The organism is Ruegeria sp. P8 (assembly GCF_056534665.1).
In genome coordinates, this window is sequence record NZ_JBQERC010000001.1 from 388655 (window position 1) to 615778 (window position 227124).

At 58.0% G+C, this 227124-nt stretch carries 224 protein-coding genes and 4 tRNA genes (2 of these 228 only partly in view); 123 read left to right on the plus strand and 105 right to left on the minus strand.

Features of this window, described 5'->3' with window-relative positions; all coding sequences use genetic code 11:
* Positions 1–1428 carry the 5' portion of a cobaltochelatase subunit CobT gene (cobT, locus tag ACR0BZ_RS01945; RefSeq protein ID WP_480773202.1) on the minus strand. It extends 450 nt beyond the left edge of the window, so only the first 1428 of its 1878 coding nucleotides appear in the window; it begins with the start codon at positions 1426–1428; the stop codon falls past the left edge of the window.
* Between the two features lie 433 nt (positions 1429–1861).
* A complete protein-coding gene (cobS, locus tag ACR0BZ_RS01950) occupies positions 1862–2848 on the minus strand; it encodes a cobaltochelatase subunit CobS (protein WP_209504507.1) in 987 nt (328 codons plus the stop codon).
* A gap of 143 nt (positions 2849–2991) precedes the next feature.
* Between cobS and ACR0BZ_RS01955 the strand changes: the two genes are divergently transcribed.
* Entirely contained in the window at positions 2992–3156 is a 165-nt protein-coding gene (locus ACR0BZ_RS01955) for a hypothetical protein (RefSeq protein ID WP_480919306.1), read from the plus strand.
* Positions 3157–3295: 139 nt separating this feature from the next.
* The gene (locus tag ACR0BZ_RS01960) at positions 3296–4186 is read left to right on the plus strand and encodes a Hint domain-containing protein (protein WP_480919307.1); all 891 of its coding nucleotides are present in this window, start codon (positions 3296–3298) and stop codon (positions 4184–4186) included.
* Positions 4187–4352: 166 nt separating this feature from the next.
* On the opposite strand, the gene ACR0BZ_RS01965 is transcribed toward ACR0BZ_RS01960, so the two are convergent.
* The 3 genes from ACR0BZ_RS01965 to ACR0BZ_RS01975 form a co-directional block, all read right to left on the minus strand.
* Complete coding sequence (locus ACR0BZ_RS01965) at positions 4353–5186, minus strand: hypothetical protein (protein ID WP_480919308.1); 834 nt, start codon at positions 5184–5186, stop codon at positions 4353–4355.
* Between the two features lie 53 nt (positions 5187–5239).
* The gene (locus ACR0BZ_RS01970; protein WP_480899142.1) at positions 5240–5788 is read right to left on the minus strand and encodes an NYN domain-containing protein; all 549 of its coding nucleotides are present in this window, start codon (positions 5786–5788) and stop codon (positions 5240–5242) included.
* Positions 5789–5919: 131 nt separating this feature from the next.
* Positions 5920–6546 (minus strand): J domain-containing protein, encoded by a 627-nt coding sequence (locus ACR0BZ_RS01975; RefSeq protein WP_480475989.1) that lies wholly within the window; start codon positions 6544–6546, stop codon positions 5920–5922.
* A gap of 106 nt (positions 6547–6652) precedes the next feature.
* On the opposite strand from ACR0BZ_RS01975, the gene ACR0BZ_RS01980 reads away from it, so the two are divergent.
* Positions 6653–6907 carry a BolA family protein gene (locus ACR0BZ_RS01980; RefSeq protein ID WP_209597754.1) on the plus strand — a complete coding sequence of 85 codons (255 nt, stop codon included), beginning with the start codon at positions 6653–6655 and terminating at the stop codon, positions 6905–6907.
* Positions 6908–6916: 9 nt separating this feature from the next.
* Here ACR0BZ_RS01980 and ACR0BZ_RS01985 read toward each other — a convergent pair whose 3' ends face one another.
* The 7 genes from ACR0BZ_RS01985 to pepN all read right to left on the minus strand — a co-directional run bounded on the left by ACR0BZ_RS01985 (position 6917) and on the right by pepN (position 16030).
* Positions 6917–7993, minus strand: a complete 1077-nt coding sequence (locus tag ACR0BZ_RS01985; protein ID WP_480919309.1) for a PLP-dependent cysteine synthase family protein — start codon at positions 7991–7993, stop codon at positions 6917–6919.
* 161 nt (positions 7994–8154) lie between these two features.
* Positions 8155–8586, minus strand: coding sequence for a DUF4177 domain-containing protein (locus tag ACR0BZ_RS01990; RefSeq protein WP_480919310.1), 432 nt, complete (start codon positions 8584–8586; stop codon positions 8155–8157).
* 80 nt (positions 8587–8666) lie between these two features.
* Entirely contained in the window at positions 8667–9923 is a 1257-nt protein-coding gene (pepT, locus tag ACR0BZ_RS01995) for a peptidase T (RefSeq protein WP_480919311.1), read from the minus strand.
* A 147-nt stretch (positions 9924–10070) separates the two neighbouring features.
* Positions 10071–11582 (minus strand): Asp-tRNA(Asn)/Glu-tRNA(Gln) amidotransferase subunit GatB, encoded by a 1512-nt coding sequence (gatB, locus tag ACR0BZ_RS02000; protein ID WP_267365910.1) that lies wholly within the window; start codon positions 11580–11582, stop codon positions 10071–10073.
* An 81-nt stretch (positions 11583–11663) separates the two neighbouring features.
* Positions 11664–12923 (minus strand): hypothetical protein, encoded by a 1260-nt coding sequence (locus ACR0BZ_RS02005; protein WP_480913479.1) that lies wholly within the window; start codon positions 12921–12923, stop codon positions 11664–11666.
* 129 nt (positions 12924–13052) lie between these two features.
* A complete protein-coding gene (locus ACR0BZ_RS02010; protein WP_480773213.1) occupies positions 13053–13481 on the minus strand; it encodes a hypothetical protein in 429 nt (142 codons plus the stop codon).
* Positions 13478–16030: an aminopeptidase N gene (gene pepN, locus ACR0BZ_RS02015; RefSeq protein WP_480919312.1), complete on the minus strand. Its 2553-nt coding sequence runs from the start codon at positions 16028–16030 to the stop codon at positions 13478–13480. The genes ACR0BZ_RS02010 and pepN overlap by 4 nt, the downstream gene beginning before the upstream one ends.
* Positions 16031–16237: 207 nt before the next feature.
* On the opposite strand from pepN, the gene ACR0BZ_RS02020 reads away from it, so the two are divergent.
* The 3 genes from ACR0BZ_RS02020 (at position 16238) to ACR0BZ_RS02030 (ending at position 19859) form a co-directional block, all read left to right on the plus strand.
* A complete protein-coding gene (locus ACR0BZ_RS02020) occupies positions 16238–18373 on the plus strand; it encodes a malate synthase G (RefSeq protein WP_480919313.1) in 2136 nt (711 codons plus the stop codon).
* A 57-nt stretch (positions 18374–18430) separates the two neighbouring features.
* Positions 18431–18856: a GlcG/HbpS family heme-binding protein gene (locus tag ACR0BZ_RS02025; RefSeq protein WP_480481817.1), complete on the plus strand. Its 426-nt coding sequence runs from the start codon at positions 18431–18433 to the stop codon at positions 18854–18856.
* A 223-nt stretch (positions 18857–19079) separates the two neighbouring features.
* On the plus strand, positions 19080–19859 hold the full coding sequence (locus ACR0BZ_RS02030; RefSeq protein WP_480476009.1) for a gamma-glutamyl-gamma-aminobutyrate hydrolase family protein: 780 nt from the start codon (positions 19080–19082) through the stop codon (positions 19857–19859).
* Positions 19860–19918: 59 nt separating this feature from the next.
* Here the strand turns inward: ACR0BZ_RS02030 and ACR0BZ_RS02035 are convergent, their stop codons facing one another.
* Together ACR0BZ_RS02035 and ACR0BZ_RS02040 are read right to left on the minus strand one after the other, a co-directional pair.
* Entirely contained in the window at positions 19919–22159 is a 2241-nt protein-coding gene (locus ACR0BZ_RS02035) for a xanthine dehydrogenase family protein molybdopterin-binding subunit (protein ID WP_480919314.1), read from the minus strand.
* A 3-nt stretch (positions 22160–22162) separates the two neighbouring features.
* The gene (locus tag ACR0BZ_RS02040) at positions 22163–22627 is read right to left on the minus strand and encodes a (2Fe-2S)-binding protein (protein ID WP_480919315.1); all 465 of its coding nucleotides are present in this window, start codon (positions 22625–22627) and stop codon (positions 22163–22165) included.
* Between the two features lie 99 nt (positions 22628–22726).
* Here ACR0BZ_RS02040 and ACR0BZ_RS02045 point away from each other — a divergent pair, with 99 nt between their 5' ends.
* Positions 22727–23305 carry a TetR/AcrR family transcriptional regulator gene (locus ACR0BZ_RS02045; protein ID WP_480481812.1) on the plus strand — a complete coding sequence of 193 codons (579 nt, stop codon included), beginning with the start codon at positions 22727–22729 and terminating at the stop codon, positions 23303–23305.
* Here ACR0BZ_RS02045 and kynU read toward each other — a convergent pair.
* A complete protein-coding gene (gene kynU / locus ACR0BZ_RS02050; protein WP_480919316.1) occupies positions 23298–24491 on the minus strand; it encodes a kynureninase in 1194 nt (397 codons plus the stop codon). The genes ACR0BZ_RS02045 and kynU overlap by 8 nt on opposite strands.
* 172 nt (positions 24492–24663) lie before the next feature.
* On the opposite strand from kynU, the gene ACR0BZ_RS02055 reads away from it, so the two are divergent.
* From ACR0BZ_RS02055 to ACR0BZ_RS02080, 6 genes are all read left to right on the plus strand, one after another.
* Positions 24664–25113, plus strand: coding sequence for a methyltransferase family protein (locus tag ACR0BZ_RS02055; protein ID WP_267364290.1), 450 nt, complete (start codon positions 24664–24666; stop codon positions 25111–25113).
* A gap of 130 nt (positions 25114–25243) precedes the next feature.
* The gene (locus ACR0BZ_RS02060) at positions 25244–26815 is read left to right on the plus strand and encodes a Re/Si-specific NAD(P)(+) transhydrogenase subunit alpha (RefSeq protein WP_480919317.1); all 1572 of its coding nucleotides are present in this window, start codon (positions 25244–25246) and stop codon (positions 26813–26815) included.
* A 13-nt stretch (positions 26816–26828) separates the two neighbouring features.
* The gene (locus tag ACR0BZ_RS02065) at positions 26829–28283 is read left to right on the plus strand and encodes an NAD(P)(+) transhydrogenase (Re/Si-specific) subunit beta (protein WP_480919318.1); all 1455 of its coding nucleotides are present in this window, start codon (positions 26829–26831) and stop codon (positions 28281–28283) included.
* 154 nt (positions 28284–28437) lie between these two features.
* A complete protein-coding gene (locus ACR0BZ_RS02070; RefSeq protein WP_480919319.1) occupies positions 28438–28794 on the plus strand; it encodes a VOC family protein in 357 nt (118 codons plus the stop codon).
* A 109-nt stretch (positions 28795–28903) separates the two neighbouring features.
* Positions 28904–30181, plus strand: a complete 1278-nt coding sequence (locus tag ACR0BZ_RS02075) for a DUF3422 family protein (protein WP_480919320.1) — start codon at positions 28904–28906, stop codon at positions 30179–30181.
* Between the two features lie 68 nt (positions 30182–30249).
* On the plus strand, positions 30250–31386 hold the full coding sequence (locus tag ACR0BZ_RS02080) for an MFS transporter (protein WP_480919321.1): 1137 nt from the start codon (positions 30250–30252) through the stop codon (positions 31384–31386).
* A 7-nt stretch (positions 31387–31393) separates the two neighbouring features.
* On the opposite strand, the gene ACR0BZ_RS02085 is transcribed toward ACR0BZ_RS02080, so the two are convergent.
* The 3 genes from ACR0BZ_RS02085 to ACR0BZ_RS02095 form a co-directional block, all read right to left on the minus strand.
* Positions 31394–32374, minus strand: coding sequence for an ABC transporter permease (locus tag ACR0BZ_RS02085; protein WP_480919322.1), 981 nt, complete (start codon positions 32372–32374; stop codon positions 31394–31396).
* The gene (locus ACR0BZ_RS02090) at positions 32367–33374 is read right to left on the minus strand and encodes an ABC transporter permease (RefSeq protein WP_209504480.1); all 1008 of its coding nucleotides are present in this window, start codon (positions 33372–33374) and stop codon (positions 32367–32369) included. Before ACR0BZ_RS02090 ends, ACR0BZ_RS02085 begins: the two co-directional genes overlap by 8 nt.
* Positions 33375–33467: 93 nt before the next feature.
* On the minus strand, positions 33468–35174 hold the full coding sequence (locus ACR0BZ_RS02095) for a peptide ABC transporter substrate-binding protein (RefSeq protein ID WP_480919323.1): 1707 nt from the start codon (positions 35172–35174) through the stop codon (positions 33468–33470).
* 285 nt (positions 35175–35459) lie between these two features.
* Here ACR0BZ_RS02095 and ACR0BZ_RS02100 point away from each other — a divergent pair, with 285 nt between their 5' ends.
* The 5 genes from ACR0BZ_RS02100 to ACR0BZ_RS02120 are packed head-to-tail and all read left to right on the plus strand — an operon-like array spanning position 35460 to position 42028.
* Complete coding sequence (locus ACR0BZ_RS02100) at positions 35460–37280, plus strand: ABC transporter ATP-binding protein (RefSeq protein WP_480919324.1); 1821 nt, start codon at positions 35460–35462, stop codon at positions 37278–37280.
* Between the two features lie 4 nt (positions 37281–37284).
* Positions 37285–38451 carry an acetylornithine deacetylase gene (gene argE, locus ACR0BZ_RS02105; protein ID WP_480831594.1) on the plus strand — a complete coding sequence of 389 codons (1167 nt, stop codon included), beginning with the start codon at positions 37285–37287 and terminating at the stop codon, positions 38449–38451.
* A gap of 43 nt (positions 38452–38494) precedes the next feature.
* Positions 38495–39661 carry a M20 aminoacylase family protein gene (locus tag ACR0BZ_RS02110; RefSeq protein WP_480919325.1) on the plus strand — a complete coding sequence of 389 codons (1167 nt, stop codon included), beginning with the start codon at positions 38495–38497 and terminating at the stop codon, positions 39659–39661.
* Between the two features lie 15 nt (positions 39662–39676).
* On the plus strand, positions 39677–40840 hold the full coding sequence (locus ACR0BZ_RS02115) for a M20 aminoacylase family protein (protein ID WP_480919326.1): 1164 nt from the start codon (positions 39677–39679) through the stop codon (positions 40838–40840).
* 24 nt (positions 40841–40864) lie between these two features.
* Complete coding sequence (locus ACR0BZ_RS02120) at positions 40865–42028, plus strand: M20 aminoacylase family protein (protein WP_480910060.1); 1164 nt, start codon at positions 40865–40867, stop codon at positions 42026–42028.
* Positions 42029–42070: 42 nt separating this feature from the next.
* Here ACR0BZ_RS02120 and ACR0BZ_RS02125 read toward each other — a convergent pair whose 3' ends face one another.
* Positions 42071–43393 (minus strand): 3-deoxy-D-manno-octulosonic acid transferase, encoded by a 1323-nt coding sequence (locus ACR0BZ_RS02125; RefSeq protein ID WP_480919327.1) that lies wholly within the window; start codon positions 43391–43393, stop codon positions 42071–42073.
* 3 nt (positions 43394–43396) lie between these two features.
* Positions 43397–44404 carry a GTP 3',8-cyclase MoaA gene (gene moaA, locus ACR0BZ_RS02130; RefSeq protein ID WP_480919328.1) on the minus strand — a complete coding sequence of 336 codons (1008 nt, stop codon included), beginning with the start codon at positions 44402–44404 and terminating at the stop codon, positions 43397–43399.
* 90 nt (positions 44405–44494) lie between these two features.
* Between moaA and ACR0BZ_RS02135 the strand changes: the two genes are divergently transcribed.
* On the plus strand, positions 44495–44926 hold the full coding sequence (locus tag ACR0BZ_RS02135) for a hypothetical protein (RefSeq protein WP_480919329.1): 432 nt from the start codon (positions 44495–44497) through the stop codon (positions 44924–44926).
* Here the strand turns inward: ACR0BZ_RS02135 and ACR0BZ_RS02140 are convergent.
* The 4 genes from ACR0BZ_RS02140 to glmU are packed head-to-tail and all read right to left on the minus strand — an operon-like array spanning position 44914 to position 49331.
* Positions 44914–45600 (minus strand): DNA alkylation repair protein, encoded by a 687-nt coding sequence (locus tag ACR0BZ_RS02140; protein ID WP_480919330.1) that lies wholly within the window; start codon positions 45598–45600, stop codon positions 44914–44916. The two genes, ACR0BZ_RS02135 and ACR0BZ_RS02140, sit on opposite strands and share 13 nt — an antisense overlap.
* A gap of 5 nt (positions 45601–45605) precedes the next feature.
* Positions 45606–46148: a pyridoxamine 5'-phosphate oxidase family protein gene (locus ACR0BZ_RS02145; RefSeq protein WP_480919331.1), complete on the minus strand. Its 543-nt coding sequence runs from the start codon at positions 46146–46148 to the stop codon at positions 45606–45608.
* Positions 46149–46151: 3 nt separating this feature from the next.
* The gene (gene glmS / locus ACR0BZ_RS02150) at positions 46152–47975 is read right to left on the minus strand and encodes a glutamine--fructose-6-phosphate transaminase (isomerizing) (protein ID WP_480919332.1); all 1824 of its coding nucleotides are present in this window, start codon (positions 47973–47975) and stop codon (positions 46152–46154) included.
* Between the two features lie 3 nt (positions 47976–47978).
* Entirely contained in the window at positions 47979–49331 is a 1353-nt protein-coding gene (gene glmU / locus ACR0BZ_RS02155; protein WP_480919333.1) for a bifunctional UDP-N-acetylglucosamine diphosphorylase/glucosamine-1-phosphate N-acetyltransferase GlmU, read from the minus strand.
* A gap of 134 nt (positions 49332–49465) precedes the next feature.
* On the opposite strand from glmU, the gene ACR0BZ_RS02160 reads away from it, so the two are divergent.
* The 3 genes from ACR0BZ_RS02160 (at position 49466) to ACR0BZ_RS02170 (ending at position 52695) form a co-directional block, all read left to right on the plus strand.
* Entirely contained in the window at positions 49466–50137 is a 672-nt protein-coding gene (locus tag ACR0BZ_RS02160) for an HAD-IA family hydrolase (protein WP_480506297.1), read from the plus strand.
* A gap of 39 nt (positions 50138–50176) precedes the next feature.
* Positions 50177–51367: a DegT/DnrJ/EryC1/StrS family aminotransferase gene (locus ACR0BZ_RS02165; protein ID WP_480919334.1), complete on the plus strand. Its 1191-nt coding sequence runs from the start codon at positions 50177–50179 to the stop codon at positions 51365–51367.
* A gap of 164 nt (positions 51368–51531) precedes the next feature.
* Positions 51532–52695 (plus strand): isovaleryl-CoA dehydrogenase, encoded by a 1164-nt coding sequence (locus ACR0BZ_RS02170; RefSeq protein ID WP_267362877.1) that lies wholly within the window; start codon positions 51532–51534, stop codon positions 52693–52695.
* 50 nt (positions 52696–52745) lie between these two features.
* Here ACR0BZ_RS02170 and ACR0BZ_RS02175 read toward each other — a convergent pair whose 3' ends face one another.
* Complete coding sequence (locus ACR0BZ_RS02175; RefSeq protein ID WP_209504463.1) at positions 52746–53351, minus strand: OmpW/AlkL family protein; 606 nt, start codon at positions 53349–53351, stop codon at positions 52746–52748.
* 136 nt (positions 53352–53487) lie between these two features.
* On the opposite strand from ACR0BZ_RS02175, the gene ACR0BZ_RS02180 reads away from it, so the two are divergent.
* From ACR0BZ_RS02180 to ACR0BZ_RS02335, 32 genes are all read left to right on the plus strand, one after another.
* Positions 53488–55005: an AMP-binding protein gene (locus ACR0BZ_RS02180; protein WP_480919335.1), complete on the plus strand. Its 1518-nt coding sequence runs from the start codon at positions 53488–53490 to the stop codon at positions 55003–55005.
* Between the two features lie 4 nt (positions 55006–55009).
* Positions 55010–55660: a lysozyme inhibitor LprI family protein gene (locus tag ACR0BZ_RS02185; RefSeq protein ID WP_480919336.1), complete on the plus strand. Its 651-nt coding sequence runs from the start codon at positions 55010–55012 to the stop codon at positions 55658–55660.
* Positions 55657–57264 carry a carboxyl transferase domain-containing protein gene (locus tag ACR0BZ_RS02190; protein ID WP_480919337.1) on the plus strand — a complete coding sequence of 536 codons (1608 nt, stop codon included), beginning with the start codon at positions 55657–55659 and terminating at the stop codon, positions 57262–57264. The genes ACR0BZ_RS02185 and ACR0BZ_RS02190 overlap by 4 nt, the downstream gene beginning before the upstream one ends.
* Before the next feature lies 1 nt (position 57265).
* Positions 57266–57691 carry an ASCH domain-containing protein gene (locus ACR0BZ_RS02195; RefSeq protein ID WP_480919338.1) on the plus strand — a complete coding sequence of 142 codons (426 nt, stop codon included), beginning with the start codon at positions 57266–57268 and terminating at the stop codon, positions 57689–57691.
* 3 nt (positions 57692–57694) lie between these two features.
* On the plus strand, positions 57695–59626 hold the full coding sequence (locus tag ACR0BZ_RS02200) for an acetyl/propionyl/methylcrotonyl-CoA carboxylase subunit alpha (RefSeq protein ID WP_480919339.1): 1932 nt from the start codon (positions 57695–57697) through the stop codon (positions 59624–59626).
* A gap of 78 nt (positions 59627–59704) precedes the next feature.
* Entirely contained in the window at positions 59705–60556 is an 852-nt protein-coding gene (locus ACR0BZ_RS02205) for a hydroxymethylglutaryl-CoA lyase (protein ID WP_480919459.1), read from the plus strand.
* 1 nt (position 60557) lies between these two features.
* On the plus strand, positions 60558–61340 hold the full coding sequence (locus tag ACR0BZ_RS02210; protein ID WP_480919340.1) for a crotonase/enoyl-CoA hydratase family protein: 783 nt from the start codon (positions 60558–60560) through the stop codon (positions 61338–61340).
* A gap of 193 nt (positions 61341–61533) precedes the next feature.
* Entirely contained in the window at positions 61534–61899 is a 366-nt protein-coding gene (locus tag ACR0BZ_RS02215) for an NADH-quinone oxidoreductase subunit A (protein WP_209504455.1), read from the plus strand.
* Positions 61890–62423, plus strand: a complete 534-nt coding sequence (locus ACR0BZ_RS02220) for a NuoB/complex I 20 kDa subunit family protein (RefSeq protein ID WP_209504454.1) — start codon at positions 61890–61892, stop codon at positions 62421–62423. Before ACR0BZ_RS02215 ends, ACR0BZ_RS02220 begins: the two co-directional genes overlap by 10 nt.
* Before the next feature lie 12 nt (positions 62424–62435).
* Positions 62436–63041 (plus strand): NADH-quinone oxidoreductase subunit C, encoded by a 606-nt coding sequence (locus ACR0BZ_RS02225; RefSeq protein ID WP_480919341.1) that lies wholly within the window; start codon positions 62436–62438, stop codon positions 63039–63041.
* Entirely contained in the window at positions 63041–63214 is a 174-nt protein-coding gene (locus tag ACR0BZ_RS02230; protein ID WP_010442775.1) for a hypothetical protein, read from the plus strand. The genes ACR0BZ_RS02225 and ACR0BZ_RS02230 overlap by 1 nt, the downstream gene beginning before the upstream one ends.
* Before the next feature lies 1 nt (position 63215).
* Complete coding sequence (locus tag ACR0BZ_RS02235; RefSeq protein WP_267362849.1) at positions 63216–63338, plus strand: hypothetical protein; 123 nt, start codon at positions 63216–63218, stop codon at positions 63336–63338.
* Positions 63338–64561, plus strand: coding sequence for an NADH-quinone oxidoreductase subunit D (locus tag ACR0BZ_RS02240; protein WP_480476079.1), 1224 nt, complete (start codon positions 63338–63340; stop codon positions 64559–64561). Before ACR0BZ_RS02235 ends, ACR0BZ_RS02240 begins: the two co-directional genes overlap by 1 nt.
* On the plus strand, positions 64561–65661 hold the full coding sequence (nuoE, locus tag ACR0BZ_RS02245; protein ID WP_480919342.1) for an NADH-quinone oxidoreductase subunit NuoE: 1101 nt from the start codon (positions 64561–64563) through the stop codon (positions 65659–65661). The genes ACR0BZ_RS02240 and nuoE overlap by 1 nt, the downstream gene beginning before the upstream one ends.
* A gap of 30 nt (positions 65662–65691) precedes the next feature.
* Positions 65692–65913, plus strand: a complete 222-nt coding sequence (locus ACR0BZ_RS02250) for a DUF5337 domain-containing protein (RefSeq protein ID WP_209598087.1) — start codon at positions 65692–65694, stop codon at positions 65911–65913.
* A 12-nt stretch (positions 65914–65925) separates the two neighbouring features.
* Positions 65926–67224: an NADH-quinone oxidoreductase subunit NuoF gene (nuoF, locus tag ACR0BZ_RS02255; RefSeq protein WP_480919460.1), complete on the plus strand. Its 1299-nt coding sequence runs from the start codon at positions 65926–65928 to the stop codon at positions 67222–67224.
* 5 nt (positions 67225–67229) lie between these two features.
* Positions 67230–67646: an MAPEG family protein gene (locus ACR0BZ_RS02260; protein ID WP_480919343.1), complete on the plus strand. Its 417-nt coding sequence runs from the start codon at positions 67230–67232 to the stop codon at positions 67644–67646.
* Between the two features lie 37 nt (positions 67647–67683).
* Positions 67684–68034, plus strand: a complete 351-nt coding sequence (locus ACR0BZ_RS02265) for a hypothetical protein (RefSeq protein WP_267362834.1) — start codon at positions 67684–67686, stop codon at positions 68032–68034.
* A gap of 98 nt (positions 68035–68132) precedes the next feature.
* Entirely contained in the window at positions 68133–68537 is a 405-nt protein-coding gene (locus ACR0BZ_RS02270) for a DUF5333 domain-containing protein (RefSeq protein ID WP_480898981.1), read from the plus strand.
* Positions 68538–68542: 5 nt separating this feature from the next.
* Positions 68543–70564, plus strand: coding sequence for an NADH-quinone oxidoreductase subunit NuoG (nuoG, locus tag ACR0BZ_RS02275; protein ID WP_480869848.1), 2022 nt, complete (start codon positions 68543–68545; stop codon positions 70562–70564).
* Between the two features lie 204 nt (positions 70565–70768).
* Complete coding sequence (gene nuoH, locus ACR0BZ_RS02280) at positions 70769–71806, plus strand: NADH-quinone oxidoreductase subunit NuoH (RefSeq protein WP_117868407.1); 1038 nt, start codon at positions 70769–70771, stop codon at positions 71804–71806.
* 1 nt (position 71807) lies between these two features.
* Positions 71808–72302, plus strand: a complete 495-nt coding sequence (gene nuoI / locus ACR0BZ_RS02285; RefSeq protein ID WP_480481782.1) for an NADH-quinone oxidoreductase subunit NuoI — start codon at positions 71808–71810, stop codon at positions 72300–72302.
* Positions 72299–72709, plus strand: coding sequence for a carboxymuconolactone decarboxylase family protein (locus tag ACR0BZ_RS02290; RefSeq protein ID WP_170476531.1), 411 nt, complete (start codon positions 72299–72301; stop codon positions 72707–72709). The genes nuoI and ACR0BZ_RS02290 overlap by 4 nt, the downstream gene beginning before the upstream one ends.
* Entirely contained in the window at positions 72706–73308 is a 603-nt protein-coding gene (locus tag ACR0BZ_RS02295; protein WP_480516396.1) for an NADH-quinone oxidoreductase subunit J, read from the plus strand. Before ACR0BZ_RS02290 ends, ACR0BZ_RS02295 begins: the two co-directional genes overlap by 4 nt.
* Positions 73305–73799, plus strand: coding sequence for a hypothetical protein (locus ACR0BZ_RS02300; RefSeq protein ID WP_480622296.1), 495 nt, complete (start codon positions 73305–73307; stop codon positions 73797–73799). The genes ACR0BZ_RS02295 and ACR0BZ_RS02300 overlap by 4 nt, the downstream gene beginning before the upstream one ends.
* Complete coding sequence (gene nuoK, locus ACR0BZ_RS02305; protein WP_005984024.1) at positions 73786–74091, plus strand: NADH-quinone oxidoreductase subunit NuoK; 306 nt, start codon at positions 73786–73788, stop codon at positions 74089–74091. Before ACR0BZ_RS02300 ends, nuoK begins: the two co-directional genes overlap by 14 nt.
* Before the next feature lie 6 nt (positions 74092–74097).
* Complete coding sequence (nuoL, locus tag ACR0BZ_RS02310; protein WP_480919344.1) at positions 74098–76248, plus strand: NADH-quinone oxidoreductase subunit L; 2151 nt, start codon at positions 74098–74100, stop codon at positions 76246–76248.
* Positions 76248–77792, plus strand: a complete 1545-nt coding sequence (locus ACR0BZ_RS02315) for an NADH-quinone oxidoreductase subunit M (RefSeq protein WP_480919345.1) — start codon at positions 76248–76250, stop codon at positions 77790–77792. The genes nuoL and ACR0BZ_RS02315 overlap by 1 nt, the downstream gene beginning before the upstream one ends.
* A 15-nt stretch (positions 77793–77807) precedes the next feature.
* Positions 77808–79250, plus strand: a complete 1443-nt coding sequence (gene nuoN, locus ACR0BZ_RS02320) for an NADH-quinone oxidoreductase subunit NuoN (protein ID WP_480476104.1) — start codon at positions 77808–77810, stop codon at positions 79248–79250.
* 54 nt (positions 79251–79304) lie between these two features.
* Positions 79305–80054: a biotin--[acetyl-CoA-carboxylase] ligase gene (locus tag ACR0BZ_RS02325; RefSeq protein ID WP_480481776.1), complete on the plus strand. Its 750-nt coding sequence runs from the start codon at positions 79305–79307 to the stop codon at positions 80052–80054.
* Positions 80055–80065: 11 nt separating this feature from the next.
* Positions 80066–80845, plus strand: a complete 780-nt coding sequence (locus tag ACR0BZ_RS02330; protein WP_209504438.1) for a type III pantothenate kinase — start codon at positions 80066–80068, stop codon at positions 80843–80845.
* A complete protein-coding gene (locus ACR0BZ_RS02335) occupies positions 80842–82509 on the plus strand; it encodes a ribonuclease J (protein WP_480919346.1) in 1668 nt (555 codons plus the stop codon). Before ACR0BZ_RS02330 ends, ACR0BZ_RS02335 begins: the two co-directional genes overlap by 4 nt.
* 10 nt (positions 82510–82519) lie before the next feature.
* Here ACR0BZ_RS02335 and ACR0BZ_RS02340 read toward each other — a convergent pair whose 3' ends face one another.
* Both ACR0BZ_RS02340 and ACR0BZ_RS02345 read right to left on the minus strand, forming a co-directional pair.
* Positions 82520–83221, minus strand: coding sequence for an NUDIX hydrolase (locus ACR0BZ_RS02340; RefSeq protein ID WP_267362909.1), 702 nt, complete (start codon positions 83219–83221; stop codon positions 82520–82522).
* Between the two features lie 25 nt (positions 83222–83246).
* The gene (locus ACR0BZ_RS02345; protein ID WP_480622300.1) at positions 83247–83645 is read right to left on the minus strand and encodes a DUF983 domain-containing protein; all 399 of its coding nucleotides are present in this window, start codon (positions 83643–83645) and stop codon (positions 83247–83249) included.
* 219 nt (positions 83646–83864) lie between these two features.
* Between ACR0BZ_RS02345 and ACR0BZ_RS02350 the strand changes: the two genes are divergently transcribed.
* Genes ACR0BZ_RS02350 through ACR0BZ_RS02365 form a run of 4 tightly spaced genes read left to right on the plus strand, consistent with a single transcriptional unit; the run spans position 83865 to position 85772 of the window.
* On the plus strand, positions 83865–84335 hold the full coding sequence (locus ACR0BZ_RS02350; protein WP_267362793.1) for an EF-hand domain-containing protein: 471 nt from the start codon (positions 83865–83867) through the stop codon (positions 84333–84335).
* 6 nt (positions 84336–84341) lie between these two features.
* The gene (locus ACR0BZ_RS02355; RefSeq protein ID WP_480481774.1) at positions 84342–84959 is read left to right on the plus strand and encodes an RNA polymerase sigma factor; all 618 of its coding nucleotides are present in this window, start codon (positions 84342–84344) and stop codon (positions 84957–84959) included.
* Positions 84949–85302, plus strand: a complete 354-nt coding sequence (locus tag ACR0BZ_RS02360; protein ID WP_267362789.1) for a hypothetical protein — start codon at positions 84949–84951, stop codon at positions 85300–85302. The genes ACR0BZ_RS02355 and ACR0BZ_RS02360 overlap by 11 nt, the downstream gene beginning before the upstream one ends.
* Positions 85299–85772 (plus strand): periplasmic heavy metal sensor, encoded by a 474-nt coding sequence (locus ACR0BZ_RS02365; protein WP_480919347.1) that lies wholly within the window; start codon positions 85299–85301, stop codon positions 85770–85772. The genes ACR0BZ_RS02360 and ACR0BZ_RS02365 overlap by 4 nt, the downstream gene beginning before the upstream one ends.
* A gap of 5 nt (positions 85773–85777) precedes the next feature.
* Here the strand turns inward: ACR0BZ_RS02365 and ACR0BZ_RS02370 are convergent, their stop codons facing one another.
* Positions 85778–87178 (minus strand): diguanylate cyclase domain-containing protein, encoded by a 1401-nt coding sequence (locus ACR0BZ_RS02370; protein ID WP_480919348.1) that lies wholly within the window; start codon positions 87176–87178, stop codon positions 85778–85780.
* Positions 87179–87267: 89 nt separating this feature from the next.
* On the opposite strand from ACR0BZ_RS02370, the gene ACR0BZ_RS02375 reads away from it, so the two are divergent.
* From ACR0BZ_RS02375 to ACR0BZ_RS02395, 5 genes are all read left to right on the plus strand, one after another.
* Positions 87268–87552, plus strand: coding sequence for a DUF3572 domain-containing protein (locus ACR0BZ_RS02375; protein WP_267362783.1), 285 nt, complete (start codon positions 87268–87270; stop codon positions 87550–87552).
* A gap of 24 nt (positions 87553–87576) precedes the next feature.
* Positions 87577–88269 (plus strand): HAD family hydrolase, encoded by a 693-nt coding sequence (locus ACR0BZ_RS02380; protein ID WP_480481770.1) that lies wholly within the window; start codon positions 87577–87579, stop codon positions 88267–88269.
* 118 nt (positions 88270–88387) lie between these two features.
* The gene (locus tag ACR0BZ_RS02385; RefSeq protein ID WP_480481769.1) at positions 88388–89947 is read left to right on the plus strand and encodes a trimethylamine methyltransferase family protein; all 1560 of its coding nucleotides are present in this window, start codon (positions 88388–88390) and stop codon (positions 89945–89947) included.
* A 118-nt stretch (positions 89948–90065) separates the two neighbouring features.
* Positions 90066–90653 carry a heme NO-binding domain-containing protein gene (locus ACR0BZ_RS02390; protein WP_480481768.1) on the plus strand — a complete coding sequence of 196 codons (588 nt, stop codon included), beginning with the start codon at positions 90066–90068 and terminating at the stop codon, positions 90651–90653.
* The gene (locus ACR0BZ_RS02395) at positions 90650–91642 is read left to right on the plus strand and encodes a diguanylate cyclase domain-containing protein (protein WP_480919349.1); all 993 of its coding nucleotides are present in this window, start codon (positions 90650–90652) and stop codon (positions 91640–91642) included. The genes ACR0BZ_RS02390 and ACR0BZ_RS02395 overlap by 4 nt, the downstream gene beginning before the upstream one ends.
* Before the next feature lie 38 nt (positions 91643–91680).
* Here the strand turns inward: ACR0BZ_RS02395 and ACR0BZ_RS02400 are convergent, their stop codons facing one another.
* The 8 genes from ACR0BZ_RS02400 to ACR0BZ_RS02435 form a co-directional block, all read right to left on the minus strand.
* Positions 91681–92379, minus strand: a complete 699-nt coding sequence (locus ACR0BZ_RS02400) for a CbiX/SirB N-terminal domain-containing protein (RefSeq protein ID WP_480919350.1) — start codon at positions 92377–92379, stop codon at positions 91681–91683.
* A 61-nt stretch (positions 92380–92440) separates the two neighbouring features.
* A complete protein-coding gene (locus ACR0BZ_RS02405; protein ID WP_480486182.1) occupies positions 92441–93373 on the minus strand; it encodes an AEC family transporter in 933 nt (310 codons plus the stop codon).
* A gap of 33 nt (positions 93374–93406) precedes the next feature.
* Positions 93407–94225 (minus strand): MBL fold metallo-hydrolase, encoded by an 819-nt coding sequence (locus tag ACR0BZ_RS02410; protein WP_267362766.1) that lies wholly within the window; start codon positions 94223–94225, stop codon positions 93407–93409.
* Positions 94222–95028 carry a TatD family hydrolase gene (locus ACR0BZ_RS02415; RefSeq protein WP_480919351.1) on the minus strand — a complete coding sequence of 269 codons (807 nt, stop codon included), beginning with the start codon at positions 95026–95028 and terminating at the stop codon, positions 94222–94224. Before ACR0BZ_RS02415 ends, ACR0BZ_RS02410 begins: the two co-directional genes overlap by 4 nt.
* Positions 95025–96146 (minus strand): DNA polymerase III subunit delta', encoded by a 1122-nt coding sequence (locus ACR0BZ_RS02420; RefSeq protein ID WP_480481763.1) that lies wholly within the window; start codon positions 96144–96146, stop codon positions 95025–95027. Before ACR0BZ_RS02420 ends, ACR0BZ_RS02415 begins: the two co-directional genes overlap by 4 nt.
* 3 nt (positions 96147–96149) lie before the next feature.
* The gene (gene tmk / locus ACR0BZ_RS02425; protein WP_480486178.1) at positions 96150–96776 is read right to left on the minus strand and encodes a dTMP kinase; all 627 of its coding nucleotides are present in this window, start codon (positions 96774–96776) and stop codon (positions 96150–96152) included.
* The gene (locus ACR0BZ_RS02430; RefSeq protein WP_480919352.1) at positions 96773–97939 is read right to left on the minus strand and encodes a D-alanyl-D-alanine carboxypeptidase family protein; all 1167 of its coding nucleotides are present in this window, start codon (positions 97937–97939) and stop codon (positions 96773–96775) included. The genes tmk and ACR0BZ_RS02430 overlap by 4 nt, the downstream gene beginning before the upstream one ends.
* Before the next feature lie 16 nt (positions 97940–97955).
* A complete protein-coding gene (locus ACR0BZ_RS02435; RefSeq protein WP_480919353.1) occupies positions 97956–99224 on the minus strand; it encodes an SPOR domain-containing protein in 1269 nt (422 codons plus the stop codon).
* 217 nt (positions 99225–99441) lie between these two features.
* Here ACR0BZ_RS02435 and ACR0BZ_RS02440 point away from each other — a divergent pair.
* The 7 genes from ACR0BZ_RS02440 to ACR0BZ_RS02470 all read left to right on the plus strand — a co-directional run bounded on the left by ACR0BZ_RS02440 (position 99442) and on the right by ACR0BZ_RS02470 (position 106220).
* A tRNA-Ser gene (locus tag ACR0BZ_RS02440) sits at positions 99442–99531 on the plus strand.
* A 238-nt stretch (positions 99532–99769) separates the two neighbouring features.
* Complete coding sequence (locus ACR0BZ_RS02445) at positions 99770–100240, plus strand: Rrf2 family transcriptional regulator (RefSeq protein WP_480537509.1); 471 nt, start codon at positions 99770–99772, stop codon at positions 100238–100240.
* On the plus strand, positions 100237–100902 hold the full coding sequence (locus tag ACR0BZ_RS02450) for a Crp/Fnr family transcriptional regulator (protein ID WP_480919354.1): 666 nt from the start codon (positions 100237–100239) through the stop codon (positions 100900–100902). The genes ACR0BZ_RS02445 and ACR0BZ_RS02450 overlap by 4 nt, the downstream gene beginning before the upstream one ends.
* Before the next feature lie 150 nt (positions 100903–101052).
* Positions 101053–101673 carry a hypothetical protein gene (locus ACR0BZ_RS02455; protein WP_480919355.1) on the plus strand — a complete coding sequence of 207 codons (621 nt, stop codon included), beginning with the start codon at positions 101053–101055 and terminating at the stop codon, positions 101671–101673.
* A gap of 92 nt (positions 101674–101765) precedes the next feature.
* Complete coding sequence (locus ACR0BZ_RS02460; protein ID WP_480919461.1) at positions 101766–102650, plus strand: MBL fold metallo-hydrolase; 885 nt, start codon at positions 101766–101768, stop codon at positions 102648–102650.
* A gap of 15 nt (positions 102651–102665) precedes the next feature.
* The gene (locus ACR0BZ_RS02465) at positions 102666–104348 is read left to right on the plus strand and encodes a bifunctional protein tyrosine phosphatase family protein/NAD(P)/FAD-dependent oxidoreductase (protein ID WP_480919356.1); all 1683 of its coding nucleotides are present in this window, start codon (positions 102666–102668) and stop codon (positions 104346–104348) included.
* A gap of 135 nt (positions 104349–104483) precedes the next feature.
* Positions 104484–106220, plus strand: a complete 1737-nt coding sequence (locus ACR0BZ_RS02470) for a SulP family inorganic anion transporter (protein WP_480919357.1) — start codon at positions 104484–104486, stop codon at positions 106218–106220.
* Positions 106221–106281: 61 nt separating this feature from the next.
* On the opposite strand, the gene ACR0BZ_RS02475 is transcribed toward ACR0BZ_RS02470, so the two are convergent.
* The 5 genes from ACR0BZ_RS02475 to ACR0BZ_RS02495 are packed head-to-tail and all read right to left on the minus strand — an operon-like array spanning position 106282 to position 111081.
* Positions 106282–107760, minus strand: a complete 1479-nt coding sequence (locus ACR0BZ_RS02475) for an aldehyde dehydrogenase (RefSeq protein WP_480919358.1) — start codon at positions 107758–107760, stop codon at positions 106282–106284.
* A gap of 9 nt (positions 107761–107769) precedes the next feature.
* Positions 107770–108804, minus strand: a complete 1035-nt coding sequence (locus ACR0BZ_RS02480) for an LLM class flavin-dependent oxidoreductase (protein ID WP_480919359.1) — start codon at positions 108802–108804, stop codon at positions 107770–107772.
* Between the two features lie 3 nt (positions 108805–108807).
* Entirely contained in the window at positions 108808–109725 is a 918-nt protein-coding gene (locus tag ACR0BZ_RS02485) for a flavin reductase family protein (protein ID WP_480919360.1), read from the minus strand.
* Entirely contained in the window at positions 109722–110510 is a 789-nt protein-coding gene (locus ACR0BZ_RS02490) for an alpha/beta fold hydrolase (RefSeq protein WP_480919361.1), read from the minus strand. The genes ACR0BZ_RS02485 and ACR0BZ_RS02490 overlap by 4 nt, the downstream gene beginning before the upstream one ends.
* On the minus strand, positions 110482–111081 hold the full coding sequence (locus ACR0BZ_RS02495; RefSeq protein WP_480919362.1) for an amino acid synthesis family protein: 600 nt from the start codon (positions 111079–111081) through the stop codon (positions 110482–110484). Before ACR0BZ_RS02495 ends, ACR0BZ_RS02490 begins: the two co-directional genes overlap by 29 nt.
* Positions 111082–111188: 107 nt before the next feature.
* Here ACR0BZ_RS02495 and ACR0BZ_RS02500 point away from each other — a divergent pair, with 107 nt between their 5' ends.
* The 9 genes from ACR0BZ_RS02500 to ACR0BZ_RS02540 all read left to right on the plus strand — a co-directional run bounded on the left by ACR0BZ_RS02500 (position 111189) and on the right by ACR0BZ_RS02540 (position 121400).
* Positions 111189–112061: a LysR family transcriptional regulator gene (locus ACR0BZ_RS02500; RefSeq protein ID WP_480481714.1), complete on the plus strand. Its 873-nt coding sequence runs from the start codon at positions 111189–111191 to the stop codon at positions 112059–112061.
* 69 nt (positions 112062–112130) lie between these two features.
* Complete coding sequence (locus ACR0BZ_RS02505) at positions 112131–113174, plus strand: pyridoxal-phosphate dependent enzyme (protein ID WP_480481712.1); 1044 nt, start codon at positions 112131–112133, stop codon at positions 113172–113174.
* A complete protein-coding gene (locus ACR0BZ_RS02510; RefSeq protein WP_480919363.1) occupies positions 113171–114316 on the plus strand; it encodes a M24 family metallopeptidase in 1146 nt (381 codons plus the stop codon). Before ACR0BZ_RS02505 ends, ACR0BZ_RS02510 begins: the two co-directional genes overlap by 4 nt.
* Positions 114313–115023 carry a maleate cis-trans isomerase family protein gene (locus ACR0BZ_RS02515; RefSeq protein WP_480773527.1) on the plus strand — a complete coding sequence of 237 codons (711 nt, stop codon included), beginning with the start codon at positions 114313–114315 and terminating at the stop codon, positions 115021–115023. The genes ACR0BZ_RS02510 and ACR0BZ_RS02515 overlap by 4 nt, the downstream gene beginning before the upstream one ends.
* Positions 115024–115159: 136 nt before the next feature.
* Positions 115160–116260: an ABC transporter ATP-binding protein gene (locus ACR0BZ_RS02520; protein WP_480486135.1), complete on the plus strand. Its 1101-nt coding sequence runs from the start codon at positions 115160–115162 to the stop codon at positions 116258–116260.
* A 103-nt stretch (positions 116261–116363) separates the two neighbouring features.
* Positions 116364–117455 (plus strand): extracellular solute-binding protein, encoded by a 1092-nt coding sequence (locus tag ACR0BZ_RS02525; RefSeq protein WP_480481704.1) that lies wholly within the window; start codon positions 116364–116366, stop codon positions 117453–117455.
* Between the two features lie 70 nt (positions 117456–117525).
* On the plus strand, positions 117526–118800 hold the full coding sequence (locus tag ACR0BZ_RS02530; protein WP_209504364.1) for an ABC transporter permease: 1275 nt from the start codon (positions 117526–117528) through the stop codon (positions 118798–118800).
* 5 nt (positions 118801–118805) lie between these two features.
* Positions 118806–120017, plus strand: coding sequence for an ABC transporter permease (locus ACR0BZ_RS02535; RefSeq protein ID WP_480919364.1), 1212 nt, complete (start codon positions 118806–118808; stop codon positions 120015–120017).
* A gap of 162 nt (positions 120018–120179) precedes the next feature.
* A complete protein-coding gene (locus ACR0BZ_RS02540; RefSeq protein ID WP_480919365.1) occupies positions 120180–121400 on the plus strand; it encodes an aminopeptidase P family protein in 1221 nt (406 codons plus the stop codon).
* 30 nt (positions 121401–121430) lie between these two features.
* Here the strand turns inward: ACR0BZ_RS02540 and speB are convergent, their stop codons facing one another.
* The 12 genes from speB to ACR0BZ_RS02600 form a co-directional block, all read right to left on the minus strand.
* A complete protein-coding gene (gene speB / locus ACR0BZ_RS02545) occupies positions 121431–122408 on the minus strand; it encodes an agmatinase (RefSeq protein ID WP_480919366.1) in 978 nt (325 codons plus the stop codon).
* Between the two features lie 290 nt (positions 122409–122698).
* Positions 122699–123988 carry a flavin-dependent oxidoreductase gene (locus ACR0BZ_RS02550; protein ID WP_480919367.1) on the minus strand — a complete coding sequence of 430 codons (1290 nt, stop codon included), beginning with the start codon at positions 123986–123988 and terminating at the stop codon, positions 122699–122701.
* Between the two features lie 69 nt (positions 123989–124057).
* Complete coding sequence (locus tag ACR0BZ_RS02555; RefSeq protein WP_480919368.1) at positions 124058–125587, minus strand: acyl-CoA dehydrogenase family protein; 1530 nt, start codon at positions 125585–125587, stop codon at positions 124058–124060.
* Between the two features lie 118 nt (positions 125588–125705).
* Positions 125706–126581: an amidohydrolase family protein gene (locus ACR0BZ_RS02560; protein WP_480919369.1), complete on the minus strand. Its 876-nt coding sequence runs from the start codon at positions 126579–126581 to the stop codon at positions 125706–125708.
* A 116-nt stretch (positions 126582–126697) separates the two neighbouring features.
* A complete protein-coding gene (locus ACR0BZ_RS02565; protein ID WP_480919370.1) occupies positions 126698–128413 on the minus strand; it encodes a feruloyl-CoA synthase in 1716 nt (571 codons plus the stop codon).
* Between the two features lie 2 nt (positions 128414–128415).
* Positions 128416–128898: a MarR family winged helix-turn-helix transcriptional regulator gene (locus ACR0BZ_RS02570; RefSeq protein ID WP_480831681.1), complete on the minus strand. Its 483-nt coding sequence runs from the start codon at positions 128896–128898 to the stop codon at positions 128416–128418.
* Between the two features lie 4 nt (positions 128899–128902).
* On the minus strand, positions 128903–129670 hold the full coding sequence (locus ACR0BZ_RS02575; RefSeq protein WP_480773534.1) for a crotonase/enoyl-CoA hydratase family protein: 768 nt from the start codon (positions 129668–129670) through the stop codon (positions 128903–128905).
* 10 nt (positions 129671–129680) lie between these two features.
* Complete coding sequence (locus ACR0BZ_RS02580) at positions 129681–130445, minus strand: SDR family NAD(P)-dependent oxidoreductase (protein ID WP_480831683.1); 765 nt, start codon at positions 130443–130445, stop codon at positions 129681–129683.
* Between the two features lie 91 nt (positions 130446–130536).
* Positions 130537–131850, minus strand: a complete 1314-nt coding sequence (locus ACR0BZ_RS02585; RefSeq protein WP_209504353.1) for a TRAP transporter large permease — start codon at positions 131848–131850, stop codon at positions 130537–130539.
* On the minus strand, positions 131847–132431 hold the full coding sequence (locus ACR0BZ_RS02590; RefSeq protein WP_480481631.1) for a TRAP transporter small permease: 585 nt from the start codon (positions 132429–132431) through the stop codon (positions 131847–131849). Before ACR0BZ_RS02590 ends, ACR0BZ_RS02585 begins: the two co-directional genes overlap by 4 nt.
* A 58-nt stretch (positions 132432–132489) precedes the next feature.
* Positions 132490–133530: a TRAP transporter substrate-binding protein gene (locus tag ACR0BZ_RS02595; protein ID WP_480476338.1), complete on the minus strand. Its 1041-nt coding sequence runs from the start codon at positions 133528–133530 to the stop codon at positions 132490–132492.
* A 338-nt stretch (positions 133531–133868) separates the two neighbouring features.
* Positions 133869–134312, minus strand: coding sequence for a MarR family winged helix-turn-helix transcriptional regulator (locus ACR0BZ_RS02600; protein WP_480919371.1), 444 nt, complete (start codon positions 134310–134312; stop codon positions 133869–133871).
* Between the two features lie 136 nt (positions 134313–134448).
* Between ACR0BZ_RS02600 and ACR0BZ_RS02605 the strand changes: the two genes are divergently transcribed.
* Positions 134449–136377, plus strand: coding sequence for an FAD-dependent monooxygenase (locus tag ACR0BZ_RS02605; protein WP_480919372.1), 1929 nt, complete (start codon positions 134449–134451; stop codon positions 136375–136377).
* A gap of 163 nt (positions 136378–136540) precedes the next feature.
* On the opposite strand, the gene ACR0BZ_RS02610 is transcribed toward ACR0BZ_RS02605, so the two are convergent.
* The gene (locus ACR0BZ_RS02610; protein WP_480919373.1) at positions 136541–137551 is read right to left on the minus strand and encodes an Ldh family oxidoreductase; all 1011 of its coding nucleotides are present in this window, start codon (positions 137549–137551) and stop codon (positions 136541–136543) included.
* 31 nt (positions 137552–137582) lie between these two features.
* The gene (locus tag ACR0BZ_RS02615; RefSeq protein ID WP_480919374.1) at positions 137583–140012 is read right to left on the minus strand and encodes a GcvT family protein; all 2430 of its coding nucleotides are present in this window, start codon (positions 140010–140012) and stop codon (positions 137583–137585) included.
* A 343-nt stretch (positions 140013–140355) separates the two neighbouring features.
* Between ACR0BZ_RS02615 and xylB the strand changes: the two genes are divergently transcribed.
* From xylB to ACR0BZ_RS02630, 3 genes are read left to right on the plus strand one after another with little or no spacing between them, the layout of a single operon-like run.
* Positions 140356–141813 carry a xylulokinase gene (gene xylB, locus ACR0BZ_RS02620; RefSeq protein WP_480919462.1) on the plus strand — a complete coding sequence of 486 codons (1458 nt, stop codon included), beginning with the start codon at positions 140356–140358 and terminating at the stop codon, positions 141811–141813.
* On the plus strand, positions 141810–142760 hold the full coding sequence (locus ACR0BZ_RS02625; protein WP_480919375.1) for an aldose epimerase family protein: 951 nt from the start codon (positions 141810–141812) through the stop codon (positions 142758–142760). The genes xylB and ACR0BZ_RS02625 overlap by 4 nt, the downstream gene beginning before the upstream one ends.
* Entirely contained in the window at positions 142757–144055 is a 1299-nt protein-coding gene (locus tag ACR0BZ_RS02630) for a cytochrome-c peroxidase (protein ID WP_480919376.1), read from the plus strand. The genes ACR0BZ_RS02625 and ACR0BZ_RS02630 overlap by 4 nt, the downstream gene beginning before the upstream one ends.
* Here ACR0BZ_RS02630 and ACR0BZ_RS02635 read toward each other — a convergent pair whose 3' ends face one another.
* Positions 144056–145567, minus strand: a complete 1512-nt coding sequence (locus ACR0BZ_RS02635) for a CRTAC1 family protein (RefSeq protein WP_480919377.1) — start codon at positions 145565–145567, stop codon at positions 144056–144058. It abuts the gene before it with no gap.
* On the minus strand, positions 145557–146774 hold the full coding sequence (locus tag ACR0BZ_RS02640; RefSeq protein ID WP_480919378.1) for an ROK family transcriptional regulator: 1218 nt from the start codon (positions 146772–146774) through the stop codon (positions 145557–145559). The genes ACR0BZ_RS02635 and ACR0BZ_RS02640 overlap by 11 nt, the downstream gene beginning before the upstream one ends.
* A gap of 152 nt (positions 146775–146926) precedes the next feature.
* Between ACR0BZ_RS02640 and xylF the strand changes: the two genes are divergently transcribed.
* From xylF to ACR0BZ_RS02665, 5 genes are all read left to right on the plus strand, one after another.
* Positions 146927–147946 carry a D-xylose ABC transporter substrate-binding protein gene (gene xylF / locus ACR0BZ_RS02645; protein ID WP_267364640.1) on the plus strand — a complete coding sequence of 340 codons (1020 nt, stop codon included), beginning with the start codon at positions 146927–146929 and terminating at the stop codon, positions 147944–147946.
* A 76-nt stretch (positions 147947–148022) separates the two neighbouring features.
* The gene (locus tag ACR0BZ_RS02650) at positions 148023–149321 is read left to right on the plus strand and encodes a sugar ABC transporter permease (RefSeq protein WP_267364641.1); all 1299 of its coding nucleotides are present in this window, start codon (positions 148023–148025) and stop codon (positions 149319–149321) included.
* On the plus strand, positions 149321–150118 hold the full coding sequence (locus ACR0BZ_RS02655; RefSeq protein ID WP_209504341.1) for an ATP-binding cassette domain-containing protein: 798 nt from the start codon (positions 149321–149323) through the stop codon (positions 150116–150118). Before ACR0BZ_RS02650 ends, ACR0BZ_RS02655 begins: the two co-directional genes overlap by 1 nt.
* Before the next feature lie 10 nt (positions 150119–150128).
* The gene (gene xylA / locus ACR0BZ_RS02660; RefSeq protein ID WP_480919379.1) at positions 150129–151436 is read left to right on the plus strand and encodes a xylose isomerase; all 1308 of its coding nucleotides are present in this window, start codon (positions 150129–150131) and stop codon (positions 151434–151436) included.
* A gap of 197 nt (positions 151437–151633) precedes the next feature.
* Positions 151634–152989 carry an MATE family efflux transporter gene (locus ACR0BZ_RS02665; RefSeq protein WP_480919380.1) on the plus strand — a complete coding sequence of 452 codons (1356 nt, stop codon included), beginning with the start codon at positions 151634–151636 and terminating at the stop codon, positions 152987–152989.
* 9 nt (positions 152990–152998) lie between these two features.
* Here the strand turns inward: ACR0BZ_RS02665 and ACR0BZ_RS02670 are convergent, their stop codons facing one another.
* The 8 genes from ACR0BZ_RS02670 to ACR0BZ_RS02705 form a co-directional block, all read right to left on the minus strand.
* Positions 152999–154096: a M56 family metallopeptidase gene (locus tag ACR0BZ_RS02670; RefSeq protein WP_480919381.1), complete on the minus strand. Its 1098-nt coding sequence runs from the start codon at positions 154094–154096 to the stop codon at positions 152999–153001.
* Complete coding sequence (locus tag ACR0BZ_RS02675; RefSeq protein WP_209504337.1) at positions 154083–154478, minus strand: BlaI/MecI/CopY family transcriptional regulator; 396 nt, start codon at positions 154476–154478, stop codon at positions 154083–154085. Before ACR0BZ_RS02675 ends, ACR0BZ_RS02670 begins: the two co-directional genes overlap by 14 nt.
* A 65-nt stretch (positions 154479–154543) precedes the next feature.
* Positions 154544–154948, minus strand: a complete 405-nt coding sequence (locus ACR0BZ_RS02680; RefSeq protein WP_480583453.1) for a DUF2160 domain-containing protein — start codon at positions 154946–154948, stop codon at positions 154544–154546.
* 8 nt (positions 154949–154956) lie between these two features.
* Positions 154957–155754 carry a carbohydrate ABC transporter permease gene (locus ACR0BZ_RS02685; protein WP_155139158.1) on the minus strand — a complete coding sequence of 266 codons (798 nt, stop codon included), beginning with the start codon at positions 155752–155754 and terminating at the stop codon, positions 154957–154959.
* On the minus strand, positions 155751–156614 hold the full coding sequence (locus ACR0BZ_RS02690) for a carbohydrate ABC transporter permease (RefSeq protein WP_209595792.1): 864 nt from the start codon (positions 156612–156614) through the stop codon (positions 155751–155753). The genes ACR0BZ_RS02685 and ACR0BZ_RS02690 overlap by 4 nt, the downstream gene beginning before the upstream one ends.
* The gene (locus ACR0BZ_RS02695) at positions 156611–157687 is read right to left on the minus strand and encodes an ABC transporter ATP-binding protein (RefSeq protein ID WP_480919382.1); all 1077 of its coding nucleotides are present in this window, start codon (positions 157685–157687) and stop codon (positions 156611–156613) included. The genes ACR0BZ_RS02690 and ACR0BZ_RS02695 overlap by 4 nt, the downstream gene beginning before the upstream one ends.
* A 1-nt stretch (position 157688) precedes the next feature.
* Positions 157689–158738, minus strand: a complete 1050-nt coding sequence (locus ACR0BZ_RS02700; protein WP_480919383.1) for an ABC transporter ATP-binding protein — start codon at positions 158736–158738, stop codon at positions 157689–157691.
* 62 nt (positions 158739–158800) lie between these two features.
* Positions 158801–160540 carry an ABC transporter substrate-binding protein gene (locus ACR0BZ_RS02705; RefSeq protein ID WP_480481601.1) on the minus strand — a complete coding sequence of 580 codons (1740 nt, stop codon included), beginning with the start codon at positions 160538–160540 and terminating at the stop codon, positions 158801–158803.
* Positions 160541–161004: 464 nt separating this feature from the next.
* Here ACR0BZ_RS02705 and ACR0BZ_RS02710 point away from each other — a divergent pair, with 464 nt between their 5' ends.
* Positions 161005–161787 carry a DeoR/GlpR family DNA-binding transcription regulator gene (locus ACR0BZ_RS02710; RefSeq protein ID WP_480919384.1) on the plus strand — a complete coding sequence of 261 codons (783 nt, stop codon included), beginning with the start codon at positions 161005–161007 and terminating at the stop codon, positions 161785–161787.
* A 65-nt stretch (positions 161788–161852) separates the two neighbouring features.
* Here ACR0BZ_RS02710 and ACR0BZ_RS02715 read toward each other — a convergent pair.
* The 6 genes from ACR0BZ_RS02715 to ACR0BZ_RS02740 all read right to left on the minus strand — a co-directional run bounded on the left by ACR0BZ_RS02715 (position 161853) and on the right by ACR0BZ_RS02740 (position 166731).
* Positions 161853–161927, minus strand: a tRNA-Glu gene (locus ACR0BZ_RS02715).
* A gap of 26 nt (positions 161928–161953) precedes the next feature.
* Positions 161954–162028: transfer RNA gene (locus ACR0BZ_RS02720), tRNA-Glu, on the minus strand.
* Between the two features lie 98 nt (positions 162029–162126).
* The gene (recJ, locus tag ACR0BZ_RS02725) at positions 162127–163869 is read right to left on the minus strand and encodes a single-stranded-DNA-specific exonuclease RecJ (protein WP_480919385.1); all 1743 of its coding nucleotides are present in this window, start codon (positions 163867–163869) and stop codon (positions 162127–162129) included.
* 93 nt (positions 163870–163962) lie between these two features.
* Positions 163963–164946 carry a class II fructose-bisphosphatase gene (glpX, locus tag ACR0BZ_RS02730; RefSeq protein ID WP_209504329.1) on the minus strand — a complete coding sequence of 328 codons (984 nt, stop codon included), beginning with the start codon at positions 164944–164946 and terminating at the stop codon, positions 163963–163965.
* Positions 164947–165015: 69 nt separating this feature from the next.
* Positions 165016–166302 (minus strand): homoserine dehydrogenase, encoded by a 1287-nt coding sequence (locus tag ACR0BZ_RS02735; RefSeq protein ID WP_267366139.1) that lies wholly within the window; start codon positions 166300–166302, stop codon positions 165016–165018.
* 126 nt (positions 166303–166428) lie between these two features.
* A complete protein-coding gene (locus tag ACR0BZ_RS02740; protein WP_480919386.1) occupies positions 166429–166731 on the minus strand; it encodes a hypothetical protein in 303 nt (100 codons plus the stop codon).
* A 48-nt stretch (positions 166732–166779) separates the two neighbouring features.
* Here ACR0BZ_RS02740 and ACR0BZ_RS02745 point away from each other — a divergent pair, with 48 nt between their 5' ends.
* Positions 166780–167367 carry a TetR/AcrR family transcriptional regulator gene (locus tag ACR0BZ_RS02745; protein WP_267366137.1) on the plus strand — a complete coding sequence of 196 codons (588 nt, stop codon included), beginning with the start codon at positions 166780–166782 and terminating at the stop codon, positions 167365–167367.
* 21 nt (positions 167368–167388) lie between these two features.
* Here the strand turns inward: ACR0BZ_RS02745 and ACR0BZ_RS02750 are convergent, their stop codons facing one another.
* Entirely contained in the window at positions 167389–168300 is a 912-nt protein-coding gene (locus ACR0BZ_RS02750; protein WP_480557372.1) for a pirin family protein, read from the minus strand.
* A gap of 157 nt (positions 168301–168457) precedes the next feature.
* Here ACR0BZ_RS02750 and ACR0BZ_RS02755 point away from each other — a divergent pair, with 157 nt between their 5' ends.
* Positions 168458–168937, plus strand: a complete 480-nt coding sequence (locus ACR0BZ_RS02755) for a hypothetical protein (protein ID WP_480486079.1) — start codon at positions 168458–168460, stop codon at positions 168935–168937.
* Here the strand turns inward: ACR0BZ_RS02755 and ACR0BZ_RS02760 are convergent.
* The 3 genes from ACR0BZ_RS02760 to ACR0BZ_RS02770 are packed head-to-tail and all read right to left on the minus strand — an operon-like array spanning position 168899 to position 171664.
* Positions 168899–169495 carry a TadE/TadG family type IV pilus assembly protein gene (locus tag ACR0BZ_RS02760; protein WP_480481591.1) on the minus strand — a complete coding sequence of 199 codons (597 nt, stop codon included), beginning with the start codon at positions 169493–169495 and terminating at the stop codon, positions 168899–168901. The genes ACR0BZ_RS02755 and ACR0BZ_RS02760 overlap by 39 nt on opposite strands.
* A 4-nt stretch (positions 169496–169499) precedes the next feature.
* Positions 169500–170030, minus strand: a complete 531-nt coding sequence (locus tag ACR0BZ_RS02765) for a TadE/TadG family type IV pilus assembly protein (RefSeq protein ID WP_480481589.1) — start codon at positions 170028–170030, stop codon at positions 169500–169502.
* A complete protein-coding gene (locus ACR0BZ_RS02770; protein WP_480481587.1) occupies positions 170027–171664 on the minus strand; it encodes a pilus assembly protein TadG-related protein in 1638 nt (545 codons plus the stop codon). Before ACR0BZ_RS02770 ends, ACR0BZ_RS02765 begins: the two co-directional genes overlap by 4 nt.
* A 335-nt stretch (positions 171665–171999) precedes the next feature.
* Here ACR0BZ_RS02770 and ACR0BZ_RS02775 point away from each other — a divergent pair, with 335 nt between their 5' ends.
* From ACR0BZ_RS02775 to rpoD, 4 genes are all read left to right on the plus strand, one after another.
* Positions 172000–173430, plus strand: a complete 1431-nt coding sequence (locus tag ACR0BZ_RS02775; protein ID WP_480622374.1) for a Glu/Leu/Phe/Val family dehydrogenase — start codon at positions 172000–172002, stop codon at positions 173428–173430.
* A 129-nt stretch (positions 173431–173559) separates the two neighbouring features.
* A complete protein-coding gene (locus ACR0BZ_RS02780; RefSeq protein WP_480919387.1) occupies positions 173560–173895 on the plus strand; it encodes a hypothetical protein in 336 nt (111 codons plus the stop codon).
* 1 nt (position 173896) lies between these two features.
* Complete coding sequence (dnaG, locus tag ACR0BZ_RS02785) at positions 173897–175846, plus strand: DNA primase (RefSeq protein WP_480919388.1); 1950 nt, start codon at positions 173897–173899, stop codon at positions 175844–175846.
* Between the two features lie 114 nt (positions 175847–175960).
* Positions 175961–177943 (plus strand): RNA polymerase sigma factor RpoD, encoded by a 1983-nt coding sequence (gene rpoD, locus ACR0BZ_RS02790; RefSeq protein WP_209504318.1) that lies wholly within the window; start codon positions 175961–175963, stop codon positions 177941–177943.
* 178 nt (positions 177944–178121) lie between these two features.
* On the opposite strand, the gene ACR0BZ_RS02795 is transcribed toward rpoD, so the two are convergent.
* The gene (locus ACR0BZ_RS02795; RefSeq protein ID WP_480919389.1) at positions 178122–179141 is read right to left on the minus strand and encodes a helix-turn-helix domain-containing protein; all 1020 of its coding nucleotides are present in this window, start codon (positions 179139–179141) and stop codon (positions 178122–178124) included.
* Positions 179142–179486: 345 nt separating this feature from the next.
* Here ACR0BZ_RS02795 and ACR0BZ_RS02800 point away from each other — a divergent pair, with 345 nt between their 5' ends.
* The 6 genes from ACR0BZ_RS02800 (at position 179487) to ribD (ending at position 183078) form a co-directional block, all read left to right on the plus strand.
* Positions 179487–179924 (plus strand): thiol-disulfide oxidoreductase DCC family protein, encoded by a 438-nt coding sequence (locus ACR0BZ_RS02800; RefSeq protein WP_480919390.1) that lies wholly within the window; start codon positions 179487–179489, stop codon positions 179922–179924.
* Between the two features lie 2 nt (positions 179925–179926).
* Positions 179927–180472, plus strand: a complete 546-nt coding sequence (locus ACR0BZ_RS02805; protein ID WP_480919391.1) for a DUF4166 domain-containing protein — start codon at positions 179927–179929, stop codon at positions 180470–180472.
* Positions 180473–180550: 78 nt separating this feature from the next.
* On the plus strand, positions 180551–180955 hold the full coding sequence (locus ACR0BZ_RS02810) for a hypothetical protein (RefSeq protein WP_480919392.1): 405 nt from the start codon (positions 180551–180553) through the stop codon (positions 180953–180955).
* Between the two features lie 21 nt (positions 180956–180976).
* On the plus strand, positions 180977–181390 hold the full coding sequence (locus ACR0BZ_RS02815) for a secondary thiamine-phosphate synthase enzyme YjbQ (protein WP_480919393.1): 414 nt from the start codon (positions 180977–180979) through the stop codon (positions 181388–181390).
* A gap of 120 nt (positions 181391–181510) precedes the next feature.
* The gene (gene nrdR, locus ACR0BZ_RS02820) at positions 181511–181981 is read left to right on the plus strand and encodes a transcriptional regulator NrdR (protein ID WP_267367325.1); all 471 of its coding nucleotides are present in this window, start codon (positions 181511–181513) and stop codon (positions 181979–181981) included.
* Complete coding sequence (ribD, locus tag ACR0BZ_RS02825) at positions 181978–183078, plus strand: bifunctional diaminohydroxyphosphoribosylaminopyrimidine deaminase/5-amino-6-(5-phosphoribosylamino)uracil reductase RibD (protein ID WP_480919394.1); 1101 nt, start codon at positions 181978–181980, stop codon at positions 183076–183078. The genes nrdR and ribD overlap by 4 nt, the downstream gene beginning before the upstream one ends.
* Before the next feature lie 2 nt (positions 183079–183080).
* Here ribD and ACR0BZ_RS02830 read toward each other — a convergent pair whose 3' ends face one another.
* From ACR0BZ_RS02830 to ACR0BZ_RS02840, 3 genes are all read right to left on the minus strand, one after another.
* Positions 183081–185081, minus strand: a complete 2001-nt coding sequence (locus ACR0BZ_RS02830; RefSeq protein WP_480919395.1) for a capsular polysaccharide biosynthesis protein — start codon at positions 185079–185081, stop codon at positions 183081–183083.
* A gap of 3 nt (positions 185082–185084) precedes the next feature.
* On the minus strand, positions 185085–186218 hold the full coding sequence (locus ACR0BZ_RS02835; RefSeq protein ID WP_480919396.1) for a polysaccharide biosynthesis/export family protein: 1134 nt from the start codon (positions 186216–186218) through the stop codon (positions 185085–185087).
* An 80-nt stretch (positions 186219–186298) separates the two neighbouring features.
* Positions 186299–187597, minus strand: a complete 1299-nt coding sequence (locus ACR0BZ_RS02840) for a capsule biosynthesis protein (protein ID WP_480919397.1) — start codon at positions 187595–187597, stop codon at positions 186299–186301.
* Positions 187598–187738: 141 nt separating this feature from the next.
* Between ACR0BZ_RS02840 and ACR0BZ_RS02845 the strand changes: the two genes are divergently transcribed.
* The 6 genes from ACR0BZ_RS02845 (at position 187739) to ACR0BZ_RS02870 (ending at position 192382) form a co-directional block, all read left to right on the plus strand.
* On the plus strand, positions 187739–188326 hold the full coding sequence (locus ACR0BZ_RS02845; protein WP_480919398.1) for a riboflavin synthase: 588 nt from the start codon (positions 187739–187741) through the stop codon (positions 188324–188326).
* A gap of 104 nt (positions 188327–188430) precedes the next feature.
* A complete protein-coding gene (ribB, locus tag ACR0BZ_RS02850) occupies positions 188431–189552 on the plus strand; it encodes a 3,4-dihydroxy-2-butanone-4-phosphate synthase (RefSeq protein ID WP_209504308.1) in 1122 nt (373 codons plus the stop codon).
* A gap of 2 nt (positions 189553–189554) precedes the next feature.
* A complete protein-coding gene (locus ACR0BZ_RS02855; protein WP_209595828.1) occupies positions 189555–190106 on the plus strand; it encodes a 6,7-dimethyl-8-ribityllumazine synthase in 552 nt (183 codons plus the stop codon).
* Entirely contained in the window at positions 190103–190585 is a 483-nt protein-coding gene (gene nusB, locus ACR0BZ_RS02860; RefSeq protein WP_209504306.1) for a transcription antitermination factor NusB, read from the plus strand. Before ACR0BZ_RS02855 ends, nusB begins: the two co-directional genes overlap by 4 nt.
* 59 nt (positions 190586–190644) lie before the next feature.
* Complete coding sequence (locus ACR0BZ_RS02865; protein WP_480919399.1) at positions 190645–190950, plus strand: hypothetical protein; 306 nt, start codon at positions 190645–190647, stop codon at positions 190948–190950.
* A 265-nt stretch (positions 190951–191215) separates the two neighbouring features.
* Positions 191216–192382 carry an adenylate/guanylate cyclase domain-containing protein gene (locus tag ACR0BZ_RS02870; RefSeq protein ID WP_480919400.1) on the plus strand — a complete coding sequence of 389 codons (1167 nt, stop codon included), beginning with the start codon at positions 191216–191218 and terminating at the stop codon, positions 192380–192382.
* A gap of 387 nt (positions 192383–192769) precedes the next feature.
* Here ACR0BZ_RS02870 and ACR0BZ_RS02875 read toward each other — a convergent pair whose 3' ends face one another.
* Both ACR0BZ_RS02875 and ACR0BZ_RS02880 read right to left on the minus strand, forming a co-directional pair.
* Positions 192770–193195 (minus strand): SRPBCC family protein, encoded by a 426-nt coding sequence (locus ACR0BZ_RS02875; RefSeq protein ID WP_480604119.1) that lies wholly within the window; start codon positions 193193–193195, stop codon positions 192770–192772.
* Complete coding sequence (locus ACR0BZ_RS02880; RefSeq protein ID WP_480476940.1) at positions 193192–193512, minus strand: ArsR/SmtB family transcription factor; 321 nt, start codon at positions 193510–193512, stop codon at positions 193192–193194. Before ACR0BZ_RS02880 ends, ACR0BZ_RS02875 begins: the two co-directional genes overlap by 4 nt.
* Before the next feature lie 114 nt (positions 193513–193626).
* Between ACR0BZ_RS02880 and ACR0BZ_RS02885 the strand changes: the two genes are divergently transcribed.
* Positions 193627–194058: an MmcB family DNA repair protein gene (locus ACR0BZ_RS02885; RefSeq protein ID WP_480493473.1), complete on the plus strand. Its 432-nt coding sequence runs from the start codon at positions 193627–193629 to the stop codon at positions 194056–194058.
* A gap of 4 nt (positions 194059–194062) precedes the next feature.
* On the opposite strand, the gene ACR0BZ_RS02890 is transcribed toward ACR0BZ_RS02885, so the two are convergent.
* Entirely contained in the window at positions 194063–194251 is a 189-nt protein-coding gene (locus ACR0BZ_RS02890; protein ID WP_117869403.1) for a DUF6324 family protein, read from the minus strand.
* 77 nt (positions 194252–194328) lie between these two features.
* On the opposite strand from ACR0BZ_RS02890, the gene ACR0BZ_RS02895 reads away from it, so the two are divergent.
* Positions 194329–194811 carry a GNAT family N-acetyltransferase gene (locus ACR0BZ_RS02895; protein WP_480486055.1) on the plus strand — a complete coding sequence of 161 codons (483 nt, stop codon included), beginning with the start codon at positions 194329–194331 and terminating at the stop codon, positions 194809–194811.
* A gap of 48 nt (positions 194812–194859) precedes the next feature.
* Positions 194860–194936 (plus strand) — tRNA-His (locus ACR0BZ_RS02900).
* 92 nt (positions 194937–195028) lie between these two features.
* Here ACR0BZ_RS02900 and ACR0BZ_RS02905 read toward each other — a convergent pair.
* The 11 genes from ACR0BZ_RS02905 to secG form a co-directional block, all read right to left on the minus strand.
* Positions 195029–195835, minus strand: coding sequence for an ABC transporter permease (locus ACR0BZ_RS02905; RefSeq protein WP_209595834.1), 807 nt, complete (start codon positions 195833–195835; stop codon positions 195029–195031).
* A gap of 91 nt (positions 195836–195926) precedes the next feature.
* Positions 195927–196814 carry an ABC transporter permease gene (locus ACR0BZ_RS02910; protein WP_480919401.1) on the minus strand — a complete coding sequence of 296 codons (888 nt, stop codon included), beginning with the start codon at positions 196812–196814 and terminating at the stop codon, positions 195927–195929.
* 79 nt (positions 196815–196893) lie between these two features.
* Positions 196894–197643 carry a transporter substrate-binding domain-containing protein gene (locus tag ACR0BZ_RS02915; protein WP_267365285.1) on the minus strand — a complete coding sequence of 250 codons (750 nt, stop codon included), beginning with the start codon at positions 197641–197643 and terminating at the stop codon, positions 196894–196896.
* Between the two features lie 34 nt (positions 197644–197677).
* On the minus strand, positions 197678–198454 hold the full coding sequence (locus ACR0BZ_RS02920) for an ABC transporter ATP-binding protein (RefSeq protein ID WP_267365283.1): 777 nt from the start codon (positions 198452–198454) through the stop codon (positions 197678–197680).
* 128 nt (positions 198455–198582) lie between these two features.
* Entirely contained in the window at positions 198583–199332 is a 750-nt protein-coding gene (locus ACR0BZ_RS02925) for a phosphate/phosphite/phosphonate ABC transporter substrate-binding protein (protein WP_480481552.1), read from the minus strand.
* Positions 199329–199766: a tellurite resistance TerB family protein gene (locus tag ACR0BZ_RS02930; RefSeq protein ID WP_209504296.1), complete on the minus strand. Its 438-nt coding sequence runs from the start codon at positions 199764–199766 to the stop codon at positions 199329–199331. Before ACR0BZ_RS02930 ends, ACR0BZ_RS02925 begins: the two co-directional genes overlap by 4 nt.
* A 20-nt stretch (positions 199767–199786) precedes the next feature.
* Positions 199787–200236 carry a tellurite resistance TerB family protein gene (locus ACR0BZ_RS02935; protein ID WP_209504295.1) on the minus strand — a complete coding sequence of 150 codons (450 nt, stop codon included), beginning with the start codon at positions 200234–200236 and terminating at the stop codon, positions 199787–199789.
* 180 nt (positions 200237–200416) lie between these two features.
* Positions 200417–201187 carry an isocitrate lyase/PEP mutase family protein gene (locus tag ACR0BZ_RS02940; protein WP_480919402.1) on the minus strand — a complete coding sequence of 257 codons (771 nt, stop codon included), beginning with the start codon at positions 201185–201187 and terminating at the stop codon, positions 200417–200419.
* Positions 201188–201347: 160 nt separating this feature from the next.
* Positions 201348–201830, minus strand: coding sequence for a bacterioferritin (locus tag ACR0BZ_RS02945; protein WP_480919403.1), 483 nt, complete (start codon positions 201828–201830; stop codon positions 201348–201350).
* 112 nt (positions 201831–201942) lie between these two features.
* On the minus strand, positions 201943–203586 hold the full coding sequence (locus ACR0BZ_RS02950) for a CTP synthase (protein ID WP_209595839.1): 1644 nt from the start codon (positions 203584–203586) through the stop codon (positions 201943–201945).
* Positions 203587–203746: 160 nt separating this feature from the next.
* Entirely contained in the window at positions 203747–204109 is a 363-nt protein-coding gene (gene secG / locus ACR0BZ_RS02955) for a preprotein translocase subunit SecG (protein WP_209504291.1), read from the minus strand.
* A gap of 150 nt (positions 204110–204259) precedes the next feature.
* On the opposite strand from secG, the gene nthA reads away from it, so the two are divergent.
* The 5 genes from nthA to ACR0BZ_RS02980 all read left to right on the plus strand — a co-directional run bounded on the left by nthA (position 204260) and on the right by ACR0BZ_RS02980 (position 207628).
* The gene (nthA, locus tag ACR0BZ_RS02960; protein WP_480919404.1) at positions 204260–204874 is read left to right on the plus strand and encodes a nitrile hydratase subunit alpha; all 615 of its coding nucleotides are present in this window, start codon (positions 204260–204262) and stop codon (positions 204872–204874) included.
* Positions 204871–205548 (plus strand): nitrile hydratase subunit beta, encoded by a 678-nt coding sequence (nthB, locus tag ACR0BZ_RS02965; protein WP_480919405.1) that lies wholly within the window; start codon positions 204871–204873, stop codon positions 205546–205548. Before nthA ends, nthB begins: the two co-directional genes overlap by 4 nt.
* Positions 205545–205874, plus strand: coding sequence for a nitrile hydratase accessory protein (locus tag ACR0BZ_RS02970; protein ID WP_480919406.1), 330 nt, complete (start codon positions 205545–205547; stop codon positions 205872–205874). Before nthB ends, ACR0BZ_RS02970 begins: the two co-directional genes overlap by 4 nt.
* A gap of 222 nt (positions 205875–206096) precedes the next feature.
* On the plus strand, positions 206097–207392 hold the full coding sequence (locus ACR0BZ_RS02975; RefSeq protein WP_209504287.1) for an adenylosuccinate synthase: 1296 nt from the start codon (positions 206097–206099) through the stop codon (positions 207390–207392).
* The gene (locus tag ACR0BZ_RS02980; protein ID WP_480870316.1) at positions 207392–207628 is read left to right on the plus strand and encodes a DUF2842 domain-containing protein; all 237 of its coding nucleotides are present in this window, start codon (positions 207392–207394) and stop codon (positions 207626–207628) included. The genes ACR0BZ_RS02975 and ACR0BZ_RS02980 overlap by 1 nt, the downstream gene beginning before the upstream one ends.
* A 199-nt stretch (positions 207629–207827) precedes the next feature.
* Here ACR0BZ_RS02980 and ACR0BZ_RS02985 read toward each other — a convergent pair whose 3' ends face one another.
* Positions 207828–209447 carry a hypothetical protein gene (locus ACR0BZ_RS02985; protein ID WP_480919407.1) on the minus strand — a complete coding sequence of 540 codons (1620 nt, stop codon included), beginning with the start codon at positions 209445–209447 and terminating at the stop codon, positions 207828–207830.
* 207 nt (positions 209448–209654) lie between these two features.
* On the opposite strand from ACR0BZ_RS02985, the gene ACR0BZ_RS02990 reads away from it, so the two are divergent.
* Complete coding sequence (locus ACR0BZ_RS02990) at positions 209655–210362, plus strand: thiamine diphosphokinase (RefSeq protein WP_480919408.1); 708 nt, start codon at positions 209655–209657, stop codon at positions 210360–210362.
* On the opposite strand, the gene ACR0BZ_RS02995 is transcribed toward ACR0BZ_RS02990, so the two are convergent.
* From ACR0BZ_RS02995 to ACR0BZ_RS03010, 4 genes are read right to left on the minus strand one after another with little or no spacing between them, the layout of a single operon-like run.
* Positions 210307–211221, minus strand: coding sequence for a DMT family transporter (locus ACR0BZ_RS02995; RefSeq protein ID WP_480919409.1), 915 nt, complete (start codon positions 211219–211221; stop codon positions 210307–210309). The two genes, ACR0BZ_RS02990 and ACR0BZ_RS02995, sit on opposite strands and share 56 nt — an antisense overlap.
* 45 nt (positions 211222–211266) lie before the next feature.
* Positions 211267–211683, minus strand: a complete 417-nt coding sequence (locus tag ACR0BZ_RS03000; protein WP_480919410.1) for a GFA family protein — start codon at positions 211681–211683, stop codon at positions 211267–211269.
* A 20-nt stretch (positions 211684–211703) separates the two neighbouring features.
* A complete protein-coding gene (locus tag ACR0BZ_RS03005) occupies positions 211704–213077 on the minus strand; it encodes an L-serine ammonia-lyase (RefSeq protein ID WP_480481524.1) in 1374 nt (457 codons plus the stop codon).
* A 1-nt stretch (position 213078) separates the two neighbouring features.
* Entirely contained in the window at positions 213079–213780 is a 702-nt protein-coding gene (locus ACR0BZ_RS03010; RefSeq protein ID WP_480919411.1) for a glutathione S-transferase family protein, read from the minus strand.
* A gap of 167 nt (positions 213781–213947) precedes the next feature.
* Here ACR0BZ_RS03010 and rpiA point away from each other — a divergent pair, with 167 nt between their 5' ends.
* The 6 genes from rpiA to ACR0BZ_RS03040 all read left to right on the plus strand — a co-directional run bounded on the left by rpiA (position 213948) and on the right by ACR0BZ_RS03040 (position 220149).
* Positions 213948–214736 (plus strand): ribose-5-phosphate isomerase RpiA, encoded by a 789-nt coding sequence (rpiA, locus tag ACR0BZ_RS03015; RefSeq protein ID WP_209504279.1) that lies wholly within the window; start codon positions 213948–213950, stop codon positions 214734–214736.
* A 124-nt stretch (positions 214737–214860) separates the two neighbouring features.
* Positions 214861–216219: a glutathione-disulfide reductase gene (gene gor, locus ACR0BZ_RS03020; protein ID WP_480919463.1), complete on the plus strand. Its 1359-nt coding sequence runs from the start codon at positions 214861–214863 to the stop codon at positions 216217–216219.
* A gap of 72 nt (positions 216220–216291) precedes the next feature.
* Positions 216292–217434, plus strand: a complete 1143-nt coding sequence (hflK, locus tag ACR0BZ_RS03025; RefSeq protein WP_267363979.1) for an FtsH protease activity modulator HflK — start codon at positions 216292–216294, stop codon at positions 217432–217434.
* Positions 217435–217437: 3 nt separating this feature from the next.
* On the plus strand, positions 217438–218334 hold the full coding sequence (gene hflC / locus ACR0BZ_RS03030) for a protease modulator HflC (protein WP_480919412.1): 897 nt from the start codon (positions 217438–217440) through the stop codon (positions 218332–218334).
* Positions 218334–218528 carry a DUF2065 domain-containing protein gene (locus tag ACR0BZ_RS03035; RefSeq protein WP_267363999.1) on the plus strand — a complete coding sequence of 65 codons (195 nt, stop codon included), beginning with the start codon at positions 218334–218336 and terminating at the stop codon, positions 218526–218528. The genes hflC and ACR0BZ_RS03035 overlap by 1 nt, the downstream gene beginning before the upstream one ends.
* Positions 218529–218655: 127 nt before the next feature.
* The gene (locus ACR0BZ_RS03040) at positions 218656–220149 is read left to right on the plus strand and encodes a Do family serine endopeptidase (protein WP_480919413.1); all 1494 of its coding nucleotides are present in this window, start codon (positions 218656–218658) and stop codon (positions 220147–220149) included.
* 218 nt (positions 220150–220367) lie between these two features.
* Here ACR0BZ_RS03040 and ACR0BZ_RS03045 read toward each other — a convergent pair whose 3' ends face one another.
* From ACR0BZ_RS03045 to ACR0BZ_RS03065, 5 genes are all read right to left on the minus strand, one after another.
* Positions 220368–221036, minus strand: coding sequence for a Crp/Fnr family transcriptional regulator (locus ACR0BZ_RS03045; protein WP_480919414.1), 669 nt, complete (start codon positions 221034–221036; stop codon positions 220368–220370).
* A gap of 114 nt (positions 221037–221150) precedes the next feature.
* The gene (locus tag ACR0BZ_RS03050; RefSeq protein ID WP_480919415.1) at positions 221151–221756 is read right to left on the minus strand and encodes an inner membrane-spanning protein YciB; all 606 of its coding nucleotides are present in this window, start codon (positions 221754–221756) and stop codon (positions 221151–221153) included.
* A 16-nt stretch (positions 221757–221772) separates the two neighbouring features.
* Complete coding sequence (locus ACR0BZ_RS03055; protein ID WP_480476492.1) at positions 221773–222675, minus strand: EamA family transporter; 903 nt, start codon at positions 222673–222675, stop codon at positions 221773–221775.
* 88 nt (positions 222676–222763) lie between these two features.
* On the minus strand, positions 222764–223906 hold the full coding sequence (ftsY, locus tag ACR0BZ_RS03060) for a signal recognition particle-docking protein FtsY (protein WP_480919416.1): 1143 nt from the start codon (positions 223904–223906) through the stop codon (positions 222764–222766).
* Between the two features lie 58 nt (positions 223907–223964).
* The gene (locus ACR0BZ_RS03065; RefSeq protein ID WP_480919417.1) at positions 223965–224603 is read right to left on the minus strand and encodes a lysoplasmalogenase family protein; all 639 of its coding nucleotides are present in this window, start codon (positions 224601–224603) and stop codon (positions 223965–223967) included.
* 140 nt (positions 224604–224743) lie between these two features.
* Between ACR0BZ_RS03065 and ACR0BZ_RS03070 the strand changes: the two genes are divergently transcribed.
* A complete protein-coding gene (locus tag ACR0BZ_RS03070) occupies positions 224744–225139 on the plus strand; it encodes a hypothetical protein (RefSeq protein WP_480831762.1) in 396 nt (131 codons plus the stop codon).
* Here ACR0BZ_RS03070 and ACR0BZ_RS03075 read toward each other — a convergent pair whose 3' ends face one another.
* Together ACR0BZ_RS03075 and xseA are read right to left on the minus strand one after the other, a co-directional pair.
* Positions 225140–225781, minus strand: coding sequence for a glutathione S-transferase family protein (locus ACR0BZ_RS03075; protein ID WP_480919418.1), 642 nt, complete (start codon positions 225779–225781; stop codon positions 225140–225142). It abuts the gene before it with no gap.
* A gap of 3 nt (positions 225782–225784) precedes the next feature.
* A protein-coding gene (gene xseA, locus ACR0BZ_RS03080) for an exodeoxyribonuclease VII large subunit (protein WP_480919419.1) crosses the window boundary here: on the minus strand, positions 225785–227124 show its 3' portion. It continues 145 nt past the right edge of the window; only the last 1340 of its 1485 coding nucleotides appear in the window; its start codon lies beyond the right edge, outside the window — the gene reads right to left on this strand; its stop codon occupies positions 225785–225787.

Here is a 227124-nt window from a genome sequence, read left to right on the forward strand (position 1 = left end):
CAGGTCGTTCAGACGGCCGGGTTGCTGCGGGCGGCCATCGTTCAGCCATGCCTCGCGCGCCTGTCCGCCTTTCCACGCCCGCGTGGTAAAGCCCAGTATCTCGACCTTCACATTGCAGCGTTCCAGCGTCCGCGCCAGAACATCGGCACAGATGGCCGCGATCGAGATCGGACGCCCCCGCATCGACCCCGAATTGTCCAGCAGCAGCGTGACAACCGTATCGCGGAACTCGGTGTCTTTTTCGACCTTGAAACTCAGCGGAGTGGTGGGGTTGGCGACAACGCGCGCCAGACGGCCCGCATCCAGAATGCCTTCCTCGCGGTCGAATTCCCAACTGCGGTTCTGTTGCGCCTGCAACCGGCGCTGCAACTTGTTGGCAAGGCGCGAAACCGCCCCTTTCAAAGGCTCAAGCTGCTGATCCAGATAGGCCCGCAGCCGTTCCAGTTCCGCAGGTTCGGCCAGATCTTCGGCGGCAATCTCTTCATCATGCGTGCTCAGATAGACCTTGTAATCCGGATCGGCCTCGGATGCGGGCGGCGGGGCAGGCGGCTCCAGCGGGGCTTCGCCATCAGGCATCTCCGCCTCGTCACCCAGCTCATCCTCGGCCATCTCGTCCATCGAGACCTGCGCCTGAGATTGATCCTGCTGCTCTTCCTGCGTCTGCTCAGGCGTCGCATCCGCGTCCTGATCGTCCTGATCATCCTGACCGGTGCTGTCGGGATCGGGCTGTTCCTCGGCGTCGTCCTCGGCCTGGTCTTCCTGCTCGTCGTCCAACTCGTCGGGGTCATCACCCAGCTGGTCGCCATAGCCCAGATCCTTGATCATCTGGCGCGCGAACTTGGCGAACTCCGCCTGATCCGACAGCACGTCATCAAGGTTCTCCAACACGCCACCGGCCTGTTCCTCGATGAACCCGCGCCACAGGTTCATGATGTTCTCGGCCGCAGGCGGCAGATCGCGCCCGGTGGCCAGATGCCGGATCAGGTATCCCGCCGCCACCGACAAGGGCGCATCGGCAGGCTGCTTGCACTGGTCATATCCGCGCCGGATCGCCTCATGCCCGATCTTGACGTCGATATTGCTGGCAGTGCCGGGCATGTCCCGCGCGCCCATCGCCTCGCAACGCGCCGTTTCCATCGCCTCGTACAAGTCCCGCGCCATATCCCCCGGAGGCGCATAGCGCGCATGGGTTGCGTCATCATGATACCGGCGCTGCAACGCCAAAGCGTCCGCCGTGCCGCGCGCCAGCAGAACCTCTTCCCGCGTCATACGCCGAGACACCTGCGGCAGCCGCATCGACTCACCCGACAAGCCCGACGGATCGACCGTGTATGAAATGTTCAGCTCAGGATCATCGGCCATGACCTTGGTGGCCTCGGCCAAGGCCTTCTTGAAGGGATCGGCAGGGTTGTCGTTTGGTTTACTCATTCAAAAAACTGCTAGGTTTTGCGTTTCTGGGTATCTTGAAGCCAGTCTCTTGCACTTGTCAAAAAGTGAGTGCGAGATCCGACCAGTTACAGGATCCTCACGGGGGCCAAACTGCTCAAGCTCCTCGCTGGATACAGGTCGTTTCCACAGGCTTTGTAGGTCTTTCCATCCAGAACGATAGTTCATTTTTGCGAGTAACGTGTGAAACGCATTTGACGCTTTGGTTTCGTTTGCGGATTGGAGACCGTTCTTGCTATTGTACGCTGCCCAATAGTGAAAAACTGACCCACAACTGAGAGCGCCGAACGCGTCTCCACCGTCATGAGAAGATATGAAGTCCTCTTCCAAGTAGGCATTTGGGTAACGGTTTTCAAATCTGACCGGTGTACAGCCAGCGCATACGGTCGCAATGAGCGCAGAGGTGATGCTTGCCTTAACCAAGGCTCGCGCTCGCGGCGCTCTCCGGCAGTTCCTCGTCGAAACAACGCTGATAGAACTCGGCCACGGTCTGACGTTCCAACTCGTCGCACTTGTTCAGGAACGACAGGCGGAACGCATAACCCACATTGCGGAAAATCTCGGCATTCTGCGCCCAGTTGATCACGGTCCGCGGGCTCATGACGGTGGACAGGTCGCCATTCATGAAGGCGGTCCGGGTCAGATCTGCCACGGTGACCATCTGGCTGACGGTCTTGCGGCCCTCGGCGGTGTTGTAATGCGGCGCCTTCGACAGCACGATCATCGTCTCGGCATCATGGCTCAGATAGTTCAGGGTCGAGACCAGCGACCAGCGGTCCATCTGCGCCTGGTTGATCTGCTGCGTGCCGTGATACAGACCCGTGGTATCGCCCAGACCCACGGTGTTTGCAGTGGCAAACAGGCGGAAACACGGGTTCGGCGTGATGATCTCGTTCTGGTCCAGCAGAGTCAGCTTGCCGTCATGTTCCAGCACGCGCTGGATCACGAACATCACGTCGGCCCGGCCCGCGTCATATTCGTCGAATACGATGGCGACGGGGTTGCGCAGGGCCCAGGGCAGGATGCCCTCGTGGAATTCGGTCACCTGCTTGCCATCGCGCAGTTTGATCGCGTCCTTGCCGATCAGGTCGATCCGGCTGATATGGCTGTCCAGGTTCACGCGCACGGCGGGCCAGTTCAGACGGGCGGCGACCTGCTCGATATGGGTCGATTTGCCGGTGCCGTGATAGCCCTGAATCATCACCCGGCGATTATGGGCAAAGCCCGCCAGGATCGCCAATGTCGTCTCGGGGTCAAACTTGTAGGTCGGGTCGATGACGGGCACACGGTCGGTGGCTTCGGCAAACCCTTTGACCTTCATATCCGTCTCAATGCCAAATACGTCACGGACCGAGATATCTTCGGTGGGTTTTGCGTTTACATCGATCGATCCGTCAGCCATTCGCCTTGTCCTTATCCTTTGGCCCGCATTGCCGGGTTTGAACCCGTGTGTGGTGCAACATATTGCGGGCAAGGGCAAGGGAAAGCCGCCCGCTCGGAAAGGTGAGCAGGTTTTTCTTTCAAACTGGCCCTATTGACGCGCGGGTGATCCTCAACTGCGACGGGTACAAGGCACAGATCACGCTGCATTCCTCAATGACAGCGCGGCCTGATCGGATGCAGATGCCGAACCATGTGTCCGAAATGCTGCATGCAGGTGGGCATTCGGTAAACTATATGTTGTGGAAAGTGACCTTATCAGACATATAAAATGGTCTTATGGGGCGTTTTATAAGTGATCGGGTGTTGGTGAAACGGGAATGCCGGGTGCGGCTCCGTCTGCTATGTTGCTCTGGGTCGAGTGATCAGCACGCGTCGATATCTGCCAGCATGGCCTTGGTGACGCCCGGTGGCATTTAACGTTCTTCTCCATACGGCCAGAACAACGGGCCAGAACGATCTCATCGTCCAGGACACGACACAATCCGCGATCATCAGCGGGTCGATGGTGTCGTTTGACGGGGGCGCGACTTTCCAGCCTTACACCTATCTGGGGCAAGGAAACTACCGCGGAACCGGGGAAACCGGAGAATTCATTCAGGTCGGCGGGCAAATCTACGCCTGGGATGCCAATAACCCAACCGGTCCGATGACCACTGGCAACTGGAAAATCACCCCGAGTGATCTGAACCCGACCGATCCGCCCTGTTTTGTTTCGGGCACCCTGATCGAAACGGATCGCGGCCCGCGCCCGGTCGAAGATCTGACCGTGGGCGACCGGGTTTGCGTAGCCGGCGGGACCCCGCTGCCCATCGAATGGATCGGCAAACGAACACTCAGCGCGCAAATCCTGCGCGTCTGGCCCCAATTCAACCCGGTCTGCATCCGGCGCGATGCGTTGGGCAAGGGCCTGCCAGACAGGGGTCTTTACTTCTCTCCGCAACACCGGGTTGTGCTGGGGGGCTGGCGGGCCGAGCTTTATTTTGGCGCACCAAGCGTGTTCTGCGCGGCCATTCATCTGGTCAACGATGATACCATCCGGCAGGTGACCACGGGCGAGGCGGTGACATATTATCACATCGCCTGCGCCGAACATGTGATCCTCACATCGCACGGTCTGCAAAGCGAAAGCCTGTTTCCGGGTGACATGGCGCTGAAATCACTGCATCGCGACGATGTCGAAGAACTGCGCGCGCTCTTTCCGGGGTTACTTTCAGACGCAGGACCGCCCCCCCAAACGCGCCTAAGCTGCCTGACCGGGCGCGAGGCACGCGCGTTGCGAGGCATGTTCGCAGAATAGTCCCGCGTTGCGGAAATCGTGGCGCCATTGTTGCTGCGCACCCGGATCACGCCGCGCTGTTAACAGCATTAGTGCTTTAGTTGCCAATCGGGGATCAACCGAACAAGGTTTGACGCCTTCATCCTCCGGGACATCAACCCAACATCATTCGCGCATGGCTCAGACCCTAGGTTGTCAACCCGCCCATGGCCCAATCGGCATGGGTCTCGATAACACTGGCCACGGCCAGCGCCTTTTCCACGATATCCTCCGGAGTGTCCTCGGCGAACGCAATGCGGGTCATCCTGTCGTGCATCGCTTCCGAGGTGTAAAACTCAAAGGCTCGCGTATTGCCCGGGCTGTTCCAGAACGCGGTAATCCAGATCGCGTCCCGCCCCGGAATGCAATATGCGCACCAATCGCGCCACAGGCGCAGCACCAATTCGGTATCCGGGCTTGCGGCGACCTGTTCGAACAGCGACTCCAGCGGCCACCCTGCCAGGGCGAACATGCAAAGCGTATCGTCCAGACAGCCGCGTTCCCGTGCCATCTCGCGTTTCAGATACGCGCGCTGGAACCGGTCCAGAATCTGCCATTCCTCGGGTGACCAGTTATCCGGGTTACCGGTTTCAAACCGGTTCAGGCTCACCTCCAGCCCAACACTGGCGGGGTCTTCGTCCACAGACAGAATCTCAAGGATCCGGGGCAGTAGGTACCCCCATGTTTCGCGGGCTATCCCCGCGGGATCACAAGCGGCAAAGAACCAGTCCTGAACGTAATGCAGGGGAAGCTCGGCAATGGGCGGCGTGAAGAAATCCGCCTCAATATCTGCGTCCATGCAGCAGCCTTCGCAAACTTCGATGCTGCTCGGCTTTGGATAGGCAAAAACCCTGTACGCATCGCTGATGATGTCAGAAAACGGATGATCCGGCGGGATCTTGGCTTTTGGCGGGTTCTGCTCTTTGCGTGCCACGGTGCTTGCATCCAAACCGGTTATTTCGGGGCTGGGGCCCGTCGGCATCACTCCTGAACGCTACGAAACCCGGATCGTTGCGTAAAGCTGTGGTCGCGTGGTCAAAGCGAAAACCAAAGCTCGTCCTTGCGAAAACCACCTTTCACAAGGCGATCCGCTTTCAACACATCCGGAAACTCGTCCTCCCAGTCGCGGAACCTGTCATTTGTCACGATACGCGCCCTGCTGTCCCGCGCCGCCTGCAAGATCAGCGGATCTGCCGGCGTGCCTTTGGGCGCGACCATGACCCGCTTGGCCCGCAAGCCCAGGGCGCGGCTCAGCGCCCGGTCGTTCATGTATTCCCCTTCGACCTTGTACCCGACATTCGCGTCGAACACGACGCCCGGTTTGAACCCGGCTTGCTTCAGGCTGGCCAGAACCTGCCGCAACGTCGCCAGATCCGGGGCGCCGTCTTTCCAGTGCATCACGTTCGACCCGTCCACGATGATCCACGTGTTGGCCCTGCGCCAGCCGAACCAGGCCCGGATCAGAAGGATCGTACTGGCGAACACACAAAGCAGGGCCAAAAGGAACAGCCAGTCCATCTCGGTTGGATAGAACTGCGCCACGACCAGCCCGCAAAGTGAGGCAAGCAGCAAAAAGAAAGGCATACGCACAGCGGTTGCTCCGGGAAAAGCACTGTTTCAATTCCCACTACTATTGCGGGAATTGAAACAGGTTTCCAGACAGCATCCTCACAATCCGTTCAAACTGTGTAAACAGCTGGCGACTGACGGCGGCCCTACTTGAAATTCCGGCTGTCCTTGATCTGGTCCCAGGCCCAGACGACCTCTTGCAACTGCTCTTCCTGCGACCGGTCGCCGCCGTTCATGTCCGGATGCAGCACCTTGATCAGCTTCTTGTACGCCTTGCGCACTTCGGTTTTGGACCAGCTGTCATGGGCTTCCAGAATCTCGATTGCACGGCGTTCAGTGGGGGGCAGGCGACGTCCGCCACCACCCGAGGTGCGCCCCTTGTTCTGCGTGCTGTTGGCGCCCAGAACCTGATGCGGGTCCTCAATGCCCAGACGGGCCCAGGCGCGCGCCTCCGGGTCTCCCATCGGCTTGGTCTCACGTTCCCAAACCTTGTCCTTCGAGCGTTGCGCGTTCAGCTCGGCCTCAGTGGTGCCATCGAAGAAGTTCCACTTCTGGTTATACTCGCGCACGTGCTGCTGGCAGAACCAGAAATAGTCATCCAGAACATCCGGAGCCTTTGGCGCGCGGAACTTGCCCGGCTCGTCACACCCGTCGTGATCGCAGATCCGGACCGAGGTCTCGGACGCGCCTGACATGCCCCGGCGCCCACGCGGGTTCTTTTTCTTGGCGCTGGAAACGGACATATCGAATCCGAAGGGGTCTGATTTCGCCATGCTCTATCCTCACGAACGCATCTTTTCGACTCGGAGGCAGCAGTTTAGTCTAAGCAGCCGAAAGTAGAAGAGGGGGGCGGCAAAAATTTTGCCGCTGAGCAAAAAAATGAGTGTGACCGACGAAATCCGAACCCGCCTGCAAGCCGCCTTTGACCCACATGAACTTGACGTGATCGACGACAGCGAAAGCCATCGCGGCCATGCAGGTCACAGGGAAGGCGGCGAAAGCCATTTCAACGTCCGCATCCGCGCCGCCGCATTCGCCGGTCAATCCCGTGTCGCCCGTCACCGGGCCGTGCACAAGGCGCTGGGCGACATCGTGCCCCGCATTCACGCGCTGGCGCTGGATATCGGAACCTGACGCTGCGCCCTATTCCGCGCTCATCTGCGCCGACGGGGTCGAGGCCGAGATCGCATATTCCTCATCCGTCATGACGTCTTCGATCCCCTCGAACAGAGGCGTCGACAGGTAACGCTCGCCCGTATCCGGCAGCATCACCAGCATGACGGATCCCGGCGCCGCGGTTTCCGCCAGATTCATGGCCACCGCAAAGGTCGACCCGCCCGAGATCCCGGTGAATATCCCCTCTTCCGAGGCAAGGCGGCGCGCCCATTCAATCCCTTGCGGCCCCGGAACAGGGATCAGCTGGTCGTAATAGGCGTTGTCGATGGCTTCCTGAAGGACCCATGGAATGAAATCCGGCGTCCAGCCCTGAATCGGATGCGGCTCGAAATTGGGGTGGCTTTCGGTGGGCTGGTGATCGTCATTGCGCGTATTCACATAGCCTGACGACACGATGGCGGCATTAGCCGGTTCGGTCAGGATGATTTTCGTATCGGGCCGCTCCTTGCGCAACACTCGTGACACCCCGGCGACCGTGCCGCCGGTGCCATATCCCGTCACCCAGTAATCCAGCTGCGTGCCTTCGAAATCCGCAAGGATTTCCCGCGCGGTCGTATTCTCGTGAATATCGGCATTGGCTGCGGTCTCGAACTGGCTGGCCAGAAACCACCCGTTTTCCTCGGCCAGTTCCTTGGCCTTGGTATACATGCCGAACCCCTTTTGTGCCTTGGGGGTCAGAACAACCTTGGCGCCCAGAAAGCGCATCAGCTTGCGCCGCTCGACCGAAAAGCTCTCGGCCATCGTCACGACCAGCGGATATCCCTTGGCCGCACAGACCATGGCAAGCCCGATCCCGGTATTGCCCGATGTCGCCTCGACAACCGTCTGACCGGGTTTCAGCCGCCCATCCCGTTCTGCCGCCTCGATGATATTCAGCGCCAGCCTGTCCTTGACCGACCCCGCCGGGTTGAACGCTTCGAACTTCACATAAACGGTCACATGATCCTGCGCGATCCGGTTGACCCGGATACAGGGCGTATCGCCGACTGTATCAAGGATGCTGTCATACAGGCGTGCCCGCCCCTGTGTCTGCCGAATACCCATTTCAAAGCCCCTCCCGGTTGTCCGGTTAACATGCCACAGATTTCGCTGGGTTGATAAGCACATATCGCGCCCGCAGCGCCAAACCCGTCCGCGGGCGGGCTGCTCAACTTCCAGTCCACACGGTGTTTCAGGTGTGACCGCAGGTCAAACCCTGATCCGTCTCAGGCGTCATTCTTGTCATTGGCGGTATCAGTGTCCTGGTCAACCTGGTCCCGGCTTTTCAACGACAAAGGCGGTTCATTCGCTTCTTCCGAAATTGGTTTCGGCGCGGCCACCACACCGGGGCCGGGGATCGGTTGGGCCAATGGGGTATCGTCAAACTCGGGCACTTCTCCGATCACCGACGCATCGACTTCTTCGGCCACGACCCGCCGGAACACCAGCACATTGCGCCAGTTTGTGGTCGATCCGGTCAGGCCCGAGCGTTCCTCGCTGGGCAGCAGCTCGGCGCGCTGGTATTCCCAGCCGTCCTGCGCCATCTGGTTCAGAACCTGTTCGACCGAGACCGCAAAGCGGCCCTCGGCCGTTTTCACGCCCTTGGCTTTCACGCCCTTTTGCGGCGCGGGGACGACCTTGTATTCAAAAAGCTGCATCAAGTGTTCCTAAATACCTGTTCGCGCCAACTTACCACGCTGACCCCGGGGTGAAAGGGCCGTCGCCCGAGCGGCGGTTTTCAGCCCTGATTATTGCCGTTAGCCTGTGCCGCCTTGGTCACAACCGACAGGCACAGCTCGGTCGCCACTGCCATGTCCTGCACCGAAATCCACTCCAGCGGCCCGTGAATGCACTGCATTCCGGTGAACAGGTTGGGGCAGGGGGTGCCGAACTCGGTCAGGCGCGACCCGTCGGTGCCGCCGCGGATCGGGACCGACAGCGGCTCGATCCCCAGCTCGCGGCAGGCGTCGCGCGCCAGATCAACCGGTGTCATGTCGTTTTCCAGCCAATAGCGCATGTTCCTGTACTGGTGGCTGATATCGCAGGTGATGGTCGCGCGCGGTTCCGTGGCCTGCACGGCCGCACAGACCTGCCGCACGATGTCACGTTGCGCCTCAAGGCCGTCCATCTCGAAATCGCGCAGGATCAGCTTGATTTCCATCTCGGACGACCCGCCGCTCATGTCGGTGACATGGATGAACCCGTCGCGGCCATCGGTTGTTTCGGGCGTCATGGTGGCCTGCGGCAAGGTCTGCACGATCTTTGCCGCCAGATGGGCTGCGTTCACCATCTTGTCCTTGGCCAGTCCGGGGTGGATCGATACCCCCACGATCCGGATCACGGCGCGGTCGGCCGAGAAGCTCTCATATTCGATCTCGCCCACTTCGGCACCGTCCAGAGTATAGGCGAAATCCGCCCCCAGATCCTTGGGCAGCTGTTCGGTAACGCCGCGCCCGATCTCTTCATCCGGGGTAAAGGCAATGCGGATAGGCCCGTGCGGGATATCCGGGTTTTCGATCAGATGCCGCGCCATGGTCATCAGGATCGACACCCCGGCCTTGTCATCCGCGCCCAGCAGGGTGGTACCCGACGCCGTGATCAGGTCATGTCCGATCTTCTCGGCCAGATAGGGGTTCTCGTCCGGGGACAACACCAAATCCGGATTGTCCGGAAAGGAAATGTCGCCACCGTTATATCCCTTGATCACCCGCGGCTTGACGCCCGTTGCATTGAACTGGGGGGCCGTATCCACATGCGCCAGAAAGCCTACCGTCGGGCCGGGTGCGGTGCCGGGGATGGTCGCGACGACCACGCTGTCACCTGTCAGCGTCACATCGCTGGCGCCGATCTCGGTCAGTTCCTGCTTCAGCAGGTTCAGCATGTCGAACTGTATCTGTGTGCTCGGCGTGGTCGCCGAGGTCTCGTCGCTCTGACTGTCGATCGCCGCGTAACGCACCAGCCGATCTTCGAGTTCCTGATCAAATCTGTTCTGCATGATACCTCACCTCTCTGGGTCGGAAGAAAGGGTGCAATCACAGGCGAAGTCAAGCCGATGAGCTGACCCCATTTCTTAAGAAATCGTGGAAATCTGATTGTACAAACCTGACAATTGCCACTGGCAGGCTTGTACAAAATGTAAGGTTCAGGAACTCAGCTTCTTGCTGACCAAATCGTTAACGGCCTTCGGGTTGGCCTTGCCGCCGGTCGCTTTCATCACCTGACCCACGAACCAACCCGCCAGTTTCGGGTTCACCTTGGCCTTCTCGACCTGGGCCGGATTGGCCGCGATGATCTCGTCCAGTGCGGCCTCGATCGCACCGGTGTCGGTGACTTGTTTCATCCCGCGATCCTCGACGATCTGCGCCGGGTCACCGCCTTCGGTATAGACGATTTCAAACAAGTCCTTGGCGATCTTGCCCGAGATGGCATCAGAGGAAATCAGGTCGATGATCCCACCCAGCTGCGCCGGAGAAACGGGCGACTCCGTGATGTCGTGGTCTTCTTTTTTCAGACGTCCGAAAAGCTCATTGATCACCCAGTTCGCGGCCAGTTTGCCATTGCGGCCCTGCGCGACCTCTTCGAAATAGGCCGCCGATTCAACTTCGGCAGTCAGTACCGAGGCGTCATAGTCGGTCAGGCCGAACTCACTGATAAAGCGCGCTTTTTTGTCGTCAGGCAGCTCTGGAAGATGGGCGGCGATATCGTCCACCCATGCCTGCTCGATCTCCAGCGGCAGCAGGTCGGGATCGGGGAAATAGCGGTAATCATGCGCTTCTTCCTTGGACCGCATCGACCGGGTTTCGCCCTTGTCCGGATCATACAGGCGGGTTTCCTGCTCGACCTTGCCACCGGCTTCGACAATAGCGATCTGGCGGCGGGCTTCGACCTCAATGGCTTGCTGGATGAACCGCATCGAGTTCATATTCTTGATCTCGCAACGGGTGCCTAGATGCGAAAAGTCCTGTGTTTCCTGATACTTCTCATACGCGCCCGGCAAACAGATGGAGACGTTGACATCCGCCCGCAGGTTGCCGTTCTGCATGTTGCCGTCACAGGTGCCCAGATAGCGCATGATCTGACGCAGCTTGGCAATGTATGCAGCGGCCTCTTCCGGCCCGCGAATATCAGGGCGGCTGACGATCTCCATCAGGCAAACACCGGTCCGGTTCAGGTCGACAAAGGACATGTGCGGGTCCATGTCGTGGATCGATTTGCCGGCGTCCTGTTCCATGTGGATGCGTTCAATGCGAACCATGCGCGCAGTGCCGTCCCCCATCTCGACCAGAACCTCGCCTTCGCCCACAATCGGATGATAAAGCTGGGAAATCTGGTAACCTTGCGGCAGGTCAGGGTAGAAATAGTTCTTGCGGTCAAAGGCCGATTTCAGATTGATATCCGCCTTCAGGCCCAGCCCGGTGCGCACTGCCTGTTCCACGCAGAACTCGTTGATCACCGGCAGCATTCCCGGCATTGCCGCATCCACGAAAGCCACGTTCGAGTTCGGCTCGGCCCCGAATTTTGTGGACGCGCCCGAGAACAGCTTGGCATTGGATGAGACCTGCGCATGCACCTCCATCCCGATCACCAGTTCCCAATCGTGCTTGGCCCCGGCAATGGTTTTGGGTTTGGGCATTTCGTATGTCAGGTCGAGCATGGCGCGCCTCATTTCCGCAGAAGTCTAAGCCTGCGTATTAGGCCCGGCAGGGCCTAGGGGCAAGGGGGAATCCTGACGCGTTCAGTTCTTGGAAAACTGCAGACCGGACGATGTAAAGGTTACATCCTTGCCGCTGCGCAGTTCATCCCGGAACAAATCCGAGATGGCGCGCAGCGCGTCGCGCTGACCACGCGCAGCAAACCGCTCGGGCGAGTTGATGCGGACAGAGTTGTTGAACCCGTTGGCGGCATGGGCCCAGATCAGGGGGTGAAGCTCGGTCAGGTGATCGCGGATCAGCCAGTTTGCGGTGTCGCGCATTTGGGCGCGGACATTGTCTGCCTTTTCGTTCAGCCCGCGACCATTCTGAATGGTGATTGCACAATAGGCCGACAACATATTGATCATCTGCTGGTCAGGGCGCAGGCCTACGATATCGCGCAATCCTTCAAGGAAATATTCGACATCGACCTGCGCGCAGGCCTCTTCGTCCAAAGCGATGGCATCGAATTGCACCCACGTATATCCACCAGCGCCCCAGATATCCTGTGTCCGGACGGCATTGCGCAATGCCTGCAATTCCAGTTCCGCGTAGCTGCCGAACCACCGGGGTAATAGATGGCTGCCCATCGCGCGCATGTGACGCTGATTGCGCGGATCCAGCGTGATCAGACGCTCGTACTCATCGGCAACGCGGGCGTTTGATTTGCGCTGCCCGGCCAACAGGGCACAACCAGCGGCCGCAATCAGAGGGCTGTTCGGTGCATCCGCCTTGCACTTGGGCAGGATCGCAGCGGCCCGGTCGAAATGAGCGGCACAGCGCGAACGGTGCAAGGGTGGAAGGGCCGTGTCCGTGGCGTTCCCGCGCCAGGCCCAGGCCAGGTCGATATGGGCCAGCGCCACAACGGCAGCGATCATCGGATCACCAGGATTGTCTGACAACTCGCCTTCCAGTTCCGAAATACCACCCAGCAAATCGTAATCGGATATGGCCTTGCCGTCCGACAGTGCATGTTCCGCAGCCAGAACCACGTCAGATCTGGCCCCGAACGCCAAAAGATCGGCAATCGGCATACCATCTGATACGGCGGCACGATCCTGATCCGCTGCACGCATTTCATCGGACAACTCGGTCCAGCGATCCTGTCTGGCCAGATAGCGCCCATGTTCGATTGTAGAATGTCCAATCAGATTGTCGCAATTCGACGTTGCAACAGGAATGTTGAGCTGCCCATGTTCAGGCAGGGCAGCGGCCAGCGCAGATTTCGTTGCGCACAGATCTTCTGAGGCGTCCGTGGGATTGGATATGGGCTGGGCAAACAGCGCCCTTAACGACCGAAACATGGTAAAACTCAAAACTGTAAAAACACTTAACTGAGTCTGAAGTCTGGCGAGGTATCAGGCTCAATTCAAGTAATTTGCTTAATAAACTTTGTTTTTTGTGTCCAATGCGCCCTTAGATCACGCAGTGTTTCAGAAAACAGTGAAATGATGACGGTTTACGCGAAAACCTGCCTGTTTCAGAATGGTTTCCAGATCCCGATGCGGCGGCAGAGACTCATCTGGCAGCCGGATTCGTTTCCCGGATTTCAGGACGATGGATAGGCGAACGGAAAAGTCCCACCGGGTGTCAAATCGGAAATGGTCGATATCCCGCATCGGGATATCTCCCTTACGATTGCCCGTGAACCAGCGCACCGCATCCCGGTCCAGATGCACGCCAGCGCTGGTATTCTGGATCACGTCCCAGATTGCGGGGAGAGTGGCAAGAGACAGCAGGCCGACAACCCACCAAGCCGCGTCGAACAGGATGACCAGCGCCAGCAGGGTCGCGTAGACACTGGCCAGAATGACCAGTGTTCGTGTGTTCCGGTTGCGGCGGGTAAAGCTGTAGGGTGTCATGCGCCGAGGATGCGGGATACCATTTCCGTCGTGTCGCGCGACAGGTTCGGCGTTTCCGCAATGCGAGAAAGCTGCGTGCGCATCAGGTTCTGACGCCCGGTGTCGTACCGTTTCCAGGCCTGGAAGGCAGAACACATCCGTGCCGTGGTTTGCGGGTTCACAGGATCAAGGCGGATCAGCCAATCGGCCAGCAGGCTGTACCCGGCGCCATCCGACTGGTGGAACCCCGCGTGGTTCATCGCCAGCGCGCCCATAACAGCGCGGAACCGGTTCGGGTTCTTCCAGTTGAAGTCGGGATGCGCGGTCAACGTCTTTGCCGTTTCCGGTGTCGCCTCTGGTGCGGCCATGGTCACCTGCAAGCCAAACCATTTGTCCATGACCAGCCGGTCATGCTGCCATTGGTCATAGAAGGCGGCCAGCTGCGCCTCGCCTTTGCGGGCGCGCAGCAGGCAGGACAGGGCTGTCAGTTGCAGGGTCATGTTATCCGCTTTGGCATACACAGTGGCCGCCATTGCCCCTCCGTCCAGCCGAGAGGTCAGTGCCAGTGCCGCACTGCCAAGGGCGCGCTTTCCGGATTGCTGGGCATCCGGGCTGTAGGGGCCATCAACCAACGCCTCGCTGTGCAGGCGGGGCAGCAGATCCTGCACATGCTGTGCCGTGGTCTGCCGCAGCGTTTCGACCGCCGACCAGATTGCCATCGGGTCGGGCGTTTGACCGCGTTCATGCAGTGCCGCAGCCAGTTCGGATTGCGTCGGCAGCCCAAGCATCAAGGCGCGATAGGCCGGGTCCAGCGTGTCGTCGCGCAGCACGGCCTGCAGCCCGTCAAGGTAATCGGCGTCCGGGGTTGCTTCGTCCAAGATCATCCGCAGCAAGGTGTCCTGCGCCAGCGATCTGCCAGCCTGCCAGCGGTTGAACGGATCTGTGTCATGCGCCAGCAGAAACGCGCGTTCGGCGTTTGACTGATCGTGTTCCAGAATGACCGGTGCCGAGAAATCGCGCAGGATCGAGGCTGTGGGCCTTGTCGCAAGCCCGGTGAACTGAAAACTCTGCTCGGCCTCTGTCAGTTCCAGCACTTCAGTCGCGCGGACCTCATCCCCGTTTGACCCCAGCAGGCCAACGGCGACCGGGATCACCTGGGGCAGTTTCTCTGCCTGACCCGGTGTGGAATCGGTGCGCTGTTTCAGCGTCAGGGTATAGGTCCCGTCGGCCCAATCTTCAGATACGGTCAAACGCGGTGTGCCCGACTGGCTGTACCAGCGTTTGAACTGGGTCAGGTCGCGGCCTGTGGTGTCTTCGAACACTTTCAGCCAATCCTCGATCGTGCAGGCCTGCCCGTCATGGCGGTCAAAATAGAGGTCCAGCGCCTTTGAATAGACCTCATCCCCGACCAGCCGTTTTAGCATGCCAATGATTTCGGCACCTTTTTCGTAAACGGTGGCCGTGTAGAAATTGTTGATTTCCTGAAAGCTTTCGGGCCGGACCGGGTGCGAGAGCGGGCCGTTATCCTCGGGGAATTGCCGCGCGCGCAGGTCGATGGCGTCGTGAATGCGCTTTACGGGGCCCGAGCGCATGTCGGATGTGAACTGTGCATCGCGGAAGACGGTCAGACCTTCTTTCAGACACAGCTGGAACCAGTCGCGGCAAGTGATGCGGTTGCCCGTCCAGTTGTGGAAATACTCATGCGCGATGATCGCCTCGATCCGTTCGAAATTGGCATCGGTCGAGGTTTCAGGACTGGCCAGAACAGCCGAAGAGTTAAAGATGTTCAGCCCCTTGTTTTCCATCGCTCCCATGTTGAAGTCATCGACGGCGACGATGTTGAAGACGTCCAGATCGTATTCCCGGCCATAGACATCTTCGTCCCATTTCATGGACTTCTTCAGCGCCTCCATACCGAAGGCGCACTTGCCTTCATCCCCCGGACGCACCCACAGGTTCAACTCAACATCCCGGCCTGATCTGGTGGTGAACCGATCGGGATGGGCCACAAGTTCCCCAGCGACAAGCGCAAACAGATAGGCAGGCTTGGGCCACGGGTCGGTCCATTCGGCCCATCCTTCGCCCTTGCCCGAGGGGTTGCCGTTCGACAGAAGAACCGGCAGGTCGCCATTGATGCGCACGGTAAAGGTGGACATGACATCGGGGCGATCCGGGTAATATGTGATCTTGCGGAAACCTTCCGCCTCGCACTGGGTGCAATACATGCCGTTCGACATATAAAGCCCCTCCAACGCGGTGTTGTTGCCCGGATCGATCTCAACCTCGGCTTCCCAGAGGAACGGGGCGTCGGGAACACCGGCGGTCAGGCCCTTGTCCGTGACGTCAGGCGAAACTTCGGATCCGTTGATGGACGCGCGGATCAGGTTCAGATCTTCGCCGTGCAGAAAAAAGGTGCGATCGGTCGCGTCGGGGTTTGGACGAAACGCGATACGCGACGTGACCCGTGTGGCATGTGCAGACAGATCGAAGGTCAGGTGCACGCTGTCCAGCAGATAGCCAAACGGAGTGTAGTCTTTCAGGAAGATCGTGGTGGGGGCAGCGTCGCGCATGGGGGCCTCGCATCGGTTCGTGTCTGGCGCGACGTTAGGGGCATCGTTCCAGAGCTGCAACTGGCCCCCGCCATTCCCTTGATGTTTTTGAAACAGCTTCCGTTCGATCCGAATAACCCAAACGCTAAGTCGAAAGTTGCCTATCGGAAACTTTCGGCCTAAGTCACTTACGCATACAATGGCACACAATCGCAGGAGAGCAGGAAGATGAGTGGCAGACAAACCCTGAGCGGGCTGCAGATCGATCCAATACTGGCAGAGTTTATCGAGACGCAGGCATTGCCGGGTACGGGTGTGTCGGCACAGAATTTCTGGGCGGGTCTGGCGCGACTGGTGTCTGAACTGGGGCCGAAGAACCGCGCGCTTCTGGCCAAGCGGGCCGAGATACAAGGGCGCATCGATGGCTGGCATATTGCGCGCAAGGGTCAGAGCAATGATCCCACTGACTATCAGGCTTTTCTAAAGGAAATTGGTTATCTGGTCGAGGAAGGCGACGGGTTTCAGATCGACACGACGCATGTCGACCCCGAGATTGCGCTGACGCCGGGTCCGCAGCTGGTTGTGCCGATCACCAACGCGCGCTTTGCGCTGAACGCGGCGAATGCGCGATGGGGCAGCCTGTATGATGCGCTTTATGGCACCGATGCGATAGGCGATCTGCCAACAGGTGGTGGGTATGATGCGGCGCGCGGTGCACGGGTGATTGCATGGGCGAAAGCTTTTCTGGATGACGCCGTGCCTCTGGCTGGTGGGTCTTGGGTCGACGTGTCGGGACTGCATGTCGAAGAAGGTGTTCTTTCCCCAGCACTGGCAAACCCTGCTCAATTTGTTGGTTTCGGTGGCGCGGCAGACAAGCCGGATTTTGTGCTTCTGAAAAACAATGGCCTGCATATTCAGATCATGATCGATCCGACTGGCGTTATCGGTGCCACTGATCGCGCAGGTATCGCAGATGTCCGGCTGGAATCCGCCCTTTCAACGATTATGGACTGCGAGGACTCGGTCGCTTGTGTTGATGCGGCAGATAAGGTCGTGGCCTATGGCAACTGGCTGGGCCTGATGAAGGGTGATCTGACCGAAGACGTCACCAAGGGCGACACCACATTTATCCGCAAACTGGCAGAAGATCTGACCTTCACCACACCGACAGGTGAGCAGGCGACCCTGAAAGGTCGTTCGCTGATGCTGGTGCGGAATGTCGGCCACTTGATGACGAACCCGGCCGTTCTGGACGCCGAAGGGCGCGAGATTGGCGAGGGGCTGATGGACGCGCTCTGCACCACTCTGATCGCAATGCATGACCTGCAACGGGATGGGGGTAACTCGGTCGAAGGGTCGGTCTACGTGGTGAAGCCCAAGATGCACGGTCCGGAAGAGGTTGCCTTTGCGGTTGAGATTTTCGACATGGTCGAAGACATCCTTGGCTTGCCGCGCAACACCGTAAAGCTGGGGATCATGGATGAGGAACGCCGTACCTCGGTCAACCTCAAAGAATGTATCCGCGCCGCAAAATCGCGCGTCGCCTTCATCAATACCGGTTTCCTGGATCGCACGGGGGATGAGATTCATACCTCGATGGAGGCTGGCCCGATGCTGCCCAAGGGCGACATCAAGAACACGCCCTGGATTGCGTCTTATGAAGACCGCAATGTCGATATCGGTTTGGCCTGTGGCCTGAAAGGCAAGGCGCAGATCGGCAAAGGCATGTGGGCGATGCCGGACCGGATGGGCGATATGCTGGAGCAAAAGATTGGCCATCCGCAATCTGGCGCCACCTGCGCCTGGGTGCCGTCGCCTACAGCTGCGACGCTGCACGCCACACATTACCACAAGGTCAACGTACTGGCCCGTCAGGACGAAATCGCAGCGGCGGGTGCCCGAGGAACGCTTGACGATTTGCTGACCATTCCTCTGCTGGGGGGCCGCAATCTTGGTGACGCGGAAATCTCGCGCGAGGTCGAGAATAATGCACAAGGCATTCTGGGCTATGTCGTGCGTTGGGTCGATCAGGGCGTGGGATGCTCCAAAGTGCCCGACATCAACGACATCGGGTTGATGGAAGACCGTGCGACCTGCCGGATTTCGTCTCAGGCGCTGGCCAATTGGTTGCATCACGGCATTGTCGACGAAGCGCAGGTGATGGCTGCGATGCAGAAAATGGCGGCTGTCGTGGATCGCCAGAATGCAAGTGATCCGGGTTATGTCCCGATGGCGCCGGGCTTTAACGGAATTGCATTTCAGGCGGCTTGTGACCTTGTGTTCAAAGGCCGTGTGCAGCCCTCGGGCTACACCGAGCCGGTCCTGCACGCGCGCCGTCTGGAATTGAAGGCGGCCACAGCGTAATACAAAGGGGGCGATCCGCCCCCTTTCTTCTTTCGACATGCAGACACAGGAATGCACATGGAAGTTTCCCTTCGCAAAGCCCGCACCATTATCCGCAAAGCGCTTGAGAAAGGCCGCGAGATGGAGCTGAAGCCACTTTCGGTGGTTGTTCTGGACGCAGGCGGCCACGTCATCGCGTTCGAGCGTGAGGATGATGCAGCACCGGGCCGCTTTGCGATCGCGCATGGTAAGGCATATGGCTCTGTCATGCTGGGCATGGCGGGCACGGCACAGATGCAACGGGCCGAGGCGCAAGCCTACTTTATGGCGGCGGTAAACGGAGTGTATGGCGGGCAGGTCGTACCAGTTCCGGGCGGGGTCTTGCTGCGGGGTCGAAAAGGGGACGTGATCGGTGCCGTAGGGGTGACCGGCGACACGTCAGAAAACGATGCTGCCGTTGCGATGGCGGGAATTGAGGCCGCCGGGTTGGACGGCGAGATATAGATCCGACCAAAGAGAGCAGCTCCGTCAAAGTAATGACTTGGCGCATGTTCCCAACTTGAAGTTTGGTGCTGGGAGAACGTGCCGGGACTGGACTGAATGTCGGGAGAAAATTTGTGCACCCCTGAACACGTCCCTGCGCTGTCACGCAGGAGGTGTATTCTTGCACGACTGTGAAGCTGCGGTTAGCTTCCTTTCCAAGGGGATGAATAACAAGGAAAGCGGAATGTCTCGACCCGTTGTTGGTATTATCGGCAACTCTTACCTCATGAACGATCAATACCCGACCCATGCAGGGGGGACGATGAATTCTGACGCTGTGGCGAACGTATCGGGATGTTTGCCGCTGCTGATCCCCGCCGATCCCCGATATGTATCGGTTGAGGAGTTGCTGGAGGTTTGCGACGGCTTTCTTCTGACCGGCGGTCGCCCCAATGTGCATCCCGAAGAATATGGTGAACCTGCAACCGAGGCGCATGGAGAGTTTGACCGCGCGCGTGACGCGATCACCTTACCACTGGTTCGGGCCTGTGTGGAACGGGGTCAGCCGTTTCTGGGCATTTGCCGCGGATTTCAAGAGGTCAACGTGGCCATGGGCGGAACGCTCTATCCGGAAATTCGCGATCTGCCGGGGCGGATGAACCACCGGATGCCGCCCGATGGTACACTTGAGGAAAAATTTGCGCTGCGCCACGTGGTGAAACTGACGGAAAACGGTGTGTTCCACGACTTGTTTGGTGCGCAGGAGGTCATGACAAACACGCTGCACGGGCAGGGGATCAAGTGCATCGGACAGCGTGTGGTGATCGATGGGCATGCGCCGGATGGAACGCCCGAGGCGATCTACATCAAAGACGCGCCCGGATTTACGCTGTCCGTGCAATGGCATCCCGAATGGGATGCGATCAACGACCCGGTTTCACGCCCCTTGTTCGAAGCCTTCGGCATGGCTGTGCGGGGATGGGCGGCGGGGATTGCCTGTCAGGCAGTTCAGAAATCAGCCTGACTTGGGCACCGGACCGTGCGGGCGCGCGACGGACCGGTGCAGGGGAAGGTAAATGGCAATCAGACCAGCAGGTTGAACTGATTGACCAGCGGCAGGCTGCGCGCGCGTTTTCCCGTCAAATCAAACAGGGCGTTGCCCAGTGCGGGCATCGAGGGGGGCGTGCCGGGCTCACCAGCGCCGCCCATATGGCGGTTGGTTTCCAGAACGCGCACCTCGACTTGTGGCGCAGTATGCATACGAAGGGCGTCATAGTCGGGAAAGTTGAACTGCTCGACTTCCCCGTCGGCAAAGGTGATCGAGCCGAAACACGCGGCCGACAGGCCGTACATCATGCCGCCAAACATCTGTGCCTTGACGTTTTCCGGGTCCAGCGCCAGCCCCATGTCGCAGGCGATCCAGGCCTTGTGGATGCGGATGGCACCGTTTTCGTCGACCACTTCGATAACCTGAGCCACCGGAGTGCCGAAGCTGTAGGTGAAGGCCACGCCACGGCCCACACCGTCAGGTGTTTTTCCGGTCCAGTTGGACATTTCCCTGACCGCCTCCAGACATCCGGCAGACGGGGCGTGTTCGGTTCTCATCAGTTCTAGCCGGAAGTCCAGCGGGTCGCGCCCTGCGGCATGAGCCAATTCGTCCATGAAGGTCTCGTGGAAAAAGCCGTTGTGGCTGTTGCCGACCGAACGCCAAAAGCCCACCGGGACGGCCAGATCAGCGACGTGGCCGCTCATCCGGTAGTTTGGCACGGCGTAAGGCTGGTTGAAGAACCCTTCGACCAGCACTTTGTCGGGTCCGCCTCCGGGGAAGCCGGTGTAACGCTCGACCGCCTGTTGCGTGCAGGACTGCGCTGCAACCTTGCCGTCAATAAGAACGGCCTTGCCGTCCTGAACAGCGCCGCGCATCCGGGCGATGGCGCCGGGGCGGAAGTAGTCGTGACGCATGTCTTCTTCGCGGCTCCAAGTTGTCTGGACCGGTGTGCCAGGCATGGCCATGGCGACCTTGGTGGCGATTTCTCCGAAATCCAGTTCGCCCCGGCGGCCAAACCCACCCCCCAGATAGGTGGTGTGAATCTGAACAGCCTCAGTGTCTAGATTTGCAGTGTTTGCTGCGCGAAACCGGATCAGCGTCGGGGCCTGATTGCCGCACCACAGCTCCAGAGCATCTCCGTTATAGAGCGCGGTGGCATTCATCGGCTCCATCGTGGCGTGCGCCAGATAGGGCACTTGGTATTCGGCAGTGATCTCGGTCGCGCCATCCGGCGTCACGCTGACATCGCCATCATCGCGCATGGTCGAGTTCGGCGCGCCGTCAAACGCCTCGGCAATCTTTGAGAAAATGCCTTCGGTATCAGGTGGATATGGCGCATCACCCCAGTCGATCTCAACAGCCTCAACCGCCTGATTGGCCAGCCATGTGTTGTTCGCGATCACGGCAACACCTGTGCCCAGATCTACAACCGTCTCGACCCCCGGCATGGATTTTGCAGCGCTGTCGTCAAAGCTGTTCATCGCACCACCCAGTTTGGGATTCATGCGCACGGCAGCAAATTTCATACCGGGCAGGCGAACATCGATACCGAACTCGGCAGTACCTGTCACTTTGCCCACCATGTCCAGTCGCGGTTGTGTCCGTCCCAGATAACGCCATTCGGACGGGTCTCGCAAAGGTACCTCGACGGGTTCCAGTCCGGCCGCTTCCACTGCAAGATCGGTATAAGTGATCTTGTCACCGGTCGGCGCGATGACATGGCCTGAAGCTGTTTTCAGATCCGAGGGGTCGATACCCAACCGATCAGCGGCGGCGCGTTTCAGCGTTTCACGGGCCGAAGCACCGGCTTGCCGCATCCTCTCGAACCCGTCCTTCATCGAGGTGGAGCCGCCTGTGACTTGCAGGCTAAGGGCCTTGCCAAGAACCCCCAGTGCTTCACCTAAGTTGTGCTGGAAGTCCGAGATGTCGTAGCCCTTGTTTGGCAGTCCCTCGCCCATCATGGCTGAGTTGTAATAGGCGGCGGCTGCCGGACCGTGCAGAACGGTGATCTGATCCAGATCGACATCCAGTTCTTCGGCGATCAGCGCGGCCCACGTGGTTTTCACGCCCTGTCCCATCTCGGCACGGGGCGCGAACAGGGTGATGCCATTCTGATCGATCAGTACGAAGGGGTTCAGGGCCGCTTCACCCTCTTTCGGTTTCAGCGGGTTGGGGGCAGGGCGGGTGACATAATACGCGCCAAAGGCGACGCCGCCGACAATTGCGGCCGAGCCGATCAGGAACGTGCGGCGGATAATTTTGCCAACAGAAGCCATCTCTTACGCCTCCTTCAACTTGGAGGCTGCGTCGTGGATCGCGGCCCGGATGCGGGGGTAGGTGCCACAGCGGCACAGGTTTCCTTGCATCGCTTCATCGATCTCTGCGTCCGTGGGTGCGGGGTTTTCCGCAAGCAGGGCAGCGGCCTGCATGATCTGGCCCGACTGGCAATAGCCACATTGCGCCACCTGACGATCAGCCCAGGACTGCTGGATCGTAGCCAGAGCTTCTGGCGTGCCGACACCTTCGATTGTGGTCACCTCGCCCCAGACATCCGACAGCGCCACCTGGCACGAACGTACCGCCTCGCCATTGATATGAACCGTACAGGCCCCGCAAGCGGCGACGCCACAGCCGAACTTGGTTCCGGTCAGGCCAACCTCATCCCTCAGAACCCAAAGCAGGGGAACATCATCCGGCAGGTCGATCTGGTGAGGAATTCCGTTAATTTTTAGGGCCGTCGCCATGGCGCACCTCTTGTTGCTGTGGCTGGTTTCTGACATAATGATTGTAAAGTGTCAGTCTGTCAATTGACAAATTGAACAAAAAATGTCAGAGATTTGCGCATGAAAGATACGAGTGACGAATCCCGGCAGAAAGCGATCCTTGCATCTGCTTTTCAGGCCTTTTCCGCATACGGGTTCCGCAAGACCTCGATGGATGACATTGCGCGCGGTGCGGGGATGTCACGGCCAGCGGTTTATCTGTATTACAGGAACAAGGAAGCGATCGTTCGCAAGCTGACCGAACGGCATTACGAGGAAAAGACCGCAGCGGTGGCCGAGGCGCTGAACGGTGAAGGCTCGGTTTCGGACATTGCCAGAAAGGCGATCCACGCCCAGACCGAGGGCATGGCTGCGATTTTGGCGTCGCCGCATGGGCTTGAGATGCTGGACACGACCAAATCCATGGCCATCGACATTGTCGAACGGGGCGAAGGGGAACTTGCCGCGCTTTATGCCGAATGGCTGAGGCGAGAGCAGGGTGCTGGCCGCGTTCGTCTGTTCGACACGCCTGAAGAAACGGCGAAAACACTTACGGTCACGCTGAAGGGGATCAAGCTGACTGCGTCAGACGCCGAGGAATTTGAAAGGCGCACCAACCAGTTGGCGGCCCTGATCGGGGCCGGGCTGGAAATCAGGTAACGCGCTGCCGGGTTTTGTACTCGGGCGTGTCCCAAAGCTTGTTCTGCATGACATCCGCCAGAATCCCGACTGCACGCTCGACATCGCTTTCATCGATATACAGCGGCGTGAAACCAAACCGCATTGTGTCAGGTGCGCGGAAATCTCCGACGACACCACGCGCGATCAGCGCTTGCATCGCGGCGTAGCCTTCCTTGAAGCGGAATGAAACCTGACTGCCACGCTGCTCGGGAACACGCGGACTGTCCAACTGCAAGTCTGGGCAGGTCGCCTCGATCTGACGAATGAAAAGCTCGGTCAATTCAATGGATTTGGCGCGCACATCCGCCATGTCGGCCATATCCCAGATGTCCATGGCCGCCGAAAGTGCGGTCATTTGGATGATCGGAGGTGTTCCAACGCGCATACGCTCAATCCCGCTTCCGGGGCGATAGTCCAGGTCAAAGGCAAAGGGCTCTTCGTGCCCCAGCCAGCCGGACAGGGCCGGGCGCACACTATCTGCCAGTCGGGGCGCAACATAAATGAACGCGGGCGCACCGGGGCCGCCATTGAGGTATTTATAAGTACACCCGACTGCGAAATCCGCATTGCACCCTGCAAGGTCAACGGGAATGGCCCCTGCGGAATGCGCCAGATCCCAAACCGTCACGACACCGTTGGCGTGGGCCAGTTCCGTCAGTGCCTTCATGTCGTGCATCCGGCCCGTGCGGTAATCCACTTCGGTCAGCATCAGGACTGCGACCTCTTCGGTGATTGCATCTGCGACGTCCTGCGGGTCGACGACGCGCAGTTCGTATGGGCTCCCAAGGGATCGCAGCAGGCCATCGACCATGTACAGGTCTGACGGAAAGTTCCCATTGTCGGAAAGCACAACCTTGCGGGTCGGGTTCAGTTCAAGGGCAGAGGACACGGCCTGATAAACCTTGATCGACAGGGTGTCGCCGGTCACGACGCTGCCTGGCTCGGCTCCGATCAGGCGGCCAATTCGATCTCCAAGCCCTGTGGGAAGGCCCATCCAACCGGCTTTGTTCCAGCCGGTGATCAGCATCTGCCCCCATTCCTCGGTCAGCATGTTCTGCACACGAGACGCAGCCGTTTTAGGCAGCGGGCCCAAAGAGTTGCCGTCCAGATAAATCACGCCCTCGGGCAGGTCGAACATGGCTTTGGTTGCTGCAAAATCGGTCATGAAAGCTCACTCACTTGTGTGGTCGTCTTTTGTTGCATTTGGGGTAGCCGATCCTGACATGTCTGTCTATCGATGCGACATACTGGTCTTTTGCTAATCTGGCCGAAAAACGGTAGGACGTCGGTCAGAAGCGACATATACCCGACACTGTCGTCGTTCATGAGGGCTTAGAATGCGCTGGATAGATGTACCGCCAGTTTGGTTGATCGCTTTTGCGGTGCTGGCATGGGCACAAGCCAGATACATGGCGCTGGGCCTGTCACTTGAGAGCGGCCTGACCGACCTTCTCAGTGGAGTTCTGATCGGCGGTGGCGTTCTGATGGCCGTTCTGGCCATTGTCGAGTTTCGCCGCCATAAAACAACCGTCATTCCCCATGAGACACCGACCGCGATGGTGCAAACGGGCATCTACAAACGCAGTCGAAACCCGATCTACGTCGGGGACGTACTGATTCTTGCGGGTTTGATTCTGCGGTTTGACGCCGTGTTGTCACTGGTTTTGGTTCCGGTCTTCGTCTGGGTGCTGGAGCGCCGGTTTATCCTGCCGGAAGAAGACCGCCTGCGCCGGCAGTTCCGCACGGATTTCGCACGCTATGAACGCAAGACGCGGCGTTGGATCTAAGGTGGCTGATTTTGTGATGTTACGTCAAAAAATGCTGCGCTTGCGAAATAATGTTGCGCAGGATACATCTTTGCTTAACAAAGAATACCGACCACCCGCTCGGACAGAGTAAAAATTAGGGGGACTGCCAGTGAAGATAGGCACGCCAAAGGAAATACTGGACGGTGAGAACCGGGTTGCAATGACGCCCGACTCGGCCGTGCAATTGCAGAAACTGGGCTATGAGTGCCTGATCGAGAAAGGCGCGGGCGCGGCTGCCGGTTTTTCGGATGCCGCATACGAGGCCGTAGGCGTTGAGGTGGTCAAGACCGCAGCGTTGCTGTGGAAGACTGCGGATATCATTGCCAAGGTTCGTATCCCGACTGAGGCCGAACTGAAACGGTTGACCAAGGGCAAGACCCTGATTTCGTTCTTCAATCCTGCGAGCAACGAAGAAGGAATGGAGCTGGCCAAATCCAAGGGCGTCAACGTGATCGCCATGGAGATGGTGCCACGCATCTCGCGCGCGCAGAAGATGGACGCGCTGTCGTCGATGGCAAATATCGCAGGCTATCGCGCCGTGATCGAAGCAGGCAACAACTTTGGCCGTTTCTTCACCGGCCAGGTGACCGCCGCCGGTAAAGTTCCTCCTGCCAAGGTGCTGATCGTTGGGGCCGGTGTGGCCGGTCTGGCCGCAATCGGGACGTCCACGTCGCTGGGCGCGATCACCTACGCGTTCGACGTGCGCCCTGAAGTGGCCGAACAGGTCGAATCGATGGGGGCTGAGTTCGTCTATCTGGACTTCGAGGAAGAGCAGCAGGACGGCGCGGCCACAGGCGGGTATGCCTCGGTCCAGTCGGAAGAATTCCGCAACGCGCAGCTGGCCAAGTTCCGCGAACTTGCACCCGAGATGGACATTGTTATCACCACCGCCCTGATCCCCAACCGTCCGGCGCCCAAGCTGTGGCTCGAGGATATGGTCAAGGCGATGAAGCCGGGCTCGGTCATCGTTGACCTTGCGGCCGAGCGTGGCGGGAACGTCGAAGGTACCGTGCCGGACGAAAAGGTTGTAACGCCCAACGGCGTGACCATCATCGGTTATACCGACTTCCCCAGCCGGATGGCGGCGCAGTCGTCGTCTCTGTACGCGACCAACATCCGTCACATGATGACTGATCTGACGCCTGAAAAGGACGGCCAGATCAATCACAACATGGAAGACGATGTGATCCGCGGTGCGACTGTAACGCATGAAGGTGAAATCACTTTCCCGCCACCACCGCCCAAGATTCAGGCGATTGCGGCGCAGAAGAAGCCCGAGGTCAAGGAACTGACCCCGGAAGAGAAAAAGGCGCAGGAGATTGCGGCCTTCAAGGCGCAGACCAAGCAGCAGTTTACATTGTTGGGTGTTGGTGGCGCGCTGATGCTGCTGGTGGGGCTGGTTGCCCCGGCCAGCTTCATGCAGCATTTCATCGTCTTCGTGCTGGCCATTTTCGTGGGCTTCCAGGTGATCTGGAATGTCTCGCACAGCCTGCACACACCGCTGATGGCGATCACCAACGCGATCTCGTCGATCATCATCGTCGGGGCTTTGATGCAGATCGGATCGGGGTCGTTCCTGGTCATTCTGCTGGCGGCACTGTCCGTTTTCATGGCCGGGATCAACATCTTCGGCGGCTTCCTCGTAACCCGGCGCATGCTCGCCATGTTCCAGAAATCTTAAGGAGGCCGGGCACATGGAATTTGGCTTCACCACTGCCGCCTACGTTGTTGCGGCTGTTTTGTTCATCCTTTCCCTTGGCGGGTTGTCGAACCAGGAAAGCGCCAAGCGCGCGGTCTGGTACGGCATCGTCGGTATGGCGTTGGCGGTCTTTGCCACGCTGGTTGGCCCCGGGTCTGGCCTGTGGCTTTTGTCGATCCTGCTGATCATTGGCGGCGGTCTGATCGGTCAATACGTGGCGCAGCGCGTCCAGATGACCGAGATGCCGCAACTTGTGGCCGCGATGCATTCGCTGGTCGGTCTGGCCGCGGTGTTTGTGGGTTTCAATGCGCATTTTGAGATCGGCAACGTGGCGCAGGTCCTGGCGATTGCGGATACGGCGAAAGAGGCGGATCTGCATGATCTGGGCACCTTTGCCAAACTGATCGCCAAGAAGACACCGGCCGAGCTGGCAATCCTTCATGTAGAGCTGTTCCTGGGCATCTTTATCGGTGCGATCACCTTTACCGGTTCGGTCGTGGCCTATGGCAAGCTGGCGGGCAAAGTGACCTCGGCGGCGACAAAGCTGCCCGGTGGTCATGCGCTGAACGCAGCGGCTGCGGGTCTCTCGCTGATCTGCTTGATCTGGTATACCTCGTCCGGTGGGCTGCTGCCGCTGATCCTGATGACCCTGGCCGCGCTGTTCATTGGTTATCACCTGATCATGGGCATCGGTGGCGCGGACATGCCGGTGGTTGTGTCGATGCTGAACAGCTATTCGGGCTGGGCCGCGGCGGCTATTGGTTTCTCGCTGGGCAATGACTTGCTGATCGTGGTCGGTGCGCTGGTGGGCTCAAGCGGTGCAATCCTGTCCTACATCATGTGCAAGGCGATGAACCGTCACTTTGTCAGCGTGATTCTGGGCGGCTTTGGTGGCCCGCAGGGTGAACAGATGGCCGTTGAGGGCGAGCAGGTGGCCATCGAGGCGGATGGCGTTGCTGCTGCCCTGAACGATGCCGACAGCGTGATCATCATCCCCGGCTATGGGATGGCGGTTGCGCAGGCACAGCAATCGGTTTCCGAACTGGTCCGTAAGCTGCGCGCCAAGGGTAAAGAGGTTCGTTTTGCGATCCACCCGGTCGCGGGTCGTTTGCCGGGCCATATGAACGTGCTGCTGGCCGAGGCGAAGGTGCCCTATGACATCGTTCTGGAAATGGACGAGATCAATGACGACTTCCCGGATACGGATGTGGCCATCGTTATCGGCTCGAACGACATCGTGAACCCTGCGGCGCAGGAAGATCCCAACAGCCCCATTGCCGGTATGCCGGTTCTGGAATGCTGGAAGGCCAAGCAGGTCTTCGTGTCAAAACGTGGTCAGGGTACGGGGTATTCGGGTATCGAAAACCCGCTGTTCTTCAAGGAAAATACCCGCATGTTCTATGGCGACGCCAAAGCGTCGCTGGATAAGCTGCTGCCGATGATCGAGTGATTAACCGGTCTGATCCAATTGCAAAGGGCGCCTTTGGGCGCCCTTTTCTTTTTTGTGCTGTTGGGGGCTTTGCCCCCAAACCCCCAGGATATTTATGGCCAGATGAAGCGGGCGGGTTGTGATATACTCGATGCACGTGTGGTAGGAGCGAAACATGCAGAAAGTGAACGGTATTGGGGGCGTATTCTTTCGGGCCAGTGATCCCGAGGCATTGAGCCGTTGGTACGAAGAACATCTGGGCGTAAACCACTATGATCCGGTGCCCTGGAAGCAGTGCGAAGGGTATACGGTGTTTGCGCCGTTCGCGCAGGACACCGAGTATTTCGGAAACCCGGATCAGCAATGGATGATCAATTTTCGGGTCGACGATCTGGGCGCGATGATACAGCAGCTTGAAGCTGCCGGAATCGCTGTTGAGACCCGCCCCGACTGGGACAGTGAGATCGGAAAGTTCGCGCGACTTCACGATCCGGAAGGAAATCCGATCGAGCTGTGGCAGCCAAATCAATGAGATAGTCGGTTTGTATACCTTTGTATTCGTGTAAGTATATGAAATAAAATAAGAATTGATGTATCCGAGTTGTGACGTATAGTGCGGACACCGCTATCGGAGCCTCTGAATGACGCCAATCGATGATCACCCGCTGCGCTATGCGCTGGCCAATGAACTTCATGCCCGCCCGTTTCCGGCCGCCGATACGCCGTGCACGGTCGCCTTTCTTGCGATCAAGAAGCCGGAAGCAGCCGTCGCTCGGGACCGCAGTCAGGATATCGCCCATCTGATTGATCTGCTTGACCGACATGGGGCGCAACATCCGCAGCCGGGGGCCACGCATTATGCCGGGCAGATCGGACGCCATTGGCTGAAATGGGAGCAGCACACAGAGTTTGTCACCTATACGGCGATTGTGCCGAACGTCAGCGGCCGCCCTTTCAACCCCGCCGATTTCGAGGTTTTTCCCCCGGATTGGCTGATGGCCAGCCCGGGCCAGAGGATCACTTCGTTGCTGATGCGGGTGGTACCGCGCCCGGAAGATGCGGCTGTAAAGGTCGCTCTGGCTGATTGGTTCGAACCTGAAAGTCTTGCCGTGTCTCGGGTGTTGGATGCTTCGGCAATTTGCGCTAGCGATTTCCGTATCGACCCGGCTGGTCACATGCGTTTTGCCCTGTTCGTGACCGAAGGCACGGGCACGCGCCGAACAGGGCGTATTATCCAGCGGCTGTGCGAGATCGAGACATACAAGGCGATGTCGATGCTTGGCTTTGCCCGCGTCAAACAATTGGCCCCCCGGATCGAGGAACTGGACGCCCAGCTGGCGAAGCTGATGGTTGAAATGACAGATGACACCACACCACCAGATGCGCTGTTGCCTCAATTGCTGGCCACATCGACCGAGCTCGAGACCATTTCGGCCCGCAGTTCGTTCCGGTTTGGGGCAACCGGCGCTTACGAGGCGCTGGTGAATCAACGGATCGACGTCCTGCGCGAGGAAAGGTTCGAAGGTGGTCAAAGCTTTGCCGATTTCATGATGCGCCGTTATGATCCTGCGATCCGTACCGTGAAATCAACAGAACGCCGCCTGCAGGCGCTGTCTGACCGGGCCATCCGTGCGGGTGAGTTGTTGCGCACTAGGGTGGACGTCGAGCGGAGTGCACAAAATCAGGCCCTGCTGGAAAGCATGGATCGTCGGGCCGATCTTGCCTTGCGCTTGCAACACACGGTCGAGGGGCTTTCTGTGGTGGCCATCAGTTATTATGCGGTCTCACTGGTTGGCTATCTTCTGTATCCGTTGACGGCCACCGGTATAAGCAAGGGAACGCTGACGGCGGCGGCGACGATCCCGGTAGTGGCGGGCGTATGGATCGCCGTTCGGCGCATCCGCAAACGCCTGGGGTAAGCTGCAATTGCCAATTTGCGCCCAACCTGTAGAACGGGTGGGGCGGGCAGACAGCACGAGGTTCTCTGTTGATTGGTGTTTTCTCGGCATGGCGGGCAGTTGCGGCCATGTTCATCCTGAACGGGGCCTTGTTTGGCATCTGGGCCTCGCGCATTCCGGCCGTGCGCGACCGGTTGGACTTGTCTCATGACGCGTTGGGGTACGGGTTGTTGTTCATGGCGGCCGGGGCTGTCTGTTCGTTTCCGGTCACGGGGCGGTTGACGGATCGGTATGGTGCAGTCGCGGTAACCCGGATAGTGGCTGTTCTGTACACGCTGTCGCTGGTTCTGCTTGCTGTTGCTGGCGGGTTTTGGGCGCTGGCGTTTTGTTTGTTTGTTTTCGGCGCGTTCCACGGATCGATGGATGTGGCAATGAATGCCTGGGCCGCCGAAGTCGAGCAGGCATATGACAAACCCGTAATGTCGTCATTCCACGCCATGTGGAGCCTTGGGGCCGGTCTTGGCGCGCTCAGCGGGTATGTGGCAGTTCAGATGGGGCTGACGGTTCTGGTGCACTTCCTAGTGGCGGGTGGCACGGTTGTCGCCTTCGCGCTGGCCTTGTCGTGGGTGCGCTGGACGTCGAAACGGTCCGAGCGGTCGCAAAGCTCGGTTTTTGCTTTGCCCTCGGGTGCGCTGATACTGGTCGGATTCGCGGCCATGTGTGGTGCATTGGGTGAAGGCGCCGTCGCAGACTGGAGCGCGATTTTCCTGCGAGACGTTTCCGAGGCGCCCGAAAGTGTTGCCGCATTGGGCTATGCCGTGTTTTCCGTGACGATGGTGGCGTTTCGCCTAGCAGGCGCGATTGTCATTATGCGGTTTGGTCCTGCTGCGACGGCCCGGTTCGGCGGGATCTGCGCGGCGTTGGGCGTTTTCGCTGTGGTTTCTTCGGTTGCGCCCTTGCCCGCATTGGCGGGGTTTGCGCTGATGGGCATAGGGTATGCGGTGATAATGCCGCTGGCGTTCAGCCATGCAGCCAGCGATCCGCTTGTCCCGCCGGGGCAAGCCATCGCAAGTGTAGCTACGCTGGGATATGGTGGGTTATTGATAGGGCCGCCGCTGATCGGATTTTTGGCGGAACTGTTCGGCCTGCGTCTGGCGTTCGCCGTGCTGTTGCCATTGGCCGTTCTGATCGTGCTGTTGGCCGGCGCGCTGAGGCGCGCCGACTAAACTTGTTTCAGCGTCCGCGAATGCGGGGATCCAGTGCGTCGCGCAGCCCGTCACCCAGATAGTTGACGCTCAGCACCGTCAGCGAGATCGCAAGGCCGGGCCAAATCACACGTTCTGGATATTGCTGCAGGTAGTCCACGCCATCTTGTAATAACCTCCCCCAGGTCGGAAAATCTGGAGGAAAGCCGAGTCCAAGAAAAGACAGCGCGCTTTCTGTGATGATCGCTGTGGCAATACCCAGCGTTGCCGACACCATGATGGGCGACAGCACGTTGGGTAGGATGTGGCGCATTATTATCTGCGAATTGCTGGTGCCAATCGAGCGGGCGGCAAGCACGAATTCGCGCTCTTTGATGGCCAGCACGTCGCCGCGCACGATCCGCGCCGTAGGCATCCACGAGGTGATGCCGATGGCACTGACGATCAGAATGAAGATCCCGCGCTCCAGTCCGAATGCGGCTGACAGAGGCTCGCGGAACAGAAGCATCATAACCAGCAACAACGGCAGCAAGGGCAGGGCAAGAAACAGATCGGTCAGGCGCATCAGCGGCCCATCGAGCCGCCTGAAGAATCCCGCCAGAACGCCGATGAACGAACCCAGGAACAGCGCCAGCAACATCGCGGTTATGCCAACCGAGACTGAGGTTTGACCACCCGACATCATGCGCGCAAGAATGTCGCGACCCAATTGGTCGGTGCCAAAGGGATGTGCCCAACTGGGCCCCTGATTGCGCGACCGGATATCGATCTGGGTTGGATCAATGCTCCACAGATACGGGCCCAGATAGACACCGGCAACGATGATGATAAACAGGATCGCCCCGACCATTGCGCCTTTGTGGGTCTTGAACTGATCCCAAACATCGCGCCATTGGCTGCGGGGAGGGGTGGCCAGTTCTTCCATCACGTCGGCTGTCGGCAAGGCGGTTGAAGCTGGTGCAAGTCCTTCGTCCGGGACCAGCGTATCGGTACGATCATGATCAGTCATATCGAATCCTCGGGTCCAGAATGCCATAAAGTACGTCAGCGATCAGGTTGAACAGCACGATCAGTACGGCGAAAATAAAGGTCAGGGTTTGCACCATCGGCAGATCATTGGCCTGAATCGCGCCGATCAGCAACTGCCCGATTCCGTTCACCTTGAACACCTGCTCGGTGATGATGGCGCCACCAAAGATGGACGGAATACCCAGCGCGATCACGGTGACCACCGGGATCATCGAGTTTCGCAGGACGTGAACCATGACCACGGTATATTCGCTGAGACCCTTGGCGCGGGCGGTGCGAACGTAATCCTGATTGAGGTTATCCAGCATGGACGCGCGCATGAACCGGCTGAGTTGTGCGGTGATCTGCAAGGCCAGAACCATGACCGGCATGATCATCTGTTTGAGCTGCACAACAAAGCTGTCCCAGCTGTTGACCACCAGCGTGGTGTCATAGATCGACGGGAACCAGCCCAGCTGGACTGAAAAGATCACGATTACCAGCACGCCCGAAAAGAAGGGTGGAACGGAAAAGCCGACCATCGACACGAAAGTACCCATCTGGTCGAACCAGGAATACTGACGGTAGGCCGAATAGATGCCGATGGGCAGCGCGATCAGGATGGCAACCACATAGGCGGTGCCGACAACCCACAGGGTCTGCGGGATACGCTGAACGACGATGTCCATTACCGGCGAACGGGTCTGCCAGGAAATCACGCGCAGGTCGCCTTCGGAGAAGGTTGTACCAAATACAGAATCGACCAATACCTGCGGTTCAATCCAGAAGAACTGCACGATCCATTTCCAGAACCGGATATGCATCGGCTGGCCGAGGCCAAGCGCCTCGCGCATCTTCTCTTTGACTTCCGGGGGAACGGTGAGTGGAACCTGTGCCATCGGGTCGCCAGGGGCAAGCTCGAGCAGCAGGAAGATGACGAGGCTGATGAACAGCAGTGTGGGCACCGCCAACACCAGTCGTCTGATTGTAAAGTTGAGCATTCAAAGGCGCCTTTGTTGATGCGTCTTCTTGTTGGAGCGGCCTGCAAATGACTGCGCCCCGAAGATCGGGGCGCGGCTTGGCAGGTTTAACGCTTAGGAGCCGGTCTTGCGGTACCAGTCCGCAACGTTCCAAAGCTCGCTGTCCCAAGTGTTCAGGATCACGCCACCCAATGTGTTGGAATGTGCAGAGACCCGTCCACGATCAACCAGCGGAACCACGACATAGCTGTCCTTGGTCAGCATATCGTTGAGTTTACGGGCAATTTCGCCACGTTTTTCAAGCTCGCCGGTGCGGCCCAGTTCGGCCACCAGCTTGTCGTACTCGGCATCACAATAGCGGTTGATGTTCTCGCCCTGCCACTGGCTTTCCGGTTTCGGTGCCTTGTCACAGGTGTGCTGCGCAAGATAGCTTTCCGGATCGGTGCCATCGAAGTTGTTGGCGTACATTTCAACGTCTGCATAGAAACGCTGGAACGTGTCCGGGCTGCCCGGGTCACCACCAAAGAAGACCGACGCGTTGATGTTGCGCAGCTCGGTTTCAACACCGATCTGGCTCCACCATTCCTTGATCAGCGCCTGGAAGTCCTGACGAACAGCGTTGGTCGAGGTTTGATAGACCAGCGCCAGTCTTACACCATCCTTGGCGCGGACACCGTCAGCACCTTTCACCCAACCGGCTTCTTCCAGCATCTGGTTCGCGCCGTCGATGTCCTGTGTCAGACATTCGGTGTTGTCGCTTGCGTACAATGCCGGGGCCGGTACCAGGTTGCAGGTCGGGCGACCGGCTTGGCCGTAGCCAATCTCAACCAGCAGATCACGGTCGATTGCCATCGACAGTGCCTTGCGAACAGCCAGTTCCGACAAGGCCGGGTGCGGATGTTTTGCGGTTGAACGTTCACCTTCAGGCAGGCTGGGGGACGGATCCGTCATGTTCATTTCGATCCGTTCAACCAAGGTCCCGAACGCCGCGATCGGAGTACCCTTGCCGCCTTCTTTCATCTGCTCGATGACTTCGGGCGCCAGTTGCAGGTTCCACGCATAGTCGAATTCGCCGGTTTCCATCACAGCACGGCCAGCCGCTGTCGCATCGCCGCCACCTTTGAAGGTCAGCGTGGCAAAAGCGGGCTTGTTCGGGTCACGATAGTTCTGGTTGGCCGACATGGTGATCACGTCGTTTGGCTTGAATTCGTCCACAACAAACGGGCCGGTTCCGATCGGGCCAAAGTTCTGATCTGTACATTCGGGCGCCTTGGAGCCCATGCAGTTCTGAAACTGGGCCATCTGGATAATTGGCGACTGGCCACCCATGAATGGGCCATAGGGGTTCGGCTTTGGTTCGGCAAAGTTGACCTTGATGGTCAAATCGTCGATTGCCTCGACGCTTTCGACGCCTTCAAACTTGGCAAGCTGGGCGCAACCACCTTCCGGATGCATGCAATAGTCGGCGGTGAATTTCACGTCGGCCGACGTCACGGGCGATCCATCGGACCAGACCAAACCGGATTTCAGTTTCCACGTGATCGATTTCAGATCCGACGAAACACCACCGTTTTCCACGGTCGGGATATCCTCGGCGAGATAGGCTACAAGGTTCCCGTCTTGGTCATAGCGACCGAGCGGCTCAATCACCAACGAAGCCGATTCGATATCTTTGGTGCCCGAGGACAGGTACGGGTTCAGGATCGACGGAGCCTGCCAGTAAATGATGCTGACATTGCCGTCCGATCCACGCTCGGCCATAGCCACAGGGGCCATCGCCGTGCTTGCAATCGCACCAAGCAAAAGGGTTTTGATTTTCATAAGTTACTCCCAAGTTGGACACGTTCGTGTCTCGATTATCTCCGCAAGGCCTGCGGGTTTGGCGTTGCCGCCCCAAGGTAAGGTTCTGATCAACAAAGATAATAGCGCTAACGATTTCGGTCTGCGCCGCCTCCCCAGGTCGGTTACATGGCGTATCGAAACAGAACCTGAGAAAAATGCAAGTAGTGCCGTCGCGAAAATGTGTAATGGGTTTGACTTTTCCCGGCGGCCCGCCTTAGCGTTCGGAATTCAGAAAAAGAATACCGTCGTCAAGGGAGCGCGCGCGTGCTGGATCAGCCTATTGCACAGATTAAAAAACTGCGGGTGGAGTTTCAGACGAAGGATGGCCCCGTTGTCGGTGTTGAGGATGTCTCGTTCGAGGTCAAACCGGGTGAAACCCTTTGTATCGTTGGCGAATCGGGGTCTGGAAAATCGGTTTCGTCGCTGTCGCTGATGCGGCTGGTCGAGTTCGGTGGGGGCGAAATCGCGGGTGGTGAACTTCTGTTTGATCGCCGCGATGGGGGCGAGATGGACCTGTCCAAAGCCGATCCGGATCTGATGAAACAGATTCGCGGCAACGAGATCGGGATGATTTTTCAGGAGCCGATGACGGCGCTTAATCCGGTTTTTACCGTTGGTCGCCAGTTGACCGAAGGTCTGCGCATCCACAAGCAGATGTCAAAGGCACAGGCCGAGGACCGGGCGCTTGAGTTGCTGCGCCAGGTTCGCATCCCCGAGCCCGAGCGTCGTCTGAAGCAGTACCCGCACGAGCTGTCGGGCGGGATGCGCCAGCGTGTCGTCATCGCGATGGCCATGGCCTGCGAACCCCGACTGCTGATCGCCGATGAACCCACCACGGCGTTGGACGTGACCATTCAGGCCGAGATCCTGGCCCTGATGGATCGCCTCAAGCGCGAAACCGGAACTGCGGTGATGTTCATCACCCACGACATGGCTGTGGTTGCCCAGATGGCTGACCGTGTTGTCGTTATGTATCGCGGCAACAAGGTCGAAGAGGGGACCGTCAAGGAAATCTTTGAAAACCCGCAGCATGATTACACCAAGGCCCTTTTGGCCGCAGTACCGAAGCTGGGTGAAATGCAGGGCAAGTCGGCACCTGAACCGATGAAGTTGCTGGGTGTCGAGGGGCAGAAAATTGCGCCCATCCCCGGAACCGAAGAAGTTTTGTTGACCGTAAAGAACCTGACCACGCGGTTTCCGGTCAAAGGTGGCCTTCTGCGGCGCACGATCTCGAACGTTCATGCGGTTGAGGATGTGTCATTCACACTGAACAAAGGTCAGACACTCAGCCTTGTGGGCGAATCCGGGTGCGGAAAGTCCTCGGCGGGGCGTTCGATCCTGCGGCTGGTCGAGCCGATGGCGGGCGAGGTCAATCTGGACGGTGTCGATATCATGAAGCTGGACCCGTTCGGCCTGCGCAAGGCGCGGCTGGACATGCAGATGATCTTTCAGGACCCGTTCGCCTCGCTGAACCCACAGATGCAGCTGGTCGATCAGGTTGCCGAGCCGATGCGCAACTATGGCGTGGCGTCGGGATCCGAATTGCAGGACCGCGTCGCGCAATTGTTCGACAAGGTGCAGCTGCCGCGCAGCTTCATGCGTCGTTTCCCGCATGAAATGTCCGGGGGACAGCGTCAGCGGATCGCGATTGCCCGCGCACTGGCCCTGAACCCCAAGCTGATCATCGCGGATGAGGCGGTCTCGGCCCTCGACGTGTCGGTTCAGGCGCAGGTTCTGAACCTGATGATGGAGCTGCAGTCCGATCTGGGGCTGTCCTATCTGTTCATCAGTCATGACATGGCCGTGGTTGAACGTGTCAGCCACTATGTCGGTGTTATGTATCTGGGCCGCATTGTGGAACTGGGCCCGCGTGCGCGTGTGTTTGAAAACCCGCAACACCCCTATACGCAGGCATTGATGAAGGCGGTTCCAATTGCTGATCCGAACAAGCGAAAGACTGAAAAAGACCTGAACTTCAAACCGATCCCGTCACCGATCCACCCTGTCGACTACAAACCGGAACCCTCGCAATATCAAGAGGTTGAACCGGGTCACTTTATCCTGACCACAGACAGTGGGTACTGACACGATGGCCAAGCGCCTGACGCCGCTTGAGATCATGACCAAGCTGATCTCATTCCCAACCGTGAGTCGTGACACCAACCTGCCGTTGGTCGACTGGGTGGAAGAATACCTGCAAAGCCATGGGATCACGTCGCACCGCTGGCCTGATCCGGATCAGCCGCATAAGGCGGCGATCTTTGCGCATGTTGGCCCTTTGGAAGAAGGCGCAGTTGTGCTGTCCGGGCACACGGATGTCGTACCGGTTGACGGGCAACCCTGGGACACCGACCCCTTCACCGTGACCGAGGAGGACGGCAAATATTTCGGGCGCGGCACCTGTGACATGAAGGGATTTGATGCGCTTGCCATCTGGGCGCTGGTCGAGGCGCATTACGCACGTGTGAAACGACCGCTCCAACTTGCGCTGAGTTTTGATGAGGAAGTCGGGTGTACCGGGGCGCCGCCGATGATCGAGGCGATGCAGGGCGTTCTTCCCAAAGGCTCGGCGGTGGTTGTGGGCGAACCATCGATGATGCAGGCGGTGACGGGTCACAAGGGTGGGTTCGGCTTTGACACCCATATGGTCGGGTTCGAAGTTCACAGCTCGATCATGCACACAGGCGTCAACGCCATCATGGCGGCGGCCCCGTTGATCGACTGGGCCAACCAACAGAACGCGCGAAACATGGCGGCGCAACCCAGTACCGTTGCTGCCGTGTTCGATCCACCCTGGACAACCTGCCACGTCGGTATGATTGAAGGCGGAACAGCCCATAACATTACCGCCAAAGACTGCCGGTTCATGATGGATTTCCGGACTGTGCCCGATGAAACGCAGGCCCAATGGCGCGATGCCTATTTCGAACAGGTTCGGCAAGTTGAGGCTCAGATGCAGGCCGTTCACCCGGATACCCGCATCGAACTGACTGAAAACTTCGCGATTCCGGGGTTGATCCCGGAAGAGGATGGTGAAGCCGAAGCTCTGGTACGCGCCCTGACCGGAGACAACGCAAGCCATGTGGTCAGTTATGGGACCGAGGCAGGCCAATTTCAGGAGGCCGGGTATTCTGCCGTGATATGCGGACCCGGAGACATAGCGCAGGCCCATCAGCCAAATGAGTTCATTACGATTGAACAATTCGAAGCCGGTCATAAATTCATGCAGCGATTGGTTGAAAAACTATGCGCCTAGCCCGGTGTAATACGGTGCCAGCGGTTGAGAGAAAGGTCTTGAGATGCCCGTAAAAAACAGACTTGCGGAAATGCATGGCGAGATCACCGAATGGCGCCGCCACCTGCACGCCCATCCGGAGCTGATGTATGACGTCCATGAAACTGCGGCCTTTGTTGCCGCCCGTCTGAAAGAGTTCGGAGTGGACGAGATCACTCCGGGCGTTGGCAAAACGGGCGTTGTCGGGGTGATCAAAGGGCGCACGGATACGCAGGGGCGCGTCATCGGCCTGCGTGCAGACATGGACGCGCTTCCGATTGAAGAGGCGACGGGGCTGGACTATGCCTCGACCGTGTCGGGCAAGATGCACGCCTGCGGACATGACGGGCATACTTCGATGCTGCTTGGGGCCGCGCAGTACCTTTCCGAAACGCGCAATTTCGATGGCACCGTGGTTCTGATCTTCCAGCCCGCCGAGGAAGGCGGGGCCGGTGGTCTGGCCATGTGTCAGGACGGGTTGATGGACCGCTGGGGCATTCACGAGGTCTATGGCATGCACAACATGCCCGGTCTTCCGGTGGGCGAATTCGCAATTCGCCCCGGCGCGTTGCTGGCCTCGTCCGATGAGTTTGAAATCACCGTCACTGGCAAGGGCGGACACGCCGCTGCACCGCACGAGGCGGTGGATACAACGCTGGTGGCTTCGCATATCGTTGTTGCCTTGCAATCGGTGGTGTCCCGGACCGTTGACCCGATCAAGCGAGTTGTCCTCACCGTTGGTACGTTTGTGACTGACAGTGTTGCGTCGAACGTGATCGCTCATACGGTTCGTTTGCAGGGAACCGTGCGGACACTTGACCCCGAGTATCGTTCAATCGCCGAAGAACGCGTGCGCCGGATCGCCGAGGATACGGCCTCAGCTTTTGGCGCGAAGGCGGAGGTTACCTGGACACCCGGATACCCGGTGACAGTGAATTCCGAGGCCGAAACGGGCTATGCGGCCGAGGCGGCAGCTGCGGTTGCGGGCAAGGTCAACGACAGCACGGACCCGATCATGCCGTCCGAAGATTTTGCCTATATGCTTGAAGAACGCCCCGGTGCGTACATCTTTATCGGGAACGGGGATACGGCCATGTGCCACCACCCGCAATACAACTTTGACGACGACGCGATCCCCGCCGGTTGCAGCTGGTTTGCCGAGCTTGTGGAACGACGATTGCCTGTCGCATGAAACAGGGAGAATGACATGCCGATCAAGAACCGTCTCGCAGAGATGCATGATGAGATCACCGGTTGGCGGCGTGACATTCACCAACACCCGGAAATTCTGTACGACACCCACCGCACCAGTGCGCTGGTTGCGGAAAAGCTGAACGAGTTTGGTTGCGACGAGGTCGTGACCGGCATCGGTCGTACCGGAGTCGTCGGCGTCATTCGCGGCAAAAGCGACACGCGGGGCCGCGTGATTGGCTTGCGGGCCGATATGGATGCCCTGCCGATGCAGGAACAGACCGGGTTGGACTATGCCTCGGAAATACCGAATGCGATGCATGCCTGCGGTCATGACGGCCATACGGCGATGGTTTTGGGGGCCGCCAAGTATCTGGCGGAAACCCGCAACTTTGATGGCACGGCAATCGTGATCTTTCAGCCTGCCGAAGAGGGTGGAAATGGTGCCGAGGCCATGTGCAAGGACGGTCTGATGGATCGGTTCGGCATTCAGGAAGTCTATGCGATGCACAATGTGCCGGGTGTTCCTACCGGGCAGTTTGCCATTCGTTCGGGCCCGTTGCTGGCAGCGGCGGACGAGTTTGACATCCATCTTGAAGGGCGCGGCGGCCACGCGGCAAAACCTCATCAGACGATTGATACAACGGTTATGCTGTCGCAACTGATCGTGGCGTTGCAGACGATTGTGTCGCGCAACGCGGACCCGATTTTGCAGGCCGTGCTGTCTGTGACCTCGGTCGAGACGTCCTCGAAAGCGTTCAACGTGATCCCGCAATCAGCGCGGATACGCGGCACCGTTCGGACCCATTCCAACGAGTTGCGCGACCTGATCGAACAACGGCTGAAGGAAGTCTCGGAAGGGATCTCTGCAACATTTGGCGGGTCTGTGAACGTCACCTATAAACGCGGTGTTCCGGTGACGATCAATGCCGAAGCTCAGACGGGATATGCAGCAGAGGCCGCGGTGTCGGTTGGGGGCAGTTGCATTGAAGCGCCGATGGTGATGGGGGGCGAGGATTTCTCGTTCATGCTGGAAGAGAGGCCCGGGGCATTCATCGTTTTGGGCAACGGTGACAGTGCTGGGCTGCACCACCCCGAATACAATTTCAATGACGAGATCATCCCCATTGGGTGCTCGTGGTTTGCGGAAATGGTCGAGCGCCGGATGCCGGCGGCGTGACCTGAATCAGGAGAGAGAAAAGACATGCCAGTCAAGAACCGCTTTGCCGAATTGCAGAATGAAATCACGGAATGGCGAAGGGATCTTCACGAAAATCCAGAGATCCTGTTTGAGACCCACCGCACCAGCGCGAAGGTGGCCGAGAAGCTGAAGGAGTTCGGATGCGATGAGGTTGTAACCGGTATCGGACGTACCGGCGTTGTGGGGGTGATCAAAGGCAAGTCGGACAGCAAAGGAAAGGTGATCGGCCTGCGCGCAGATATGGATGCTTTGCCGATACATGAGGCAACGGGGTTGGACTATGCCTCGAAAACGCCGGGTGCGATGCATGCCTGTGGGCATGACGGGCACACCGCGATGCTGCTGGGGGCGGCAAAGTACCTGTCGGAAACCCGCAACTTTGACGGCACCGTTGTCGTGATCTTCCAACCTGCTGAAGAAGGGGGCGGCGGGGGGCGCGAAATGTGCGAAGACGGCATGATGGACCGCTGGAACATTCAGGAAGTTTACGGAATGCATAACTGGCCGGGACAGCCTGTCGGCAAGTTCGCAATCCGACCGGGGTCGTTCTTTGCGGCGACCGATCAGTTCGACATCACCTTTGAGGGTCGCGGCGGACATGCGGCCAAACCGCATGAGACCGTGGATACCACAGTTCTGGCAGCGCAGGCTGTCCTAACGCTGCAAACGATTTCTTCGCGCAATGCCGACCCGATTGATCAGGTTGTGGTGTCAGTGACATCGTTCGAGACGTCATCCAAGGCGTTCAATGTGATCCCTCAGACCGTGCAGATCAAAGGCACGGTGCGCACCATGAGCAAGGGCATGCGGGATCTGGCTGAAAAGCGGATCAACGAGATTTGCAACGGTGTTGCGGGCACGTTTGGCGGTACCGCTGACGTGACCTATATTCGTGGATATCCGGTGATGGTGAACAGCGACGAGCAAACAGAGTTTGCGGCGGATGTGGCCCGGTCGGTGTCCGGTGATTGCGACGAGGCACCTTTGGTCATGGGGGGCGAAGATTTTGCCTTCATGCTGGAGGAACGTCCAGGCGCCTACATTCTTGTGGGCAACGGTGACACCGCAATGGTTCATCACCCGGAATACAATTTCAACGACGAAGCCATTCCGGCCGGATGCAGCTGGTGGGCGGAGATTGTCGAACAGCGGATGCCAGCCGCCTGATGGAGAGGGTGGGGGCGCTGCCCCCACGCCCCCGGGATATTTCTAGCCAGATGAAGCGGGATCCTTTGCGTGCAGATCAAGCACCGTACAGAGGGTTTCGACGACGGTATCCAAGGCGGTCGACTGTGTATTGACGCAGGATTGTGCAGCCGTTCTGGCGGCTTGAAGGGCATTCTGATCTGACAGCCAATGTGAAACGGCCTCAGAGAGGTCAGTGGATGTCTGGACCTCGACAGCGCCCTTGGCGTCGATCAGCGGGGCAAAGGTTTCTGCAAAGTTGAAATACCCCGGGCCGGTGATCACTGCGGCCCCGGCCTGAGCCGGTTCAAATGGGTTGTGTCCGCCAATCTCTTTCAGTGATCCCCCAAGGAAAACGATCGGGCAAAGCGCGTACCAGGTTCCGGTTTCGCCCAATGTGTCGGCAACATACACGCGCGTCGTATTTGTGATGGGTTCATTTCTTGACCGGAAGGACGCGTTGAGCCCGGCGTTGTTCAGAAGGCCCGCGACCTCGCCGCGCCGTTCGGGGTGGCGCGGGATCAGGAGCAGCAGAAGGTCGGGCCAATGCTGCAATAATGCCTTGTGGGCTGTCAGAACGCTGTCTTCTTCTCCGGCATGGGTGGAACTGGCGATCCAGACCGGTCTGGCGGCTATTTGCGTGCGAATGTCGTCCAGCGTATTCTGGTCCACAGGCAAAGGGTCGGACATGGCCTTGAGGTTGGTACCCGGCTGCACGCGTTGGGCAGGGGCGCCCATGGCAATCAGGTTGGAAGCTGTTTTGTCGTTCTGCGTCAGGAACAGGCGAAATTTATTCAGGATAAACCTTGCTGTTTTAGGGCGCTTCTTCCATCCGGCGACAGATTTGTCCGACAATCGAGCATTCAGCAGAGCCAGTGGAATGTCGCGCCCTGCGCTTTCGACAATCAGCCGCGGCCAGATCTCGCTTTCGACGAAGATCCCGGCATCGGGTTGCCAATGGTCCAGAAAGCGTTGGACCGAGTTGGCTGTGTCAAGCGGCGGGTACTGGTGCCGGGTGCGGGGCGGCAAGCGCTTTTCGATCAGGGCCGCTGAGGTTGGCGTGCCTGAGGTGATCAGAAACTCGGATTTGGGAAGGCAGGTGCCCAGCCGATTGATCAGGGTGAGGACGGACAGGCTTTCGCCGACGCTGGCGGCGTGGAACCAAATCAACTGCCCTGCGGGGCGGGGCTGACTGGCACGGCCAAGACGCTCGTGCTGGCGGTTGGCTGCTACGCCCGCAGCCTCAAGTTTCTTTTGGACGGTTCTCCAGACCAGAGGTGCGGCCAGAGAGATCAGGGCGCAGTACAGGTAGTACAGCGCTGTGGGTCGGTCTTGGTGATCCGGCATGTATCAGCCGCCTGTATGGCTCATATGGCGGCTCATCCGGCCATCGACGGACTGGCGGGAATAGTCGAAGTCGTGACCTTTTGGTTTCAGGTTGATCGCCGCGCGGATGGCATCTTCAAGCGGCTGTTCTGTATCGGGGTGATTCCGCAATGCGCCGCGCAGATCAGCCATGTCCTCCTGCCCAAGACACATATAAAGCTCGCCAGTACAGGTCAGGCGCACGCGGTTGCAGCTTTCGCAGAAATTGTGGGACAGGGGCGTGATGAAGCCGATCTTCTGACCGGTTTCTTCCAGCCTGATATAGCGGGCCGGTCCGCCAGTGCGTTCGGCCAGATCCGTGATTGTGTAATGGTTTTCGTACTCTTTGCGCACATCCTTGAGCGACCAGTACTGGTCCAGGCGATCCTCGTTGCCGATATCGCCCATCGGCATTACCTCGATCCAGGTCAGGTCCATGTCGCGCTCGGCGCACCATTCAGTGATCTTGGGCAATTCGGGTTCGTTGAACCCCTTGAGCGCAACAGCGTTGATCTTGATCCGCAGCCCTGCCTTTTGCGCCGCGTCGATGCCGTTCAGTACCTGTTTGAGGCGGCCCCAGCGTGTGACCTTGGCAAATTTGTCGTCATCGAGAGTATCCAGGGATACATTCACACGGCGCACACCGGCGGCATAAAGATCTTCGGAAAAGCGATGCAATTGCGAACCGTTTGTCGTCAGCGTCAGCTCTTTCAACGCACCGCTGTCCAAGTGGCGAGTCATGGCGTTGAAGAAAGTCATGATATTGCGACGAACCAATGGCTCACCGCCGGTAATGCGCAGTTTCTCAACGCCCATTCTTACAAAGGTCGAGCACATGCGATCCAGCTCTTCCAGCGTAAGAAGGTCTTTCTTGGGCAGAAAGGTCATGTTTTCGGACATGCAGTAGACGCAACGAAAATCACAGCGGTCCGTAACGGAGACGCGGAGATATGTGATGGCGCGGGCAAACGGGTCGATGAGCGGAGCAGACATGCGACATAGGTAAAGCTGTAACCTGCCTGCGACAAGTGCGAACTGCGCTTTGCACTGGATCACACCCGCATGGGGTTGTAGTTTCCGGGCATGAAAAAGGCATTTGTTTTTCTATGCGTTGTTTTGACCGGGTGCGACACTGTCCGGGCAACGACGGAACGTGTGTTCGGGTCGGGGGACGAGGCGGCTGTGGCCGTACCAGATGTCGAAACTGCGCCAGTTGTCGCTGAGGAAGTTCTACAGCCCGAGCCTGTTGCGGCACGCCCCAGTTGGGTCGGGGCCAAAACAACCATTGCCGGGCTTGGTGATCCGACCACGCCAGGACGCTGGATGCAGACGCCGCTGGTCGAAAGCGAGGTAACGGCGCGGGTTGTTGTGCCCAGAACCGGCGCGCAGGCCTATATCACCCTGGTTCCTGCCGCAGGCCCGGAAAGTAGCGGCAGCCGCTTGTCGCTGGATGCCATGCGGGCCCTATTGGTGCCATTAGACGAACTGGTCGAAGTCGCGGTTTATGCTGACTGACTTTTCAGGTATTTGGCCGCTTCGCGGCGGGCAAACGGTTTCATGTCATCACCGTGTTTGTCCAGAAACGCGATTACGCGTTCGGAGTCGTGTTTGGACAGTTCCCGCAGCCACCAGGCAATTGATTTCTGAATGAACCAGTTGCGGTCAGGGACATATCCGGCGGCCCAGCCGAGGATACGGTCGCGGCGTTGCAGGTCTTCGGGCTTGGGGTGGTTCTGTTTGGTCCAGGGCAGGGTTGCGACAAGTGCCGCGCGCCGGGTCCACACGTGATCGGACTGTGTCCACTGTTCGATGGCATTCAGCCTCTCGGGGTTGGCCATCAGTCGTTTTTGCATCGCCATGCAGGCGTGATCGGCGACGGCCCAGGCGTCAAAATCCGGTAGCCAGCTTTGAAGCAGGTCCCAAACCTGATCGTCGGGCCGGATGCGGGCCTGGGTCAGAAGCTTGGCCGCGGCAAGGCGCGCTTCGTGGATATCGGTTTGCCACAGCGCCTTGGCCAGCGCGACGCGTTTATTCACATCCAGCTCTTGCCGCCATGCTTTGGTCAGATCGTTGAGAACCGGGTTGGCGACGCCCAGATAGACGCGATCCGCCTTGTGATAACTGGCCATCTGACCCGCACGTTCGGGGTCGGCATGGGCTTTGATCTGATCAAGAAAAGAGGTCAGCATCGGGGTCAGACCCGAACACCTGTTGGTTCGCCGTCTATCGTCTGGCTGTTCTTTTCGGCCCAATAAGACCGGATGTCGCCGTCCGTCTTGCCATCGACCCACTTCTGCATCGTGTCGCGGTCGGACTGGAATTCCATGAACGGCACTGCATACCCGCAAGAGGTCTGAACCATTTCAATCGTCTGGTCATAGATCTGCCGGGCGCTGCGGTGGTTGGGGAAGAGATTGGCCAGTTCATCCCAGCCGTCATCTCCGGCGTGCAGAGTGCGGGCCGTTCCATATGTGCGCAGGATCAGTGGGCGCGTGGTGAAGGAGCACCACATCAGTGTCATCCTGTTGACCTGCATCAGATGCCCCGCCGTCTCGTTGCCGCTGCCAGTCAGGTTCATCCAGACGATGCGGTTTGGCCCCAGCACCCGCAGCGAGTCCATACCTTTGAGCGAGATATTGACCTTTCCCTCGGTCCCGGCGGTGCCGACGAAGAACATATGCTGATCTTCGATGAACTTTTGATGCGCGTCATCAAGCCGGGGAAACTGTTTGGACATGGGTCACTCTACCGTCACTGATTTTGCCAGATTGCGCGGCTGGTCTACATCCGTCCCTTTGGCTACAGCTGTGTGATAGGCCAGCAACTGTGCGGGAACCGAATAAAGGATCGGCGCAAGACTGGTGTGAACATGCGGCATCCGGATCGTGCTCCAGACTCCGTCTCCGGCCTCGTCAATTCCATCATCATCAGACACAAGGATCACTTTGCCCTTGCGCGCCATCACTTCCTGCATGTTTGACACGGTCTTGTCGAACACCGTGTCTCGGGGCGCCATGACAACCACGGGCATATGTTTGTCGATCAGGGCGATGGGGCCATGTTTCAACTCTCCTGACGCATAACCTTCGGCGTGGATGTAGCTGATTTCCTTGAGCTTCAGCGCCCCTTCCATTGCCAGCGGATACATCAGGCCACGGCCCAGGAACAGAACGTCGCGCGCCTCGGACAGGCGTTGGGCTGCTTTGCGGATCGCCCGGTTCTGATCCAGTGCCGTGTTCAGCACGGTCGGCAATCCGCGCAGCGCAGCGGCATGATCGGCGATTTCCTCATCCGTCAGGGTGCCGCGATCTGTCGCCGCCTTGAGCGCGAGCATCAGCAAAACGCTTAGTTGACAGGTGAAGGCTTTGGTCGAAGCCACACCGATTTCAACGCCAGCATGGATCGGCAGGGCGATATCGCTTTCCCGAGCAATCGAACTTTCAGGGACATTGACGACAGAAACGATCTTGTCCGCCTTGCCCTCGCAATAGCGCAGCGCGGCCAGGGTGTCGGCGGTTTCTCCTGACTGGCTGACAAACAGCGCCAGTGTGCGACCCGTGATCGGAGGTTCGCGATAGCGAAACTCGCTGGCGATATCGACCTCAACCGGCATCTTGGCCAGTTGTTCGAACCAGTATTTCGCGGTCAGGCAGGCGTAAAACGCGGTGCCGCAGGCGACCATGGTCAGACGGTCCAGTTTGCTGAAATCCAGCTCGGCGTCGGGGAACACCACTCGATCACCGCCCGTGGGCAGGTAGGATCGGATGGCCTCGGCCACGACGATAGGCTGCTCAGCGATTTCCTTGGCCATGAAATGCTTGTGCTCGCCCTTGTCGGCGCGCGCATGATCCAGCTTGATCTTGCGCTTTTCCCGGTTGGCCAGTTCACCGGCTTCGTTGCGGATTTCCAGCGATGTTCGGGTCAGAACTGCGCGGTCGCCTTCCTCAAGATAAGTGATCTGGTTGGTTAGTGGCGCAAGGGCAATGGCGTCCGAGCCCACATACATTTCACCATCGCCGTGGCCGATGGCCAGGGGTGATCCTTTGCGGGCCGCTACAATCAGGTCATCCTCACCATCGAAAAGGAATGCAAGGGCGAAGGCACCTTCCAACTCGTCGATGGTCTTGAAAGCGGCCTCGACAGGGGACATGCCTGTGTTGAGATGATGTTCCGTCATCAGCGCGACGGTTTCAGTGTCGGTTTCGGTCTTGAAGGCGACACCGTGTTTGGCCAGTTCCGCCCTCAGGTCGCGGTAGTTTTCGACAATTCCGTTGTGAACCACGGCCACCGGGCCCGCCTTGTGGGGATGCGCGTTGTTGACGGAAGGCGCACCATGTGTGGCCCATCGGGTGTGACCAATGCCGGATTTACCGGGCAGCGGATCATGCACCAACAGATCGCTGAGGTTGACCAGTTTGCCGACCGCACGCCGACGACCCAGGACACCGTCATTAACGGTTGCAATCCCGGCACTGTCATAGCCGCGATATTCCAGCCGTTTCAGGGCTTCTACCAGAATAGGGGCCGCTTCATGCTGGCCCAAGACACCTACAATTCCACACATATCTCAGGCCTCGTTATCGCGGCGAGCCTTCTTCGCCTTCAACATATCAAACAGTTTTCGCGCGTAGCCGGGTTTGTTTTCCTGCTTGGCGCGCGCCACGGCCAACGCCTCGGGCGCTACGTCTTTGGTCACCACGGTGCCTGTCGCTGTCATTGCGCCATCGCCCACCGTGACCGGGGCCACGAGCATGGTGTTGGAGCCGATAAAGACATTCGCACCTATTTTGGTCTTGTGCTTCATCACACCATCATAGTTGCAGGTGATTGTTCCCGCGCCGATATTCGTCGCAGCACCCACCGATGCGTCCCCGATGTAGCTGAGGTGGTTGACCTTCGCGCCTTCGGCGATTTCTGCATTCTTGATTTCGACGAAATTGCCAACCCGCGTGTTTTCGGCCAATTCTGCGCCCGGACGCAGCCGCGCGTAGGGGCCGACGATGGCACCGCGACTGACATGGCACCCTTCCAGATGGGAAAAGGCCCGGATGGTCGCACCGCTTTCGACGGTCACTCCGGGGCCGAAGACCACGTTGGGTTCGATTACTGTGTCACGCCCAATCACAGTGTCTGCGGACAGGTATACCGTATCCGGTGCCATCAATGTGACACCCATATCCAGCAGTTCTGCCCGCGCGCGCGCCTGAAATACGGCGTCGGCGGCGGCCAGATCAGCGCGTGAGTTCACGCCCAGCGTCTGGGCCTCGTCACAGGCGACGGCGGTTACGTTCAGACCGCGTTTGCGGGCGATCTCAACTACGTCTGTCAGGTAGTATTCGCCTGAGGCATTGTTGTTTTCAACGGAGTCAATCAGCGAAAAAAGCAACTGGGCATTACAAGCTAAAAGGCCCGAGTTGCAAAATGTTATGGTGCGCTCTTCATCTGATGCGTCTTTGAATTCGACAATGCGTTCCAACGTGTCGCCATTCATGACCAACCGGCCATAGCGGGCCGGATCAGCCGCTTCGAACCCAAGGATGACCAGGTCGTTCCCAGATCGAGCCTCGACCATCCGTTCCAGCGTGTCGTGTTGTAAAAACGGGGTGTCGCCGTAAAGAACCACGATATCACCGTCGAACCCGTCCAGTGCCGTCCTGGCCTGACCGACCGCGTGGGCCGTACCCAACTGTTCTTCCTGAACGGTTATCCGGGCATCTTCGTCTTCGTCCTGAGCAACCTTTGCTACAGCCTCGGACCCGTGGCCGGTAACGATCACCGTACGTTCGGGCGACAGGACAGACCCGGCGCGCATCGCGTGAACAAGCATCGGAGCCTGAGCGATGGGATGCAGGACTTTGGGAAGATCCGAATTCATCCTGGTGCCTTTTCCGGCGGCAAGGATGACAAGGGCAATGGTCATGAAATCGTTTTCTCTTTGTGTTTTGTTGCCGACCGTTTTATCCGCTGAGGGCAAAGGCGCAAGCTGTTCGGCCATCAAACAAGATTGCCGATTGAAACAGGGCACGGCGAAAACCTGCCGAAACAGGAGGCTACATGCGGACCGTCATCTTCGATCTGGACGGCACATTGGCGGATACATCGGGCGATTTGCTGGCTGCGGCGAACCATTGTTTTCGCGAAATGGGGCATGGTGATGTGCTGGTCCATGGGCAGGATGCAGGCATTGCGTTGCGCGGCGGGCGCATGATGTTAACCCAAGGGCTGAAACGCGTTGGAGCTTACGACGAGGACACCGTTCAGACCTATTATCCTGTTCTGCTTGAGGCTTACGCGCAGGATATCGACACCCACACAAGCTTCTATCCGGGAGCGTTACAAGCCGTCGAGATGCTGAGTAACGCGGGCTACGGTGTCGGCATTTGCACCAACAAGCCGGAACATCTGGCCGAATTGTTACTAACGCGCATGGGAGTGCGGGATCGTTTTGCCTCGTTGGTCGGTGCGGATACGCTGCCGGTGCGCAAACCGGACCCGGCCCCTCTGCGCGAGGCTGCGCGCCGTGCCGGTGGCGACCCGGCCTGTTGCGTGCTGATCGGCGACTCGGATACTGACCGCAATACCGCCCGGGCGGCAGGGGTCCCATCGGTTTTGGTGACTTTCGGACCGTCAGGGGAGGACATGGCAGCGCTGGAGCCCGAAGCGCTGCTGCATCATTTTGATGACTTGCCCGATCTTGTGCCTGATCTGATTGGTGCGGCAGCCTGAAACCTTGACCGGACCCTGTCGGAGAGCCAGAAAAAGACCATGACGGAAACATTCACTGGTAATTTCACGCAGCAGGAACCCCTTCCAGACGACGCAATTGAGGCAGCACTGGCTGTTCTGCGTCACGGGCGGCTGCATCGTTATAACGTGGTCCCCGGTGAGTTGGGGGAAACGGCCCTGTTGGAGCAGGAGTTTGCGGCACAGATGGGGGCCAAGTATTGCTTGGCGGTTTCCTCTGGCGGTTATGCGCTTGCCACCGCGTTGCGGGCCGTCGGTGTGCAGCCGGGCGACCCGGTTCTGACCAACGCGTTCACTCTGGCCCCGGTGCCGGGATCAATTGCCTCGGTCGGGGCGCGGGCGATCTTTGTCGGCGTCACCGAAAACCTGACCATCGATCTGGAGGATCTTGAGGGTAAACTGGATCAGGCCCGTGTCCTGATGCTTAGCCATATGCGCGGGCATCTGTGTGATATGGATCGTCTGATGCAGATGTGTGACGCGGCGGGCGTTATCGTGATCGAGGATTGCGCACACACGATGGGCGCGGCTTGGCGCGGTCAGTTATCGGGACGGCAGGGGGCAATCGGGTGTTATTCCTGCCAGACCTATAAGCACGTAAACTCGGGCGAGGGTGGTTTGCTGGTTACAGATGACGCGGAACTGGCGGCCAAGGCTACAATGCTGTCGGGGTCATACATGCTGTATGAACGCCATCTGGCAGCGCCGGGACCTGAAGTGTTCGAGCGGATAAAGTACACCACACCCAACGTGTCCGGTCGCATGGACAATTTGCGTGCCGCCATCCTGCGCCCTCAGTTGCGGGATCTGGACCGGCAGGTGAAACGGTGGAACGAGCGCTATAGCGAGATCGAAACCGGGCTGCGTGGCACTCCGGGCCTGACGATTGTCGAGCGACCCGAAGAGGAAACCTATGTCGGGTCTTCGATCCAGTTTCTGCTGTTGGATTGGTCGCCTGAGCAGATTGCTGACGTTATCAGCCGCTGCGCCGCGCGTGGGGTCGAGATCAAATGGTTTGGCGGGGCTGAGCCAACAGGGTTCACGTCGCGCTATGACAGCTGGAGATATTTCGAAAGCGAACGGATGCCGGAAAGTGACCGTGTTCTGGCAGGCATCATGGATATGCGTGTGCCGCTGACCTTTTCGCTGGAGGATTGCCGGGTTATCGCGCGCATCATCCGAGCCGAAGTGGGCGCAGTTTATCAATCCTAGCCGAACAGAGTGCGCTTTCAGCGCACGCTCGACCCTTGAGAGCGCCGCCCGGTCCGGGTGGCGTTTTGTGTTTTGGTCCAGGCTTTCACAAAGATTGACCGGAGACAGATTCGCTGTTAGAGATTTATTGAACACTTGTTCATTAATGCGGAGGGAGGACACAGATGTTCATGGCCACGATGAAGTTTGATCTGGGTGAGGATGTGAACGCCCTGCGCGAAATGGTACATCGGTGGGCGCAGGAGCGCGTCAAGCCGATGGCGGCTGAGATTGATGCCAAGAACAGCTTTCCGAATGAACTGTGGAAAGAAATGGGAGAGCTTGGTCTTTTGGGTGTCACCGTGCCAGAAGAATACGGCGGTGCGGGCATGTCCTATTTGGCGCATACAATTGCTGTCGAAGAGGTCGCGCGCGCCTCGGCCTCGGTTTCGTTGTCTTATGGGGCGCATTCCAACCTGTGTGTGAACCAGATCAAGCTGAACGGTACGGAAGAGCAGAAACAGAAATACCTGCCGCGCCTGGTCTCGGGCGAACACGTAGGCGCGCTGGCAATGTCGGAACCTTCCGCAGGTTCGGACGTGGTGTCGATGAAGCTGCGGGCGGAAAAACGCAACGACCATTACCGCCTGAACGGCAACAAGTACTGGATCACAAACGGGCCGGACGCGGATACACTGGTGGTTTATGCCAAGACGGACCCCGATGCCGGATCAAAAGGCATTACCGCATTTCTGATTGAAAAAGAGATGAAGGGTTTTTCGACCTCGCCCCATTTCGACAAGTTGGGGATGCGCGGGTCGAACACAGCCGAACTGATCTTTGAAGATGTCGAAGTGCCGTTCGAGAACGTGTTGGGAGAAGAGGGCAAGGGTGTCGCCGTGCTCATGTCAGGTCTGGATTATGAGCGGGTTGTGCTGGCAGGCATCGGGACCGGCATCATGGCCGCCTGTTTGGACGAAGTGATGCCTTATCTGGCTGAACGCAAGCAGTTCGGCAAACCGATTGGCAGCTTCCAGTTGATGCAGGGCAAGATTGCCGACATGTATACTGCGATGAACTCGGCGCGGGCCTATGTCTACGAGGTGGCCAAGGCTTGCGATCGTGGAGACGTAACCCGGCAGGATGCGGCGGCGTGCTGTCTTTATGCATCCGAACAGGCGATGGTTCAGGCCCATCAGGCGGTTCAGGCGCTGGGCGGGGCGGGCTTCCTGTCTGACGCACCGGTTAGCCGGATCTTCCGGGATGCCAAGCTGATGGAGATCGGCGCAGGTACCAGCGAGATTCGCCGGATGCTGATCGGTCGGGAAATGATGAACGAAATGCGCTGAATGAAGACGCCCCGCAGACGAGGTTACAGCGGGGCGTTTCGATCAAAGGATCAGAAGCGATGAACGTAGGAAATACCGACCAGCCAGGGGTCGATGTTCGCAGTGCCAATATCGGCTCCGTTCAGCGTGACGTCCGAGTCGATGTCGAACCAGCGCACATTCAGACGGACCGCACCTTTGTCGGTGATCATGTAGTCGAGACCGGCTTGCAGCGAAACGCCGAAGGAATCATCGACCTTGAGGTTGCCAAGGGCAGATTGCTCGTCAAAGAAGATGGTATAGTTCAGACCGGCGCCGACATAAGGCTTCCAGGCGCTATTGGTCGGGAAGTGATAGTTCAGCGACAAGGTGGGCGGCAGATGCTTGACGCTGCCAGCGTCCACGCTTCCGCCCAAGGTGACGTTATGTTTGAACGGGGTCGCGGCCAGCAGCTCGATCCCCAGATTGTCCTGGATGAAATACTCGGCGGTGAAGATCGGGCGCGTATCCGAGTCGATATCGGCGCTCAGGCCGGCCAGTGTTCCGTTGTTGGATTTCGGGTCCAGGTACCCCACACCGATGCCGAGCGTCCAATCCCCCTGAGATTGGGCAAACGCAGGAGCAGCCAGAGCCACCAACGCGGTGGAAAGGGTCAATGCGGCGAGTTTCTTGGTCATTGTCTTGCCTTTGGTTCTGTTGATGACCTTGGTGTTGCAGCGATTGGAACTGCCCACTCTGATCTGCATCAAGTTTATGTGAAGGAGTTGGGTGCAGTTGAACCTCGAAGTGCAGGAAATATAGGGAAAATTCGCCGTGCTAACCGCTGAGCGCATACCGGGTTTGCGCCCGGATGGAGGCTGGGATCTGCCGGACAGGCTGAACATGGCGCAGCAGTGCCTGCGGCATGCGGGGGACCGGGTCGCGCTGATCGATTTGACCGGACCTGACCCGCAGCACATCAGCTTTGCGCAGCTGTCGCAAATGACAGACGGAATAGCCCGCGCATTATTGCGCCATGTGCAACCCGGTGATCGCGTCGGAGTGTTGCTGAGCCAGTCGCCATGGTGTGCGGCGGCTCATCTGGCGATCTGGAAGATCGGGGCTGTGTCGGTCCCTTTGTTCAAACTGTTCAAGCAGGACGCGCTGCGGTCGCGGGTCAGTGACGCTGGTGCCCGGATTGTACTGACCGACGCCGAAGGGGCTGATCTGTTGGGTGATCTGGCCACGCCCTTGATTGCATCGGAGATTGGCGAAGGTGGCCCCGCTGTCACATTCGCCACGACCGGCCCTGACGATCCTGCCGTATTGATCTACACCTCTGGTACAACCGGCAGCCCGAAGGGCGCGCTGCACGGGCACCGGGTCCTGACCGGGCATCTGCCGGGAGTTTCGATCAGCCATAATCACTTGCGCGAAGGCGACTGTCTTTGGACCCCGGCGGATTGGGCGTGGATCGGCGGGTTGTTCGACGTGCTGATGCCGGGTCTTGCGCTGGGCATTCCTGTTGTCGCGGCACGGCTTGAGAAATTCACCCCCGAGGCCTGCGCTGACATCATCGCGCGTGGCGGGGTGCGGAACGTCTTTTTCCCACCAACGGCGCTGCGAATGCTCAAGGCAGCAGATCAGGTGATCCCCGGTCTGCGCTCGGTCGCGTCCGGGGGTGAACCGCTGGGTGCCGAAATGCTGGCATGGGGACAGAAGGCCTTTGGTCTGACGATCAACGAGTTTTACGGCCAGACCGAGTGCAACATGGTCGTATCCTCCTGCGCCGAAGATTTCCCTGTGCGCCCCGGCTGTATCGGCCAACCGGTGCCGGGGCATCAGGTTGCGGTGATTGATGAGGACGGAAACCCGACCGGGGACGAGGGCGACGTCGCCATCCGGCGCGGCTCGGCCTCGATGCTGCTGGAATACTGGAACCGTCCTGAGGCGACGACTGAGAAGTTCCGGAATGACTGGCTGATCACCGGCGACCGCGGCGTGTGGGAGGGCGACTATCTGTGCTTTGTCGGTCGGGATGATGACGTGATTACCTCCGCCGGGTATCGCATTGGCCCAGCTGAGATCGAGGATTGCCTGCTGACCCACCCGGCAGTGGCGACGGTTGGCGTGGTCGGCAAACCCGACCCGCTGCGGACCGAGATCGTGAAGGCTTATGTGGTGTTGAAGACGGGGGCCGAGGCGGCGGAACAGGAGTTGCAGGACTGGGTCAAAGAACGTCTGGCGCATTATTCGTATCCGCGCGAGGTGGCGTTTCTGGACGAGTTGCCGATGACGGTGACCGGGAAGGTAATCCGGAAGGAATTGAAAGCGCGGGCGGCGGGGGAGTAAGGAAATGACACCGAGAAAGTCTTCAAGACTGATATGTCATCTTCTCATGTTGGTGTTCGGAGTAAGCGTTCTGGCTCAAACCTCCCATGCGTATGAGATTGCCTCAGAACAAAACGATAACTACTGGATAAAAACTGAAATCACTGAGAAATGCTTGCTTGCGGCTAGGGCGAAGCTCGAAAAGAAAAAGCCCAACCGAGCAATCACAGATTCAATTTACGAGTGCATTGGTATCGCCGCCGAGGATTGTATGGATCGGACTAACTATTCGACCTATGGAATGATCATGTGTTTGGACGCAGAGACCCTTTTTTGGGGTAGAATGTTGGACCAAAATTATTCTGTTTTGGCTCAATGGGCTGCGAAACTGCATGGTCACGTTTCGCCCAATGATCATGCGTTCAAATGGACAGCGCCTGAGACCTTGAAAAACATGAAGAACGAATGGACAGAGTACTCAAAAGCTGTCTGCCACTTTAAAGCAAGTGTCTACTGGGGAGGGACGGCCGCCGGACCGACAAGGGGCGCATGCTGGTTGCGCAGAACCGCTGAGCAGGCCCTGGAAATGGATCGAAAGATTGTTGGCATCTGTAGTTGGCAACAAGGCGAAATAATAAGCGAAATTTGCGAAGCACGCGGGGTAGCCGATCAATGAAACTCACATCCAAATCCATGCCCGCCTCCGAGGGCTTCAAGACAAACCGCGCCGCTCATCTCGATGCGCTGGCGCAAATCTCTACTGCTGCCGAAGCAGCCCGTATGGGGGGCGGTGAGAAATCCCGCGCGCGGCATGAATCCCGAGGAAAGATGCTCCCCCGACGACGGGTGGCGAACCTGCTGGACCCGGGGTCTCCGTTTCTGGAAATCGGGGCGACGGCGGCGCATGGGATGTATGGCGATGCAGCACCTTGTGCCGGGGTCATCGCGGGCATTGGCCGGGTGCAGGGGCGCGAGGTTATGGTGGTGTGCAATGATGCCACCGTGAAGGGCGGCACCTATTATCCGATGACCGTCAAGAAGCACCTGCGCGCGCAGGAGATTGCCGAGGAAAACCATCTGCCCTGCATCTATCTAGTCGACAGTGGCGGCGCGAACCTGCCCAATCAGGATGAGGTGTTCCCAGACCGCGACCACTTTGGGCGTATCTTCTACAATCAGGCGCGGATGAGCGCGAAGGGTATCCCACAGATCGCCGTTGTCATGGGATCATGCACGGCGGGTGGGGCTTATGTTCCTGCAATGTCCGATGTGACGATCATCGTGAAGGAACAGGGCACGATCTTTCTGGCCGGGCCGCCGCTGGTCAAGGCTGCAACGGGTGAGGTTGTCAGCGCCGAAGATCTGGGTGGCGGCGATGTGCACACGCGCCTGTCGGGGGTGGCAGACTATCTGGCCGAAGATGATGCACATGCGCTGGCATTGGCGCGGCGCGCGGTCGGATCATTGGGGGGTGCCGGGCTGAAGCCCGGCCTACGGTTCGACGCACCCGAGGAGCCTGCTTATGATCCGGAGGAAATTCTGGGAGTCGTTCCCGCCGACCTGCGCACGCCCTATGACATCCGTGAAGTGATTGCGCGGCTTGTCGATGGGTCACGGTTTGATGAGTTCAAACCCCGGTTTGGCGAGACACTGGTCACCGGCTTTGCCCATGTCAAAGGGTGTCCCGTCGGGATCATTGCCAACAATGGCGTTCTGTTCTCGGAGGCTGCGCAAAAGGGCGCGCATTTCGTTGAACTGTGTTCGCAGCGCAAGACGCCTCTGGTCTTCCTGCAGAACATCACCGGCTTCATGGTCGGCCGAAAATACGAGAACGAGGGGATCGCCCGCCACGGCGCCAAGATGGTGACGGCAGTTGCAACGACGAGCGTTCCCAAGATCACGATGCTGGTGGGTGGCTCGTTCGGGGCCGGGAACTATGGCATGGCTGGACGCGCCTATCAGCCGCGGTTCCTGTGGACATGGCCGAATTCGCGGATTTCGGTGATGGGGGGCGAGCAGGCAGCTGGTGTTCTGGCCACCGTCAGGCGCGATGGGATCGAACGACAGGGCGGCACCTGGTCGGCCGAGGAAGAGGCCGAGTTCAAACGTCCGACGTTGGAGATGTTCGAAGAGCAATCGCACCCGCTTTATGCCTCGGCCCGTCTGTGGGATGACGGCATCATCGACCCGCGCAAAAGTCGCGATGTGCTCGCCTTGTCTCTGAGCGCCGCACTGAACGCCCCGATAGAGGAGACACGTTTCGGCGTGTTCAGGATGTAAGATGAACATTTCATTGAATGACGTCATGGCACGCTATCCGGGTGCCCAGACTTTCAAGTTTGGTGACAATGCCCGGCTGAGTGCTGAGCTGCTGGCTCTGGTGCGATCAGGGCGGAAAACGGCAACCTGTGGTGCGTTGCGCGACTATCCCGAAGGCAGCCCTGACACTCCTGTGGTCGGTCGGAGGGATATTGCGATGGAATGGGATGATCGTCCGGCCTTGGTGATCGAAACGGTCGAGGTCTCGACCTGCCGATACTGCGACGTAACCGAGGATTTCGCGTTGGCAGAGGGCGAAAATGAAACGCTTGAGGGATGGAGAGAGGGTCATCGCCAGTATTTCGAACGCAATGGCGGATTTGATCCGGAGATGGAGCTGCTATGCGAGCGATTTCGACTTGTCGAAGATCTGGCGGTTGAGGGGTAAGCTATGTTCAACAAAATCCTGATTGCCAACCGGGGCGAGATTGCTTGCCGGGTTATGGAAACCGCTCAGAGGATGGGCGTATCTTGCGTTGCTGTTTATTCCGATGCGGACGCGGCGGCCAAGCATGTGCAGATGGCGGATGAGGCCATTCATATCGGCGGCCCCGCCCCGGCGGAAAGCTATCTGAAGGGCGATGTGATCATTCAGGCGGCGTTGGACACAGGCGCGCAGGCGATTCATCCCGGCTATGGATTCCTGTCAGAGAACCCCGATTTTGTCGACGCGGTCGAGGCCGCGGGTTTGACCTTTATCGGCCCATCAGCGGATGCGATCCGCAAAATGGGCCTCAAGGATGCGGCCAAGGTGTTGATGGAACAGGCTGGCGTGCCCGTGGTGCCCGGCTATCACGGCGACAATCAGGATCCCGAACACCTGGCGGGTGCGGCTGACACCATCGGCTATCCGGTTCTGATCAAGGCCGTTGCAGGCGGTGGCGGCAAGGGAATGCGCCTTGTTGAACGGCCTCAGGATTTCGCCGCCGCGCTCGACAGCGCGCGGGGCGAGGCCAAGACCGCCTTTGGCAACGACGCCGTGCTGGTCGAGAAATTCGTGGCCAAACCCCGCCATATCGAGGTGCAGGTGTTTGGTGACGGCACCCATGCGGTGCATCTGTTCGAACGCGACTGCTCGTTGCAACGCCGCCATCAGAAGGTGATCGAAGAGGCTCCGGCGCCGGGTATGACGGCTGAGATGCGTGAGGCGATGGGGCAGGCGGGCGTGCGCGCCGCCGAGGCGATAGGTTATAAGGGTGCAGGCACGGTTGAATTCATCGTCGATGCCTCGGACGGGCTGCGCCCCGACAGATTCTGGTTCATGGAGATGAACACGCGCCTGCAGGTTGAGCACCCGGTGACAGAAGCCATCACTGGCGTCGATCTGGTGGAATGGCAGTTGCGCGTTGCAGCAGGAGAGAGCCTTCCCAGGCAACAGGATGATCTGTCGATCTCGGGCCACGCCTTCGAAGCCCGGCTTTATGCCGAGGACGTGCCGAAAGGATTCTTGCCGGCGACAGGTACACTGACCCATCTGGTTTTCCCGGCCAACTGCCGTGCGGATAGTGGCGTTCGCGCAGGCGACACGATCAGCCCGTGGTATGACCCTATGATTGCCAAAGTGGTGGTACACGGTCCGACCCGCGCCGTCGCGCTTGAGACGTTGAACCGAGTGCTGCGGGAGACCGAAGTGGCGGGCACCGTTACGAACCTCGCCTTTCTGGGCGCGCTGACCCGCCATGACGGATTTGCCTCGGGCGATGTAGATACGGGCCTGATCGGGCGCGATCTTGACGGGTTGGTGCAGGAATCGCCGACTTCGGCCACAACCGCTGTTGCGGCTGCGATGACCGCACTGAATCTGGTGGATGTCGCGCCTGACACCGGGTTTTCGCTCTGGGCTCCGTTGCATCGGGCGGTGCAATTGTCCGATCAGGGAGAAGTTCTTGATCTGGACGTGCAAGTCGACGGGTCGGATCGCCAGCTTTGGCAGCTGGGCGAACACCGTGTCGTGGCCGAGCGGATCTCGGGGCGGTGGGCGCTGAGCGGCGCACCGATGCCCCGGGTGGCTGTCAGCGGAACTACTTTGACCGTATTTACTGACTACGGTCGCAGTTTCGACGTTATCGATCCGCTTGACCGGGATGCCAGCGCGACGGGTGACACCAACGTGATCGAGGCGCCGATGCCGGGTCTGGTCAAGGCAGTCTTTGCCACCGCGGGGCAAACCGTTCAAGAAGGCGACCGTTTGGCTATTCTCGAAGCGATGAAAATGGAGCATTCGTTGCTGGCCGCGCGAGATGGTGTGGTGGCCGAGGTGCTGGTCAAAGATGGCGCGCAGGTCGAGGCTGGGGCGGCTTTGGTGCGTTTGGAAGAAGAGTGATCTGTACCCGCGCGGTTTGACGTGGCACGGTCGCGCGATCCGTATTTGGAATGGGAACAAGCCATAAGGGGTTCTGACATGGGTGATCTGGTCGAAATCTACGAAGTTGGACCGCGCGACGGGCTACAAAACGAAACACGTGAGATACCGGTTGCCGACAAGGTGGCGCTGATCAATTGCCTCAGCCGCGCCGGATTTCGACGGATCGAAGTTGCAAGCTTTGTCTCTCCCAAATGGGTTCCTCAAATGGCGGGGTCGGCGCAAGTTCTGGCCGGTATAACCCGGGCGGACGGAGTGCGGTACGCGGCGTTGACGCCGAATATGCACGGATACGAGGATGCGCTGGCCGCCAAAGCGGATGAGATTGCCATTTTTGCGTCTGCTTCCGAGGGGTTTTCCAAGGCAAACATCAATGCCTCGATCGCCGAGTCAATCGAACGGTTCACGCCGATTCTCGAAGCGGCGCGCCATATCGACCTTCCGGTTCGCGGCTATGTCTCTTGCGTGACGGATTGCCCTTATGACGGCCCGACCCCGCCCGAGAAAGTGGCCGAAGTTGCCGACCGGCTGTTTGCGTTGGGCTGTTACGAGGTGTCATTGGGGGACACGATCGGGCAAGGCACGCCAGACAAGATCGCTCATATGCTTCTGGCGGTTCGGGAAAGGGTTCCTGTGACGCGGCTTGCCGGGCATTTTCATGACACCAATGGGCGTGCACTCGACAATATCGATGCGGCACTTTCGCTGGGGGTGCGCGTGTTCGATGCGGCAGTGGGTGGGCTCGGCGGTTGCCCGTATGCTCCGGGGGCCGCGGGCAATGTCGCGACTGAAACCGTTGCAGCGCATTTGCACCGGTTGGGCTACCAAACCGGTCTGGATATCGATGTGGTCGAAGAGGCCGCGCAGATGGCCAAGGCGTTGAGAGGCTAACATGTTCGAAACAATCTCGATTTCAGCAGACGAACGCGGTGTTGCCACGTTAACTCTGGACCGGGCGGAAAAGCACAACGCGCTGTCGGGTCAAATGATTACCGAGCTGACACAGGCCGCGTCGCAACTTGGTCAGGATGGCTCTGTCAGGGTGGTCGTTCTGGCCGCTGCGGGAAAGACGTTTTGCGCCGGTGGTGATCTGGGGTGGATGCAGGACCAGATGGCGGCCGACAAGGCGACGCGATTTGTCGAAGCGCGCAAGCTGGCCGAGATGTTGCAGGCGTTGAACACATTGCCCAAACCCCTGATCGGGGCGCTGCAAGGCAACGCCTTTGGCGGAGGCGTTGGGATGGCCGCCGTGTGCGATGTCGCCATCGGTGTAGATAGTCTGAAGATGGGACTGACCGAGACCCGGCTGGGGCTGATTCCGGCGACAATCGGCCCTTATGTTATCGCTCGTATGGGTGAGGCGCGGGCACGGCGTGTGTTCATGTCGGCCCGGTTGTTCGATGCGCCCGAAGCGGTTGATCTGGGATTGCTGGCAAAGGCTGTGCCCTCCGAGCAGCTTGCGGCCGCGATAGAAGATGAAGTCCGGCCCTACCTTTCGTGCGCGCCGGGGGCGGTTGCATCTGCCAAGGTACTGGTTCGAACTCTGGGACCTCGTATAGATGATGCCACAATCGACCAGACCATCAACGAACTGGTCGAACGCTGGGAAACGGAAGAGGCGCGTGACGGGATCGCGGCGTTCTTCGAAAAACGTAAACCTGCATGGAATAAGTAAGTTTACCGAGTTTCCGCAAGCCAATGCAAAACGCGCGAAATGCGATTCTATGCCGCGCTGTCAAGCGTATGTTTGATGGTGAACGGGGCTGTGTTCGGTTGACCCTCTGACCCGGCGGGGATAGAGAATGTCCAGTCAACACGCCAATTGACGGCGCACCCGACAAGATGCGTGCGCAAGAAAGGAGCTATTCGTGGAAGACCTGCTGCGGGAGTACCTCCCGATTCTGGTGTTTCTGGCCGTTGCCGTAGGCCTTGGAATCGTCCTGATTCTTGCCGCCGTTGTACTGGCTGTCCGCAATCCCGACCCCGAAAAGGTCAGCGCATATGAATGTGGCTTCAACGCCTTCGACGATGCGCGAATGAAATTTGACGTCCGATTCTATCTGGTCTCGATTCTCTTCATCATCTTCGATCTTGAGATCGCATTCCTGTTTCCCTGGGCCGTCGGGTTCCGCGATATCAGCGATGTCGGCTTCTGGTCGATGATGGTGTTTCTGGCCGTGCTGACCATCGGCTTTGCCTATGAGTGGAAGAAAGGGGCCCTGGAATGGGAGTGATGACCGGTGCAAACACCGCTGGCGTCGACAAGGAAGTCGCCACCCAGGCCCTGAATGCCGAGTTGCAGGACAAAGGTTTTCTGCTGACCTCGAGCGAGGATATCATCAACTGGGCCCGTACCGGTTCGCTGCACTGGATGACCTTTGGTCTGGCCTGCTGCGCGGTTGAAATGATGCACACCTCGATGCCGCGCTATGATGCCGAACGTTTCGGCATCGCCCCGCGCGCCTCTCCGCGCCAATCTGACGTGATGATCGTGGCCGGCACGCTGACCAACAAGATGGCCCCTGCCTTGCGCAAGGTTTACGACCAGATGCCCGAGCCGCGCTATGTGATCTCGATGGGGTCCTGCGCGAATGGCGGTGGGTACTACCACTATTCCTATTCTGTCGTGCGTGGCTGTGACCGGGTTGTTCCGGTGGATATCTATGTGCCCGGCTGCCCTCCGACCGCCGAGGCGCTGCTTTACGGTCTGCTACAGCTACAACGCAAAATCCGCCGCACCGGCACAATTGTACGCTGAGGGGAAGGGTAGATGAGCGAAGCACTCAAAGAACTCGGCACCCAGCTTGAACTGAAACGAGCCGATTGTGTTCTGTCCTGGGATGTGACCTATGGTGAGCTGAACGTCGATGTGGCGCCGTCGAACCTCGTGGAATTCGTAGAATTCCTGCGGTCGGACCAAAATTGCAAGTTCTCGACACTGGTGGATATCACCGGTGTCGATTACCCCGAACGTGCCAAGCGGTTCGACGTGGTGTACCACTTCCTGTCGATGTACCAGAACCAGCGCATCCGTCTGCGGGTTTCGATCCGCGAAGATGACATGGTGCCTTCGATAGTCGATATCCACCCCTCGGCCAACTGGTTCGAGCGTGAGGTGTTCGACATGTTCGGCATCCTGTTCTCGGGCCATCCAGACTTGCGGCGCATCCTGACGGATTATGGCTTCCGTGGCCATCCGCTGCGCAAGGATTTCCCGACCACGGGCTACACCGAGGTGCGTTATGACGAGGCGCAGAAACGCGTCGTCTACGAGCCGGTCAGTCTGGTGCAGGAGTATCGTCAGTTTGATTTCATGTCCCCATGGGAAGGTGCGAATTACATTCTGCCAGGGGATGAGAAACAGGAGACCGAATAATGGGTGGCATCTGGTGGCTGATCCTGTCTGCGCTGACCATCATTCCGATGGTGAAGATTTTGCCGTTCTTCGGGATCAACAAATACTGGTGCCTGCTGTGTCTGGTTCCTTTCGGCACGATCGCATTGCTGTGGTGGGTCGGGCTGAAACTGCAAGAGTTGGAGCGCCGCTGAGATGATAGGTGAGTTGATCATTCTGGGCGCGTTTGGGGTTCTACTGGCCGGGTCTGCGGTCAAGGCGGTCGAGGCCGAAAAGGTCCGGGTTCGGGCCGAAGCAAAGAAGAAACGAGGGCGGTGATGGACGGCTCAAGATACGATGACGGCAGCACGGACGCGCTGAGCGGCGAGCAGAAGATCCGCAACTTCAACATCAACTTCGGCCCGCAACACCCTGCGGCTCACGGAGTTTTGCGTCTGGTGCTCGAGTTGGACGGCGAGATTGTCGAACGTTGCGACCCGCATATCGGCTTGCTGCACCGTGGCACCGAAAAGCTGATGGAAAGCCGGACCTATCTGCAGAACCTGCCGTATTTCGACCGTCTGGACTATGTAGCACCGATGAACCAGGAACATGCTTGGTGTCTGGCCATCGAAAAGCTGACCGGGGTCGAGGTGCCGCGACGTGGCTCGCTGATCCGGGTTCTGTATTCCGAGATCGGGCGCATCCTAAACCACCTGCTGAACGTGACGACGCAGGCGATGGACGTCGGCGCACTGACCCCGCCACTCTGGGGTTTTGAAGAGCGTGAAAAGCTGATGGTGTTCTATGAGCGTGCCTGCGGTGCCCGCCTGCACGCCGCTTATTTCCGTCCGGGTGGTGTACATCAGGACCTGCCGCCGGAACTGCTGGACGATATCGAGGCGTGGAGCCACGAATTCCCCAACGTCCTTGATGACATTGACGGGCTGCTGACCGAAAACCGCATCTTCAAACAGCGCAACGCTGATATCGGCGTGGTGACCGAGGATGACATTCAGAAGTACGGCTTCTCGGGCGTGATGGTCCGTGGATCGGGTCTGGCATGGGACCTGCGCCGCGCGCAACCCTACGAGTGCTACGACGAGTTCGAGTTCCAGATCCCCGTTGGCAAGAACGGCGACTGTTATGACCGCTACCTTGTCCGTATGGAAGAAATGCGCCAATCGCTGCTGATCATCCGTCAGGCCATCGCCAAAATCCGCGAGTGCCCCGGTGACGTTCTGGCGCGTGGCAAGATCACCCCGCCGAAACGTTCGGATATGAAGACCTCGATGGAGAGCCTGATCCATCACTTCAAACTGTACACCGAAGGCTTTCACGTTCCTGCCGGTGAAGTTTATGCCGCCGTCGAAGCCCCAAAGGGCGAATTCGGCGTCTATCTGGTCGCTGACGGCACCAACAAACCCTACCGCGCCAAACTGCGCGCGCCAGGTTTCCTGCACCTGCAAGCCATGGACCACGTTGCCAAAGGCCACCAACTGGCCGACGTCGCCGCCATCATCGGCACCATGGACGTCGTATTTGGAGAGATTGACCGCTAATGCTCCGCCGTCTTCATCCCGAACAACCTGAAAGCTTTGCCTTCACCGCTGCCAACCAGCAATGGGCCGAAGCGCAGATTACCAAATATCCCGAAGGCCGTCAGGCCAGTGCGGTAATCCCTCTGCTGTGGCGTGCGCAGGAGCAGGAAGGCTGGTTGAGCCGCCCGGCGATTGAATCCGTCGCCGACATGCTGGGTATGGCTTATATCCGCGTGCTAGAGGTGGCCTCGTTCTACTTCATGTTCCAGCTGCAACCGGTGGGATCTGTGGCCCATGTTCAGGTTTGTGGCACGACCTCCTGCATGATTTGCGGGGCCGAGGATCTGATCGCTGTCTGCAAGGAGAAGATCGCGGCCAAGCCACACGTGCTGTCCGCCGATGGCAAGCTGAGCTGGGAAGAGGTCGAATGCCTTGGCTCCTGCACCAATGCGCCGATGGCACAGATCGGCAAGGATTACTACGAAGACCTGACCGCTGCGAGCTTTGGCAAGATCCTTGATGATCTGGTGGCAGGGAAAGTTCCGACGCCGGGCCCGCAGAATGGTCGCTATGCGGCTGAACCGCTCAAGGGGCTGACCAGCCTGACGGAGTATGACAGCGGCAAAACGCAGTACAACGCCAGCGTCGAACTGGCCACCGATATTGGCGATACGGTCAGGCGCATTGATGGGACCGAGGTTCCGATCCTGACCCCTTGGTTGGGCAAGGATGGCAAAGCGGCTGCGACCAAAGCTGCACCGAAGCCGCCCAAAGCGCCAGCCCCAGCGAAACCTGCTGTGAAACAGGCCGCTGAGGCGAAGGCAGCGCAAGAGGACCAGCCCGAAACACTGACAGGCGCGCGCGACGGCAAGGCAGATAACCTGAAACTGTTGAAAGGCGTAGGCCCCAAGCTGGAGCAGACGCTGAACGAGCTGGGCTTCTTCCACTATGATCAGATCGCTGCCTGGACACCGGAACAGGTCGCCTGGGTCGATGCACGGTTGAAGTTCAAGGGCCGGATCGAGCGTGATGGCTGGATTGAACAGGCAGCCAAGCTTGCGGCGGGTGAGGAAACCGAATTTGCCAAACGTGCCAAGGAAGATGGCACCTACAAAGACTAAACGGGTGCCCCATCGGGGCATCGGGGGATGATGGACAAGGACAAGGATCAGGCTATAGCCCGAAAGGGCCGACATATCGGCATCGTCATTGCGGTGACGATGGTGATCTGGCTTGCCATGAACCTGTTCATTGGCCCCGCGCTGGGTTTGACAGCCCGGCACGCGCTGCTGTTTGATTTTGCTGCTCTGGCGGCATTCATTTATGCGGGTGTGAACATTTTTCAACTCTGGCGCATGCGTCAGGACAGCTGAAGGTAACGAATGATGCTGAAGGATCAGGACCGGATCTTTACCAACATCTACGGGATGCACGAACGCACGCTGAAAGGCGCGCAAGCCCGCGGGCATTGGGACGGCACCGCTGGCCTGATTGAAAAGGGCCGGGACTGGATCATTCAGACAATGAAGGATTCGGGGCTGCGCGGACGCGGCGGTGCGGGCTTCCCAACTGGCCTGAAATGGTCGTTTATGCCAAAGGAAAGCGACGGTCGCCCTTCCTATCTGGTTGTGAATGCCGATGAATCCGAGCCCGGCACCTGCAAAGACCGTGAGATCATGCGCCATGATCCCCACACGTTGATTGAAGGGTGTCTGATCGCGTCTTTCGCGATGAACGCACATACCTGCTATATCTACCTGCGCGGCGAATACATCCGCGAGCGTGAGGCATTGCAGGCCGCGATTGATGAGGCCTATGACGCGGGGCTTCTTGGCAAAAATGCAGCTGGTTCGGGCTGGGATTTTGATCTTTTCCTTCATCACGGGGCAGGGGCCTATATTTGTGGCGAGGAAACCGCCCTGATCGAAAGCCTTGAGGGCAAGAAGGGTATGCCGCGGATGAAACCTCCGTTCCCGGCGGGTGCGGGGCTGTACGGATGTCCGACCACTGTGAACAACGTGGAATCCATCGCGGTGGTGCCGACCATTCTGCGTCGGGGAGCGGATTGGTTCGCTGGATTTGGTCGTCAGAACAACGCTGGTACCAAGCTGTTTGCGATCTCGGGCCACGTGAACGATCCTTGTGTCGTCGAAGAGGCGATGTCGATCCCGTTCGAACAGCTGATCGAAACCCATTGCGGCGGCATTCGCGGCGGGTGGGATAATCTGCTGGCGGTTATCCCCGGTGGATCCTCGGTTCCCTGCGTGCGCGGTGAAAACATGCGCGACGCGATCATGGATTTCGATTACCTGCGCAATGATCTGGGGTCGGGTCTGGGCACGGCAGCGGTGATTGTGATGGACAAATCCACCGACATCATAAAGGCGATCTGGCGCCTGTCGAAGTTTTACAAGCATGAAAGCTGTGGTCAGTGTACGCCGTGTCGCGAAGGCACCGGCTGGATGATGCGTGTGATGGATCGTCTGGTGCGCGGCGAGGCTGAACTGGAAGAGATCGACATGCTGTTTGACGTGACAAAACAGGTCGAAGGACACACGATCTGTGCGTTGGGTGATGCGGCCGCCTGGCCGATCCAGGGCCTGATCCGCAACTTCCGGGAAGAGATCGAAGACCGCATCAAGGCTCAGAAATCGGGCCGTATGGGTGCCATGGCAGCGGAGTGAACAAGATGGAAGTGTTTGCTGAATATAGCCACGCAATTGCGTCGGTTGTGCTATTCACACTGGTTGTGTTGTTTCTGGCACCGTTTTCGGCACTGGCCAAACAAGCCAAGGGGCTGGCACCCGGTGCGACGCCTGACCAGGATTATGCCGACAAGGCGTATCGTCTGAACCGGGCCTATCTGAACGGGACGGAAACACTTCCGGCATTTGTGACAGTAATTACAGCGGCGATTTTGCTTGGTGTCAGCCCGTTTTGGGTAAACCTGCTGGCCTCGGTGGCGCTGGTTGCGCGCTTGGCGATGCTGGTGGTGCATCTGAAAGGGATTGGCAAGCCAAGCAGTGGTCCGCGGACAATTCTGTATGTGATCGGCTGGGTGTGCATGGTCGTGATCGGGCTTATGGCATTGGTGGCGGCGTTTTGATGGCGACGCAGCGGAACAGAAAACAAAGAGGGAAAGTATGAAGGCCCCCAAAGCCCTTATTGTTGTGTTGGCGCTGGCTGGTGTTTCTGCATGCGGTCTGGTGAAGCCGTCGGCAGACCGGCTTTTGTTCGACGGCAAGTCGTTCAGGGCCAAGGCGAAGGTGGTCAACAAGAAAACCTCGCCCGCGGACTTTACGGTTGTCGTCAAAGGCGTCTCTGCTTCACTCGATGGTGCGCGCGAGGCCGGACGTCATGAAGGTACCAAATTCTGCATCCAGAACTTCGGATCGTCTCGGATTGCTTGGAAGGTGGGTCCGGATACTGACCCGCAGAACCTCAGCGTCAGCAATGATCAACTGACATTTGCAGGAACCTGCCAGCGGCCATGACCGGTGTTTTTCCATATCTTCGGTGGGCGGGCAGGGTGTTATTGCCTAGCAGCCGCAAACCGCTTCGTCTTGGACAGTCCAAGACGAAAGGAAAACCCATGTCTGTTGTAAAACTAGTTGCCCTCGCATCGCTGATGGCCTTGCCGACGGTGACAGAAGCAAAGCCGCCCTTGAGGGATGTCAAAGAGATCGACAACGAACTCTACTACATCGCCATTGCAAATGAGATTTCCGAGTTCTGCCCGTCGATCAGCGGGCGGCGATTGAAAGCGATCAGTGTGATGTGGGGACTGCGGTCCAAAGCGAATAATCTGGGGTACTCGGACACGGAAATCCGCTCCTATGTCGAGTCGGATGCTGAAAAGGGTCGGATGCGGGCCAAGGGCGAGGCTTATCTGGCGAAAAACGGCGTGTCCTACGACAACCCCAAAACGTTCTGCTCTCTGGGGCAGAAGGAAATCCAAAGAAACAGCGCCATTGGCGTTTATTTGAGAGCGAATTGAGAGCCATGTCTGACCTCCGCAAGATCAATATCGACGGGCAGGAAATCGAAGTCGATGGTGCGATGACCCTGATACAGGCTTGTGAACAAGCCGGGGTCGAGGTACCGCGTTTCTGCTATCACGAGCGTCTGTCGATTGCGGGAAACTGCCGGATGTGTCTGGTTGAGGTAGTGGGCGGTCCGCCGAAACCGGCTGCCTCCTGCGCGATGCAGGTGCGCGATTTGCGCCCGGGGCCGGAAGGGCAGCCACCGGTAGTCAAGACGAACTCTCCCATGGTCAAGAAGGCCCGCGAGGGTGTGATGGAGTTCCTGCTGATCAACCATCCACTGGATTGCCCGATCTGCGATCAGGGCGGCGAATGCGATCTTCAGGACCAGGCGATGGCTTATGGCCTGTCCGGTTCGCGGTTCAAGGAAGCCAAACGCGCGGTTGATGATCTGGATCTGGGACCGCTTGTGGGCACCGCAATGACCCGCTGCATCAGTTGCACCCGCTGCGTGCGCTTCACCACCGAAGTCGCCGGGATCACTCAGATGGGTCAGACAGGGCGCGGTGAGGATGCCGAGATTACCTCGTATCTGAACCAGACGCTGGATTCGAACCTGCAAGGCAACATTATCGACCTGTGCCCGGTTGGGGCACTGACCTCGAAACCTTATGCGTTTACCGCGCGCCCGTGGGAATTGACCAAGACCGAAAGCATCGACGTCATGGACGCGCTGGGATCGAACATTCGTGTCGATACCAAAGGGCGCGAGGTGATGCGATTCCTTCCTCGCAATCATGACGGAGTGAACGAGGAGTGGATCAGCGACAAAACCCGCTTTGTCTGGGACGGGTTGCGGCGTCAGCGTCTGGACAAGCCTTACATCCGTGAAAACGGCAAGCTGCGCCCGGCCTCATGGTCCGAAGCACTGACCAAGGCCGCAGAGGCGCTGAAAAGCGCTGAGAAGCCAGCCGGTATCGTCGGTGATCTGGCACCGGTCGAGGCTGCGTTCGCATTGAAACAGATGATCGAAGGACAGGGCGGTGTTGTCGAATGCCGCACCGATGGAGCCAAGCTTCCGGTCGGGAACCGTGGCGCATATGCCGGGACCGCCGCGATTGAAGACATCGATACGGCCGAGCGTATTCTTCTGATTGGCACCAACCCGCGCGATGAAGCACCGGTTTTGAACGCGCGTATCCGCAAGGCGTGGGCGCACGGGGCCGAAGTCGCTTTGGTAGGTCCAGCGGTCGATCTGACTTATGCGTACCATCATGTGGGCGATGACCGCGCGGCGCTGCAAAAGGTTGTCGACATGGGGGGCGACGATGAAATCAGGGGCAAACGCTCGCTGGTCATCATCGGGCAGGGAGCGCTGCAGGAGGCGGATGGAGCCGCTGTTCTGGCTGCCGCGCAAACAATTGCCGCAAATACGGAAAGCGGCCTGATCATTCTGCACACTGCGGCGTCGCGCGTGGGCGCGATGGATGTGGACGCCACAAACGCAGGCGGCATGGAAGCGATCAATGCTGCGGATGTGATCTATAACCTTGGTGCGGATGAGGTCGAAATCGGCGAAGGCGCGTTTGTGATCTACCAGGGCAGCCACGGAGATCGGGGCGCACACCGCGCAGATGTGATCCTGCCGGGTGCGGCCTATACTGAGGAAAACGGTCTGTTCGTGAATACGGAAGGCCGTCCGCAACTGGCGATGCGCGCCGGGTTTGCGCCGGGTGAGGCCAAGGAAAACTGGGCCATCCTTCGTGCGCTGTCGGCTGAACTGGGGGCGACGCTCCCCTATGACTCGCTGGCGCAGTTGCGCACAGCCTTGATCGAGGCGGTCCCCCATCTGGCCCGCATCGACGAGGTGATCGAGAACGAGGTTCAAGCGCTTGAGGCCGGATCTTTGGGCCAAGCGACCTTCCGCAACGCGATCAAGGATTTCTATCTGACCAACCCGATCGCACGGGCCTCGCAACTGATGGCCGAGTTGTCGGCGCAGGCGCAGGTCCGCAAAGCCGAGAAGATTGCGGCGGAATGAACCATAGCAGTTTCATATCGCAAGCCAGTGCTGCGGTTGGGTCGCACCTGACTGCGCCGGAAATGTGCGGGAAACGAAAGAAAAAGGGTGGCGCTATGGCGGCAGATGCTGTTTACACCAACGCGCCGACCCAGCCGCAGTTTGCGCAGGCATCTGGCCTTTGCATCGCGCGCGAAAAACGGAATACCCACGGTGTGAGGACCAATGGCTGAATTCTTTAACACCCCCGGCGGAATAGCCATCATCATTCTGGCGCAAGTGCTTGCTGTTGTTGCCTTTGTGATGATCTCGCTGTTGTTCCTTGTTTATGGCGACCGCAAAATCTGGGCCGCTGTCCAGATGCGCCGCGGCCCTAACGTGGTCGGCGTCTACGGTCTGCTGCAATCGGTGGCGGATGCGTTGAAATACGTCGTCAAAGAGGTCGTTATCCCCGCAGGAGCCGACCGCACGGTTTTCATACTCGCGCCGCTCACCTCTTTCGTGCTGGCGATGATCGCCTGGGCGGTGATCCCATTCAACGATGGCTGGGTCCTGTCGGATATCAACGTCGCAATCCTCTATGTCTTCGCCGTATCCTCGCTTGAGGTTTATGGCGTGATCATGGGCGGTTGGGCGTCGAACTCAAAGTACCCGTTCCTCGGCTCGTTGCGCTCTGCCGCGCAGATGATTTCATACGAGGTCTCCATCGGCCTGATCATCATCGGTGTGATCATCTCGACCGGGTCGATGAACTTTGGTGACATTGTGCGGGCGCAGGATGGGTCGTTCGGGTTCTTCAGCTGGTACTGGCTGCCGCACTTCCCGATGGTCTTTCTGTTCTTCATCTCGGCGCTGGCTGAGACAAACCGGCCACCGTTTGACTTGCCCGAAGCGGAATCGGAACTTGTGGCGGGTTATCAGGTCGAATACTCGGCCACGCCCTTCCTGCTGTTCATGGCGGGTGAATACATTGCAATTTTCCTGATGTGCGCGCTGACCTCGCTGCTGTTCTTCGGCGGCTGGCTGTCGCCGATCCCGGGCCTGCCCGATGGTGTTTTGTGGATGGTCGCCAAGATGGCGTTCTTCTTCTTCATCTTCGCGATGGTCAAGGCCATCACGCCCCGCTACCGCTATGACCAGCTGATGCGGCTGGGCTGGAAAGTGTTCCTGCCATTCTCGCTGGTCTGGGTGGTGTTCGTGGCCTTTGCGGCGAAATTCGACTGGTTCTGGGGCGCATTTGCCCGTTGGAGCGTAGGAGGCTGATATGGCAAACATCAATTACACCCGCGCTGCCAAATACTTCCTACTGCAGGATTTCTGGGTCGGAATGAAACTGGGTCTGAAGTATTTCTTCGCTCCCAAAGCCACCGTGAACTACCCGCACGAAAAGGGCCCTCTGTCCCCGCGTTTCCGCGGTGAACACGCACTTCGCCGCTATCCGAATGGCGAAGAGCGCTGCATCGCCTGTAAACTGTGCGAGGCGGTCTGCCCGGCGCAGGCCATCACCATCGACGCCGAACCGCGAGAAGACGGCAGCCGCCGCACCACGCGCTATGACATCGACATGACCAAATGCATCTATTGCGGCTTCTGTCAGGAAGCATGCCCGGTTGATGCCATCGTCGAAGGCCCGAACTTTGAATTCGCCACGGAAACCCGGGAAGAGCTGTTCTACGACAAGGAAAAACTCCTGTCGAATGGCGAACGCTGGGAAGCCGAGATCGCGCGCAATCTGGAACTGGACGCTCCGTACCGATGAGTGACAGCCCGACAAATCCGTTCGAGCTGATGATGAAGCAAGCTCAGGACATGGCCAAGGCGATGAACCCGGCGATGGAAAGCTTCTCGCCCAAAGGGTTCGAGGCGCTGTGGCCGACCATGCCGAAAGAGGTCATGGAGATGATGTTCGGCAACACCGTCAACAAGGACGGGCTGGATGCCAAAACGCGCCTGTTGCTGACGCTGGCCGGGCTGACCTGTCAGGGCGCTCAGGCGGATTCGGCCGTGCGCCAGACCGTGCGTCATGCGCTGGAAGCGGGCGCGAAGAAACAAGAGATCGTGGAAACGATCGGTCAGATGTCGGTCTTTGCCGGCATCCCGGCCATGACCCGCGCGCTGGATCTGGCGCAAGAGGTCATGGGCGACAACGAGGATGAGGATCAATGACCGTCTTTGCCTTCTACCTGTTTGCCATCAGCGCCATCACCGGCGGGCTGTTCACGGTGATCAGCCGCCAACCAGTGCACTCGGTCCTGTGGCTGATCCTGGCGTTTCTGTCCTCGGCAGGGCTGTTCGTGCTGCTGGGGGCCGAGTTCGTGGCGATGCTGCTGGTTATCGTCTATGTCGGCGCGGTCGCGGTTCTGTTCCTCTTCGTGGTGATGATGCTGGACGTGGACTTTGCCGAGCTCAAGGCCGAAATGGCGCGCTATATGCCGCTGGCACTGCTGATTGGTCTGATCATCCTGATGCAGTTTGTCATGGCTTTCGGGGCGTGGGACAGCGCACAGGGTGCTGCGGCCAATCTGGCCCAGCCGGTCCCGACAGACCGCCACAACACCGAGGCGCTTGGCCTCATCCTTTACGATCAATACTTCCTTCTGTTCCAACTGGCGGGCCTGATCCTGCTGGTGGCCATGATCGGCGCCATCGTTCTGACGCTGCGCCACCGCAAGGACATCAAGCGTCAGGACATTATCGGCCAGATGATGCGTGACCCGGCCAAGGCGATGGAGTTGAAGGACGTGAAACCGGGGCAGGGATTGTGAAACTATTGGCGATCATTTTTGCAGTAACTTTGGGCGTGCCTGCTTCTGCGGCTACCTTAAGTGATTGCGGATATCGTACTTTCCACTTCGAAGTAACAAACCATCGAGTGATTGCGGACAATGTAGTTGCGTGGACCAAAATCGGTGATGGGGTTCGCGGGGGACGCAGCGAACTGTATTCCTACAATTGCGCATCCGGTGAAAGCGTGTCTGCATTCGCCGATGCTCGCAACTCGTATTCCAGAGAGGCGATTCTTGAGCAGGAATCTCTTTTGGATGAAATTTTCTATGGTGTGACTGCCGAAAATTGGAACGAGATAGTGGAGGAATTTTTGACCGAATTTGAAACAATCGAAACTCCTACTTTTCCCTTCGGTACGGCTTTGCCTTCGACCTCGCCAAGCGAAATTTGCGGCTGTGCAGCCGCCTTTCCAGAAATACTAGATGACGGAGAACCGTCGCATCTGGGGGACAGAAATGATCGGACTTGAACACTATCTTACGGTCGCGGCGACGCTGTTCGTCATCGGCATCTTCGGTCTCTTCCTGAACCGCAAGAACGTCATCATCCTGCTGATGAGCATCGAACTGATGCTGCTGGCGGTGAATATCAACCTCGTGGCTTTCTCCAGTTTCCTCGGCGATCTGGTCGGGCAGGTCTTCACGCTGTTCGTGCTGACCGTTGCAGCGGCCGAAGCGGCGATTGGTCTGGCCATTCTGGTCTGTTTCTTCCGCAACCGTGGCACCATCGCGGTTGAAGACGTCAATATGATGAAGGGGTAAGGGAACATGGAAACCACCATCCTCTTTGCCCCGTTGGTGGGCGCGCTGCTCTGCGGGTTCGGCTGGAAGTTCATTGGCGAGAAAGCCGCCATGTGGACGGCCACGGGCCTACTGTTTCTGGCCTGTCTGCTGTCTTGGCTCGTATTCTTCACCTTCGACGGCCACACGCAGCAGATCGAGATCATGCGCTGGATCGAAAGCGGCTCGCTTTCGACAAGCTGGGCCATCCGTCTGGACCGACTGACGGCAATCATGCTGATCGTGGTGACGACCGTCTCGGCGCTCGTGCACCTGTACAGCTTCGGCTACATGGACCACGATCCGCAATGGCGCGAAGGCGAAAGCTATAAGCCGCGCTTCTTTGCCTATCTGTCCTTCTTCACTTTCGCCATGCTGATGCTGGTGACTGCGGACAATCTGGTGCAGATGTTCTTTGGCTGGGAAGGCGTGGGTGTCGCGTCATACCTGCTGATCGGGTTCTATTATCGCAAGCCTTCGGCCAATGCGGCGGCAATCAAGGCTTTCGTGGTCAACCGGGTTGGCGATTTTGGGTTTGCTCTGGGCATCTTCGCGCTGTTCTTCCTGACCGACAGTATCAACTTCTCGGACATCTTCGCCTCTGCCCCTGCCTTGGCCGAAGAAAAGCTGCATTTCCTGTGGGGGGAATGGACCGCGATCGAAGTGATCTGCGTTCTGCTCTTCATCGGCGCGATGGGTAAATCGGCGCAGTTGATCCTGCACACATGGTTGCCGGACGCGATGGAGGGCCCGACGCCTGTGTCAGCGCTGATCCACGCTGCGACCATGGTGACCGCAGGTGTCTTTTTGGTCTGCCGCATGTCCCCGCTGATGGAGTTCGCACCGGGCGCAACAGGGTTCATCACTGTTCTTGGGGCCTCGACTGCGTTCTTCGCTGCTACTGTTGGTCTGGTTCAGACCGATATCAAACGTGTCATCGCGTATTCGACCTGTTCGCAGCTGGGCTACATGTTTGTGGCGGCGGGCGTCGGCATGTATTCGGCGGCGATGTTCCACCTGTTCACGCATGCCTTCTTCAAGGCGCTGTTGTTCCTTGGGGCCGGTTCGGTGATCCACGCGATGCTTCACGAGCAGGAGATGACCGAGTATGGCGGTCTGCGCAAAAAGATTCCCTATACCTTCTGGGCGATGATGATCGGCACTTTGGCGATTACCGGTGTTGGCATCCCGCTGACCACCTTTGGTTTTGCCGGTTTCCTGTCAAAAGACGCAATTATCGAGAGTGCCTATGCGGGCGGATCAAGCTATGGCTTCTGGTTGCTGGTCGTCGCTGCCGCGTTCACCTCGTTCTACAGCTGGCGTCTGATCTTCCTGACCTTCTATGGCGAGCCGCGCGGCGACAAGCACACGCATGATCACGCACATGAAAGCCCGAAGGTGATGTTGGTGCCGCTGGGAGTTCTGTCGCTGGGTGCGGTATTCGCGGGCATGATCTGGTACGGAAACTTCTTTGGCCATGCGGACAAGGTTGGCAAATTCTACGGTATTCCGGTTGCAGAAGCTTCAGAGCATGCCGAGACCGGTGATCACGCGGCGGTGGATGCGTCGCACGGCGAAGACAGCCATGCCGATGAAAGCCGTACGGCTGACAGCCATGCTGATGAAGGTCATGGTGAGAAGGATGCCAAGGGTGGCGATCATCACTATGTCTTTGCGGGCGAGCCGGGTGAAGGTGCGCTTTATATGGCGCCGGACAACCACATTCTGGACGATGCGCATGCGGCTCCGAAATGGGTCAAGGTTTCGCCATTTGTTGCGATGGTGCTTGGCTTTGTCGTGGCCTATTGGTTCTACATCGTGAACACGTCGCTACCCGCACGTCTGGCGGCAAACCAGCGTCCGCTGTACCTGTTCCTTCTGAACAAATGGTATTTCGACGAAATCTACGATGCGATCTTCGTAAAACCCACTGTCGCCCTTGGCCGGTTCCTGTGGAAACGCGGTGACGGCAATACAATCGACGGCTTCCTGAATGGGGTTGCAATGGGGGTTGTTCCCTTCTTCACCCGCCTCGCAGGCAAGGCGCAGACCGGGTACATCTTTACTTACGCCTTCTGGATGGTTTTGGGCATTGCGGCCCTTGTCACCTGGATGTCGATCGGCGGAGGCGCACACTAATGGACAATATCCTATCTATTGTCACCTTTATCCCCGCCATCGCAGCAAGCATTCTGGCGCTGTTCCTGCACGGCAGCGACGTCGCGGCTCAGCGCAACGCCAAGTGGATTGCATTGCTGGCGACAACTGTGACGTTTCTGGTATCAATTGGCATCTACACAGGCTTTGATCCTTCGAACACCGGCTTCCAGATGGTGGAAGAGGGTGAATGGCTGATGGGTCTGAAATACAAGATGGGCGTGGATGGCATCAGCGTTCTGTTCGTGTTGCTGACCACCTTCATCATGCCGCTGACCATTCTGGCCAGCTGGAATGTGACAGACCGCGTCAAGGAATACATGATTGCTTTCTTGCTGCTGGAAACGCTGATGCTGGGCGTGTTCATGGCGCTGGACTTGGTGCTGTTCTACCTGTTCTTTGAGGCGGGTCTGATCCCGATGTTTCTGATCATCGGTATCTGGGGCGGCAAGGATCGTATCTATGCCAGCTTCAAGTTTTTCCTTTACACCTTCCTTGGCTCGGTGCTGATGCTGGTGGCCATGGTCGCGATGTATGCTGACGCGGGCACCACGGATATCGAAGCGCTGATGGCCCATCAGTTCGCATCCGAGAGTTTCAGCGTGTTGGGCATCTATGTCACCGGCGGTATGCAGACGCTGATGTTCCTGGCCTTCTTCGCATCTTTTGCGGTGAAAATGCCGATGTGGCCGGTGCATACCTGGTTGCCCGATGCGCACGTTCAAGCGCCGACGGCGGGCTCGGTCGTGCTGGCGGCGATCCTGTTGAAGATGGGCGGCTACGGCTTCCTGCGGTTCAGCCTGCCGATGTTCCCGGTTGGCACGGCGGTGATGACTGATCTTGTGCTTTGGATGTCAGCCATAGCGGTTGTCTATACCTCGCTGGTGGCACTGGTGCAGGAAGACATGAAAAAGCTGATCGCGTATTCCTCGGTGGCGCATATGGGCTTTGTCACGATGGGCATCTTTGCTGCGAACCAGCAAGGCATTGACGGCGCAATTTTCCAGATGCTGAGCCACGGGTTCATCTCTGCCGCGCTCTTCCTCTGTGTCGGCGTGATCTATGACCGGATGCACACCCGCGATATCGAGGCTTATGGCGGTCTGGTCATTCGGATGCCCGCCTATGCGCTGGTCTTCATGCTGTTCACCATGGCCAATGTCGGCCTGCCGGGCACCAGCGGGTTTATTGGTGAGTTCCTGACACTCATGGGTACATTCCAGGTTAACACCTGGGTGACTGCAGTTGCGGCGACCGGTGTGATCTTTTCGGCAGCCTACGCGCTGTGGCTCTATCGCCGGGTCGTGTTTGGGGACCTGATCAAGGAAAGCCTGAAGGCGATGACCGACATGAGCTCTCGCGAGCGGCTGATTTTTGCCCCGCTGATCGTGATGACGATCCTGTTGGGGGTCTACCCGTCGCTGGTGACCGATGTGATCGGGCAATCGACGACGGCACTCATTTCGAACTATGACACGGCTCTGGCCGCGGCTGAGGCTGCGACCCAGACTGCCGCTTCGCATTAAGGGAGCTTTGGAGACATGATCCAGGCTGATCTGACAATTATCCTGCCGGAAATCGTTCTGGCGATCTATGCGATGGTGGCTCTGTTGGGGGCAGTCTACACGTCGAAAGACGGGCTGGCTTCGGTTCTGGTCTGGACCACGGCGGGCCTGATGGCGGTCCTGGCGATCTGGATCGCCACCCAGGGCAGTGGCACCAACGTGGCCTTCAACGGCATGTTCGTAGATGACGGGTTCGCGCGTTTTGCCAAAGTTGCCATCCTTTTGTCGGCAGGTGCCGTTCTGGTGATGAGCCAGGAATACATGGCGCGCCGGGGTCTTCTGCGCTTTGAATATCCGCTGCTGGTGGCGCTTGCTGCCGTTGGTATGATGATGATGGTCAGCGCGGGCGATCTGATGTCTCTTTACATGGGGCTCGAGCTGCAATCCCTTGCGCTGTATGTTGTTGCCGCGCTGCGTCGTGACAGTGCGAAATCAACCGAAGCAGGGCTGAAATACTTTGTTCTGGGCGCTCTCAGTTCAGGTCTGCTGCTGTATGGTGCGTCGCTGGTCTATGGGTTCACCGGCACGACACTGTTCTCGGGCATTATTCAGACGGTCCATCATGGGGACGTCTCGGTTGGTCTGTTGTTTGGCCTGATCTTCCTGATCTCGGGTCTGGCATTCAAGGTGTCGGCGGTTCCGTTCCATATGTGGACGCCAGATGTCTATGAAGGGTCGCCGACGCCAATTACGGCTTTCTTTGCCACCGCGCCGAAAGTCGCAGCAATGGCCTTGTTTGCACGTCTTCTGCATGACGCCTTCGGAGGCGTGGTCAAAGACTGGCAGCAAGTGATTGTTTTGCTGTCGGTGCTGTCGATGCTGCTGGGGGCGGTTGCCGCAATTGGTCAGCGCGACATCAAGCGACTGATGGCGTTCTCGTCGATTGCCCATATGGGCTATGCGCTGATCGGTCTGGCGGCTGGTACCGAGTTGGGTATTCAGGCGATGCTGATGTATCTGGCGATTTACGTGACCATGAACATTGGCACGTTTGCGTTTATCCTGATGATGGAACGCGACGGCAAACCCGTCACTGACATTGATGCGCTGCGCCAGTATTCCAAACGTGATCCGGGCAAGGCCCTTGCTGTTCTGATCCTGATGTTCTCGCTTGCCGGTGTCCCACCGATGCTGGGTTTCTTTGCGAAGTTTGGTGTTTGGCGGGCTGGTGTAAGTGCCGATTTGACCGGCCTTGTTGTGGTCTCAGCCATCGCATCGGTAATTGGCGCCTTCTATTACCTGCGGATCGTGTTCTACATGTATTTCGGGGCCGAGAACGAGGACCCGATCGAAACGCGGTCGACACCCGTTCTATGGGTCGCCCTGATGGGGTCCGCGGCGCTGATGCTGATCGGGGTCTTCTATCAGTTCGGGATCGAGGGCGCGGCCGCTGCCGCGGCGGCGACTCTTGTCAACTGAACGTTTTGCACAATCTGAGAGAGGGGCTCGGTCGCGTGACCGGGCCTTTTTGATATGACCAAGTGGCCAAAAGGCTATGGCCTGCACGAGGTGCAGGAAGTCGATAGCACACTCAACGAAGCGGCGCGGATTGCCCCCAATGCCCGTGGTCCTGTCTGGATCATGGCGCATCATCAGACGGCTGCGCGTGGGCGACGCGGACGGTCATGGGCCAACCCCATGGGCAACCTTGCCGCGACCCTTTTGATGCGCCCCGAAGGTGCACCAGAACAGGCGGCACTGCGCAGTTTTGTTGCGGCACTGGCTCTGTTTGACGCTTGCGTCTCTGTGACAGGGCGTGCCGCGGGGTTGTCGTTGAAATGGCCCAATGACGTACTGCTGAACGGTGGTAAGCTTGCTGGTATTTTGCTGGAAAGCGCCGGTCAGGGGCGCGGTGTAGCACATCTGTCGATCGGTATTGGCGTGAATTTGGCCAACGCCCCAGACGCCGACGCGGTAGAACCGGGCGCGATCCGTCCCGTCTCGCTGTTGTCGGAAACCGGTGCAAACGTCACGCCCGAGGATTTTCTGACCGAGCTTGCCTCGGCCTATGCCAAATATGAAACTCAGTTTGTTACCTACGGGTTCGAACCCATTCGCACTGCGTGGCTGTCCCGTGCTGCCCGGCTGGGCGAGGTTATCACGGCCCGTACCGGAACGTCCGAAACGGTTGGGACCTTCGAAACGGTAGACGCAAGCGGTAACCTTGTCTTAAACACCGCCAAAGGTCGCGTGAGCATTCCTGCGGCGGATGTCTATTTCTGAAAGGGGCACAGATGCTTCTGGCCATTGATTGCGGCAATACCAACACAGTCTTCTCGATCTGGGATGGTCAGGAATTTCTGTGCACCCTGCGCACCTCGACCCATCACGCACGCACGGCGGACGCCTATTTCACCTGGTATTCGACGCTGGTGAAACATTACGGGATCGAGGCGAATATCTCGGATGTCATCATTGCCTCGACCGTGCCGCGCGTCGTGTTCAACCTGCGCATCTTTGCTGATCGCTTTTTTGGGTGCAGGCCGCTGGTGGTGGGAAGGCCGGATTGCCTGCTGCCCGTGCCGCCGCGTGTGGATCAAGGAACTGTGCCGGGCCCGGATCGACTGGCCAACGCAGTTGGCGCATTTGACCGTCATGGCGGCAATGTCGTCGTGGTGGACTTTGGTACCGCAACAAATTTCGACGTTGTCGCCGCGGACGGTGCCTATGTGGGGGGCGTCATCGCTCCGGGTGTGAACCTCAGCCTTGAGGCTTTGCATCAGGGCGCAGCCGCACTGCCGCATATCGACATCACGCGTCCCGAGAAGGTGATCGGTACAAATACGGTTGGTTGTATCCAGTCGGGCGTGTATTGGGGATATTCCGGCCTGATCGAAGGGCTGATCGCGCGGATCAAGGCCGAATATGGAATGCCGATGAAAGTCGTGGGAACCGGAGGGTTGGCCCCCTTGTTCGATCAGGCCGACGTGGGGTTCGACGTAATCGAAGATGATTTGACGATGCACGGCTTGACCGTGATTCATCGCTACAACAAGGAAAATGGCTCGATATGAGCAGTGAAAGATTGATCTACCTGCCGCTGGGTGGCGCGGGCGAAATTGGCATGAATGCCTATGTGTACGGATATGGTCAGCCCGGGCAGGAACGCCTGATCCTGGTGGATCTGGGCGTCACCTTTCCCGATATGGACACAACTCCGGGCGTCGACCTGATCTATGCGGATATTTCATGGTTGAAAGAACGGGCCGACCGGCTGGATGGCGTTTTCATCACCCATGCGCATGAAGATCATGTCGGCGCGGTGGCTCATTGCTATGAGGCTCTGGGAGCTCCGATCTATGCCCGGGCTTTCACGGCCAATATCGCGCGTCGCAAGATGGAAGAATATGTGCACCCGACCGACGCGGTAACAACCGTGTCCGCATGGCCCGAAAAGGTCTCAGTCGGACCGTTTACGGTGGGTTTCCTTCCGGTTTCACACTCGATCCCGGAAAGTGCTGCGTTGGTCATCGACACGCCCGCAGGGCGCGTGGTGCATTCGGGTGATTTCAAGCTGGATGCAAACCCGGTCGTGGGCGAAGCCTTTGACCCCGATCTATGGGCCGAGATTTCCAAGCCGGGTGTCAAGGCGTTGGTTTGCGACAGCACGAATGTTTTCTCGGCGCATCCGGGCCGTTCGGAATCCGAGGTTGGGCCAGAGATTACAAAGCTAGTCGAAAACGCCGAGGGTATGGTTGTGGCTACCACCTTCGCGTCGAACGTGGCACGGGTTAAAACATTGGCCGAGGCGGGCGCACGCGCGGGGCGTTCAGTTGTGTTGCTGGGGCGCGCAATGCGGCGGATGATCGAGGCCGCGACTGAAACCGGTATCCTGTCGGACTTCCCCAAGGTGATCAGCGCGGAAGAGGCGCTGGACCTGCCGCGCCAGAACCTGATGCTGATCGTGACCGGCAGCCAGGGCGAGCGCCGTGCGGCAAGCGCGCAACTGGCCCGCGGCAAGTACCGTGGTCTGGAACTGTCCGAAGGCGACCTGTTCCTGTTCTCGTCAAAAACCATTCCCGGAAATGAACGTGGCGTGATTTTCATCATGAACCAGCTCAGTGAAAAGGGCGTGGATGTAGTGGATGACAGCTCGGGCCTCTATCATGTCTCTGGCCATGCGAACCGGCCCGATCTTGAGAAGGTGCACGCGCTGATCGATCCGCAAGTTGTGATCCCAATGCATGGAGAGCACCGGCACCTGCGCGAGCATGTCAAACTGGCTGAGCAGGGTGGCAGAACGGGCGTGCTGGCCGTGAACGGCACCATGCTGGATCTCAGCGGCAATGCACCCGTGGTGGTCGACTATGTCGAAACCGGGCGTACCTATCTGGACGGTACGGTGAAAATCGGTGCGATGGACGGTGTGGTACGTGACCGTATTCGCATGGCGCTGAACGGCCACGTAACTGTGACAGTCGTTCTGGACGAAGAAGACGAGCCGCTGGGCGAACCGTGGTGCGATACGATGGGTCTGCCCGAGGTCGGAACGTCCCGGGCCGGATTGGTCGAGGTGTTGGAAGAAGACCTGAACCAGTTCCTGATGCGGGCGGCAGCCAAGACCCTACGGGATGACGACAAGCTTGAAGACGAAATGCGCCGGATCGTGCGTCAGACGGCAAAAGCGGAAATCGGCAAAAAGCCCGAAGTGACGGTAGTTGTCAGCCGGATGCGGTGAAACTGACCGGTCAATCCTGCTCGGGCATTGGATAGCCTCTGAGCCGCAGGAATAGATTGGCTTCTTCGTTGTTCTGATAGAACGGAACCGATATTGGCGGCTCGGGTGAGGTCACCCGGGCTGCGACCTCGGCCAGAACAACCTCGGTGATAAACGGCAAATCCAGGTCGCGCGCCCGATCCAGTTCCACCCATTGCAGATGCGACAGCTCGTCCGAGGCATGGCTGAAATCATCCAGATCGCCCTGCAGCGCATCGGCATCGACCAGAAAAAACCGCGCATCGAACCGGCGGGGGCGGCCGGGCGGTGTGACTGCGCGAAAAACAAATTGCAGCGCAGCGGCCGACGGCACGTAACCCATGGCGGAAAAGCTTTGCCAGTCGTCAGGAACGTTGCCCGGCCAGCGTCCTGTCTGGCCCAGGACAAGTCCTGTTTCTTCCCAAAGCTCGCGAATTGCTGCGGCGGCAAGGGCGTGTTGTTTTCCGGATTCCGCCTGTTCCGCCAACCTCTCAGAACACAGGTCAGGCAGTGCGGTCGCAAGCGGTACATCCGCATCCGCCGGATCGACCGCTCCACCGGGGAACACGAATTTGTTGGGCATGAACACAGCCTTGGACCCACGTTGACCCATCAGGATCGACGGATTGGTCCACCTGTTCCGCAGCACGATGACGGTTGCGGCGTCGCGGATGGCGGTCTTGTCGGTCATCATGCCTAAAACAATCGCTTCTTGAGGCTCATGAATCGTTGCCAAAACCGTGCATACGACGCGCCCACTGATAGGCGACCACAGCGCCTTTCAAACGGGGGAGCAAAAACAGCGACAGTGCAACGCAAGCAATGGAAAACCCGATGGCCATCACCCATGGGTCCGGGCGCCAGTTCACATACGAGACGTGCAGGGCCGGGGCCAACAAATGCCCGACCAGCAGGATCGTCAGATAGGCGGGCCCATCATCGGCGCGATGATGAAACAGTTCCTGTCCACAGTTCGAGCAGGTGTCATTCACTTTTAGGTAGCTGTGCAACAGCTTGCCTTCGCCGCAACTAGGGCACTTGCACCGAAACCCTTTGACCAAAGCGGGCCAGGTTTCACGCTCGCTCTCAGTTGTGGTGTCGATCGTCTGATCCGTCATAATATAACTCGCGCAGTAATCTTTGGCGGATAATGCGCCTGAACGGGTGGTTTTTAAAGGGGGGTGCGTCGCTTTGCAACGCATCTAAGGTGAACCACGTCGTGAAATACCGAGATGGTTCAAAAAAAGTTGCTGACACTGCGACGGAATTCCCTGCCTCGCGCGTTTGAATGGATATGAGCAGCGGCACTCAGGCCGCGTCAACAAGGGAAAACCGAAATGAAAAACGCAAAGTTCATCACGGCGATTGTCCTGTCGGGTGTTGCAATCACCGGCACGTCTGTTCTGGCGGCTGGCCCGGGTGGTCGTGAGCCAGTGTCCTTTCAGGAATTGGATGCCAATGGCGACGGTCAAGTGACACAGCAGGAAATGGAAGCACATCGCACCGAGCGTTTCTCGGCCGCTGATACTGATGGGGACGGCCAGCTCAGCCTTGAGGAGATGCAGGCCGCCGCTCAGAAAAAAGCAAACGACCGCGTCACCAAAATGTTCGAAAACAACGATGCGAACAAAGACGGGTTCCTAAGCCAGGACGAGTTGCCGAAACCGCGCCGGGGTGACAAGATGTTTGACCGGATGGATGCAGATAACAGTGGTGGAATATCGGAACAGGAATTTGCCGATGCCAAAGACCGGATGGGACGGCACCATAAGAAAAAGCACCACAAGTCGGGTGCAATCGACAACTGATGCAGGGTGGAGGACCTGACCTCCCACCTACACGATGTTCGCGGTGCGGGTTGCACCGCGAGCTCTCTCAGCGACGATGTGTTGCTGGGCCAATTTGCTGAGGGTGACGCACAGGCTGCGCGGGTCTTAACAGATCGCCTTGGGCCGCTTTGTTATTCCGTCGCGTTGCGTATGTTGGGCAATCGGGCCGAGGCAGAAGACGTAACGCAGGAGGCGATGATGCGGATGTGGCAGATGGCGCCGGAATGGGTGCCGGGTCAGGCCAAAGTGTCGACATGGCTGTATCGCGTGACGTTGAATCTGTGTGTGGACATTCGGCGCAGGAAGTCCCCCGGCAGGTTGTCGGATATTCCTGAGCCAGAAGATGGCAAAGCCAGCGTAGCCGACCGACTGCAGGATGAGGCCCGCGTGGATGCGTTGCAGCTTGCCCTGTCTCAGCTGCCCGAAAGGCAGAGGCAGGCAGTGATTCTGCGCCACATCGAAGAGTTGCCCAACCCTGAAATTGCCGGGATCATGGGAATTTCAGTAGAAGCGGTTGAAAGCTTGACCGCGCGGGGCAAACGAAGTCTGACCGCGATTTTGGCCGGGCGACGTGAAGAACTGGGGTATGACGATGACGGATGAAAACCTGGAACTGGATCATTTGTTTGCGCAGGCTCGGCAAAACCGACCGGCGCTGCCCGACGATCTGGCCGTGCGCATTCAGACAGATGCTGAAAAACTCCGCCTCAGTCGCCTAAGGCCCGAACCGCGTCCTCAATCTTCGATCTGGCATCGAATGATGGACAACGTAGGTGGCTGGCAGGGGTTGGGCGGCTTGATCGCCGCCAGTGCGGCGGGGCTCTGGATCGGCTTTTCCGCGCCGGGGTTCCTGCCTGATCCCGCCAATCTGCTGGCATCGCAGGAGACGGTCCTTTTTGTGGCGGACCTTGGATATGACACGAGTTTTCTGGAGAGCACTGAATGAATGCTGCCCCTAAACCGAAACGCCGGTGGATGACGGTTTTGCTGGTTTCGTCATTGGCACTGAACCTGTTGGTTGTCGGTGTTGCAGTTGGAACCGTGCTGCGCCTGAAGGATGGAGATCACACCGAGGCACCGCCGGGATTCGGTCCTGCGCTGTATCGCGCTTTGCCGAAAGATGACCGCAAAGCGTTGCGAGGGGAACTGTCTGCGCTGCGCGAAAAAGACTTAAGGGGGCGCAGACAGGACTTTCAAGCCCTGAGCCTGGCACTGCGCAGGGTGCCCTTCGATCCGGTCGCCGTTGAAGTGTTGTTGCTGCAACAGTCGCAGGCGACGGCAGAACTGCAACTAGCATTGCAGACACAATGGCTGGCTCGCGTCACCGCCATGAGTGACGCAGAGCGGCAGTCTTATGCGGACAGGTTGCAAAAGATCGTCGAACGCGGGCCGCATGGGCACAAGAAAAAGGACTGACAGGTTCAGGCTGCGCTTTGCCTGATACTCACCTGATTGCGCCCCGCTTTTTTTGCCGCATAAAGGGCTTTGTCGGCGGCTTTTAGGATATCGTCTACAGGAACGGGTGTGCGTTCTTTTCCCGGCTGACCCGATTGCGGCATCTCCAGCCCAATGCTGATCGTGACGTTAACCTGCAAACCTTGATCCGTTAGCAGGAACGGCGCGCGACAAATGCTGTCACAGATGGCCTCAGCCAGTTTTCTGGCTTGCTTTTCTGACACATCAGGCACCGCGAACATGAACTCTTCACCGCCGATACGGGCGACAAAACCTTTGGACCCAAGTGCGCTTTGCATGCGTTTTGCGGCCTGCGTCAGAACACAATCACCAGCGCCATGGCCATGGCAGTCATTGATGGTCTTGAAGTGATCCAGATCCGCCAGCATGACGGCAAAGCCACGCCCGGTACGGGCAGACTGGCGCGCGATCTGATCCAATGCCCGCATGGCGTAACGACGATTGTGCAGCCCGGTGAGCGGATCAATACAGGACTCGGCGATCCCTTTTCTCAGTGATACGCGCAGATGATCAAGCCGTGCCTTGCGCGCAATCTGATTATTCAGCCGCAACAGAATCTCTTGCGCGCAGAACCCCCCAAGGCATACGGCGTCCGCTCCTCTGTCCAGCGCTTCCGAGGCATGCACGGCATCGTTGTCCTGCAGGATGCCAATCAGGACAGTGTTCCGGGTTGCTGCGCGTGACCTGAGATCCGCAAGGATATTCAGCGCGGACGGGGGCGAGCCCAGTTCGACCACAATCGCGTCCGGTATCGGCCCGGACAAAACGCCTTGCAGGTTCGATTGAAGATGCCAGGACAGATCGAAATGGTGGTGGCCTTGCAAGGCCTTGTGCCAAAGGGCACCAGTTCGGACAGTATCGGTCAAGATATCAACCCGGGCCGCGTTCGGTGGGCTGATCATAACAGGGGCGGGTTCCCCAAATCCAATAGGTTGCGATCCGTTGCTGACCTGCAAATCTTGAGTAGCTGCACGCGCGCGCAAAAGGCTGCGAATGCGTGCCAGTAGCAACGTATCTTTGAAAGGGTGCGTCAACACATCGTCCAGCCCGTCTTTCAGGGCACGCAGGCGCGCGTTTTTGTCATTCTGTGCTGCCAGTACGACAACGGGCACGTCATCAAGGCCTGATACTTCGGTGAGGGCTTTCTTGACATCTGCGGCTGTTCCATCGGGCAATGTTTGGGCCGTCAGAACAAGGTCTGGCTGCACGCGACGGGCAAGGGCTTGTAGCCCTTCAAGTTTTCCACCCTGCACCACGTGGTACCAGGCAGCAGTCAGTTGAACCTTCAGCATTATGCGGTTGGTTGATACCCCGTCGAGGACAAGGATGGTGCCTTGCACAGACATAGTCGTTCACCGTTGATTGCATGCGTGAACAAATTGTTTATGAGTCTGGTTAACAAACTCTTTCCAACACCATTCTCTGAGCGCAGTTTATGCCCCTATCGCCCGACTTAGCCGAGACTCTTGCTCTGACAGCCCTGGGGTGGCTGGTCAGCAATGACGAGCTTTTGCCTGTATTTCTTGGCTCGACAGGTGCTTCGATCGGGGATGTTCGCAATCGGGCCGGTGATCGGGACTTTCTGGCTTCGGTTCTCGATTTTCTGGTGCTTGACGATTCGTGGGTCATGGCGTTTTGTGACGCCAACTCGATCGCCTATGATCACCCGGCCCAAGCGCGGGCCGTTCTGTCAGGCGGTGGCGATGTACACTGGACCTGAGCACCTTTTCCGCAGGAGCACGCGATGCCAATAGAAGCAATCGTCTTCGACAAGGATGGCACTTTGTTCGATTTTGCCAAAACCTGGGGAACCTTCGGGCGCTCGTTGCTGATGCGTCTGACAAAGGGGGATGTAGACCGGGCGGTGGAACTCGGGAGCGTCATCGGGTTTGACTACGAGCAAGAGCGGTATGCCACAGATAGCATTGTGATCGCCGCAACGGTCGAAGAAATCGCCGAGGTGCTTATTGCGCATGTTGACGATGTGACATTGCAGGAAGTTGTGGACATGATGAATGCCGAGGCCGCGGCGGCTCCTCAATCCCCTGCCGTGCCGTTGGGCCCATTCCTGAAAGGGTTGCAGCAATCCGGGATCAAACTGGGCGTTGCGACAAATGACAGCGAGCATCCGGCATTGCAGCATCTGGAATCTGCTGGAATACGCGAACACTTCGATTTTATCGCCGGGTATGACAGTGGTCATGGGTTCAAACCGGGGCCAGGTCAGTTGCTGGCCTTTGCCGCACAGGTCGGGGTCGAGCCGTCGCGCATTGCAATGGTGGGTGACAGTGTTCATGACCTGCAAGCGGGGCGCGCAGCCGGGATGATCACCATTGGCGTTTTGACCGGATTGGCAGAAGCAGATGCGCTGGCACCGATGGCGGATGTGGTCCTGCCGGATATCGGTCACATTCCTGCATGGCTGGCCGAAAAATGATGCGTTGATCCGGAAAATCGACGCACAATTATAGAAAACCGACAAGCTCTGTCGCAGATGGAGCGGCCAGAAATGCGTCTTCGGGTCTTGCTTGTATCAAGCCAGAACGGAGGCAACCATGGCCGAGACCAACACACGCAAACGCCGCGGCGGAGGACGCGCAGGTGCGGCAGCACGCAGGGGCAGCGCGGTGATTGACCAGATGCCGTGGGACCCACCCATCAATATAGATCGCCCGACTGAACCGCTGGATCAGGCCGGGATCGAAGCGATCCATGAAGGGGCCATGCGTATTCTGGAAGAGATCGGGATCGAATTCTACAATGAAGAGGCAATCGGCATCCTGCGCGAGGCGGGGTGCACGATCGATGGTGACAACGTCCGCATGGGGCGTGATTTCGTCATGGAGATGATCGCCAAGGCGCCCAGCCAGTTTTCCATCACGCCCCGCAATGTTGACCACAGGATCGAGATCGGTGGAAAGAACATCCTGTTCGGCAACGTTTCGTCGCCGCCTAATTACTGGGACATGGAGATTGGAAAGAAAGTGCCCGGCAATCGCGAGATGTGCCAGAATCTTCTGAAACTGACGCAGTACTTCAACTGTATTCACTTCGCAGGCGGATATCCTGTAGAACCCGTCGATATTCATGCCAGCGTCCGGCATCTGGATGTGCTGTATGACAAGCTGACCCTGACCGACAAGGCGATGCACGCTTATTCGTTGGGTAAGGAACGTGTCGAAGATGTGATGGAAATGGTGCGCATCGCGGGCGGTCTCAGCCATGAGGAATTCGAAGCCTCGCCGCGGATGTACACCAACATCAACTCGACCTCGCCGCTGAAGCATGACCATCCGATGATTGATGGCTGCCTGAGATTGGCGCGGCGCGGGCAGGCAATTGTCGTAACCCCCTTTACGCTGGCGGGGGCAATGGCACCGGTAACGATGGCGGGGGCGGTTGCCCAATCCCTGGCCGAAGCCTTATGCGCTATCGCTTTGTTCCAATATGTGCGCCCCGGTATTCCCTGCGTAATCGGAACGTTCACGTCGAACGTGGACATGAAATCAGGCGCGCCCGCTTTCGGGACGCCGGAATACATGCGCTCGACCCAGATGACCGGGCAGATGGCGCGATATTATGGGCTGCCGCTGCGTTCATCCGGTGTGTGTGCGGCCAATGTGCCAGACGGGCAATCCGTGTGGGAAACCTCGAATTCGCTCTGGGCGGCCGTGCAGTCGGGCACCAACATGGTGTACCACGCCGCCGGTTGGCTGGAAGGCGGCCTGATCGCAAGCCCGGAAAAATTCATTATGGATTGCGAGGTTTTGCAGCAAATTCAGCGCTATATGAACCCTGATCTAACCGCGACCGGACCGGATGAGATTGCTTTGGATGCCATCCGCGCGGTTGGCAATGACGGTCACTTTTTTGGAATCCAACACACACAGGATCGCTACACCACGGCCTTCTACCAGCCCTTCCTGAGCGACTGGAAGAACTATGAGGGCTGGGAGGCCGCCGGAGGCATCTGGACGGCTGAGCGTGCGCATCACATGTTCAAAGAGATCATCTCGAGCTTTGAGGCACCTCCGATGGACGATGGTATCCGCGAGGAACTGGCCGAGTTCGTTGAACGCCGCAAGGCTGAAGGCGGCGCGCCGACGGACTTCTGACAGGGCGGGTAGTGTCGACTTGATACTCCGTTGCTTTCACAGCAACTCGGGGCGAATTTTGGCTATTTGTTAAGGTTTCTCAGACCACAGTGCCAAGGACACCAATCTGAGGCATCCGATGCATGGTCTGATCAATCGGGCGATACAGTCCTTTGTCGGCGCGACCTACGGGCAATCCTGCTGGGTTCGCGTGACCGAAGGTGCGCGGCTAGGGTTTGTCGAGTTTGAAGCCATGCTCATCTATGATGATGACATGACGACCCGGTTGCTCGAGGCCCTGAGTATTGACCTCAACCGACCACAGGCGGAAATCCTCGAAGATCTGGGAACATATCTGGTGTCCCATCCGAACATGGAAGGGCTGCGCCGACTGCTCAGGTTTGGGGGTGTCACCTATGTTGAGTTCCTTCATTCCCTTGATGATCTTGCGGATCGTGTAAGACTGGCTGTCTCTGATCTGAATTTGCCTGCGCTTGAGTTGAGAGAGCTTTCAGCCACGGAATACCAGTTGTGCTGCCTTCCGGACTTACCAGGATTTTCCAGTGTTATGGTCGGGGTCCTGCGCGCGATGGCCGATGATTATGGTGCGCTGGTGATGCTGTCGCATGAGGGTCGTCAGGAGTGTTGTGAAATTATTTCAATCATTTTGGTAGAAAGCGCCTTTGCCGAGGGGCGCCATTTTGATCTGGGGGCTCGGAACAGATGACACATACTCAGGAACTGGCAGATCTTCTGGAAACGCTTTGCCCGATGTTCCTGTTGGTGGACCGAAGCGGATGCATTCAACAAGCGGGTCCGACACTGCAAAAGCTGCGGCCCGAATTGCCTTTGGTCGGGCTGGGGGTTCTGGACGTGTTCGAGCTGATCCGCCCCAGAACAGTCACCACCCTTCCCGCGTTGATGTCGATGGCCGGTGCCAAACTGCATCTGAGATTTCGCGATGAACCGCGTACGACCCTGAAAGGCCTGGTCGCGCCCTTGCCCGACTCGGGCGGTGCAGTCATCAATCTGTCATTCGGTATTTCGATTTTGGATGCGGTTCGGGATTACGCCCTGACAAGCGCTGATTTTTCCGGCACTGACCTGGCGATCGAGCTGTTGTATCTGGTCGAAGCCAAATCCGCCGCGATGGAAGCGTCCCGTTCACTTAATCTCAGGCTTCAGGGGGCAATGCTAGCCGCGGAAGAGCAGGCATATACCGATACATTGACAGGATTGAAGAACCGCCGCGCGATGGATCATTTGTTGGGGCATCTGATCCTGGCAAATTCTACATTTGCCCTTATGCATCTGGATTTAGACTTCTTTAAATCCGTGAATGATCGGCTGGGCCATGCCGCCGGGGATTACGTTTTGCAACAGGCGGCCCGCATCATGCTTGAAGAGACGCGTGGAGACGATACGGTTGCCCGGGTTGGTGGGGATGAGTTTGTCATAATTTTCAAGGGCCTGACGCGGGAAGAAACTCTGGAGTCCATCGCCGGCCGTCTGATCGCAAGGTTGAATGAACCCATGATGTTTCAGGACCAACCGTGCTGTATCTCAGCAAGTATCGGAACGGCCTTGTCCACCCAGTTCAAGGTTGCCAAAGCCGCTGACATCCTTCACGCCGCCGACGTTGCCCTTTATCAGGCCAAGCGAGATGGCCGGTCCTGCCATCGCCTGTATTCCACTCTGATCAAAGCGCAAACCTGAGTTTTGCCTGTTTTCGGGTCAAAGATCTCAGCAAATTATCACGCGAGCTGAACGGCCTTTGTTACCTGCTTGGCAATCTGGTGCCGGATGGGTGGCAGTTCTCCAACCACTGGCAGCAGAACGCCTTTGAACCCTGCTTGGCTCAATCCGGCGGGTACGTCTTCAATTGCGTGCCCCCCGGTGCAGGCAAAGAACGGAAGGCACAGTGCCTGGGCCCCCGTGCCGGTTGCGGCGTCGGAAATGGATGGCGGCTCTTCAACAAACCCAACGCGGACAGATTTGAAAACCAGCATTTCCTCAAGTTGAGATGCGAAGTTCAGTGCCACGGCCGACGGGTTTCGACTACGCCCCGACCCATGTGCGGCAATGACCAGATCGGTCGACGCAGTTACCCAATTTCTTTCGGACAACTCAGATTGCAGGGCTTGCGCGGTCATTTCCGGTAGCTCTGGGTCAACACCCAACGGGTCTAGAATGCGCGCTTTGTGATCCCCTAATCGTTTGGGCAAAGCGCTGGTGACAAACCATCCATTTGCCATGAAAAGCGGATAAATGACCGTGTTTTCCGGCAAGCTGCTCAGCTTAGCCTCGAACGCGCCGGGCGCGGCCAGAGTTGCGGCATGCACCGTTACATGCTCGGTCAGGGCGTCGACCGTAGCCGCGAACGCAGCCAAAGCAGCCTCGGCCGGTTCTGGATCGGACGGCTGACCATGTGCGACGATGATGGCATGTGGCATTTGGATCTCCTGACACGAAATGCGTTAGGTGCCTCTGTGCGAACCGAAGTCAACACTACTGTTAGCCCAGAACCGTTAGCCAAAGCCAGACAGTCAGGATAGATGTGGCTGTCCCAATGAGAACAGCCGAAGCTGCCACCCGCTTGGCGCGGCCATACATGTTAGCAAAGATATAGGCGTTGAACCCCGGCGCCATGGCTGCGTTCAACACGCCCGAGCGGAACAGGTCCTGAGGCAGCCCTGTGGATTTGCCGAATATCCACACAAGGCTGGGATGCAGCATCAGCGAGATACAGCAAACAAAAGCGATGGTGCGCAGATCGCCTTCGGGTTTGTATTTGACCAGTACCCCGCCCAGTGCAAACAGGGCGCCAGGCAGGGCGGCCCGCGTGATCAGACCAAGGGCTTCGTCCACCACAGCCGGGATGTCCAAACCGGATAGATTAACCACGAATCCCAGTGCAATACCAAGGATCAGCGCGTTCTTGAACATTGCCGACAGAACAGAACGCGCCATGCGTACGCCACCGTTTCCGCGATTGCGGACAACCTCCATCACCGTGATCCCTACGCCGTAACAAAACGGGGAATGGAAGGCGATAATCGCATAGTTGCCTGTCAAGTTCTCGGGACCATAAGCGCGTTCGGTAATCGGCAATCCCAGCAGAACCGAGTTAGAGAACAGGCAACAAAACCCGATTGCCACGCAGTCTTCCCATTCGCGGCCGAAAATGATGCGCGCACCAAAAAGACCAGCGATGAAACACAAGGCGGCGGCGGAATAGAAACTGGCCAAAAGCCGGGGATCGAAACTGGCGCTGAGGTCCAGATGCGCGATGGCAAGAAACAACAGGCATGGGATCGCGAACCCTTGAGTAAATCTCATCAGCCCGTCGACATGGTCTTCTTTGAAATATCCTGTTCGTGTTGCCGTGTAGCCGGCACCGATCACAAGAAAGACAGGAAGAATGACGTCAATCAGACTTTGCAGCATTTGGCCCCCGTGCAACGGCCAGGTTGCGATATCTTATGCAAAAGGAACAGGGGCCTGAAACGCGTGATGTATCACCATCCCGTCATAGGCGGGGGTGATATTGTCCGGAGTTTCTGCATCGAGGGTCATATAATCCAGATCGATGTGCATGTTGGTTAGAATCGCCTGTTTTGGTTGCAGCTTCTCAATCCACTCAAGCGTTTTTTCCAGATGTGCATGTGTGGGATGAGGGCTTCGGCGCAGGGCGTCGATTATAAGATATTCCAACCCTTCCATTTCAGGCCATGCGTCGTCGTATATTTCGGCAACATCCGGCAAATAGGCGAGCCGTCCCATGCGAAAACCTAGAGAATCTATCGAGCCGTGATTGACCTTGAATGGACGAAACGGAATGGGCCCGCCCGGTCCGTCGATTTCGAACGGCCCGTCGATGGACTTGAGGTCGAGGATCGGAGGATAAGGTGACCCTTCGGGTTGAATGAAGGCGTATCCAAACCGCCCCAGCAGGGCGTTCTGAGTATCACCATCAGCCCAGACCGGTACACGGGTTTTCATGTTGAACACGATCATGCGCAGGTCGTCGATTCCATGGACATGATCCGCGTGAGAGTGTGTATAGACTACACCATCAAGCCGCCCGGTGCCCGTGTCCAGCAACTGGCTGCGCATGTCCGGGGTCGTATCAATCAACACTGAGGTTGTGCCGCCGGGGCCGTCACGCTCGACAAGCAGGGAACAGCGCCGGCGAATGTTCCTGGGGTTAGCAGGATCGCAAGCACCCCAGTGGCCACCCAACCGGGGTACGCCGCCTGACGATCCGCAGCCCAGAATGGTAAATCGCAATTCGGTCATGCAGCGGCCCTGTTCGTTGCCGCCTTGCTGAACAGCCGGTCAAAGTTCGCCTGAGTTTGGGCGGCAAAAGCCGGATACTCCAGACCGAACACTTCAGCCCCTTTTCGGGCTGTATGTGCGGTATAGGCCGGTTCGTTTCGCTTGCCACGATAAGGGGGCGGCGCAAGATAGGGCGCATCGGTTTCCACCAGAATGCGATCCACCGGCGCGCTTGCGAAAATGTCGCGCAACTCCTGGCTTTTGGGAAAGGCCGCAATGCCGGACATGGACAGATAAAACCCAAGATCCAGCGCGGCTTTGGCCAACTCGGCCGAGGACGAGAAACAGTGCATCACGCAGGAATAGGGCGCATTGCGATACTCTTCGGCCAGAATTTGGGCCATATCGTCGTCTGCCGCGCGGGCATGAATGATCAAAGGCAACCCTGTGCGCTGGGCTGCTTCGATATGAATGCGCAGGGATTGCTTCTGAAGCTCAGCGCTGTCGGCGGTATAGTGGTAATCCAGACCTGATTCACCGATGCCCACAAATTTGGGATGTTGTGCCAGCGCAACCAATTCATCGACCGAGACCATAGGCTCGTCAGCGGCGCTCATCGGATGGGTGCCTGCGGCGTAGAATACCGGTGCATGGGCTTCGGCAATTGCACGGACTGCGGGTTCATTGCGCAGTTTGGTGCAAATCGTCACCATCCGGGTCACGCCAGCCTCGGCCGCGCGCGAGATGATGTCGTCCAACTGACCGTCAAAATTCGGGAAGTCCAGATGGCAGTGACTGTCGGTGATCTGGGGGGTGTCGCTCATCTGACCTGGCCGGCGGTTTCCTGTATCTTGAACACCGTATCTAGGACCAGAGCGGCAGGGTCAAGGTTCACCGCCTGACCATGTCGCGCGCGGGCTGTGATTGTCGCTGCGACTTCGGCCCAGCGACGGGCCTGATCCGAAGAATCCGACAGTCTGGCCAGCGTTTCAGCTTCGTTCGGGGCGGCCTCAGAGGTCGGCGGTGCTCCGGTTGCCCCGGTCAGGGCCAGCCGAGACAAGGCGATATCGATCAGTGTCAGCAGCAGATCAAAGCGCTCGGCCGCGCCGCGTTGTGCCGCGGCCTCGGCCAGGGCCAGCGCGCGCTGCCGGTCCAGGCGGGGCAGGGTGCCCAGAATGGCAATCAGTTCGGCATAGATTTCAAGTCCGCCCAGATTGATCAGGCGAACGGCCTCCCCGACCGAGCCAGCGGCCAATGCGGCGAGATATTCGGGATGCGTCGGTAAGGTCGTCCCGGTTTGCGACAGCGCGTCCTGCATATCCCCGGCACTCAGGGACCCAAGACGCAAGGTCCGGCACCGAGAGCGGATGGTCGGCAACAAGCGCGAGGGTTGGTGCGATACCAGCAAAAGAGTTGTACGCGCCGGAGGCTCTTCCAGCATCTTCAGCAAAGCATTGGCGGCGCTGACATTCATCTCATCCGCCGAATCCACGATTACAATCCGGCGCCCACCATCGGCAGAGGACAGGCCAAAGAACTTTCCCAGCTTTCGGATGTCGTCCACAACGATTTCGTTGCGCAGCCGCCCCTGATCATTCAGCGACCGGGCTATCGCGGCCAATCCCGGCTCGGCCCCGGCCAGAATGCGACGTGACACCGGGTGGTCGCGATCAATGTCGAGCGTCTCTGGCGGTGGCGGCGCGCCAAACAGCCCACCGTCGTTTGCCAAAGGTGTTGCCAGCAAGAACCGCGCAATCCGCCAGGCCAACGTTGCCTTGCCGACGCCACGCGGCCCGGTCAGCAACCAGCCGTGGTGCAGCCGGTCCGAGTTGTAGGCGGTCAGAAACGCCTGTTCCGCCGCATCCTGACCAAAAAGCCGGACGGTCTCGCGGGGATGCGGCGCACCGGGCACCTGATCCGGAGAGGGGATTTCGTCATTCATCGTCTATCGCAAAGCAGCCTGGACGATTTCTGTCACATCCTGCGCAACGCTGTCCATGTCCCGGTTACCGTCCACCACGCGGAAACGGTCGGAAAACTCATGGGCCAGTGCCAGAAAGCCAGCCCGCATTTTCCTTTGTAGGTCCGGGCCGAAATCTTCGAACCGTTCTTCCGCGCCTTGCCGCCCTTTGGCGCGGGACAGGCCGGTATCGGGGTCCATGTCGATCAGCAGCGTCAAGTTCGGCTCGCGCTTGATCATCAGGCTGTGCAGCTGATCAACAAGGCCGCGCAGATCGCCCCGCGACAGGCCCTGATACATACGTGTGCTGTCGGCAAAGCGGTCGCAGATCACCACTTGCCCTGCGGCAAGTGCGGGTTCGATCGTACGTTCCAGATGGTCGCGGCGGGCGGCCGTGAACAACAGGATTTCCGTTTCGGCCGACCAGCGGTCGGGATCACCTTCCAATACCAGGCTGCGGATTTCCTCCGCGCCGGGTGAGCCGCCCGGTTCACGCGTCAAAACGACCTCATGACCCTGCGCCCGCAGTTGATCCGCCAGCATCCGCGCCTGAGTTGACTTGCCTGATCCGTCAATGCCTTCGAAAGTCAGAAATAAACCCGCCTTGGTCACATCGACTCCAGCGGGTTATTGATCACGTCTTTCAGAACAATGCCGCCAACAGTCAGCATACGCACGACAAATCCGCCAACTGCAACGTCTTCCGCCGCCACCAGCGGACGTCGTATTTCAGGCAATCCTTCAGGCTTGATGACAAGCTCGGCCAGTTGCTGGCCTTTCTTGACCGGCGCATTGACGGGACCCTGATACACAACTTCGGCCTTGACGTTCTGTGTGCCCAGAACCGGAAACAGAACCGTCAGATCGCCGTCAGGTACAAGACCTACGGTCTTTTTCTCGCCCATCCACAGCTTGGCTTCAGCTATCGGCGTTTCCGCGTTGGCAACTGTCCTCTCGACAAAATTTCGAAACGACCAATTAACCACGGCCTCAGCCTCCTCTGCCCGTTGGCCGGTGCTGTCCAGCCCGCTGAGGACAAAGATGACACGGCGGTCGCCTTGTTTGGCAGACCCGACCAGGCCGTATCCGGCCTCTTGCGTGTGGCCGGTTTTCAGGCCATCCGCGCCGATGCTCAGTTTCAGCAATGGATTGCGGTTCCGGGCATTCGACGGCGCACGGCCATCGAATTCGAATACCTCTTCTGAAAACAGAGGGTAATATTCTGGGAAGTCGGTAATCAACCTGTCGGCCAGAACCGCCAAGTCATGAACCGACATCATATGTCCGGCGGCAGGCCACCCATTCGAATTCGCAAAGTTCGAGTTGTTCATACCCATCTGCTTGGCGCGTTGGGTCATATATCGGGCAAACCCGGCCTCTGTGCCGTCAGGGCTTAGCGCCTCGGCGAGGACCACGCAGGCGTCGTTGCCTGACAGAACGATGATGCCGCGCAGCAGGTCTTCGACCCGAACCCGGTCCTGCGTGTTCAGAAACATGGTCGAGCCGCCATAGCTCATCGCGTGTTCGGACACGGGCAGGGTTTCGTCCAGCGTCAGTCTTCCGTCACGCAGCGCTTCGAAAGCTACATACAGCGTCATGAGCTTGGACATGGATGCAGGCGGCAAGGGCTGATCGGCGTCTTTTGCCAAAAGCACCGTACCGGTGGTCTGATCGATCACATAAGCCGCGCGGGCAGATGTATCAAAAGCCTGAGCCGGGATTGCCAGTACAGCAAGCCCAATGGCCAGAACAGATGTTCGCAATGAGGATAGCATGTTATGCCTCCTTGTATCAGTCGGACACGGTGAACGCATCTTTGAAACCAAGGTCCTTTACATCTTTTTGAATGGCCTTGCGTTCGGCCCGGGTTGCGGCAGGGCCAACCAGGACCCGCCATACTGTTTTGTTTTCGGTTTTCAGTTCCCGCACAACAGTCGACATGCCATTCCGGCGCACTTTCTCAGCAGCGGTATTCGCATTTGCTTCGACGCTGAATGTGCCGATCTGCACAAATGGTTTGCTCAGCGACGACGCAGCGCCTGTCGCTGCCGCTGCGGCCGGAACCGCTTCGGTCGCGTCAATCGCGGATGCTGCGCCTTCGATGGGGTCTAGTGGTGTTTCGGTGATTTCAGCGGGGTCTTTCTTTTGCCACCACTTCCGTTTTGCAGGCTTTTCAGCGGGGGCCTCGACGGGCGCATCTGACAACGCTGGTGTAGCTGCGGCTGCCGCAACATCTGCGGCCACATCAGCACCGCCTGTTGCTGCACCCGCCGCAGCCACGGTGGCTCCCGCAGCCGCTGCTGCTGCTGGCTCTTTTTTCTGCCACCACTTCCGCTTGGCGGGTTTCTTTTCAGCGGGCTCTGCCGGATCCTCAGTGGCCGCCGCCGCATCGGTGGTCGCTTCCGTACTTTCGGTCGCCTCATTGGCAGAACTTTCCGCTTCCGCCGCGACTACTGCTGTACCGGTTGCTGCTGCTGGCGCCTTCTTTTGCCACCATTTCGGCTTGGCCGGTTTTTCGGTATTTGCCGCGGATGGGGCGTCGGTGGCCGCGGCGTCCGACACCGCAGCCGTATCCGTCGCCTCGTCTTCCGGTTTGGGCGCGTCCTCTGGTTGTGATTCCTTTACAGTTTCACGGCGTAGGGCGACGACACTGACCTTTGTCGGCGCGCCCGCCAGCATTCCGAGCTGTTCCGCAGCCGCAGATGAAACCTGAATCGCTGGGCCGGGCAGGTTGCGTTCACGTCGAAACAGGGCCCCTGTTACGGACTTGTTGTTTGCAGTGTTCGTAATCACGACACGCTCGGGCTGGGATACTTCCGGGTAGGCAACCCAGATACCGCCCAGCGAGGGCCTGCCATCCCAAAGCCCTGCTTCGGTGACCTGAAAAACCTCGGGGGCTTCGACGTCACGCTGCGAGCCCGAGACCACCTCGGGAAGGAGTTCAGTTTTGTTTGAGTTTTCTTCAGGTTTTTCAGCCTCTTGAGGAATATCCTCACACCCGCTCAGAACTGTCAAAGTCAACGCCAGATACGCCAACCGTTTCGGTCCCGGGCGTGTCATGATCGCTCGCTTCATCTGCTTATCCCTTGCCTGAAGGGGTCTCGTCCTCGGAACCCCGCTGCCGGTCTGCTGGTTCTGCTTGCCAGCCTGTTTCGGTCTATTTCGGGGATCATAACGCGGCTGAAGAGTCATGGAAAGACCGCTGCGCGGGCTTCGGCAAGAAATCCCGATTTCGACTTGCCTCTGGCCGAACTTGCGCTTAGACCCTGCCTTCGACGGGGAGGTGGCAGAGTGGTCGAATGCGGCGGTCTTGAAAACCGTTGGGCGTGAGAGCGTCCCCAGGGTTCGAATCCCTGTCTCCCCGCCACTCATACCGTCTTTGTTCAGCGTTTCTGCAGAGAGTTGAACTGCCGCGCCGGCCGGACGCCAACGGCTTCCCGATCAAAGATGCCGTGATGTTCGTTGCGTCCCAGTCAACCACCCAGTCGCTGCGCAGGTCAGGTAAGTTGGTCTGACTTCACCTTCAGCGAACCACATGGTTCGTGAAAACACACAGAATTTGCAAATAAGTTATATTGCGCCTACAGCTTTTGCCGGAGGCACGCATGAAACTGACATCCTATTCCAACTATGCGCTGCGGTCTTTGCAGCTGGCCGCGCTCAAGGCCCCAGATCGCATTCGCGTTGACGATGTCGTGCGGGTGCATGGCCTTGCCCGGCCGCATATCGTAAAAATCGTGCACGAGTTGGGTCGGGCCGGGTATCTGGAAACGGCACGCGGCAGAGGCGGCGGTTTCCGGTTGGCGAAACCGGCGGAACAGATCAAAATCGGCGATGTAATTCGCCTGACTGAAGGGCCCCTGGATGTGGTCGAATGCTTTAACCCTGAAAAAAACACCTGCCCTTTGATCGGGATATGTAAACTGTCTCAAGCGATCCAAAAGGCAACACGGGCATTCATGGCTGTGCTTGATGATCTGACGCTGGCTGACATCGCCTCAAACAGAAACGAGTTGTTGAACCGTATCGCGCCGATTGAGGAGGGCATCGTGGCACCCATGCGCAACGCAAGATGACAATTTTGGACTGGACTGAGCGATTTCACGGGACAAGTCGCCTTCCGAAAGCTGTGCGGGATAGGTTGCGTACGGCGGCCCGTATCGTGCGGTGTCCTAAAGGTGGCCAGGTTTTCGGACCAGACAACGTCCCCGACAGCCTGTTATTCTTGTATGACGGACGGATACGCGTTTCTCAAAGTTCGGATTCGGGCCGCGAGATCGTGCTCTATCGGGTCGAGGCGGGGGAAAGCTGTGTACTGACGACGGCCTGTATGCTGGCAGAAGAAGCATATAACGCTGAAGGTATTGCCGAAACCGACGTAACGGCGGTGACCTTGCCGAAACATGCCTTCGATCGTCTGGTCTCGGAAGAAGACGCATTTCGCGAGTTTGTATTCGAGGCCTACTCGCGCCGGCTGATTGATCTGTTGCGGGTGGTCGATGACGTGGCATTCGGGCACCTGGATATTCGCCTTGCCGAACGTCTTCTGGTTCTGGCCGGGGGGCGGGAAGACATTCAGGCAACGCATCAGCAACTTGCCAGCGAACTGGGCACCGCGCGTGAAGTTGTCTCGCGGATTTTGCAGGACTTTCAAAAGCGCGAGATGATTACCCAATCGCGGGGGCGCATTACGATAACCGACAAGGCGGCATTGGAACGCTTGGCGCAAAGCACTTGACCATTTCGGGAAATTTTCCGGTTTCGTGACTTTGTCACTGAAGTCAGGATTTCAAAGTTATATTTACTCCTCAACTTTTCATGCCGCCAAGGTGATTGCTGGTCTGACGTGAAGGCCGGATATGGGCTGGCAGAAACGGAGGAGACGAAGATGAATGTGCGCAAACACGCCCGGACGTTCGGCGGCATCGCCATTGCGTTGCTAGTTGCTGCTTTGGTCGGCGCGGCTGGCAGTTACATCTTTCTGATGTCCGGGCACGGGCATCGCCAGGGCATGGCCGGTGAACGGGCAGAGCATCGTCACGGTGCAGATGGGCAAGGCCACGACGAGGTCAACATGCCGGGGCTGCGGGGCGAGAACGCGACGCCCGAGGAAAGCGCCGAGCTGGCTGTGATGTTCCGCAATTTCGATACGATCACACGCGAGGTTGAAAACCTTCCCAACGGTATTCGCACTGTCACACGATCTTCCGACCCGGATGTCATGGATGCTCTGGTCTCCCATGTTGCCGGGATGATCGATCGGGTGGGCCGCAAGGATGATCCAATGATCATTATTCAGAGTCCGACCCTCGACATATTTTTTGACCATGGCGACAAGATCACCTCGGACATCGAAGTGACATCCGAAGGGATCGTAGTGATGCAAGCATCCGACGATCCGGAAATAGCCAAAGCCATGCATATCCATGCGGCCGAAGTGAGCGCGATGGCGGATCGCGGCATGGACGCCGTCCACGAAATGATGATGACACGCGGCGGAAACGGGTAACGGATCCGCGCCAGTTAGGAGGCAAGATCATGAATGATCAGAAGTCTATCGAGAGACACAACCAAAAGATGGCCGACGCGATAGCGACGCCGATTGACAACTACCCGGTGGATCTGAGCGTGAAGCCCGATGTCCAGGGTTTTTACGACGAGGCGACCGCGACAATCAGTTATATCGTTGCAGACCCGACCTCGAATGCCTGTGCGATTATCGACAGTGTCATGGACATCGATTATGCCGCTGGCCGCATTACGTTTGGCCATGCCGACATGCTGATTGCAGAGGTTGAAAAGAGGGGGCTCAAGCTGGAATGGATCATTGAGACCCACGCCCATGCCGACCACCTGTCAGCGGCGCCTTACATCCAGCAAAAGCTGGGCGGTAAGATCGGCATCGGTGAAAACATCAAGATCGTGCAAGACGTGTTTGGCAAGATCTTCAATGAAGGCACCGAGTTTCAGCGGGATGGCAGCCAGTTTGACGCCCTGTTCGTCGATGGCATGACCTATGAGATCGGCAACATGACCGCCTTTACCATGCATACACCGGGCCACACACCCGCCTGCATGGTGCATGTTGTCGGGGATGCAGCCTTTGTGGGCGACACGTTGTTCATGCCTGACGGTGGCTCGGCGCGGGCCGATTTCCCCGGTGGCGACGCGGGGACATTATTTGACTCGATCCACAAGGTGCTCAGCCTGCCGGACGAAACCCGGCTGTTCATGTGTCACGATTATGGTCCCAACGGGCGTGACATCCAATGGGAAACCACGGTGGCCGAGGAGAAGGCCCACAACATTCACGTGGGCGGTGGCAAGACTAGGGACGAGTTCATCAAGATGCGGTCCGAGCGCGACGCGACGCTGGCGATGCCGACGCTGATCGTACCCTCTATTCAGGTCAACATCCGGGCGGGCGGCATTCCAACGGACCAGGATGGGAACCAGATGCTCAAAGTTCCAGTCAACAAGCTCTGAACGCAAGAGGCACCCATGGACATCAGAAAGATATCAGGCGCAGTTTCGGTGTCGCCGCAGGTTACGCCAAATGACATCGAGGCGATAAAAGGCGCGGGCTTTCGTGCCATCATTTGCAACCGCCCCGATGGCGAAGGTGCCGATCAGCCGACATTCGAGGAAATCGAAGTAGCAGCAGAGAAACTGGGTCTCGAGGTGCGCTATGTTCCAGTGCAAACCGGGATCGTCAGGGACGAAGATGCCGAGGCCTTTGGCCGCGCGCTGACCGAGTTGCCGGGGCCGGTTCTGGCCTATTGCCGGACCGGCATGCGTTCGGCCACTCTGTGGTCGCTGAACGAGGCGGCGCACAAGCGTCCAGTATCCGAGATTCTGTCAGCCACCAAGGTCGCCGGTTATGACATGAGCGGCGTCGCCCGCCGCATTGCCAATGGTGGGAAAACGCCGACCGACACGGGCGACGCATCTTTTGATGTGGTTATCGTGGGCGGTGGGGCTGGCGGTATTGCCACTGCGGCCAGCCTGCACGCGCGCAAATCCGACCTGTCGATCGCCATCATTGATCCGTCTGACGTGCATTATTATCAGCCCGGCTGGACGTTGGTGGGCGGGGGCGTCTTCTCGGCAGAACAGACCGCCAAGACGATGGGATCCCTGATTCCGCGCGGTGTTAAGTGGATCAAGGCGGCAGTTGCGGCCTTCGAGCCGCAAAACAACGCCGTCATTCTGGATGGCTGTCGTGTGGTGAAATACGACCGTCTTGTCGTGTCTCCGGGGCTCAAGCTGGATTGGGGCGCGGTCGAAGGGCTGGAAGAAACCTTGGGCCGTAACGGGGTGACCTCGAACTACCGCTATGATCTGGCGCCCTACACCTGGCAGCTTGTCGAAGGGCTTAAGGAAGGCCGGGCGCTGTTCACGCAGCCGCCGATGCCAATCAAATGCGCGGGCGCGCCACAGAAAGCGCTATATCTGTCGGGCGATGCGTGGTTCCGGCGCGGCGTTCTGAAGGATATCGACATCCAGTTCATGAACGCGGGCGGCGTGCTGTTCGGGGTCAAGGACTATGTCCCGGCGCTGATGGAATACGTCACAAAATACGACGCCTCACTGAATTTCTTTCACAATCTGGTGTCGGTAGATGGGGCGGCGAAAAAAGCGACCTTTAAGGTTGCAATGCCCGACGCCGAGCCCGAGTTGGTCACAGTCGAGTTTGACATGATGCATGTCTGCCCACCACAGATCGCGCCGGACTTTATTCGCGTGTCGCCGCTGGCGGATGCGGGGGGCTGGGTCGATGTTGATCAGGCGACGCTGCGCCACAAGAGCTTTGACAATATCTGGTCGCTGGGCGACGTGATGAACGCGCCCAACGCCAAAACCGCAGCGGCGGCGCGTAAACAGGCACCGACCGTGGCCGATAATATCGTGGCAGACATTCAGGGCCGCGGCCCGGTTGCCGCCTATGACGGCTACGGCTCGTGCCCGTTGACGGTCGAGCGCGGCAAGATCGTTCTGGCCGAGTTCGCCTATGGTGGGGTGATGACGCCCAGTTTCCCGAAATTCCTGATCGACGGAACCAAACCCAGCCGGTTGGCGTGGCTGTTGAAGGAGAAGCTGCTGCCGCCGATCTACTGGTCCGCGATGCTGAAGGGCAAAGAGTGGTTGGCCAAGCCCGAACCACTGAAGGTGGCGACCGATTAACTCCCTTCGAAACCGACACCGGAAGAACCGGTGTTAGATCTGGCCTGTCCCGCCTTCACCAAAAGTGCGACAGGCCAAGGTATGGCGGTCAGAGCCTCCCGCGCTCTGGCCGCCGCTTTCTCAGGACGTGAACCCATGCAGAGCCTTTTACGTTTCCTTCCTATTTTTGATTGGGGTCGCCAGTATAGCCGGGAGTCGCTGTCGAATGATCTGATCGCGGCTGTGATCGTCACGATCATGCTGATCCCACAGTCCTTGGCCTATGCCTTGCTGGCAGGGTTGCCGCCTGAGGCCGGGATCTATGCTTCGATTCTACCGATCATCCTTTATGCAGTTTTTGGCACCAGCCGGGCGTTGGCGGTGGGGCCGGTGGCGGTTGTGTCGCTGCTGACAGCCAGCGCCGTGGGGCAGGTGGCCGAGCAGGGCACGGCCGGATACATGGTGGCGGCACTGACGCTGGCTTTCCTGTCGGGTGGGTTTCTGGTGTTGTTGGGCGTTTTTCGACTGGGCTTTCTGGCCAATTTCCTCAGCCATCCTGTCATCGCAGGCTTCATTACCGCATCGGGTCTCCTGATCGCGACCAGCCAGTTGAAGCATATTCTGGGTGTCGACGCCCATGGGCATACCCTGCCGGGGATGTTGGGTTCAATCTTCGAAAACCTCGGGCAAATCAGTTGGCTGACGGTAATCATCGGCGTGCTGGCCACTGCGTTTCTGTTCTGGGTGCGCAAGAACCTCAAGCCCGCGTTGCGGCGCATGGGGGTGCCGCCCCTGCTGGCTGACGTGCTGACCAAGGCCGGACCAGTGGCTGCCGTGGTGGTGACCACGGTTGTCGTCTGGGGCTTCGGGCTGGATGCGCAGGGCGTCAAGATCGTCGGCGACGTGCCCCAGAACCTTCCGCCGCTGACTTTGCCGGGGCTGTCCTCGGACCTCATCGGTGCATTGCTGGTGCCAGCGATCCTGATCTCAATCATCGGTTTTGTCGAAAGCATCTCGGTTGCGCAGACGCTGGCTGCCAAGAAACGCCAGCGCGTGGACCCCGATCAGGAGTTGATCGGTCTGGGTGCAGCAAACCTGGGCGCGGCGTTTACCGGCGGCTTTCCGGTCACCGGCGGGTTCTCACGCTCGGTGGTGAACTTCGATGCGGGGGCGGAAACTCCAGCGGCAGGCATTTATACCGCTGGTGGTTTGGCGATTGCTGCACTGTTCCTGACACCTCTGGTGTACTTTTTGCCCAAGGCCACGCTGGCCGCGACGATCATTGTTGCGGTGCTGAGCCTTGTGGACCTGTCGATCCTGAAAAAGACATGGGGATATTCGCGCGCCGATTTTACCGCCGTAGCCGCCACCATCGTCCTAACTTTGCTGGCTGGGGTCGAAACTGGCGTGGCCAGCGGCGTGGCGATTTCGATCCTTCTGCATCTCTACAAAACCTCGCGCCCGCATGTGGCCGAGGTCGGGCTTGTACCGGGTACGCAACACTTCCGTAACATCAATCGCCACAAGGTCGACACCGAGCCGTCACTGGTGACGCTGCGGGTGGATGAAAGCCTGTATTTCGTGAACGCCCGTTTCCTCGAAGACCTTATTCAGGCGCGAGTGACCGAAGGCTGCGAAATCCGCAACGTGGTTTTAATGTTCTCGGCGGTGAACGAGGTCGACTTTTCAGCCCTCGAAAGCCTTGAGGCCATTAACCATCGCCTGCGTGACATGGATGTCGGTCTGCACCTGTCCGAAGTCAAGGGCCCCGTCATGGACCGTCTGAAACAATCGCATTTCCTCGACGACCTCAACGGGCAAATCTTTCTGGCCCAGTACGACGCTTGGCAACGGTTGACCGCACCGGAGAGGGTGAGAACGGCGGCAGAGTAACAGGAGCCGCCGCATTCAGATAAGCGCCCCTTGGGTTATGCTGATCGTGGTGCAGATCACCTCAGCGCATGACAAAGGGGTTCGACATCGGTTTGTCCGATGTATTCAGCCAAACGGTCTTGGTCCGCGTGTAATCGTGAATGGCCTCTATTCCCGCTTCCCTGCCATAACCGGATTGATTGAAGCCGCCAAAGGGCGCGATGGGTGAGACCGCGCGGTAGGTGTTGATCCAGCAGATGCCCGATTTCAGGCGGGATGAAACACGGTGAGCACGGGCGACATTTTCGGTGAAGATACCCGAGCCAAGCCCGAACGGTGTGTCATTGGCCAGTGCGATTGCCTCTTCCTCGGTGTCGAAGGGCAGCAATGACATGACGGGACCGAACATTTCCACTTTCAGAGTCTCTGTCTCGGCACTGGCGCATTCCACCAGCGTTGGCGCCATGAAATGACCTGACCGATCCAGTGGCGCGCCTCCGAAACGAATACGGGCGCCCTGTTCCCTGGCCTTGGCCAGCGTCGCCTGAATTCTGACAATCTGGGCGTTTGTGCACAGCGGGCCAATATGAGTTTCAGGTTCCAATGGATCGCCGATGACAATGCCCGACATCTTTTCTTCGATTTTGGCGATAAGAGATTCCATAATTGGACGATGGATCAGCCCGCGCGATCCTGCGACGCAGCTTTGACCTGAGGCGCCGAAATTGCCCGCGATCAGTCCGTTGGCCGCACCATCCAGATTGGCATCATCGAATACTATGATCGGGGATTTTCCACCCAATTCCAACGTGGTTACGGCAAAGTTCTCAGCCGAGTTGCGCACCACATGACGCGCCGTTTCCGGGCCGCCAGTGAATGCGATCCGGTCTACGTCAGGATGTCGGGTGAGAGGGATCGCACAGTTTTCTGCGTCCCCGGTAATGACGGAAACGACGCCGGGTGGGAATCCCGCTTTGTCGATCAAGCGGGCAAATTCCAGCATTGGGGCGGGCGCAACCTCTGACGCCTTCAGCACAACAGAGCACCCCGCGGCCAGAGCTGGCCCAAGCTTGGTAGCCGTGAGAAACATCTGCGCGTTCCAGGGGACAATTGCGACCACCACGCCAATGGGCTCGCGCCGCGTAAAGACATGCATGTCCGGTTTGTCGATCGGCAGGACCGCGCCTTCGATTTTGTCCGCCAACCCCGCATAGTAGCGGTAGTAATCGCCGACATATGCCGTTTGGGTCGCGGTTTCCGCCAGTAGCTTACCACTGTCCTTCGTCTCGATCTCGCCAAGGCGTCCTGCGTTCTGTTCGATCAGTTCTGCAAGCCGGAACAACAGTTTGCCACGTGCAGTTTGTGTCATGTCCCGCCACGCCGGATCATCAAGTGACCGGCGCGCTGCAGAAACGGCGCGCTCTACGTCTTCGGCTGCGGCACAGGCGAAACTGGCCCATTCCTCGCCCGTTGCCGGATTCAACGAGGCCATCACTTGCCCACGTGCCCCTTCGGTCCAAGCGCCGTCGATAAATAACTGGTAATGTGGCTTCTGGTGCATTGCGGCCCCTCACTGAAACTTTGGCATTACATCGTCGATGAAACGGGCAAGCGAAGCGCGTTTGCGTTCGAAGCTCATGCCGCTGTCGATCCAAAACGAGTATTCATCATATCCAAGGTCTTCATAGCGTTTCAGACGTCCTGTTACCCCGTCCGCCGTGCCGATTGTCAGATCGCGCGCCAGATTTTCGGGTGCCATCATTGCGTTGGCTGCCATTTCTTCTTCGGTTAGCGCCTGAATCAATCCCTGTCGGACTGGTCGCTTGTTTTGGAACCACGCGCCGAAATAGTTGTAAAACCGGGACAAATCCCGCGCAGCCTGATCCAGTTCAGTGTCATCGCGCCCGACATAGGTGTGGTGAAGCAGCATGATCTTCGGGCGCGCTCCGCCGTGATTGGCACAGGCGGTCTCAAAACGGGTCATCAGTGTCTCAATTTCTTCGATACCTTGCCACAGCGGGGTGACCTGAATGTTGAACCCGTTCTGAACGCCGAACTCGTGGCTGTTCGGATCCCGCGCGGCAATCCAGATGGGCGGCCCGCCGGGTTGCACTGGCTTTGGGGCCGAACTGGTGGCGGGAAACTGAAAGAACTCTCCGTCATGCGTGCAGTCGCCTTCCCACAATTTGGGCAGCAGAGGAGCGATCTCTCGCATTCGCTGACCGGCGGTCCATGCGTCCAGACCGGGCATAAGCCGCTCGTATTCATAAGAGTAGGCCCCGCGCGCTATGCCCAGCTCGATCCGGCCTCCGGTCATGATATCCGCTGCGGCTGCTTCGCCCGCCAGTTTGATCGGATGCCAGAACGGCGCGATCACAGTGCCGGTGCCAAGGCGCACGTTTTTGGTATGATGCGCGATATCCACCAGCGACATCAGCGGGTTGGGTGCGATGGTGAAATCCATCCCGTGATGTTCGCCAGTCCAGACCGCACGCATCCCTGCCTGATCCGCCATCTTGCACAGCTCGATGAACTCTTCATACAATTTCTCATGCGGCTCTTCGGGGCCCAGCCGTTCCATATGGGCAAAAAGGGAAAACTCCATTCTTCAGGTCCTTTCCGACAGGCTGTGCACATCGCCCCGCTGGGCGTCACCCAGATAAAGCGAGAAATTGCGGGTTCGGCTTTCCAGCGCAAAACGAGCCATCATTGTGGCGATGGGTGCTGACGCGTATGGCAGGGTCGCCAGTTCTTTGATTGCGATTGCCTGAAAAGTGCCATGCCGGGGCAGGGACGGCGCAGACGCAAGAATGTAAACATGATGCGTGTTGGCATCGTCATAGACGGAATACGCAACCCCAAGGCGTGCATCGACACCTTTAGCCGTCAGGTCTTGCACAAGGCTGTTTCGCAAATCTTGCCGATCTGACAGCGTGACTTGCGGCGGACGGAAACCGGCTTCTGTTTTCTCCAGCAAGACGTGCCCGTCCTGTTCGATGATTGCGCCGCAGACCACGTTTCGCCCGGATGGTTCCAGCGCGCCACGTTCCAGCCCGAGGCTGAAATACTGCCCGTTCGCATAGCCAAGCCCGGGGGCATCGTCCTGAGAATACGTTTCGACCTGACCGATCAAAACGCAATGGTCCCCGGCTTCGACAACCTGATGAGTACGGCAGGAAAACGTTGCGACTGCCCCTCTGATCAAAGGGACGTCGTGCGTATCAAAGCAGTGATCGACTTTGGCAAATCGATCACCTTTGAACCCGGCAAACGTATTGGATACATCTTCCTGCCCCTCGGCCAGAATGTTCACCGCGAAACGGGCGCAGGTTGCGAATTCGTGATAAGAAGACAGGTTTTTTCCCGGACAAACCAAAAGCAGCGGCTGGTCGAGAGAAACCGAAGTGAAGGAATTGGCCGTGAAGCCGAGTGGATTGCCTGTGTCATCGCGCGTCGTCACAACCGTCACACCGGTCATGAACCGTCCAAAAGCACGACGAAGGTCACGAGGATCAAGCGCGGTCATTGGCGCAGCTCACTCAGAAAGCTGGAAATGGCGGCGTTGACCTGAGGTGCATGCGTCATTGGCATCATATGTGCAGCGCCTTCAATGATTTGCGCGCGTCCGTTCATTGCGGTGTCCGCCATGGCGCGTGACATCTCCGGGGTCGAATTGGGTTCAAGACTGCCGGTTAGAAAAAGCGCCGGGCAGCTTAGTTTCTCCAACGCGTCGCGCTGAGGGCTCTGACTGTGGGCGAAGACGGAATAGGCCGTTTTATACGCAGCCGGGTCCATCGCCGTCAGCCAACTACGGCAGGCATCGCGCTCGGCCGAGGCGACGTCTCCGAACCATCGATGCAATGTGCTGGTGGGATCAGCGATCGTCTTGCCATCCAGCTGCGCCGCACGGTCGCGCACGGTCTGTGCCGCATTCGCGTCTCTCTCAAAAACCGCGTTCAATGCGACGATCCCACATACCCGGTCTGACGCTTTGGCGACAAGATCCAGCGCGATCATGGTCCCCATCGAGTGGCCCACCAAAACGACCGGACCACTCAGGCAGTCCAGAACACCCCGTGCCGCTTCGGTGTACGCCGACAACCCCAACCTCATGTCAGCCAAAGGGCTGTTTCCATGTCCGGGCATGTCCGGAGCGGTCATGCAACCTTCAGAAGCCAGCCCGTCCAATTGCGCGCCCCAGGCTTCAGCCCGCAAGCCAACACCATGCAACAGAAGGATATTCTGACCCGAACCGGTCTGGATGGCCGCCAGCCCGCCGATCTCAGACCGCGGCCGGGTTGTCCAGGTCATGGCCCAAATCCTTAAGATCCTGATAGCGGTCACCGATACGGTGGTGCGGTCTGCCCGAGGTTGCTGCGCCTAATACGACCACAACTTCGTCATCGCGCGGTGCGTCAGAAATCGAGAACTGAATTGTCAGGTAGTGCGACCTCCGCCCAGCATCGTTTTTATCCATCAACGGCACCATGATCGGTGCGTTTGCCGGGCCACGTGTGTTGGTGAACGCCAGATAGGATTTCGCGCCGACGGCCTCTCGGTAGTGATTACCAAATCGCAAGGTGTGAATAAGGCCCGAAGCGTGCTCGACCTCACCATTCAGCCCGACCACAGCGGCTTTGCCATAGGCTTCGATTGCCTCTCCACTCCCGGCCAGTTTGATCATGCGTTTCGTCATCACCTCACCCAGAACAGGGCCATAGGCTTGTATCTCGGGTTTAAGGTCTTCCACAAACCGTCCTGCCCAGGGGTTGTGAACCACTGCGGCCACGGCAAACATGCGCCATGGGGTTTTGGCGGCTCGGAAGCCCTCGACAAGGACCTCCTCATCGTAGGTGACAATCTTACGTATTTCCGGTTGCATCAAAGCTCTCCTGTCGCGCTCGCAAACGTTAAAAACGGACAGGGTTTTTGACAAATGATTGAATTATGTGCTTTGCCATTAAAAAGACTAATGGACAGCTTGATCTAATGGGTAAATCTCTTCCACCACTGACCTGGTTCCGATCCTTCGAGGCAGCTGCACGAACGCTTAGCTTTACGGCGGCTGCCGAAGAGATTGGGTTGACGCAATCGGCGGTCAGTCAGCAGGTGAAATCGCTCGAAATGCGTTTGGGGACAGCTCTTTTTGTGAGGCACCCCAGAAGCTTGGCGCTGACGGATGCGGGGCGTAAACTATTGCCCGAGGTTGGCAGCGCGCTTGAAGCGCTTGCCGCGGCTGCCGGGCGCGTGGACGCCAGTGCCTCCGGAGACATCTTGACTGTCGCCACGTCTGTTAGCATCGCTCATTGGGTTATTGCCCCATACCTGTCAGATTTTACCAGACGCCATCCTGAAGTACGCGTTCGGCTTCTCAGTGCGATCTGGCCCGATGATTTCCACGCGTCTCACGCTGATGTTCAGGTTCGGTTCGGGTCAAAGAAACAGGTAGGGCATGGCGCTGTCCGACTGATACCTGACCGGCTGGTTGCTGTGAAATCCCCGGCAGTCGCAGGAGACGTGTTTGACCTGCCGCTGATCGAGGCTGTCGGGACATCAAGTGGGTGGGGCACATGGTTTGAAAAACAGGGCTTGCGCCGCCAACCCGGTGTTTTTGTCGATACATTTGGGATGGCCCTGCAACTGGCCGTTCATGGTAGCGGTGTCGCCTTGGTCAGCGAATTACTGACGACCCATGCGATTGCCGCGGGTCTGGTCGTACGCGTGCATGAATGTTCGGTGGACAGCAACGAAGGGTACTACCTTTCGTCCAACGCTGCCAATCCGGCTGCCCGGTTGTTTCACGACTGGCTGTTGGCGTTGGTTGCAGAACAGGCCTCGAATACCGTCAACGTCCCTGATTGACGTCAGACGTTGGTTGACAGTGTTCCACCGATGGGATCACGTCAACGGGCCTAAACTCAGGGGAGAAGTATGCAGGTCATCACCAATCCACATCGGGCGGGCCAAAAGCTTGCACCGTCTGCGCCGTATCCTTCTACAAATGCTGCCCGTGTTGAAGATTTGCTTTCTCAGTGCCCTGTCGCGAAAGAAACGCCATTGGTGGATGTTGGGAAACTGGCCCCTGTAGCCCAGCTTTGGGTGAAGGATGAGCGGGCGCGGATGAACCTTGGTTCGTTCAAAGCTTTAGGGGCGGCCTATGTAATTGCGCGTCATGCGGCCGAGAGGACAGGTGAGCCGGGTGAACAAACTCTGGCAGGCGCAACCTATGTGACCGCCAGCGCCGGGAACCACGGCATGAGTGTTGCGGCGGGTGCCAGAATTTTCGGTGCGAAAGCTGTTGTTTACATTGCTGAAACTGTGCCCGAAACCTTTGCGGAACGTCTCAAAGGCCAAAAAGCCGAAGTTGTTCGAAGTGGTGCTGACTATGCCGCCAGCATGGAGGCCGCGAGAATGGCTGCCGACGAAAACGGTTGGATATTGCTGTCGGACAGTTCGTGGGAAGGATATTATGACCTGCCATGGACGCTTATGGAAGGCTATCTGCAAATGGCGGCAGAGGCTGTCAGGCAGTGTCCCGAGGTTCCGACGCATATTCTGTTGCAGGCAGGCGTGGGCGGGCTGGCCGGTGCCGTTGCTGCCTATGCACGAAACATCTGGGGCGACGCACCGAAGATCGTTGTGGTTGAACCCGAAGCGGCACCCGCGTTGCAGGCCAGCATAGCCGCCGGAAAATGTGTTTTCGCGGATGGCCCTGACAGCATTATGGGGCGTCTGGACTGCAAGGAACCATCGTTGATCGCGTTAAACGGATTGGCTCGCGACGCAGACCTGTTCCTGACCCTGTCAGACGACGATGTGGCGGCAAAGCTTGACGCAATGGCAAAGGCCGGGCTGGCCACCACGGCGTCCGGCGGGGCAGGCCTTGCGGCAGTGATGAACGAAACCGCGCGGAAAGCCATAGGGATCGACGAATACTCACGCGTTTTGTGCTTTCTGTCGGAGATCGCGGAATGAGGGGGTTCGATCAGGCAGAATTCGAGGCGCGTACCAAACGCGCGCAGGAGTTGATGCGAGTCGCGGATTTATCGGCGCTGCTGCTGACGACAGAAACTGATGTGCGCTACTTTACCGGCTATCTCACCCGATTTTGGGAAAGCCCAACCCGGCCATGGTTTCTGGTCGTGCCTGCCGCGGGCAAACCGGTGGCCGTGATCCCTTCGATCGGGGCCGCGCTCATGGGGCAGACCTGGATCGATGACATCCGAACCTGGAGTGCGCCCGACTTGCAGGACGACGGTATCTCGCTTCTGGCCGACGTCCTGGCCGAACTGACGCCCGTTTCGGGCAATATCGGGGTGCCGGATGGTCATGAGACACATGTGCGGATGCCCATGGCGGACATTGAACGCTTGCGCGGCGCTCTCGGTTCGCGTCGCATTACCGGTGATCAGAGTATCCTGCGCCGGTTGCGCATGATCAAATCCGAGGCTGAAATTGCGAAGATCCAAACAGCCTGCGATATCGCTGGACGCGCGTTCGCCCGCGTTCCCGAGGTTGCCCGCGCAGGAGTGCCTTTGGACATGGTTTTTCGCCGGTTCCAGATGCTCTGCCTTGAGGAAGGGGCCGATTGGGTGCCGTATCTTGCAGGCGGGGCAGAGCAGGGCGGCTACAGTGATGTAATATCACCTGCAACTTCGGCGCCGTTGGAACCTGGCGACGTGCTTATGCTGGATACAGGTCTGGTTTGGGATGGCTACTTCTGTGATTTTGATCGCAATTGGTCCGTCGGCCCAGCCCGGCCCGAGGTGAGATCAGCGCACGCCAGACTGGTAGAAGCCTCGGATGCCGCGTTCGAGATCGCACGGCCCGGTGCTACTGCCTCGGATTTGTTTCATGCCATGAACACGGTTCTGACCAAGGAGGCCGAAGGCACAGATGCGGGGCGGTTGGGTCATGGGTTGGGGATGTCACTGACAGAGTGGCCGTCCCTTATCCCGGCAGACCAGACCATGCTGGAACCCGGCATGGTTTTGACGTTGGAGCCGGGCATCGCCGTTGGTACAAAAATACTTGTCCATGAAGAAAACATTGTCATCACCGAAGGCACCCCACGTTTTCTAAGCCCACGCATAGGGCCAGAGGTGATCGAGATATGACCCGGATCCATTACGCTCTTGATGAAGACGATCCCAAGTCCACCCCGCTTGGTCTGATCGTGTTGCAGACAGATGAAACGTTGGAGCCCGAATTCAGCTCGTATTTTTCGGACCGCAAGTATCCAATCTACGTGACGCGAATTCCCAGCGGAATCGAGGTGACGAAGGAAAGCCTTGCGGAAATGGAGAAGGCGCTGCCGGCCGCCGCCGGATTGCTGCCCAGCGCGCGACCTTATCGCGTTGTCGGGTACGGGTGCACGTCTGCAAGCTCGGTTATCGGGTCCGACCGAGTGGCAGAACTTGTCAAACAGACATGCCAGACCGCCGAGGTTACAAACCCTTTGCGTGCGGCAACGGCCTGTGCGCGACACTTGGGCGTTTCGAAATTCGCGCTGCTGTCGCCCTATATTGAAGAGGTAAACCTTCCCCTGCGCCGGGCCTTTGCCCAAGGCGGAGTGGAGATGGATGTTTTTGGGACATTCGGGGAATCAGAAGAGGCCAAAGTTGTTCGGATTTCGGTGCAATCCGTCATTGACGCTGCCACAAAACTGGGCTCGGACCCGTCGGTTGATGCGGTTTTTCTAAGTTGCACAAACCTTCGCACGCAACAGGCTATTCCCGAGATTTGCGCGCGTATCGGCAAGCCGGTTCTGTCCAGTAATCAAAGTCTTGCGTGGCATATGCGTGCTCTGAACGAAGCCGGGTGAGCTGTTAAATCCCGATATTGTGTAACAAAATCAGAATTCACTGTTGCAATGTGAACATCGCTTGGTCTTAACTAACGGCTACAGATCAATGAAATCCGCAGAAGACGGATAATCATTTGACGTAACAGGGGGTCTTGTGGCCGATACAATGAACGACGCCGCGTTTGTCGAATTCCAACGCGTACAGAAGTCTTATGACGGCGAGAACCTCGTCGTAAAAGACCTAAACCTTGCAATGCCCAAAGGTGAGTTTCTGACAATGCTTGGGCCGTCAGGCTCGGGCAAGACGACTTGCCTTATGATGCTCGCCGGATTTGAAACCGCCACGCACGGTGAAATCCTCTTGGGCGGCAAGCCCATCAACAATATCCCGCCGCACAAGCGCGGTATTGGCATGGTTTTTCAGAACTACGCGTTGTTCCCGCATATGACGGTGGCCGAAAACCTGTCGTTCCCACTGGAAGTCCGTAAGTTGGGCAAGTCGGAGCGGGATGAAAAGGTCAAGCGCGCACTGGATATGGTTCAGATGGGCGCCTTTGGTGGCCGACGTCCTGCTCAGCTGTCGGGCGGGCAACAACAGCGGATTGCTCTGGCTCGTGCCTTGGTATTCGAACCCGAACTGGTCTTGATGGACGAGCCATTGGGGGCATTGGACAAGCAGCTGCGTGAACATATGCAGTTCGAAATCACGCGTCTGGCCCATGAGCTTGGGATCACAACAGTCTACGTGACCCACGACCAGACCGAAGCGCTGACCATGTCAGATCGGGTGGCTGTATTTGATGACGGCCGCATTCAACAGCTGGCGCCGCCTGATCAGCTTTACGAAGAGCCGGAAAACAGTTTTGTCGCGCAATTCATTGGTGAAAACAACACGTTGGAAGGTGTTGTTAAATCAATTGACGGCGACACTTGCGTCGTACGTCTGGATGATGGCTCGGAAATCGACGCGGTTCCGATCAACGTCCACAGCGCAGGCGACCGGACCAAAGTTTCGATCCGCCCTGAACGTGTGGAATTCAACAAAGACCGACTGCATGCTGACGCGCATACTTTGAAAGCAAGGGTCGAAGAGTTCATTTACATGGGCGACGTATTCCGGTTCCGCATGTCCGTTGCCGGAAACAACGAATTCATCGCCAAAACTCGAAATGCGCCTGACGCCGTACGCCTGACCCCAGGTCAAGAGATCGAGATCGGCTGGCTGGCACAGGATTGTCGTGCGCTCGACGCATAGACCAAACCGCGCGGGACAAGCGCGGTTAAGCTGAGGGACCGGCCGGTGAAAACCCGTGCATCGGCTGACCACCACATAAAACGGGATGAACTGGGAGTAACACATGAAACCAACCAAGATCATGCTCACTGCGGCTGCGATTGCGACGGCTGCGGGCACTGTTTCAGCCGAGGAGATGACCATCGTTTCCTGGGGCGGTGCCTATTCAAAGTCGCAGTTGAAGGCGTATCACGAGCCCTATTCGGAAAAGACCGGCATCACCATTCTGAACGATGACAGCTCGGCCGAAGCCGTTGCCAAACTGCGCGCAATGAACGAAGCGGGCAACATCACATGGGATGTGGTAGATGTTGTGGCCGCTGACGCGATCCGTCTTTGCGACGAAGGTCTGGCCCTCGAGATCGATTTCGACAGCCAGTTGGCCGCAGCTCCGGATGGCACGCCCGCCTCTGAGGATTTCGGCGACCTGCTGGTCAGCGACTGCTTTATCCCGCAGATCGTCTATTCGACCACATTCGGCTACCGCACTGATCTGGTCGGTGACACCCCGCCGACCGACATCTGTGCAGTGTTCGATCTGGAAACCTATCCGGGCAAACGTTCGCTGGAGAAGCGTCCGATCAACAACATGGAATGGGCGCTGCTATGTGATGGTGTCGCCAAGGATGATGTCTATGACGTTCTGGCGACTTCGGAAGGTCAGGATCAGGCCTTGGCCAAGCTGGGCACCATCAAAGACAGCGTTGTCTGGTGGTCTGCTGGTGCGGACACGCCACAACTGCTGGCTGACGGCGAAGTCATCATGGGTTCGACCTATAACGGCCGTCTGTTCAGCGTGATTGAAGAGCAGAAACAGCCGGTTGCAATGCTGTGGGACGCGCAGGTGTTCGATCTGGATGGCTGGATCATTCCTGCCGGTCTGAGTGATGAGCGCAAGCAGCGCGCGCTGGACTATATCATGTTCGCAACCGACACTCAGCGTCTGGCGGATCAGGCCAAGTACATCTCGTACGGTCCGGCCCGCGCCTCGTCGGCTCCGCTGGTAGGTCAGCACGCCGATCTGGGGATCGACATGGCCCCGCATATGCCGACCGATCCGGAAAACGCCAAGAACACGTTCTTGTATAACTACGAGTTCTGGGCAGATTACCGTGATGACATCGACGCCAAATTCCAGGCGTGGCTGGCGCAATGAGCGTCTGATTTCATGACACAGTCGGGGGCGGTGCGCCGCCCCTGAACCAAGACAGATCCAAGGGGCTCCAATGACTGACGCAAGCCAAAATGCCGGACCCATGCTGGCAGCGGATGGAACACCGCTCAAGCTATCGCTGGCACGCTCGTTGCGGCGGCAAAAGCTGCGTGCCTTGCTGTTGATCGCTCCTTTGCTTCTGTTCGTTCTGTTTTCCTTTATTGTTCCAATAGCTGCGATGCTATTCCGTTCAGTAGAAAACAACATCGTCTCTGACACTCTGCCTCTTACCGTCGAGGCGCTTCAAAACTGGGATGAACAGTCTGGAGAATTGCCGGGCGAGGGCGTGTATGATGCCTTTGTGCGGGACATGATTGTTGCGATTGACAATAAAGAGCACACACGCCTTGGTTCGCGTTTGAACTACGAAGAAACCGGTATGTCTTCGATGTTCCGCAAGTCAGGTCGTCAGATCAAGAAACTGGATCCTGAAACGGATGGTCCGTTCAAAGAGCAACTAATAGATATTCACGACGGATGGGGCGATACACAAACTTGGCGCGTGATCAAAACCCATTCGCCGAAGATCACCAACGGGTATTTTCTGAACGCGGTAGATATGCGCAGAACCCCCGACGGCGCGCAGGCACAACCCGAAGACAAGCAAATCCTTGTTAAGCTGTTCGGTCGAACGCTGTTTATGTCTCTGGTAATAACGGGTGCCTGTATCCTGCTGGCTTATCCGGTCAGCTATTTGCTGGCGACGTTGCCGATGCGTGTCTCAAATCTGCTAATGATCCTTGTGCTTCTGCCGTTCTGGACGTCACTGCTGGTGCGGACGTCGGCGTGGAAGGTGATGTTGCAACAGCAAGGCGTGATCAACGAAACGCTGGTCTGGCTGGGGTTGGTGGCTGACGATGCACGATTGGTGATCATCAATAACCAGATCGGTACGATCACCGCAATGACGCATATCCTGCTGCCATTCATGATCCTGCCCATGTATTCGGTGATGCAGACCATTCCGGAATCCTACACTCGTGCCGCGAAATCCATGGGTGCGACCAACTGGACGACGTTCTGGCGCATCTACTTCCCGCAATCCATTCCGGGTATCGGCGCGGGTTCAATCCTTGTGTTCATTTTGGCGATTGGCTACTACATCACGCCTGAAATCGTAGGCGGTACCAAAGGTGTCTTCATCTCGAACCGGATCGCCTATCACATCTCGTCCTCACTGAACTGGGGACTGGCGGCGGCGCTGGGAACGATACTTCTGGCGGTCGTTCTGCTGCTCTACTGGGTCTACGACAAGATCGTGGGCATTGATAACGTGAAGCTGGGATAATCGACATGGCCGCACTTACTCCGATATCCCGCAAACCTTTGTCCATGGTTCTGCCAAGTGTCGCGCTGGCAGGCGCCTTCGCCGGTGTCTTTGTCGGCGCGGGTAATGGCTCGGTTCTTTTGGGCATCATTGGCGGCGCTGTTCTGATTTCTGCGCTCGCTTGGGTCTATATCACCGTTCTGAAGAACGAGAAGATGGCCCGCTGGATCAACATCATTGGTTTTGGCATCGCGGGCTTTTTGATGTCGGGCCCAATGGGCGGAGTACTTGGCCTGCTGGGCGGCTGGTTCTTCGCCTGGTTTACTTATTGGTTGTACGAAGGGCGATACCGGCGCAAGCTATTGCCATACCTGACCGCGCAGCAGGTGTTTTACCACTACCTGTTCCGGGTGATCTGCGGTGCGATCTTCGTCTTCCTGATCACACCGATCCTTGTGGTTCTGCCGCTGTCGTTCAATGCGCAGGATTTCTTTACCTTCACGCCCGAGATGTTGCGACTGGACCCTGAAGGGTATTCACTCAAGCACTACCGTGATTTCTTTACCAACAACGAATGGCAACGCAGCTTCAAGAACTCGCTGATCATTGCCCCGATTGCCACAATCATCTCGGTTTCGCTTGGCACTCTGGCTGCCATTGGCCTCAGCCAGAGCCACGTACCCGGCCGCCGTGCTATCATGGGCATCCTGATTTCGCCGATGATCGTTCCGCTGATCATCTCGGCCACTGGCATGTTCTTTTTCTACAGCGATATCGGTCGGTTCCTTGAAGGCACGCTGGGCATGAACAAGAACTTTGTGGGCTATCTGAAAGTCATCCTGGCGCACGCCGTTTTGGGTATCCCGTTCGTGATCATCACTGTGACCGCCACGCTTGTGAGCTTTGATCGTTCGCTGACGAGGGCGGCTGCGAATATGGGGGCAGGGCCGGTGCGGACCTTCTTCAAGATCCAGATGCCGCTGATTCTGCCGGGTGTGATCTCGGGTGGCCTGTTCGCCTTCATCACCTCGTTCGACGAAGTTGTGGTGGTTCTGTTCGTTGGCTCAGCCAGTCAGAAGACTCTGCCGTGGCAGATGTTCACGGGCCTGCGGGAACAGATCAGCCCGACCATTCTGGCGGTTGCGACGATCCTGGTGGTTCTGTCGATTGCGCTGCTGACTACGGTTGAGTTGCTGCGGCGTCGGTCCGAACGTTTGCGGGGGCTTTCACCCGCTTGACGGAGCATTCTGTCTGATCTAACGATTCACGTGTTCATCTCCGCTGCGATGGCGTCGCGGCGTCTAAGGGGATGATCGGCTCTCGGACCCCGAGACCGCCTGTCCTGAACGCCGGGACATGTGGCCGGGATTTGTCGCCCGGCAAAGATGAGAGACCAAGTGATGACCGACACAACGAAACGCCCCGAATTCTTTACCTGCCACAATGGTGACAAAGCGCCTTTGCCGTTCAGCAAGGGGGAGTATGATCGCCGTCTCAGCAAGCTTCGCAGCATCATGGCCGCACGTGATATTCCTGCGATTCTGCTGACATCGATGCAGAATATCGCCTACTACTCGGGCTTTCTGTATTGTTCCTTTGGCCGTCCGTATGGCTGCGTGGTCACCCAAGAGGCCTGCACCACCGTTTCGGCCAACATCGACGCCGGGCAACCGTGGCGCCGGTCGGTCGAAGACAACGTGATTTATACTGACTGGAAGCGCGACAACTATTGGCGTGCGGTTGCAAGCCTGATCGGCAATGTTAAGCGGATCGGCATTGAAGGTGACCACATGACGCTGGCCGCCCGCGACACCGCCCTGCGGATGCTGGGTACCCCCGAACTGGTTGACATCGCGCCGGATACAATGACCGCGCGCATGGTCAAATCCGCCGAAGAGATTGAATTGATCAAGGGTGGGGCACGCACCGCGGACGTTGGCGGGGCGGCAATCCATGCGGCCATCCGTGAAGGCGCAACTGAGATCGAGATTGCCATGGCGGGCCGTGACGCAATGGAAGAGGAAATCGCGCGCGCCTATCCAGATGCCGAATATCGCGACACCTGGGTTTGGTTCCAGTCCGGGCTGAACACCGATGGCGCGCATAACCCGGTGACAAAACGCGCCCTGCAAAAAGGCGATATCCTGTCGCTGAACACTTTTCCGATGATCTCAGGCTATTACACTGCGCTGGAACGTACCCTGTTTCTGGGCGAGCCGGACGCTGACAGCTTGCGCCTCTGGAAAGCCAATGTGGCGGCCCATGAACTGGGTCTGAGCCTGATCAAACCCGGTGCGACCTGTTCAGGCATCACCGCCGAGATCAACCGTTTCTTTGCCGATGAGGGGCTGCTGCAATACCGCTCGTTCGGGTATGGCCATTCTTTCGGCATCCTCAGCCATTATTACGGGCGCGAGGCCGGTCTGGAACTGCGCGAGGATATCGACACCGTGCTGGAACCTGGCATGGTCGTTTCAATCGAGCCCATGCTGTGGATCCCCGAAGGGCAACCCGGTGCAGGGGGCTACCGCGAGCATGATATTCTGGTGGTGGGCGAAGACGGGGCCGAGAACATCACCGGCTTCCCATATGGGCCCGGCCACAACATCATCGGTGCCTGATACAAAGAAGGGGCAGCAAACGCTCCCCCTTCATTTTTCGCGACCGGCGCGTTCGTGAAAGATAAAACCCAGGAAATTCAACAATAGCTGCGCGGCCAATATCTGCGTGCTTTCGCTGGGGTCATAGGCTGGTGCCACTTCGACAAGGTCGATGCCGACGACATTGCCGCGTTTAGCGAGGCCCTGAAGGATTTCCAGAACGTCATAATACAAAAATCCCCCATGGCTGGGTGTCCCGGTCCCCGCCGCAATAGAGGGGCAAAAGGCGTCGATATCTATTGTCACATAGTACCGAGCACCTTCGGGGATGCGTTCAAGAACAGCCTCGGTTCCCAGCTTTCTCACCTGACGCACGGAAAGGATGTCTGATCCACGTGCGCGCGCGTCCTCGTATCCTTCCTTGGCGGTTGACGAGATGTTTCGAATGCCCAACTGGGTCATCCCTGAGACATAGTCTTTTTCGATCGCCCGTCGCATGGGGTTGCCGTGGCCATTGGTGACACCGTGACGCTCGTCCACGAAATCCAGATGCGCATCGATTTGAACCACGTGGATCGGGCCATTTTGCGCACAATCATCTTCAAATGCGGAAATGCAGGGAATGTTGATAGAGTGATCGCCGCCGATCACAAGCGGCAGCGCCCCTGCGGTCAGGATTTTGCGAACACCATAGGCGATGTTTTCGTGGCTGGCCTCGGTCTTTGTGTGGACGATATCCGCATCCCCCAAATCCACAATACGTACTGAACTGTCCAGATAGGTTGCGTCGTCTTCGTGGTCATAGGCACCGGCATGTCCAAAACTGAACAGGGTCGAAGCTTCACGCACGGCCCGAGGGCCGAACCTTGCCCCGGCGCGCCATTGCGTGCCGAAATCAAATGGCGCACCAAGGATGCAAACATCCGCATCAATATTGTCCCAATCCTCGACATACGGAGATTTTCCAAAGGTTGATATTCCGACGAATGGTAGGTTCAGTCGACCTGACGCATATCCATGATCCTGCATATTCAGTCCTTTCAATGGCCCTGTCGCCTTGCGTGCAATTGAACATGAGAAGGCGGTGCAATGAAATCAATTTCCTTCTATCAAAACGTGTCTGGCGTTCAGACAGGTCTGATCCGGTGCGTTCTTTCCGATTAGCTGTTGGTCGTTTCGCCACAAACGAAATTTCGGTGGGACACGCTGGTATGCCGCGAAATCACTCACGGCAGCGCATGATTTTACGGGCGATACACAGGACCGGCTAAACGCTGTTGAAATGGGCGCAGGTGCTCAATCCACCGATAGCTTTTCCATCACGCCTGCCAAGCCAGCTGCGAGCCGGGCGCAATCGTTGGCTGTGCGCTGTTCAGGGCGTCGCGCGCAAAACCTGCGGCAGCTTTGTATTTGGCCATGAAACTGGCCCTTTCAGCCAAGGGAATGACCGTTTCAATATCGTCGAACACACCGGCACAGCGGTCGTTGACCAAATTCAACAGGCCAAAAGGCCCGGCACCCCGATTGCGAAGGACAAGGTTTGAAACCGGCCCGCACAGCGTGTCATCATAAGCCGCCAGCGCGGTTGGACCCACGCCATGCTTGAGCAAGCTGGCCCCCAAAACGCGGGCGTCCATGATCGCCTGGCTGGCCCCATTCGAACCGGTGGGGTACATCGGGTGGGCGGCGTCTCCGATCAAGGCAACCGGCCCGTCAACCCACGTTTCAACCGGATCGCGGTCGATCATTGGGTTTTCATATGTCACACCCGCACCGCGGATCAGAGCTGGAACATCCAGCCAATCATAGGTCCATCCGTCAAAATGATGCGCAAAATCCTTGGCCTCAACCTGCCGGAACCATCCGGTTGCCGCATGCGCGGCCGGGTCATCGTGGGTGACTTCGGCAATCCAGTTTATCAACGCCAAGCCGGTTTCGGGGTCGGGGTGCGAGATCGGGTAGATCACCATTCGTTTCTTATGCGTACCCAGTCCGACAAAGGAGGAACCCGTGCGCACAGGCTTTGCCAGTGTTGTGCCGCGCCACATGACGGCACCTCCCCAATGGATCGGAGGTTGGCTTGGATGCATTTGGGCGCGGAGGGCTGAATGGATACCGTCGGCGCCGATCAGAATGGCACCGGTTTCGCGGATAGCCCCCTCGTCAGTTTGCAGCCGCACTGTAACCGTCCCATCCGCATTGATCTGGTACCCAGTGGCCCGAGCGCCAAGGCGTACGGCATCCGGGCCTGCGCGTTCGACAAACCGCTTGTAAAGGGCCATGTGAAACGCGCCGCGATGCACCGCGTATTGCGGCCAGTTGTAACCGGCAAAAGTTCCGCGCGGTTCCGAGTAAATCTCGTGCCCGTTCAGCCCGACAAGCGCCCATTCCTGCGAAGGGACGCCAAACCCATCCAGGTCCTGAGCCTTGAAACCCAGATCGTACAACTCACGCACGGCGTTGGGTTGCAGGTTTATCCCGACACCCAGCGGGCGCGGGTGCCGAACGCTTTCAAAGACGGTGCAGTCGATGCCAATCTGATGCAGTGTCAGCGCCAGCGACAACCCGGCAATACCACCGCCCGCGATCAGCACTTTCGGATCTGTCATGTTGCCTGCCTTTCTGTCGGACTGGCGATGGGTATTGGTTGTCGATAATCGGTGCGTGTGGATCAAGCCTCAACCGCAAATGCGTTTGATCCGTTCCGGGGATGGGTGGAGGCTCGCGGCGTTGCGCAGCCGCGCCCGCAAGCAGATCAGAGCGGTATCAATCGTCGTTTGCATGAACCCATGCGCCATCGCCGCGCTGTCACCCTGATTCAGCTTTCTGCGAGCGGATTGCCAAGTGTCCAGTGCGTCCGAAATCGCATCGCATGTCCAATGCTCGGCTTCTTGTGAAACAAATTCGGCAAAGGCGTCACCCGCAGGCCCTGCGGCCAGACGTGTTGCCAGCATACGCGCGTGTATGCCGTTGGCCCCTTCGTAAATCGAGGTAATACGGGCATCACGATAGGTCTGCTCCAGCCGGTATTCGCGCAAATAGCCATAGCCGCCCAGTACCTGCATACCCAATTCGGCGGCCTTGATACCGGCTTCGGTGCAATAGACCTTGGCAACCGGGGTCAGAAAATCAACCAGGTCAGGTGACGTAGCCCGTTCCATGGTGACAAATGCAAGATGCGCAAGACTGCGGCTACTCATTGCCAGCCAGTCGATTTGATCCAGCATACGGCGGATGTCGGCATGCTGATCCAGTTTCGCCGGTTGACCGTCGGCATTGCGTCCCTGCACCCTTTCACTGGCATAATCACTGGCAATGTCATAGGCCCGCGCGGCGTGCGCGACGCCCTGCAGGGCGACATCAAGCCGGGCGTGGTTCATCATGGTGAACATGGCCATCAGACCTTCACCCTCGGCCCCGATCAGTTCAGCTTTGGCACCATCAAATGCCAGCTGGCACGTGGGTGAGGCATGCAGGCCCATCTTTTCCTCGATGCGCGTTACGGTAACGTGGTTACGGCTGCCGTCAGTGCAGGTGCTGGGGCATAGAAACAGCGATAAACCTCTGACGCCTTCATCGGACGTGCGCGCAAGCACAAGATGCAGGATGTGATCGCTCATGTCCTGGTCACCGCCAGAGATAAAGATTTTTTCTCCCGTGATCTTCCAGCCATCATCAGCAGGTTCCGCCCAGCAGCGCACGCGCGAAAGGTCAGACCCGGCCCCGGGTTCGGTCAGGCACATGGTGGCCAGAGTTTCACCCGAGGCCAGAGAGGGAATGTACCGGGACTGCTGATCTTTCGTGCCAAAGCGCAACAAGGTACGCACCGCGCCCGGAACCAACCCAGTAACCATCTGAAGGCTGTGGTTTGCGCCCGAAAACACCTCGGACGTTATGGCCAGTATCAGGGCACCAAGCCCTTGACCGCCATATTCTCCAGGCACGGTGAGCGAGGGCCAGCCCTGTTCCGAATACGTTGCATAAACTTGGGCAAAGCCGGCAGGCATGGATACGCGACCGTTTTCCAGCGAGCATCCCTGCCTGTCTCCCGGCTCGTCCAGCGGGGCAATTTCACCTTGTGCGAAGGCGGCAAAATGTTCGCCGATCTCACCAGCAAGGTCAGCGTCCCAATCTGGAAGATCGGTGGCCCGGACTACGTGGTTCAACGTGAATAAGATGTCCGCAAGTGGGGCTTCGAATGGCTTCATGATCATGTCACCCGATAGCTGGTGACTTCGACGACCACGACGCGGCCCGGTTCTGGCGGTTCGGCACCGTCGAAGTTCAAAGTGACTGGGTAGGGCAGTGATGGGGCAGGGGGCAGCATCACGGGGTCAGTCCCAGCAGGCGCGCGGCATTGCCTTTGATGATGTCCGGGCGCAGTTCGTCCTTGATATTGATCTTCTCGAAATCCGACAGCCAGCGTTCTGGAGTGATCATGGGCCAGTCGGACCCAAACAGGACCTTTTTCTTGAGGATCGAGTTGCAGTATTTCACCAGAATCTCGGGGAAGTACTTTGGTGACCAACCGGACAGGTCGATATAGACGTTGGGCTTGTGCTGCGCCACGGACAGCGCCTCTTCCTGCCAGGGAAATGACGGATGCGCGAGGATGATCTTCATATCCGGAAAATCGACGGCGACGTCATCCATGAACATCGGGTTCGAGTATTTAAGCCGCATTCCGTTACCGCCGCGCACGCCCGAACCGACACCAGTCTGGCCCGTGTGAAACAGGGCGATGCAGCCTTCCTCGGCGATTGCCTCGTATAGTTCATAAGCCATACGGTCATTGGGGTAGAACCCCTGCATCGTCGGATGAAACTTGAACCCTTTGATACCAAATTCGCGGATCAGGCGGCGCGCCTCGCGTGCGCCCATCTTGCCCTTGTGCGGATCGATTGACGCAAACGGGATGAGCACATCGTCATTTTCCGCCGCCAATGCGGCAACTTCTTCGTTCTTGTAGCGCCGATAGCCGGTCTCCCGCTCGGCATCGACCGGGAAGATCACCGCGGCTATGTTTTGCTCACGATAGTGCTGTGCAGTTTCGGGAACCGTAGGCGGGTGGCTCCACGGAGCGCCAAAGTAATTGGCCATTGTTGCCTGCAGGTCGTCATAGCCGTCATCCGAGTGGCACCCGCAGGGTTCTTCAGCGTGGGTGTGAATGTCGATTGCGCGAACCTTGGAGATATCGACCATCTGTTCGTTCCTTTCTCAGATCTTTACGATTGCCGGGTCGGCGTCGTCATAAAGACGCTCAAGTAAATTTTGCCGCCGTGTCAGTATTTTGCGGAAATTGAGGTTCCCCTTGGCGGTCATTCGCCCTCGGGCATCGAGGCGGGCTCGCTAAGGACAATGGCGCGCCCGACCCGTGTGGAACTGCCCGATAACTCGCGTGCGCGCTCTGTCAGGCGGCGGTGGATTTCGCCTTGCAACAGTGCGCAGCGGTAGGCGCCACTGTCGTCGCTCAGGTCAAATCCTTCCCGCTTCAGCTCGGCAACATCGGGAAAGACCATGACGCCGATCTCATTTCGGTCGGCACCTGTAATGACCAGATCTGAGGCAAGAGGCGCAAGACAGGTCAACAAGTCCATCCGCAATTGCGCGGCACGCACCCATGTACCGGTCAGCAACTTGAAATCTTCAGAAATCCGGCCATCGAATTTCATACCTTTGTTTACGTCCTGCGGGTCGATGAACCGCATGGCGTCGCCGGTAATGAAAAACCCTTCTTCATCGAAAACACTGGCCGTCTTTTCGGGTTCGTTAAAATAACCTGGCATCACGTTTGGCCCTTTGATGCGCATTTCGCACCGCATGTCTTCATCCGGTATCAGCTTGAGTGTCACGCCGTTCATCGGAACGCCAACAACCCCGGAACGATCAATGGGCTCGGACTGCATCATTGTGGCGGGCGCTGTCTCGGTCAGTCCCCAGGACGAGGTCATCAGCGGTATCTCACCTTTGACACCCAGCGCCATCTGTTCAAATCCAGACCAGATGTCCTGTGGCAGTGAAGCGCCCGCGTAAAAAATCAGATCAAGTTCTTCGAAGAACCGCCGACGCAAATCGCCATCCCGCTGCAATGCGCCCAGCAGCATGCCGTAACCTACGGGAACATTGAAGCTGAGCGTGCCGGTGACCATGGACATGTTTTCCAGCGTCCGCTCAAACAGACCAGCTACCGGTTTGCCGTCGTCGATGTAGAAGCTTCCGCCGTTGGCGAGCATCATGTTGAAATTATGTGATCCGCCAAAGACGTGGTTCCATGGCAGCCAATCGACCACGCGGGGCGGACGCGTGCGCAGAAATGGCAACGCGTCGGCCAGCATGGTCTGGTTCACACACATCATGCGTTGGGTCGTGATGACCCCCTTCGGGGCCGAGGTTGAACCGCTGGTCATCAGGATCTTGGCGACGGAGTCGGGGCCAACCAGTTCATAGGCGGCCGCAAGATCGACACTGACATCCTCTTTGAGAAGTTCGTCGAACGCTGTGACCTGACTGTTCCTGCCTTGTCGGCTGGCTACGATTTCGACCCCTTGAAGCGCATCCAGTTCCAGCGCCTCTCGGTATTTATCCGCATCGACGACATAGGCCATCTTCGGGCGCACCAGTTCGATGGCATGGCGCAGGCGGCCGTGCGCGCCATGGATCAACGCGTACTGCTCAGCCACGGGGGCTGTTGGTATGCCGATATACTGAGCAGCAAGGCTTAGCAGACCGTGGTCGACACCGTTACCGCTCATGATCAGGATCGGCGTGTCAGGCCCCATCCCACGCCCCAATAGCGAGCTTGCGATGGCTCGCACCTTTTCAAGCGTGGTCGCATAGCTTTCCTTGCGCCATCCCGCGCCGCTGCGTTCAGCAATGAACGTGCGGTCAGGCGCGTCCGAGGCCCAGGCGTGCAGCCAGACACCGGTTTTGTCGACGACAGGACCAAGAGTGTGGTTCGATTTTAGCAGGATGGAGCCGTCGGCCCGATCTTCGCGCGAAACAGAATGCACCAGGTATTCCGATGTGCGTTGCATGATCAGCCCCTTTTCCTCGCTTTTTCGATCGTCCTGAGGGCATCGAAAACGGTGGTGATGGTTGCGTCATCCAAACCGGCCAGCAGCTTGCCTTCGTGGGCGGTAACCGCGGCGACGGCCTTTTCATATAATTGCCTTCCCGCCAGTGTCGTCCTGAGGGCATAGGCGCGCCGGTCGGTGGGTACCCGGTCGCGGACGATCAGTTCCCTGCGCTCCAGCTCGTCAATGATGACGACAAGGTTTGGGCGCTCGATATCCATTGCGTCAGCCAGTTGGGACTGCCGCAAACCGGGGTTATCGACGATGAGAACCAGTGCCGTATATGTCAGCATTCGCAGATCAAAGGGGCGCAGAGTTGTTGTCAGATCTTCCTGCACCACATTGAAGGCCCGTTTCATGCGATACCCGACAAACCCCCGCAGCGTAGCATCGCTAATCGTGTTTGGCGCGCCGTCTTCTGGCGTGTGTTCATGTTTCCTTTTCATGTGTTCACCTGAAGTTCGGGGCGCGCTTTTCAAGAAAGGCCCGCAGCCCCTCCTGCGCATCGGGTGTTGTTTGCGACAGGGCCGCAGCCAGAGATTCAGTAAACAGCCCGTCGTTTTGCGACATTTCATTGATCCGTGCGACCGCCTGAATCATCAGATAGTTTGACAGTGGCGCGTTTCGGGAAATCTTACCTGCCAGCGTTTGGGCCAGCGCCAAAGCCTCGCCTTCACCAACGCTATAATGTGCCAGCCCCAGCGATACCCCTTCATCGGCACCATATTTGCGGCCGGTCAGCATCATCTCGGTCATCCGATCGGCCCCCAGCAGGCGACCGACCCGCGCGGTCGCACCGCCGCCGACAAATATTCCGCGGCGGCCTTCGGGAAGCTGAAAGATCGTCGAAGGTTCAGCGATGCGAACATGTGTTGCCGCTGCAAGCTCCAGCCCGCCGCCGATCACGGCACCAAACATGGCCGAGACAACCGCAAGCCCACCAAACTGGATCTTGTCCATGACGCTGTGCCAGTGACGGGAATGATGCAGGTTTTCCTCGGCTGTACGATGAACATGCTCGGACAGGTCCAACCCGGAACAATAGTGCCCTTCAGTTCCGGTCAGGATCACCACACGCACATTTTTGGGTGGTGCAGAAAAGAAATCATCCAGCGCGCCCAACAGTTCCTCGCACATCGCGTTTCGCTTGTCTGGGCGGTTCATGGTCAGGGTCGCGATGGATCCGTTGACCTCAATGTTCAGGATTTGGCTGTCCATGGGGAACTCCTTACCGGGGCGGCAGACGAACGGCGCCGTCAAGTCGAATAGTGGTGCCATTCAAAAACGGGTTTTCAACGATCTGTTCGGCGAGCATTGCGAACTCGCGCGCTTCGCCAAGGCGGGCAGGGAAAGGAATGTTCGCAGTGATCTTGGCAGTGACCTCTTCCGGCAAGCCTTCCATCATTGGCGTGTGGAACAGGCCGGGTGCGATGGCCATCACCCGAATACCCGACTGTGCGAGTTCCCGCGCGGCAGGCAGGCACATCGAAGCGATTGCCCCTTTGGACGCGGCATAAGCGGCTTGACCCAATTGACCGTCCTGCCACGCAACCGACGCCGTGTTGATGATCACACCGCGTTCACCGTCAGCCAACGGGTCGAGACCGGCCATGTGTCTCGCCGCGTGGCTCATCACGTTGTAGGTGCCAAAAAGGTTCACGCGCAGAGTTTTCTCGAACACGTCGAATGACAGCTTGCCTTCGCGCCCAACGATCCTGGCCGCCATGCCGACGCCTGCACAACTGACGGCGATTCTGGGCGCCGACCCGAAATGGGATACTGCCGTCTCAAACGCGGCACTGACGGAGGCCTCGTCACTGACATCGGCTTGCAGGGCAAGGCCACCAATTTCGTCAGCGACTGCCTTCGCACCGTCAGCATTGAAATCCAAAACGGCAACCTTTGCTCCGCTGGTGGCGAAATGCCGTGCCGTTGCAGCGCCCAACCCGCTTCCGCCGCCGGTGACCAGCGCGACACATCCACTTAACTGCATGGTGCTCTCTCCAATTTAGTATGCTCAATCATTGTTGTATCTCATACCTATTTTCGGATGGGCCTGCTCCGGACCGCTGTTGGTGTCTAAGCTAGGGGATCAGGAACAGGGTAATGGCTGGAAACAGCACCAGGATCATGACCCGAATGATGTCAGAGGTGACGAACCACATCACTGCCTTGTAAGTTTGGGTCATCGGGGTTGAACGATCCATAGCGTTGATAATGAACAGATTCATTCCGACCGGAGGGGTGATCAGCCCGACCTCGACAACGATCAGAACCAGAATACCGAACCAGATGGCCACATGTTCGGGGCTCATGCCGAAATCCAGTGCGCTGATGACCGGAAAGAAGATCGGGATTGTCAGCAGGATCATTGACAGGCTGTCCATCAGACACCCGAAGATCAGATAGAACACCAGGATCAGGCACAACACCATCCACGGGCTGAGCCCAAGTCCAACGACCCAGCCAGACAGTTCCTGCGGTACCTGAGTGAGCGCTAGGAAACTGTTATACAGCCCTGCGCCCAACACGATGAAGAAGATCATCGCCGTGCTTGAGGCCGTGGCAATGATGCTTTCGACGAAGACCTGCCAGTTCAGATTGCCCGAGATCAGAGCGATCAACCCGGTTCCCGCCGCCCCCACGGCTGCGCCTTCGGTTGGGGTGAACCAGCCAAGATAGATGCCACCAACAACAAGGCCAAAAACCAGCAGGACAGGCCAGACATCCAGCAGTGCCCGTACGCGTTCAGGATATGGGATCGCTTCGCGGGTGCCGGCGGCGTCAGGATACATGCGCACATAGATCGAAATCGTGATGATATAGCCGAGCGCTGCCAGAATGCCGGGGACAAAGGCCGCGAGAAACAGCTTGGCGATATTCTGTTCCGTCAGGATCGCATAGATCACAAGGATCACCGAAGGCGGGATCAGAATGCCCAATGTGCCGCCAGCAGCAAGCGTTGCGGTCGAAAACCCGCCGGAATAGCCGTAACGGCGCAGTTCGGGTAGCGCGACACGGCTCATCGTCGCGGCGGTGGCAAGGGAGGACCCGCAGATTGCGCCAAATCCGGCACAAGCGCCGACTGCCGCCATGGCGACGCCTCCTTTGCGGTGGCCCAGCCAGCTTTCAGCCGCTTTGAACAAGGCCGAAGACATGCCCGACAATGTCGCGAACTGCCCCATCAGCAAGAACATCGGAATGATCGTCAACGAATAGCTGGAAAAGGTTGAGTAGGTTTCGGTTTTGAGCTTGGCCATGAACATGCTGGTGCCACCCATGGCAAAATACAGCCCGCCAATCCCGCATAGCAACATGGCAAGGCCAATCGGTGCGCGCAGGAAAATCATGATCAGAAGTACGGGAAAGGACACGTAGCCCAGTTCGAGCATGGTCAATGTGCGGCCTCCCCGCGATAGGGCAGGATATGACGCCCGGTGACAAGCTCGATGACCTGCGCGACGGCGCAATAGACAGCAACAAGTGATGCGACAAGGGCGGCAACAAAGCTTAGCCCATAGGCCCACCAAACCGGAAATTGCAGCAGAAAGGTCGTTTCACCATAGTCCAGTTTGTTTTGCATGCCGACAAACAGGCGCCATGTAATCAAAAGGATGACAAGCGACAGGATGATTTCCCAGAACGTGATGATCACCTTGTTCACCTTAGCCGGAAGGGCGTTTGTGAATACATCGACCGTGGCGTGAGAGCCATAGAGCTGGCAGATCGGCAGGAACGAGAATATGGCGAACGCAACGCCGGCTTCGACCAGTTCAAAATCGCCATTCACCGGCCCGACGCCCGATGCAATCAGCGCATTTGCCGCTGCTTCCGACAGTGACGTCAGAATGTCCGAGTGACCCAGCGTGTTCAAGCCGCGCCCCAGCACGCTGACACAGGTCAGCAGGACCAGCGCAGTCAGAACCACACCGCCAAGAACGGCCATGAAGCGCGCGATGCGCTCAACCAGTTTCTGCATGATCAACTCCAAAGGGATTGCTCTCCCAGCGGGAAATAGCGCCGGAAGAGCGACCGGATCAGTTGCCGGAGTATTGCGAAATCAGTTCGAGCGCGCGGGCGCGCAAGCCGGTTCCGTCCAGACCTTTTTCATCCATCTCGGCGATCCAGGCGTCAGTGGTCGGCTGTGATGCTGCCTTCCATTCAGCAACTTGTTCCGGGCTCAGCGTGATGATGTTGTTGCCGCGTTCCATCGCCTGCTTGTGTGGCCCGTCATCATCGGCCTGCATCTGCTTGCCTGCGAAGGCCGAGAATTCAGCGCCCGAGTTGGCGTCGATGACGGCCTTCAGATCATCCGGCAGTGCATCCCAGCGGTCCTTGTTCATCGCGAAGATGAAGGTGGTGGTGTATAGCGTGTCATCGCCAAAAGTCGTGTGGTTTCCGACCAGTTCGTTGACCTTCAGGGCGCCGGTCACTTCCCAGGGAATCACAGTGGCGTCGATCACGCCTTTGGACAGCGCTTCAGGTACCGCAGGAACGGGCATGCCAACCGGGGTTGCGCCAAGCGAGCTGAAAAGGCCGTTGGTTACGCGTGTCGGTGCGCGTAGCTTTACGCCATTCAGGTCCTCGATGCTTTCGATCGGCTCCTTTGAATGGATCAGACCGGGCCCGTGCACCCAGAGCCCGAGAACTTTGAACTGCTTGAAGTCATCGTCCATCATGGTTTCTTCGGCCAGATCCCAATAGGCGCGTGAGACGGCTTCGGCATTGGTCATAGTGAACGGCAGTTCGAACACTTCGGTCCGGGGAAAGCGGCCCGGCGTATATCCGGACACCGTCCAGACAATGTCGGCCACACCATCAATGGCCTGGTCGATCAGTTCGGGGGGTTTGCCCCCGAGCTGCATGGACGGAAACCTTTGAATTTCGATCCGGCCATCCGAATCCGCTTCGACCTTGTCGGCCCAGACATCCAGAACGTTCTTGGGTACGTTGGCTTGTGCTGGCAGGAATTGGTGCATCCGCAGTGTCACTTCGGCCGCGATGGCAGTTGTTGACATGGCGCCGAAAGCTATCGCCGCCACTGCAGATTTGAGTATGGTTCTGCGCAAGTTGGTCATGGTCTCCTCCCTAGATGACCTATGAGTATCATCCCCTGTTCATGATTGCTCATATTAGTTATGTTTTATAACGATTTTGATCCACTTTCTTAGTGTTTGGTTTCAGGTCCTTTTCGGAAAACAGAATGCTCACACATGTGAACCTTTTCGTCGAAACGCTACGCAACAGACAGGTTTTGCGCGGACGCCAAGTTATCCTCTCAGGATTACATTGCCCTCGGTTGGCTCAAAGGTAAATTGAGATTTCTTAGATTATAGTTTCTGTTTTCGGTAACTAAAGTGCGAAAACGGTGGTTTTGCTTTCCTTGTTTCAATTGGACCAGCGCCCGCAGTGGAATTCAAGACCGTGTGTTATCGTCGGTGGCAGCTTCAACTGCCTTGCCTGCGAGCTTCAGGAAAGTTTCGCGTTCATTCGGAGTTAGCCCTTCGATGATCTCGTTTTGCAGGTCAATTACGACTGGCGCAGCTGCCGCTAGGATGTCTTTTCCTTTTTCGGATAAGGTGACCTCTCGCGCGCGTCTGTCACGTTGACTGACCGAGCGTTTGACGTAGTTTTTCTGCTCCAGCCGGTCGATAACCCCGCCGATTGTTGCGCGGTCATAGGCGATTTTCGCCGCGATTGTGGCCTGATCAATGCCGGGTTCGGCGCGAATTGTTTCAAGTGCTGCGTACTGAACGGATGTAAGGTCGATCCCGGCCTCCTGCATCCGGACCGAGAACACGTGGGTTGAAATCTGATTGAGCCTGCGGATGAGGTGGCCCGCCATTCCGTAAATGCTCATTCAAAACCTCCGAAATCACTTTAAGCCGTCACTTTTTCCAGAACTACCGCGGCAATTAGTGAGTGTACATATCTTTGTTGACAAGAAATAGTAAGTATAGTTATTAAAATTGCGTGAACCTGCGGAGGAGGGGGCAATGCAATATTACGTTGATGGATTTCGTCCGGGTGATCCGGATATCAAACCGGCTGCGTTCGGTCACCACAACCACCCCGCAACCATCCCCGAAAAGGTTGATGTTCTGATAGCGGGTTGTGGACCGGCCGGGCTTTGCCTTGCGGCGCAACTGGCCGGGTTTGCAGCAATTTCGACAATGATCGTGGATCAAAAGCCGGGTCCGATGGAGAAAGGCCAGGCGGATGGCGTCAACGTCCGCTCGATGGAGATGTTTCAGGCGTTTGGTTTCGCTGAGAAAGTGAAGCGTGAAGCATATTGGGTCAACCAAACGGCATTCTGGACGCCCGATCCCACAAGCCCGGGCCACATCCGCCGGGCGGGCACGGTGCAGGACGTGGCCGACGATCAATCCGAGATGCCACATACCTTGATGAATCAGGCCCGGATTCATGAGCTGTTTCTGGACGTGATGAGAAACGCTCCAACGCGGCTGCAACCCCATTACGGGCTTCGTGTCAGCGATTTGACGATTGATACCGGTTCCACGGATCATCCCGTCACGGCAGAGCTTGAACGCTTGGGCGAAAATGGCGACGTGGTTGAACGGCTTACAGTACGTGCGAACTATGTCGTAGGCTGTGACGGTGCACGCAGCAATGTGCGCAGGGCTATCGGGGGTAAGCTGCAAGGCGACGCCGCACATCAGGCGTGGGGCGTTATGGACATATTGGCGAATTCCGATTTTCCCGATTTGCGGCGGAAATGCCTTGTTCAATCGGCTTCGGAAGGAAACGTTCTGATCCTTCCGCGCGAGGGCGGATACTTGTTCCGAATGTATGTCGAGCTTGACAAGCTGAACCCGGATGAGCGGGTCGCCAACCGCAATCTGACGGCTGACCATATCATCGCTGCCGCGAACCGGATCATGCGTCCTTTTTCCATCGACGTAAAAGAAGTCGTTTGGTGGTCGGTCTACGAGATTGGGCACAGGTTGACCGACAAGTTCGACGATGTTCCGCAGCATGAAATTGCGACACGCACCCCGCGCGTGTTCACGGCGGGCGACGCCTGCCACACCCATAGCCCCAAGGCGGGTCAGGGGATGAACGTGTCGATGGGCGATACATTCAACCTGGGCTGGAAACTGGTGCATGTGCTGACGGGAAGATCAAAGCCTGATCTTCTTCACAGCTACTCGGCCGAGCGTTTGCAAGAGGCCAAAAGACTGGTCGAAACCGACCATAATTGGGCCCGGATCATGAGTGCGCCACCGGGCGAGTCAGAGCTTGACGGCACCGACATGCCCCGATTTCAAAAACAGTTTATCGAAAATCTGGAATTTACCGGCGGGCTTTCGGTTCATTATGGGCCTTCGGACTTGGTCGCCGAACCGGTTCACCAGCATCTGGCGCGTGGGCTGGTCATAGGCAAGCGATTTCATTCCGCACCAGTTGTCCGGCTTGCGGATGCCATGCCTATGCAATTGGGACATGTGGCCGAAGCGGATGCGCGTTGGAGGCTCTATGCCTTCGCAGAACAGGGAGACGCAGGTAGGCAAGACGGATCGATCCATCACCTTTGCGAGGCTTTGCAAAGCGATCCGAACTCTCCTCTGCGACGGTTTACGCGCCCTGACGAAGACATCGACGGTTTGATAGATCTACGGGCCATCTTCCCACAGGATTTCAAATCGCTGGCCTATGAGGATATGCCGTCTCTTTTGAAACCCGAGAAGGGCAGGTATGGCCTGCGCGACTTCGAGAAGGTTTTTTGCGTTGATCACAAGAGGCGCGAAAACATCTACGAAATGCGCGGAATTGACCGGACAAAGGGCTGTATGGTCGTCGTCAGACCGGACCAATATGTGGCGCATGTTTTGCCTCTGGAGTGTCACGCTGACCTGTTTGATTTCTTCTCCAGGCTGTTTGTTTCGGGCGGCGGTCGATAGGTACGACATCTCAGGTCACAACGGACCGCCGTTCCGAGGGGGAATGGTTTGTCGCATCCGTGATTGGCTCGGCAAGATTGCCTCCTGGGCACAGCAGGATTGGCGCTTGAAGCCGCCCGTGTCGGAGGAAGGCTCTCTAGCCAGTCAGCTAAGCGCGGGTATTTCAGGACGCGTTTAACGCGGCCAGAACCTCGGTGCTGACCACAACACCTTCAGCTTCGGCTGCCGCCCGTTTGGCCAGACGCCCGTCACCCGGAACACGGGCGTTCCCGTTGCCTACAATTTCTGCGCAAATGCGCGTGATATATTGATTGAAGGCCGCGTTGCCGAACCTCGTCGGATCAATCGCAATCAGTGTTGCGCCGCCCTTGATGTTCAGGGCCCCGAACGCCTCGCGTTCCTGATTGTCTACGGAAAGGGTTCCACCAGCCAGAGCTGCACCCAACACTTCAACCATGAAAGCGATTGCGGCGCCCTTGTGCTCGCCAAAAGGTAACAGGCTGCGGGTTTCCAGAATGGCGTTCGGGTCCGTGCTGGGTGCGCCGTCAGGGTCCAGCCCGGCAGGGCGGGGCAGGTCGTGCCCTTCGGCTGCGGCCATGCGGATATCCATCAAAGCAACCATTGAAGACGCCTGATCCCAGACTATCGGCGCACCGTCCTCGCGTGGGCAGGCAAAAGACATCGGGTTGGTGCCAAATACCGGGCGCACCCCACCTTGCGGCACAACCATGGACAAAGAGTTGATCACGGCAAACGCCACCAGACCCGCTTCGGCCAGCGGTTCGGTGTCAAACCGCAACGCGCCCAGATGGTGGCAATTTGCGCAGGAGAAAGCGGCAATGCCGTTTTCCTGCGTCATTTCGATCAACGCGTCGCGGGCTTCTGCTGTGGCGACCTGATAGTACCCGTTATCTGCGTCACAGCGCAGAACGCCCGGGGCAACCTTTTCTATCTTGGGTTTCGCATTGCCGTTTGCATAGCCCGAGGTGAAGCTTTGGACATAGACCGGCAGCATACGCAATCCGTGGCTGCGCGGACCGTCCCGCTCGGACCGGGTAACAATGTCGGCCAGAATATCGCTGCCCTGCGCGTTTACACCGGCAGAAACAAGTACGGATTTCGCCAGCGCCCGAACCTCGGCAAGAGAAAGCGTATTGGTCGATTGTTCGGTCATCTTTTCAAATCCAGTCTTTTTACTTCAGGGGTCAGGCACGCGCACGCGCGCTGGTGGGATCAACGGCGCAAGTATCGATCACCTCGGCATCGCGCATTTCGTTATGGACCAACACCTGCATCCGTTTACCCGGCGCGGTCATATCGTTTGGTACAAGTGCCATCGCTATGTCGTGGTGGCAATAATAAGAGAACCCGCCCGACGTAACGTGCCCGATCAGTTCACCGTTTGCATAAACGCCTTCATCGAACATCACCGAAGTTTCACCAAAGGGAAGTTTCAACGTGACCAGCCGTTTGTGATTGCCCTCGCTTCTCTGCTTCTCCAACGCCGCTTTTCCGATGAACTCTCGCCCCTCGGTGACAACAAACCGATCAAGGCTGGCCTCATACGGTGTCATGTCCTTGCAAATCTCGCGGTTGATGGCGCGATAGGATTTTTCAAGGCGCATGGATTCCAAAGCCTCAAGACCGAAGGGTTTTACACCGGCTTTCAAAAGCAGGTCGACAAGGTGGCGGTTATACCCGACCGGATGGTGCAGTTCCCAACCCAACTCGCCTGTGTAAGATACCCGAAGCAGGTGAACGTCTTTGGCATAGCCTACTTCACCTTTTTGTGCAGAGAGCCAGGGAAAAGCAGCATTAGACAAATCGTTGTCGGTCAATGGTTGCAAAATCTCGCGCGCCTTGGGACCGGCCAGCGCGATCACACCCAACTGTTCCGAAACGTCTTCAAGGATAACCGATTGATCTTGTGGTAGCAGGCGTAGCAGCTGATCCCAGTTATAGGCGCGCCAATTCGGGGTAGAGACCAGGTAAAAATCATTCTCGGCATAGCGGACAACTGTGTATTCCGCATCCATGCCACCTTTTGGATTCAACAAGAGCGACAGGTTCATCCGGCCCACTTTGGGCAATTTGTTTGCCATCAGACCATCCAGCCACCGCGCGGCGCCGGGACCGCGTACAGTAAACTTGGTCATCGGCGACATCTCGATGAACCCGGCCGCCTCGCGGGTGGAACGTACTTCCTCCTGAACGCGTTCCATGTGGTGAGTGCGGCGGAAAGAATGTTCTGGGATCGCCTCTTGCGGCGATTTGGCGAACCAGCGCGGGAATTCATAGCCGTTGAAGCTGGTCCAGACTGCGCCATGCGCCGTCAGCAGATCGTAAGACCCCACGGTTTTCATTGGGCGCGCGTCCGGGAAATCTTCGCCGGGGATATGCGCGTTCATATGTGTGCCCCAGGTTTCGCGAACCTTATCCATGGTCCAGCGTTTGGAGGCGTAGTCAGAGAAACGGCGCGGGTCCAGTTCCGACATGTCCATGCCCGGATCACCGTCGACGATCCAGCGGGCCAGCCGTTCGCCCACGGTGCCGCCCCACAGAATGCCACCGGGCATCCCTTCGGCCAGCCACAGGTTTTTGTACCCCGGCGCTGGCCCGGCAAGTGGCAATTCGTCCGGCGTCATTTGGAAGGGGCCGCGCGTGTTGGCCTTGATGCCCACCTCGCCAAGAACTGGAACCCGTTCGATTGCCCGTGCCCATTGGGTTTCCACGGCATCGAAATCCTCGGGCAAGAGGTCTGCGCCAAAGTCAGGTGGCACGCGGTCTTCGGCAAACAGCTTTAGGTCCTTGGTGAATTCATAGGGCCCGAACTGAATGCCACCGACATCTTCGCGCAGATATGCGCCGTAATCTTCATCCCGCAGGATCGGGAACTCGGGCAAACCCTGCGCGCGACGTTCCTTGAGCAGTGGAACGGTTTCCGTGGTCCAGTACTGGTGAACGATAGGAATGCAGGGCAGGTCCAGCCCAACACGCCGGGCATTTTCACGGGCATAGTTGCCGGTGGCAAAAACCAGATGCTCGCACGTGATCTCACCCTGATTGGTGGTCACTTTCCAATGACCGCTTTCCAGCCTTTCATACGCCTGTGCTTCGGTGTTCTGACAGATTGTGGCGCCTGCATCCCGCGCCAGCTTTGCCATTGCCATGGTGATGTCGGCCGGGTTCACATAGCCGTCCTCGGTATGCAGGATGCCGCCACGAATATGCTCGGACTGGCTCAGAAGGGGATGAACATCGGCAATTTCCGCTGGAGTCAACAGTTTGCAGGGCACACCGGCGGCCTCGGCAATCGAGATATATGACTGGAATTCATCCCAACGTTCCTGGGTGTTGGCAACGCGCAGCTGACCCACTTTGCGCAAGCCTACCGATGCACCCATCTTCTGTTCGACTTCGGAATAGATGCGGATGGTTTCCATCGTCATCTTCGACACGTTATGGGACCGCACGAAGGTGACCAGCAGACCGGCCGCATGCCAGGTCGAGCCTGAGGTCAGCGTGGTTCGTTCCAGCATCACCGCATCGCTACAGCCGTGCTGTGTCAGCCCATACAGAATGGACGCGCCCACACATCCGCCGCCAACGACAACAACTTTGGCATGTGATTTCATTCGCCGATTTCCTTCTTGCGACTGATCATGGTGTCAGACGCTCTGCCTGCCCGAAATCAGTAAGATGAGAACGTTCCGAATTTTTTACGGAAACATAGCGCCAGACAATCGCAAAAAATTTCTCCTGCGGCTTAGTTCAGGTCACCTCTTACCGGGCCCCTTCGTATTGGTCGCTGTCTGGTTCCCGGTCATTCAGTGCTGTCCAGAACGGCATCAATTTTTATGTGCCTTGTCTTGTTTCACCCTGTTATGTTAGCGCAAACTATGCCAGTGAAACCTGATGCCTTTGCAAAACTGGGTTTCTGTTGCCTACAGTATTGCGGCTTACAAGTGGGAGGAACAGGTGTATCTCGGTCTTGATTTGGGGACGTCAGGTCTTCGGGGAATTGTGGTCAGTGAAGACGGCGACGTCGTTGCCGAGGCCGAAGCGAGCGTGAACACATCGACACCGCATCCGGGCTGGTCAGAGCAGGAACCTGCGGATTGGGTTGAAGCGTGTCAAAAGGTCGTTGCCCAGTTGCGCGGGCAAAACGGCGCTGCGTTTTCGGCAGTGCGGGGCATTGGTCTGAGCGGACATATGCATGGCGCAACGCTTCTGGACCGACAGGGTCGCGTCTTGAGGCCCTGTATCCTTTGGAACGACACAAGGTCTGCCCGTGAAGCTGCCGAACTGGATGCGCTTTCCGCGATGCGATCGATCACCGGAAACATCGTTTTTCCCGGCTTCACTGCGCCTAAACTGGAATGGGTGCGCAGGCATGAACCTGACGTTTTTGAAAAGACGGCCAAAGTCTTGCTCCCCAAAGATTATTTGCGCTTCTGGCTGACCGGAGATTACATCAGCGACATGTCCGATAGCGCGGGTACCGCGTGGTTGGACGTCGGATGCCGTGAATGGTCGGAAACAGCGCTTGAGCTCAGCCATATGCGTCGGGATCAGATGCCGGAACTGGTCGAAGGCAGCGCTGCCGGGGGCGAGCTGAGGGCGGAGATTTTGCAGCACTGGGGTCTGACCGGACCCGTTGTTGTTGCCGGCGGGGCAGGCGACAACGCGGCGGCGGCCTGTGGTATTGGAAGTATCGCCGAAGGCAGCGGTTTTCTATCGCTGGGAACGTCGGGTGTGCTGCTGGTTGCCAAGGACAGTTACGCGCCCGCACCGGAAACGGCGGTTCACTGCTTCTGCCACGCGGTGCCGGACCACTGGATTCAAATGGGTGTCATCCTGTCGGCGACCAACAGTCTGAACTGGCTGTCCCGGAACCTCGGCCAATCCGTTGGTGCACTCGCATCGGCGTTGCCGGATACCGTCACCGGGCCGTCGAAGACCAAGTTCCTGCCATATCTGTCGGGGGAACGTACCCCTCATAATGACAGCGCTATCCGGGGGGCGTTTATGGGGCTGGATATTGCGTCAGATCCAGAGGATCTTGCACAGTCCGTGATGGAAGGTGTCTCATTCGCGCTGCGCGATTGCCTTGAAGCCCTCAGGAGCACGGGAACAAAACCTGAAAGCCTGATGGTCGTGGGCGGGGGCGCACGATCCCGGTTCTGGGTCGAGACGCTGGCAACTGTTCTGAGCGTCCCGCTTGCCTTGCCCAAAGGCAGTGAATTCGGAGCCGCCATCGGCGCGGCGCGCCTTGCTGCCTGTGCAGTAAACGGCGCAGATCCGGTGGAGTTCATGACATCGCCAGAAATCTCTGAAATTGTTCAGCCGCGCGCGGGGTTATTCGATGCCTATGAGGCTGAATATCAAAGATACCGCCAGTTTTATGCGGCACTATCCCCCTTGTCTGCGCCATGATGAAGGGCGTCACTTCCCTACCCATCGAACAGGTTGTTCTGGAAGATGGTGCGATGTCGGTTTCCCTGCTGAGCTATGGGGCGATCACACAAGGGTGGTGGATCGGTGAAACGCCCTTGATCCTGGGCTATCCAAACCCGCAGGAATACTTGGCGGACCCGTATTTTCTGGGTGCAATCGTGGGTCGCGTCGCCAATCGGATCGGTGGCGCAAAGTTTAATATGCAGGATGCCGCTTATCGCCTGACGGCGAATGAGGGGGAAAACACGCTGCATGGCGGTGTGGTCGGGCTGTCACGCAGCCACTGGATTATCAGGAAGACCAAGCCGAACCGTGCGGTTCTGTCCTTGACGTCACCTGACGGCGCTGACGGTTTTCCCGGAGAAATCAGGTTCGAGATTCATGTCGAGCTGGCTTTTCCACGGCTGACTTACACGATCACCGCATGGCCGGACCGGCCTACACCGATCAGCATTGCGCAGCACAATTACTATACTCTGGGGTGCCAAAGCGGTATTCTTGACAGCCGTTTGACCCTGAATTCCAAGCGGGTACTGCAACTGGACGACAACTCCATTCCGACAGGCGTCGTGAATGAGCTTGAAACGCAAGCGCTGGAATTCTCATCCCCGCGCGTTATCGGTGATGAAGGGCGCGGCCTTGACCACTACTTCGTGTTTGAAAAGGCGGGCAATTTCGATCGACCGGTTGCCACAGTCGAAACACCGTCAGGTTTGCGCATGAATGTTTACTCTGATCAGCCCGGCGCGCAGGTCTATTCCGCCGCGCATCTGTCTGATCCATTCACGCCATGCGCAGGGCTTTGCATTGAACCTTCCGGTTACACGGACGCTGTGAACCACCCCTCGTTTCCGTCTGTTATCCATTCACCGGACCGACCGTATAAACAAGTTCTGACGTTGGAAATCGCAGAGGATCAGGTATGAAAGTTGCGATATCGGTATATGCTCTGGCCCTTTGCGTGACACTGTCGGCGGCGCAGGCGCAAGACCTCGGGCCGCTTCCTCAATTTGTAGAACCGGACCTTGCCAAGGTCGAACTGGGACAGTTGCTGTTTTACGACCCGATCCTGTCAGGGAACAAAAACATCAGCTGCGCCACTTGTCATCATCCGAAACTGGGAACGTCAGACGCGCTGTCTCTGGGTATCGGTGAAGGCGGTGTGGGGCTGGGGGCAGCGCGCAGGCTTGATCAGGAAAACATGCCCGAGCAGCGCATTCCCCGAAATGCACCGGGGCTGTGGAACCTTGGGGCGCTGGAATTCACCACCTTCTTTCATGACGGGCGTCTTGAGGCAGACCCGTCACAGCCTGACGGGTTCAGAACGCCCTTGGGCACAGATATGAGGCCGGGCTTCCAATCTGCACTGGCCGCGCAAGCGATGTTCCCGGTCTTGTCGGCTGACGAAATGGCCGGCCACTATTCGGAAAACGAAGTGAGCAAAGCCGTACGTCTTGGGTTGCTGACCCAAAAGGACGGCGCATGGGAGCTTATCGCGGCGCGTGTTGCCGCAATCCCGGAATACAGGGCGCGCTTTGACCAGCTCGCGCCCGGAGAAGAGATCACTTTTACCGCAATCGCCAATATCATTGCCGATTTCATCGCCTTTGAATGGCGCGCTGACAACAGCCTGTTTGATCGCGCGATGCAGGGGAAAGAGGCGCTGCCCGAACAGGCACAAATGGGGCTCGACCTTTTTTTCGGCAAGGCCGGGTGCAGCACCTGCCATTCCGGCTGGTTCCAGACGGATCATGGGTTTCATTCTATCGCCATGCCGCAAATCGGGCCGGGAAAAGCCGCCCGGTTCGAGAACCATGTTCGCGATGACGGGCGATTGCGTGTGACGGGCAATGCGGATGACGCCTTCACATTTCGCACGCCATCCTTGCGTAATGTAACCCTGACGGCACCCTATGGTCACAACGGAGCCTACGCGCGGCTTGAAGATGTTGTCCGTCATCATCTGGATCCGGTCGCAGCTTTGCGCAGCTACTCGATCGAAAAAGCAGCGTTGCCAGAGTTTCCGGGCGCGGAAGATCAAAAAGCCTTGCTCGACCCCACGTTGATCGAGGCGATTGCAGCGTCGAATGAACTGGCCCCAATCAGCCTGAGTGATGACGAGGTGAACGCCATTCTAAGTTTCCTCAGCACACTGGAAGACCCGGCAGTCCGGCTAGGTGTGCCTGCGCATGTGCCCAGCGGTTTGCCTGTTGATCAATGATCAGCGGTCGATGCGAAGCACTTGGTTGCTTCTGAAGGTCTGCCAATCACCAACCGTGCCGTCTGGCCAGATAACCCGCAGCTCCAGTTCGTCCGCGTTGCCCAGACCAAAGTGGTGAAGCCCAGAGATGCCACTTGCGTGACCACCGCCAATGGTCACTTCCCGCGTTTGGACTCTGTCGGAGGTTTTGACTTCGATGAAGCTGCCGACAGCTGCGCGGTTGGGACGATCCTGGCCAAGATCAACCTGAACCCAGTTTCCAAGCTGTTGTTCGTTCTGAAATATCTCAAGCTCTGACCCGCGATTGACCACCACCAGATCAAGTGATCCATCCCCATTCAGGTCGGCCAAGGCCCCACCGCGGGACTTGCCCATGGAGGCGACACCCGCCGCTGAGGCAGCTTCGAAAAACTGGCCATTTGCGGATTGCAGCAACAGGTTGTTGGGGTCGGTTTGCGCCGCATCGGGCATCTGTTCGACATTGCCCTTGGCGACAAATATGTCGTCGCGCGCGTCGTTATTGACGTCGCCGAACTGCGCATGCCAGCCGGTTGACGGGCGACCGTCGCCACCGACATGTGGCCTGTGCGCCGTTGTCCCCCGGTCATAAGTCGCGTCGCGCCATGTCGGTCCCTCGGCCGTGGGATCAAAGATCTGAAACTTCTGGTCCCCCATCGAGGTCAGGTAAACATCCGGGAAGCCGTCCCCTGATATATCCCTTGATGCAATCCCCATGCCCCAGATCGAATAGGGCAGCCACCCATCTTCCGGCGCGTAAAGGCGTGGCGTGTCTTCCATAGCCCAAAGCTGCTCTTGCCCGCCGCGCACATAGTAATGGCGGTCGTTACTGACACGCAAGTCCGCGCGCCCGGTGCGCGCCCAGTCGGAAAACAGAATGGACAAGGAACAATGTCCCGGTACCAGGTGGAGAGGCGGGCCATAGGCCGTCCCTTCGGGGCGATACAAAAGCGTCGGCCCGCAGGTTTCAAACGGGCCATTGGGATTGGTTCGGTCGACATATGTTCCAAAAGCCAGTGTCGGCAGGGTTTGACCACTTTCCCAGGTGGCGGAAAAACCGGTGGTCCAGTGATCCTGAGACTGGAAATTCAACGAGGTGAACGGTTCAAATGCGCAATTCGCTTTGCCACGCAACAAAACGTCCTCGCCAACGCGCAAAACCGCCAGATCCAGAAACCCGTCCCCATCGATATCCACTGGGTAGGCGCCAGTCACGCCGGTCAGGGACAGTGCGCTTGTCGTTTCTGACCGAAAACTGACATCGGGTCCTGATGTGTTGACAAACAATTGCGCCGGGTTGGTTCCCCCTGCGGCAAACAGTTCGGGCCGATCATCACCATTGCAGTCGAAAACGGCGATGCCTCCGCCCACGAAGTGCTCCCATCCGCCGTCGTAAACATGGCTGGGGACGTCGACGCTGTGAAACTGCGGAAGGTTGATGTCGGCCGTGGCGGCAGACGCTGTCGCTAGCAGGATCGTCAGTTCAACTCGCATTTTCCGCCAGTTCCCTGACTTTCAGGATCGAGACCTGTTCGATCCCATAGGCTGCTGCCCCTTTTGCCCACATTGAATCCCCCCAATGGTTTACGTTGATTTCAGGCAGTGGCGCGTCAACGCTGACGACACCGTTTTTGATACGGGTCATCACTGCCTCAGAATGTAGGTATTCAAAGCTGCCTCGGGTGCCGGACAGGATGATACATTCCGGATCGAACAGATTGATCAAGTTGGAAAGCCCCATTCCAAACATCTGGCCAGCGCGGGACAGAACGGAAACGGACCGGGCATCACCGGATTGGGCGGCTGCGTGAATATCAGCAAGAGTGTGCGGGTCAGTTGCCTGGCTGGCAATGGTTGCCTCGCGGATCAGGGCATATTCCCCAACATAAGCTTCAAGGCATCCGCGTTGCCCGCACTGGCACAATGCGCCATCCAGCTGAACTTTGACATGCCCGAATTCCGCGCCGCAGCCGCGCTCGCCGCGATAAAGCTTGCCATCCAAAACAATGCCCAGACCAATGCCGTGTTCTATCGTGACAACCAGAAAGTTCTTCAGCCCTTTGCCAAGACCGAAAAGCTGTTCGGCCTTTGCAACCAGATTGGCGTCATTCTCGATAAATGCGGGGCAGGGGAGCGTTTGGGACAGAAGCGGGCTCAGATCCACGTTGCGCTCTGTCAGCGAAGATGACCAATGTACAAAATTCCGCTCTGCGTCGACCAGTCCGGCAATCCCGATGCAGACGCCGGAGACCTCTGTCAGGGACCAGCTTGCAGACGCGCAGGCCTGTTCCAGCGCCGTGCATATCTTTATTGCAAACGCCTCCGGGGCCATCCGGGCCTCTTCCAACGGATGTGTGTAGGAGATGATCTCGGTGCCTTCAAAATCGACCAGGATGACTGAAATCTGGTGCCGGGCCACTTTTACACCTGCAATCAAGTGACATCCGCCATGCAGTTTCAGCAGCACACGTGGTCTGCCGCGGCGCGCGGATTTTGACGGTGTTTCGCTTTCGATTTCCTGAATCAGACCAGCTGAAAGCAGATCTGACGTTGCCGCTGTCACTGTCGCTGGGCTGGTCTCAAGCGCGCTTGCAATGTCGATCCGCGATATCGCTCCGGTCGACCGGATTTGTTCCAGCACGCGCAAGCGGGTGATGTTTCGTTGATCCGTAGCGTTTGAAGAAACCTTGCTTTTCAGCATCCTGCCCTCGCGAATCTGGTGATTTCCCAAGCGTAAGCGGTTTTTCTTCTTTCGGGTAGCATAAATATTTTACTCACTGAAATAAATATGCTACTCAGAACTGTGAGAGCCACGAATCATGAAGCGATGGCTCGATAAACCGGGAGGAAATCATGAAACGAATTCTCAGCGCTTCTGCTGTGGCCGTCCTGATGGGGACGGTTGCGTTTGCAGAAACCACGGTCGGTGTCAGCTGGTCGAACTTCCAGGAAGAGCGCTGGAAAACCGACGAAGCGGCAATCAAAGCCGCGCTTGAGGCAGGCGGTGCCGAGTATATTTCGGCAGATGCGCAATCGTCGTCGGCCAAGCAGTTGTCGGATATTGAAAGCCTGATCGCCCAGGGCGTTGATGCGCTGATCATTCTGGCGCAGGATTCTCAGGCCATCGGACCGGCTGTTCAGGCTGCGGCCGACGAAGGTATCCCAGTCATCGCGTATGACCGTCTGATCGAAGATGATCGGGCCTTCTACCTGACTTTTGACAATGTCGAAGTCGGTCGTATGCAGGCGCGTGCGGTGTTCGACGCCATGCCCAAAGGCAACTATGTGATGATCAAGGGCTCGCCCACCGATCCGAACGCGGATTTCCTGCGCGGTGGTCAACAGGAGATTATTCAGGGTGCTGTTGACAGTGGTGACATTGTGATCGTTGGCGAAGCCTATACCGACGGCTGGCTGCCTGCGAACGCGCAGCGCAACATGGAACAGATCCTGACCGCCAACGAAAACAAAGTCGATGCTGTGGTCGCGTCAAATGACGGAACCGCAGGCGGTGTAGTTGCTGCACTGACCGCGCAAGGTATGGACGGTATTCCGGTGTCGGGTCAGGATGGCGACCATGCGGCGCTGAACCGGGTGGCCAAAGGCACACAAACCGTCTCGGTCTGGAAAGACGCACGCGAACTGGGCAAGGCCGCAGGTGAAATCGCGGTCGCGCTGAGTGGTGGAACGGCTGCGGCGGACGTCGAAGGCGCGGTCAGCTGGACTTCGCCCGGTGGGACTGAGATGACGTCAGTCTTCCTGGCGCCTGTGCCGATCACAAAAGACAACCTGTCCGTTGTGGTCGATGCTGGCTGGATTCCGCTGGAAGACCTGTGCCAGGGCGTCGAAAACGGCCCTGCACCCTGCAACTAAGTCAAGTCTCCAAACCATAACGTCTCTGGCCCGCAAGGCCGGGCCAGAGACCATAGCTGAACATGAAAGATCGGATATGACCGAAACTTCGTCTCAGCCGGTACCCCAAAAAGCAAAGGCCAACCTGTTCCAGCAACTGGAACTGGACATGCGGCTATTGGGCATGATCGGCGCCTTTATCATCCTTTGCATCGGCTTCAACATCGTAACGGATGGCCGTTTTCTGACGCCCAGAAACCTGTTCAACCTGTCGATCCAGACCGTCTCGGTCGCGATAATGGCCTGCGGCATGGTGTTCATTATCGTGATGCGCCACATTGATCTTTCGGTCGGCGCGCTGCTGGCGACCACATCCGCCGTCATGGCGATGACACAGACCGAACTTCTGCCGAACGTGCTGGGGTTAGGTTTAAATCACCCGGCGACTTGGGCAATCACCCTTGTTGTCGGCCTCGCAGTCGGAACCTTGATCGGCGCATTCCACGGTTGGATGGTAGGCTATCTGACCATACCGGCCTTTATCGTGACGCTTGGCGGTTTTCTGGTCTGGCGCAACGTCGCCTGGTACATGACAGACGGCCAGACAATCGGCCCGCTGGACAGCACGTTCCTGATATTTGGCGGAACCAACGGGACGTTGGGAACAACGGTCAGCCTTCTGTTCGGCCTTGCCGCCACCGCTATTGCGGTCTGGGCGTTGTGGAGCGGACGCCGCTCCAAGGCTGCCCATGGGTTCCCTGTGAAACCGGTTTGGGCCGAAACAACTTTGGCGGGGATCATTGGCATTGCCATTATGGGCTATGTCTTGATCGTCAACAGTTACTCGATCCCCACACGCAGGCTGGAACGTATGTTCGAAGCGCGGGGCGAGACCATGCCTGAAGGGCTTGTTGTGGGTTATGGTATCCCGATCTCGGTTCTGATCCTGATCCTTGTTGCGGTAACCTTGACTGTTGTGGCCCGCAAAACCCGATTTGGCCGCTATATCTTTGCCACGGGGGGCAACCCGGATGCGGCGGAACTGTCGGGCATCAATACCCGCATGATGACCGTCAAGATCTTTGCCCTGATGGGGTTTTTGTGTGCGCTGTCGGCAGTCGTGGCCTCGGCCCGTCTGGCCAACCACTCGAACGATATTGGCACATTGGATGAGCTGCGCGTGATTGCTGCGGCCGTGATCGGCGGCACCGCCTTGTCGGGCGGTATCGGTACGATCTACGGCGCGATCCTAGGCGCGCTGATCATGCAGGCGCTGCAATCGGGCATGGCCATGGTTGGCGTAGACGCACCCTTTCAGAACATCGTCGTGGGCACCGTTCTGGTTTTGGCCGTCTATATCGACATCGTCTATCGCAAACGTCTGGGAGCGAAATGATGCAAGCACAAGAAACACAGAACCAAACTTCGGGCCGTGGGTCCGGCCAGCCTCCGCTTGTCGAAATGCGCGATATCTCGATTTCGTTCGGCGGCATCAAGGCGGTGGACCGTGTCTCGGTCGATCTGTACCCGGGCGAGGTTGTGGGCCTTCTGGGCCACAACGGGGCCGGTAAATCTACGCTGATCAAGGTGCTTTCAGGTGCCTATCAGAAGGACCACGGAGAGATCCTGATCGACGGCAAGAAGGTTGAGATCAACAACCCCCGCGATGCGCGTGCCAACAATATCGAGACGATCTATCAGACGCTGGCCTTGGCGGACAATCTGGATGCAAGTTCGAACCTTTTCCTGGGGCGGGAAATGGTAACGCCTTTCGGGCTGGTCAACGATGCTGCGATGGAGGCAGAATGCCGCAAGATCATGGCACAGTTGAACCCGAACTTTCAGAAGTTCAACGACCCGGTCTCGGCGCTATCCGGTGGTCAGCGGCAGTCGGTGGCCATCGCGCGTGCGGTATATTTCAATGCGCGCATCCTGATCATGGACGAGCCCACAGCCGCGCTTGGCCCGCACGAAACACAGATGGTGGCGGACCTGATCCAGCAGCTCAAGGCGCAAGGGATCGGAATTTTCCTGATCGACCACGATGTGCATGCAGTAATGGAGTTGTGCGACCGGGCTTCGGTCATGAAAAACGGGCAACTGGTTGGCACAGTCGACATCGCCGATGTCACGGATGACGATTTGCTGTCGATGATCATTCTGGGCAAGAAACCTGGTGAAAAGACGGAATGAGGTAAAATAGATGACGAGCGGTTTCTTTCAGGGGATCGAGCAGGTCCAATTCGAGGGCGAAAACAGTAAGAACCCGCTCGCATTCCGTCACTACAACCCGGACGAGATCGTCATGGGTAAGCGCATGGAGGATCACCTGCGTTTTGCCGTGGCGTGGTGGCACTCGTTTGCCTGGGAAGGCGGGGATCCGTTTGGTGGCTCGACTTTTGAACGCCCATGGCATCCGCAAGACGACATGGGCCGCGCTAAGATGAAGGCCGATATCGCCTTTGAGATGTTTCAGATCCTGGGACAGCCCTATTTCTGCTGGCATGACGCGGATATCCGCCCTGAGCATGGGAACTTCGCCGACAATCTGCGCACGCTGAATGAGATCACCGATTATATCGGTGAAAAGATGCAGGCATCCGGCACCAAGCTGTTGTGGGGAACGGCCAACATGTTCAGCCACCGTCGCTGGATGGGGGGTGCCAGCACCAACCCCGACCCCGACGTCTTTGCTTTCGCTGCCGCCACGGTGAAATCCTGTTTGGACGCGACCCACAAACTGGGCGGCGAGAACTATGTGCTTTGGGGTGGACGCGAGGGCTACGAGACGCTGCTCAATACCGACATGAAGGCCGAACTGGATCATATGGGCCGGTTCCTGAACATGGTGGTCGAGTACAAGCACAAGATCGGCTTCAAAGGCACGATCCTCGTCGAACCCAAACCGCAGGAGCCGTCCAAGCATCAATATGATTTCGATGCGGCAACCTGTATCGGTTTCCTGCGCAAGTACGGCCTCGAGGATGAGGTCAAGCTGAACCTGGAACAAGGGCACGCAATCCTGGCAGGACACAGTTTCGAACATGAGATCGCTGTTGCTGCGGCTGAGGGTATGCTTGGGTCCATCGACATGAACCGGAACGATTACCAGTCCGGGTGGGATACGGATCAGTTCCCCAACAACACGCCCGAAGTCGCGCTGGCTTATTACCACATCCTGAAAGCGGGCGGGTTTACCACGGGTGGTACCAATTTCGACGCCAAGCTTCGCAGGCAATCCATCGATGCCGAAGACCTGATCGCGGCGCATGTGGGCGGGATGGATATCTGCGCCCGGGGCCTGAAAGCGGCAGCTGCGATGCTTGATGATGGTGGTCTGGAACAGGCACTGGCCGACCGGTATGCAGGCTGGAAAACGCCCAAGGCTCAGGCGATGCTAACCTCTGGCCTCGACGAGATTGCAGCGCGGGTACTTGCCGAAGACCTCAATCCTCAGCCACGCTCGGGGCGTCAGGAAGTGCTTGAGAACTACGTGAACCGCTTTGTGTAATTCCGGTCGGCTGAGCCTGAACTGAAATATTCGGTGTACAAAGCCCCGGAAACGCGTGAGTTTACTTAGGCGTTGTCCGGGGCTTTCCCTTGTCGAACGCAGTGGCATCATGGGCCCGTCCGGGTCGCGCAGGTGGGACGACCAAAGACTTGGTGGAAAAATCGGCAGGTAAGGCAATCTTTCTAAGTGGCAACCTGATGCTACATGTGACGCGCATGTCGCTGACCACGAGCATTGGATTGATGGCGATATTTGCTGTCGATTTTGTCGATATGGTCTTTATCTCGATGCTGGGCAACGACGCGCTGGCCGCAGCGGTAGGTTATGCCGGGACGCTGCTGTTTTTCACCAACGCAATCAATATCGGTCTGTCGATTTCTGCCGGGGCGCTGGTCGCGCGTGAGTTGGGCGGCGGGCGGGCTGAACAGGCAAGGCAATACGCATCCAGTGTCGCCGTTCTGGGGCTGATCGTCGGGTTGGTTACCTCTGTTCTGGTGTTGCTGAACGTCAGTTTTCTGCTGTCGCTGCTTGGCGCAAAGGGCGAGGTTTTGCGGCTGGCGACGCGTTATGTGTCGATCATTCTGCCGACCATGTGGGTGATGTCGATTGCGATGGCGGCGATGGCTGTGCTGCGCGCCCACGGCGATGCGCGACGATCGATGATGGCAACGATTTACGGCGGCGTTGTGAATGCAGTTCTTGACCCGATTTTGATCTTTGCCGTCGGGCTGGGGTTGGATGGGGCCGCGATAGCCTCGGTTCTGGCGCGGCTATGTATGTTAGGCGCAGCATTGTGGCCCGCGCTGCGGGTGCATCAGGGATTTGCACGCCCATCGCTGAAACAGGTGGCACAGGATTTTCGGCCCGTGCGGGCCATCGCAATCCCTGCCGTTCTGACGAATGTCGCCACGCCGATCGGGAATGCCATCGTAGTGCGGGAAATTGCACAGTTTGGAACGGATGCGGTTGCGGGCATGGCGGTGATTGGGCGGCTGTTGCCGGTGGCGTTTTCGGTCATCTTTGCGCTGTCCGGTGCGATAGGGCCAATCATCGGGCAGAATTTCGGGGCAGAAAAATTTGATCGCGTGCGTGCTGCGTTTTTGGCCGGGATCAAGTTTACCGCAATCTACGTTCTTTGCATGTCGGCCATTTTGTTTTTACTGCGTTCGCCAATTGCGAATTTGTTCGCAGCCCAGGGGGAAACGCGCGTACTGATTTATCTGTTCTGCGGCCCGCTGGCATTGGCGTCGTTCTTCAATGGTGTGATTTTTGTGACAAATGCCAGTTTCAACAATCTGGGCCATCCGGTCTATTCCACATGGATAAACTGGGGTCGTCACACCATTGGCACATGGGTGTTTGCCACGATTGGCTCACAAATCGCCGGGGCGTCGGGCGTTCTGTTGGGTCAGGCTTTTGGGGGCGTCATCTTTGCTGTCATAGGATGGGTTCTTGTCGCGCGTGTAGTGGCACGGCTGGAACGGGTGCAAACGCCCGAGCCTTTTGCCGATCAAGGGCGGCTTCACTCGCTGTTCGGGCGTCGCGGCTGGTAAGCGATCAGGTCAGTTCCCCTGATTGCGCGCTTCCAGCCGTTCTAGGTTGACCACTGTCGACAGCATCAGGCGGTCATGGCTCCAATCCCGTGTCTGCTGGATTGAGGCCGACCCCAGAGCCAAAAGCGCACCAAATATCAGCGTCATTCCAAGGAACACTGCCGGTAGGGCAGGTACCGATGGCTGAACATCGGTCAGCGCGATTACACGTTGCCGCAACACGCGTTTTGCCTTGCCGCCAGTCACAAAAGCAACATTCAGAACGCGTGGGCTGTTGGTTGAGATTGTCCGGGCGCAATAGTCCAGCAGGCACGCCGTGTATTCCCGCGCATCAATCCGTTTGCGCGCAACAACCGACTGGTCGCAGGCCAACTCGCGCAGCCGGCCGAACTGATACTTGAGCATCAGATAGGCGGGGTTCCAGAACAACAGCGGACGCAGCAGCTCAAACCCCAGTTCCCATTCGACGTCACCCGTACGGATATGCTGAAACTCGTGGGCAAGTGCAAAACGCAACTCGCGCGGGGTGTCCAGCAGATGGCTGGGCAGAACGACGTGGCGGCGGCGAAGTCCTCGCACGGCAAAGGGCACAGTGATGCGATCGGACAGTCGAATATCCACCTTGGCGGACCGCCGCCAAAGAAAACTGGAATTGACAGTCTGACGGATCGTCATTGCGTCCCGCAAGGCACGCGCGGCGTACACGGCTGCGATACAGGCAAGTATGGCGGTAACGAGGGTGATCACGGGCTGTTGCCCGGACAATGCCAGATCAACCCATCTTTCGCGGGTGTTCAGCAATGCTTCGAACTGCGTGGCAGGCATTGCGATGTCGCCGCGCAGATAGGCTGCAACAGCGATATCGCCAAGGGCCACGGCACTGCCCGGCCATGCGTAAGTCGCCAGCGACGAAACGCCAACGGCCAGAAACGGACTGGCAAGGACACAGATGCACAGGGTCTTAAGCGCCCGCAACTGTGCGACATAGCCGTTGCGCAGGGCGGTGCGGCTTAGGGCTGTGCGGGTCACCAGCCAGATGACCGCCGAAAAGGCCAGCACGATGTTAAGTTCGATAAATGCGTCGAGAACCGGTCTAACCGCTGTCATTTTGCAGTCTCCTCTCTACCAGTGCTCGAATTTCCTCCAGGTCGGCTTCGCTCAGCCCCGCGTCGTCGACCAGCCTCGCCACCAGTGTGGCGGGGGTGTCGTCGAAAAGCGTGCGCGACAGATTTTGCAGCGAACGGGCCTGATATCTGTCCTTTTCCAGAAGAGGTGTGTAGATCAGGGTTTTTCCAGATTTGTGACTTTCCACAAAACCCTTCTCATCCAGAATGCGCAGGATCGTGGCCCCGGATGTATAGGCCAGGTTGCGTTCTGATGGCAGGCGGTCCAGGACATCACGCACCGAGCCTTGCCCGAGGGCCCAGAGCTCGTTCATGAACTCCAGTTCGACCTCGGTCAGCAGATTTGTTGTCTTTTTCTTTCGCATCGGTCTCGGTGTCGTCATCGTTAGTATGCCTGACAGACAAGCATCCTTTCGCGATTTCTCAAAGTCTAAACTTTCCAGAAAACAAAAACGCCCCAGCCAATGGACAGGAACAGCGGTGTCCAGACGGGTTGCCCGACCAATCCAAGCCACGCCAGGAAAATATATGCGGCCCCCAGAAGGGTGATGAACAGGCGATCCCCCAGCGTGGTTGTTAGCCCCAGAACCCCGCGCCGTTCAATTCCGTCGCGGAATTTGAAGCCTTCCAGCAAGCCAATGCATGCAATGGCCGAGAAGATACCGACAAACACGGCCAGCGTGGCAGGTGTCCATGCCATCCAGAAATCAGGCCAAAGGGGGTCCGTCCACGAGAACCCTTTTTCGGCTTCCTGTCCGACATTGCCCCATCCGGCCTTGGCCTGGGCAAAGGCTGTTGAGGGCAGGAAGGGGAGGGTGAGAAGCAGTTTTCGCATGTAGAACCTCACACACGTCCCATCGCGAAGCCACGCGCGATGTAGTTGCGAACAAACCAGATGACAATGGCACCGGGGATGATGGTCAGGGTGCCCGCGGCGGCCAGCAGACCCAATTCGTACCCGGCACTGGATGCTGTACGGGTCATCACGGCAGCGATCGGTTTGGCCTCGACCGCGGTCAGGGTCTTGGCCAGCAGCATTTCCACCCATGAGAACATGAAGCAGAAGAATGCCGCGACACCGACACCTGCCTTGATGTTGGGCAGGAAGATTGTCACGAAGAAGCGCGGGAACGAATATCCATCCACATAGGCGGTTTCATCCAGCTCCTTTGGGATGCCACGCATGAAACCTTCCAGAATCCACACCGCCAGCGGCACGTTGAACAGTGTATGGGCCAAAGCCACGGCCAGATAGGTGTCGAAAAGGTGGATCGATGAATAGAGCTGGAAAAACGGCAGGGCGAACACCGCCGCTGGGGCCATGCGGTTGGTCAACAGCCAAAAGAACAGTTGCTTGTCCCCGAGGAACCGATAGCGCGAGAAGGCGTAAGCCGCAGGCAGGGCAACGCAGACGGAAAGTACTGTGTTCAGAGTCACATAGGTGATCGAGTTGATGTAACCCCAGTACCAGGTTGGGTCTGTGAAGATTGTAATATAGTTTTCCAGCGTAAAAGTCTGGGGAAACAGGGAAAAGCCCGACAGGATCTCGTTCGTTGTCTTGAAGGACATCGCCACCAGCCAATAGATCGGCAGCATCAGGAACGCGATATAGAGGATCGGGATGATGGACCGCTTTTTCATTCTGCGTCGTCCTTTGTCATCAGAGTGTAGAAGAGCCACGACACCAGCAGCGTGATGGCGAAGTAGATCAGGCTCATCGCTGCCGCCGGGCCAAGGTCGAACTGCCCCAGTGCGATCTTCACAAGGTCAATCGACAGCAGGGTGGTCGAGTTGCCGGGACCGCCGCCGGTCAGCACGAATGGCTCAGTATAGATGTTGAAGCTGTCCATAAACCGCAGCAGAACAGCGATGGTCAGAACCGTCTTCATCTTGGGCAACTGGATATAGCGGAACACCGACCACGGGCTGGCGCCGTCGATCTTGGCGGCCTGATAATAGGCGTCGGGAATCGACACGAGGCCAGCATAGCACAGCAGCACGACCAGCGACGTCCAGTGCCACACATCCATGACGATGACGGTGATCCAGGCCGAAAGCGGCTGTTGCGTCATGTCATAGTTGATGCCCAGCACGTCATTCAGGAAATATCCCAGCAATCCGATTTTGGGCAGAGTGAAGATGTTCCACATCGAACCCACAACGTTCCATGGGATCAACATCGGCAAAGCCATCAGCACCAAACAGACCGGCACCCAAAAGCCCTTGCGCGGCATAGACAGGGCAACGATGATGCCCAAGGGCACCTCGATCAGCAGGATCAGGAAGGTAAACAGGAATTGCCGTCCAAGTGCTGCCTGAAAACGGTCGGATCGCAGGATCTGTTCGAACCAGCCCAAACCTTCCCAGAAGAACTGGTTGTTGCCGAAGGTTTCCTGCACCGAGTAGTTGACCACCGTCATCATGGGCACCAGCGCGTTGAACGCCACCAGTGCAAGAACGGGCAGGACAAAGAACCATGCTTTTTGGTTTTCCGTTCTCATTGCGCCCGCTCCTGAGTTGCAATCCAGCCGTCGCGGTAGACGCGGGATTGTTCGGGTTTGAATTGCAAAAAGACCTGTGATCCCGGTTCCGGTACACTGTGTTCGGTCACGACCTTGAGGGCGGTGTTGCCGACCACTGCGCTGACCACATAGTGGCGGCCGATATCGGCGACCTTGGTCACATGCGCCAGAATGCCAGTGTCGCCGAAACCAACATATTCCGGGCGGATACCCAGATCGGTGCGTCCGCCGTTACCATGGGTGGGACCTTCCAGCATGACCTCGTGCCCTTCAAAAACGGCGCGGTCGCCTTTGGCTTCACATGGAAGGACATTCATGCCCGGCGAGCCGATGAAATGGCCGACAAATGTGTGCTGGGGCCGTTCAAACAATTCGACAGGTGTTCCGATCTGAACCACTTCACCGTCTTGCATTACCACCACCTCGTCGGCGAAGGTCAGCGCCTCGGTCTGGTCGTGTGTCACGTAGATCATGGTTGCCTGCACGCGCTGATGCAGCTCTTTCAGCTTGGAGCGCAGTTTCCATTTCAGGTGCGGGTCGATCACGGTCAGCGGTTCATCAAACATCACCGCATTCACGTCGTCGCGAACAAGGCCGCGACCCATCGAGATCTTCTGTTTGTTGTCCGGGCTCAGACCTGACGCGCGGGTGTTCAGCATGTCCGTGACGTCCAGCATCTCGGCGATTTCCAGAACGCGACGCTTGATGGTTTCGGCGTCGACACCCCGGTTCTTCAACGGGAAGGCCAGGTTTTCGCCCACGGTCATCGTGTCGTAGATCACCGGGAACTGAAAGACCTGCGCGATGTTGCGTTGGTTCGGGGGCAGGGCGGTGACGTCCTGATCATCGAACATTATCCGACCTTCCGAGGGGGTAAGAAGACCGGATATGATGTTCAGCAGCGTGGACTTGCCACAACCTGATGGCCCCAACAGCGCATAGGCCCCGCCATCGCGCCACGTGACGTCGATTTCCTTCAGCGCATAGTCCTCGGGGCCTTTTGGTGACGGCATATAGCTGTGTCGGAGGCTTGAAAGCTTGATCTGTGCCATGTCAGGCCACCCTTTTGCCGTCTTGGCTGAAGTACCGGCAATGCGCCGGGTTCATGTAGAAACTGTGATCTTCGCCGACCTGATAGGGATGCACACCAGCGGCGAGTGAAACCCAGGCTTCATCACCATGCTGGAAATGCGCGCTGGAATCCGAACCTGACAGTTCGGTCACGATCACACGTCCGGTCAGTTCGACATCGGCGTCAGACGTACGAAATGGCGTCACGCGATGAGGGCGCACGGCGACCATATATTCCCCGTCGGACATGCCCGAGGCTGCCCAGCCGACATTGCCTGCCAATTGCGCCCGGGCGCTGGAAACAGTGATACGGGCCACATTGATAGGCGGGTCCGAGAATACACGCGCCGCGGCGATGTTTTCCGGATTGCGATAGATTTCGGTGGTTGGGCCGAACTGGGTCACGCGGCCGTCTTCCATCAGCGCGGTGTAGCCTCCCAGCAGCAATGCCTCTTCAGGCTCCGAGGTGGCGTAGACAACGACGGCCCCGCGACCAGCGAACAGATCGGGCAGTTGTTCGCGCAACTCTTCGCGCAGTTTATAATCAAGGTTCGCAAGCGGCTCATCAAGGAAGACGGCGCGGCTTTCCTTTGCGATGGCACGCGCCAGCGCGGTTCGTTGTTGTTGCCCGCCCGACAGCTCGTGTGGGCGGCGGTGCAGCATGGGGCGCAGTTGCAGCAGATCGGCGGCCTCTTCCACGCGGCCATCGATTTCCGATTTAGCCATGCCAGCCACGCGCAGGGGCGAGGCGATATTGTCGAATACGGTCATATGCGGGTAGTTCACGAAGAACTGGTGCACCAGGCTGATCTGCCGCTTTTGCGTGTTCAACCGTGTCACGTCCTGCCCGTCCATCAGGACCTTGCCTGAGGCGATCGGGTCCAACCCGGCCATCATTTTGATCAGTGACGTTTTTCCGGAACCTGTCGCGCCCAATAGCACGTTGAAATGGCCGGTTTGCAGCGTCAGGTTGGTTGGCTTGATATGGATGACGTTGCCGACCCGTTTGGTCGCGTCTTGAAGTTCAATCATCTGGGAAACTCGCGGGGCATTCAGGGGTAGGCCGGACTTAAGCCCGGCCTACGATGTTGCTTTTACTGGGATTGCCAGCGCTTAACCAGTTCGTCATAGTTGACGGTCTGGCCCTGCGGCTTTTCGTTCTCCAGCTTGGCCTTGGGCGAACCCGCTTTTTCCAGCCAGAAAGATGGGTCCTGCGGCTCGTTCAGGCGTGGACCGCAGCCGCCGTAGACACCGGCGCTTTCATCCGCGGCCTGCATACGGGCCATGGTGATGTCCATCTCTTCGGCCAGACGGTCCATCGCCTCTTGCGGGGTGAAGGCGCCCGAGTTCACGTCACCGATCTGCTGCCACCAGATCTGGGCCAGCTTTGGATAGTCCGGTACGTTGATGCCGGTTGGCGACCATGCCACGCGGTCAGGCGAGCGATAGAATTCGACCAGGCCACCCAGCTTGGATGCGCGTTCGGTGAACGACTCGTGGTTGACCGAGCTGTCGCGGATGAAGGTCAGACCCACATGGGACTTCTTCACATCAACAGTCTTGGACGTCACGAACTGGGCATAAAGCCAGGCTGCCTGCGCACGATCCGAGGGGGTCGATTTCAGGAACGTCCAGGAACCCACGTCCTGATAGCCAACCTTCTGACCTTCTTCCCAGTAGGGGCCGTGCGGGCTGGGCGCCATCCGCCACAGCGGAGTGCCTTCGTCATCCACGGTGTTGTTGCCTTCGGACTTCGGCTTCACCATGTCGGCGGTAAAGGCGGTGTACCAGAAAATCTGCTGGGCCACGTTGCCTTGGCTCAGTGCCGGCAGCGACTGATAGAAGTCATAAGACGCCGCACCCGGAGGCGCGTAGGCCCGCAGCCATTCGTCCCATTTGCGGATCGCATAGACCGCAGCCGGACCGTTTGCAGCACCACCGCGCGACACCGAGGCGCCGACCGGGTTACAGGTGCCCGCTTCCATGCGGATGCCCCATTCGTCAACCGGAATACCGTTCGGCTCGCCCTTGTCACCAGCACCGGCCATCGAAAGCCAGGCGTCGGTCATGCGCCAGCCAAGGTCGGGCGCGCGCTTGCCGTAATCCATGTGGCCGTAGATCGCCACGCCGTCGACTTCTTTCACGTCATTGGTGAAGAACTCGGCGATGTCTTCATAGGCCGACCAGTTGACCGGAACGCCCAGATCATAGCCGTATTTCTCTTTGAACGCGGCCTTGTTGGCCTCGTCATCGAACCAGTCCTTGCGGAACCAGTAAAGGTTCGCAAACTGCTGGTCGGGAAGCTGATACAGCTTGCCGTCCGGCCCGGTGGTGAACTGAATGCCCATGAAGTCATCCAGATCGATTGTCGGCGAGGTTGTCGCCGCCCAGTCGCCGCCCATCATGTCGGTCAGCGGATAGGCCAGTTGCAGACGCGAGTGGGTACCAATCAGGTCACTGTCGTTGACATAGCCGTCATACAGGTTCCGACCTGTCTGCATCTGGGTCTGAACAGCCTGGACCACTTCGCCTTCGCCAAGGATCTGGTGATTGACCTTGATGCCGGTGATTTCTTCAAACGCCTTTGTCAGAACCTCCGACTCGTAGGAATGCGTCGGAATGCCTTCGGACAGGACGTTGATTTCCATGCCAGCGTAGGGCTGTGCAGCTTGGATAAACCATTGCATCTCGGCCATTTGTTCGTCTTTCGACAAGGTCGATGGCTGGAATTCGTCGTCGATCCAACGTTGTGCTGCGGCTTCGTCGGCCCAAGCGGACCCGTGCCCCGCAATGACGGCAGCCGCCGCCACTGCGGAAAGTAGATGTCTCCGCATCTGTCTCCTCCCAAAAATTATGGTTCTCCGGCGGGAACCGGATGCAGAACAGCATCAGCGATTTTTTGCGTACGTGTCAAACTAAATTTTTAGTAATTGACGTTCAGGCATTCCGAAGCCGCGTGAATTGAATTTGTTTCCATCACTGGAGATGATTGTAAATATCTAATTTCGTTATCGAAATTTATTAATTTCCCCGCGTGGAAAATAGGGAAATCCACTGAGACCCATTGCGAGCGAGAGATGACACCAGGCACGTTGAATTGCACTCGCGTTGCGTGAGGCACAGGCACTGAGTGAGAATTTAGGTGAACCAGCATCCCAGATGATTGGTGTTGAAACTCAGTACTTACTTGCTACCAAACGGTTCCGTCAAAAATCCGGATGTGGCAATGCGGATGTAGCACGGCCTTGCCGTACACGGTAATCCGTGTCCATATATGGAAAATTTCCGGAGCCAGGTCGTGAAAAAGAATACCGTCAACACCCATCGCGAGCTGGAGTTGCTTGATGCCCTCAGACGTTTGGGTGGAACGGCCCGGAATTCGGATTTGGCGAATATGCTCGGCGTATCCGAAGAGACGGTGCGCCGAACGATCAAAGCCTTGTCAAAGGCGGGTACAGTCGAACGCGTTCATGGCGGAGCTTACCTTGCCGGAGTGCAGGGCGCCCCCAACTTCTTTCACCGGATATCACAAGACGCTGATGAAAAGCGTTTGATCGCCGGGCATACCGCGAAACTGGTTCGCGATCAGATGACCGTTTTCCTGGATGTGGGATCGACAACCGCCTTCGTCGCAGAAGAGCTGCGACAGGTCAGCAACCTCACGGTTGTCAGCAACTCCATCGGTGTCGTTCAGACCTTGGCCGGGGTCAACGGAAACCGGGTGCACCTTTTGGGGGGTGAGTTGCAGATCGATGAAAGGGGGACGTTTGGTCACGTCACCCACAAGCAGCTGCAACGCTATGCCTTTGACATCGTGATCCTGAGCACGGACGCGATTTCAGACAGCAAAGGGTTTCTGTATCACAGCGCGGTCGAAGCGGATCTTGCATCGGTGGTGGTCAGGTGTGCGGACCAGGTTGTCATGGCTGCAGCACATTCCAAGTTTGGTGAAAGGGCACCTTATGTGGGGCCGGATCCTCGGCTGGTGCATTCGCTGGTCACGGATGCTGTGCCAAAGGGTGGGGTGGCCAGATTCCTTGACCGTTGGGGCATCGAAATTCAGATCGCTGATGACAGCTAGGTTGCTGTTTCCAGGCGCGGCCCGGATGATCTTGCTGCTTTGGGATGGAAGAAGCTAAGGAAGAGTGGCAGCCCGTAGGGGAATCGAACCCCTCTTTCCAGGTTGAAAACCTGGCGTCCTAACCGATAGACGAACGGGCCACTTGGTATAAGGTCACAAGCGCAAATGGCAGCCCGTAGGGGAATCGAACCCCTCTTTCCAGGTTGAAAACCTGGCGTCCTAACCGATAGACGAACGGGCCACGCTGGCTTGTGGAGGGCCTTTTACGGTTTCGCCGTGACCCCCGCAAGCGTAAAAACGCAGGGACGGGAAAGTTTTTTAGCACACCAAAGCCGCGTGTTAACGGGCTTCTGCCGCGTCCTCCAGCCTGAGCTGCACAGTTTGGCGCCCGCCCCAGGTGTTGACCTCTAGTCGACCCGCAAAATGAAAGCGCGCACCGCCGTGATTTGACAGTTTTTCGCCCATTGGCCCATCAAAAGCACCAAAGGCAATCGCATCCAGCGCGCCGCCCATTCCATCGGTCAGCGACAGTTTCAGATGCGATTCACCGACCCGTTTTGCAAAGCGAACCTGCAGGTCAGGCAACGCATAGCGCGGGGCAGGGGCTCCGGCACCAAACGGTCCGGCCTGTTCGATCAGCTCGATCAGATCCACGGTTGCTGCACCGGGCATCAATGCGCCATCCAGTTTCAAATCCGCAGGTCCACCCTGGCCCGCCCCTTGTCTGGCCAGCAGCTCGCTCAGGCGCTCCATTGCGGGTTCCAGTTGATCGCGCATGACGGTCAAACCCGCGGCCATCTTGTGGCCGCCTCCTTTGACCAGCAACCCTTCGGCCGCCAGACGCTGGATCGAAGCCCCAAGATCGACGCCGGAAACCGAGCGGCCCGAACCCTTGCCTTCATCCCCGTCAAAGCCGATCACAATTGCGGGTCGATTGGCCGTCTCCTTCAGCCGAGAGGCCACGATACCAACGACACCGGGGTGCCAGCCTTCGCCTGCCGCCCAGACCAAAGGGGCGTCCAAGCCACGCGCCTCGGCCTGCGCCAGCGCGGCGGCACGCACCGCGTTTTCAATGTCACGGCGCTCAGTGTTCAAGGCATCCAGACGTTCGGACAACGCCTGCGCCTCTTGCTGGGAATCGGTGCTCAGCAAGCGCGCGCCCAGATCGGCCTGACCGATCCGGCCACCGGCATTCACGCGGGGCCCAAGCAGAAACCCGAGGTGATAACTGTTCGGCGCGGTATCCATGCGCGAGATATCGGACAGCGCGACAAGGCCGGGGCGCTGCCGCTGTGCCATCACTTTCAGCCCCTGTCGCACCAGGGCGCGGTTGGCCTCGATCAGTGGTGCCACATCGGCAACGGTCGCCAGGGCCACCAGATCCAGAAGGGCCATCAGGTCCGGTCCCCTTGCGCCCGCGTCACGCAGCTGCCGACCGGCCTCGACCAGCATCAGGAACACAACGCCCGCCGCGCAAAGATAACCAAGATCGCCGCTTTCATCCTGTCGATTTGGGTTCACCACTGCGACGCAATCGGGCAGCGTCTCGCCCCCCAGATGGTGGTCCAGAACGATCACATCCGCCCCCGTAGCCGCCGCAATCGGATTATGGCTGAGCGTGCCGCAATCAACGCAGATGATCAGATCATGCGTAGCCGCAAGCTCCTGCATCGCGGGAACGTTGGGGCCATACCCTTCGTCGATCCGGTCCGGCACATAAAGCGTCGCCTGCACGCTCATCTGCCGCAGCCAGACCAGCAGCAACGCGGCAGAGCTGCCGCCATCGACATCGTAATCCGCAAACACCGCAATTTTCTGACGATTGCGGACGGCTTCCAGAAAGCGCGTGGCGGCAACTTCCATATCCTTGATGGCCCGCGGATCAGGCAGCAGTTCCTTCAGCTTTGGGTCAAGAAAGCCGGGCGCCTCCGATACCGGCACGCCGCGCCGGGCCAGAACCTGGCAAACGGCACGGGGCAGGTCGGTTTGTTGCGCCATCATCTCGGCCGCCCGCTCAATCTCAGGGCTGGGTCCAACCCAAAGCCGTCCCGTCAGTGATTGCTCGACTCCAAGAAAACTCATTGCTCGCCTCTCATGCGCCAAGGCCGGACCCTTGCGGACCCGGCCTCTTCACCTTTTCAGAAATACTCTCGCCGAAGGCAACGGCGCAAGCCGTTATGTGTTGTCATGCGGCCATGTCGGCGTGCGGTAGGACATGCGGCGCACCGACCCGGTCTTGGACCGCATCAGCAGCGTCGTGGTTTCCACCCAGCCGGGCTCGCGCTTGATCCGGGGCAGCAAAGAGCCACCGGTCACGCCGGTGGCGGCAAAGATCACATCCGCCGTCACCATCTCATCGCGTGCATAAACACGGTCCAGATCGGTGATACCTGCCTTTGCGGCCCGGCCACGTTCGTCATCGTTACGGAACAACAGGCGACCAAAGATCTGCCCACCCATACATTTCAGCGCAGCGGCGGCCAGCACACCCTCGGGCGCGCCACCCTGGCCCATATACATGTCGATGCCGGTTACTTCGCTTTCAGCGCAATGCATGACACCCGCCACGTCACCATCAGTGATCAGACGGATTGCGGCACCGGTTTCGCGCACTTCGGCAATCATCGCTTCGTGGCGCGGGCGTTCCAGAATGCAGACGGTGATGTCGGCGGCTTTACATCCCTTGGCCGTGGCCAGCGCTTCGACACGCTCGCGTGGCGACATGTCCAGATTGACGACACCTTCAGGCAGCCCCGGGCCAACCGCCAGTTTGTCCATGTACACATCCGGCGCGTGCAGCATCGAGCCACGCGGGCCCATGGCGATGACGGTCAGTGCGTTCGGCATGTCCTTGGCAGTCAGCGTGGTGCCTTCCAGCGGATCCAATGCAATATCCACACCGGGGCCATTGCCGGTGCCAACCTCTTCGCCGATATACAGCATCGGCGCCTCATCGCGCTCGCCCTCACCGATGACAACGACACCTGCGATATCCAGCAGGTTCAGCTGTTCGCGCATTGCGTTCACAGCGGCCTGATCCGCGGCTTTCTCATCGCCCCGGCCTACCAGCGAAGCCGAGGCCAGTGCAGCCTGTTCCGCCACCCTGGCCAGCCCCAGAGACAGCAGGCGGTCATTGAAATCGGTCTTGGCAGCACTCATGTTTCTGTATCCTCTGGTCAGTATAGCCGTGTCTTCCGGCATAGCTTGCGTTTCATGCAGGCCGCAAGGTCAAACCGCTTCAATCCGCAATGCAACGGGGTCGCCTGCGACCACATCGGTTTCGCGGAAACCCTCCAACGCGACGTCCAGCGCCGTTCGGGTGGTCTTATGGGTGACGATCAGTACAGGCGCTGTGCTTTCGGCATGAGCGTATTGGCGCATCCGGTCGATTGACACCCCGGCATTGCCCAGAATGGCCGCAACCTTGGCCAATGCACCAGGTTTATCCAGCAGGCCCAGCCGCAGATAATACGGCGCCGGTCGACCGGTGACGGCGGGAACTGCGGTTTCAAGCGTGGTGGCTGGGCGGCCAAAGGTCGGGATTTGTAGTCCGCGCGCCAGATCGCAGACATCGCCCATCACGGCGCTGGCTGTCGGACCTTCACCCGCGCCGGGGCCGCGCAGAACAACCTGCTCAACCGCGTCGCCTTCGATCACGACCATATTGGTGCCGCCTTCCAGCTGGCCCAGTGGCGAGTCGCTGGGTACCAGGCAAGGCTGCATGCGTTGCTCCAGCCCGCGCGCGGTGCGCTGCGCCACGCCAAGCAATTTAATGCGAAAACCCATGTCTTCGGCCTGATCAATGTCGTCCAGGCTGATCTGCTGAATACCCTCAATCTCGATCCCGTCGAAATTCGGCTTGGTCCCAAACGCAATCGAGGATAGCAGAGCCAGCTTGTGCGCAGCGTCGATACCTCCAACATCCAGATTGGGGTCGGCCTCAAGGTATCCCAATTCGGCGCATTCATCGAAAAGGGCATTGTAGCCCTGACGCTGCGATTGCATCCGGGTAAGGATGTAGTTGCACGTTCCGTTCATGACACCCATCACGCGGGTGATCTCGTTGCCCGCCAGACCTTCGGTCAGGGACTTGATCACCGGGATACCACCAGCGACAGCGGCCTCAAACCGGATCACACGACCGGCGGCCTCGGCCTTTTCAGCCAGTTCCTGCCCGTGGATGGCCAGCAACGCCTTGTTGGCGGTGACCACATCCTTGCCACTGGCCAATGCTGCTTCGACCGAGGCTTTGGCAGGACCGTTCTCGCCACCCATCAATTCGACGTAAACGTCTATGTCGTCGCGTTTTGCCAGTGCAACCGGATCGGTTTCCCAGGCATAATCCGACAGATTCACGCCACGGTCCTTGTTCGGGTCGCGCGCGGATACAGCCACGATTTCAATCGAACGGCCTGTGCGGGCCTGCAACAATTCTGCATGGCGGCGGACGATCTTGACGACACCCACGCCGACCGTTCCCAAGCCCGCAATTCCCAGCCGCAGTGCCTGTGTCATGTCGTGGGTCCTTTTCCGCTCGAATTTTTCTGGTGTCGGATGCTAGTCCAATCAGCGCTGCCTTAGCGGGTTCAGGCCAAGGGTGCAATCCGTCACCGGGGGATAGTGGGGGTGATTTATGACGCGTCAGTTGGTTTGCGCGTTTTGTAGCGCCTGCGCCTTTTGGGCTAAAGCATTGCTGCGTTGGGTCAGATCGTCTTCGACTGCTGCTGCCTGATGGATCGGGTCCACCGGTGGCCCTAAGGTTTCCTGCAACGGAATAAGGCGCGGGTAGGGGGCGGATCTGACTGCAGCCGGTTCGCTGCCTTCCAACTCGGGAATGTCCGCACAGGCGGCGCAAAATAGAATAAGGGGCAAAACAGGCAGCAGTTTCATGTCGCAGGCTTTTCGGTCTTTGTTGCCCCATTGTGATGCACGTTTTGACGACATCGTTCAAGCGGGGTTCTATATGAACATCTGTTCATATACTGTAGACCCATGGCACGCACTCAAGGCTCACATTCCGACATAACCGGCCCACGTATCCGCAAGGCCGCGCTGCACCTGTTTGCGCGCTATGGGTATGCCGCTGTCTCGATGCGGCAGATCGCAAAAGAGGTCGGCGTACAGGCAGGCGCGCTTTATAACTATACGCCCGACAAACAGAGCCTTTTGCACCGGTTGATGCGCGAACACATGCAGGACCTGCTTGAGGCGCTTGATGCAATGGGCCGTTGCGACGATGCTGAAGACGCCTTGCGCCAGTTTATCGGCTTTCACATCCGCTTCCATTTGCAGCGCCCGGACGAAGTTTTCATCGCCTATATGGAGTTGCGCAATCTTTCGCCCGAAAACTTTGCTGAAATCGAAGACTTGCGGCGCCAATACGAAAACGTGCTGGAAAGCATCCTGGATTCAGGGCAGCAGGCCGGACAATTCGCAATTTCGGACACGAAGATTGCAACGCTGGCCGTGATTGCCATGCTTAACGGCGTGATGACCTGGTACCGTTCGGGCGGTCGCCTGTCACTGGACGAAGTCGAAGAGATCTATTGGAACATGGTGCACAAGGCCGTGACGGCCTGACAGGGTCAAACCGTCACGCTGTTAGTGCGCGGGGTGAATGAACGTGCCATTGCGCAGCTCGCGAAATGCCTGTTCCAGTTCGGCCCGCGTGTTCATCACGATGGGGCCATGCCACGCGACGGGTTCGTTGATCGGAGCCCCAGAGATCAGCAGGAACCGCACACCTTGGGGGCCAGCCTGAACGGTGATTTCATCGCCCGTGCCAAAACGGACAAGCGTGCGATCCCCTGACATGTCGCGGATATTGACCTCTTGCCCGGCGATTTCCTTTTCCAACAGCACACCTGTCGGCTGCGAGGCATCGGCAAAGGCGGCCTGACCCTGAAACACATAGGCGAAGGCACGGCGGTACGTATCGATCCGGAGGGTTTTCTTCACACCTGCCGGGACAGAGATATCCAGATACTGCGGGTCAGCAGCTATCCCGTCAACGGGTCCGGTCTTACCCCAGAACTCACCTACGATCACCCGCACTGTGGTGCCATCGTCATCGGTGATTTCGGGGATGTCCTTGCTTTGAACGTCCTGATAGCGCGGGGCGGTCATCTTCTGATCCGAGGGCAGGTTGCCCCACAACTGGAAGCCGTGCATCTGGCCCGAGATGTTGCCGCTTGGCATTTCCTGATGCAAGATACCGGATCCTGCGGTCATCCATTGCACATCACCGGCGCCAAGCGTGCCGGTGTTACCCAGCGAATCCGAATGCTCGACTGAGCCGGTCAGAACGTAAGTGATCGTTTCAATTCCCCGGTGCGGGTGCCAGGGAAACCCGGCCTGGTAATCCTGCGGGCGTTCATTTCTGAAATCATCGAACAGCAGAAAAGGATCCAGTTCGGACGGATCCTGAAACCCGAATGCACGGTGAAGTTTGACACCAGCCCCTTCCATTGTGGGGATGGCTTTGCGTGTTTCCAACGTCGGTCTAAGGGACATGTTCGCCTCCGTTTCATCCGGGCAGCATGTAATCTCTGCGCCACGGCAGTCAATTCGCATGAAATAACCGGACCTGTGCGAAATTGTTTTGCGGCCAAGCCTCTGTTGTTTCCGGCGCAAAATGGCTAGATCGAAGCGGATCAGACAGGAGACATCCATGCAGGACGACGTGTTGGCAACGATTCAGGCCTCATCCCCCAGACGATGGACCGGGGTAGGGATGCTGACAACGGTTGGAATGCTGGTTACCTATGTCGCGCTGGCATCGCCACCCGCACCGGTTTGGCAGGTGTTTCTGTTTTTCGTTGGCGGTGCATCGCTTTGGCTGGCGCTTCGCGTTTGGCGCGCCACAGAAGACTGTATCGAACTGACGCGGACCGAGTTGCGAACGGGGTCGGGTCAGATCATCGCAGAAGTGGCCGACATTGAAACGGTAGATCGGGGTGTGTTCGCCTTCAAACCGTCAAACGGCTTTCTGGTCCGTACGCGAAACAAGGCGGCGAACCGCTGGGCTCCGGGATTGTGGTGGCGGGTTGGTCACCGGGTTGGCGTGGGCGGCATGACATCTGCCGCCGAAGCCAAGTTCATGTCCGAAATTCTATCCGCTATTTGTGCAGACGAACGGGGTCTGGGTTAAGTTACAAGCAACTTCGTTTGTAAAGCGGGGACGGGTAAAGATGAAGTTCTCAAAGGTGATACCTGTCGCAAAATCCCAGCCCGGTCGGAACGTGGGGATGTATTCATTGGACGTTTCAACCAGAATAACGGTGTCCTGATTGGGCATTGGCGGCAGGCGGTCTTCGATTTCATCGATCCTGTTGTCATCCCATTCCTGATCAAAGCCGCGTACGGTCGACCAGCGCACATAATGGCGTTTATCGTCCTCATCGTAAACGATAAGAGAAACCCGCATTTTCACGTCTGACCGGTTATTGATCATCTTGCCCGCCAAATCGTGCAACGAGTCGATATACACATCGGTCACGGCCTGCGTTTCACGCGAAATCAGGTCGCTGATCGTATAAGCTGCCTTCAGATTGGATGCGCTTTGACGAAACCCCTCGAATGCTGTGAACGTGAACGTAATCGTCCATAACATCAGCGGAAAAATCATGAGGGCTTCTACGGTCAGAATGCCACTTTCGTCTTTCTTGAAGACTTTGAAGCGCTTCTTCAGGTTTCGGAATACAGACATGATCTTACAGTGGCTCCTGTACGAATGCTGTTGTTGCGGTCACCGCGTAGTGACCGGTAGCGTCCGGGACAAGCTTGGCAATGGCTGAGGTCTCAAGAACCGGATCTATGCGCAAACAGGCCCGCAAGATCATCAACTCGTTGGATTGCCCGCTTTTGAAATCCAGAACCGGTTTGGGATCTTCGGAACTGTCCGTGCAGGGGATGCTGTCTGAAAGCACGATACCAGCGAACGCGTCCTGCTTGACCATTTGCAGTCGCAAATTCCCTGTACAATCCTTGATTCCGGACACTTCGCAAATCCGATTTCTGATTACGTCGTGATCCCAGTTCGTACCGGTGCCCAGCCGAATATCCCTTACGATCAGGTCCACCCCACGCTCCAAAGCAGCATGCCGCATCGTGATGATGGACAGTTCGGCTCCTGCCACGAGAAGCGCCAGGAAGAAGGGTACGAGCATGATGAACTCGATTGTCGCATTGCCTGCCTCGGATTGTCGAAATAGGCGGAGCATCGACAGCTTTCTGCTGATCATTGGGTTAGCCTCAGCTTGCGGATCGACGATGCGATGGATTCAAAGGCTTTCTCAAGGTTCAGGCCACTTACGTCATAGACGTGGCTGTCAGAGCTGGCACAGTCTTTGAGGGTCCTGTACCCGCTTCTGGGCGCCTCGAACGCGATACCGTAAACGATGATGCCCTGATCCTTGGCCGCATCACAAATGTGCTTGGTGCGCTGGTTCTTGGCCGACGTTTCAACTTTCGCGTAGGCCTTTGAATACCATTCCGCCCAACCGCTGGACTGCCAGTAATAGTTGTACCGTGCGTTCCATGCCAATGATACTCGGTTAAACAGTTCAGGATATGACAACCGAACGGCTGTTCCAGGTTCTTCGTTCAGCTGCGTCTCAGGTTCCGGGTTTCCGTAGGGATGATCCGCCCAAACGTCTTGCTGAGGCCAGAAAAAATTCGGACGACCCTGAGAATGGTACACGGTGTATTCATCAGCTTCCGGGTTGTACCAAACGTCTGACATACCTTCGCGCAGCGATGGGTTAAGCATGTATTGATCGGTGTTCTGACCATCGGTCATAACAATGGCGATCTTCAGAACGTCGGTGCCATAGTCCGAGGGACGGACCGAGAATTTTGATGGCACAATTGTTGTACCTGCATAGGATGGATCCTGTTCCAGCGACAGGTCGCGAACAATTCCGCGCATGCTCGGGTCCAGCAGGGCAGTTCCCCACTTCATCCCAATATCGATCGACGTGTTCCCACCGGGGGTGAGGGACGCAATCTGAGCAAGCAGTTTGTTCATATTGTCGGTGACAGGGGTGATTGCACTTCCTGCGCGGACCGGACAAACGGGCAGGTCGATTGACCCTTCAGAATAGGTGAAAGGATCGAAATGGGCGGTGCGCTCCAACGTGTCATCGCGTTCCAGATCAGAATCGCTGTACTGTTCCGGAATGAAGTTTACGCAGTGCGAATAGCTGTGCTCCTGCGTGACATTTGTGAACTTGTCCAGGATTGGCGCACCCGCGTTGACCTGCGTTGCATAAGGAACAATCGAGATTGAAATCTGTGTTTCGTCAGGTTTGTCCAGCATGAGCCTTACAAATTCCGACGCAGCTTCTCTCAACACTGCGATTTTTGTTTTCGATGGTGTGGCAGACGAGCGCGACATAGAGCCGGAAATGTCGAGAACCAACGAGATTTCTACAGCGCCAATGGATTCTTCAGCCGCACTGCTGGCAACAAGGCCCAGTTCAGTGACTTTGCCGAACCTCAGATAGCGGGTCGGAACAACCGCTTCGGCTGTAGCACTTACTTTTTTAGAGCCGAACCCTTCAACAACCGTCGTAATGGCGTTCAGATTGCCCAGCCCGGCCTTGTCCATGTAAGAATCGACAACCGCTTTGGCAGGAAGATCCTGGTCAAGGTCAGCGGCAGCAAGCACAGCGCGGTCCAGGGTGGATTGCAGGCTGGCGCGGTCACGCTCATACTTCATGACATCCATGGCCATGCCGGTAATTGCCAGCATCAGGACCACCATGAACAATACGAAGATAGTGAAGACGCCATCTTCGTTCCGAGCGAACTGCTCTAACTTGAACGTTTTGCGCTTCGGTTTCGAGCCGTCGTTACAAAGCAAGGAATTTAGCATTCTGGTTACTCCGCCTCACACGTCGAATTCGTGCGTCAAAGAAAAAGAGATTTGGGACAAAGTTAATTTTCAAACGTGGCGTGAATTGGGCGAAAAAGGCTTGGTTTTGGCCTTTTTACGCGCCGAAGGGGTATAATTTGGACCGTTTCAGGTGATCTGTCGATGAAATGAAAACAATTCGTTAAGGAGTTGGCCGATCTGAGCGACTCACCCTAGGGCAACTAAGCGTGCGTTCATAAAATGATTAAAAAAAGTGCATTGTTTGATTGCAGCAGGCCGCCAGTGGTGCGACAAAACGTCGTGACGCATCGTCATGTACCGCTACGGAGGATTTTATGACCGGCATCAAAGAACCCAGCTTTCGTGAAAGTGTTGACCTGATGTTCAACAGGGCAGCCGCCCTTATGGAGCTGCCGCCGGGGTTGGAGCAAAAGATCCGTGTCTGCAACGCAACCTACACAGTTCGATTTGGCGTGCGGCTGCGTGGTGAAATCCATACCTTCACTGGTTACAGGTCTGTCCACTCGGAGCATATGGAACCGGTCAAGGGCGGTATTCGATATGCCACTGCGGTTAACCAGGACGAAGTCGAAGCTCTGGCTGCGCTGATGACGTATAAGTGCGCACTTGTCGAAACACCGTTTGGTGGCTCCAAGGGTGGGCTTTGCATTGATCCACGAGAATATGAAGAGCATGAGCTGGAACAGATCACGCGGCGATTTGCGTATGAGCTTGCAAAGCGAGACCTGATAAACCCTTCGCAAAACGTGCCCGCGCCCGATATGGGCACCGGTGAACGTGAGATGGCCTGGATCGCCGACCAATACGCGCGGATGAACACAACGGACATCAACGCGCGCGCGTGTGTCACCGGCAAGCCCTTGAATGCAGGCGGCATTGCCGGGCGGGTCGAGGCGACCGGACGTGGCATCCAATATGCGCTGCGCGAGTTTTTCCGCCACCCTGAAGACATTGAGAAAGCAGGTTTGTCGGGCAAACTGGATGGTAAGCGCATTATCGTGCAGGGGCTTGGCAATGTAGGTTATCACGCAGCCAAGTTCCTGAGCGAGGAAGATGGCGCGCGCATCACCGGAATCATCGAATGGGACGGTGCACTATTTAATCCCGACGGCATTGACGTCGAAGCCGTGCGGCAGTGGATTGTCAAACACGGCGGCGTAAAAGACTATCCCGATGCGACCCATTCCGCTGAAAGTGCAGCAGTGATGGAGGCCGAATGCGACATTCTGATCCCGGCGGCTTTGGAGGGTGTTATTAACCTGTCGAACGCCGATCGGATCAAGGCGCCGCTGATTATCGAAGCTGCCAATGGTCCGGTTACCGCTGGCGCGGATGAAGTCCTGCGTAAGAAGGGCACAGTGATCATCCCCGACATGTATGCCAACGCAGGCGGTGTGACAGTATCCTATTTCGAATGGGTCAAGAACCTTAGCCATATTCGCTTTGGCCGGATGCAGCGTCGTCAGGAAGAGTCGCGTCACGAACTGATCGTCAGCGAGTTGGAAAGGCTGGACCGGTACCTGGGCGATGCATGGTCGATGTCGCCGGACTTTAAGGCCAAGTACCTCAAAGGTGCGGATGAGCTTGAGCTGGTGCGCTCGGGTCTCGATGACACAATGCGCATTGCTTATCAGTCGATGCGTGAGGTTTGGCACAGCCGTGATGATGTCGAGGACCTGCGTACGGCGGCTTATATCGTGGCGATTGACCGTGTTGCGAAAAGCTACCGTGCCAAAGGTCTCTAATGTGATTTCGGGTGGCCGTGTTCGGCCACCCGCTTGTCCGCATTCCCCGGTGATGTGGAAAAAACGATTGTGGAAGGTCTCGGCTCGCGTCGTTAAACTGACGCTCAGAAACGATTCAGGGAGCTCCCTATGTTACGTATCGCTATCACCGCAGCTTTGCTGGCTACGCCTTTGGCGGCAGCGGAATCCAAAGAACAAAGTTGTGGATATCAGGCAGATGTTGTCAGGGCGATCCAGAAAGCACGGCTGGATCGCGTAAAAGAAGAGGATGTTGCGAGCGCAATCGCTTCTACGAGCCCGACTTGGCCAGCGGGTTACAACGCTGCGATCCCACATTTGACTTCCTGGGTATTCCAACAAAAGAAACGAGATCTGCGAAAAAATGATCTCAGTGAGATCATGTACCAACAATGCGTGGACAACTGGGATCAAGTTCAGGCAATAAAAAACAACCTCAACAATTGATATGTCATTGCCCCCCGGATTTCTGGACGAATTGCGCACGCGGCTCAGCCTGTCTCAGGTTGTCGGGCGCAAAGTCATGTGGGACCAACGCAAGTCCAATCCGGGCAAAGGGGATATGTGGGCGCCTTGCCCGTTCCATCATGAAAAGACGGCCTCGTTCCACGTGGATGACCAAAAGGGGTTTTACTACTGCTTTGGCTGTCACGCCAAAGGCGACGCGATCAGTTTTGTGAAAGAGACCGAGAATGTCTCGTTCATCGAAGCAGTCGAGATTCTGGCCCGCGAAGCCGGGATGCCGATGCCTGCGCGCGATCCGAAGGCGCAGGAAAAACAGGACCACCGAACACAGCTGGCTGATGTGATGGAGCAGGCAGCGCAGTTCTTCCGCCTGCAACTCAAGACCGGGGCAGGAGCCGCCGCACGAGACTACCTCGCGCGCCGCGGGTTGAACGCGCAAGCGCTGGACCGGTGGGAGATTGGATTTGCCCCGGACGATTGGCAGGCGCTTTGGGACCATCTGCGCGGTAAGAACGTGGCCGAGGACCTGATCCTTGGGGCCGGGCTGGCCAAGCCCTCGAACAAGGGCAAAAAGCCTTATGATACCTTCCGCAACCGCATCATGTACCCGATCCGCGATCCACGCGGACGTTGTATCGCGTTTGGTGGGCGGGCGATGGACCCCAATGACAACGCGAAATATCTGAACTCGCCCGAGACCGAACTGTTCGACAAAGGACGCAGTCTTTACAATCAAGGCCCGGCACGACAGGCGGCAGGGAAGGGGCAGCCGCTGATCGTGGCCGAAGGCTATATGGATGTGATCGCGCTGGCCGAAGCAGGCTTTGGCGCGTCGGTTGCCCCATTGGGTACCGCCATCACTGAACATCAGCTGCAACTGCTCTGGCGGATATCGGACGAGCCGATCATTGCGCTGGACGGCGACACGGCAGGTCTGCGCGCTGCGATGCGGGCGGTTGATCTGGCTTTGCCGCTGCTCGAAGCTGGAAAGTCGCTGCGGTTTGCCCTGATGCCCGAGGGCAAAGACCCCGACGACCTGCTGCGCGCCGAAGGGGCAGGTGCCGTGAAGGCCGTACTGGATGGTGCCATTCCGATGGTCAAGCTGCTGTGGCAGCGCGAGACCGACGGCAAGGTGTTCGACAGCCCCGAACGCAAGGCGGCTTTGGACAAGTCCCTGCGCGAGAAAATCAAGCTGATCCGCGACCCATCGATACGGGCGCATTATGGGCAAGAAATCAAGGACCTGCGCTGGCAGTTGTTCCGTCCGCAACGGCAACCGCAATCCCGGCAATGGCAACCGCGCGGCAAATGGGTGCCGCCAAGACAACCCGCCACGCCCGGCGCGCGGTCCTCGTTTCTGGCCTCGTCCGAGAATGCCGAGATTCAACTGCGCGAAGCGGCCATTCTGGCTATTGCCGCGCTTAACCCCCAAGTCGTCGTGCAGTTCGAACACCAACTGGAAGAGATGGAATGCCGCGATGTTGATCACGCCGCATTGCGAACCGCAATCCTGCGCCATGCAATTGATGATCCGGACAATCTGAAGGACCACATTGCCGAAACTTTAGGGCCTGAGGCCCTTGAAAACCTGCTGGCCCTTCGCCATGTCGCCGTAATCCCCTGTGTGTTCAAACCGGGCGACGTTGAAAAGGCCGAGATGACTCTGGCCGAAGAACTCGCGAAAATCAAAGCGCTCCGGGGGCGTGAGGAAGAAGTAGTTGAGGGTCAAGAAGAGATCACAGCTACTCCGGATGAAACACTTACATATCGACTTGGTCAGGCGGCAGAAGAACTTAATCGCGCAACACGAAGTCAAAACGAAGACAAGGCTGTATACGATGTTGCACACAACGGTGCTCTTTTGAAGAAAGCTGAACGAGATGGCTTTGCTGATTCTCTTGCCAAGATCGATTTCACTCGGAAACGCCGGTAAAATGGTGTTTTCGTAAGGCACTGGAAAAGAAAAACGGGTAAACGGGTGGCCGAATCACTTCTACGCGCTAATGATTCGGTTCAAACGAATCACCCATCCCTGCAGGAGCATTGAATGGCCGCCAAAGACACGACCGAAGATCGCAAATCCGACGAGCAGGACCAGGAAATCTCGCTGGACATGAGCCAGGCCAACGTCAAGAAGATGATCGCCGAGGCCCGCGAGAAAGGTTACATCACCTACGATCAGCTCAATCAGGTTTTGCCGCCCGATCAGGTCAGCTCGGAACAGATCGAAGACGTTATGTCTATGCTCTCCGAGATGGGCATCAACATCATCGAAGATGAAGAGGCCGAAGAAGAAGAGAACAAGGGCTCGACCGAACTGACGACCACCGAAAGCAACCGCGAGGTTGCGTTGGCCGGGGCTGCCACCGAAAAGCTGGACCGCACCGACGACCCTGTTCGCATGTATCTGCGCGAGATGGGTTCGGTTGAACTGCTGAGCCGTGAGGGCGAGATTGCCATCGCCAAGCGGATCGAGGCAGGGCGCAATACCATGATTGCCGGCCTGTGCGAAAGCCCACTGACCTTTCAGGCAATCACCATCTGGCACGACGAATTGCTGTCCGAGGATATTCTGCTGCGGGATGTCATCGATCTGGAAACCACGTTCGGCAACCAGTTGGACGAAGACGGCGACGCGCCAGTTGTTGACGCGTCGGCGGTGCAGGCTGCGAAACCAGCGAAAGAGGCCGGGCCGGAACTGGATGCCGATGGCAACCCGATCACCAGCGACGACGACGATGACGAAGACGATCAGGCCAACATGTCGCTGGCCGCGATGGAAGCGGCGTTGAAGGATCAGGTTCTGACCACGCTGGAGCGGATCTCAACCGATTTCGCGATGCTGTCCGAAATGCAGGACAGCCGCATTTCGGCCACCTTGAACGAGGATGGCACGTTCAGCGAAAAAGACGAAGAGACCTATCAGAAGTTGCGGGCCGAGATTGTGCAACTGGTGAATGGTCTTCACCTGCACAACAACCGGATCGAAGCGCTGATCGACCAACTTTACGGTATCAACCGTCGCGTCATGTCGCTGGACAGTTCGATGGTGAAGCTGGCCGATCAGGCACGGATAAACCGTCGCGAGTTCATCGACGAATACCGCGGGCGTGAACTGGACCCCAACTGGCTGGCCGAAATGGCGGAAAAGCCAGGCCGGGGCTGGCAGATGTTCATCGAACGCTCGACCGCGAAGGTCGAAGAGCTGCGCAACGACATGGCTCAGGTCGGCCAATATGTGGGTCTGGACATCAGCGAATTCCGCCGCATCGTTCAGCAGGTCCAGAAGGGCGAAAAAGAGGCGCGGCAGGCCAAGAAGGAAATGGTCGAAGCCAACCTGCGTCTGGTGATTTCGATCGCCAAGAAGTACACGAACCGCGGCCTGCAATTCCTTGATCTTATTCAGGAAGGTAATATCGGCCTGATGAAGGCGGTAGACAAGTTCGAATACCGCCGCGGCTATAAGTTCTCGACCTATGCAACGTGGTGGATTCGTCAGGCTATCACGCGTTCAATCGCGGATCAGGCGCGCACGATCCGTATTCCGGTTCATATGATCGAAACGATCAACAAGCTGGTCCGGACCGGTCGCCAGATGTTGCACGAGATCGGCCGCGAACCGACACCTGAGGAACTGGCCGAAAAGCTGCAAATGCCGCTTGAGAAGGTTCGCAAGGTGATGAAAATCGCCAAAGAGCCGATTTCGCTGGAAACTCCGATTGGTGACGAAGAAGACAGCCAGCTGGGTGATTTCATCGAGGATAAGAATGCCGTGCTGCCTCTGGACAGCGCCATTCAGGAAAACCTCAAGGAAACCACCACACGGGTCCTGGCCTCGCTCACCCCGCGTGAAGAACGTGTGCTGCGGATGCGTTTCGGCATCGGTATGAACACCGACCACACGCTGGAAGAGGTGGGTCAGCAGTTCAGCGTGACCCGCGAACGTATCCGCCAGATCGAAGCGAAGGCGCTGCGGAAGCTGAAGCACCCCAGCCGATCCCGAAAACTTCGGTCCTTCCTGGATCAATAAGTATCAAGGCGCCTCACCCGAGGCGCCTTTTTTCATTCCGGGTGCTCTTCACGATGGCCTGTTCTCCCATCACATTGGCGGGAACGCACAAGGGCTGGACCTTCTGTCCTTCTATATCCGTTCTGTCCACTCATGGGACGGGCCGGGGCGAGGTTTTTCAAGCTGATGACCCCCGGTCTCACGTCCGTATCGGGTGTTCCATTCGTGTCTTGAACGCGCTGGGTGGCTGGCCTGTCCAACGTTTGAAAGCGGTCGAAAATGCGGCCTGATCGGCATAGCCAAGCGAATAGGCGACTTCGGACAAGGGCATTTCATTCTTGATAAAGGTCTGCGCCAGGTCGCACCGCAGATCGTCGACAACATCACGATAGCTGGTGCCTTCGTCCCTGAGGCGCCGACTGAAGGTTCTAAGGCTCATCCCCAGATCAGCCGCGAGGCTTTCGGCCTGCGGGATTGCGCCGGGCAGGGAACGGGTGACAAGCCCTTCGACCTTGGCACGGGTCAGATGTTTGGGCGCGCCTCTCTCAGAAAGCAGGCGATCTGCATATTCCAGCAAATGCTCTCTGAGTTGGGGGTCATACGTCGGCACAGGCAGGTCCAGTGCGGCAAGTGGCAGGATAATCTCGAGGTTCTCGGCCCCAAAAGTCACCGGAAATCCGGCAAGTTTCTCAAATCTTCGGGCGTGGTCGCCGACCCTGTGCTGAAACCGAATTTCTATCGGATAGAGATTGACTTGCGTCAGGTTCCGCATTCTGGCCAGGGCAGCAAATATCAGGAACTCGGTGCGTCTGTGATACCGCGCAAATCCGGGGTCTTTCCACTCGGCTTCCAAGGTCGCAAAGTTACCCGCGACGCTCAGGTTAAGCGCGATGGCAGGGTCGATGATGCCGTGAAAGCGCGAAAGGTTCTCCATCACCTGTTTCAGATCGCGGGAATACTTGCTGATATAGGCGATCACGGTCGAGGCTGACGTAACCTCAAGACCCGTGCGAGCCGCAAACGTGACGTCGTGGGTGGCGTCACATGCATAACGGATAAACAAAGCCTCGCTTTGTACGCTGTAGGTTGAGACCGGCGGCGCGATATCCTGAGGGCGCAGCCCTGCCATCTTCAGGACATTACAGGACATATCGCCATTTCCGGAATAGCGGTCCAGTGCCTGAACAAACAGATGAAGTCGGCCGATATCGACATCCATCGCGAAGCAGTACCTCAAATTTTCAAATACATAAGCGGACTATTACAGAATTCTCTTTCATGATCGACGGTGCTGACAAGTCGATTTCACACAGAAACAAGCCATCGGTGGCAAATTCTCGAAATTTATTGACCGGTATGGACAAGCGTCGCCATGTGCAACGAACCAATTCAGCAATGTTGCCGGGTCCAGACCTTTATGGGGATGAGGTCAGAGCCTCGGGGAAATCACCAGCCTCTGGTCAAGGCTCCCCGGCACGCCCCCATACCTTTCGTACATGTCGCATTGCTTCGCTCAGGGGGTTTTGTCAGGCTGGCTTTAAGTCAAAAATACCGGTGAAAAACCTTGCAAGATGTTTTTGAGAATACAGGGGTTTATGACCAAAACCTGATTGTGTTTGACGGCGAATGCGTGCTGTGTTCGGGGTTTTTCCAGTTTATGCTGAAACGTGACCGGCGCCATGTTTTCCAATTTGCCACGGCGCAGTCCCCGCTTGGGCAAAAACTGTATCGAGATCTCGGCCTTCCCACACAGGATTTTCAAACCAATCTGGTGGTCGTGGATGGCGCTGTTTTTCAGCATCTGGATGCATTTTCTGAGGCGATGCGACAGTTGCGCGCTCCGTGGTCGCTTTTATCAATATGCCGGTTTCTGCCTCGGCCCATCAAGGATCCGGCCTATCGCTTGATCGCACGAAACAGATACGCGTTCTTTGGTCGTTCCAAGACATGTCTGGTTCCCGGTCCCTATATCAGGGCTCGTTTTGCCGAATACGGGTACTAGCGATGGGCGATCCCTTTCTTAAGGCGATAGGATCGATCGAAAGGTTGCCAAAGGCGGTTCGAGTTTTGCACATGAGCGAGGGCTGCTTTGTGGGACGCTGCGACATCGAACGTGGCAAAGGGATATGGGTTGCCCTTGTAACACGTCTGGCAGGGTTTCCGCAAAACGGCAAAGACATCCCCGTTTCCCTGCAGATTTATTCAAATGGCGAAATCTGGTCATGGGACCGGAATTTCGCGGGCCACAAAACCCGATCGACTCTGAAATATGATACGAAAAGAGAGTGTGTTCGGGAATCTTTCGGCGCGGTCTCGATCTGGTTAAGGCCCGTTTGGCAGGAAAACGGGATGCATATCAAAATTCTCCGCCTGACCGTGTTTGGCATCCCGATGCCATCTTTTACCTTGCCGCGTTCAAGAACGTACGAATGGCAGGACAAAGCGGGGCGCTTTCGGTTTGATGTGTCTGCGGACGCGCCGGGACTGGGGTTGTTGATCAGATACCAGGGATGGCTCACGCAGGTTCACGCAACGGACGAGACGGATTAAACAGAACGTGAGCGACCCTGTGCCGACGAAGCTTATGGCCTAACCTTTTTGAGACACACAATCAGGGAAGAAATGACAATGAAACATACACGGACATTTGCCGCGATTGCCGCCCTGGCGTTCAGCATTCCAATGACGGCTGACGCGGCACCGCACGGGTACCGGACCGAGCCGATAAACGCCACCGATTTCGAAGTTATTCCGCGCGGCGACCAGCGTACCGAAGGATACTGGTGCGCGGCAGCGGATTATGCACGGCGTACATTGGGCGCGGGCTGGCGCGATCGGATCTACGTGTTGCGCGGGTATGGGCCAAGCGTCACCACCGGTCGTAAAACGGCGGTTCAGTTCTCGACCAAGCCGCCCCAGAATGTGGATGCACAGCCAAGCAGCTTTGTTACAATTGGTTTTCAACCTGGCACCAGCATGTCTGTACAAGGCGCGAATGCCAGGTGTAACTATCGACCGTTCTATAACGACTGACAGAACGGTGAGACACCGCGAATGCAGACTGAATTTGTAATCCGGACCCAAGGATCAGGTCTTTACGAGTTCACGTCCGAGGTGACGCAGTGGCTGGGGCAGGTGGCGACGGATGGCTTACTGACGCTTTTCGTTCGCCACACTTCCTGTTCATTGCTTATTCAGGAAAACGCAGACCCCGAAGTTCAAACTGATCTTCGGGCGTTCTTCGAAAGGCTGGTGCCGCCATCCGATCACCCGTCAATGTCGTATCTAAGGCATACTTACGAAGGCCCCGATGACATGCCAGCGCATATAAAGGCTGCGCTGTTGCCGGTATCCTTGTCGATACCTGTGGTGCAGGGTCGCCCGTGCCTTGGAACATGGCAGGGGATATATCTGTTTGAACACCGCACGGCACCACACCAGAGACGGATTGCAGCGCACCTTGTCTGACCCTTTATCTAGCGGTTGAAATTTCCGACTACCCAAACTCTAGTTGCTGCCCTATAGTTGTGGATAAGTAAGTCGCAGCGCTTACAAAAAGAGGCGGAACAAGGGACGAGGAGACGGCGGATGCGCTGCCCGTTTTGCGGAAATATCGATACTCAGGTAAAAGATTCACGTCCGGCAGAGGACCACGTGGCAATCCGCCGACGCCGGTTCTGCCCGGCCTGTGGCGGGCGGTTCACGACCTATGAGCGTGTGCAGCTGCGTGATTTGGTTGTCATAAAGACCAATGGTAAGCGCGAGGATTTCGACCGCGACAAACTGGAACGTTCGATCCGCATCTCGATGCAGAAACGGCCAGTTGATCCCGAGCGGATCGATCAGATGATTTCGGGTATCGTGCGTCGGCTGGAAAGCATGGGCGACACGGATATCCCGTCCCACAAGATCGGTGAGATCGTTATGGAAGCTCTGGCGCGGATCGATACCGTCGCGTATGTTCGCTTTGCGAGTGTGTACAAGAATTTCCAGGCGGCCGATGATTTTGAGGAGTTTGTCCACGAACTGCGCCCGCCGCAGCCACCGACGGACGAGTGAGCGAAAAAGATAAGCGTTTCATGGCGCTGGCCCTGTCACTGGGGCGGCGCGGTCAGGGGATGTGCTGGCCAAACCCTGCGGTGGGGTGTGTTATCGTGCGCAAAGGCCGGATTGTCGGGCGCGGTTGGACCCAGCCGGGCGGCCGCCCCCATGCCGAGACCGAGGCATTGGCGCAAGCCGGGCAGGCCGCACATGGCGCGACCGCCTATGTGACTTTGGAACCCTGCGCCCATCACGGCAAAACACCCCCCTGCGCCGAGGCTTTGATTGCTGCGGGTGTCGCCCGTGTCGTGGCAGCCGTGGAAGACAGCGATCCGCGTGTCGCGGGGCAGGGCTTTGCCAAGTTGCGCGAGGCCGGAATTAAGGTCGTAACCGGTGTCCTCGCAGAGCAGGCGGAACGTGATCTGGCGGGCTTCTTTCTGAAGACCGAACAGGGCCGACCTTTCGTGACCCTCAAGCTGGCCAGCAGTTTTGACGGGCGGATCGCAACCTCGACCGGGCACAGCCAATGGATTACCGGGCCACAGGCGCGCCGCGTTGTCCATGCCATGCGTGCGCGACACGACGCGGTGATGGTCGGAGCGGGTACAGCGCGGGCTGACGATCCCTCACTGACAGTTCGGGATCTTGGCATTGATCATCAGCCCGTGCGCGTTGTGGTTTCGCGCCATATGGATATATCCCTGATGGGGCATTTGGCCCGCACGGCATCAAAGACACCTGTGTGGCTCTGCCATGCGCATCACCCGGATGCCGAGCGCGCGAAAGCCTGGGAAGGGTTGGGCGCAAAGCTGATCCCCTGTGCGTTGAAAGATCATCAGGTTGACGCGGTCGATCTGCTCCAACAGTTGGGGCAAGCCGGTCTGACCAGCGTCTTCTGCGAAGGTGGGGCGGCGCTGGCAGCGTCGCTGCTGGCCGAGGATCTGGTGGATGAACTGGTCGGATTTAACGCTGGATTGACCATCGGAGCCGAAGGTCTGGCTGCCGTGGGAACATTGGCTTTAACGACACTGGACGCCGCGCCACGGTTCGAACTGGTTGAAGCGAAAGTGGTGGGTGGGGATATCCTGCACCGTTGGCGCAGGGCGTCGGACTAGGTTTAGCGCCACAAGTGCGCATGTGTCGCAAACACGCCCTGAAGTTTTGACAGAACTCGATTGAACGGACCGGTCGGAGCACAAGTGCCCTGCGCCAGACGTTCAACTGCAACCTCGACCGGGCAGGGTTGCCCCGTGACCGGGTCGAAATAACGAGGGTAATCAATCAGGGTGGCATGGACGAGGCCCATCAACGTTGGTCGTGCGCCACGCCGGGCGGGAACAACCCCCAGATCCGTGGTCAGCCCCCAACCCGCATAAAAGGGCGCGCCCAGAGTTGTAACCTTCACGCCGCGCAGCAAAGCCTCGAACCCCAGAAGCGATGTCATGGTCCATACTTCCTGCACGTGCGGCAACAATGATGCGGGGTCTGTTTGGGTTAAAACAATGTCGGCAATTGCCTCGGAATCGATCCTGCCTTCGCGCAGACCCGCTTCGACATCGGGGTGGGGTTTGTAAATCAGGATCGCGTCGGGATTGGCATCGCGCACAGTTTTCAGCAGGTCCAGATTGTTGCGGACCGCGCTAGTACCCAACAGGATCGAGGCGTCGTCCTCGACCTGTCCGGGCACAAGAATACGATGGCCTTCGGGCAGGGGGCTGGTCGGATCGCCGGTATTGTATTTGCTCAGGCCGGCGGCCAAAAGGTTTTCGACAAGACGTTCCGCGCGCAGGTCCTGATCCGGCCTCAACGTTTCACGCAAAGTGATCAGCTCTTCCAACTGGCTGGGTTTTGTCGGGTCGTAATAAATTCCGATCTCGTCCGTCACCAGCGACAATGGCGGGACCAGTGCCGCCCCAAGCCCGCGTGAACGCAGGAACCCGTCTTCGACCCGAACCGCCCCTTCGGTGTTCCTTGCCTGGCTGGCCCAGACCATGTGGGGGCGGTCCAGTGTGCCGGGTTGAGATGCCGTAAAGCGCAGCTTTCCATGTTGCCCGAAAAACTGTTGCAGATGCCTGCGTTTCCACAAGCGCATCCCGGATGCCGTCCAGCCGTTCTTGTCCTGTCGCCAGGCGCGGGTCTTTGCCTCTAACGTGTCCAGTACCGTTTCCAGCTCGCACAGCTGATCGCGATAGGGGTCATACCAAGTCGGGTACAGCAGCATGGCGGCCGCGAACAATTGCGCCCGTGTCAGGCTGCGCTGGCGGCGCGGAACGGGTCTGTCATCCTGCGTCAGGCCCCATCCGGCATAGAAAGGTTGGCCGAACACACGCGGTTTGTGGCCCGCCAGAATTGCCTCAAACCCCAGTTGCGAGGACACGGTGTAAACAGCAACAGCCCCTTCAAGCAACGGCCATGGGCTGATCGGGTCGCTGAACTGCGATATCCGGTCTGACAGGTCCTGATCGGTGAAATGCCCCAGACGGTGACCCGCCAGTGTTTCAGGATGTGTCTTGATCAGGATACGCGCGCCGGGGTTTTCCTCCTGCGCCAAGACAAGCATTTCAAGAAACCGGGCGCGGTCCGCTCCGCTTGCAGTTACTGAAGCATCGCCGACCGTCTGATCGATCACCAGAACATAGCCCGGATCGGGTGAATCAAGATCGAGATCGAAGGCGGAATATTTGCTGAGGTTAAGCCCTCTGATCCGCGTGATCGCGGCGCGGGCCCGGTTCAGCAGGGCCGTGTCATCCAGAGGGTGCGTGGCCAGCATTGTTTCAAGTTCAGACGGCGTGGCGGCATCGAAATGCAGGCCGGAACGATCTAGCAATAGCCCCAAAGGGGGCTCGCCATTCCGGCCCGGGTGCAGAGATCTGAGAAAGGCGTCCTCGACCCGCAGAATCGGGGCAGCGTGTTTTTCAGCAATCTTAAGACCGCGATGTGCTGTCGGGCTGTTGCCCCAGACGCCTACGCAATCGCCTTCTTTCGGAAACCCCAGTCGAATGTCGTAACCCGAAAGCGACAGAATTCGTCTCAGACGTTTCTGGGTCAGAAAGCCGCCGTTATAAACAAACAGCCGATTTTGCCCGCTCCCGGCTGACGTGTCGGGATCGGGCCGCATGCATCAATTGCCGGTTAGCGTGGCAACGTTTGCAACGGGAGTCAGACCGCCTGCGATAAGTGAGATCGACTTGCTCCACTGCGCATAGGGCGCTTCGGTCACGTAGATCGTATCATCGTCCCGGATCACGAAATCGCGTGCAATGAACAGGCCGTTGGGGGCTGTCAGGTTCAGCAGGTAGATCATGCGCTGATCCCCTTTGAGGTCGGCCCGTCCGGTGATACTGCGGGCGACATCCTGACGTTCCTTGCGCAGAATGAAGATACCCGTTGGATCCGAGGACAGCGTCAGCAGACCGCCGACCTGCGCCAAGGCTTCCAGTGCCGACAGATCCTGACTTTCAAACGCCACGCGCGACTGGCCCCCGGTTGCGCCAAGGGCAATATACGATCTGCTGTCCTCTTCCACCAGAATGCGGTCGCCACCGCGCAGGGCGACGTCCAGCTTGGGGTTGCGGAACAGGTCCTCGTACCAGACGGTACCCTTCTGATCGCCCCGGATCAGGGTCACCAGCGCGATGTCAGACGCGACCGAGACTCCGCCCGCTTGGGACAACATACCCAGCAGCGACCGGGTTGGCCGTTCAATCGGATAAATGCCCGGTGCGGCGACCGTGCCCGTCAGCGAGACGGTGGACCCGTCACCAGCGACGCGCCGCACTTCGACCTGCGGGTCCGGCGTTTGTTCCTGAAGCTTGTCTGTGATCAGAACGCGCAGCTGTTCCGGCGTGTTTCCTGCCGCCCGAATCCGGCCTGCGTAGGGAACAAAGATAAATCCGTCGCTGTCGACCTGAACCTCGTTCAACGCGGTCGCAAGACCAGTTTCGCCGGACAGCAAGCCATCGTCGACGTTTTCCCAGATGGTCAACCCCAGCACGTCACCAGGGCGAACGGTATCTGCGGTCAATGTCTGGGCACTGCTGAAGGAGGAAGAAAAGCCATACTGAGGAATGGCGGACGTCGCGCGTGTGACGTTGTCGTCAACTTCAACGACATATGCGTTGCCCCCGTTTTGAACTGAACCGGCCAGAATTTCGGATTTGTTCGGTCCGGATTTTGGCAGCTGGCACGCGGCCAGCAGGCCAATTGCAGCCACAAGGGACACACCCCGCACCCATCGCCTAGGAGAGACTTTCACCGCCCGATATCCTCAGTCTTTTGTAGTTACGTGCAGACTAGCTGGTAAGTTGCTTAACTTCCAGTCAGACACCACCCGTTTCATTCGACGACTTTCAACTGTGTCGTTCGCGCCTCGTTCGTGTTCAGAACCGATTGGTAGGGGTCGTTGGTGTCCAAAAGCATATCCACGGCGCGGCGCAGCAGCTGACGGCGGCCATGCCTTGAATAGAACCCGCCGGGTACCTGACTGGTTTCCAGAAGAAATTGCCGATAACAGCGATAGGCTTCGGCATCCGGGTGGTGGGGATCGGCGAAAAACGCCGCGATTGGCTGCTGTGAGACGAAATCGGGCTTGTCATAAACCGAACGCCCGAAAATGCGCAATGGAATGCCTCGCCACAAGACCTGCTGTCCGGCGGTGGAATTCACGGTGACGGCCGAATTCGCCTCATCCAGCAATCTGGCCAGTTTGCCGCCCGGCACATAATGAACCCGGTCGCCGATGCCATGTTTTCCGGCTATCTCGCGGGCCCGGCGTCGTAACGGTTCGCGATGGTTTTCCAACGGGTGTTCCTTTACCACCAGCCTGTGATGGGCAGGCGCGCCCTGCGCAAATCCTTCGATTACCAGCTCAAGAAATTCACACATGCCCGAAAAGCTGGAATGAGCCTGCACTGAACTGTCATGCCCAAGCTGCAACAGTACCAGATGATAGGGGTATCCGCCCCATCTGACCCGCGCCGTCGCCAAACTTCGCTGAAGACGGTGAAAAGGCATCAAAAACAGCCGCTTGAGGTACAATCTGAATTCCTGCGAGACAGGCAATTCCCTGTGCGGTTGAAAGTTGCGGTAGCGACTGTTCAGGGCCATCACGAACCAATGATAAAGGGCGCCATAGAAGATATGGTGCCGCATGTCTCCCCAATGCGACGGGGGCGGCGGTGCCTTTCGGTCGGACAGGGCCATGGCCTGACGCATTTGCTGAATATCCAGCGACATCAGCCTTGAGTTTCCATTTGACCCGTTCCGCTCATAAGTCACCCACCAGGGGCGCAGATACCCTTCCTCGAATACATGTACGGTAACTCCGCACGACCGCGCGATTTCGACCGCACGCGCATGGATGGGTCTGGTGTCGCCATATAGAACAATATCCGTAACGGCTTTTTCAGCGATCAAAGAGGACAGTGTTGCGGGCCAGTTTTCCGGTTTGTCCTGAAACGGGATGTAACTCGCCTTGTCGAACCAGAACGCCTGATCACCTGCATTGAACCCAACCCGCCAGACCCGGGCCCCCGTGGCGCGTAACATACGCCCCAAGGCCGGGAAAAAAGGTCCGTGCGGGCCCTGAAGGAACAGGAAGACCCGATCATGAGACCTTGAAGGCGGGTGCGGCATCCGAACTGCTCGTATTGTTGTTGTTGCCAAAACTATGCCCGTTTGGTGGGTGTACGGCAAGGCAGGGCTTGCCCGCGCGGCCCGTTGGCCTTACCTCGACGGTGATAGTCAGGCACAGGTTAGGAACTGAGGGTTAACGGAATGTTTACAGGGATCGTCACCGACATGGGCACCGTCGCCGAGCTGGAGCAGCAGGGAGACCTGCGTGCGCGGATCAGGACCACCTATGACACTGCGGGCATCGATATCGGGGCCTCGATTGCCAGTGACGGTGTGTGCCTGACCGTGATCGCGTTGGGCGACGATTGGTATGACGTCCAGATCAGCGCGGAAACCGTTTCGAAAACCAATCTCGACACCTGGGCTGTCGGCAAGCGTGTCAATCTGGAACGCGCCCTGAAGGTTGGTGACGAACTGGGCGGTCACATCGTTTCGGGCCATGTGGATGGCGTAGCCGAGGTGATCGCGATCAGGGAAGACGGCGACAGCACCCGCGTCACCCTGCGCGCGCCAAAGGATCTTGCACGGTTTATCGCGCCCAAAGGGTCGGTGGCACTGAACGGCACATCCTTGACGGTCAATGACGTGACAGACTGCGATTTTGGCATCAACTTCATTCCACACACCAAAGAGGTCACCACCTGGGGCCACGTGCAGGTCGGTGACAGGGTCAATCTTGAGATCGATACGCTGGCCCGTTATGTGGCGCGTCTGGCCGAAATGTCCTGATAGGATACGTCGCGTCGGAACAGACCTGCGCCGTTTGTGGACTGGTCTTTGTGCCCTCAGTGGTCTATTCCGCCGTTCAAACATGCCATGCGAAAGGCTGCCCAATGAGCTTTGAGACACCCGGCCCGGTCGAGGCCCGGCTGCGCGACGCGATCAGCCCGATCGAAGACATTATTGAAGAGGCGCGAGCCGGCCGGATGTATATTCTGGTCGATCACGAGGATCGCGAAAACGAGGGCGATCTGGTGATTGCTGCCGAGTTCGCGGATGCCGAGGCCATTAACTTTATGGCCACCCATGGCCGTGGCCTGATCTGTCTGCCTATGACGGCAGAACGGGTCGAAGCGCTTGGGCTGCCGATGATGGCGGTGAACAACTCGTCCCGGCACGAAACCGCATTCACCGTGTCCATCGAGGCGCGCGAAGGGGTCAGCACCGGGATCTCTGCCGCCGATCGTGCGCTGACCGTGGCGACTGCGATCAATGAGCAGAACACAATGGCCCATATCGCAACACCAGGCCACGTCTTCCCCTTGCGCGCCAAGCGGGGTGGGGTGCTGGTGCGTGCTGGTCATACCGAGGCTGCCGTTGATATCTCGCGTCTGGCCGGTCTAAACCCCTCGGGCGTGATCTGCGAGATCATGAAACCCGACGGCACCATGGCGCGTCTGCCTGATCTGGTTGAGTTTGCGCAAGAGCACAACATGAAGATCGGCACGATCAGTGACCTGATTGCCTACCGGTCGCGCAACGACAATCTGGTGGTTGAAACCTCGCGTCAGATGGTGACGTCAGAATATGGCGGCGAGTGGGAGATGCGGCTGTTCACCGATCAGACCCATGGCATCGAACATGTGGTCATGATCAAGGGCGATATCACCACACCCGAACCGGTGTTGACCCGCACCCATGCTCTGCACGAGGCCCCCGATATTCTGGGTCTTGGTCCGAAATCCTCGCGCGAACTGCCGCGTGCCATGGAAAAGATTGCTGAAGAAGGACGGGGCGTGGTCTGCCTGTTCCGTCAACCGCGCAACTCGCTATATGCCACGGGCGACGAGGGGCCGCGCACAATCAAACAAACCGGTTTGGGGGCGCAGATCCTGTCCAAGATGGGAATTCAGGAACTGGTTCTACTGACCGACTCGCCGCAAACCGTATATCTGGGGCTTGACGCGTTTGGCCTGTCCATCGTTGGCACCCGTTCGATCCTGAAGGAAGACTGATCATGGCTGCTCAAGACGAACATGGCGTTCTGCCGACACCGACATTTGACAAGCCGGTCAAGCTGCTGATCGTGGCGGCGCCGTTTTATCGTGCGATTGCCGATAACCTGATTGCGGGCGCGAAGGCCGAAATCGAAGCCGCGGGCGGAACCTGCGAAGTGGTCGAGGTGCCCGGCGCGCTGGAAATCCCGACCGCCATCGCAATGGCCGATCGTCAGTGCAACTTTGACGGCTATGTCGCGCTCGGCTGCGTCATTCGTGGCGAGACAACGCATTATGAAACCGTTTGCAACGACTCTAGCCGGGCCATCCAGTTGATGGGCCTGCAGGGCCTGTGCATCGGTAACGGTATTCTGACCGTAGAAAATGATGCGCAGGCCGAAGTCCGCGCGAACCCCAAAAAGATGAATAAAGGGGGTGGGGCTGCTGCTGCGGCCTTGCATCTGATCGCGCTCAGCCGTAAGTGGGGCTCTTCCAAAAAGGGCGTTGGTTTCAAACCGCCGTCCGAGTCCATCCTCGTGGCGGGCGACAGCAACGGACCCTCGACAGCATGACCAAGACAGACGCGCCGAAACCGGCCAACCAGAAACGCCTGATGAAATCCGCCGCCCGGCTTTATGCCGTGCAGGCGCTGTTCCAGATGGAACAGTCCGGGCAAACGACCGAAGCTGTCGTGAATGAGTTTCTGGATCACCGTTTTGGCGCTGTCTATGAGGGTGAGGAGATGTTGGATGGCGACATCTCGGTTTTCCGGTCCCTGGTTGACAATGCGGTGAACTATCAGGCGGCCATCGACCAGATGACCGACCGTGCACTGGTGGCCAAATGGCCGATTGCGCGCATCGATCCAACCCTTCGTGCGGTGTTCCGTGCCGCAGGTGCCGAGCTGACCCAAAGCGACACGCCGCCAAAGGTTGTCATTACCGAATTCGTCGATGTGGCGCGTGCGTTTTTCCCGGAAGGCAAAGAGCCGAAATTCGTCAACGCAGTGCTGGATCACATGGCGCGTGAGGCACAGCCCGAGGCATTCTGACGCCTTTACGAGAACCAGATATGCGCTAACTTGAATGTCATAGCGCAAAGAGGTTCGCCATGCCCAAACTGATCCGCCTTTATATCACGCAAGTTGCCTGGGGCTTTGTCATTTCGGCTGTGTTTGTCGGCGTCCTGTTGGCGCTGAATGTCGCAAACCTGCGCCATCTGATAACCAGTTCGGAAATCGGTCTTATCGCTTTGGTGATGATCTGGTTCATGAACGGCATTGTCTTTGCCGGTGTCCAGTTCGCCTACAAGATCATGAGCATGGCAGAAAAGCCGCAAGGCCCGCGCCGGGGAACACCGGTTTTAGATGATTTGAAAACAGTTGCGATCAAGCAAGAGGCGAGTGTTTCACGCTAATTTTGATGCCAGGCTTTATCACACCAAGCCTCTTATGGGTTCTCTGGCATATCGTGAGATGGTTGCGCCGACATTGACTGTTGCAGCTTCAAAGCAGATGCAGCCGCTGTCACGTTTGTATGCGGTTGATTTCAGCCTATCGCGGATATTCAGAATGGCGTATCTGGGGCCTTGGTCTGAACATATTCCTTCAATATAGCGCTTTGAATAACCGGCTAATAGGAAGGGACTTTGATCATCTTGTCCAAGCGACTAGTTTGACAACATGGCCTCCGTACCACAATTAACCGACTGGATGATTACCGAAGGACGCCGCTCAGGCGACCCCGTGAAAGTAGTTTCTCATTTCTGCTCGTCATTAGTTGACGAAGGCGTTCCACTCTGGCGAGTCAATATTGGTCAGCGGTTCGCCAATCCGTTACTTATTGCATGGGGGATAGTCTGGACCCCTGACCGGACCGACAGCTACGACGTAACTCATGAAACGATGTCGACAGACGGGTATGTTGGCAGCTCATTTGAGTACATTCTGGAGCACAGAAAGCCACTTCATAAAAGTCTGCGACAACTTGATCCAAGGACCGAGCATTCATCGTATCTTGAATTCGCTGAGTCGGGTGGCACAGACTACTATGCCACCCTTATGTATTATGGTGATGGATCTCTGCACGGTTGTACATTTGTTACACAGGACCCAGACGGTTTTTCACCGCAACATCTGGAATTGATTGAGGAAGCTCTGCCTGCTCTATCGTCCGCCTTGGAACCCGTCACAATGCGCAAGTCAGCCAAGGGGCTGCTACGAACATATCTTGGTGATGGGCCCTCTGATGCGGTTTGGAATGGGCGGATCAAGCGGGGCGAACGAACGACAGTTGATGCAGTTGTCATGTTTTCTGATTTGCGAGGTTTCACGGCTCTTTCGGAAGCCGCTCCCGAGGTGGATGTTTTTGACGCGCTGAGCGGTTACTTTGATCTGGTTGTGCAATCCGTAGAAGAGAACGGCGGCGATGTTCTCAAGTTTATGGGTGACGGTATTCTCTCGATCTTCACCATCGCAACTCAGGTTGACCACGCCGACCGATGCCGAAAGGCTGCGCAAGCCGCACAAAGTGTATTGGCCGGTTTGATGACGCTCAACAGTCGCCGCGTTGAGGCTAATAAGTCGTCTTTGGATGTAGGAATCGGGATCAATGTTGGGCAAGTCAGCTATGGCAATATCGGCAGTCCGGGAAGACTTGATTTCACGGTTCTCGGGGGCGCAGTGAACGTTGCCAGTCGCATAGAAGGTCTAACCAAGTCTATCGGTCACAGAGTGCTGGTAACATCAGCGATTGCTGGGACCTCACCTGATCTGTTTTTGCCTTGTGGGGTTCACGAAGTTCGTGGCCTTGCTAATCCAATCGAATTGTTTTCTCTCATCGAAGGATAGCCTTGAACCAGTTTGCATGAATATTCTTGGGGCCAGGGAATGGGTGCTATGTTTCAACAGGAAGGCTGGTACACTAAGTCAGCATTGCTTTTGGAAGAATTGGGCTATCAGAGCGGATTAATTTGATCTGCATGACATCCAGGCGTGTAAAGACCGACGTTGGTGGTGCTCTGAGCCAATTCAGCAATGTGGCGGGACCACCAAACAACCGTGTGGTTTGATTCCCGAGGACCTGTATATACAGGTGGGCGCCAGGTAATCAGGCCAGGACCTGAACAGAGCCAGCCCCCTCGGAATTGCTTAAGGCCACCAGAATGCTACCTGTCACAAGAAGGGCAGAACCCGCCACGCGCTTAAGTAGGGCGTATGACGGGTTCGCACAAGGGGTCAGGCATCAACAGTTTCGTGCAATGCCGTGCGCATCTTGCCAAAGTGCTCGTCCCAACCCTTGTCCAGCGCCAGGATCAGGCCAAAGGCATCGGCCCCCTGCGGCAGGCCTTCATGCCGCAGGTCAAGGCGCGTCCCGCCTGCGACGGGTTCCAGGGTCCACTTGACCACGCTCACCGCGTCGCCCATCGGTTTTACGGTGAACGTGTATTCCAGATATTTGGGAGGGTTGGCAACGCGAACCTCACCCCAGATCAACAGGTCGCCGCTTGTTGTGCCAAACATCTCCAGCTTTTGACCGGCAGACAGAGTATGTTGAGGTTTGTGGAACCATTCCGCCAGACGATCCGGGTCTGTAAGATAAGCCCAAACCGTTTCCGGCTCGGCCCTCAGAAAGATCGATTTATTCAGAACTGCATCGGTCATTTCGATTTCCTTTCAACAGCTTCCTTGAGAGAGTTGAGGCGATCGTCCCAGAACTGGTCAAAATATCTGAGCCAGTCCAGAACGGGGGCCATCCCCTGTGGTTCAAGACGGTTAATGCGTTCGCGGCCGCGGGTTTCAACGGTGATCAAGCCGCCGTCGGATAGCACGGTCAGATGTTTTTTGACCGCGGCCCGGGTCATGTCGAACCGGTCTGTCAACTGCCCTATGGTCATGTCTTGAGACGAGAGCAATTGCACAATGTCCCTACGTGTGGGATCGGCCAGCGCACGAAACGCGTTTTGAGTTCGGTTATCCATAAGCAACCCCAGAAGAGATACCATTTGGTATCATATTAATGCGACACCCAAAGGTATCATGTCAAGTACGACGCAGCACTTTACTTTTGTTCCCTAATTGTTCACATTTCTGACATGACTTTAGATCTGCAGCCCGGACAGAAACTGGCGCGTGGCGTCGCACGCCACCTTGCCGCGCATGGTTTTGTTTCTGTTGAAGAATTCGTTCCGGCACGTGGTCTGCGTGTCGATGTAATGGGCCTGGGTCCCAAAGGTGAGATTTGGGTGATCGAATGCAAATCCAGCCGTGCCGATTATCAATCGGATGCCAAATGGCAGGGCTATCTGGAATGGTGCGACCGATTCTTCTGGGCCGTGGATACCGAGTTTCCGACCGATCTGTTACCTGATGAAACGGGCTTGATCATTGCTGACGCCTATGATGCCGAGATCGTGCGCATGGCGCCCGAGGACAAGCTTGCCCCGGCGCGGCGCAAGAAGATGATCCAGAAATTTGCAACAGATGCAGCACGCCGTCTGCATGCGCTGCGCGATCCGCGCTTGTAAAAGCTCAGCCTTTGACGGCGAGGGCGGCCTGTATCGCGGCGCGGATCTCATCGGCGATTTCTTCGGCTTCCTCGGGGTCGAAATCCATCGGAATCTCGATGCCGTCGGCTTCGATGAACAAGCGTACCATCCCCTGATCGGTCGGACCGATTTGCAGGTTGGCCTGAATATCGCGTTCGGTATTGATGCCCATCTATGCCTCCGAGACTGAGCATTCGTGCTAGCGCGCACGGGGTTGAGAATCAAGTCACCTTTGCGGTCAGATAAGACATGGAAAATGTGGTTCTCAGAACGTTTCGCCCCGATGATGCCGCGTGGCTGGTTGGACAGCACGGGTTACTCTATGCGCGCGACGAAGGATTTGATGACAGCTTTGCCCCATTGGTTGCGCGCATCCTTGAGGAGTTCATTGCCAACAATGACCCGTCCTTTGAAAAAGGCTGGATTGCTGAACGGGCTGGGCAAAGATTGGGTAGCATCTTCTGCGTGCGTGTTGACCAGACAACCGCCAAACTGCGCCTCTTCCTGCTTGTCCCCGAAGCGCGCGGACTTGGGTTGGGGAAACGGCTGTTACAGACCTGTACAGACTTCGCACGCGAGGCTGGATATCGGGAAATGGTTTTGTGGACCCATGAAAGTCATACGGCTGCCTGCGCGCTTTACAGGGCGTTTGGCTGGGAACTGATCGACAGCAAACCGGTGCATTCCTTTGGCGTCGATCTTGTCGAACAAAGCTGGAGAATTAGGCTTTAATCCTCTTGCATTCCCCCGGCGCGTTCGGTACATCGCCCCTCACAAAGTGCCGCCTTAGCTCAGTTGGTTAGAGCGCTGGATTGTGGATCCAGAGGTCCCCTGTTCAAGCCAGGGAGGCGGTACCATTCCCCCCAAATCGACTGTCCGTGTTCGCATCACCAAGCGTATTACAAGCGTAGTGTAGGCTTGAACGCCGGAATTTACGGCGCGCTGTCCTTTAGCGCGCCAGGTTCAGTTTGAACCGCATTTTTGCCCGTTTGGCGGTGGGCAGGTGGCGGTTCAGGCGTTTGTTGATCAGGCCAAATCCCCCGACAATCACCAATGTCAGCAGGATGAAATAGAACGCCAGAATTGGATAGGGGATGAAGGGGTTGAACGTTTTGTCCGCGAAATAGCTGGCGTAATAGAGCGCGTCGCCACGTTGTTGCCAGGCCGGAAAGGCCGAGAAGAAGACCAGCGTGGTGGCATGGAACAGAAAGATCGCTTCGTTCGTATAGGCCGGCCAGGCCAGACGCAGCATGGTGGGCCAGACGATCCGCCGAAACCGCGACCAGCCGGACATGCCATAGGCATCTGCCGCTTCGATATCTCCCTTGGGGATCGAGCGCAGGGCACCGTAAAAAATCTCACCCGAATAGGCTGCGGTGTTCAGGAACAGCACGATCAGCGCCCCCAGCCAGGCCGAGGTGAAGGCGTCGAACATCGGATATGTTTTCTTCAGCGACAGGAAGAAGAAATAGGCAAAGAAGAACTGGATAAAGAGAGGCGAGCCCCGGAACAGAAAGATGAACCATTCGGCAGGTTTGCGCAGCCATTTGTTGGTCGAGGCTTTGCCGACGGCCAGCGCGGTGGCCAGAAAGAACCCGGTCGCCAGCGCCATGACGCCGAAATAGATATTCCAGATCATGCCCGAGCCGATCAGGGTGAACTGTTCGCACAGGGTGAAATCGGTCTTGGGCAGCAGACGTTCGCCAAAGCCAAGCGACCGCAGGCCGTAATCCTGAATGGTCTGGATGCAGCTCATGCTCGGGCTCCTTGGAAAGGAGATTGCGGGCGCGAAAGAGATTGCTGTGCAATCGCGTGTGGCACCCGGTTGCGGTCTTGAACGCGGATCATCATGCCGTGGTCTCCTTGCGCAGAAGCTCTCCGCCAGAAGTGGCCTGTCCGTGTGACAATCGCCGCATCAGTTTTTCAAGCCCAAGTTCCGAGAAACGGGTCATGCCAAGGTAGAAGATCAGCAGGAACAGGAAATACCACATGCGCCAGTCACCATGCGGGTATTGCGTGAATTTCGAGGTTTTGGTGCCGCCCAGTTCGCGCGCCCAATACACGATATCTTCGACGCCCAGCAGGAAGAGCAGGGGTGTCGCCTTGATCAGCACCATCCAAAGATTGGACAGGCCGGGCAGCGCGTAAACCCACATCTGAGGTACGAGGATTTTCCAGAAGGTCTGGCGGCGATTCATGCCATAAGCTTCGGCCGTTTCCAGTTGCGCATGTGGTACGGCGCGCATCCCCCCGAACAGGACATTGGCCGCAAAGGCGCCAAAAACGATAGAGAACGTGATGACCGCCAGGAAAAACCCATAGGTTTCATGCATCCATTCAGGCGCGGTCCCGAGTGGCAGCTTGGCGGCCTGACAAACGAGGAAGTCATTGCCCTGGCGGATTGGGTCGGTCCAGTCCGGGCACAATATCTTATGCCGCGTCCACTCAAACGCCTGATCCAACGCGATGACGAAGAACAGGAAAAACGCAATGTCGGGCACGCCGCGCACAATCGCGATATACCCTTTGCCCAGCCAGCTGAGCGGGGGGAAATGCGAGCGCGCCGCCATGGCACCTGCAAACCCGAAGCCAAGAGCGACGGGCGCGGTCACAGCCAGCAAGGCCAAAACCTTGATGAAAGACAGGTAGAACGACCAGTGGACGCCATTGGTCAGGTAGCATGAAAACCAGCGGAACGTGCCCAGCGTGTCAGGATCAGCGCAGTACGAGAACATATGGCGTCTTTCCAACGTCTGTTCCGGCTAGGCCGGAAGCGGCCCGGCGCCAAAGCACCGGACCGGGATTGGTCAGGTCTTAGTTGGTGACGACCGAACCGTCAGTACCGTATGTGGCGGTGCCCTCACCGAACCACTTGATCAGCATCTCGTTCAGCGTGCCGTCAGCTTTCATCGAAGTGATGGCTTCGTCGAACTTGCCGCGCAGTTCACCGTCGCTTTCACGCAGGCCCATGCCGACGCCACCGCCCAGCGGAACCGGATCGCCGATAAAGACCAGCTCACCGCCCGATTCTTCGACCAGCGGCACCAGATAGTCGCGGTCGGCCAGAACGGCATCGGCTTCACCGTTACGGACGGCTGCAATGGTTTCTTCCGGGGTCGCGAATTCGACCAGGGTTGCACCGGATTCAGCGACGTGGCCTGCCTGGATCGTGGCGGTTTGCGCCGCAACGACACCGCCGGTTACGTCTGCCGAGTCAGAGGTCGCGACATAGGCCGACGCGGTCGGCGGGTAATAGTCTTGGGTAAAGTCGATGACCTCATCACGTTCGGCTGTGATCGACATACCGGCGATGATGGTGTCGTAGTTGCCCGAGACCAGGTTCGGAATGATCGAATCCCAGTCGTTCTTGACCCATTCACACTCCAGGTTAGCGCGTTTGCACAGCTCGTCGCCGACTTCACGCTCGAACCCGTCGATTTCACCTGCATCGTTGATGAAGTTGTACGGAGGGTAGGCGCCCTCGGTGCCCATGCGGACCGTGTCGGCCATCGCGATACCAGCAGTCAGCGCCAGGGCTGCAGTGGACAGAATCAGGTTTTTCATTGGTTACTCCCCAGTTTTGGTTCTGTTCTTGAAGTTAAGCCGCTTGAGTAGCGGAGAGAAAGCCCCGAAGCCGTTCGGATTCGGGTGACGTAAAGATATCTTCGGGCAAACCTTCTTCCTCGATCAGGCCCTGATGAAGAAATACCACGTGGCTCGAGATATCTGCCGCCATTTTCATGTCATGGGTCACGATGATCATGGTGCGCCCTTCGGCTGCCAGATCCTTGATCACCTTGATCACTTCCTGTTCAAGTTCGGGATCCAGCGCCGAGGTCGGTTCGTCGAACAACAGCGCCTGCGGTTCCATGCACAGCCCCCGCGCGATCGCGGCACGCTGTTGCTGACCGCCGGACAATTGCGCCGGGTAGGCGTCGCATTTGTCGCCAATCCCAACTTTCTCAAGGTATTTGCGCGCGCTGTCTTCCACTTCGGCCTTGTCGCGGCCCAGAACGGTCACGGGGGCTTCCATCACATTTTGCAGGATGGTCATATGCGCCCACAGATTGAACTGCTGAAACACCATCGACAGGTTGGTGCGGATGCGCAGAACCTGCTTGGGGTCCGCGGGGCGGCGCCCATGGCTATCGCCCGACCATTTGACAGGTTCGCCTTTGAACAGGATTTCACCCTGCTGGCTGTCTTCCAACAGATTGCAGCAGCGCAGCAAAGTTGATTTTCCTGACCCCGACGACCCGATCAGCGAGACCACGTCGCCGCCATGCGCTGTGATATCCACCCCCTTCAACACTTCCAGATTGCCGAAGCTTTTGTGAAGGTTTTTGATTTCGATGACGGGAGCGATTTCTGTCACGGGCAGTCCAGTAGTTTGTGGTGTTGGTGCGGTAATAGGGCCGAAAAATTTGCTCAATGCAATGCGCAATTCGCAAATTCAGGGTCGGAAACAGCCAAAATGACCAAATGCACCGGACAATTTGGTCATCAGATTATCCGCTGTGCGCATGGCGGTGGCGGGGTCGGTACGGACAGGTACTCCTCCGCCGGGATGTCGATCAGCCCCTGAATATGCAGCGTTTTGCGGTCGTGTTCGGCAAGGCCGACTATTGCGGTTCGAACTGCGTCTGCGACCAGATCCGCGTTTTGGTCGGGTCCAGTAATATAGGGCAGGGTTGGTGTAGGAGAGGTTTTTGCCAATTCGCGCAGGCTTTTGCCCAGATCGGTATGTTCCTGCAACATCATCCAGGTCAATGCATCCAGCGCGGCGAAATCTGCCTTCCCGTCCGAGACCGCCTGCGCTGACAGCGCGTGACCGCCTGTTTCCAACAACGACGCAGGATTCAGGTTCTCTCGGGATAGATGCGTGATCGGTGCTGCCCAGCCGGATTGAGACAGCGCTTCGTTATACGCGAAGATACCGTCAGTCATGCCCGCCAGCGTGCGGTTGTCGTCGCGCCGCGCCACAAAGACCGAGCAATAATGCCCGGCAGGACAACCGGGCAGGCCGTAATCCGGGGTGCCCACCAGTTGAACCCGACCATGCAAGCGTGTGCGATAGGGCATTCCACAGGTCTGCGCCAGCACCAGTTCGGGATCAAGCCAGACCTGCCAAACATCGGTGTCTCGGGTCAGCTGTTCTGGCCCGCATCCCAAATGCGCACGAATCAACCCCCAGAACCGATCATTGGCGGCCTGAACCTCGGGCATGTCATACATGCCAAGCATGGCGATCAAGATTTAGCGGCCTTTTGCCGGGCCAAAGCCGAATCCACGTCGCTGACCCCTAGTAAGCTGACAACCAGACGCAGCAGCGAGTCCTCCTCACCCGTACGGTGGCCATCAGCCAGCGCCACCGACCACAGCGCCTGAACCACCGCCAGCCGGTTTTCATAAGCGACAGCTTCTTTGATGGCACGGGTAAAACGGACCGTGTCGGGGGCCTCGGCCTCAAGATCTTCGGCACGGGCGCGCAAAGCCGCGCTTTCGAACGGGGACAAACCGTATCGTTCAGCCGAGATGCGGTCGATGCGCGCCATCTCAGAATCAGAATAATCGTTGTCAGATCGTGCCAGACGCACCAGCAGGGCCGTCAGGGCCAGGCGGGCATCATCTTCGACAAGCGGGTCGGGCTTGGGCTGTGTGAGCCTGGAAAGAAAGTCGCTGAACATGGGTAAGATATAGCGGGCGCTTAACTCACATCCAAGCGGCTTTGGACGCGCTCGCGCGCTGCCTGACTGTCATTATAGCTCAGGCCCATGGCAATGCGGGCTTCTTCGACGATCTTTATCTCGCCCTCGTCCGAACTGCCATCTGCCAGAACGATTTCCCACAACGCGTCAAGGGCTGCCAGCCGCTCTTTTAGGTCCGTGGTTTCCCGGATCAGTTTGCCGAACGTATCAGTTTCCGGTGCCGCAGCATGGAGCTTTTCGCAGGTGGCCCGAACCTTGGCCGCCTCAATCGCGTTATGCTGGTAAAGACGAGCCAGTATCTTGTCGATCAGACTGATCTCTTCCAGCTTATAATCGCGATCTGCCTGCGCGACGCGCACCATCAGAGCACCCAGAGCAAGTTCTGCATCCGGGTCCGGCAATTGTTCATGATGAGGCGGTCTGAGCGCCTTAAAGAACCTTTTCAACATAACAAACACCTAGACGACAGGTCGTGATCGGCCAAGCACGAAATGCCGGTCTTGCTATAGTATTGCGTGTGTCCCGCGCTGAACCAGAGCTGCGCGGCACCGGGTACACACCGGCCAACAATCAATCATTGCCCAATATCTATGAGTTTCAATTTGTCCTTAAGAAACAAAGGCCTGCGTTTACCAGGTCAGCGCCTCTTTGGCTGCGTTCTGCAACCAGGCCAGCATCTGGCGATAGGGGACCGGGCCGTAGCTGATCCGCGCGACCCCGAGCTTTGCCAGAGTGGCCGTATCCGGCGTGCCGGGCAGAGCGATGATATTGACCGGCAACGTGGTGGATTCGCAAAGCCGGGCGATCAGGGCTTCGTTCTTTAGCCCGGGGGCAAAGAATCCGCTGGCGCCTGCGTCAGCATAGGCATTGGCACGGGCAATGGCCTCATCCAGCATCGTGTCGTCATGGGTGTCCGCAGCGGCCTTCAGGAAGATATCTGTGCGCGCATTGACATAGGCGGGAATAGCCGCGCGCGCGCAAGCGTCGCATACCGCTTCAACACGTTTGGCCTGAGTGGCGATATCGTAGAGACCGTCATCACCGATGATCTGGTCCTCAAAGTTGAACCCGACGACTCCGCAGTCAAGTGCGCGCAGAACGTTTTGCGCGATCCCTTGCGGGTCTTCGGCATAAGCCCCCTCGAAATCCAGTGTTACCGGCAGATCAACAGCCGCAACGATGCGGCGTGCATTGTCCAACGCGGCCTCAAGTGGAATGTTCTGCCCGTCGCCATAACCTTGCGCCATGGCAACAGGGGCACTGCCGGTCGCGATGGCCTGGGCACCAGCGTCCCGAACGGCGCCAGCGCTGCCAGCGTCCCAGATATTGAACAGAATGACAGGATCGCCCTTCTTGTGAAGGCTGGTAAAGGTCACGGCTTTCTGGGATTGGCTGGTCATCGGAACTCTCCTGTTGTCGCGTATCCTACAGCTAACGCTGAGAAAATGACCCGGCCAGAGTTTTTGCACCCAGCCAGGTCAATTTAAGGTGACGGCACAGGCACAGATTGCGTCAGCTTCGCAAAGCACCTGTGACATCCACCGGTTTGAAACCAAGGTCTCAGGCGTCGCCCGCAGCGCCAGAGACGAATTTCGCGCTAAACGCAGATTCGCCCAGACGTTGCAGAAGGCTCAGCTGTGTCTCCAGCCAGGCTTTATGACCTTCTTCTTCCATCAGGATGCGTTCGAAAAGTGTACGCGAACCAACATCACCGGCCTCAGCCGCCTGTTGCGCTGCATTGGTGTAGAAGTCGACGGCCTCACTCTCGTCTTTGAGATCAGAGGCGAACATCTCTTCCAGTGTGCCTGCTGCGGCCGGGCTTTTCTGAAACGCAAGCTCGGGGGTTCCACCCAGAAACAGGATACGTTCGATAAAGGCGTCAGAATGCACCAGTTCTTCCTGCATCTCGCCCCGCATTTTCTCGGCCAGAATATCAAGGCCCCAGTCGTCCAGTACGTGCGCGTGCAACTGGTATTGGTGCGCGGCAGTAAGCTCCATATGAAGCGCTTGCTGAAGGTTGGTGATCGTTGTTGCGTTGCTCATCGGAAATCTCCTGAAACCGTGAAATGCAAAAGCAGAAAACCTGCCTCTCCACACAGTTAAGAGGTCAGCCCCCACGAAACAACGTGGGGTGACAGTCCGACACAGTCAGGGATCAAACCAGGCGCGAGGTGTCTTTCGCGGCCCGCACAAATTCGCGAAACAGCGGATGCGGGTCAAACGGCTTGGACTTCAATTCCGGATGGTACTGAACGCCAATGAACCACGGGTGATCCGCCCATTCCACGATTTCGGGCAGACGTCCGTCCGGCGACATGCCCGAAAACTTCAGGCCCGCTTTTTCAAGCTTGTCGCGATACTTGATGTCCACCTCATAGCGGTGGCGGTGACGTTCCTCGATCTGCGTGCCGCCATAAACCTCGGCCACTTTGGATCCATCCGCCAATACTGCGTTGTAAGCCCCAAGGCGCATTGTGCCGCCCTTGTCGTCGCCGACCTTGCGCTCGACCTTGTGGTTGCCCTGTACCCACTCCTTGAGGTGATAGACCACCGGTTCAAACCGTTTCTTCCCGGCCTCATGGTCGAATTCCTCGGACCCGGCTTCGGTAATACCCGCAGCGTTCCGCGCAGCCTCGATCACCGCCATCTGCATGCCAAGACAAATGCCCAGATAGGGAACCTTGTGCTCGCGCGCATATTGCGCCGCCTTGATCTTGCCTTCGGTGCCACGCTCGCCAAACCCACCGGGGACAAGGATGGCGTGGAAGCCTTCCAGATACGGGGCCGCGTCTTCGGTGTCGAAAACCTCGGCATCCACCCACTCGATCTTGACCTTCACGCGGTTGGCCATACCGCCATGGGTCAGCGCCTCGGCAATCGACTTATAGGCGTCCTCAAGCTGCGTATATTTGCCGACAATGGCCACTTTCACTTCGCCCTCGGCGTTGTGGATGCGGTCGCTCACATCTTCCCATTTGGCCAGATCGGGCTTGGGAGCGGGGCTGATCTGGAAGGCATCCAGAACGGCCTGATCCAGCCCCTCGCGGTGATAGGCCAGCGGCGCGTCGTAAATGGTGGACAGGTCCTGTGCCGCGATCACGCTGTCTGGGCGCACGTTACAGAACAGGGCCAGCTTTTCCCGTTCCTTGGTCGGGATCGGCCCTTCGGACCGGCAGACCAGAATATCGGGGGCCAGACCGATCGAACGCAGTTCTTTAACCGAGTGCTGGGTCGGCTTGGTTTTCAACTCACCCGAGGCCTTGATGTAAGGCAGCAGCGTCAGGTGCATGAAAATGCACTGCCCGCGCGGCTTGTCCTGACTGAACTGGCGGATGGCTTCAAAGAAGGGCAGGCCTTCGATATCGCCCACAGTGCCGCCAATCTCGCACAGCATGAAATCAACCTCATCCTCGCCTATGGCGATGAAATCCTTGATCTCGTTTGTGACGTGCGGGATCACCTGAATGGTCTTGCCAAGGTAATCGCCACGGCGTTCTTTCTCGAGCACGTTCGAATAGATCCGCCCGGAACTGACCGAGTCGGTCTTGCGGGCAGCCACGCCGGTGAACCGTTCGTAATGGCCCAGGTCCAGATCGGTTTCGGCCCCGTCATCGGTGACGAACACTTCGCCATGCTCAAACGGCGACATCGTGCCCGGATCGACGTTCAGATAGGGGTCCAGCTTGCGCAGACGCACCGAATAACCGCGGGCCTGCAACAAAGCGCCCAAAGCTGCCGAAGCCAGCCCTTTGCCCAAGGACGAAACCACACCACCGGTGATGAAAATAAAACGTGCCATAGTTTTTCGGCTGCTCCCGTGAGACGTCAAAATCAGCTGCCCGGCGGTTCCGAAAAACCGCTGCATCACGGGACTTCACGTATAAAGGATTCGCGCCAAAAGCGCAAGAGAACCGCAAGATGCTGTTGCAGTCCTCTCTCAGGTTTCTAGGTTTTGTGGATCAATCCGCCTGCGGGATCAGCGGCGCGTTGTCGTCCTGTGCCGGCGGCAGAAGATCATCAACCGACGGAATAGCCGGAGCGCTTTCCTCGGTCGAAGCCGGTGCCGGAACGCCCAGACGGTCGATTACCGAGCTGCCCGAAGATTTCTGAGCCGCAAGAATGGTCAGTGTGATCGAGGTGACGATGAAACACGCTGCAAGTATCCAGGTCAGCTTGCCCAAAGCCGTCGCTGCCGCGCGACCGGTCATCGCACCACCGCCACCGCCCATGCCAAGGCCACCGCCTTCAGACCGCTGCATCAGGACAACGGCGATCAGGCCCAGAGCCAGAAGAAGATGGATGATGAGAACGACGTTTTCCATGGTGGTCCTGTACAGCGTGGCGTGTATCGCGTGGTACTTATGCAAGTTTGCCAGCGGGGGCAAGTCAGGAGTTGGCATCAACTTCCTTGATGTATCCCATCACGTCAAAGGGACTGGACAGTGCGTTGAGTTGTGACGCAGGCTGCGGCCATGCCACATGACGATCACGACCACCCGCATGCCCTGTTGCCACCCGAACCCGCATTGCGCGTCAAAGCGCTTGAGACGATTCTGACTCGCAAAGGGCTGATCGATCCGGCGGCTCTGGACGAGATCATCGACACCTATCAGAACAGGATCGGGCCGCAAAACGGTGCGCGCGTAGTTGCCAAAGCCTGGAGCGACCCTGCCTTCAAAGCTGCCCTGCTTGAAGACGCCACTCCGGTCGTAGCCGACCTTGGCTACTATGGCCGCCAGGGCGAACATATGGTGGTGGTCGAGAACACACCGGACCGGCACAATATGGTCGTCTGCACCCTGTGCAGCTGTTACCCTTGGCCGCTGCTGGGTATCCCGCCCGGATGGTACAAATCCGACGCCTACCGAGCCCGCGCAGTGCGAGAACCGCGCAAGGTGTTGGCCGAATTCGGCGTCACCTTGCCCCAAGACACCTCTGTACGGGTTTGGGATTCGACGGCCGAGATTCGCTATCTCGTCTTGCCCATGCGCCCTGAAGGCACAGACGGGATGAGCGAAGTTGAGCTTGCCGCGCTTGTGACGCGCGACAGCATGATCGGCACGGGCCTTCCCAAGGTGCCATCATGACCCGCGTTCACGATATGGGAGGCCGTTTCGGTGATGGTCCGATAAACCCCGAGACAGAGGATGCGCCTGTCTTTGCCGAAGACTGGCACGCCCGCGCTCTTGCGGTGACACTTGCATCTGGTTTTCTGGGGCAGTGGAACATCGACGTTTCGCGCCACGCGCGCGAACGCCTGTCCCCGAAGGATTACGCCCGGTTTTCGTATTATGAGAAATGGATATCCGGTCTGGCCGATCTGCTGGTCGAAAAGGGTGTTCTGACATTGGATGATCTGCGTGGCGTGAGCGGCGACAAACCGCACCCCTTGGCGGACAGAGCACTCAAGGCGGAAGCGGTGTCCGCTGCGCTGGCCAAAGGCGGGCCTGCGGACAGGCCTTCCAATGTCGCGGCGCTGTATTCTGTGGGGCAAGAGGTTGTCACGGTCCGACCGGCAGCAAATCGCCTCGTGGATGGAGGTCACACGCGCCTGCCTGTCTATGCATCCGGTGCCAGGGGCCGAATCCTGCGCCTGCACGGAACCCATGTTCTGCCCGATTCCAATGCGCATGGGTTGGGTGAGGCGCCAGAGCCGATTTATGCAGTGGTCTTTGCGGCATCAGAACTCTGGGCCACCCCCGAACATCCCGCCGACCAGGTGGTTCTGGACCTCTGGCAAAGCTACCTGCAACCGGCATGAACGACTGTATCACATACGGAGCCCCCGAGCCGGTTTTTGCTGAGCCCTGGCACGCTCAGGTCTTTGCCGTCACAGTCGCGCTGAACGAGGCCGGGCGGTTCGAGTGGGCGGATTGGGCGGCGCGTTTTTCAGCGACATTGAAACGCAACGGGCTTTCCCGGGAACTGGATGGCGGTGACGATTATTTCCACGCATGGCTGGAAACGCTTGAGGCATTGCTGGTCGAACAGGGCGCTGCCATGCCGAAAGATGTGCTTGATCTGCATAAGGCCTGGGAAGAGGCTTACCTGACCACTCCGCACGGGCAACCTGTCCACTTACGATGACAGGGTAGGGGCTCTGCCCCCGCCGCCCGTTCCGGGCGCCTCCCCCGGGATATTTACAGCCAGATGAAGCAAGGGATCCGCTCTTCATCTGGCTACAAATATCCCCGCCGGAGGCATCGCGCGCCCGCGCGATTTTCCTCTGCGGCGAAATATCGGTTTCCCTGCGGTTTTTGCCCCGCTATATGAGCCGGGTTTGATCACTCAGCACGAAAAGGACCGGATATGGCCAACGTGGTTGTTGTCGGCGCCCAATGGGGCGACGAAGGAAAAGGCAAGATTGTCGACTGGCTCAGCGAAAGGGCGGACGTAATCGCGCGTTTTCAGGGCGGTCACAATGCCGGTCATACGTTGGTGATAGACGGCGAGGTCTATAAGCTGCACGCGCTTCCTTCGGGTGTGGTACGCGGCGGCAAGTTGAGCGTTATTGGCAATGGGGTGGTTCTGGACCCCTGGCATCTGGTCAATGAGATCGCAACCATCCGGGCGCAGGGTGTTGAGATTACGCCCGACACGCTGATGATTGCCGAAAACACGCCGTTGATTCTGCCGATTCACGGCGAGTTGGATCGTGCGCGCGAGGAAGCTGCGAGCAAAGGCACCAAGATCGGAACAACCGGTCGTGGAATTGGCCCGGCCTATGAAGACAAGGTTGGGCGGCGTTCCGTTCGCGTTGCCGATCTGGCGGACGAAGCCACGCTGGAGGCCCGCGTGGACCGCGCATTGCAACATCACGATCCGTTGCGCAAGGGTCTGGGTATCGAACCGGTTGACCGCGACGCGCTGATTGCCCAGCTCAAAGAGATCGCGCAACAAATTCTGCCGTTTGCGGCACCTGTCTGGAAAGTGCTGAACGAAAAGCGCAAGGCCGGGAAACGCATCCTGTTTGAAGGGGCGCAGGGCGCGCTGCTGGATATCGATTTTGGCACCTATCCCTTTGTGACGTCGTCGAACGTGATTGCGGGGCAGGCGGCAACCGGTGTTGGAATCGGACCGGGCTCGATCAATTTCGTGCTTGGCATTGTTAAGGCCTATACCACCCGCGTTGGAGAAGGGCCGTTCCCGACCGAGTTGGAGGACGCGGACGGTCAGCGTCTGGGTGAACGCGGGCACGAATTCGGCACGACAACCGGCCGCAAGCGCCGCTGCGGCTGGTTCGACGCCTGTCTGGTGCGCCAGACCTGCGCCACCAGCGGCGTGAACGGCATTTCGCTGACAAAGCTGGATGTTCTGGACGGGTTTGAGACCCTTAAGATCTGCACCGGGTATGAGCTGGATGGCGAGCGTTTGGATTACCTTCCGACCGCAGCTGATCAGCAAGCCCGCTGTACCCCGATTTACGAAGAAATGCCGGGGTGGAGCGAATCGACCGAGGGCGCGCGCAGCTGGGCGGATTTACCTGCAAATGCGATCAAATATGTACGTCGGGTCGAAGAACTGATCGAGTGCCCGGTAGCGCTTTTGTCCACCAGCCCGGAGCGGGATGACACCATTCTGGTGACAGACCCCTTTGCCGACTGATGCGCGAGAAACAGAAGACAGGGTTGAGTTACAAGGCACGCCGGCGCTGGTCGCTGGTGATCCTTGTGCTTGGCCTTCCGCTGTACATCATCGCTGTTGTGACGATCGTGAACTTGCTGGGGCGTCCTCCGATTTGGATTGAGTTACTGGTTTATGTCGTGCTGGGCATCCTTTGGGCCCTGCCGTTCAAGTTCGTGTTTCGCGGCGTCGGTAAAGAAGACCCCGATCAGCCCTAGCGCTCGTCAGGTTCGTGTAAATGACCGGGCCTGCTGAGCACCGCGCAGGAAACGCGTGGTCCTCGGCAGTAAGGTGCTGGCTGTCTGGTTTCAGTCGAAACGCTCGGGCTTTGTCATTCAGGGCAGGCGTATGGTCCAATGGCAAAAAGCAAAAAGGCCGGGGGTAAACCCGGCCTTGCTTGGAATCCTTGTGGCGTAATCAGCCTACGGCACGCTCATCATCGGGGCGAAAACCGATCAGGTTGGACGCCGCGAAACGCCCGCCTCCGGCTTTCTCGATCTTGCCATCGCGCAGCAACTGCCCAAAAGAACGCAGGCTTTCTTCGCGATTGAACTCGTCCTGTTTCAGTGAACGCACCTTGTTCATCAGCTGCGGGCGCGAAAACTGCTCCTGACCTTCGATGAAGGACAGATATGCGGCAGCCGCTTCCAGAAGATCAGGCAGCGATTGCGCACCCTGTTCCTGTGCAAACTGTGCGAAACCGCCTTCTTCCGATCCGGTTGCGTCCTGGTCTGCGGTGACACGACGTGGCGAGACCGGGCTTGCGGATGTTCCGTGTTCATCCACCCGCTGCTCGGCCACCAGCTTGAGCGGCGCCGGAGCTTCCGGTGCCGGACGCATGCTGGTTACCTTGATTTCGGGTCGCCGTGGGCTGACCACGGATGCCAGATCGCCGCGATATTCCCGGTCGGCCGCCTCATCCGAGCGTGCCTGACCGTCGCGGTCGGCTTCGGTGGCTGCGACGGCGGTGCGCAGGTGCGAATAGGTTTCGCGCGCATCGCTGCTGCTGGGGTCATCCATATGCTCACCGGTCTTTGCCATCAGGCGCGACATATCCTGATCGGGATCCGCATCGTCCGCCAGTTTTTGGCTCGAACGGCCGGACAGGTGCTGTTCGATCTCGGAAATTTCGGTCAACAGGTGCATTTCGTCTTCTGCCGTCAAAACACCCTGCGTCAGGTCTTCCTCGACCGGTTCATCGTCGGATTCAATTGCTACGTCTTCTACGTTGAGGATGTTGGGGGCATCCTCTTCGTCGAAATCTTCTTCGGCAACGTCTTCGAGATCAGTCAACAGGGGCTCGGCGGCGGACTGATCCGCCACCGGCGTGTCTTCGATCTCGTCGATTTGCAGGGGCTGGGGGGTCAGGGGCGCCTGCAAGTCAACGGTTTCTTCGATCTGAGTTTCAGCAACTTCGGGGATCAGCGCATCAGCTGTCTCAGCCGCTTGTGGTTCCGCGGCCTCCTCGTCAAGCGCCTCGTCAACCGCAGGTGCCGCCAATTCTTCGGTTTCCTGGGCTTCAGGCTCTTTGGGTTCGGCAAAGTCATCCGCGCTGAGAGCACCAGCCTCAAACGCGGCGGCCACAGCATCTACCGGGGGGGCGGTATTGGCCATCAGAGACGAGTCTTCGTCTTCGGAATACTCGGCAGCGGGCACATCGGAATGAGAGACGACCGCGCGAATACGCTGCAGTTTCGCCGCGATGCTGTCAGCAGCCGGGGGCGGGGTGTCTGCGACAGGTTCTGCCTCAGCGAACCCGGTCTGCGCAGGGGTCGGTTGTGGCTGAACATGAGCGGGAGTTTCGGCTACATTGACTGCGGCCGTGTGCGGGGCCGGTTCTTCAGCAGCAACTGGCGCTTCGGTTGTCTGAGTGGCACGCAGCAACAGGCCGGATTCGTTCTGACGGGCTTCGACGCGCTGTGATGCATCACGCCGGGCGATGCGGGTCAGCATTTCGGCATCAGGTTGCGGGGGTTCCGAACCGAAGTAACGGTCATCCGCTGCGAGATCGCGGAAATACTCGGCGATGGCTTTCATCGTTTCAAAGGAATCATCAAATCCTTCCAAAGTGCAGGAGAAGGTTCCATATGAAACGGTTAATACCTTGTTATTCTGTACCATCAGACGCACGTCCTTTACAAACTACGAGAGCCCACTTACCCGGAATCGGGAGCACACGAAGGCTCTGAACTTTATGCATGAACCTATCATTTTGTGGTCTTAATGTGTCCAAATCCGGGAAAAATGGCCAATCTTAGGAAAATCGAGCCAATTGTACGCTCTATCGATCCAATCGGGCTGTTCGGAGGGGGATTTATCGGATCTGGAGACCTGAATCTGGTGCTGAATCGCGTCAATTCGGTCGTTGCCGCCGATGGCGGAGCGGACATTTTGACAGAATCAGGCCGGATTCCCGATGCGGTGATTGGTGACTTCGATTCGCTGAGCAAAGCGACGCAAGCCAAAATTCCCACGGATCGCCTGTTTGCCATCCGCGAACAGGACAGCACCGATTTCGACAAGGCCCTGCGCAATCTGCACGCTCCGCTGGTTCTGGGGGCTGGGTTTCTTGGCGGGCGACTTGATCATCAACTGGCCGTTCTGAACGTTCTGGTCCGGCGGCAGGATCAGGCCTGCATATTGCTGGGCGAACGTGAACTGGTTTTTCATGCGCCGCCAGAGATCAAGCTGCCGGTTGCGCCCGGCGATGTGGTCTCGCTGTTTCCGATGCAGCCCGTGACGGGGCGCAGTACCGGGCTGGAATGGCCGATTGATAATCTGGCCTTTCAGCCGGACGGGCAGGTGGGAACATCCAACCGTGCACTGGCGCCTGTCGAGCTGAACATGGATGGGCCGGGCCTGCTGGTGATGATCCCGCGCACAGCACTTGATCCGCTTATGCAGGTGTTTCTGTCGGGGCGGACCGGGCGCTGGCCCGCTCGCGCAGAATGACATACAGGCCTGCGGCAATGGTTATGACGATGCCAGCCGCAGCCAATCCATCGGGCAGATCGCTGAAAATCAGCCATCCGATCAGGGTTGCAACCGGGATTTCCAGATATTGCATCGGGGCCAGTGTGGCAGAGGGCGCATAGCGCAGCGACCACGTCATCAGCAGATGCGCGACCGTACCCAACACCCCGATCGCAATCAGCAGCCAGTTCAGGTCGCTGGATGGCAGGGTCATCGAGAGCGCCTGAATGTTCATTTGCGTGCCAATCTGAAGGACCGGAGCCAGAAGGACTGTCGCAAATACGCCGGACACAGCCTGCAACGACACCGGGTCGGTCTCTTTCGCGACTTGCCGGGTGACCAGCATGAACAAGGCAAAGACCACGGCAACGATCAGTGGCAGCAACGCAGGTGCGCCCACCTCGGCAAAGCTGGGTTGAATGACCAGCAACGTGCCAATGAACCCGACGATGCAGGCGGCAAGACGGCGGGAACCGACCTCTTCCTCCAGAACATATTTGCCCAGCAGCAGCATGATGAATGGCATGACGAAGGCAATAGCAACGGCATCCGCCAATGGCAGGAATTGCAGCGCGCTGAACATGGCTGAAATGCCGATGATATGCAGCAGCGTCCGTAGCAGGGTCAGCCGCAGGATGCGTCCGCGCATCCGCCAGGGTCGCCCGGTCACCGCAACCAGCGGGATCAGGATCACCGCTTGCACCGCGAAACGGACCATGACCAGCAGACCCAGCGGTGTGGTCTCGCCCAACAGCTTCGCCATCGCATCCCCCAAGGGCGCGAGCACGCAAAAACCAAGCATCAAGAAGATGCCAAAGACGGGTCTGTCCTGAGTCATGAGCGCGACGCTAACTGTTTCGCGACGCAGAGGGAAGCGCTGTTGTCAGCGGTTGGGCAGGGGCTGAACCTTGGTGTAATCCGGCCCGTTGCAGGTAGGCAAACCATCCTCCAATTTCAGCCATTTCAGCTTTTCTTCATGCGCGACATGCAACGTTGGTTCCAGCGCTTCAGGAGCGCCCAGCGTCGCGACATATAGGTGCACCACATCCGACATGGCGGTTGAACGGAAGGACATCGGCGTGCCGCAATGCGGGCAGAAGCTGCGCTCGACACCGGGAGAGGAGTTAAAGCGCTTGGGCTCTTCACCGATCCACCGCCAATTACCATCGCGAACTCCGAAATACGTTGTCATCGGCGCTGCGCATTGGCGACGGCAACTGTCGCAATGGCAGGTGACGCATGAAAGTACCGGAGGGTCGACCTCGAACCGGATCTTGCCGCACAGACAATGCCCACGCATGTCGCCCCTCGCTTTCTGTTTCAGCAGTTCGGTACGTTCACAGCCAGACCACCCAGCGAGGTTTCCTTGTATTTCTCATGCATGTCATGGCCGGTTTGGCGCATCGTCTCGATCACCGCGTCCAGCGGCACGAAATGCTGACCGTCCCCGCGCAAGGCCAGTGAGGCGGCTGAAACTGCTTTGATAGCGCCTAACCCGTTTCGTTCGATACAAGGAACCTGAACCAGCCCGGCAACGGGGTCGCAGGTCATGCCCAGATGATGCTCCAGCGCAATCTCGGCGGCATTTTCCACCTGTTCGGGGGTTCCGCCCATCACCGCGCAAAGCCCGGCTGCCGCCATGGCGGCGGCGCTGCCAACTTCGGCCTGGCATCCCGCTTCGGCACCCGAGATTGAGGCGTTGTACTTCACCAACCCGCCAATGGCCGCTGCGGTCAGCAGGAAATCCTCGATATGGCTTTCGGACGCGCCCGGTACATGGTCCAGATAGTAGCGCAGAACAGCGGGCAGAACACCTGCGGCCCCGTTGGTGGGCGCGGTGACAACTTGTCCGCCTGCCGCGTTTTCCTCGTTGACCGCCATGGCATAGACGCTCATCCAGTCGTTGATCGTGTGCGGCGCGGTCAGGTTCATGCCGCGTTCGGCCATCAACGCATCATAGATGCCTTTCGCGCGGCGGCGCACTTTCAAACCGCCCGGAAGGATGCCGTCGGTGGTCAAGCCGCGTTCGATACAGGCATTCATGACGTCCCACAGGCGAGCCGAGCCTTTGGCAAAACTGTCAGCGCAGCCCCGCGCGATCTCGTTCGCGCGCTTCATCCCGGCTATGGTCTTGCCACTGGATTTGGCCATCTCAAGCATTTCTGCGGCGGATTTGAACGGGAACGGGACCGGGTCGCCTTCATCGGTGTCTTTCCCTTCGGCCAGTTCTTCCTCGGTCAGGACAAAGCCGCCGCCGATCGAATAAAACACCTGCCGCAGGATGACATCGCCCTGTGCGTCGGTAGCCATCAGGATCATCCCGTTGGCGTGCCCGGGCAAATTGTTGTCGTAGTCAAAAATCAGATCCGCCTTGGGATCGAAATGAAGCGTCGGCAGGCCTTCGGGCGTTACGGTGTGCGTGCGTGCTATATCGGCCAGCGCGGCCTCGGCCTTTTCGTTGTCATAGGTGTCGGGAACAAAGCCCGCCAGACCCAGAATGGTCGCCCGATCGGTCGCGTGGCCGACGCCGGTGAAGGCCAGCGAGCCGTGCAGCGAACCTTTCAGGCCCGTAAATTCAAAGGGGGACGCGCGCATCATGTCCAGAAAGCGCGCCGCGGCCACCATCGGGCCCATTGTGTGCGATGAAGACGGGCCAATGCCCACTTTGAACATATCGAAGACAGATAGGAACATATCAGATAGCCGAGCCTTCCGGGGGATTAGCGTAAGTAGGGGATGTGAAGGGTGTAACGCCCAAACCTTCCGCAGCGATTGCCGAACGGGTGGCGGGGCATGTCTCAAGGTGCAGAAGCACTTTCTGCAAATGTGGCGTGTCGGCCAGTTGATACCAGCTGCGGTCAGCACTTACGGGGTACAGGGCCATCCAGCGCATCATGCAGGCGACATAATAGGTCAGAACCGATGGGACACCTGCGCGAAACCACTCAGGCCCGCGTTGCGCCAGCGCATCCAGCAGCCGCAGGTGCTGCTGCAACCGGGGTCGGATGCCCGCGCGCAGCGTGTCGGCCTGTGAGGCGTCTATGTATTTTTCAGCGTAGAACAGGATGCGAAGATCCGCATGCAACGTGTTGGACGCGAAGAACAGCCATTTCAGAAATCCGGCGCGTTCAGGATCATCCGCCGCCGGGGCCAATTGACCATGGCGCTCTGTCAGCCAAAGCAGGATCGCCGCAGTTTCAAAGATCGGGCCCTGCGGCGTTTCCAGAACCGGGATCAGCCCGTTGGGATTAAGCGACCGATACGCGTCGCTGTCCTGCTCGTTCTGGCGGCGGTCCACCAGCACGGTTTCATAAGCCATGCCCATCTCGTCCAGCGCCAGCCGGATCACCAGCGAGGCGTTGTCAGGGGCATAGTGCAGGCGGTACGGGGTCAACATGCGCGCAACTTACAGCGCAAAGATGTGGGTGTAAGACATGATTGCGACTTTTCCGACAGGAAACGCGTAGTCCTGAGACATCTTAACACCTGTCGGATCGCAAAATGGGGTCGCAGTCGTCTGACGCATTCCCTATAACTCGGTCAGAATAAACTGGGAAAGCTGCCATGACCAGAGATCTGTCGCCAATCGACACCGCGAAATATGTTGCCGCGTACCGTGCCGCCGACATGGTCGAAGACGGGATGCGCGTGGGCCTTGGCACAGGATCGACAGCCGCCTGGCTGGTGCGCCGTCTGGGTGAACGGGTGCGCGAAGACGGACTGCGGATCAAGGGTGTTCCAACCTCGACCCGCACGGCGCAGCTTGCCCGCGAGGTTGGTATCGACGTCATCTCACTGGATCAGGCCGGTTGGCTGGACATGACCATCGATGGCGCGGATGAGTTCGATCAGGACCTGAACCTGATCAAGGGCGGTGGCGGTGCGCATCTGCAGGAAAAGATTGTGGCCACGGCCAGCGACCAGATGATCGTCATCGCCGATGCAGGCAAAGAAGTTGAAACTCTGGGGGCCTTTCCGCTGCCTGTCGAGGTCATTCCCTTTGGCTGGCAGACAACGCGCACATTGATCGAGGAAGCCCTGGATACGATGGATGTGCTTGGGACATCCTCGGCGCTGCGCATGAATGGCGAGGCGCCGTTTGTGACGGATGAGGGCAACCACATCCTTGACCTGCACCTCAAGCGCATCGGCAACCCGCGCCAGATGGCGCTGATCCTGAACCAGGTGCCCGGTGTTGTGGAAAATGGCCTGTTCATCGACATCTGCGACAAGGTCGTGATCGGCCATGGCGATGGCCGGGTCGAGCTGCGGGATATCAACGCGGGCACGGTCGAACTGGATCAGCTGCTCAGCGGGTCGCGCGATAACCTGTTTTCCGATTTTTCGGACTGAGTATCGTGCAGGTCCCTTCGGCAAGTGGCTATGAAAGTTCGAATTTTCCGCGCCGGGGGTTGGCACAGGGTTTTTTACGCCCAGATATCCAGAGAATTTTGCAAGTTGAATGAAGGAACCCGGCATGAGCTTTGACTATGATCTTTTTGTCATCGGCGGAGGTTCGGGCGGGGTCCGCGCGGCGCGTGTTGCGGCGGGCGAAACCGGTGCCAAGGTCGCGCTGGCCGAAGAAGACCGGTATGGCGGCACCTGTGTGATCCGGGGCTGCGTGCCAAAGAAGCTGATGGTCTTTGCCAGCGAATACTCGGGCATGGTCGGGGATGCGCAGGCCTATGGCTGGGACATTCAGCCCGGCGCGTTCAACTGGAACACTTTCCACGGCAAGCTGGTGGCCGAGCTTGATCGGTTGGAAGGGATATATCGCAATATCCTGAAGAACAACGGCGTCGAAAGCTTTGACCAGCGTGCGCGCCTTGTGGATGCCCACACGGTCGAGCTGGCCGATGGAACCCGCAAAACGGCCAAACACATTCTGGTCGCCACCGGCGGTCGCCCGGTTGTTCCGGATTTCCCGGGCTCGGAACTGGCGATTACGTCGAACGAGATATTCCATCTGGGCAAGCTGCCAGAAAGCATCCTGATCGTAGGGGGCGGTTATATCGCCTGTGAATTTGCCGGGATCATGAACGGGCTGGGGGTCAGGACGACTCAGTTCTATCGCGGCGCACAGATCCTTCGGGGGTTTGATGACGAGGCGCGTGGACTGATCAGCGAAGAAATGTGCCAGAACGGCATCGACCTGCATCTGGGCACCAATGTGATCGAGATGAAAAAGCAGGGCGACAAGATCTGGGTCAAGGCCACCAACGGCTCCGAGCAGAGTTTTGATGTGGTGATGTATGCCACGGGTCGTGCGCCGAATGCCGATAACCTTGGGCTGGAAGCTTTGGGCGTTGAACGCGGCCGTAAGGGCGAGATCATCGTGGATGAATACAGCCAGACCGCCGTGCCCTCGATCTATGCCATTGGCGATGTGACGGACCGGGTGAACCTGACACCGGTTGCGATCCGCGAGGGGATGGCCTTTGTGGAAACCGTGTTCAAGGGCAATCCGACACCGGTGGATCACGACTTGATTCCGACCGCGATCTTTACTCAGCCTGAGATGGGAACTGTCGGCCTCAGCGAAGAAGAGGCAGCGGAACAGGAACCGATTGAGGTTTATGCCACGTCTTTCAAGCCGATGCAGAAATCCTTTGCTGGCGGCACGCAGCGGGTACTGATGAAACTCATCGTCTCTCAGGCCACGCGCAAGGTGCTGGGTTGCCATATTGTCGCCCCCGGTGCCGGCGAGATGATCCAGCTGGCGGGAATCGCTGTAAAGATGGGCGCGACCAAGGAAGATTTTGACCGAACGGTTGCAGTTCACCCGGTCATGGCCGAAGAACTGGTGACAATGCGGCAACCTGTGCGCACGGCTTGATTTGCAAGCGCGCGCACACACGTTACAAGGGAACCCGTGATCACACGGTCCAAAACGAAGGAAAAGATACATATGGCGGGCAATAGCGGAGGCCCCTGGGGGGGCGGAGGCTCATCCGGTGGCGGAGGAAATCGGGGTAACAACGGGGACGGGCGCAAGCCCCCCGAAAGCGATGGCCCGCATATCCCCGAGATCGACGAACTGATGAAAAAAGGCCAGGAACAGCTGCGCGTCCTCATGGGCGGTCGTGGTGGCGGTGGCCGTGGTACCAATGGCTCGGGTGGCGGCGGTGGCCCGGCCTTTACCAAGGGCACCCTGCTTTTGGGCGGCGTCGCCGCTCTGGTGATGTGGGGCGTGGCCAGCGCCTATACGGTCAAACCCGAAGAGCAATCAGTTGAACTGCTGTTTGGCCGCTTCTCGGGGATCGGTACAGAAGGTCTCAACTTTGCCCCATGGCCGGTTGTGACGGCCGAAGTTATTCCGGTGAAGGTCGAACAGACGGAAACTATCGGCTCGGGTGGTCGTGGAAGCGATGCGGGTCTGATGCTGACGGGCGATGAAAACATCGTCGATATCGATTTTCAGGTGGTCTGGAACATCTCGAATCCGGCAGATTTCCTCTTCAACCTGCGTGATCCCAGACAAACGATTCAGGCGGTTTCGGAATCCGCGATGCGCGAAATTATCGCGCAGTCTTCGCTTGCGCCGATCCTGAACCGCGACCGTGCGGTTATCGCTGAACGGCTTGAGGAACTGATCCAATCCACGCTCGACAGCTATAGTTCAGGCATCAATATTGTTCGTGTGAACTTTGATGGTGCCGACCCGCCAGAACCGGTCAAGGACGCATTCCGTGAGGTACAGTCAGCGGGTCAGGAACGTGACCGGCTTGAAAAGCAGGCTGATGCCTATGCCAACCGGGTTCTCGCCGGTGCCCGTGGTGAAGCGGCGCAGGTTCTGGAAGAAGCCGAAGCCTATCGCGCCCAGGTCGTGAATGAGGCACAGGGTGAGGCCAGCCGCTTCAGCGCGGTTTTGGCGGAATACGCCAAAGCGCCGGACGTGACGCGCAAGCGTCTGTATCTTGAGCGGATGGAGCAGGTCCTTGGCGACGTAAACAAGATCATTCTGGATGAGAATGCCGGTGGGCAGGGGCAGGGCGTGGTCCCGTATCTGCCGCTGAACGAATTGCGCCGCAACTCGGGCGAGGGGAACTAAAAGATGCGTAAATCAACTTTTGTTCTGCCTGTCATTTTTGTTCTTGTGGTGGCTGCGCTATCGTCGATCTTCATCGTCGACGAACGGGAAAAAGCACTGGTTCTGCAATTCGGTCGCGTCATTGATGTCAAGGAAGATCCGGGTCTTGCGTTCAAGATTCCGGTCATTCAGGAAGTCGTCCGCTATGACGACCGTATTCTGAGCCGCGAGGTCGGACCACTGGAGGTGACACCTCTGGATGACCGTCGTCTGGTGGTTGACGCGTTTGCACGCTATCGGATTACCGATGTGCGCCAGTTCCGCGAAGCGGTGGGTGCGGGCGGCATCGATACCGCAGAACAGCGGCTGGATTCCATTTTGCGGGCGAAAACACGCGAAGTTCTGGGTTCCGTCAGCTCGAACGATATCCTCAGCTCGGATCGGGCGGCGCTGATGCTGCGCATCCGCAATGGGGCCATTACCGAAGCGCGTGATCTGGGTCTTGAAGTGATCGACGTCCGGCTCAAACGCACTGACCTGCCGCAAGCCAACCTCGAAGCCACCTTTGCGCGTATGCGTGCCGAACGCGAGCGTGAAGCGGCAGATGAAGTGGCCCGTGGTGAGGAAGCTGCACAGCGTATCCGCGCGCAAGCCGATCGTACAGTGGTGGAACTGGTGTCGGATGCCCGTCGCGAATCTGAAATTGTTCGCGGTGAGGCCGACGCCGAACGCAACGCGATCTTTGCGGATGCCTACGGAGCAGACCCCGAGTTCTTTGAGTTCTACCGCTCTCTGTCAGCCTATGAAAATGCGCTTCAGGGCGGAAACAGCTCGTTGGTGCTAAGCCCGGATTCGGACTTCTTCAACTACCTCAGTTCGCCATCAGGTCGGCGGGCACCGGTGGCGGCGCCGTCCGAATGATGGGCATGATCCTTCTGGCCTTCGGGCTGGTACTGATTGTCGAGGGGCTGGCCTATGCGCTGGCCCCTTCGCTTATCGAGCGGATGCTGGAGGCGTTGCGCGCCATGCCCGAACAGGCCCGGCGTCTGGCCGGGTTGCTTTGTGTTGTCAGCGGTTTGATCCTGCTCTGGGGGGCATATCAACTGGGCTTTTGACGGGGCGGTTTCACGTGCGGGTGATTTCCCTGCGATCCCGAGTTGCTCACCGGGTTAAACTGACTACATTGGAAACTAAGAAAGGCCGAAACAGGCCTTGGCAAGATTGTCGACAAGGAGAGCTCAAGTGCAAGCGAAAGCGCGCAGTTTATCCGTCCGGTGGGACGACGTGAGTGTTTGGATGCGGCTGTTGTGGCTGGCCTTTGCCGGTACGCTGCTTGTGCTGGCGCAGTCGGTTTCCGCTCAGGCCAGAGGCGAAAGCCTGGCGCCCTTGGCCGAAAAGATCAGCCCGGCCGTGGTGAACATCACCACAAGCACCCTGATCGAAGGTCAGACAGGTCCGCAGGGCATCGTGCCCGAGGGGTCTCCGTTCGAGGATTTCTTTCGCGAGTTTCAGGATCGCAACGGCGGCAATGACAACGGCCCGCCCCGACGCAGCAACGCCCTTGGGTCGGGTTTTGTGATCTCCGAGGATGGCTTTATTGTCACCAACAATCACGTCATTGCGGAAGCTGATGAAATCCTCATAGAATTCTTCCCCGGCGACGGGCAGCCCAAAAAAGAACTGGTGGCCAAGGTCATCGGAACCGATGAGAAAACCGATATCGCGCTGCTCAAGGTCGAAGCGTCCGGCCCCTTGAAATACGTGCAATTCGGCGACAGCGACGTGGCGCGTGTGGGTGATTGGGTTATTGCCATGGGCAACCCGCTTGGTCAGGGCTTTTCTGTATCCGCTGGTATCGTATCCGCCCGCAACCGGGCGCTCAGCGGATCTTATGACGACTACATCCAGACGGATGCGGCGATCAACCGGGGCAACTCGGGCGGTCCGTTGTTCAACATGGACGGCGAAGTGATCGGCGTGAACACCGCCATCCTCTCGCCCAACGGTGGCTCGATCGGCATCGGCTTTTCGATGGCGTCGAACGTGGTAGTGAAGGTTGTCGATCAGCTGCGCGAGTTTGGTGAAACCCGGCGCGGCTGGCTGGGTGTCCGCATTCAGGACGTGACCGAGGACATGGCCGAGGCCATGGGGCTGGAAAAGCCCGGCGGCGCGCTGATCAGCGATGTTCCTGAAGGCCCCGCCCAGGAGGCCGGTCTGAAAGCAGGCGACGTGATCATCAGCTTTGACGGTGTCGAAGTCGAAGACACCCGTGGTCTGGTCCGTCAGGTTGGCGAAACAGAAGTCGGCAAAGCTGTCCGGGTCATTGTGCATCGCGATGGCGGCACGCAGACAATTCTGGTCACGCTGGGACGCCGCGAAGACGCAGAAAGCAAAGAAGATGACGAAGAAGAAACGCAAGATGCTCCGGTCGAAGAAAACGCCGATATTCTCGGGCTGACCATCTCCCCGCTCACAGATACGCTGCGCGCGGATATGGGATTGGATGCAGATGCCGAAGGTCTGGTGATTTCGAATGTCGACGAAGCGTCTGAAGCCTACGCGAAAGGGTTGCGCGCGGGTGACTTGATTACGGAAGCGGGACAGCAAAAGGTGGAAACCATCGCGGATCTGGAGGCCCGAATGGACCAATCGCGAGAGGCTGGGCGGAAATCCCTGCTGCTTTTGGTCCGCAGGGGGGGCGAGCCGCGATTTGTGGCGCTAAGCCTGGAAGAGTGATTAGAAAAGGCCGGGACAAGCACCCGGCCTTTTTCATTGCCTGAACACCTGAAGAGGCATGCAAAAAGAAAATGAGCCATACGCGGTAATTGCGTATGGCTCAGATACAGGGAGAGATCAGTGGACAGATATCGGGGATGATTCTCTGACCTCCTACGGTAACAACTTCACCTTAGGTCAACGCCGACCTCTTCGTATGTGAACCAGATCACACTGGGTCAGATAAGTTCGGAATCGGCCAGATCCCGCAAAGCGTCGAAATCCTGAATCAGCAATCCGCCGCGCGAGGATTCGACAATATTGTCGCGTTTCCAGATCGAGATCGTCTTGGAAACGGCCTCGCGTGTGGCCCCGACAAATTCGGCCAGTTCGCTCTGCGACAAGGTGATGCGCTGCGTTGGGTCGTCCTGCAATTCCGACAGATGCAACAGCTTTCGGGCCAATCGAATGGGCATGGGCAAAAAGACCTGCTCGTTCAGCTGCAACCCCATCCATCGCATGCGCACCCCGGCCAACCGGATCAGATCCACGGCAAGATCAGGCTGTTTTCTGATCTGGTTCATGACGTCATTGCGACGCACACGCAGGACGCGCGATGGCTCGGCCGCCGCAATGGTTGCCGTGCGCGGGCCGTTGTCAAACAGCGCAATCTCGCCAAAAACTTCACCTGGGCGCATCAGCGTCAGCGTCAGCTTTCGACCGCTCATCGCCAGAAAGGACACTTCAAGCGTGCCTGCCAGAATGGCATAAAGCGAATCCCCTTCATCGCCTTGTTCGAAAAGGGTTTCTCCTTGAGCCAGCGAGATGTCGGTCGCCTGCGCCGAAAGCATCTCTCTAAGCCCGTCGGAGGCTTCGGAAAGGAAGCCGCTGGTGGGAAAGGCCGTCATGTATACACCGATCTTGGGCAAGGTGTGAGTGTGGGTGGTGACACAACTTCCCATAGCTCGGCGGCTAAGCCAAGAATTTTGTTTGATTTTGCAGGTATGGCGACGTCAGAACAGCTATTTCTGTTCCGGGTCGTCCATATAGCGTTGCAGGATGCTGAATTGCAGCATCAGGAAGGCCATCAGCGCAATGGGAAATCCGAAGGTTTCGATCTTGACCCAAAGGTCGGTCGACATGGTGCGCCAGACAAACTCGTTTGCCGCGGCCAGAACAGCGAAACAGGCGCAAAGGCGGCGTGTCAGAATCATCCAGCCTTCGTGCTTCATCGGCAGCATTTCATCCAATACATAGGCCAGATAAGATTTCTTTTGCAGCAACCCGATGCCAAGGATCAGGGCGAACAGGCCATAGACAAGCGTGGTTTTCATCTTGAAAAACCGCTCGTCATTGAACCATGCGGTCAGGCCGCCGAAGAAAATGACCATGAAGGCCGTGAAAATCTGCATCCGGCTAAGTTGGCCGGTGAGGTACCACAGGATACCCATTGCCCCCAGCATCAGGGGGACGAAGATAATCGTCGCGATGATAAAGCCGGAATATTCGGTGCCACCGATCAGAAAGCTGTCATCACGCAAGCGCAGGTAGATGAAGAAGAAGGCCAGCGGAGGGCCAAGCTCCAACGCCTGTTTCAGAAATGGGTTGATGTCTTTTTTGGCTGTCATCGGTATGTCCTGCTGCTTACCCGCCCATTTCAACTATTACGGCGCCGAGTGCAATCAATGCCATCAATGCAATGCGTCTTGGGCCAACGGTTTCCTTCAGGACAAGCCAGCCGATCAGCGCCGCAAAGACGGTTGAGGTTTCGCGCAGCACGGCGGCTTCGCCGACTTTGTCCAGCCGCGTGGCCAGCATGATCGACCCAAAGGACAAAGGCGCGATGATGCCGCCGGCCAGACCCCGCAGCATCAGTGGGCCGGGCGCAGGGCGATGTGTCATCGCGCGCCATCTGAGGAAGGCGTAGACCGGCATCGCCGCGCCGTCGATCATGAAGAACCAGGCCAGAAATGTGAACGGGTCGGCGGTGGCGCGTATGCCATAGGCGTCATAGGTGGTGTAAAGGGCGACAAACAGCCCCGTGATGATCGCCAGGACCAGCGCAATCCCCAGCGTGTCCCGGTTGGTTTCAAGAAACCGGAAATTATAGGCGGCCAGGCCGAATATCCCGGCCAGCAGGGTTGCGACGCCCAGCCACTGCACGGTCGAGAATGTTTCACCGAACAGAAGATAGGCACCAATGACCGTAAACAGCGGGCCTGTCCCGCGCACGACGGGATAGACGACCGTGTAGGACCCTTTGGTGTACGCCGCGGCCTGCAGCGTCTTGTAGGCAATGTGGATCAGCCAGACGAGGGCGAAGATCGGCCACATATGAGGTTCAGGCCAGGGCACCACGAAAAAGGCAAACGGGGCGGCCATCAGACCATAGCTGGCGTCAATGGCACCGCGGGACAGCCATGGATCATGACGGCCTTTCTGCAGCGCCCCGAACGCGGCGTGCAGGAAGGCGGCCATCAACGCCAGTGCCAGCGCCAGTTGGTGACCGGCTTCGGTGCCTTCAAGTGAGATCAGCCAGTCGCTCAAATACGCAGACCTTTTGTAGGGCGGAGAGGGGAGGGGGCTGTCTGCCCCCACACCCCCGAGGATATTTGGGGCCAGATGAAGTGGCGGATCAGCCCTTGTCGAGCCCGGTCAGGGCGGCGGCGAATTCTTCGGGATCGAAGGGGGCAAGGTCATCGATCTGTTCTCCCACCCCGATTGCATGGATCGGCAGGCCGAACTTGTCGGCCAGCGCGACCAGCACACCGCCCTTGGCGGTTCCGTCCAGCTTGGTCATGATCAGGCCCGAGACATCGGCCAGCTTGCGAAAGGTTTCCACCTGGCTCAGCGCGTTCTGACCTGTGGTGGCGTCAAGGACCAGCAAGGTGTTGTGCGGTGCGGTCTCGTCAACCTTGCGGATGACGCGGACGATCTTGGCCAGTTCCTCCATCAGGTCGGTGCGGTTTTGCAGGCGTCCGGCGGTATCGATCATCAGCAGATCCGCGCCTTCGGCCTGAGCCCGGGTCAGCGCGTCAAAGGCGAGGCTGGCGGGGTCCGAGCCCTCGGGCGCGGTCAGAACCGGAACCCCGGCGCGGTCGCCCCAGACTTGCAGCTGTTCGACGGCCGCAGCGCGAAAGGTGTCACCGGCGGCTATGACGACTTTTTTGCCGGCCTGCTTGAACTGGCTGGCCAGTTTGCCGATGGTCGTGGTCTTGCCCGAGCCGTTGACGCCGACGACCAGCACCACTTGCGGGCGTTTGGGATAGATCGGCAGGGGCCTGGCCACGGGCTCCATCACGCGGGCCACTTCCTGCGCCAGCAACTGTTTGATTTCCCGGGTCGAGAGTTTTCGCCCAAAGCGCCCCTCGGCCATGTTCGAGGTGACACGCAGGGCGGTGTCGACGCCCATGTCAGAAGCGATCAGCAGCTCTTCGAGTTGCTCGAGCATGTCGTCATCCAGCGTGCGGCGTATTTCTGTGGCAGCGCTGCCACGGCTGAACAAGCGGTTCAGGATGCCTTTGGGTTCAGGGATTTCTGGTGGCGGGGCAGCTGGTGTGGGATCCGCCGGGGCGGGGGCAGGTTGTTCAGCCGGTTCCTGCGCCGGTTCAGGGGTCGGGATTTCGGGAACCGGTTGCGGTTCGGGCTCAGGTTCGGGGAGGACAGGGTCGGGTGCGGCGGTTTCCTCTCCACCATCCTCGACGATGGCGTCCAGCCCCTGTTCGAGGCGGGATGAGGATTTGAACAACTTGTCCTTTAGCTTTGAGAAAAACGCCATATTTGGTCTCCGCAGGTGTTCCTTTCACCTAATGCGGATTTGCGGCAGTTGCAAAGGGTCACGCAAAAGCAAAGACGAAACCAAATTGCGCCCCCCAATAGAGCGGCCAGATCAGATAGGGCGTCAGCTTGTGGGCGGGGTGGTTCGCAGGCAGCAGGAACTTTTCCGTAGCAAGGATCAGATCAGATGCGATGAAGGTGATTGCAGCCGGGAACGCCCATCGCAGTGCACCTGTCTGGGGCAGCGCCAGCACGGTGATCCCCATGCCAAGGATGATCGGGATATAGGCCAGAACAGGGCCTTTCAGGTCTCCGGCGCGGGGGGCAAGCAGTGTGGCCATGACAATGCCCAGAATGACCAGAGACCACACGATCGCGGGGGCATCCCAGATCAGGCTGGCGGAGCTGGCAGGATGCGACAGGAACAGGGCGATATAGGCCAGATGCCCGGCGGCAAAAGCGGCAATGCCGGCCATGAACGTGGCATCCGTTTCACGCGACAACAGCGCGTCCCCGGTTGCGCACAGGGCAAGCGCAACGGCAAGCATCCATGGGCTGCCTTGCAGAACCGCAATGACTGCCAGCGCGGCGACCGAGGTGGTTTTCAGCACAGTGCGCAAGGAACTGGCTGGTCGGGCCGTCAGGGGCAGGTATCCCAATGCGCAGCCAAGGGCGATCCAGAAGAGAAGGGTTGTCATTTCACCTCACCGCGGTTTTCGAATACCTTCATCCCGAGCGCGGCATATAATCAAGCGCTTACGTTGAGTTAAGCGTGTTTCCCCAAGCCCTGGCCAAAGGGTGAATGGCATAGCGGGATCGCATCTGACACAATGGGCATATGTTCCGAGCGCTGATGATTCTCGCCTGCTTTGCCACGCCGCCCGCTGCGGCCCAGACCCCTTTGTCCGGCCCCGAATTCGACACCTATACGCAGGGCAAGACCCTGTTTTACGGGTTCGAAGGGCAGGTCTACGGGGTCGAACGTTATTTGCCCAACCGCCGCGTGATCTGGTCTTTTCTGGATGGCGATTGCAAGGAAGGTGTATGGTATCAGCAGGAAGAGCAGATTTGTTTCATCTACGAAGACCGGTTTGACCCGCAATGCTGGGTCTTTACGCGATCTGGCGGTGGCCTTGTCGCGCAGTTTGAAGGCGACCCGCAGGCGACCGAGCTGTACGAGGCGGAAGATATCGGGGAAGAAATGGTGTGTTATGGCCCCGATGTCGGGGTCTGACTAGGTCACTCGAAGCTCATCATAGCTGAGCATGACATGCTCCTGATATGCAGGTCTTTCTGTCAGCTTATCGTAATAGCGCCGCAGGTTGGGCAGGACCGCGCGGGATATGCCGATGTCGTAATAGCGATAAAGGATATGTCCCAGCTGAATATCGGCCAGCGTCAGATCGGGCCCGCACAGGTAGGTGTTTTCTGACAGTCGAGTATCGGCAAGTGCCAGTTTTCTATCCAGCGCGGCAACAGCCTGTTCAATCGCGTGTTGGTCCTGCTCTGCCGGGGCGGTCCGCACAACCTGCCAGAACACGGGCACTGTGAAACCCATCGCAACGTTGATCTTGGCCCATTCCGCCCATTTGTCGACTTCGGCCTGCTGGACCGGGTCGCGTGGCCAGAACGTATTCCCGCCATAGGCATTCGCCAGATAGCGCAGGATTGCGCCGGTCTCCCACAGCGGTGGGTGATTGTCATCCTGTAGTACTGGGATGGTGCCGTTCGGGTTCAACTTGCGAAAGGCATCGGTGTCCAGCCCGCCGAACCTGTGCCCTGCATCGTGGCGATGAAAGCGCAGATCCAGCTCTCCGACGCACCACATCAGGGCCTGAACATTCGATGACGTTTTGCGGCCCCAGATTGTCAACATGGCTTAGAACAACGATCCCTGATCTGGTGCATCCGGTTTGGATTTCCGGTTGGGCTGCTTTGCGGCTGTCCCGGCGCCAAGGATGCCATCGGCGAATTCGATGTCCAGCGCTGTATGTTTTGCGGCCTCGGCTTTGGTCGTGATGACATTCCCATCTGCGCGGACCACGGCATATCCGCGTTCCAGCGTCGCCTTGTAGCTGAGCGTTTCGCGCAGGCGGTCGGTGGCCTCAAGCTGATGTTTCAGACGATCCAGCCGCGTGGTCTGCGCCGCGTTCATCCGATCAGCAAGCCGGGCAAGGTTTTGCGCGTGCTGGCCGATCTCGCGTTGAAGCGGGCGCAGGGACAGGCGCGACGACAGGTTGCGCAGTGATTCCTGCCGGGCCGAGACCAGAGTGCGCAGAGTTGACGGGCGCAGATGGGCCGACAGTTCCACCACTTGCAGGCGACGGTTTTGCACTCCTCGTGTCAAAGCCGGGGTCAAGCGATCCGCAATCAAATCAAGGCGTTGCCGGGGGGAGTTCAACAGGCTGTCCGGGCGCGGCAGGGCGCGGGACAAATCGCGCAGCCTTTGCGAACGGCGCTGCACCGCGTCCGTTGCCGCGCGCGACAAGCGGGCGCCTTGCTCGCCGGTCCAGGCGAGCAGTTCGATGCGGACCGGCACGGCCAGCTCTGCCGCAGCTGTGGGTGTTGGCGCGCGGCGGTCCGAGACGAAATCGATCAGGGTCGTGTCGGTTTCATGCCCAACGGCCGAAATCAGCGGTATGTCTGATGCGGCGGCGGCGCGCGCGACACTCTCTTCGTTGAAGCCCCAAAGATCTTCGATCGACCCACCGCCACGGGCCACGATGATCAGGTCAGGACGGGGCAGCGCGCCACCGGGTGTCAACTGGTTGAACCCTTCGATGGCGCGGGAAACCTCGGGGGCGCAGTTTGCGCCCTGCACGGCCACCGGCCAGATCAGCACCTTGCGCGGGAACCTGTCCCGAAGCCGGTGCAGAATGTCACGGATCACCGCGCCCGAAGGCGATGTCACGACGCCGATGATCTGTGGCAGATACGGCAGGGGCTTCTTGCGCTCGGGCGCAAACAAACCTTCGGCCTCAAGCTGTTTCTTGCGCTTTTCCAGCAAGGCCATGAGCGCGCCCTGACCAGCGACCGCAACTTCATCGACATTCAGGTTGTATTTGGATTGCGCGCCAAAAGCGGTCAGGCGACCGGTGACGACTACCTCCAGCCCTTCCTCTGGCACGACCGAGAGGCTGGAAACCTGACCTTTCCATGTCGTGCAGGCCAAAACGTTTCGGTCGTCCTTGATGTCGTAGTACAGGTGCCCGGACCGGG

Coding starts and splice junctions, on each gene's coding strand:
- cobS (WP_209504507.1), bottom strand. CDS start 2,848: ATGGCTGACGGATCGATCGATGTAAACGCAAAACCCACCGAAGATATC.
- ACR0BZ_RS01965 (WP_480919308.1), bottom strand. CDS start 5,186: ATGCCGACGGGCCCCAGCCCCGAAATAACCGGTTTGGATGCAAGCACC.
- ACR0BZ_RS01970 (WP_480899142.1), bottom strand. CDS start 5,788: ATGCCTTTCTTTTTGCTGCTTGCCTCACTTTGCGGGCTGGTCGTGGCG.
- ACR0BZ_RS01975 (WP_480475989.1), bottom strand. CDS start 6,546: ATGGCGAAATCAGACCCCTTCGGATTCGATATGTCCGTTTCCAGCGCC.
- ACR0BZ_RS01980 (WP_209597754.1), top strand. CDS start 6,653: ATGAGTGTGACCGACGAAATCCGAACCCGCCTGCAAGCCGCCTTTGAC.
- ACR0BZ_RS01985 (WP_480919309.1), bottom strand. CDS start 7,993: ATGGGTATTCGGCAGACACAGGGGCGGGCACGCCTGTATGACAGCATC.
- ACR0BZ_RS01990 (WP_480919310.1), bottom strand. CDS start 8,586: ATGCAGCTTTTTGAATACAAGGTCGTCCCCGCGCCGCAAAAGGGCGTG.
- pepT (WP_480919311.1), bottom strand. CDS start 9,923: ATGCAGAACAGATTTGATCAGGAACTCGAAGATCGGCTGGTGCGTTAC.
- gatB (WP_267365910.1), bottom strand. CDS start 11,582: ATGCTCGACCTGACATACGAAATGCCCAAACCCAAAACCATTGCCGGG.
- ACR0BZ_RS02005 (WP_480913479.1), bottom strand. CDS start 12,923: ATGTTTCGGTCGTTAAGGGCGCTGTTTGCCCAGCCCATATCCAATCCC.
- ACR0BZ_RS02010 (WP_480773213.1), bottom strand. CDS start 13,481: ATGACACCCTACAGCTTTACCCGCCGCAACCGGAACACACGAACACTG.
- pepN (WP_480919312.1), bottom strand. CDS start 16,030: ATGCGCGACGCTGCCCCCACCACGATCTTCCTGAAAGACTACACTCCG.
- ACR0BZ_RS02020 (WP_480919313.1), top strand. CDS start 16,238: ATGAGTGGCAGACAAACCCTGAGCGGGCTGCAGATCGATCCAATACTG.
- ACR0BZ_RS02025 (WP_480481817.1), top strand. CDS start 18,431: ATGGAAGTTTCCCTTCGCAAAGCCCGCACCATTATCCGCAAAGCGCTT.
- ACR0BZ_RS02030 (WP_480476009.1), top strand. CDS start 19,080: ATGTCTCGACCCGTTGTTGGTATTATCGGCAACTCTTACCTCATGAAC.
- ACR0BZ_RS02035 (WP_480919314.1), bottom strand. CDS start 22,159: ATGGCTTCTGTTGGCAAAATTATCCGCCGCACGTTCCTGATCGGCTCG.
- ACR0BZ_RS02040 (WP_480919315.1), bottom strand. CDS start 22,627: ATGGCGACGGCCCTAAAAATTAACGGAATTCCTCACCAGATCGACCTG.
- ACR0BZ_RS02045 (WP_480481812.1), top strand. CDS start 22,727: ATGAAAGATACGAGTGACGAATCCCGGCAGAAAGCGATCCTTGCATCT.
- kynU (WP_480919316.1), bottom strand. CDS start 24,491: ATGACCGATTTTGCAGCAACCAAAGCCATGTTCGACCTGCCCGAGGGC.
- ACR0BZ_RS02055 (WP_267364290.1), top strand. CDS start 24,664: ATGCGCTGGATAGATGTACCGCCAGTTTGGTTGATCGCTTTTGCGGTG.
- ACR0BZ_RS02065 (WP_480919318.1), top strand. CDS start 26,829: ATGGAATTTGGCTTCACCACTGCCGCCTACGTTGTTGCGGCTGTTTTG.
- ACR0BZ_RS02070 (WP_480919319.1), top strand. CDS start 28,438: ATGCAGAAAGTGAACGGTATTGGGGGCGTATTCTTTCGGGCCAGTGAT.
- ACR0BZ_RS02075 (WP_480919320.1), top strand. CDS start 28,904: ATGACGCCAATCGATGATCACCCGCTGCGCTATGCGCTGGCCAATGAA.
- ACR0BZ_RS02085 (WP_480919322.1), bottom strand. CDS start 32,374: ATGACTGATCATGATCGTACCGATACGCTGGTCCCGGACGAAGGACTT.
- ACR0BZ_RS02090 (WP_209504480.1), bottom strand. CDS start 33,374: ATGCTCAACTTTACAATCAGACGACTGGTGTTGGCGGTGCCCACACTG.
- ACR0BZ_RS02095 (WP_480919323.1), bottom strand. CDS start 35,174: ATGAAAATCAAAACCCTTTTGCTTGGTGCGATTGCAAGCACGGCGATG.
- argE (WP_480831594.1), top strand. CDS start 37,285: ATGGCCAAGCGCCTGACGCCGCTTGAGATCATGACCAAGCTGATCTCA.
- ACR0BZ_RS02110 (WP_480919325.1), top strand. CDS start 38,495: ATGCCCGTAAAAAACAGACTTGCGGAAATGCATGGCGAGATCACCGAA.
- ACR0BZ_RS02115 (WP_480919326.1), top strand. CDS start 39,677: ATGCCGATCAAGAACCGTCTCGCAGAGATGCATGATGAGATCACCGGT.
- ACR0BZ_RS02120 (WP_480910060.1), top strand. CDS start 40,865: ATGCCAGTCAAGAACCGCTTTGCCGAATTGCAGAATGAAATCACGGAA.
- ACR0BZ_RS02125 (WP_480919327.1), bottom strand. CDS start 43,393: ATGCCGGATCACCAAGACCGACCCACAGCGCTGTACTACCTGTACTGC.
- moaA (WP_480919328.1), bottom strand. CDS start 44,404: ATGTCTGCTCCGCTCATCGACCCGTTTGCCCGCGCCATCACATATCTC.
- ACR0BZ_RS02135 (WP_480919329.1), top strand. CDS start 44,495: ATGAAAAAGGCATTTGTTTTTCTATGCGTTGTTTTGACCGGGTGCGAC.
- ACR0BZ_RS02140 (WP_480919330.1), bottom strand. CDS start 45,600: ATGCTGACCTCTTTTCTTGATCAGATCAAAGCCCATGCCGACCCCGAA.
- ACR0BZ_RS02145 (WP_480919331.1), bottom strand. CDS start 46,148: ATGTCCAAACAGTTTCCCCGGCTTGATGACGCGCATCAAAAGTTCATC.
- glmS (WP_480919332.1), bottom strand. CDS start 47,975: ATGTGTGGAATTGTAGGTGTCTTGGGCCAGCATGAAGCGGCCCCTATT.
- glmU (WP_480919333.1), bottom strand. CDS start 49,331: ATGACCATTGCCCTTGTCATCCTTGCCGCCGGAAAAGGCACCAGGATG.
- ACR0BZ_RS02160 (WP_480506297.1), top strand. CDS start 49,466: ATGCGGACCGTCATCTTCGATCTGGACGGCACATTGGCGGATACATCG.
- ACR0BZ_RS02165 (WP_480919334.1), top strand. CDS start 50,177: ATGACGGAAACATTCACTGGTAATTTCACGCAGCAGGAACCCCTTCCA.
- ACR0BZ_RS02170 (WP_267362877.1), top strand. CDS start 51,532: ATGTTCATGGCCACGATGAAGTTTGATCTGGGTGAGGATGTGAACGCC.
- ACR0BZ_RS02175 (WP_209504463.1), bottom strand. CDS start 53,351: ATGACCAAGAAACTCGCCGCATTGACCCTTTCCACCGCGTTGGTGGCT.
- ACR0BZ_RS02185 (WP_480919336.1), top strand. CDS start 55,010: ATGACACCGAGAAAGTCTTCAAGACTGATATGTCATCTTCTCATGTTG.
- ACR0BZ_RS02190 (WP_480919337.1), top strand. CDS start 55,657: ATGAAACTCACATCCAAATCCATGCCCGCCTCCGAGGGCTTCAAGACA.
- ACR0BZ_RS02195 (WP_480919338.1), top strand. CDS start 57,266: ATGAACATTTCATTGAATGACGTCATGGCACGCTATCCGGGTGCCCAG.
- ACR0BZ_RS02200 (WP_480919339.1), top strand. CDS start 57,695: ATGTTCAACAAAATCCTGATTGCCAACCGGGGCGAGATTGCTTGCCGG.
- ACR0BZ_RS02205 (WP_480919459.1), top strand. CDS start 59,705: ATGGGTGATCTGGTCGAAATCTACGAAGTTGGACCGCGCGACGGGCTA.
- ACR0BZ_RS02210 (WP_480919340.1), top strand. CDS start 60,558: ATGTTCGAAACAATCTCGATTTCAGCAGACGAACGCGGTGTTGCCACG.
- ACR0BZ_RS02220 (WP_209504454.1), top strand. CDS start 61,890: ATGGGAGTGATGACCGGTGCAAACACCGCTGGCGTCGACAAGGAAGTC.
- ACR0BZ_RS02225 (WP_480919341.1), top strand. CDS start 62,436: ATGAGCGAAGCACTCAAAGAACTCGGCACCCAGCTTGAACTGAAACGA.
- ACR0BZ_RS02230 (WP_010442775.1), top strand. CDS start 63,041: ATGGGTGGCATCTGGTGGCTGATCCTGTCTGCGCTGACCATCATTCCG.
- ACR0BZ_RS02235 (WP_267362849.1), top strand. CDS start 63,216: ATGATAGGTGAGTTGATCATTCTGGGCGCGTTTGGGGTTCTACTGGCC.
- ACR0BZ_RS02240 (WP_480476079.1), top strand. CDS start 63,338: ATGGACGGCTCAAGATACGATGACGGCAGCACGGACGCGCTGAGCGGC.
- nuoE (WP_480919342.1), top strand. CDS start 64,561: ATGCTCCGCCGTCTTCATCCCGAACAACCTGAAAGCTTTGCCTTCACC.
- ACR0BZ_RS02250 (WP_209598087.1), top strand. CDS start 65,692: ATGGACAAGGACAAGGATCAGGCTATAGCCCGAAAGGGCCGACATATC.
- nuoF (WP_480919460.1), top strand. CDS start 65,926: ATGCTGAAGGATCAGGACCGGATCTTTACCAACATCTACGGGATGCAC.
- ACR0BZ_RS02260 (WP_480919343.1), top strand. CDS start 67,230: ATGGAAGTGTTTGCTGAATATAGCCACGCAATTGCGTCGGTTGTGCTA.
- ACR0BZ_RS02265 (WP_267362834.1), top strand. CDS start 67,684: ATGAAGGCCCCCAAAGCCCTTATTGTTGTGTTGGCGCTGGCTGGTGTT.
- ACR0BZ_RS02270 (WP_480898981.1), top strand. CDS start 68,133: ATGTCTGTTGTAAAACTAGTTGCCCTCGCATCGCTGATGGCCTTGCCG.
- nuoG (WP_480869848.1), top strand. CDS start 68,543: ATGTCTGACCTCCGCAAGATCAATATCGACGGGCAGGAAATCGAAGTC.
- nuoH (WP_117868407.1), top strand. CDS start 70,769: ATGGCTGAATTCTTTAACACCCCCGGCGGAATAGCCATCATCATTCTG.
- nuoI (WP_480481782.1), top strand. CDS start 71,808: ATGGCAAACATCAATTACACCCGCGCTGCCAAATACTTCCTACTGCAG.
- ACR0BZ_RS02290 (WP_170476531.1), top strand. CDS start 72,299: ATGAGTGACAGCCCGACAAATCCGTTCGAGCTGATGATGAAGCAAGCT.
- ACR0BZ_RS02295 (WP_480516396.1), top strand. CDS start 72,706: ATGACCGTCTTTGCCTTCTACCTGTTTGCCATCAGCGCCATCACCGGC.
- nuoK (WP_005984024.1), top strand. CDS start 73,786: ATGATCGGACTTGAACACTATCTTACGGTCGCGGCGACGCTGTTCGTC.
- nuoL (WP_480919344.1), top strand. CDS start 74,098: ATGGAAACCACCATCCTCTTTGCCCCGTTGGTGGGCGCGCTGCTCTGC.
- ACR0BZ_RS02315 (WP_480919345.1), top strand. CDS start 76,248: ATGGACAATATCCTATCTATTGTCACCTTTATCCCCGCCATCGCAGCA.
- nuoN (WP_480476104.1), top strand. CDS start 77,808: ATGATCCAGGCTGATCTGACAATTATCCTGCCGGAAATCGTTCTGGCG.
- ACR0BZ_RS02325 (WP_480481776.1), top strand. CDS start 79,305: ATGACCAAGTGGCCAAAAGGCTATGGCCTGCACGAGGTGCAGGAAGTC.
- ACR0BZ_RS02330 (WP_209504438.1), top strand. CDS start 80,066: ATGCTTCTGGCCATTGATTGCGGCAATACCAACACAGTCTTCTCGATC.
- ACR0BZ_RS02335 (WP_480919346.1), top strand. CDS start 80,842: ATGAGCAGTGAAAGATTGATCTACCTGCCGCTGGGTGGCGCGGGCGAA.
- ACR0BZ_RS02340 (WP_267362909.1), bottom strand. CDS start 83,221: ATGATGACCGACAAGACCGCCATCCGCGACGCCGCAACCGTCATCGTG.
- ACR0BZ_RS02345 (WP_480622300.1), bottom strand. CDS start 83,645: ATGACGGATCAGACGATCGACACCACAACTGAGAGCGAGCGTGAAACC.
- ACR0BZ_RS02350 (WP_267362793.1), top strand. CDS start 83,865: ATGAAAAACGCAAAGTTCATCACGGCGATTGTCCTGTCGGGTGTTGCA.
- ACR0BZ_RS02360 (WP_267362789.1), top strand. CDS start 84,949: ATGACGGATGAAAACCTGGAACTGGATCATTTGTTTGCGCAGGCTCGG.
- ACR0BZ_RS02365 (WP_480919347.1), top strand. CDS start 85,299: ATGAATGCTGCCCCTAAACCGAAACGCCGGTGGATGACGGTTTTGCTG.
- ACR0BZ_RS02370 (WP_480919348.1), bottom strand. CDS start 87,178: ATGTCTGTGCAAGGCACCATCCTTGTCCTCGACGGGGTATCAACCAAC.
- ACR0BZ_RS02375 (WP_267362783.1), top strand. CDS start 87,268: ATGCCCCTATCGCCCGACTTAGCCGAGACTCTTGCTCTGACAGCCCTG.
- ACR0BZ_RS02380 (WP_480481770.1), top strand. CDS start 87,577: ATGCCAATAGAAGCAATCGTCTTCGACAAGGATGGCACTTTGTTCGAT.
- ACR0BZ_RS02385 (WP_480481769.1), top strand. CDS start 88,388: ATGGCCGAGACCAACACACGCAAACGCCGCGGCGGAGGACGCGCAGGT.
- ACR0BZ_RS02390 (WP_480481768.1), top strand. CDS start 90,066: ATGCATGGTCTGATCAATCGGGCGATACAGTCCTTTGTCGGCGCGACC.
- ACR0BZ_RS02395 (WP_480919349.1), top strand. CDS start 90,650: ATGACACATACTCAGGAACTGGCAGATCTTCTGGAAACGCTTTGCCCG.
- ACR0BZ_RS02400 (WP_480919350.1), bottom strand. CDS start 92,379: ATGCCACATGCCATCATCGTCGCACATGGTCAGCCGTCCGATCCAGAA.
- ACR0BZ_RS02405 (WP_480486182.1), bottom strand. CDS start 93,373: ATGCTGCAAAGTCTGATTGACGTCATTCTTCCTGTCTTTCTTGTGATC.
- ACR0BZ_RS02410 (WP_267362766.1), bottom strand. CDS start 94,225: ATGACCGAATTGCGATTTACCATTCTGGGCTGCGGATCGTCAGGCGGC.
- ACR0BZ_RS02415 (WP_480919351.1), bottom strand. CDS start 95,028: ATGAGCGACACCCCCCAGATCACCGACAGTCACTGCCATCTGGACTTC.
- ACR0BZ_RS02420 (WP_480481763.1), bottom strand. CDS start 96,146: ATGAATGACGAAATCCCCTCTCCGGATCAGGTGCCCGGTGCGCCGCAT.
- ACR0BZ_RS02430 (WP_480919352.1), bottom strand. CDS start 97,939: ATGCTATCCTCATTGCGAACATCTGTTCTGGCCATTGGGCTTGCTGTA.
- ACR0BZ_RS02435 (WP_480919353.1), bottom strand. CDS start 99,224: ATGACACGCCCGGGACCGAAACGGTTGGCGTATCTGGCGTTGACTTTG.
- ACR0BZ_RS02445 (WP_480537509.1), top strand. CDS start 99,770: ATGAAACTGACATCCTATTCCAACTATGCGCTGCGGTCTTTGCAGCTG.
- ACR0BZ_RS02450 (WP_480919354.1), top strand. CDS start 100,237: ATGACAATTTTGGACTGGACTGAGCGATTTCACGGGACAAGTCGCCTT.
- ACR0BZ_RS02455 (WP_480919355.1), top strand. CDS start 101,053: ATGAATGTGCGCAAACACGCCCGGACGTTCGGCGGCATCGCCATTGCG.
- ACR0BZ_RS02465 (WP_480919356.1), top strand. CDS start 102,666: ATGGACATCAGAAAGATATCAGGCGCAGTTTCGGTGTCGCCGCAGGTT.
- ACR0BZ_RS02470 (WP_480919357.1), top strand. CDS start 104,484: ATGCAGAGCCTTTTACGTTTCCTTCCTATTTTTGATTGGGGTCGCCAG.
- ACR0BZ_RS02475 (WP_480919358.1), bottom strand. CDS start 107,760: ATGCACCAGAAGCCACATTACCAGTTATTTATCGACGGCGCTTGGACC.
- ACR0BZ_RS02480 (WP_480919359.1), bottom strand. CDS start 108,804: ATGGAGTTTTCCCTTTTTGCCCATATGGAACGGCTGGGCCCCGAAGAG.
- ACR0BZ_RS02485 (WP_480919360.1), bottom strand. CDS start 109,725: ATGACCGCGCTTGATCCTCGTGACCTTCGTCGTGCTTTTGGACGGTTC.
- ACR0BZ_RS02490 (WP_480919361.1), bottom strand. CDS start 110,510: ATGACCTGGACAACCCGGCCGCGGTCTGAGATCGGCGGGCTGGCGGCC.
- ACR0BZ_RS02495 (WP_480919362.1), bottom strand. CDS start 111,081: ATGCAACCGGAAATACGTAAGATTGTCACCTACGATGAGGAGGTCCTT.
- ACR0BZ_RS02500 (WP_480481714.1), top strand. CDS start 111,189: ATGGGTAAATCTCTTCCACCACTGACCTGGTTCCGATCCTTCGAGGCA.
- ACR0BZ_RS02505 (WP_480481712.1), top strand. CDS start 112,131: ATGCAGGTCATCACCAATCCACATCGGGCGGGCCAAAAGCTTGCACCG.
- ACR0BZ_RS02510 (WP_480919363.1), top strand. CDS start 113,171: ATGAGGGGGTTCGATCAGGCAGAATTCGAGGCGCGTACCAAACGCGCG.
- ACR0BZ_RS02515 (WP_480773527.1), top strand. CDS start 114,313: ATGACCCGGATCCATTACGCTCTTGATGAAGACGATCCCAAGTCCACC.
- ACR0BZ_RS02525 (WP_480481704.1), top strand. CDS start 116,364: ATGAAACCAACCAAGATCATGCTCACTGCGGCTGCGATTGCGACGGCT.
- ACR0BZ_RS02530 (WP_209504364.1), top strand. CDS start 117,526: ATGACTGACGCAAGCCAAAATGCCGGACCCATGCTGGCAGCGGATGGA.
- ACR0BZ_RS02535 (WP_480919364.1), top strand. CDS start 118,806: ATGGCCGCACTTACTCCGATATCCCGCAAACCTTTGTCCATGGTTCTG.
- ACR0BZ_RS02540 (WP_480919365.1), top strand. CDS start 120,180: ATGACCGACACAACGAAACGCCCCGAATTCTTTACCTGCCACAATGGT.
- speB (WP_480919366.1), bottom strand. CDS start 122,408: ATGCAGGATCATGGATATGCGTCAGGTCGACTGAACCTACCATTCGTC.
- ACR0BZ_RS02550 (WP_480919367.1), bottom strand. CDS start 123,988: ATGACAGATCCGAAAGTGCTGATCGCGGGCGGTGGTATTGCCGGGTTG.
- ACR0BZ_RS02555 (WP_480919368.1), bottom strand. CDS start 125,587: ATGAAGCCATTCGAAGCCCCACTTGCGGACATCTTATTCACGTTGAAC.
- ACR0BZ_RS02560 (WP_480919369.1), bottom strand. CDS start 126,581: ATGGTCGATATCTCCAAGGTTCGCGCAATCGACATTCACACCCACGCT.
- ACR0BZ_RS02565 (WP_480919370.1), bottom strand. CDS start 128,413: ATGCAACGCACATCGGAATACCTGGTGCATTCTGTTTCGCGCGAAGAT.
- ACR0BZ_RS02570 (WP_480831681.1), bottom strand. CDS start 128,898: ATGAAAAGGAAACATGAACACACGCCAGAAGACGGCGCGCCAAACACG.
- ACR0BZ_RS02575 (WP_480773534.1), bottom strand. CDS start 129,670: ATGGACAGCCAAATCCTGAACATTGAGGTCAACGGATCCATCGCGACC.
- ACR0BZ_RS02580 (WP_480831683.1), bottom strand. CDS start 130,445: ATGCAGTTAAGTGGATGTGTCGCGCTGGTCACCGGCGGCGGAAGCGGG.
- ACR0BZ_RS02590 (WP_480481631.1), bottom strand. CDS start 132,431: ATGCAGAAACTGGTTGAGCGCATCGCGCGCTTCATGGCCGTTCTTGGC.
- ACR0BZ_RS02595 (WP_480476338.1), bottom strand. CDS start 133,530: ATGACCAACTTGCGCAGAACCATACTCAAATCTGCAGTGGCGGCGATA.
- ACR0BZ_RS02600 (WP_480919371.1), bottom strand. CDS start 134,312: ATGAGCATTTACGGAATGGCGGGCCACCTCATCCGCAGGCTCAATCAG.
- ACR0BZ_RS02605 (WP_480919372.1), top strand. CDS start 134,449: ATGCAATATTACGTTGATGGATTTCGTCCGGGTGATCCGGATATCAAA.
- ACR0BZ_RS02610 (WP_480919373.1), bottom strand. CDS start 137,551: ATGACCGAACAATCGACCAATACGCTTTCTCTTGCCGAGGTTCGGGCG.
- ACR0BZ_RS02615 (WP_480919374.1), bottom strand. CDS start 140,012: ATGAAATCACATGCCAAAGTTGTTGTCGTTGGCGGCGGATGTGTGGGC.
- ACR0BZ_RS02625 (WP_480919375.1), top strand. CDS start 141,810: ATGATGAAGGGCGTCACTTCCCTACCCATCGAACAGGTTGTTCTGGAA.
- ACR0BZ_RS02630 (WP_480919376.1), top strand. CDS start 142,757: ATGAAAGTTGCGATATCGGTATATGCTCTGGCCCTTTGCGTGACACTG.
- ACR0BZ_RS02635 (WP_480919377.1), bottom strand. CDS start 145,567: ATGCGAGTTGAACTGACGATCCTGCTAGCGACAGCGTCTGCCGCCACG.
- ACR0BZ_RS02640 (WP_480919378.1), bottom strand. CDS start 146,774: ATGCTGAAAAGCAAGGTTTCTTCAAACGCTACGGATCAACGAAACATC.
- xylF (WP_267364640.1), top strand. CDS start 146,927: ATGAAACGAATTCTCAGCGCTTCTGCTGTGGCCGTCCTGATGGGGACG.
- ACR0BZ_RS02650 (WP_267364641.1), top strand. CDS start 148,023: ATGACCGAAACTTCGTCTCAGCCGGTACCCCAAAAAGCAAAGGCCAAC.
- ACR0BZ_RS02655 (WP_209504341.1), top strand. CDS start 149,321: ATGCAAGCACAAGAAACACAGAACCAAACTTCGGGCCGTGGGTCCGGC.
- xylA (WP_480919379.1), top strand. CDS start 150,129: ATGACGAGCGGTTTCTTTCAGGGGATCGAGCAGGTCCAATTCGAGGGC.
- ACR0BZ_RS02665 (WP_480919380.1), top strand. CDS start 151,634: ATGCTACATGTGACGCGCATGTCGCTGACCACGAGCATTGGATTGATG.
- ACR0BZ_RS02670 (WP_480919381.1), bottom strand. CDS start 154,096: ATGACAGCGGTTAGACCGGTTCTCGACGCATTTATCGAACTTAACATC.
- ACR0BZ_RS02675 (WP_209504337.1), bottom strand. CDS start 154,478: ATGCGAAAGAAAAAGACAACAAATCTGCTGACCGAGGTCGAACTGGAG.
- ACR0BZ_RS02680 (WP_480583453.1), bottom strand. CDS start 154,948: ATGCGAAAACTGCTTCTCACCCTCCCCTTCCTGCCCTCAACAGCCTTT.
- ACR0BZ_RS02685 (WP_155139158.1), bottom strand. CDS start 155,754: ATGAAAAAGCGGTCCATCATCCCGATCCTCTATATCGCGTTCCTGATG.
- ACR0BZ_RS02690 (WP_209595792.1), bottom strand. CDS start 156,614: ATGAGAACGGAAAACCAAAAAGCATGGTTCTTTGTCCTGCCCGTTCTT.
- ACR0BZ_RS02695 (WP_480919382.1), bottom strand. CDS start 157,687: ATGGCACAGATCAAGCTTTCAAGCCTCCGACACAGCTATATGCCGTCA.
- ACR0BZ_RS02700 (WP_480919383.1), bottom strand. CDS start 158,738: ATGATTGAACTTCAAGACGCGACCAAACGGGTCGGCAACGTCATCCAT.
- ACR0BZ_RS02705 (WP_480481601.1), bottom strand. CDS start 160,540: ATGCGGAGACATCTACTTTCCGCAGTGGCGGCGGCTGCCGTCATTGCG.
- recJ (WP_480919385.1), bottom strand. CDS start 163,869: ATGAGTTTTCTTGGAGTCGAGCAATCACTGACGGGACGGCTTTGGGTT.
- glpX (WP_209504329.1), bottom strand. CDS start 164,946: ATGAGTGCTGCCAAGACCGATTTCAATGACCGCCTGCTGTCTCTGGGG.
- ACR0BZ_RS02735 (WP_267366139.1), bottom strand. CDS start 166,302: ATGACACAGGCACTGCGGCTGGGAATTGCGGGCTTGGGAACGGTCGGC.
- ACR0BZ_RS02740 (WP_480919386.1), bottom strand. CDS start 166,731: ATGTCGTCAAAACGTGCATCACAATGGGGCAACAAAGACCGAAAAGCC.
- ACR0BZ_RS02745 (WP_267366137.1), top strand. CDS start 166,780: ATGGCACGCACTCAAGGCTCACATTCCGACATAACCGGCCCACGTATC.
- ACR0BZ_RS02750 (WP_480557372.1), bottom strand. CDS start 168,300: ATGTCCCTTAGACCGACGTTGGAAACACGCAAAGCCATCCCCACAATG.
- ACR0BZ_RS02755 (WP_480486079.1), top strand. CDS start 168,458: ATGCAGGACGACGTGTTGGCAACGATTCAGGCCTCATCCCCCAGACGA.
- ACR0BZ_RS02760 (WP_480481591.1), bottom strand. CDS start 169,495: ATGTCTGTATTCCGAAACCTGAAGAAGCGCTTCAAAGTCTTCAAGAAA.
- ACR0BZ_RS02765 (WP_480481589.1), bottom strand. CDS start 170,030: ATGATCAGCAGAAAGCTGTCGATGCTCCGCCTATTTCGACAATCCGAG.
- ACR0BZ_RS02770 (WP_480481587.1), bottom strand. CDS start 171,664: ATGCTAAATTCCTTGCTTTGTAACGACGGCTCGAAACCGAAGCGCAAA.
- ACR0BZ_RS02775 (WP_480622374.1), top strand. CDS start 172,000: ATGACCGGCATCAAAGAACCCAGCTTTCGTGAAAGTGTTGACCTGATG.
- ACR0BZ_RS02780 (WP_480919387.1), top strand. CDS start 173,560: ATGTTACGTATCGCTATCACCGCAGCTTTGCTGGCTACGCCTTTGGCG.
- dnaG (WP_480919388.1), top strand. CDS start 173,897: ATGTCATTGCCCCCCGGATTTCTGGACGAATTGCGCACGCGGCTCAGC.
- rpoD (WP_209504318.1), top strand. CDS start 175,961: ATGGCCGCCAAAGACACGACCGAAGATCGCAAATCCGACGAGCAGGAC.
- ACR0BZ_RS02795 (WP_480919389.1), bottom strand. CDS start 179,141: ATGGATGTCGATATCGGCCGACTTCATCTGTTTGTTCAGGCACTGGAC.
- ACR0BZ_RS02805 (WP_480919391.1), top strand. CDS start 179,927: ATGGGCGATCCCTTTCTTAAGGCGATAGGATCGATCGAAAGGTTGCCA.
- ACR0BZ_RS02810 (WP_480919392.1), top strand. CDS start 180,551: ATGAAACATACACGGACATTTGCCGCGATTGCCGCCCTGGCGTTCAGC.
- ACR0BZ_RS02815 (WP_480919393.1), top strand. CDS start 180,977: ATGCAGACTGAATTTGTAATCCGGACCCAAGGATCAGGTCTTTACGAG.
- nrdR (WP_267367325.1), top strand. CDS start 181,511: ATGCGCTGCCCGTTTTGCGGAAATATCGATACTCAGGTAAAAGATTCA.
- ACR0BZ_RS02830 (WP_480919395.1), bottom strand. CDS start 185,081: ATGCGGCCCGATCCCGACACGTCAGCCGGGAGCGGGCAAAATCGGCTG.
- ACR0BZ_RS02840 (WP_480919397.1), bottom strand. CDS start 187,597: ATGCCGCACCCGCCTTCAAGGTCTCATGATCGGGTCTTCCTGTTCCTT.
- ACR0BZ_RS02845 (WP_480919398.1), top strand. CDS start 187,739: ATGTTTACAGGGATCGTCACCGACATGGGCACCGTCGCCGAGCTGGAG.
- ribB (WP_209504308.1), top strand. CDS start 188,431: ATGAGCTTTGAGACACCCGGCCCGGTCGAGGCCCGGCTGCGCGACGCG.
- ACR0BZ_RS02855 (WP_209595828.1), top strand. CDS start 189,555: ATGGCTGCTCAAGACGAACATGGCGTTCTGCCGACACCGACATTTGAC.
- nusB (WP_209504306.1), top strand. CDS start 190,103: ATGACCAAGACAGACGCGCCGAAACCGGCCAACCAGAAACGCCTGATG.
- ACR0BZ_RS02865 (WP_480919399.1), top strand. CDS start 190,645: ATGCCCAAACTGATCCGCCTTTATATCACGCAAGTTGCCTGGGGCTTT.
- ACR0BZ_RS02870 (WP_480919400.1), top strand. CDS start 191,216: ATGGCCTCCGTACCACAATTAACCGACTGGATGATTACCGAAGGACGC.
- ACR0BZ_RS02875 (WP_480604119.1), bottom strand. CDS start 193,195: ATGACCGATGCAGTTCTGAATAAATCGATCTTTCTGAGGGCCGAGCCG.
- ACR0BZ_RS02880 (WP_480476940.1), bottom strand. CDS start 193,512: ATGGATAACCGAACTCAAAACGCGTTTCGTGCGCTGGCCGATCCCACA.
- ACR0BZ_RS02885 (WP_480493473.1), top strand. CDS start 193,627: ATGACTTTAGATCTGCAGCCCGGACAGAAACTGGCGCGTGGCGTCGCA.
- ACR0BZ_RS02890 (WP_117869403.1), bottom strand. CDS start 194,251: ATGGGCATCAATACCGAACGCGATATTCAGGCCAACCTGCAAATCGGT.
- ACR0BZ_RS02895 (WP_480486055.1), top strand. CDS start 194,329: ATGGAAAATGTGGTTCTCAGAACGTTTCGCCCCGATGATGCCGCGTGG.
- ACR0BZ_RS02905 (WP_209595834.1), bottom strand. CDS start 195,835: ATGAGCTGCATCCAGACCATTCAGGATTACGGCCTGCGGTCGCTTGGC.
- ACR0BZ_RS02910 (WP_480919401.1), bottom strand. CDS start 196,814: ATGTTCTCGTACTGCGCTGATCCTGACACGCTGGGCACGTTCCGCTGG.
- ACR0BZ_RS02915 (WP_267365285.1), bottom strand. CDS start 197,643: ATGAAAAACCTGATTCTGTCCACTGCAGCCCTGGCGCTGACTGCTGGT.
- ACR0BZ_RS02930 (WP_209504296.1), bottom strand. CDS start 199,766: ATGTTCAGCGACTTTCTTTCCAGGCTCACACAGCCCAAGCCCGACCCG.
- ACR0BZ_RS02935 (WP_209504295.1), bottom strand. CDS start 200,236: ATGTTGAAAAGGTTCTTTAAGGCGCTCAGACCGCCTCATCATGAACAA.
- ACR0BZ_RS02940 (WP_480919402.1), bottom strand. CDS start 201,187: ATGACCAGCCAATCCCAGAAAGCCGTGACCTTTACCAGCCTTCACAAG.
- ACR0BZ_RS02945 (WP_480919403.1), bottom strand. CDS start 201,830: ATGAGCAACGCAACAACGATCACCAACCTTCAGCAAGCGCTTCATATG.
- ACR0BZ_RS02950 (WP_209595839.1), bottom strand. CDS start 203,586: ATGGCACGTTTTATTTTCATCACCGGTGGTGTGGTTTCGTCCTTGGGC.
- secG (WP_209504291.1), bottom strand. CDS start 204,109: ATGGAAAACGTCGTTCTCATCATCCATCTTCTTCTGGCTCTGGGCCTG.
- nthA (WP_480919404.1), top strand. CDS start 204,260: ATGCCACATGACGATCACGACCACCCGCATGCCCTGTTGCCACCCGAA.
- nthB (WP_480919405.1), top strand. CDS start 204,871: ATGACCCGCGTTCACGATATGGGAGGCCGTTTCGGTGATGGTCCGATA.
- ACR0BZ_RS02970 (WP_480919406.1), top strand. CDS start 205,545: ATGAACGACTGTATCACATACGGAGCCCCCGAGCCGGTTTTTGCTGAG.
- ACR0BZ_RS02975 (WP_209504287.1), top strand. CDS start 206,097: ATGGCCAACGTGGTTGTTGTCGGCGCCCAATGGGGCGACGAAGGAAAA.
- ACR0BZ_RS02980 (WP_480870316.1), top strand. CDS start 207,392: ATGCGCGAGAAACAGAAGACAGGGTTGAGTTACAAGGCACGCCGGCGC.
- ACR0BZ_RS02985 (WP_480919407.1), bottom strand. CDS start 209,447: ATGAAAGCCATCGCCGAGTATTTCCGCGATCTCGCAGCGGATGACCGT.
- ACR0BZ_RS02990 (WP_480919408.1), top strand. CDS start 209,655: ATGGCCAATCTTAGGAAAATCGAGCCAATTGTACGCTCTATCGATCCA.
- ACR0BZ_RS02995 (WP_480919409.1), bottom strand. CDS start 211,221: ATGACTCAGGACAGACCCGTCTTTGGCATCTTCTTGATGCTTGGTTTT.
- ACR0BZ_RS03000 (WP_480919410.1), bottom strand. CDS start 211,683: ATGCGTGGGCATTGTCTGTGCGGCAAGATCCGGTTCGAGGTCGACCCT.
- ACR0BZ_RS03005 (WP_480481524.1), bottom strand. CDS start 213,077: ATGTTCCTATCTGTCTTCGATATGTTCAAAGTGGGCATTGGCCCGTCT.
- ACR0BZ_RS03010 (WP_480919411.1), bottom strand. CDS start 213,780: ATGTTGACCCCGTACCGCCTGCACTATGCCCCTGACAACGCCTCGCTG.
- rpiA (WP_209504279.1), top strand. CDS start 213,948: ATGACCAGAGATCTGTCGCCAATCGACACCGCGAAATATGTTGCCGCG.
- gor (WP_480919463.1), top strand. CDS start 214,861: ATGAGCTTTGACTATGATCTTTTTGTCATCGGCGGAGGTTCGGGCGGG.
- hflK (WP_267363979.1), top strand. CDS start 216,292: ATGGCGGGCAATAGCGGAGGCCCCTGGGGGGGCGGAGGCTCATCCGGT.
- hflC (WP_480919412.1), top strand. CDS start 217,438: ATGCGTAAATCAACTTTTGTTCTGCCTGTCATTTTTGTTCTTGTGGTG.
- ACR0BZ_RS03035 (WP_267363999.1), top strand. CDS start 218,334: ATGGGCATGATCCTTCTGGCCTTCGGGCTGGTACTGATTGTCGAGGGG.
- ACR0BZ_RS03045 (WP_480919414.1), bottom strand. CDS start 221,036: ATGACGGCCTTTCCCACCAGCGGCTTCCTTTCCGAAGCCTCCGACGGG.
- ACR0BZ_RS03050 (WP_480919415.1), bottom strand. CDS start 221,756: ATGACAGCCAAAAAAGACATCAACCCATTTCTGAAACAGGCGTTGGAG.
- ftsY (WP_480919416.1), bottom strand. CDS start 223,906: ATGGCGTTTTTCTCAAAGCTAAAGGACAAGTTGTTCAAATCCTCATCC.
- ACR0BZ_RS03065 (WP_480919417.1), bottom strand. CDS start 224,603: ATGACAACCCTTCTCTTCTGGATCGCCCTTGGCTGCGCATTGGGATAC.
- ACR0BZ_RS03070 (WP_480831762.1), top strand. CDS start 224,744: ATGTTCCGAGCGCTGATGATTCTCGCCTGCTTTGCCACGCCGCCCGCT.
- ACR0BZ_RS03075 (WP_480919418.1), bottom strand. CDS start 225,781: ATGTTGACAATCTGGGGCCGCAAAACGTCATCGAATGTTCAGGCCCTG.